Raw genomic sequence first — 223,492 nt, 5'->3', positions numbered from 1 at the left:
TGGCGCGAGGTCCAGAGCGTAACCTCCTCGGCCAGCCGCGAGAGATTGGTCGCGAGCATGGCGGCGACGAACAGGAATTCCGCGACATGATCGCGCGCGCCAACAGCATCGACCGAGTTTTCGCAGGGCGCGTCGTAGCCGAGTGCCCTGGCGCTGAGTTCGGGCGTCAACGCAATCGCCGAGCCGGCAAGCGCCGCCGCGCCGAGCGGCGACTGGCCGGAGCGGCGCACCCAATCCTGCAGGCGCGAGGCGTCGCGGGCGAGAACCTGGCCATGCGCCATCAGCCAGTGGCCGAATGTCACGGGCTGGGCGCTCTGCAGATGCGTGAAGCCCGGGCAGACCGAGGCGGCGTGGGTTTCGGACTGGGTCGCGATGGCGTCCAGCAGCTGCGCCAGCATGGCGCCGATCAGGCGAACCTGCTCGCGCAGATAGAGTTTCAGGTTGTTGGCCGCCTGGTCGTTGCGTGAGCGGCCGGCGCGAAGCTTGGCCCCGGCGTCGCCGATCCGGGCGATCAGGACGCGCTCGACGAACGTATGGACATCCTCGTCATCGGCGCTCGGGCACAAGGTCCCGGCCTGGACCTCCTGCGAGATGGCTTCGAGGGCGGCAATGATCGCCTCCATTTCGGCGGCGGTGAGCAGGCCTGCGCGCAGCAATTCCGCTGCATGGGCCTTGCCGCCGGCGATATCCTGGGGGGCGAGACGGGCATGGGCGCTGGCGGCGCTCGAGAGCCGCATCAGCCGCGGATCCGGCTGCTTGCGGAAGCGGCCGCCCCACAGGCGTGTCGTCTGGTTCATCGCTCTCCCCTTTGGTCTTTTGCAAAGACTGCCCCTTGACCCGTCAGCCAGCAAACGAAACGATCTCCGAAGGGTAGTCCAAAAAGGAATAGCTATTGTGGCCGGCAATCGCCTCCCGCCATCGACGACGGGACTCAGGGTTTTCCTCGCGGTTGCGCGGCTTGGCTCGACCGCGAAGGCCGCCGTCGCGGTCAATCTGACGCAGAGCGCCGTCTCCAAGCAGATCCAGGCGCTCGAGGAGCATCTCGGGACGACGCTGTTCGAGCGCACGCCGCAGGGGCTGAAGCTGACGGAAGCAGGCTCCATCTATAACCCCTATGCCGAGGCTGCGATCGAGCAGATGGAGCGCGGCGCGCGGCGCCTGAGCGAACGCGCCGCCCAGGGGCGGCCGATCCGCCTCCACATGATCGCCATTGCCGGGGAACGCTGGCTGATGGAGCGCTTTCCGGTCTTTGCCCAGGCCCATCCCGAGATCGACGTGCAGTTCACCAATTTCGTCAGCGAGGAGGAGACGGAGGAGCCCGATATCGACATCGGCCACCAGAGCGGGCCGCTGCCGGGACGGGAGTCGCATTATCTCTTCGGCCGCCAGGTCGCGCTCGTGGCCGCCCCCTCGCTGGTCGAGCGCATGGGCGGCTTCCAGCGTCCGGCCGATATCCAGAAGATGACCCTGCTCCAGCACTTCCAGATGCCGACCTTCTGGGCGGAATTCACCGAGACCCATGGCCTGCGGGGCGCGGTTCCCGCGCATACCGTGCGTTACGGCTATTATTCGGTGATCATCCGCGCGGCGATGGCGGGGCTCGGCGTCGCGCTCGCGCCACGCTGCTATGTGGCGGAGGAACTGGCTTCGGGCGCCCTGATCAACCCGCTCGGTCTCGGCTTCGAGAGCGCAACCGGATGCTGGCTCACCTTCAGCCCCAACACCGAGCACCGGCCGGGCTTCGAGGCGCTTGTCGCCTGGCTGCGCGAGGAGGCGGCGATCTTCGAGGCGGCGACGCTGGCCAAGGCGGCCAATGATGCGTCGGCTGTCGCCGCCAGCACTGCTCCGGTGGCCCGGCAGGCAAGACGAGGCAGCGCGTCCTGAGCCGCGCTTCCGTCCCCGATGGCCTGCAGGATCAGCGCTACAGGAAGCCGGTCGAGATCCACGGCACGGCGGCGACGATCGCGAGGCCGATGAGCAGGGCGAGCATATAGGCCCCGATATATTTCAGGCCTTCGTCCGGATTGACCTTGCTGATCGCGCAGGCGCCGTAATAGCCGACGCCGAAGGGCGGGGCGAAGAGCCCGATGCCCATCGCGAGAACGACCACCATCGCATAATGGACCTCGTGCACCCCGACCTGCCGGGCGATCGGGAAGAGCAGGGGGCCAAACAGCACGACCGCGGGGATGCCTTCGAGCACGCTGCCGAGGATGACGAAGGCGAGGATGGAGATCGCCAGGAAGCCCCAGGTGCCGCCGGGGATCGCAGCCATCATCCGGGCGAGATCCTGCGAGAAACCCGATTGCGTCAGGCCCCAGGCCATCGCCGTGGCGCAGCCGATGATGAAGATGATCGCTCCGGTCAGCGAGGCGGTGTCGACCAGCATCTTGGGCAGGCGCCGCCAATCGAACTGGCGGTAGAGCAGCAGGCCGGCGAGCACGGAATAGGCGATGCCGATGGTCGAGACTTCGGTCGCCGTGGCGACACCTTCGACGACCGCCGCGCGGATGACGAAGGGCAGGGCGATGGCCGGCAGCGCGATCAGCGCGAGCTTGCCGATCTGCCGGCGCGACTGGTGCACGACATGGCCGAGGTCTTCGTGGCGATACCGCCACCTGACGACGCAGCAGAGCGCGATGCCGAGCACCATTGCCGGCAGCAGGCCGCCGGTGAACAGGGCTGCGATCGAGACGCCGGTAACCGAGCCGATGGTGATCAGCACGATCGAGGGCGGAATCGTCTCGGTCTGCGCGCCCGTTGCCGAAAGCAGGGCGACGAGATCCCCCGGCGCCGCGCCGCGCGCCTTCATTTCGGGGAAGAGCACCGGTGCGATCGCGGCCATATCGGCGATCTTCGAGCCCGAAATGCCGGACACGAGATACATCGCGCCGATCAGCACATAGGACAGGCCGCCGCGGACGTGGCCGAGCAGCCCGGCCAGGAACTCGATCATGGCACGCGCCATGCCGGTCATCTCGATCAGCGCGCCGAGGAAGATGAAGAGCGGCACGGCGAGCAGCATGATGTGGCTCATGCCCTCATCGAGCCGTCCGACCATGACGATCAGCGGCGTCGAAGTCGTCAGCGCGAGATAGCCGAAGGTTGCCAGCGCAAAGGAGAAGGCGATCGGCACGCCTGAGAAGACGTTCAGCGCGACGACGCCGACGAAGAAGATCACGAGATTCAGCTTGCCGAGGGGCTTCAGGGCAGGGCCCGCAAGCCAGAACAGCAGCAGGAGCGCGACCGTCAGGGCTATCGCGATCAGGGCCGGCTTGAAGGAGGGCAGGCGCAGCATCCGGCAGAAGGCCACGACCAGCATCAGGCCCATGCCGGCCGGGATTGCGGCCGCGCGCCAGGCATTGGTGATTTCGAGCGCCGGGGTGACGATGAACGCCTCCTCCTCGGCATATTCGAGCGCATGCGGCAGGAGCAGCAGCAGGAAGGCGATGCCGGCGGTGATCGCCAGCGCTTCGAGGCAGGCGCGCGTCTGCGGGCCGACCCGGGTGACCAGTCCGGTCATGCGCATATGCTCGCCGCGCCTGAGCGCAACCACCGCGCCCAGCATCGAGAGCCAGAGAAACAGGATCGAGGCCAACTCGTCCGACCAGACCAGCGGTGCGTGGAAGACGTAGCGCGCCATGACGCCGGCGCCGAGCAGGCCGATCTCGATAACGACGAGCATGGCCACGACCAGTTCGACCAGGCCGCCGACGCCTCGGTCGACGAGGCCGACAGCGCGGCCGAGGCCGCTGGAGGGTCCGATGGCAGGCGCTTGCGACGCTGCGGCCTGAAGCTCCATGACGTTTCTTCCAGTCGTTGTTTTCGTGCCTTATAGGCGCGTGCGCAGCATCAGGCGAGCGCCATGGCCAACCTGTACCCGGGCAACGGGTATTCGCTGGAGTCCGGCCTGAATGCTGCGATTCCACGAGGCGGGAATTGCGCGGCCGGCGCTGCTATGCTGTTGCGGGAGGCTGCCACCCAGAAGCCTTGCCGCCAGAAGCCGAGTGAGCCCGTGATTCCCTGGATCCAGATCGATAGCGCGACAATGCCGGGCGGCGGCGGCGAGATCCGCCTCAAGCAGCGCGGCACGGAATTCTCGATCATGCTGGGCGCGATCGAGCTGATGAACAGCCGCCTCAGCGGCTCGGAGGAGGCGTTGGCAACGCTGGTCGCGACGCGGCTTGCCGGCCGGCGCGAGCCCCGTATCCTGATCGGCGGGCTCGGCATGGGCTTTACCCTGCGCGCGGCGCTGGCGGCATTCGGGCAAGGCGCGCAGATCGTGGTCTCGGAACTGGTGCCGGCCGTCGTCGCCTGGGCGCGCGGTCCAATGGCTCAGGTCTTCGGCGATTGCCTCACCGATCCGCGCGTCGCCATCCGCGAGGAGGATGTCGCCCGGACGATCGGCGCCGCTCCCGCGGGGTTCGATGCGATCCTTCTCGATGTCGACAATGGCCCGGAGGGGCTGACGCGCCGGGCGAATGACGATCTCTACGACATGGCGGGTCTCGCCGTTGCACGCGCGGCCCTGCGACCCGGCGGTGTCCTCGCCGTCTGGTCGTCCGGTCCCGACCATGGCTTCACCCAGCGCCTGCGCAAGAGCGGCTTCGCCGTGGAAGAGGTGAAGGCGCGCGCCAACGGCAAGCGCGGCGGCGCAAGGCATGTGATCTGGCTCGCGACCCATCCCGGTGTCGTCCAGGCCGAGCGCGCCAGGAGGGCCGGGTCATGATCGCTCCTGACAGGAGGGCGCACGCCGCGCCGCTATAGATCCGACATGCCGAGACGCCCGCCAAAACCCCTCTCGATTAGCCCGTCGCAGGCCCGCCGGACCTGGCTGCGCGCCCAGCGGCTCGACACGCTTGCTCCCTTTGGCGACGGCGCCCAGGCCACGCCGGCGGCGGTCGACCATCTCGGATACGTGCAGATCGATACGATCAATGTGATCGAGCGCTGCCATCATCACATCCTGTGGACGCGCATTCCGGACTACCAGCGCGCGCATCTGCACCAGGCCCAGAGCGTCGACAAGAGCGTCTTCGAATACTGGACGCACGCGCTGGCCTATGTCCCGACCCGGGATCTGCGCTTCTTCCTGCCGGAGATGAAGCGGCGGCGCGAAAACCCTCCGAGCTGGTTCAATTCGGTAACGAACGAGGACCTGCGCAAGGTCATGGGCCGCGTTCGACGCGATGGCGCGCTCTCGATCCGTGACATCGACGATGATGTGCTCATCGAGAAGGATCATGCCTGGGCGAGCCGCAAGCCCTCGAAACACGCCCTGCAGCTCGCCTTCTTCAGCGGTGCGCTGACGATCTGCGAGCGCGCCGGCATGCTGAAGAGCTACGAGCTTCCGGAGCGGCATTTCGGCTGGGAGCGCGCTCCACGCCCGGCGACCGAGAAACAGGTTCTCGACTATCTCCTCGACCGGGCCTTGCGTTCGCAGGGCATCGTCAGCCTCGACTCGATCTGCCATCTCGACGCGCCGCGCAAGCCCGCGATCCGCGAGCTGATCGAGGCCAGGCTACGCCGCAGAACGCTCGTGCCCGTCACGATCGAGGGAGCGGGAAAGCAGGAGCATTGGGCGCAACCCGCCACGCTCGAACCGACGCCGGCGCCGGATTCCGAGCTGGTCCATATCCTCTCGCCCTTCGATCCGCTGATCATCCAGCGCAAGCGGCTGAAGCTGTTCTTCGGCTACGATCACCTGTTCGAGGCCTATGTGCCGAAGGAGAAGCGGGCGATGGGATACTTCGCCCTGCCGGTTCTGGTCGGCGACGAGATCGTCGCGGCGATCGACCTCAAGGCCGACCGCGCGAACGGGACGCTTCTCGTCCAGCAATGGAACTGGGTGGGCAAAGGCTCTCCCGGGCAGCACAAGGCGGCCATCGAGGAGGCGTTGCACCGGTTCGAGCGCTTCCAGCTGGAGACTTGATCCAGCCGGCTCAGGCCTGCGTTCAGCCGAAGAGATTGCGGAACTGCCGCGGCTGGGAGCGCAGGTACTGGTTCGGCGCCTTGACGCTGGCGCCGAGATGGGCGGCGGCGTGCCAGGGCCAGCGCGGATCGTAGAGGATGCCGCGCGCGAGCGCGACGAGATCGGCATCGCCGGTGCCGACGATGGCTTCGGCCTGATCCGGCTCGGTGATCAGGCCGACCGCGATGCTCGGCAGATTGGTCGCCTGCTTCACGGCCCGGGCGAAGGGGACCTGGTAATTTGGCCCAAGCGGGATCGCCTGTTTGGCCGAGAGGCCGCCGCTGGAGACATGCATGAAGCTGCCGCCGCGCGCCTCGACCGCCCTCGCGAAGGCGACGGTCTGTTCGACGTCCCAGCCGCCCGGGACCCAGTCGGTGCCGGAGACGCGGAAGCCGACCGGAATCTCTGCCGGGACCGCGGCCCGCACGGCGTCATAGACTTCGAGCGGCAGGCGCATCCGGTTCTCGAGAGAGCCGCCATACGCGTCCTCGCGCTGGTTCGAGAGCGGCGAGAGGAACTGGTGCAGCAGATAGCCATGGGCGGCGTGCAGCTCGATTGCCTGCAGGCCGAGCCGGACGGCGCGTTTCGCCGATCCGGCGAAATTCTCGCGAATGCGCGCGATGCCTGCGAGATCGAGCGCCAGCGGCGCGCGCGGGTGGTCGCCAAACGGAATGGCCGACGGGGCAAGCGTCTGCCAGCCGCCTTGGTCGAGCCCGAGCTGGCCGCCGCCGGTCCAGGGCGCAGCCACCGAGGCTTTGCGCCCGGCATGGCCGAGCTGGATACCGATCGGCATATCGGAATGCGCGCGGACTGCAGTCAGCGTCCTGGCCAGGGCCGCTTCCGTCTCGTCCGACCAGAGGCCGAGGTCGAGCGGGCTGATCCGGCCTTCCGGCTCGACGGCTGTCGCCTCGATGAACATCAGCGCGGCGCCCGACAGGGCGAGATGGCCAAGGTGGATCGTATGCCAGTCGGTCGCCCGGCCGTCCTCGGCCGAATACTGGCACATCGGCGCGATGACGATGCGGCTGGCGAGTTCGAGACCGCCGAGCTTGTACGGGGTGAAGAGCTGGCTGGTCATGGTGCCTCCGGCGGTTCCATCGCGCCGCGCGGACGGACCCGCCGACCGGCTGCTTCTAGCCGTCTCGCCAAGCCGCTGACTACAGGCAACAGCGCAAGGGCACGGTTGCAGTTGCGAAGAGAGCGCTACGGCGCTCCCGCGGCAGCCGAGATCAGCCAGATCGCGACGGGGAATGTCAGCGCCGCCAGGGCTGTGGAGAGCACGATCGCGGCCGCGATCGGCCGGCTGTCGGTCTCGAAGCGCTCGGAGATGACGAAGACATTGGCCGCGATGGGCAGGGCCGAATAGAGCACGCCGGCCGTGACCCAGAACGGATCGAGCCTGAGCACGACCGCAAGCACGATCCAGGTCACCAGCGGATGCAGCACGAGCTTGCCGGCGACCAGTGGTGCGATCTTGAGGGCCGGAAGCTTGCTGCCGCCACCGCTCCATTGTCGCGCCGCGAGGCCGAGCGCGAAGACCCCGACAGGCGCCGCCGCATTGCCGAGGAAGGAGAGGAAGCGGTCGATCGGCTCCGGGATCGCGACCCCGCTGACCGAGAGCGCGAGGCCGCCTGCGATCGACAGCATGAAGGGGTTGAGGATCGTGCCGCGAATGAGCCGGCCGGCAATGGCGGGTGCCGAGCCGGCGCCGCGCCCGGCTTCGATCAGCCCGATCGACAGGGGCACGATTAGCGCGGTGTCGCAGATCAGGCCGATCGCGATCGGCGCTGCGGCGCGCTCGCCGAGGAAGGCCAGCATCAGGGGAATGCCGAGGAAGGCGAAATTGCCGCCGACGAGGCTTTGCCCGCGCGAGACCGCATTGGGGAAGGGCAGGGCGCGCAACCGCGTGCCGATGAGGATGCCAAGCGCCATGATCGTCACGCCGATTGCTGCCAGCGCCACGAAGAAGGTCGTGTTCCAGAGCTCGGCGATCGGCTGCCGCGACATCACGCGCAGCACCATTGCCGGCGTCGCGATCATGAAGGCGAAGGTGTTGAGCACTCTGACGGAATCGGGGCCGAATAGCGTGCGGCCGGAAACCAGCGCGCCGAGCGCGATCACCGCGAAGAACGGCGTGCTGGTGGCAAGGAATTGAAGCATTGATTGCGCTGACGACTCGAGAACCCGCACGTCATCCCGGTCGTGCGAGGGATGACGTGCGTTTGTCTGCTCTCTACCAGCCGGGACTTGGCATTGGCCATGCGGCCCGATGCCTGACCGCCCGCCGCCAACGCAGGCGCAGCCCTGATCAGTTCGCCTGGAAGGCGCCGATCATGTAGCTCTCATTGCCGATCTCGGTGACGCGGCCTTTCACCTCGTAGCTCGCGAGATCGACGATCCAGACCACGCTGGAATTCGACTTGCCCTTGGGTGCGCCGGTGATCGCGGCATATTTGCCGTCAGGCGTGATCGCGATGCCGCGCGGGCGGGAGGGTTCGCCGCCGGGCGTCTTCAACTCGACCCGCCTGATCGTTGCCGGCTGCCCGGCGATGGCCTTGGCGACATCGATGATGTCGATGTTGTTCGAGCGGAAATGCGTCGACAGGATGCGCTTTCCGTCCGGCAGGAACGCCGCCACGAAGGGACGTGTCGGCACGGACTTGTCGTCGGTGCCGACCAGCACGCGGGCGACCTCGGCCTTGGCAGGGTCCGACAGCGCCTTCTCGACATCGATGATCGAGACAGTATTGCCGGGCGTGTCGGTCTGCGCGTTTTCGCGCGAGGCATGCGCCACGAGCTTTCCGTCAGGGCTGGTCGAGATGCCGAAGCCACCCGCCTGAACGGGGATGCGCGCGATCTCCGCTCCGGTTTCGCCGGCGATCGCCTTTTGCAGGCTGATCACCGAGATATCGTCCGTGCCGCCATTGGCGCCGAAGATCGTGCCGCCGCCGAGCGGACTGATCGTCACGCCGTTGGTGTCGGGGAAGCAGCCGAACTTCGGATCGGGCGCGCGGTGCGGCACCGGATCGGGAGGACAGGGGAAGCCCGGCTTGCCGAAAGCCTGCTCGACCCGACGAATGACCTTGTTGCTGGCGAGGTCGACGATGCTGATATGGCGGCCGCCATCCTCGTCGCCCTTCTGCTCGGCATGGGCGAGCGCGGCATGCCGGCCGTCCGGGGCGATCGCGAAGCCGGTCGGCCCAAAGCCTTCCGTCTCGATATAGCCCTCGACGGCCGCGAGCGTGCCGTTGCTCGCCGGATCGAGCGCCTTCCTGAGATCGACGATGGTGACCGTGCCGGCATGGCCATGCTGGAAGGCGGCGGCATCTTCCGGCCTGGTGCGGCCGGAATGATTGACCACATAGGCGCGCCGGTAGTCCGGCGCGATGGCGATGGTGATCGGCTGGCCGCTGGAGATCGTGTCGGCCTTGCCGGTCCCGGCAGCGTCGATATCGGGCGTGACGCGGATGCGGTTCACCACCGCCTTCGGCGTCCCGTCATTGGCCGGGTCGATCGCCTTTTCCAGGTCGATCACGAGGACGACATTGTCCCAGCGCCCGCTTGCGAGGAAATAGTCCTTTGCCATGGCGGCCTGTATCCCTCCGGCAGCGATCAGCGCCGTTACGCCAGTCAGAAGCATCATCCTTAGCATCGTCCGTCCTCCTTCGGCCTACCCGTTTGTCCGGGTCCTTGGTTGGGATGCCTGCTCTGGCTCCGGCTTTTGCGTCAGCCCTCCAGAGCCATGTCGAGCACGCGGGCGACATGCAGTGCCTCTCGGCCTGCGCCATCGTGGATCTGGTGTCGGCAACTCGTGCCGTCGGCAACGACGAGGTCCTGTGCTCCCGCCTTGCGCACGGCCGGCAGCAGCGAGAGCTCGGCCATGGCGAGCGAGACATCCATGGTGTCGGCGCCATAGCCGAAGGCGCCCGACATTCCGCAGCAGCTCGACTCGATCGGCCGGACGTCGAGGCCTGGAATCGCGCGGAGTGACGTCTCGACGGCGCCCATCGCTGCAAACGCCTTCTGGTGGCAATGCCCATGCAGATGGGCGACGCGACCTGCCTGGTCCTTCAACGGCAGAGTGGTCACCCCGGACTTGATGTCGGCGGCGAGCAGCTCTTCGAGCAGGAAGGCTGCGCTCGCCGCAGGCTCGACCTCTTCCTTCGGCAGGAGCGCCCCAAACTCGTCTCGGAAGGTCAGCAGGCAGGAGGGTTCGAGCCCGACGATGCGGGCGCCCCCGGCAATATAGGGCGAGAGCGTATCGAGCGTGCGCTTGGCCTCGGTGCGCGCCTCATCGACCAGCCCGGCCGAGAGGAAGGTCCGTCCGCAGCAGAGCGGCCTGCCGCCGTCAGCCGGTTCGACCTTGTGGATGCGATAGCCGCCGGCCGCGAGCACGCGCTCAGCCGCCTCGAGGTTCTCGCGCTCGTAGTAGCGGTTGAACGTATCGCCGAAGAGCACGATGTCGCGCCCGTCGCCCTTCACATCGCTTGCTGTCGCGGGCTTGCCGGCCTGCGCCCAGGACTTGCGCCAGACCGGTAGCGAGCGGCGCGCGCTGAAGCCGAGCCAGCGCTCGCTCAGTTTGGCCAGAGCGGGGATGCGATCGCGCAAATTCATCAGCGGCGCCAGTTTCGCGGCATAGGGCGCATAGCGCGGCAGCCAGGCGATCAGCCGTTCCTTCAGGGGCAGGCCATGGCGCTGGTGATAATGGTGGAGGAACTCGATCTTCATCCGGGCCATGTCGACTCCGGTCGGGCAGTCGCGCTTGCAGCCCTTGCAGGAGACGCAGAGATCGAGCGTCTCCTTCATCTCAGGCGAGGTGAAGGCGTCGGGGCCTAGTTGCCCGGAGATCGCGAGGCGCAGGCTGTTGGCGCGCCCGCGCGTCAGATGCGTCTCGTCCCTGGTGGCGCGATAGGACGGGCACATCGTGCCGCCGGAGAGTTTCCGGCAGGTGCCGTTGTTGTTGCACATCTCGGCGGCGCCGCCGAGCCCGCCCCAGTCGGACCAATCGAGCGCGGTTGCGGTCGGGATCGGCGTCGCATAGCCCGGCGGAAACCGCATCAGGCTGCGATCGTCCATCTTGAGCGGCCGCACGATCTTGCCGGGATTCAGCCGGTTCTCCGGGTCGAACCCGTCCTTCACCGCCTCGAAAGCGCGCGTCAGCGGGCCGCCGAACATCGGTTCGACGAATTCGGAGCGGGAAATGCCGTCGCCATGCTCGCCGGAATAGGAGCCCTTGAACTGGCGTACGAGATCGCAGGCGGCCTCGGCGATGCCGCGCATCGCCTTGACCCCGGCCTCGTCCTTCATGTTCAGGATCGGGCGGACATGCAGGCAGCCGACCGAGGCATGGGCGTACCAGGTTCCGCGCGTGCCGTGACGGTCAAAGAGCTCGGTCACCGCGTCGGTATAGTCGGCGAGATGTTCGAGCGGGACGGCGCAGTCTTCGATGAACGAGACCGGCTTCCCGTCGCCCTTCATCGACATCATGATATTGAGGCAGGCTTCGCGTACCTCCCAGACCGGCTTCTGCCGTGCCGGTTCGACGACCTCGACGACCGCGTCGGCAAAGCCGTGATCGGCCATGCACTGGTCGAGCCGCTTCAGGTCGCGCTTCAGCACTGCTAGATCGTCGCCGGCGAATTCGACCAGCAGCAGGCAGTTCGGTTGACCCCTGGTGATGTCGGCGAGCGTCCGCACGAAGAGCGGGATATCGGCGCCGAGCACCAGCACATTGTTGTCGACGAGCTCGACCGCGACCGGACCCAGCGCCACGATATGCTGCGTCGTCTCCATCGCCGCGCGAAAATCCGGGAAATGGCAGACGCCCATGACGCGGTGCGTCGGCAGGGGTGAGAGCCTGAGCGTCGCCTCGGTGGTGATCGCGAGCGTGCCTTCCGAACCGACCAGCAGATGCGACAGGTTCGGCCGGGCCGGGAGCAGCTCGTCGAGATTGTAGCCGCCGACCCGGCGCTGCACCTTCGGGAAGATGCGCTCGATCTCGTCGCGGTGCCCGTCCGCCAGGGACAGCATCCGCGTCATCAGGTCCCGCGCCCTGACCGAGGCATTGTCGCCGACCGGGTTCTCACCCAGCGCAAAGGCCTCGCCGTCATGGAACTGGGCCCGCAGGGCGATGACATTGTCGACCATCTTGCCGTAGCGCAGCGAGCGCGCGCCGGAGGAGTTGTTGCCGGCCATGCCGCCAATGGTGCAGCGGCTCGCGGTCGAGGGCTCGACCGGGAAGAACAGGCCGTCCTTCTTCACATGGCTGTTGAGTTGCTCCAGCACGATGCCGGGCGCGACCGAGACCGTGCGAGAGGCCGGGTCATAATCGCGGATCGCGTTGAAATGCCGGCTCATGTCGAGGATTAGCGCATCGCCGATCGGCTGGCCGTTCTGCGAGGTGCCGCCGCCGCGCGCGATCACCGGGACGCCATGTTCGGCCGCGATCTGCAGTGCGGCAGCGATATCGGCCTCGCTCTTCGGAAAGGCGATGCCCTGCGGGATGATCTGGTAGATCGACGCGTCGGTGGCATAGCGCCCGCGCGTGAAGGCGTCGAAGCGGACCTCGCCTTCGAGCGCCTGGGCCAGGCGTCGTTCCAGCCCGAGATTGCGCGAGCCCTGTTTGGCGAGGGGGGCGGCATGGGTCATCGCGTCACGTATCCATTCCAGTTCCTGTCGCCCCGGCTCTGCGTGTCGATTGGGCCGGGACGACCCGCGTTCGCATCCGAACGCATTCTCATTCGGCTGCTTCCGCCGCTTTTCCGGCCCGGCCGCTCCTGCGCCGCACCGCTCCGATCAGGTCCGACACCGGCCCCCAGAAGAGCAGGATCATCGCCAGCGCAACCAGTGTCGTGACGAGCCCGTTGGCGACGAAGACGCCGAGGCTGCCGCCGGAGCCGAGCAGGGCCTGCCGGAAGGCGTCCTCGGCCCGGTCGCCCAGGACGAGCGCCAGCACCAGCGGCGCGAGCGGGTAATCGAGCTTCTTGAAGACATAGCCGATGATGCCGAAGATCAGCATCAGCCAGATGTCGAAGATCGAGTTGGAGATCGTGTAGGCGCCGATGGCGCAGACGATCAGGATCACCGGCGCGACGAAGGAGAAGGGAATGCGCATGATCGCGGCGAAGAGCGGCACGGTCGCCAGCACGATGATCAGGCCGGCGAGATTGCCGAGATACATCGAGGCGATCAGCCCCCAGACGAAGTCCTTCTGCTCGATGAAGAGCATCGGCCCGGGCTGAAGCCCCCAGACCAGCAGGCCGCCGAGCAATACGGCGGCCGTGGCCGAGCCGGGGATGCCGAGCGCCAGCATCGGCAGCAAGGCGCTGGTGCCGGCGGCATGCGCTGCGGTCTCCGGCGCCAGAACGCCCTCGATCTCGCCCTTGCCGAAATTGGCGCCGCGCCGCGAGAAGCGCTTGGCGAGGCCGTAGCCCATGAAGGAGGCGGCGATCGCGCCGCCCGGCGTCACGCCCATCCACATGCCGACGAGGCTGGAACGGACGAGCGTCGCCCAATAGCGCGGCAGCCCGGCCCAGGTCCGCAGCACGACCTTGAGATCGATCGTCGCCTGCTTGCCCTTGAAGACCAGCCCCTCCTCGACGGTGAGCAGGATCTCGCTGACGCCGAACAGGCCGATCACCACGATCAGGAAGTCGAAACCGCGCATCAGCTCGGTCGAGCCGAAGGTCATGCGCAAATCGCCCGAGATCGAGTCGAGCCCGACTGCTGCCAGCAGGAAGCCGATGCAGAGCGAGGCCAGGATCTTGGCGCGGTTCTCCCGGCCCATGCCGATGAAGGAGCAGAAGGTCAGCAGGAAGACGGCGAAGAACTCGGCCGGCCCGAAGCGCAGCGCGAAGGAGGCGACCAGGGGCGCGACGAAGGTGATCAGGATGACGCCGGACAGAGCCCCGATGAACGAGGCCGTGAAGGCGGCGGTGAGCGCTTCGGCCGCCTTGCCCTGCACTGCCATCGGATAACCGTCGAAGGTGGTTGCGACCGACCAGGCCTCGCCGGGTATGTTGAACAGGATCGAGGTGATCGCGCCGCCGAACAGCGCCCCCCAATAGATCGAGGAGAGCAGGATGATCGCCGAGGTCGGGTCCATGCCGAAGGTCAGCGGCAGCAGGATCGCGACCCCGTTGGGACCGCCGAGGCCTGGCAGCACGCCGACGATGATGCCGAGCACCACGCCGATCACCATGAATCCGACATTGTGCCAGGAGAGCGCGACCTGGAAGCCGGCGATCAGCGAGGAGAGGTCTTCCATCAGCTTAACCTCAATAGCCGAGCATGGCTTCGAGCGGACCCTTGGGCAGGGGCACGCGGAACTGCTGTTCGAAGATCCAGAAACAGACGATCGGCACGAGGATGGCGGTGAGCACGATGCTCCACCAGCGCGAGGTCGCGACGACGGCCATGAAGACGAGGATGAAGATGCTCGCGGCGACATAGAGCCCGAGCGGCTGGATCAGCGCGACGAAGAGCACGAGCGGGCCGAGCACGCGCGAAACCTGCCCGAGCTGCGCGAAGGTGACGAAGACGCTGTTCTCGGCGCGAAAGGACTGCACCAGGATGAACAGCGAGGCAGCCAGGAACAGCCAGCCGACCCGGGCCGGGAAGAAGCCGTTCTGCGGGCCATTGTCCCAGCCGGCGCCGCGGCCATAGGAATCCCAGAGCACGACGAAGGCGAGGCCGATCAGGATCGCGGCCGTGACGAGTTCGACAGGGCGGCGCGAGAGGCCGCGCGGCGTTTCGCCTTCAGGATGAGCGGACATCGACATCTCCGGACGTCGGCAGAGGGAGGAGGCCCGCCGTGACGGCGGGCCGGTCGGGCTCAGGCCAACGCATCGGCCCGAAAAGTGGATCGCGGTTTTCGGGAAGGCCGATTCAAATGTGGACAGGCTGGATCATCGGCCCGAAAAGTGGATCGCGGTTTTCGGGAAGGCCGATGCAAATGTGGACAGGCTGGATCATCGGACCGGATCCGATATCCGATCCGATGATCTGACGGCTCACTTTGCGGTAAAGCCGGCTTCGCCCATCAGCTTGGCGTGCTTCTCCTCATCGGCCTTGAGGAAGGTCACGAAAGCCTCGCCGTCGCGATAGTCCGGAACCAGCGCGCTGCGGGCGAGATAGTCCTTCCATTCCGGCGTCTCGGAGACCTTCTTGAACAGGTTCACGTAGAAGGCCTGCTGCTCCTTGGTGACCTTGCCGGGCATGAACATGCCGCGCAGCATCTGGTAGGTGACATTCAGCCCCTGCGAGGCGCAGGTCGGGATATCGGCCCAGGATTTTCCGTCGGCGACCGGCGTCGAGTAGGTCATCTTCTGCTCGGAGAAGACGCAGATCGGCCGTGTCGCGCCGCCCCGCCAGTTGGCGACGTCCTCGGCCGGGTTGTTGGTGCTGGCGTCGATGTGATTGCCGGACAGCTGGGTCGAGGCCTGGCCGCCGCTGGTATGCGGGATATAGGCGAACTTGACGCCGCCGGCCTTCTCCATGCCGAAGACGATCAGGTTGTCCTCGCGCTTCGACGAGGTGCCGCCGATCTTGAGCGGGGGCGAGGCGGCTTTGGCCGCCGTCATGAAGTCCCCGGCGGTCTGGTAGGGCGCCTTGGCGTTGACCCAGAGCACGAAGGAATCCTGCGCCATCATCGCGATCGGCGTGTATTCGGTCCAGTTCAGCGGCAGCTTGGTCGCCATCGGGGTCATGAAGATGCCGCTCGACGTGGTGATCAGCTTATGCGGATCGCCCGCCGCTTTCTGGATGTCGAGCATGCCCTCGGCGCCACCGGCAGCCGGCTTGTTGACGACGATGATCGGCTGGGAGGTCAGGTTATTCTTCTGGATGATGCCTTGCATCGTCCGCGCCATCTGGTCGGAGGCGCCGCCGGCCGAGAAGGGCACGACGATTTCGATGGCTTTGGTCGGCTCCCAGGCGAGGGCGGGTGTCGTTGCGGCTGCGAGCGCCGCGCCAGCGGCAAGCCAATGCTGCTTCATCTCTTCCAACCTCCCTGCAATGCGCTCTGTCGGCGCCGTGGCGAGAGCCTAGAATCAAAAAATTTTGCATTCAATCTGAAAAATGATGATGACAGGATTGGCGACGAGAAGTGTCCGATTGCCGTCCCGTATCAATGCCGAAAAGATCTCCGGCTGGGGCTGGCCTCAGTCTGAGTTGCTTTCGCCGTCCGTCTGTGCGGCGCTCTGGTGCTGCGCGGCCTTTCGCTTGTTGCGCAGGTGCAGGAACATGATGTCGCTGAGCTCGCTGCCGGCGCGTCGGCGCAGGGCGTCGAGGATGGCCTCGTGCTCGCGCATCGCCTCGCCCCAGCGATCGCGCTCCTTGTCGAGATTGGCGGAATAGCGCACGCGCCGGATGCGGCCGGCAATGCTGTTATAGGTCGCGCTGAGTGTCGCGTTGCCGGCGGCTGCGACGATCATGCGGTGGATGTCCTGGTTGCACTGGAAATAGCCGTGCATGTCGCGCCGCAGGTAGAAACGGTACATCTCGTGATGAGACTGCTCGATTTCTGCGATTTCCTCGTCGCTGATGCGTTCGCAGGCCAGTCGCCCCGCCAGGGCTTCGAGCCCGCCCATCACGTCGAACAATTCACGCAGATCATCGGCGCTCAGGGCGCGCACGCGTGCGCCGCGATTGGGCAGGAGGTCGATCAGCCCTTCCGCGGCCAGGACCTTGAGCGCCTCGCGCAGCGGCGTGCGCGAGATGCCGAACCGGTCGCAGAGCAGGCGCTCGGGCACGCGCGCGCCATCGGCGAGATTGCCCTCGACGATATAGTCGCGCAGTGCAGCCAGGAGTTCGCCGTGCAGCGATGTCTGCCCGGCGCCGTCCTCGCGTCGTAGCGGCGGGCTTTCGGTCGTTTCGGCGTCGGGCGTGATAGTCGTCATGGTGGTTTGCTACGCGAGTGGGCGGTCTCGTGTCGAGATCGCTCACGATAATATTGCACGCGCGAACGGTGTTGCCAAAGACAAAAATGAATGCAAAACATCGGCCATCACGAGCGGCGAGCCTGAAGCGCCGCCACGTCCGAATAGGGAGTTATCGCCATGGCATCGCAGCAGGGCCGCCATTTCCTTCAGATTCCCGGCCCGAGCCCGGTGCCCGACCGGGTCCTGCGGGCCATGGACATGCCGGTGATCGATCACCGCAGCGCCGAGTTCGCGAAGCTCGGGCGCGAGGTGCTCGACGGCGCCAAGTCGGTGTTCAAGACCAGCCAGCCGGTGGTGATCTATCCGTCCTCCGGGACCGGTGCCTGGGAAGCTGCGATCGTCAATACGCTCTCGCCGGGTGACACCGTGCTGATGGCCGAGACCGGCCATTTCGCCACGCTCTGGCGCCAGATCGCCGGGCGTTTCGGCATCGAGGTCGATTTCATTCCGGGCGACTGGCGCCGTGGCGCCGATCCGGCCGCGATCGAGGCAAAGCTGGCCGAGGACCGCGGCTACAAGATCAAGGCGGTGATGGTCGTCCATAACGAGACCTCGACCGGCTCGACCAGCCGGATCGCCGAGATCCGCAAGGCGATCGACAAGGCCGGGCACCCGGCGCTCTTCATGGTCGATACCATCTCCTCGCTCGCCTCGGTCGATTACCGGCACGACGAATGGCAGGTCGACGTCACGGTTTCCGGTTCGCAGAAGGGCCTGATGCTGCCGCCGGGCCTCAGCTTCAACGCGATCTCGGAAAAGGCGATGGCCGCCTCCCGGGCGAACAAGATGCCGCGCTCCTATTGGGACTGGCAGGAGATGGTCAAGATCAACGCCAACGGCTTCTTCCCCTACACGCCGGCGACGAACCTGCTCTACGGCCTGCGCGAAGCCGTCAGGATGCTGCATGAGGAGGGGCTGGATGCCGTCTTCGCCCGCCATGAGCGCCTTGCCGCGGCGACGCGGTCCGCGGTGAAGGCCTGGGGCCTGGAGATCCTGTGCGAGAACCCGGCGGAATATTCGCCGGTGCTGACCGCCGTGCTGATGCCGCCGAGCCATGATGCCGACCATTACCGCAAGGTGGCGCTCGAGAAGTTCAACATCTCGCTCGGCTCCGGCCTCGGCAAGGTGGCCGGCAAGGTCTTCCGGATCGGCCATCTCGGCGAATGCAACGAACTGACCTTGCTTGGCGCGTTGTCCGGCGTCGAGATGGGGCTGGCGGCGGCCGGCGTGCCGCATCGCAGCGGCGGCGTGCAGGCCGCGATGGCTGCGCTCGAAAGCCGCGAGGAAGCCAATACACCCAAGGTTGCGGTCGCCTGACGAGGGGGAAGTCCCGGGGGGCCTCTGAACCGAGAGAGCTCCCGGGGCTTCGCGCTCGCGCCGCGAGCATTTCTGCGCGTCCGCTGCGCAGGAATCGGAGTGCCGCAGGCCGAAATACCCATGGTAGAACCGGGGCAATCGCTGCTCCGGAACCTGCCGATGACCGATCCCTCCAACTCCATCCTGTTGGCCGTCGATGCCGGCGTCGCGGTGCTGACGCTGAACCGCCCCGAGGTGCTGAACGCGTTCGATGCGGCCATGGCCGAAACCTTCCTGGCCCGGATCGAGCAGATCGCGGCGCGGCGGGATGTCCGTGCCATCCTGCTGAAGGGCGCGGGCAGGGGCTTCTGTGCCGGTGGCGACGTCTCGCAATTCACCTCTGGTGGCGATCCCGAGACCGCGATCGAGGCGATCATCACTCCGCTGCATGCCGGGCTGAAACGGCTCGATGAATTGCCCCAGCCTGTGGTCGCCAGCCTGCATGGCGCGGTGGCAGGAGCCGGATTCAGCCTGGCGCTTGCCTGCGATCTGGCGATCGCCGCCGAGAACGCGAAATTCACGCTGGCCTATGCCCGGATCGGTGCGACACCGGACGGATCCGGGACCTATCATCTACCGCGCATCGTCGGCATGAAGAAGGCGAAGGAGCTGGCGCTGCTCGCCGAGACGATCGATGCCGGCGAGGCGCTGCGGCTCGGCCTGATCAATCGCCTCGTGCCGGCCGAGAGCCTCGATGCCGAAGCCATGGCGCTGGCGCGCAAGCTGGCTGCCGGGCCGACCCAGGCCTATGGCCGCATCAAGGCGCTGCTCGGCGCTTCGCTGAGCAACACATTGATCGCCCAGCTCGACGCCGAGCGCGACGCCTTCCACGCCTCGACCCGGACCGCGGATTTCAGCGAGGGTGTCTCGGCCTTCCTGGAGAAGCGGCCAACTCGGTTCACAGGCCAGTAGATCACCGGCTGGATATCGGGTCCGGTCCGATGATCTCGCCTTTTTAGTCTTTGCATCGGCTCTGTCCGAAGGCCGCAAACCACTTTTCCCGCCGATGCTTGAGAGGATTGGCAATGCAGGATTCCCACCGCGTTCTCTTCACGAGCCCTGCCGAGTTCGTCGACAGCGACCATCCGATGGTGATCGCCGAGGCGCGGCTGCTGACTTCGGGCATCAGCGATCCTGCGGAGCAGGCCGGCATCCTCTATCAGGCGGTGCGCGACGGCATCCGCTATGACCCCTATGGCGACTATCTCAACCCCGAGACCTATCGCGCCAGCTCCGTGCTGGCGGCCGGCATTGGCTACTGCGTCGGCAAGGCCGCACTCTACGCTGCCTATTGCCGGGCCATCGGCATTCCCGCCCGCATCGGGCTCGCCGACGTCAAAAACCATCTCGCCACGCCGCGCCTGCTGGAGGCGGTGGGCACCAATGTCTTCGCCTATCACGGCTATACCGAGATTTTCCTCGACGGGCGCTGGCTGAAGGCGTCGCCGACCTTCAACGCGCGCCTCTGCGACAGGCTCGGCGTCGCGACCCTCGGCTTCGACGGCAAGAGCGATGCGCTGCTGCAGAGCTTCGATGGGCAAGGCCGCAGTTTCATGGACTATATCGCCCAGCACGGCAGCTTCTTCGACGTGCCGGTGAAGTTCCTGATCAGCGAGATGTCGCGGCTCTATCCGAAGCTCTGCGTTCCCGGCGGCCTGCGCGGCAGCATGGAGCAGGAGGCGCGCGCCTCTCTGTCGCGTTGACGCGGACAGCGTCTTCGCCGGAGCGAGCCGCGCTTGCCTCAGCGCGCGTCGTGAAAGATCAGCCCGGTCGTGTAGCGCTCGCCCGAGCGCACCCGGCTGACGCCATGGCGGAGATTGACGCGATAGGTGCCGCGGGAACCCCGCATCGGCCGGTGCTGCACGGCGAAGATTGCGGCTTCTCCCTGGACCAGGGGCACGACCTCGGGCCGTGACTGCATGCGCGGCCGCTGCTCGACCAGGGTGAACTCGCCACCGGTGAAATCGACGCCTGGCTGCGAGAGCAGGATGACCATCTGGAACGGGAAGAACAGGTCGCCGTAAAGGTCCTGATGCAGGCAGTTATAGTCGCCCGCGCCGTATTTCAGCAGCAGCGGCGTCGGCCGGGTCTGCCCGGCCTCGTGGCAGAGCGCCAGGAAGGCGTCGAGCTCGGCTGGATAGCGCTGGGCGATCCCGAGCGTCTCGTTCCAGCGGTTGGCGACGGGGGCGAGGCGCTCATAGATGGCCGGCCGCAGGGCCGCGAGCATCTCCGGCAACGGATGGGCGAAATACTGGTACTCGCCGCTGCCAAAGCCGTGACGCGCCATGACGATGCGGCTGCGGAAGCGGCTCTCGTCGGCATAGAGCGCGGCAAGCGCGCGGCATTCCTCCGGGCTGAGCAAGGGGCCGGTCAGGCCGACGCCATGCGAGTCGAGTTCCGCCTCGATCCGGCGCCAGTGCAGCGCGTCGACGCGGGATGCGAGGGATGGAACTTCGGGCAGTCTTGCTGCGGCGGGCATGGCGGGAGCCTTCTTCGACTGGTGTCAGCGTGTCGAAAGAGGCTCCCATGCCTCGGGCATGGGCTTCCACCCGGTTTCTGCGCGGCCTTCTGTGACTGCATCGGCCCGAAAACCGCAATCCACGTCTCGGGCCGATGCTTTAACCCGCGGGCTTGAGATAGGGCATCGTCACGCCCTGCTCGGCCATCGTGCTGCGATTGCTCGCCTGCCGTTTCTTGATCTCGGCACGGGCGACCGTGCGCAGATGCACCTCGTCCGGCCCGTCGATGAAGCGCAGCGCCCGGCCCCAGCTATAGATGAAGGCGAGCGGCGTATCGTTGGAGAGACCGGCGGCGCCAAAGACCTGAATCGCCCGGTCGGCGATCTTGGTCTGCAGCCGCGTCGCCACGACCTTGATCGAGGAGACCTCGGTGCGCGCGGCCTTGTTGCCGTGCTTGTCCATCATCCAGGCGGCGCGCAGACAGAGCAGCCGCGCCTGGTCGATTTCCATGCGCCCTTCGGCAATCCAGTCCTGGACATTGGCATAGTCCGAGAGGTGCCGGCCAAAGGCCTTCCGCTGCAGCGCGCGCTCGACCATCAGTTCGAGCGCGACCTCGCATTGGCCGATCGTGCGCATGCAGTGGTGGATGCGGCCGGGCCCGAGCCGCGCCTGCGCCAACGCAAAGCCCGCCCCTTCCTCGCCAAGCATGTTGGCGGCTGGCGCGCGGACATTGTCGAAATCCGTTTCGGTATGGCCTTCGGGCGAGTGGTGGTTGAGCAGCGGCAGGTTGCGCATCACGCTCACGCCGGGCGTATCCATCGGCACGATCACCATGGAATGGCGCTTGTGCGGATCGGCCTCCGGGCGCGTGTCCGAGAGACCCATGACGATGCAGAATTTGACGTTGGGATGCAGGGCGCCGGTGGTCCACCACTTCCGGCCGTTGATGACATAGTCGTCGCCGTCTCGGATGATCGTGGTCTGCAGATTGGTCGGATCGGAGGAGGCGACACCGGGCTCGGTGATGCCAACGCAGGAGCGGATCTCGCCCTTCATCAGCGGAACGAGAAAGCGTTCGCGCTGCGCCGGCGTCGCGAACATGTGCAGGATTTCCATGTTGCCGGTGTCGGGAGCGTTGCAGTTGAACACTTCCGACGACCAGAAGATTCGGCCCATGATCTCCGCCAATGGGGCGTATTCGAGATTGCTCAGCCGCGTGCCGGGCTCGTCGGGCTTCAGCGCCGGCAGGAACAGGTTCCACAGGCCCTCGGATTTCGCCTTCTCTTTCAGCCCGTCGATCAGCGTCAGCGGATAGCGCCCCGCCTCGACCTCATGCTTCCACGTGGCGTCTGCCGGCTGGACATGGGCATCCATGAAGGCTTGCAGCCGCGAGCGCAGCTCTTCGACCCTGGCGGAATAGGCGAAATCCATGGTGAACCCCGTTCAACTCTGGTCGATGATAGCGGCGGCCTGCCGGGCAAAGCTCTCGGCCATCCCGCCGACCGCGACCGCATTCTCGGCTGCGGCATTGCCGGCCCTGGCGCGCGCCGCAATGCCGTCGAGGATGACGGCGAAGCGGAAGAGCGAGAAGGCGAGGTGGAAACGTCCCGGGCCGTCCTTGCGGCCGGCTGCCGCGCAATAGCGGGAGAGGTACTCGGCCTGGGCCGGGATGCCGAGCGCCTCGCGGTCGAGGCCCATGATGCCCTGATACATGGCGGGGCCGGAATGCCAGGGCAGGCAGGAGAAGGCAGCGTCGGAGAGCGGATGGCCGAGCGTCGAGAGCTCCCAGTCGAGCACGGCGACGACGCGCGGCTCGACCGGGTGAAACATCAGGTTGCCCATCCGGAAATCGCCATGGACGATCGTCGTCTCCGCGCCTTCGTCGAGATGGGCGCTCAGCCAGTCGATCAGCCGATCGATCTCGGGGATGTCGCGGGTCCTGGTCTCGCGCCATTGCCGGCCCCAGCGCGCGAGCTGGCGGGCATAATAGTTTCCAGGCTTGCCGTAATCGGCGAGGCCGGCGGCCTGCCAGTCGAAGCGATGCAGGGCGGCCAGGGTCTCGGCCATGGCGAAATACATCTGCCGGCGCTCGGCCGGCGCCACGCCCGGCAGTGCCGCGTCATGGAAGACACGGCCGTCGAGCCGTTCCATCAGGTAGAAGGGCGTGCCGACGATATCGTCTTCTGCATGGAACAGCAGCACCGGCGGCACCGGCACTTGCGAACCCGCGAGCGCTTTGAGGATGCGGTATTCGCGGTCGACCGCATGGGCCGAGGGCAGCAGCGGGCCCGGCGGCTTCTTGCGCATGACCAGCCGCGTGCCGGCTTCGGGAAAGGAGAGGAAGAAGGTCGGGTTCGACTGGCCGCCGCTGATGCGCTCCAGCGCCATCGCGCCGGCCGCCCGGCCGGGCAGGGCGGAGCGCAGGAAGGCTTCGAGCCTGGCAGGGTCGAATTCGGGGGCGGCGGAGGCGGGGCCGGCGGACATGCCGGCATCATCGGTGCGGTAGGAGGCGAGGTCAACGCGGCAGGGAGCGTGGGGGCCCCGCGGAATGCGCCATGATGAGGGCCGCAAGGATGTTGGCGCCGGCGCAGGCGAGGATCGCGATCGCATAGCTCTGGGTCAGATCGAAGATGAGCCCGGCGGCTGGCGGTCCGATCAGGGTTCCAAACGCGACGCTCGTATAGAGAATGCCGATGATCCCGCTGACATTGCGCCCGCCGAAACGATCCATGACGACCGCCGGCAGCACAGCGACCCAGCCGCCATAGAAGACGCCATAAAGCAGCGCGAAGACGGCCAGCATCGCGAAGCCGCTCGAGAGCCACCAGATGCCGAGCGCGCCGGCCATGCCCAGGAACATGACGAGAAGGGCGCGGTGGCGGCCGATCCGGTCCGCCAGATTGCCGAGGCAGAAGCGGCCGGCCGTGCTGCCGACGCCGATCAGCGCGAGCAGCAGGACGGCCCGGCCCTGCGGGACGCCCCGGTCCAGGGCGTAGGGCACGAGATGGACGAAGGGGACGAAGGCCCCGAACGAGCCGATCAGGCAGGCTGCGTAGAGCCTGATGAAGGGCTGTGACCACACCGCCTCAGGAATTGACATGCCGGTCGCCTGCGCCGTGATGCCGCCTGGGGGCAGGGCGTCCCCGTCCGGCAGCAGCCCGCGCTTGCGCGGGTCGCTTTCGATCAGGAGCGCCATCGCTGCACCAATGATCGCCGCGAGCCCGCCAAGCGCGAAATAGGCGTTCCGCCAGCCGATCTGCTCGATCAGCAGCGAGGCGAGGGGCGGCATCACGAGAGTGCCGACACCGATGCCGCTGACCGCGAGACCCGACGCGAAGCCGCGGCGTTTGACGAACCAGCGCTGCACCGCGCCCAACGCCGGAACATAGGAGCAGCCGATGCCGAGCCCGACGCCGAGGCCATAGGCCAGGTAGATCTCGGTCAGGCTCCGCGCCGCTCCCGCCGCGGCCATGCCAAGCCCGGTGAGCAGCATGCCGAGAAAGACAAGCCTGCGGGCGCCCCAGCGGTCCGCAAGGGGGCCGCTGATCAGTCCGAAGCCGAAATAGAGAAAGCCGGCGAGCGAAAAGACCAGGGAAACCGAAGCGCGGGAGGCGGAAAAATCCGTCTGCAGGGATTCGACGAAGGCGCTGAAGGTGTAGGCGCTGCCAAAGCCGACGAAGGTGACGGCAAACGCCGCCGCGACCACAAGCCAGCCATGGAAGATCGGGGAGGCGTGACCCGTTGGATGCGTGCTCATCGCGGGCTCCTCAAAGGGCCGGGTGGTGTCGGTGCCATGTGGTCGCAGCCTGGAAGGCTGCGCCGGCGCGGATCAGTGTGGCTTCGTCCAGCTGCGCTGCAACGAGCTGGAGCCCAATCGGCATTCCCTCGGAGAAGCCGCCGGGCAAAGTGAGCGTCGGGTTGCCTGTCATGTTGAAGGGGCAGGTGTAGCGCTGCAGGTCGGCGATCAGCCCGGGCTGCTCTCCCAATGTGCTGATCGTCGCAAGCGTCAGCGGCGGGAAGGGTTGAACCGGGGTCAGCAGCAGATCGATCGTACCGAACAGGGCGGCGACGCGCCCGCGAAAGGCCATGCGCCGCAGCAGGATGCGCTGATAGTCGAGGCCCGAAAGCGCGCGCCCCGTCTCGATGACCGAGGTCAGAACCGGGCCGTATTCGTCCTTGCTGGCGGGATAGGTCGCTTCATGGGCGATGGCGGCTTCCACCGCGCAGTTCGGCGCCCAATCGGCGACGATCTGCTTTACATCCGGAAATTGAATCTCGACGATCTCGGCTCCGAGCGCCCGATAGACCGCGATGGCCTCGTTCAGAACCGCCTGCGTCGTCGCATCGACACCTTCGCTGTTCCAGGCTGGATCGATGCCGATCCGCACGCCGCCGACGCCTTGCCGGGTCGCTGCGAGATAGTCCGGAACCGGTGCGCCGAGCGCGGTCGGATCGGCGGGATCGGCACCGGCGATGGCTTGCAGGATCGCGGCGACATCCCGGGTATCGCGCGCCATCGGCCCGAGATGGTCGAGCGTCGCGGCCAGCTCGAATGTGCCGTGACGGCTGACGCGGCCCCAGCTCGGTTTCAGCCCGGTCAGGCCTGTAGCCGCGCAGGGCCAGCGGATCGACCCTCCGGTATCGGAACCGAGCGCGCCGTAGCACAGGCCGGCCGCCGTCGCCGCGGCCGAGCCGCTCGACGAGATGCCGGTCCAGTACGCGGCATTCCAGGGATTGCGGGGTGGCGTCACCATGGGGTGGTGGTCGGAATAGGCCCCTTCCGTCATCTCCAGCTTGCCCAGCAGGACGGCTCCCGCCTCGCGCAGGCGGCGCACAGCCGTGGCGTCCTCCTGCGGCCGGTGCTGCTTATGGATCGTCATCCCACCGGCCGTCGGGAAACCCTGCGTCCAGAACAGGTCCTTCACGGCAATCGGCACGCCATGCAGAGGCCCGCGATAGCGCCCGGCGGCGATCTCTGCCTCTGCGCTCTCGGCCTCGGCCAGCGCGGTATCCGCCATCACGCCGGCAAAGCTGTGAAGCTCCGTGTCCAGGCTTTCGATGCGCTCGAGCTGCGACCGCGTCACCGCCACCGGCGAGATGTCGCGTGCCTGGATGCGCGCCGCGAGCTCCGACAATGAGAGGTAATGGGACGCGTCGGGGAGGTTGGGCATGCATGGGCTCCGGCGGGTAGGGGGAAGGGTGAGATAAAAGTTCAGTTTTTCTCTTGCTGATCATTTCGATAAGGCAGCAGAGGTTCACGAGTTTTGTCGGTATTTCGGCAATTTGACGAATGAACATGCCGGAGGCAAACTAGGATCTCTATGAAAATAAGTTAGAAAAACTAAATGAAAATCGATCGACTGCCACCGCTGAATGCCCTGCGGGCCTTCGAAGCCACGGCTCGGCATCTCTCCGTGAAGGAGGCTGCCGATGAGCTCTGCGTGACGCCGGGCGCGGTCAGCCAGATGCTCAAGGCCCTGGAGCTTCATTTCGGTACGCAGCTCTTCCTGCGGATCAATCGCGGCATGGTCCTCACGCCGGCCGGACAGAGCCTGATGCCGCCGGTGCGCAACGCCTTCCGGCAGATCGCCGAGGCATCAAGGCGCATCGCCGCCGATCCCGGCACGGGCCCGCTGACGATCAGCACGACGCCATTCTTCGCGAGCGCCTGGCTGGTGCCGCGCCTCAAGCAGTTCCACGATGCCCATCCCGATATCGATCTACGGGTCGTGACCGGTACTGCGCTGGCGGATTTCAGCCGCGACGGGGTCGATGTCGCGATCCGGCACGGTTTTGGCCATTATCCCGGATTGCGCAGCGAGCTTCTGGTTGCCGTCGAGGTCGTTCCCGTCGCGGCCCCGACCCTGCTGGCTTCCCTCGGCAGGCCGCAGGATGCGGCTGCCCTGGCGCATTGGCCCCATGTCCATGACAGCGAGCGCAAGGCCTGGCAGCGCTGGTTTCAGGCGCAGGGCATCGAGGAATTCGGTGCGCCGCGCGGACCGTCCTTCGACGATTCAGGCCTGATGCTGAAAGCGGTGCTGTCCGGTCAGGGCGCTGGATTGCTGCCGGCGGCGATGATCGAATCCGACCTCGCGGAGGGGGGCTGGTCCAGCTCGCGAATGTCGTGCTGCTCGAGGATTTCGCCTATTTTCTCGTCTGTCCCGAGACGAGCCGGGCGCGGCCCGGGGTTGCGGCGTTCTGCGCGTGGATGCGGGAGGTCGCCGCCGCCTTCCGGCAGGCGGCGTAGCCGGGCTCCCCTCCGATCGCCTCAGGCGGTTCTTCGTTCTCTGCCCTGCGCCAGCAAGCCTCCCGCGATGATCAGGCCGCCGCCGAGGAGTGAGACGGGGGAGGGCAGCGTCGTGAACAGCAGGGCATCGATCAGCATGGCCCAGAGCAGGCCGGAGAATTGCCAGGGCGCGAGTCGAGAGGCTTCGCCGCGCCGGAGCGCGCCAGCGATACAGGCGAGGGCAGCCGTCTGGATCACAGTGAAGAGCAAAACGAGGGCGAAGGCCTCGGCGCTGACCTGATGCCAGAACCAGAGCATCGTTGCCGCCAGCAGTGCGAAGCCGACAACCGCCACCTGCATGGCGGTATCGAGGCTGTTTGCGACATCGCGCAGCCGGCGCACCAGGATTTGATACAGCGCATAGCTGGCGGCCGCGCCTATAGAGGCGAGGATACCCGGCCAGGCTCCGCCTTCGCCTGGCCTGACGATCAGCAGCATGCCCGCAAAGCCGCTTGCAGCACCGAGCCAACGTCCGAGCGAGATGCGCTCCCCGAGCAAGAGTCCGCCCAGAGCAGTGAGCAGGAGCGGTGCGGTGAAGCCGAGCGCCGAGGCTGCCGTGACCGGCATGAGGCTATAGGCGACGATAGCCAGGACGTTCGAGGCGACCAGCGCAGCCGCCGCGGCGCGCTGCTCCCAGGCGCGCGGCGGGTGCAGCAACCGCGCCTGCGTGACGCCGCTCCGCGGCCAGGCCAGCAGGACGAGGCTTCCCACCAGGACCAGAAGACAGCGCAGGAAGGTCACCTGCAGCGCGCTCAATCCGTAGGAGGAGACCAGGGTCTTCGACAGGGAGTAGCCCAGGACATAGAGCAGGCTGGACGACAGCACGAGGCCGACCGCCAGCAGCATCGTTCGGCCGCCCTGCTTCTCCCTGACCAACTCGACTTGCATCACCATGCCCGGCACCTCGCGATCACGGGCCGGACCATGCGCGGCCTCCGCGACGCTGGTAAGTGGCGAGAAGGACGACTATCGTAAAGATCATGCCAAATCGCCTGGAGCCACCTCCGCAGGCCCCGCATCGCGTCGTCGCGGTTGCCTACGACCGGCTCTGCACCTTCGAATACGGCATTGTCGCCGAGGTCTTCGGCTCGCGCCGGCCCGGCCTGCCGGAAGACTGGTACGAATTCCGCACGGCCGCTGGCGAGCCCGGGCGTTTGCGCGCCCATGGCGGCCTTGCGGTCGAGGCCGATGGTGGGCTCGCTCTGCTGCAGGGGGCGGGAACCATCATCGTTCCCGGCTGGCGTGGCCTTGACGAGCCGGTGCCGGAGCCGCTGGCGGGCGCCCTGCGCGCGGCGCATCGCGGCGGCAGCCGCGTCGTCTCGATCTGCGGTGGAGCCTATGTGCTGGCGGCTGCCGGCCTGCTGGACGGGCGCAGGGCGACGACCCACTGGCAGTACGGGGCGGATTTTGCGAAACGCCATCCCGCGGTGCGGCTCGAGCCCGATGTGCTCTATGTCGACGAGGGTGACATCCTGACCTCGGCCGGCAGCGCGGCCGGCATCGACCTTTGCCTGCATATCGTCCGCCGCGACCTTGGGCCCGAGGCCGCGAACCTGGTGGCGCGCAGCATGGTCGTGCCTCCGCATCGCAGCGGTGGCCAGGCACAATTCGTCCGTCGCCCGCTACCGCCGCAGACCGGGGCGCGCCTGTCGCCATTGCTCGACTGGATGCGCTCGTCGCTGGCCGAGGACCTGACCTTGCAGCGGCTCAGCGACCGGGCCGGCATGAGCCAGCGCACGTTCTTCCGGCGTTTCACGGAGGCCACTGGCAGCGCGCCGGGCGAGTGGATCCTCAACGAGCGTGTCGCCCATGCCTGCGATCTGCTGGAGACGACCACGCTCGGGGTCGACGAGGTCGCCTATCGCGCCGGGCTCGGTTCCGCGGCGGCGCTGCGCCACCATTTCCGGCAGCGCCTGCGCACCACGCCAACCGCCCATCGGCTGCAGTTCTCGCGCCGCTAGGCTGCTTAGGCCGCGTGTTGCACTTGCTGGGATCCAAACCGCGCGCGTGCTGCGCGCGGTTGTGATGCGCCGAGGGTCAGGCCGCGTCCAGCCCATAGAGCGAGTGCAGCGTCCGCACCGCGAGCTCTGTATAGGCCGCGTCGATCAGCACCGAGAACTTGATCTCGGAGGTCGTGATCGCGCGGATGTTGATGCCCTTCTCGGCGAGCGCGCGGAAGGCGCGGGCCGCAACACCGGCATGGCTGCGCATGCCGACGCCGATGGCGGAGATTTTCACCACATCGGTCGCGCCCTGCAAGCTCTGATAGGCGATGCTGTCGTGGCGGCTCTCGAGCAGCGTCTTGGCGCGCTCGTAATCGGCGGTCGGGACGGTGAAGGTGATGTCGGTGGTCGCCTGGTCGTCCGAGACGACCTGGATGATCATGTCGACATTGATGTTCGCATCGGCGAGCGGGCCGAAGATGGCCGCGGCCACACCCGGCTTGTCGGCGACACGCCGGAGCGTGATCTGGGCTTCGTCGCGCGAAAACGCGATGCCGGTGACGATCTGCTGTTCCACGATGTCGTCCTCGTCGCAGATGAGGGTGCCTGGATTGGGATTGTCGGGGTCGTCGAAGGAGGAGCGCACATAGGTCGGCACGCGCTGGACCATGGCGATCTCGACCGAGCGCACTTGCAGCACCTTCGAGCCGAGCGAGGCCATTTCCAGCATCTCCTCGAAGGAGACCTTGTCCATGCGCCGCGCCTTCGGCACGACGCGCGGGTCGGTGGTGTAGACGCCGTCGACATCGGTGTAGATGTCGCAGCGATCGGCCTTCAGGCCGGCGGCAAGCGCGACCGCGCTGGTGTCGGAGCCGCCGCGCCCGAGCGTGACGATGCGGTTCGTCGTCGCGTGCAGGCCCTGGAAGCCGGAGCAGACGGCGATCTCGCGATTCCGGTCGAAGCCGGCGAGGATGCCGGCGCCGTCGACGCCCTCGATACGGGCCGAGCCATGGGCGTCCGAGCCGAAGATCGGGATCTGCCAGCCCTGCCAGGAGCGCGCCGGCAGGCCCATGGACTGCAGCACGATTGCCATCAGCCCGGAGGTGACCTGCTCGCCGGATGCGACCACGGCGTCATATTCCGCATGGTCGAAGAACGGCGCCGCCTCCTTGCACCAGGCCACGAGTTCGTTGGTCTTGCCTGACATGGCGGAGACGACGATTGCGACCTCGTTGCCGGCGTCGAACTCGCGTTTGACGTGGCGGGCGGCATTCTTGATACGCTCGACAGTGGCGACGGAGGTTCCGCCGAATTTCATCACCAGACGGGCCATAGCGGTCCAAGGGCTCTCTAGAAACGCCCGGCGACGTACCGGGACGAAAGGTCCCCCTCGCGCCGGGCGAAGGGCGGGTGTAGATGACGGGCAGCACCGCAAGTGTCAATGCGGTCCGCGCCCGATTGGCACAAAGAGGGAATCACGCATGGCATCCGCAGCGTCTCAAACCGGCTCGACGATCGATGCTGCCGAGGTCGCGCGCTTCGATGCCATGGCCAGGACCTGGTGGGACCCGAAGGGGCCCATGGCCGTGCTGCACAAGTTTAATCCGGTGCGGCTCGGTTTCATCAAGGATCTCGCCTGCGAACGCTTCGGGCGCGATCCCAAGTCGCTGCGGTCACTGGAAGGGCTGGCGCTGGTCGATATCGGCTGCGGCGGCGGCGTGCTGTCGGAGCCCCTGGCGCGGCTCGGCGCCGAGGTCACGGGGCTCGATCCCGCCCCGACCAATATCGCGGTCGCCCGCGCTCATGCCGAACGCGGCGGGCTTGCGATCGACTATCGCGAGACGACGATCGAGAGCCTCGTTGCCGAGGGGCGGCGTTTCGACATCGTGCTCGCCATGGAGGTGGTCGAGCATGTCGCCGATGTCGAGGCCTTCGTCGGCGCCTGCTGCGAGGCGGTGAAGCCCGGCGGCCTTCTGGTAATGGCGACGCTCAACCGGACGCTGAAATCCTATGCGCTGGCGATCGTGGGGGCCGAATATGTCCTGCGCTGGCTGCCCCGCGGCACGCATGACTGGGAGAAATTCGTCACACCAGCGGAACTCGAGGCTGCAATCGCGCGCAACGGGCTGGAGCTCGGCGAAAGCACCGGGGTGGTCTACAACCCCTTCACCGACCGCTGGTCGGCGTCGCGCGACATGGACGTGAACTACATGCTGGCGGCGGCGCGGCCGGTCTAGCGGCCGGTCCCGTCAGCGCTCGGCTGGGGCCAGTCGCTGTTCCAGGGCGTTCATGTCATGGAGGAACCACAGGGCGTGGCCCTGATTGGCCTCGTGGACGAAATCGCGCAGCGCCTTGCTCTCTGCGCTCCAGCGCGAGATGTCGCCGATGATCGCCAGCTGCATCCGGTAATTGACGAATTTCTGGGCGACTTCGCCGGCGAGGCGCGTGCTGAGCTTGAAGAAGTCCTCGCTCAGGCGCGCGACCGGGATCACGACCAGGCCTGCCTCTGCGGCCCAGGCCGCGCCCAGGAAATCGCCGATGTCGCGCTCGCTGGCAAGCAGGGGGCCGTCCTCGGCGCATATCAGCACGCGCCGGCCGCGAATCACTGTGGGTCTATCCATGTCCGCGATTGTCTTGACCCAGCGGCAGGAAGACAAGCGGCCTCAGATCACCCGCTTGGCGACCCCACCCACTACAAGTGTGAGAATGCCGGCTGCGGCGGCGGCAATGGCGGTTGCCATCTGGCGGTTGGCGATGACCACATAGCCAAGCCGTCGCCACAGGATCGCGCCGATGACGGCGCCCCCGACGAGGATGACTGCATTGGGAATGATGCCGAAGCCGTGCTCCCCAAGGATGCCGTCGGCGATCCAGCCCACCAGCAGCGCGCAGCCGGCTGCGAATCCGAGGAAGATCAGGAATTCGGGGAGTGGAAGGTCAGGAAGACCAAGCAGCAGTAGCAAAGGACGCATGGTCGATCGCTCCGGAGTATTTGCTCGCTGAAATTAACACGACTGGGCGGCTGGCCATGCAGGACAGTGCTGATGAGGTTAAGAAACGTCTGCAGATCGCTCCAAAATTCGTTGCGAAGGACGCAAGGCTGCGAGGGTGATCTTTGGCTGCAGCGTATCAACGGGCTTCGAGGACGCTCGGGCGGAGATTGGCGATCGTCCCCAAGCCAATCTCCGTGTCCCATCGGAACATAAGCCCGGATTCGGACTTGTTTTTTGCAGTGCGACATAATTCCTTAGGAGGATAGCGCAGCGCAGCATCGAGCCGCATGATCACCTCAACTCCGTCGGCCGCCTTCGCGGCGCAAGGCGGCGAGGAAGACCAAGGGGAGAGAGCCATGTCCAAGCCGCAGCCTGTTCCGCACCGCCCGCTCAAAGATCTCTACGAATTGAACGAACTGCCGCCGCTCGGTCATGTCCCCGCCACCATGTATGCCTGGACCATCCGGCGTGAGCGTCATGGCCCGCCGCAGGAGAGCTTCCAGGTCGAGGTCGTGCCGACCTGGGCGATCGGCGAGGAGGAGGTGCTGCTGCTCGTGATGGCCGGCGGCGTCAACTACAACGGCATCTGGGCCGGTCTCGGCCAGCCGATCTCGCCCTTCGACGTCCACAAGGGATCACTTCATATCGCCGGCTCCGATGCGTCCGGCATCGTCTGGGCCGTCGGCTCCAAGGTGAAGCGCTGGAAGGTCGGCGACGAGGTCATCGTCCATTGTAACCAGGACGATGGCGACGACGAGGAGTGCAATGGCGGCGACCCGATGTTCTCGTCCTCCCAGCGCATCTGGGGTTACGAGACGCCGGACGGCTCCTTCGCCCAATTCTGCCGGGTGCAGTCGCGCCAGCTGATGCTGAAGCCGAAGCACCTCTCCTGGGAGGAATCGGCCTGCTACACGCTGACGCTGGCGACTGCCTACCGCATGCTCTTCGGGCACGCCCCGCATACGATCAAGCCAGGCGACAACGTCCTGATCTGGGGGGCCTCGGGCGGGCTCGGCGTCTTCGGCGTGCAGCTCTGCGCGGCCTCGGGCGCCAATGCCATCGGCGTGATCTCGGACGAGAGCAAGCGCGACTACGTGCTCGGCCTCGGCGCCAAGGGCGTGATCAATCGCAAGGAGTTCAACTGCTGGGGCCAGATGCCCAAGGTCAATTCGCCCGAATATACCGAATGGACCAAGGAGGCGCGCAAGTTCGGCAAGGCGATCTGGGACATCACCGGCAAGAAGGATGTCGATATCGTCTTCGAGCATCCCGGCGAGGCGACCTTCCCGGTCTCCTGCCTCGTCGCCAAGCGCGGCGGGATGATCGTTTTCTGCGCCGGCACCTCGGGCTTCAATATCACCTTCGACGCCCGTTATGTCTGGATGCGGCAGAAGCGCGTGCAGGGCTCGCATTTCGCCCATCTCAAGCAGGCGAGCGCGGCCAACCAGTTCGTGCTCGACCGACGCGTCGATCCCTGCATGTCCGAGGTCTTCCCCTGGGACAAGATCCCGCTCGCCCACCACAAGATGTGGAAGAACGAGCACGCTCCGGGCAACATGGCCGTGCTGGTCTATGCCCCGCGCACCGGCCTGCGGAATTTTGACGATGTCGCGGAGGCGCTTGGCGGCTGAGCCGCGCTCGGGCCGGCAAAGGCTCCGTCAGGACCGCCACACCAGCCTGATCGGGGGAAGCGCCCCGTCCAGGTCGGATGCGTCACGCGCATGTCCGGGGCCGGCTAGCGCGCCAACAAATGTTTCGATTACGGTGAGGCAAGGCTCGGTCCGCAACGGATTCGGGCCGGACGCTTCGCGAGGGCTGATCCTTGCTCCCTGAAGCGCCCGCAAGACTGGCAGGTGAGATTCATGGCGCTTCATCGTTTCGTCCCGAATTCCTATTCCAATGTCATGGCCACGCTGCCCCCGGTTCTCACGGTCGCCAGCGGCGACACGATCGTGGCGACGACGCTCGATGCCGCCGGCATCGACCATGAGGGCACCCAGCGGGCCCCGCGAGGCAACCCGATGACCGGCCCATTCGCCGTTACCGGAGCAGAGCCGGGCGATGCGTTGGTCGTGACGATCGACAGGATGACCCCGAACCGCAAGACCGGCTGGACCTATTCACCCCTTTCGCAGCAGGTGGTCGATCCGCGCACCGTGGCTGATCTGCCGAAGAGCGAGCGCTTCGAATGGGCGATCGACGCCGAAAAGGGCACGGTCAAGCTGATTGGTGGTTCGGAGCGCATCTCGGGCTGGAGCTTTCCGCTGTCACCGATGATCGGCTGCTTCGGCGTGGCTCCGGCCGGCGGCCAGGCGATCTCGACTGCGACGAGCGGGTCCTATGGCGGCAACATGGATTACCGCCGCTTCGGCCCCGGTGCGAGCATCGCCTTTCCCGTTTCCGAGGCCGGCGGGTTGTTCTTCCTGGGCGACGGGCATGCCTGCCAGGGCGATGGCGAGATCGTCGGCACCGGCATCGAGACCAGCTTCGAGATCGAGTTCACCCTGCATCTGCGCAAGAATGCTCCGGGCCGCTGGCCGCGCTGCGAGACCGCGACCGAGATCATGACCCTGGCCAGCGGCCGCCCGCTCGACCAGCCGCTGCAGTTCGCCACGACCGAGATGCTCCGCTGGATCGTCGACGACCTCGGTGTCGACGCCACCGAGGCGAGCCACCTGCTCGGCCAGCTGGTGCGCTACGACGTCGCCAACATCTTCAACCCCGCCTATTGCGTGGCCTGCCGGCTGGAGAAGAACGACATCACCAGGGCGATGTCGTTGCTCGGCAAGTGATGGTGGCGGTGCGGCGCCTGGATGGTCGCCCACGGTAGCAAAGGCCGGGCAGGCTCTCAGCCGACGTCTAGCGGCTTGCGGTAAAACACCACGCGCTCGGTTTCCTCGAAGCCGAGCGCCTCATGGGCCTGCTGCGAGACGGCATTGGACAGATCGGTGTCGGAGGCGAGTTCGAGGCAGCCATGGCGCTTTGCCCAGGTCTCGACAGCCGCACACAGCGCCCGGGCAACGCCGTGAAGCCGCCATTCGGGCGCGACATAGATGCCTTCGAGGAAGCCGACGGGCGAGGTCTCGCAGCCATTGACGTAGTCGTGCCGGAGCGCCGCCTCGGCGAGGCCGATCGCTGCGCCAGAACCGTCCCGCGCGAAGAACGCGGTATCGCTGGGGCTTACGAGAATGCTCAAAGCCTCGTCGCGATGCTCCTGTGCGGTTGAATCCGGCCACAGCGCCAGGCGCAGCCTTATCCAGTCGTCCAGCATCTCATGCGTGCAGGCTTCGATCAGCATGGGCGCAGATGATCGCCTTTCACGACGCCAGTCGCTCCAGCATGGTGTAGGGGCCGCCCTTGTAGGTGGAGCTTCCAAAGGGTCGGTAGCCGAACTTCTCCGCCAGACGCAGCGAGGCGGCATTGTCGGGGTTGATGATGCAGACGGTGCGGGCAGGGGCGTGCGCGCGGGCAAGCCATTCATGGCTCGCTGCGACCGCCTCCGCCGCCAGGCCCCGTCCATGCGTCGAGCGTGCCATGATCCAGGAGGCTTCCGGGAAGCCGTCGAAACGCTCGCCCAGGCCGCGGTGGAAATCGGCGAGGCCGACATCGCCGACCAATTCGCCGCTTGCCTTGTCGAAGACGGCGAACATGCCGTAGCCGAGCAGCGACCAGTGGCCGGCATAGCGCAGCAGCCTGTTCCAGCCGTCCTCCCGTGATAATTGCGGCACGGCAATGAACCGGAACAGGTCCCGGTCCGAGAACATCGCGTACCAGGGTTCGAAATCCTCCAGCGCATGAGGGCGCAGGAGCAGGCGTGGCGTCTCGATCATAGGCGGACAGAAAGCAGCCGCGTCACTCTTCGTCAACGCAGGAGAGCGCCCTATAGCCCGGCGATCGCCTCACCGGGGTCGGCCCTTGGCGCCCTCGCGATCGCGAAGGCGGCATTCAGCTCCGCGCCATAGAGGAAGATCGCGGCGAGCCAGTACAGGAAGACGAGCGCGATCATCGCCGTCGCAAGGCCGGCATAGGTCGTGACATAGGCGCCGGCAAAGCCGTCGAGATACCAGCCGAAGCCGAGGCCGCCGACGAGCCAGAAGGCGAGGGTGACGAGGATGCCGGGCCAGAGCGTCCGGATATGTGGGGCGCGGGCCGGCAGCGTGCTATGCGCGACGATCAGCGCCAGCACGATCAGCATGGTCGCGCCGGCGACGCGCAGGAAGCTGAGCAGGATGGAGAGCGGCGCCAGCCAGGGCGCGAAGCCGATCAGCCAGCGCAGCACCAGCGGCCCGAGCACCACGAGAAAGGCGAAGGAGAGCATGAACATGGCGCCGCCGACCACGTAGAGGATCGATTCCAGCCGGGTGTGCCACCAGGCCCGCCATTCATAGGCCTCATAGGCCCGGTTGAGGCCGATGCGCAGCGCCTCGACGCCGGACGACGAGAAATACAGGGCCAGCAAAGCGCCGAAGGTGAGTGCATCGCTGCGCACCGCCGTCAGCACCGAGCGCACCTCGAGTGCGATCGGGATGGCGATCTCCTTGGGCCAGGCCTCGAGCAGCAGCGCGGTTGCCTCGTCGGCCGCATTCTGCGTGCCGAAGACGCCGCCGAGTGCCGTCACCAGGATCAGGAAGGGGAAGAGCGACATCAGCACGGAGAGCGCGATATGGCTGGCGATCGCCCAGGAATCATGGGCGACGAAGCGCTCGAAGGCGAGGGCGGGGACGGATAGCAGCGACATGCGGAGACTCGGGCGAGCGGGCGGTGATTGTGGCCTCAACCCGCCTCGCCGTCACCTCGTTGGCCCGAGATGATGCATTCGTTCCCTCGCCCGGACATGCCATCCCGGCGTCGTCGGACGGCGACAAGCGCTTGCGCCGAGCTTATCAGAACGATCAGCGAAAGCCGGTGCCCATGCTCGAATCGCCCCTGTTCCTCCGCATCATCCCGCTCGTCTTCACGCTGCTCTGGTCGAGCGGCTGGATCGTTGCCGGCTATTCCGCGCGCTATGCCGACCCGCTGACCTTCCTGGCCGTGCGCTATGCCTGTGCCGGCCTGCTGCTCATCGGCCTGGCGCTCGCCGTCGGCGCACCCTGGCCGAAGGGCCGTCGCGCGATCATCGACTGCGTCGTCACCGGTATCCTGCTGCATGCCGTCTATCTCGGCGGCGTCTGGTGGGCGGTGCGCCATGGCCTGCCGGCCGGAGTTTCCGGCCTGATTGCCGGCCTTCAGCCCGTGCTGACCGCGCTGTTTTCCCCGCTTCTGGTCGGCGAACGCATTTCGCCTGTGCGCTGGGCCGGGATCCTCTGCGGTTTCCTCGGCATTGCCCTGGTGCTCGAGCCGAAGCTGGTCGGCGTCGATCCACAGGCGCTCGCCGGCATCCTGCTGCCGGTCGGCGTCAATATCGTCGCGATGTTCGCCGTGACCTTCGGCTCCTTCTATCAGAAGAAGCGCATCGTCACCGGCGATCTGCGGACTGTGACCGCCTGGCAATACACCGCCGCCTTCCTCGTCACGCTGCCCGTCGCCTATGCGCTCGAACCGATGCGGATCGAGTGGAACCTGACCATGGCCCTGGTGCTGGCCTGGTCGGTCCTGGCGCTTTCGCTGGGCGGAATCGGGCTCTATCTCTGGCTGATCCGGCGTGGCGAAGTCTCGCGCACCGCGACCTTCCTCTATCTCGTGCCGCCGGCCGTGGCCGTCGAGGCCTGGCTGCTCTTCGGCGAGACGCTGACCCCGCTCCAGCTCGTCGGCATGGCGGTTGCTGTGCTTGGCGTCGTGCTGGCCAGTCGAAAATAGTCTGGCCCCCAGCCGAAAGGTGGATTTCGGATTCGCCAGATTCTCTCCTATGCTGCGTCGCAACAAAGGGAGAGAGATCATGAGCGCCAACGTCGCCCGCAACTCCGAAGCCCCTGGCTCCGCCGTCGACCTGATCGGTGCCGCACTGCCGGGTTTCGAGACGCTGCTGGACCAGGCGGTCGCTGCGGTACGCCAGAAGGTCCTGGTCGACGGCAAGATCTCGTCTTCGAGGCTCGAGGCCGAGCAGCACGCGGCGCATGGCCTGTCCTGGCTCGCGACCTATGTCATGGCGCTGCGCGAGATGAAGGCCTATGGCGAGCGCCTGCAGGTCGAGGACCGCTACGGCGCCACCGAGGATTGCGCGCTGCGCGTCGGCGCCGGTGAATATGCAGCCCAGATCTTTGGCGGCATCCCGATGAGCCAGGGCGAGATCGTCCGGCTCCCGGCGCTCGGCCTTGGCCAGAAGGCGATTGCCGCAGCCCGCGGCGAAGCGGCCGAAACCCTGATCGCGCAGGGCAATACGCCGGAAAACCGTGCCCGCCTCGTTGCCCTGTTCAGCCAGTCGCAGGGGCTGGCCAGCGTCGGCGATCCCGGCCTCGACGAGACGCTCGAAGCGATCCGCTCCGAGATGCGCCGCTTCTGCGAGGCGGAGGTGACGCCGCATGCGCATGAATGGCATCTGGAGAACCATTACATCCCGATGCCGGTCGTCGAGAAAATGGCCGAGCTCGGCGTTTTCGGCCTGACCATCCCCGAGGAATTCGGCGGCATGGGCCTCAGCAAGGTCTCGATGTGCGTTGTCTCCGAGGAGCTTTCGCGCGGCTATATCGGCGTCGGCTCGCTCGGCACCCGCTCCGAAATCGCGGCCGAGCTCATCCTCTGCGGCGGCACGCCGGAGCAGAAGGCGCATTGGCTGCCGAAGATCGCCGCGGGCGAGACCTTGCCGACGGCCGTCTTCACCGAGCCCAATACCGGCTCGGATCTCGCTTCACTGCGCACCAAGGCGGTCAGGGACGGCGATGTTTTCAAGGTCCATGGCAACAAGACCTGGATCACCCATCCCGTTCGCGCCGATATCATGACGCTGCTTGTCCGCACCGACCCGGACGCACCGGGTTATCGCGGCCTCTCCATGCTGATTGCCGAAAAGCCGCGCGGCACGGACGAAGACCCGTTCCCGGTTGCCGGCCTGACCGGCGGTGAGATCGAGGTGCTCGGCTATCGCGGGATGAAGGAATACGAACTCGCCTTCGACGGTTTCGAGGTCAAGGCCGGGAACCTGCTCGGTGGCGTCGAAGGCCAGGGCTTCAAGCAGCTCATGCAGACCTTCGAGGCGGCCCGCATCCAGACGGCGGCGCGCGCCATCGGCGTGGCGCAATCGGCTTTCGATCTGGGGCTGCGCTATGCGCAGGAGCGCATCCAGTTCGGCAAGCCGCTGATCGCCTTCCCGCGCGTCGCCGACAAGCTCGCGATGATGGCGGCAGAAATCCTGATCGCCCGCCAGCTCACCTATTTCGCCGCCCGCGAGAAGGATGCCGAGCGCCGCTGCGATCTCGAGGCCGGCATGGCCAAGCTGCTCGGCGCCCGTGTCGCCTGGGCCGCAGCCGATAACGCGCTACAGATCCATGGTGGCAATGGTTTTGCCCTGGAATACCCGATCAGCCGCGTCCTCTGCGACGCCCGCATCCTGAACATCTTTGAGGGCGCCGCGGAGATTCAGGCGCAGGTGATCGCGCGACGGCTGGTCGAGGGCTGAGAGCGCCCGGAGCCGCCCGAGGAAGCCGGCGGCTAACGCTTCGCCTTGCCGGCAGGCTCCAGGGCGACCGCGCCGTCGAACGGGTAGGCCGCACCGGAGACTTCGATCGCCACATGCGTTCCCGGTTCCGGCGGCGACAGATCGGATGAGCGCAACTGCAGCAGGGTGTCTGCGTCCGCATCGAGCGCGATCGTGACGAGGCTGCTGGCGCCGCCGAACTCGACTTCGACGATCCGCCCCCCGGTGCCGCCAGCGAGCTCCGGGCCGCCCGATGGCCGCAGGCGCAGCTGTTCGGGCCGCAGCAGGATCGTCGCCGGGCCGCGGCGGGTTCGGTCGGCGACCGCGATCTGCCCGAGCGCGCAGCGCGCCGCTCCATCGGCCAATTCTGCCTGCAGCAGGATCGCGTCGCCGAGGAAACGCGCGATCACGGGATTGCGCGGTTGCAGATAGAGCAGCCGCGGCGGCCCCGCCTGGACCAGCCGGCCCTCCTTCAGCACGACGAGCTGGTCGGCGAAGCCGAGCGCTTCGCCCTGGTCATGCGTGACGAGGATCGCGGTCACCGCGAACTCCCGCAGCACGTCGGCCACCTTGCGGCGCATGGTCTCGCGCAGGCCGGTATCGAGGGCGGAAAAGGGCTCGTCCAGAAGCATCAGCCGCGGCCGCCGGGCGAGCGCGCGGGCGAGCGCGACGCGCTGCTGCTGTCCGCCGGACAGCTGGTGAGGGCGTCTGTCGGCCATGCTGCGCGGCAGTTCGACAATGTCCATCAGCTCTGCGATCCGGGCATCCCGGTCGGTCTGGTTCCGCGTTAGCCCGAAGCCGATATTCTCGGCGATGCTGAGATGCGGAAACAGGGAGCCATCCTGCGTCACGACGCCGATCCCGCGCAGATGCGCGGGGACGCCCAGGCCACCATCGACGATGATCTCGTTGCCGATGGTCACGGTGCCCGCGGCAGCGGTCTCGAAGCCCGCGATGATGCGCAGCAGGGTCGTCTTGCCCGATCCCGAGGGGCCGACGATCGCGGCCCGTATGCCGGGCGCGACCGAGAAGCTGATGTCGTCGAGGGCAAGCGTCGCGCCGTACTGCTTGCTCAGGCCGGAAACGGTCAGGACGCTCACAGGCCGTTCGCCTTTCGCGACTGCCGATGCAGCATCACGGCCATCGGGATGGACAGGATGATCATCAGGACCGCATAGGGCGTCGCCGCGACATAGTCGATCTCGCCGGTCAGCGACCAGAACTCCGTCGCCAGCGTCCGCGTGCCATTGGGCGAGAGCAGGAGCGTGGCGGTCAGCTCGGTGGTGATGCCAAGTCCGACGAGCGCCATCGCCGCGGCAAGCCCCGGCGCCGCCAGGCGCAGCGTGACCTGCAGCACCGCCAGCAAGGGCGGCCGCCCGAGAGCCGAAGCCGCCCATTCGAGCTCGACCGGCACCTGCGCGAGACTGCCGCGCAGGCCGATGAGTGCGCGTGGCAGGAAGATCAGCGCATAGGCGACGAGCAGCATGAACCAGCTCTGATAGAGCGGCAGCGCGACGCGGACGGTGATCGTGACCAGCGCGAGCGCAACCACGATGCCCGGCAGCGAGCCGACATAGACATGGCAGGCTTCGAGCCGGCGTTGCCAGAGCCCCGGTCGTCGCACGCAGAGCCAGGCGATCGGGATGGCGGCAGCACTGGTGAGGGCGGCGCCGGCCGCGGCATAGAAGACGGTCGTGCCAAAGGCGGCGGCGAGATCGGAAATCCGCCAGGCCTCCACCCCGCCGAGAACGAGCCAGCGTCCGAGCGTCAGGCTGGGGACGCCGAGTGAGAGCAGTGCGTAAGTGAGAAGCAGGCCCAGGCACGGCACGGTCCAGATCCGGCCGGTCTTGAGCCGGGTAGCGGCCCGTGGCGCCCCGCTGCCGACGCGGGCCTGACGCTCGCGGCCGCGGAAGGCACGGTCGAGCACCAGCAGGCCGAGACAGCACAGCACCAGAACGCCGGCCAGCATATTGGCCGCCGGGCCGTTATAGCTCGACTGGAACTGGTCGATGATGGCGGTCGCGAAGGTGTCGAAGCGGATCATCGCGAACAGTCCGTACTCGGCCAGAAGATGCAGGCCGATCAGGAGTGCTCCGCCGGAAACCGGGAGGTGCAGCTGCGGCAGCACGACCTGGGTGAAGACCTGGCGGGGCGAGCGTCCGAGCGAGGTCGCAATCTCTTCCAGCGCCGGGTCGAGCCGGCGCAATTGCGCGATCACGGGCAGATAGATGAAGGGCGTATAGGCCAGGACGGAGATCAGGGTCGCTCCGGGCAGGCCATGAAGATGCGGGGCAAAGCTCGCCCAGGCATAGCCCTGGACGAAGGCCGGCACCGCCAGGGGCGCAACCGCGAGCCATGACCAGGCGCGTGCCCCGGGGATCGTCGTCCTCTCGGTGAGCCAGGCGAGAAGGATACCGAGCGCAACTGCTGCCGGGACGACCGAGAGCTCAAGCAGCAGCGTGTTCAACAGGAGTTCGCCGACCCGCGCGCGAAAAACCAGCGCGACGACCGTGTCCGCACCGGTCTGGATGGTGATCGCGATCAGGAACGCGAGCGGTGCCAGGCAGAACAGGGCGACGAGCGCAGCAGCCGCCGTCACCACCTCGTGCAGCCGGCCGTGCAGCGGCCGCAGCGCGGGGTGTCTCCGCAGCGATGTGCTGACAGCGGGCTGGAATACCGTGCTCATGGAATTCTCGACTGGCACGGGCAGCGAGGCTGGCTCACTGCCCGGCAGAGGGGCTGTCAGAGCAGCCCGGCCTTGGTCATCAGCTCGGTGACCGCCTTGCTGTCAAGCTTGGAGGGTTCGACCTTCGGGGCGTCGAGCTGCGCCAGCGGCACGAGCTTGGGGTTGGATTCCGCGCCCTTGGCGACGGCGTATTCGAAGGAATCCCCGGTCCTCAGGATGTCCTGGCCTCCCTTGCCGGCGACCCATTTCACGAAAGCCTCGGCCTCCGGCTTGTGCTTGCTGGACGCCAGCACGCCGGCTCCGGAGACGCTGACGAAGGCGCCCGGATCCTGCTGCCGGAAATAGTGCAGCGCGACATTGCCGCTGTTCTCGGCGGTCTTCGCCTGATCGCCGAAGAAGTAATAGTGGTAGATCACGGCGCCTTCGACTTCGCCCGTATTCACGGCCTTCATCGCGACGCTGTTGCCGCGATAGGGCTTGGAGCCTGCCTTCATCGCCTTGAGCCAGGTCGCGGTCTCCGCTTCGCCCTTGAGGACGAGCATGGCGCCCACGATCGCCTGGAAATCGGCGCCGGACGGCGAGGCAGCCCAGCGATCCTTCCAGGCCGGGGAGGCCAGGTCCATGATCGATTTCGGCAGCTTGTCCTCGCTCAGCTTCGTCTTGTCATAGGCGAAGACGGTCGAGCGGGCGGCAACGCCGAGCCATTTTCCGTTTGCCGGCCGCAGCGCGTCGGGGACGAGGTCCAGCGTGGCGGGCGAGAGAGGGGCAAACAGGCCGGCATTGTCGACCAGCACCATCGCGGGCGAGTTCTCGGTGATGAAGACATCGGCCGGGGAGGCCGCGCCTTCCTGGACGATCTGGTTGCCGAGCTCGGTATCGCTGCCCTTGCGGAGCGTCACCTTGATCCCGGTTTCCTTGGTGAAGGCGTCCGACCAGGCGCGCGTCAGGCTCTCATGCTGGGCGTTGTAGACGACGATTCCCTCGGGGCTGGGTGCCGGCGCCGCCTGGGCGAGCGCAAAGCTCGAAACCCCGGACGAGAGGATGCCCAGCATCAGGGCGGACGCCAGATGTCGGAAGGAGAAAGCCATGGCGTGTCTCTGGGTTGAAATCTATGGGCGCGACAGTTGATATCGTGCGAATACGTATTTGCTTTAAAATATCGCTGTCAACGAAGATAATCGTCATTAGAATTCATCTAAGCTGAGGTTTGGCAAGGTAAGGTAATTTATCGGTGGTTCTATCTCTGTATTAATGATTGTTTGCTGTGCGTGATGTCGTAAGGTTGTCTTACAGAAGACGGTACTTCACGAATCCTTCACCACCATCGCCGGCCGGTTGCGCCTTAAAATCAGCTGGCAATTTTCCTGCCGCGGCTGGCGAAGTCAGGAAGGTGACGTTCACGCCGGCCGGAAGTGCTACCAGCGACCAGTTACCATCGGCCTTGGGTTCGATCGTCTTCTTTTCGATGATGTAGCGTACGATCACGTCGCGGTTGAGATCGGGCGCCTCCAGCACCACGGTTGTCCTGGTGCCGGGAAAGTTCCCGCCGCCCGAGGCACGGTAATTATTGGTCGCGATGATGAACTCGGCCTGGTCGTCGATCGGCTTACCGGCATAGGCGAGGTCGACGATGCGGCGAGCGTCGCGCGCGACAAGCGCGCCATTGCCGTCATAGCGCGAGGCTTGAGTCACATCGATCCGGTAGGTCACGCCGTCGATCACATCGAAATTGAAGGGGGGGAAGCCCGGGTCGATCAGTGGCTGCTCTTCGGTCTTAGCCGGGTCAATGCGGTTGAAAATGCCGGCTGAGCGCTCCAGCCATTCGCGGACCTCGGCGCCGGTGACCTTCACCACCTGCACCGAGTTCGGGTACAGGTAGATATCGGCGACGTTCTTGATCGCGATCGGGCCGGCCGGGATATCGGTGTAGAAACTCGGCCCCGCGCGCCCGCCGGACTTGAAGGGCGCGGCCGCAGAGAGCACGGGCAGCCCCTTCCACTGCGTCTGCGCCATCAGGCCTTGCACATAGGCCGTCTGTGCCTCGGCCACGATCTGGACCGAGGGATCGTCGGCAACCAGCGCGAAATAGCTGTTGATCGGGCTCGCGGTGGAGCCGACCGGCTCGCGCATATAGATCAGCGTCGCCTCGTGATCGGCCTTCACGGTTGTGAGCACCGATTGTTCGGTGGCGGCCTTCGATACGATCTTGCGGTCCGGCGTGCGCTCGAAGATCGGGCGGGGCTCGACCTTGAAGCCGGCAACCTTCCAGCGCCCGTCGCGCTTTTCCAGTTCGAGATCGATCAGCCCCAGATGCGAACCCCAGAAGCCGGGCTGGCAGGCCGGCTTGCCATGCAGCGAGCCCAGCTTGTTGTCGACGCCTTCGATGCCGTCAAAGGCCTTGCCGCCCGGGAAAACCAGATGCTGGTGACCGGTCAGGATCACGTCGATGCCGTCGAGCCTGGCGAGATGCAGCGCCGCATTCTCCTCCATGCCCTTGCGAACGCCACCGGCGATGCCGGAATGACAGAGCGCGACGACCAGGTCGGGACCGGCCCTGAGCAGGTCGGGCAGGTGCTTGCGGGCGGCATCGACGATGTCCGTCGCCACCAGCTTACCGTCGAGATTGCCCTTGTCCCATTGCATGATCTGCGGCGGCACGAAGCCGATCACGCCGATCTTGAGCAACTGCTTCTGGCCGGCCTCGTCCTCGAAGCTCTGGTCGAGCATGATCCAGGGGTCGATCAGCGGTGTGCCTTCGGGGCGCGTGACATTGGCGCAGACCAGCGGGAATTCCGCTTTGGCGAGGCCGTTCTCGAGGAACGGGAGGCCGTAATTGAACTCGTGATTGCCGAGCGTACCGCAGGCATAGGGCAGGGCGTTCATGGCAGCGAGCATCGGGTGCGTCTCGCCGGGCTTCAGCCCCTTCTTGTAGGCGATGAAGTCCCCAAGCGAAGAGCCCTGCAGGAAGTCGCCATTGTCGAACAGGATGCTGTTCCTGGCTTCCGCCTGCGCCAGCTTGATCAGGCTCGCCGTCTTGGCGAGACCGACCGTGTCGTCGGCGGCGTCACGAAAATAGTCGTAGGGCACGACATTGACATGGAGATCGGTGGTCTCCAGCACACGCAGCTTGAGCTTCACGGGGCTCTGCGCGGCGAGGCCGGAAGGCAGCGTCGCTGCGGCGGCCATGGCTGCTCCGGCCTTCAAGGTTTCACGGCGGCTGAATTCGGTTGCGCGTAACATCGGACCCAGCCTCTGGATATCTGTTCTGAATGTCCGGAGGCTAGAGCATGCCGCGAAAAAGGGGCAACGGTTTTTCGCGTAGTTCATGCTCTAAACTATTAGAGACGACCACGTTTCCTGCGTTTGAATGATTTCGTTCAAACGCCGCTTGGTCTGGCATCGCGCCGGGCGCATGGCGCGCCAAAGATGCGGGCTGCCTGCGGCTTCCCCGCCTTGCTTGCCTGGACGCGTCGGCCGATGGCAGGCTTCGACAGGAGGCGCCCCGCATGATCCTGATCGGCCAGTATGATTCCCCCTTCGTGCGGCGCGTCGGCATCGCCTTGAAGCTGTACGAACTGCCCTTCGAGCATCGGCCATGGTCGGTCTTCGGCGACGCCGAGAAGATCCGGCCCTACAACCCCCTGACGCGCGTACCGACGCTCGTGCTGGATGACGGCCTCGTGCTGGTCGAAAGCCACGGCATCCTCGACTATCTCGACGGCCGCGTCGCCGCCGAACGCCGATTGTTCCCGGTCACGGAGCCGGCCCGACACTGGGCGGTGCGCACGGCCGGGCTGGCGATGGGCTTCGCCGAGAAGGCCGTCAGCCTGTTCTACGAGTTGAAGCTGCATCGGGAGGTGTCGCAGGTCTGGGCCGAGCGCTGCCGCGCCCAGATTCTCGCGACGCTGTCCGTCCTGGAGACAGAGCGCAGCCAGCAGGGCGACGGTCCAGCCGGACGCATCGGCCATGCCGATATCGCCCTCGCGGTGGCCTGGCGCTTCCTGATGGAGGCCCATCCCGGGATCGCCTCGCCCGGTGACTATCCGACGCTTGCCAGGGAGGCCGCGCGCCTGGAAGCCCTGCCGGTCTTTCAGGCGATCGCGCAGCCCTTCATTCCACCGGCCTGACCACTACGCAACGCGGCTGACGCCTTCCATGCGTACCCGGCCATCGGACCCTTCGGTCCACGCCGCGATGCCGCCGTCGGGCAGGCGCTTGGCCTTCACCAGGAAGTCGTCGCCTGCGATCAGTGGCGCGACACCGCGGTAATCCAGCCTGATCGGTTCGCCGCCCGACAGCGTCGCGATGATGTTGAGCAGCAGCGTCGCCTGGATCGGCCCGTGTACGACGAGGCCGTCATAGCCTTCCTCACCCGTCACATAAGGATAGTCGTAATGGATGCGATGACTGTTGAAGGTGATGGCGGAGTAGCGGAACAGGAAGACGGGTGAACTCGCGACCTGCCAGACCAGATCGGCGGGCCGTGGCTGCTCTGGCGCCGGCGTGGGGGAGGCCGGTGCGCCAGGCTTTGCGGCCTCGCGGTAGACGATGTTGTGGCGCTCGCGAAGCGCGACACCGCGCGGCGTAACGAGTTCGTGGTCGACGGCGACGAAGCAGAGCGGTCCCGTTCGACCCTGCTTGTTGGAGATGTCGCCGATCACCGAGCGGCGCGTGACGTCGTCGCCCGTGCGCAGCGGCGCAAGGGTTTCGATCGTTCCGCCAGCCCACATCCGGCGCGGTAGCGGCACGGGCGGCAGGAATTCGCCCTTGGCGGCATGGCCGTCAGTGCCGATCGCTCCCATCGGGGCGATTGGCGGGGCCAGGCACCAGTGCAGGGCAAGCGGCGCCTCACCCTCGGCATAGGGCGCCAGGTGCGGCGCGAAGGTCGCCTCGAAGCTCCGCACCAGACGCGGTGTGACGAGGTCGGAGGCCTCCTCGGTCCTGCCGGTCCAGCGCTTGAGGGCGTCAAGATCGATGCTCATCTCAGTAGGACCTCGGCATGCCCAACACATGTTCGGCGAGATAGGACAGGATCAGGTTCGTCGAGATCGGCGCAACCTGGTAGAGCCGTGTCTCGCGGAACTTGCGCTCGATGTCGTATTCCTCGGCAAAGCCGAAGCCGCCATGCGTCTGCACGCAGGCATTGGCCGCCTCGAACGAGGCGTCGGCCGCCAGCATCTTCGCCATATTGGCTTCGGCCCCGCAATCCTTGCCCTGCTCGTAGAGCCGCACCGCCTCGCGCACCATCAGCTCGGCGGCGCGCATATTGGCGTAGGCCTTCGCGATCGGGAACTGGACCCCCTGGTTCTGGCCGATCGGGCGGCCGAAGACCTGCCGTTCCCGGGCATAGTTCGAGGCTTTCTCGATGAACCATTTCGCGTCGCCGACGCATTCGGCCGCGATCAGGATGCGCTCGGCATTCATGCCGGACAGGATGTAGCGAAAGCCCTTGCCCTCCTCACCGATCAGGTTCTCGGCAGGCACGCGGACATTGTCGAAAAACACCTCGGTCGTGGCATGGTTCATCATCGTGCGGATCGGCGCGATGGTGAGGCCGGCCTTCAGCGCTTCGCGCATGTCGAGGATGAAGACCGAGAGCCCCTCGGTGCGCTTGGCGACCTGCTCGCGTGGCGTCGTGCGGGCCAGAAGCAGCATCAGGTCGGACTGCGCGGCGCGGCTCGTCCAGATCTTCTGCCCGTTGACGACATAATGGTCGCCCTCACGCCGGGCGAAGGTGCGTAGCGAGGTGGTGTCGGTGCCGCTCGTCGGCTCGGTGACGCCGAAAGCCTGCAATCGCAAGGCGCCGGACGCGATCCTGGGGAGGTAGCTGCGCTTCTGCTCGGCCGAACCATGCCGGAGCAGCGTGCCCATGATGTACATCTGGGCGTGACAAGCCCCGCCATTGCAGCCCTGCCGCTGGATCTCCTCCAGGATCACGGTGGCGGCCGAGAGCGGCAGGCCGGCCCCGCCATACTCCTCCGGGATCAGGGCCGAGAGGAAGCCGCTTTCGGTCAGCGCGATGACGAAGGCGGCGGGATAGGCCATCTCGCGGTCGAGCTTGCGCCAGTATTCGCCGGGAAAGCCGGCACAGAGTTTTGCGACGGCGTCGCGGATCTCGGCGTGATCGAGGTCTTGCATGGCTGCTTGTCTCAGGTGGAACGGGCGGCGGCTGTCACGGCGAATTCGGCCCGCAGCGCGGCTTCATGCTCGCCAAGTTCGGGTACGCGCCGCATCTGCGAGCGCTTTCCGTCAACGATGGCGGGAGGGGCCAGGACCTCGATCGGACCCGCCGGCGTCTCGACCGTCAGCGTCGTCGCGGCCGGGTGGGTGATCAGGTCGCCGACGCTCGAGACCGTGCCATAGGCGATCGCGGCCTGATCGAGCGCGGGGGTGACGGCCGCAAAAGGCCTTGCGATCAGAATCGCCTGGATCGCGGCATCGAGCGCGGCCCGCTCCCGGACGCGCAGCACATTGCTGGCGAAGCGCGGGTCGTTGGCGAGGGCCTCGTCCTGAAGCACCTCGCGCGCCAGGACCTGCCATTCGCGCTCGCTCTGCACCGCCAGAAGCACGTTGCCATCGGCGAGCTCGAAGACGCCATACGGCGCGATCGAGGGATGGGCGAGGCCGAGGCGCGGCGGCTCGATCCCGCCATAGCGCCGGGTCAGATAGGGGACGTTCATCAGGTCGGCGATGGTGTCGAACAGCGAGAGCGCAATCTGCGAGCCTTCGCCGGTGCGGGCACGCCGGAGCAGGGCCTCGAGAATCGCGGCATAGGCGGCATTCCCGGTGGCGATATCGGCGATGGAGACGCCGATCCGCGTCGGCCCGGAGCTTTCGTTGCCGGTGATCGAGGACAAGCCGGCCTCCGCCTGGATCAGCAGGTCATAGGCCTTGCGCGTGAAATGCGGCGTGCCCGGCGCATAGCCCGAGACATCGCAGGTGATCAGGCGCGGATGGCGCTTGCGCAGCTCGGCGCTGCCGATGCCGAGGCGGCCGGTCGCGCCGGGAGCGAGATTCTGGATGAAGACATCGGCCTTGGCGAGCATCGCCTCGACCATGGCGAGGTCGTCGGGCTGCTTCAGGTCGACGCGGCAGGATTCCTTGCCGCGGTTGATCCAGACGAAATAGGAGGACAGGCCATTGGCGTAGTCGTCATAGCCGCGCGAGAAGTCGCCCTCGGCCCGTTCGAGCTTGATGACGCGCGCCCCCGCATCGGCCAGCCGGCAGGTCGCCACAGGCACGGCGACGGCCTGTTCCAGCGCCACGACCAGGATTCCTTCGAGAGCATTCGTCATCATGTCCAGCCAGTTGGTCTTGTCCTGCCGGCGAAACGGACCCTTCGAGCCACGCAAGTCAAATAGAGTTTTGCGATGGCATCCATAGCGCGGCGAACCGAGCGCGTCCGCCGGGCGGACCACCGAAAATCGCTATGGCCTTCATCGCTTTATTCTTCTTGTCGGCCTCTTTCGCCTAAGCGCCGCTTTCGGCTCCAGGGAGACACGCCGCCGCCAGCGCAATGATGGAGACGCGCCATGATGAGGATGAATTGGTCGCCGAGCGCAGATATGCGATCGAGTGCGGCGAGGTGATCGGGACGACCGGCGGCCTGGCGGCGAGTTCGCTGGAAGCTGCAGGCCTGCACTGACTTCGGAAGGACATTCTATGACTCAGCATTTCATCAATGGCCGCCACGTCGCCGGCCGGACAGGCGAAACCATGGCGGTGCTCGCGCCCGCGACCGGCGAGGAATTCACCCGCATCGCCTGCGGCACGGCCGAGGATATCGACGATGCGGTAAAGGCTGCGCAAGCCGCCTATGAGGGCGCCTGGGGCAAGCTGACGGCGGCCGAACGGGGCCGGCTGATTGCGAAGCTCGCGATCAAGGTGCAGGACCATTTCGACGAGCTGGCCAGGATCGAGGCGCAGGACACCGGCAAGCCGATGGCGCAGGCCAGGGCCGATATCGAGGCGACGGCCCGCTATTTTGAATTCTATGGCGGCGCGGCGGACAAGGTGCATGGCCATGTCATCCCCTTCATGAACGGCTACAGCGTCAGCGTCGTGCATGAGCCCCATGGCGTCACCGGCCATATCCTGCCCTGGAACTACCCGGCGCAGATGTTCGGTCGCTCGCTGACGGCGTCTCTGGCCATGGGCAATGCGGTGGTGCTCAAGCCCGCCGAGGAGGCCTGCCAGACGGCGCTCAGACTGGCCGTTCTCGCCTCCGAGGTCGGCTTCCCCGACGGCGCGATCAATATCGTCACCGGGCGCGGCCATGAGGCGGGCGCCGCACTCTCGGCCCATCCCGGCATCGGCTTCATGTCCTTCACCGGCTCGCCCGAGGTCGGCAAGATGGTGCAGAAGGCCTGCGCCGAGAACCTGATCGGCTGCACGCTGGAACTCGGCGGCAAATCCCCGCAGATCGTCTTCGACGATGCCGATTTCGACGCGGCGGTCCCGATCGTCTGCAAGGCCATCGTGCAGAACACCGGGCAGACCTGCTCCGCCGGCAGCCGCGTGCTGGTCCAGAAGAACGTCTATGACGCGTTCGTCGGCGCCGTAGCCAGGCAGTTCTCCACGCTGCGGGCCGGCACGCCGGAGATGGATCTCGATTGCGGGCCGGTGATCAACGCCAGGCAGCAGGGCCGGGTGCAGAGCTTCATCGACCAGGCCCGCGAGCAGGGCATTCCGGTTCTCGCCGAGGGGCAGATCGCGCAGGGCGTGCCGAATGGCGGCTTCTACGTCACGCCGACCCTGTTCGGCCCGGTGCCGCGGGGCAATCGCCTGGAGCAGGAGGAGGTTTTTGGGCCGGTGCTCTCGGCATTCCCGTTCGAGGACGAGAGCGACGCCATCCGGCTTGCCAATGCCACGGCCTATGGGCTCGTGGCCGGTATCTGGACCGGCAATGGCGGTCGCCAGCAGCGCGTGGCGAAGAGCGTCCGGGCCGGACAGGTCTTCATCAATGGCTATGGCGCCGGCGGCGGCATCGAGCTGCCTTTCGGCGGTACCGGCAAGAGCGGCCATGGCCGCGAGAAGGGCTTCATGGCGCTGGAAGAGTTCGCGGTGACCAAGACGATCGTCCACAAGCACGGCTGACTCTTTCACGGTGGAGCGCCGGAGCCTCGCCGAAAACCCTCTCCGCTAGCTATAGGGAGGGGAATCGCACCCTACCTTCTCCCCTTGCGGGAAAAGGTGGCCCGAAGGGCCGGATGAGGGGTCGCGCCGCCCTTGCCGGTTATCGCCTCGCAAGCCTGAAACCTTCCAACGTCGCGCGACCCCTCACCCCAACCCTCTCCCGCAAGGGGAGAGGGGGCCGCTCGCGCCTGTTTGCAGGCATCACCTCTCAGACGTGCTTGACGCGGGACGGCCACTCCCGGGTGACGCCCGGCTGGACCGGGCGTTCCAGATAGGTCGAGAGCACGACATAGCTGCGCGTCGCCTTCACGCCTGGCGTGTCGTAGAGCCGGGCGAGCAGGCCTTCCAGCGCATGCGTGCTCTCGGTTCGTACCTTCAACAGCATGCAGGTATCGCCCGCGACAGAGTGGATCTCCTCCACTTCCGGATGGGTCTCGATCGCCATGAGCGCTGTGGTCTTGCCCCAGCCGGTCGTGTCGACATGGACGAAGGCGAGAAGCGTCTTGCCCGTGGCTTCCGGATCGATCAGCGCCGCGACCCGCCGGATCGCACCGGAGCGGCGCAGCCGCTTCACCCGCTCATGTGCCGCTGGGGGCGAAAGGCCGACGCGCTCGCCCAGTTCCGCGTAACTCGTGGTCGCGTCCTCGACGAGAATGCCTAACAGCTTTCGGTCCATGGCATCGAGATCGCGCCCGTCTGCCCTGCCACGCCGAATGATGTCTGTTTTTTCGTTCATTCGTCCCTCGTGGGTTGAAGCCGAATTCCATTCGGTCATTCTGAAGAAATGTCGAACCTTGATCAAATGAATCTGGCCACGGCCGATCATGCTGCACGCATTCCGCTCGCGGCTTACGCGTTGTGCCTGTGCATCGGCATCATCGGCGCGAACTCTCTGGCGCTGGGGCCGATCGCGCCGCGTGTCGCGGAGAGCTTCATGGTGTCGGTCCCGGCCGTGATGTCGGCCTCGGCCGTGTTCGGAATAGGCACCGCCGCGAGCGCCCTGTTCCTCGCCGGCGCGATCGACCGGTTTGGAGCCGGCCGGACCTTGCGGGGCGCATTGCTGCTCTTTGCATGTGCGCTCGCCGGCTGCGCTGCCGCGCCGGGGCTCGCCATCTTCGTCGGCGCGCAATTCGTCGCCGGGATCGCCGCGGGGCTCGCCTTGCCTTCGATCTATACGCTGGCTGCGGTCGCGGCACCGCCTGGCCGGGAGAGCGATACGCTCGGCGTCGTCCTCTTCGGCTGGACCTTGAGCATGGTGGCAGGCGTGTCGCTCTCCGCCGTCCTCGCCGATGCAGCGGGCTGGCGCGTGGTCTATGCGGTCGTCCTGGTCGCGACGCTTCTGTCCTTCAGCGCGGCGGCCGGGCCGATGGCGCTCACCCCGCGGCGCTCGGCCGCGACGCAGTCGCCCCTGTCGGCGCTGCAGGTGCCGGGCATTGCACCACTGCTCGTGGCTTGCGCCGCCTTCATGATCTCGTTCTACGGCGTCTATGCCTATATCGGCGATCACCTGCGCCGGCGCCTCGTCCTTCCGCTCGGTGCCAATGGCCTGCTGGCGCTCAGCTATGGCCTTGGCTTCGGCGCGGCGGCGTTTCTGAACCGGCTGATCGACCGTTTCGGTGCTGGTCGGCTGCTGCCGGGGCTCTTTCTGACGGTCGCCGCCATCTACCTTGCGATGGTGGCGGCATCCAGCACGCGCTACGGCCTGTTCGGGATCGCCTTCGCCTGGGGGCTGGCCAATCACGCTGCGCTGAACGCGCTGATCGTGAGGCTCGGCTCGCTCGATCCGACCCGGCGGGGAGCGATCATGGGCCTCAACAGCGGCGTGACCTATCTCTCACTTTTCGCCGGCACGGCCGCGTTCGGGCCGCTCTACGATCATGCCGGGTTCGCGGCGCTGGCAGGGGCGGCTGCTGCCCTGATGCTCGCGGCCACGCTTGCGGCCGCGCTGGCGCGGCGCGCGCCGGCCGCTCCCATGGCATGATCGTCGAGGCGGATGCCTACATCAGGATCACATGGCGGATCGTGCGGCCCTCGGCCAGCGCGTCAAAACCCTCATTGATCTCGTCGAGACTGCTCGTGCTGGTCAGCAACTTGTCGACCGGCAGCTTGCCACGCAGGTAGAGGTCGATGAAGCGCGGGATGTCGCGGCCGGGAATGCAGCTCCCGACATAGGACCCCTTGAGGGTCCGCTCCTCGCCGACCAGCTTGACCGGAGCGAGCGCGAGCGTGTGGGCCGGGTTGGCGAGGCCAGCCGTGGTCGTCGTGCCGCCGCGACGGGTGATCTGATAGGCAAGCTCGAGTGCCTTGACGGAGCCGGCCATCTCCAGCCCGTGGTCGACGCCGCCTTTGGTCGCCGCGCGGATCGCCTCGACGACGCCGGGATCGCCGGCATTGAACGTATCGGTCGCGCCAAGATCGCGGGCGATCCGGAGCTTGTCCTCGGAGAGATCGACCGCGATCACGCGGGAGGCGCCGCAGGCGACTGCGCCCAGCAGCGCGCTCAGCCCGACGCCGCCAAGGCCAACGACGGCGACGGTCTCGCCGGCGCGGACCTTTGCGGTGTTCACGGCGGCGCCGACCCCGGTCAGCACCGCGCAGCCGAACAGCGCCGCGATCTCGTGCGGGATATCGGCCTCGATCTTCACCAGCGAGTAGCGCGAGATCACCGCATGCTCGGCAAAGGCGGAGACGCCGACATGATGGTTCACCGCCCGGCCATTGGCCGAGAGCCGGCGCCCGCCGCCCAGCAGCTCGCCTGCGCCATTGGCCGCATTGCCGGGTTCGCACAGGGCAGGGCGACCCTCGCTGCAGGGCGCACAGTGGCCGCAGGAGGGGACGAAGACCATGATGACGCGGTCGCCCGCCTTCAGGTCCTGCACGCCGGGGCCGGGCTCGACGACCTCGCCGGCCGCCTCATGGCCGAGCACCATCGGCACCGGGCGGGGCCGGTTGCCGTCGATCACCGAGAGGTCGGAATGGCAGAGCCCGGCGGCCCGCACGCGGACCAGAACCTCGCCCGGGCCGGGCGGCGCAAGCTCGATCTCCTCGAGCGCAAGCGGCCTTGAGCGCGCATAGGGCGCGGCGACGGGGCTGGCATTCAGGACGGCGGCGCGGATCTTCACGGGCGTTTCCTCGGGCAGGCTGAGTTCTATGGCCGGTGTGAAGGTCGGGCGCGATGCGACCCCTGTCAAAGAGGAAATCGCGATCAGCCGTATAAGGCCGGGCGATCACCGTCCTCCCCCAGCGTCGCCGTCCAGATTTGGTCGGCCACCAGCCCGCGCAGGATCTCCCAGGAAAGTTGGCCGATGGCGCGCGCCGCGGCCGGCATCGGGCGCTCGGTCGAGTAGGCGAGATAGACTTTTCGGTGCAGCGACGGCCCGTCGATCCGCCAGGTCTGGAAGATGCCGGCCCTGGCCTGCGCGCTGACGGCCATGCGGGGCAGGATGCCGTAGCCCAGCCCGCGCTCTGCCAGCCGCTTGATCTGCGAGTAGGATTCGATCTCGATCGCCGGGTTGATCACGGTGTGGACGCCAAGCGCGGCTTCGTCGATCTGGTCGCGCAGCCCGTGGCCCTGGCCGGGCAGAATGAGATCGAGCCCGGCCGCCTCGGTCAGGCTGACGGTGCCGCCGGCCGGTGCCGCGACAGCATTCAGCGAAGGCGCTCCGAACAGGCAGAGCTCCTCGGTCAGGACATGGTGGATGCCGAGGCCATTGGGGTCGGAGGTCGAGTAAATCACCGCGAGGTCGACCTCGCCGCGGCGCAGCCAGTCGAGCACGAAGCCGCTCATCGCCTCGGCGATGCGGATGCGCACCGCGGGGTAGCGGTCCCGCGCCGCCTCGATCAGCGGCACGCTGAACTGTTCGCTGACGGTGCCTGGCAGGCCGATGCGGACCTCGCCGCCGGGCGAGGCCGATACGCCGCGCACGGAGTCGCGCAGCTCGGCGAATTCGGCGAGGATCGAGCGAGCCCGCGCGAGCAGGCGCTCGCCTGCTTCGGTCGGGATGACGCCGCGGGTGCCGCGATGCAGGAGCGGCACGCCGAGTTCATCCTCCATATGGCGCAGATGCTGGCTGAGTGCCGGCTGGGCGACGCGCAGCTTGGTCGCAGCCTTCGAGAACGAGCCCTGTTCGGCGATCGCCGTGAAATAGCGGAGCTGGCGCAGATCCATCGCGGCTTCATCTCTCCCTTTCGCCCGTGAATGATCGCGTATGGTGGTAGCGTCCGCGGCGCTCCAAGGCCAGAGACCTGCGCTCGGCGATCTGTCTCACCACTTTGGCTGGCCAGGTTTCGGTAATCTTGCCAAGCAGGCGATGGCTACCGTTATTTCGCCGCACCTATGGACATGCTGTGTGGGTGAGTGAGCTGCGCTGCGGTGCTCCTCCCCTCTGCGGCGCCTCACCGGGGCCGGGGTCTGCACGAATGCTTCGGCCTTCGCGCAGGCTCCGGCCTTCCCTTGTGGCCAAGCCTTTCAGTCCCGCAGGGGGCGGGGCACCGTCACCGGGCGTGCCTCGCGGGCCTGGGCGGCAAGGCGCATCGGCGCATTGACCGCTCCGAAACCGGCATAGCCGCCGCGGCGCTCGACGATCTCGAAGAAGAAACGCTGGGCGAAGACATGACTGTAGACTTGCAGGAACTCGGCCTCACCGTCGCGGTCGTAGAGGATGTGGTGCTCGCGCAGCCGGTCGATGACGTCGGGCTCCAGCCCGTGCCGGGCCTCCAGGTCGTCGTAATAGTTCGCGGGGATGTCGAGGAAGGACAGCCCTGCAGCGCGCATCGCCGTGACGGCGGCAAAGATGTCGGGTGCGCTGAAGGCGATATGTTGCACGCCGGAGCCGAAATGCTCGGAGACGAAGCGTGAGGAGAGCGTCCGTGTCGCCTGCGAACCGTTGAGTACGAAGCGGACCGCACCGTCGTCGCTGATGATGGGCCGGCTCGCGACCAATCCGGCGGGGTCGGCGACGTCGGTCTGCTGGATGCGCTCCAGTGCGAAGAGCGAGGTATAGAACAGCAGCCAGGACAGCATCTCCTCGTAGTCCATCGACTGCGAGATATGGTCGACGCTATCCAGCAGGGCGGGGGAAGGTGCTGACGCGTCAGTGGCCGCGATGAACTCCTTCTCCCATACATGGCCGAGCTCGCCCTTCGGCTCGGTGAAGTAGATCAGCGCGCCGCCGACCCCGCGGATCGCCGGGATATGCATCTCGCCCGGTGCGACCGGCTGCTCGAAGGCTGCGATCCTGAGCTGCTTCGCCCGCGCCATGGCCTGCGCCACATCCGCCACCCGCAGGCCGATCGCACAGACGCCGGGCCCGTGCATGATCGCATGCGACTGGGCAAAGCCGTCCTTCTCGGTGTTGAGCACGAGATTGATGCCGCCCTGGCTCCAGCGCGTGACCGCCTTGCTGACATGGTGCCCGGTCTGCCGGAAGCCGAGCGCGGCGAAGAGTTCCGCCAGGCTATGGGCGGTCTCCTCGTCCAGCGCGAACTCGATGAACTCGACGGCAAGGCACGGCGCGCGCGGGGGCAGCTCCGGCGTGACCTGGTCGGCCAACTGGATCAGCGAGCGCACGCCGTCGCTTGCAAGCCGCCGGGCCGAGCCGGCGCGAAACTGGTCGTTGAAGACCTCGAGCGAGAGCGGGCCGGAATAGCCCGTGGCCTCGACGGCCCTGACGAAATCCGCCACCGGCAGGTCGCCCTGTCCGGGGAAGCAGCGGAAATGCCGGCTCCAGCTCAGCACATCCATGTCGAGCGCAGGCGCATCGGCGAGCTGGACGAGGAAGATCCGGTCGCCGGGAATCGTGGTGATCGGCCCCAGGGGCGAGCGCCGCGCAAGGGTGTGGAACGAGTCGAGGATCAGGCCGATGCGCGGATGGTCGGCCCGGCGCACGATCTCCCAGGCGTCGCGGTAGTCGTTGACATGCCGGCCCCAGGCCAGCGCCTCGAACCCGACCTTGACACCATGCTTCTCAGCCAGGGCGCCGAGCTCGCGCAGATCGGCTGCCGCGCGGTCGACGCCGCCCTCCGCCTGCGGCGAGACATTGGAGCAGATCAGCATCAGCTCGGCGCCGAGCTCGTTCATGATCGCAAACTTGCGCTCGGCCCGAGCGAAGGCCCGGGCGCGCTGCGGCTCCGGCATACCCTCGAAGTCGCGGAAGGGCTGGAAGGCGGCGATGCCCAGGCCGAGACCGGCAATCATCCGGCCGACATCGCGCGGGCTGCCGTCGAAGGTCAGGAAGTCGTTTTCGAAGACCTCGACCGCGTCGAAACCGGCCGCCGCGATGGCTTGCAGCTTCTCGGCAAGATCGCCGCTGAGGGAGACGGTGGCGATCGAGGTCGGGTTCATGCTGCACCTGTCCCGGACGGGACCCTGAGCGGAGCGGGCGTGACGGTCGCGCCGGTCCGGGCGGCTTCCGCGACGGCCTCGACGACGGCCAGCGTGCGGGCCGCATCGGCTGCGCCGGTCAGTGGCTCTTCGCTGCCGCGGATGACGGCGCAGAAATGCCTGAGCTGCTCGGCCAGGGGCTCGATCGGCTCGACGCCGCGGCTCTCATGCTGGAGCGGCTCCCACCAGCCGGCCTTGTCCTGATAGTGCCAGAAATCGAGTTTTGGCAAAGCCAGTGAGCCTTCGCTACCGGCGATCAGGTAGCAATGGCCTTCGCGTTGCGGGTAGGCCTTGTTTTCGCCGGAGCTGAGCTCCCAGCTCCAGGGCGAGGGCGTCACGTCCGAGACGGTGGCCGTCCCGAGCGCGCCGTTGCTGAAGCGGAAGATCAGGGCGGCGGTGTCCTCGACGGCAAAGCCGCGTGTCGCGTTGGAGGTGATGGCCTGCACGCTGTCGATCTCGCCGCAGATGAAGCGGAGATTGTCGATATCGTGGATCAGATTGATCAGCACCGGCCCGCCGCCCGGCTCGCGCCGCCAGGCGACGTCGAAATAGTCGTCCGGCTTCTTGATTAGGAACAGTGCATTGACCGCGACCAGCCGGCCGATGCCGCCCTCGCCGACGATCCTGCGTGCCGCCTTGACGATCGGATTGTGGCGGCGGTGATGGCCGGCAAGCACGGCGACGCCCGAGCGCGCCTGGGCATCGACGAGCTTTTGCGCCGCAGCGACGCTCTCGGCCAGCGGCTTCTCGACCAGCACCGGCACGCCGGCCTCGAGACAATCGATCGCGCCCGGGACATGCAGCGCATTGGGCGTCGCGATGATGGCGCCGTCCGGCTTCATCGCAGCCAGCATCTCGCGCTGCGAGGGGAACCAGCGCACGCTGCGCTCGGCTGCGATCGCCTTCGCCGCCTCGGTCGGGTCGCAGATGGCGGCCAGCGCGCAATCCGGCGAGGCCTCAATGCGCAGAAGATGCGCGCGGCCGATCAGGCCGGCGCCGACGAGCGCGATCTGGAGACGTTTGCTCATGCGGCCTCCGTCATGGCGCCACCGAGGAAGAGTTGGCCGACGCGTGGGTCGGCGAGGATGTCGGCAGCTGGTCCCTGCATCCTGGTCTGGCCGAGTTCAAGCACAAGCCCTTCATCGGAGATCTCCAGCGCCGAGCGCGCGTTCTGCTCGACCATCAGGATGGTGACGCCGCGGGTGCGAAGATCCTGCAGGATGCCGAAGGTCTCCTGCACCATCATCGGCGAAAGCCCGATCGAGGGCTCGTCGATCAGCACGAGCTTGGGGTCGAGCAGCAATCCGCGCACGATCTCGAGCTGTTTCTGCTCGCCGCCCGAGAGGGTGGATGCCTGCTGGTCGGCCTTGCGGCGCAGCGCCGGAAAGCGATCGAGCGCGGCCTCGAGCCGCTTAGGCATATCCGTGATGTGCGAGCCCGCGGCGACAGCGCCGAGCTCGATATTATGGCGCACGGAGAGCTCGGGAAAGATGTTGCGCCCCTGCGGCACATAACAGATGCCGGCCTCCAGGAGCTTGCGCTGGTTCCAGTGGGTGATCTCGGTGCCGTCCAGCCGGATATGGCCCTCGCGGACCTTGAGCAGGCCGAAGATCGCCTTGAAGACGGTCGACTTTCCCGCGCCATTGGGGCCGATCACCGTGGTGATGGCGGCGCGCCGGACCTTGAAGGTCGTGCCGTTCAGGATGGTCATGGCGCCATAGCCGCCGACCACGCCGTCGAGTTCGAGGATATGGGCGTCCATTCCAGTCGTTCCTCAATGCCCGAGATAGGCTTCGATGACCTGCGGATTGGCCCTGACTTCGGCGGGCGTTCCTTCGGCCAGGACCTTGCCTTCCGCCAGCACGAGCACGCGGGTGCAGAGCGACATGACGAAATCCATGTTGTGTTCGATCACCACGAAGGTCGCGCCCTGCTCGGCATTGATGGCGCGCAGGCGTTCCTTGAGGTCGCCGAGCATCGTCAGGTTGACGCCGCCTGCCGGTTCGTCGAGCAGCACGAGGCGGGGCCCCGCCATGAAAGCCATCGCGGCATCGAGCAGCTTCTGCTGGCCATAGGAGAGCCCGCCCGCCTTGGCGTCGACGAGATGGCCGAGCTTGAAGAAACCGATCATCCGGTCGGCCTTCTCGGTCAGCCCGGCATCGCGCCGCCCGAAGAAACGCGAGAGCATCGTGCCTTCATGTTCCTGGCCTGCGAGGATCAGGTTCTCGCGCACCGAGAGCTCGGGGAAGACCTGGAGCAGCTGGAAGGTGCGGCTGACGCCGAGGCGGTTGAGGTCGGAGGGGCGCATGCCCGTGACCTCCTTGCCGTCGAGCCTGACGCTGCCCTCGGTCGGGTCGAGCTGGCCCAGGATGCAGTTGAACAAGGTCGACTTGCCGCAGCCATTGGGCCCGATGATGCCGAGGATCTCGCCTTCCTTGACGGAGAAGGAGACGCCGTTCACCGCCTTGATGCCGCCGAAGGCCTTGTGGATGTTCGAGACTTCGAGGACCGGGCTCATGAGCGGTCTCCGGTGCTGGCGGCCACGCTCTTGCTGGCCACATTCCTGTCGTTCTTGCCCTTGCCGGTGAGCTTCGCCCAGCCGCGTTCGAGCAGGCCGCTCACGCCCTGCGGGCAGGCGATCAGCAGCAGCATGACGATGGTCGCGAAGATGATCAGGTAGAGCGAGCCTACGACGCGCAGCCATTCCGGCAGCACCACGCCGAGCAGCGCGCCGATGAACGGGCCGAGCAGGTAGCCGGCGCCGCCCGCCACCACCATCAGCAGCAGGAAGAAGCTCTGCGACAGCGAGAACGGCGAGGGGTCGATGAACTCGACAAGCGGAGCGTAGAGCGCGCCTGCAAAGCCGGCATAGGCAGAGCCGATGGCGAAGGCGAGCAGCGTGTACATGCGCGTGTCGATGCCGAGGCTGGCGGCCCGGATCGGGTTCTCGCGCAGCGCCGTGAAGGCGCGCCCCCAGGGAGAGCGGATCATCCACCATAGCGCGATCGCCAGGATCAGGGTGACGATGACGACGAAACGGTGAAAGGCGAGCGCGCCGTCGAGCTTCAGTCCAAAGATGCTGGGGCGCGGGATGTTGGAGAGGCCGAAGACGCCGCCGGTCAGCCATTGCTCGTTGCGCAGGATCAGCCAGATCAGCGTGGAGAAGGCGAGCGTGACGAAGGCGAGATAATGCGCCTTGACCCGCAGCGCCGGGAAACCGAGCACCAGACCAACCGCAAAGGTCAGCAGGCCCGAGATCGCGAAGGAAGCGTACCAGTTCAGCCCGACCTTGGTGGTCAGCAGCGCGGTTGCATAGGCGCCGAGCCCCATGAAGGCGGCCTGCGCCAGCGACTTCAGGCCGGCATAGCCGAGCGTCAGGTTCAGGCCCATCACGGCAATGCTCATCACCAGCCAGAGCGAGAGCACATAGGTGCCGTAGCGGCCCATGCCGGCCGGAGCGAACCAGAGGATCGCGGCACCGAGCATCAGCGTGATCAGCGTGCCGTCGGCGAAGGTCGCAAAGGACGGCAATCTTTCAAGGCGGCCGCGCTGCTGCGGCAGGCGTCCCTCGGTCGCGGGCGCAGTCATACGCGGCGCTCCTCTTTGCGGCCCATCAGGCCTTCCGGCTTGAGCAGGATGATGACGACGAGCAGGACGAGCGGCACGGCCAGGCGATAGGAGGTCGAGATATAGGCCGCCGCCATGCTGTCGACGATGCCGACCACGAGCCCGCCGACCAGCGCGCCGCGGACCTGGTTGAAGCCGCCGACGATGGCGGCGATGAAGGCGAACAGGCCGATGACCTCGCCATTCGAGAATTTCGCCAGATAGATCGGCGAGATCAGCACCGAGGCGACGACGGCGAGTGCGGCGTTGATCACGAAGGTCAGCAGCACCATGCGCTCGACCGGGATGCCGAGAATGCGCGCGACCGTCGGGTTCTGGGCCGTGGCCTGCATCTGCCGGCCAAGCCGCGTGCCGCCGACGAACCATTGCAGCAGGCCGATGACCGCAAAGGCGACGACGATGATGGCGAGATGCTGCAGCGAGATCGAGGCGCCGAAGACCGAGATCGTCTGGGTCGGCACGAAGGAGGGGAAGTTCTGGGCCTCCGCCGAGAAGCCATCCTTGGCGCCTTCCTTCATGATAATCGAGAGCGCCATCGTGGCGATGGCAAGCGGCAGGACGCCGTGCCGGATCATCGGATCGACCACTGCGACCTTGAAGCCGACGCCGAAGATCAGGATGAAGGCGGCGATGCCGATCAGCGCACCCAGCCAGATCGGCGCGCCGAACAGCTTGATGGCGAGCAGCACCAGCACTGCCGGCAGCATGACGAACTCGCCCTGAGCGAAATTGATCGTCTGCGAGGTCTGCCAGACCAGCGTGAAGCCGATCGCGGCCAGCGCGTAGATCGCGCCGGTGGCGATGCCGGCGATGAGATAGGCGATGAATTCAGCCATGGCGCGTCCTCGTCCTGTTGGCGCTGCCTGTGTTCCGACCTGCCGTCGTCATCGCGGCCCGGGTGGCCACTGGCCGCGCGGTGCCGCAATCCAGGCCCGGCGCGTTGCGTCCGCTTCTGGACCCCGGGCGTCCGTTCGGTCGCCCGGGGATGACGTGGCGAGGTGTTTTCGTCTTACGGCTTGGGCTTACGGCTTGATCTTGGGCAGGGTCGCGTTGATCACCTGCTTGCCGTTGATCACCTCGGCGAGGAAGCTCTCGCGGTCGAGGTCGCCATTGCTCTCGATGGTGGTCTCCATCAGAATTCCCGGCTCGTCCGAAGGCTTGATAGTCGCGCCACGCAGCGTATCGGCCACGCCCTTGCTGTCGAATTTCTTCTGCTTCTCGGTCGCCCACTTGATCATGTAGACGGCCATGTAGCCCTTCAGGCCGTTATGGTCGGAGGCATAGTTGTACTTGGCCTGGTACTTCTTGCCGAACTCCTGGAAGGCCGGGATCGGCGCGTCGATCGAGAGACCGACATGGCCCTTGACGCCGTTGGCGGCCTCGCCCGCGAGCTCGATCACCTTGGCGCCGAGCAGCGTCGTCTCGCCGACCATCGGCTTGCTGATGCCCTGCTGCTTGGCGGCGCGCAGGAAGCGGGCGCTCTCTTCTTCGTTGAGATAGACGAAGATGGCATCGGCATTCGAGTTCTTGATCTTGATGGCGTCGGCGGCGAAATCGGCCTGGCCCTGCTCGGTCGCGACATCGGCCGCCACCTTGATGCCGGCCTTCTCGAGCTCGGGCATGATGGCGTCGCGCCCGCCCTTGCCGAAGTCGTTATTGACCCAGACGACCGCGACCGAACCCGCCTTGACCGTGTTCTTCAGGTAGTTCGCGATCTTCGGCATCGCCGCCGCCTGGCTGAGCGAGGTGCGGAACAGGTACTGGTTGCCCTGCTTGGTCAGGCCGGCGGCCTCGCCGCCGACGAACTGCGCGATCTCCGCGCGCTGGGCGATCTGCATCGAGGCGCCGATCGGGCCGGAGAAGACCGGACCGAGCACGGCATAGGTGCCCTCGTCGATGGCGCGCTGCACCGCGGCGCGGGTGTTCCCCGGGTTGGTCTGCGTGTCGTAATGGACGATCTCGATCTTCCTGCCGAGGATGCCGCCCTTGGCATTGATGTCGGCGACGGCGAGATCGATGCCGTTCTTCCAGTTGGTGCCGGCGGTCGCACCCGCACCCGAGAGTTCGACGACGTTGACGAGCTTGACCTTGTCCTGCGCCAGGGCCGGTGTCGCGAGCCCTGCGCTGAGCGCCGCGGCGATGATCCACTTGGATTTCATGATGTTTCCTCCAGTTGTCCGGTTTCTTGTCTCCGCCCGGTCTTGCCGGGGCGTCGCTCAGGCCGCGCGATCGATCGTCGTGCGCGCCGCCATGATCCTGTCGAAGGCCTCGGCCATCGCGGTGTCCGAAGGCTCTGCGCCGGTGAACAGCCGGAAGGCGTCCAGAGCCTGGTGAATTGCCAGTTCGCGCCCGGTCATGACCGTCGCCCCGGCTGCTTGCGCCGCCATCAGCAGGGGCGTCATGAGCGGATGATAGACTGCGTCCGCGACCCACTGGCCGGGCCGGATCAGCGCTGCCGGCACGGGCGTGCCCCGGTCTGGCAACATGCCGATCGGCGTGCCGTTGACGATGCCGGCGGCGCCGGTGACCGCGGCCTCCGCACTGCCGGCGATCTCGACCTCCGCCCGGGTTCCGAGCAGCCCGGCAAGCGTCGCCGCCTTGGCGCGGTCGAGATCGAACAGGCGCAGCCGGATCGCTCCGGAGGCGGCCAGCGCAAAGGCGATCGCCTTGCCGACGCCGCCTGCGCCGAGGATCGCCACCGGCTGGTGGCCATCCTCCCGCTTCAGGCCGCGATAGGCCGTGGCAAAGCCGCTTGCATCGGTGTTGTAGCCGATGAGCCGGCCGTCCTGGACCACGATGGTGTTGACCGCGCCAAGTGCCTCGGCCTCCGGCGACAACCCGTCGAGCAGGCCGGTCACGGCCTCCTTATAGGGGAAGGTGACGTTGATGCCGGAAAAGCCCAGCCGCCTGACCCCGTCCAGTGTGGCAGCGAGATCGACGCGGCTTGCGCCGGTCACCTCGATCAGGTGGTAATGCGCCTCAAACCCGGCTGCCCGTGCGGCAGCCTCATGCATCGCCGGCGACGCCGAATGCGCGATCGGCGAGCCTAGCAGCCCGAGCAGCACACGCTTGGTCTTGTTGGCGACGGCGATTGCCGGCATGTCCGATCCCTCTTGGCTCGCCCGTCATGGTCGCAGGCGTTGCCATACGTCACATAAACCAATTTCAGCTAGTAACGCGATAACCAATCCATCCGCATTACCTAACCTGATGTTATCTTTTCCACTGCCTTCGCCGAGGCACGCAGGCGCGGCGAAACCACTGCGTTCATCTCTTCGCGCAGCAGCGTGACGAAGGTCTCGGCATAGAGCGAAGGCGCCTTGTCGTTCTTGATCGCGACATAGGTCTGGAACTGGGTCGGCTCCTCGATCGGGATCGCGGTGATGCCCTGCATCGAGCCATGCGCGACGGTGAACTGGTCGATGATCGCGATGCCGAGGCCGGCTCGCACGAGCGAGCAGACGGTGGTGCCGAAGCGGGCCTTGATCCGCATGTCATAGGCCAGGCTCTGACGGCTGAAGATCTCGCTCATGACCCGGCCATAGGGATCATTGGGATCGATGCCGATCAGTTCGTGCCGCACGATCTCGCGCGCCGACAGTGAAGTGCGGCCGGCAAGCTCGTGGCCGTCGGGGACGATGCAGAGCAGCTCGCCCATCGCCAGCGGGATGAAATCGATGCCGGGATGGTCGAGCTTGTAGCTCATCGCGGCGATCTCGCCCTTGCCGAGCAGGAGATAGTCGAGCGCTTCCTCGATCTTCAGGATGTTGATGTCGATGCGCAGGTCCGGATGCTTGCGCCGCAGCCGCTCGATCGCACGCGGCACCATGACATGACAGATGCTCGGCACGGAGCCGAGCTTGAGTTCGATCTCGCCGCCGCGCTCGATGCGGGCGAGCGTGTAATGCAGGTCGTCGACCTTCTTGTAGACCCCGTTGATCTGCTCGAAGATATCGTTGGCCTCAGGGGTCGGAATGTAGCGCCCGTGCCGGCGCTCGAACAGTTTCAACCGCAGCGTGCGTTCGGTATGCTTCATCAGGCGGCTGATTCCCGGCGCCGAGACGCTGAGCAGCTTGGCCGCCCCGGCAATCGTGCCGGTGATCATGATGGCGCGGATCACCTCGATCTGGCGCAAGGTCAGCATGACCGGCGTATCCTTCCCCATTCTGTTTTGCGACAAGCGGAGGCGAGGGCCGGGTGACTGTCAAGCGGGCCGGACGGGGGGAGCAGATCGTGGACGTCGAGATCAGACGGGTAGGCCCTGCGGACATGGCCTTGTTCGAGCGCGTCGACGAGGATGTCTTCGACGAGCCGGTCGATCCGGCAAGGCTCAGCGCCTATCTCGCTTCGCCCGGGCATATGATGCTTGTCGGACTTCACGAGGGTGTGGTGATGGCGCAGGTCGCCGCCGTGATCCATCGCCATCCCGACAAGAGGACGGAGCTCTATATCGATGAGGTCGCCGTTGCCCCCGCGCTGCAGCGCCAGGGCCTGGCGCGGCGGATGCTGGACGACATGTTCGCCTGGGGGCGCGAGCTCGGCTGCGAGGAGGTCTGGGTCGGAACCGAGCTCGATAATGAGCCGGCGCGCGCGCTTTACGAGCGGCCATTCGGATCGGGCGGCGTCTTCGTCATGTATGCCCGCCTGCTTTAGGGTTGAGACTCAGATCGCCCACCAAGTGACCGCTGCTGCGCAGCGGACGGCTGAGCGCACGATGTCTGCGCACTTGTCGTAGCGGGTAGCGGTGAGGCGGTGGCTCCTCGAACCTTCAGAACATGCGCTCGTGCGCCGGCGCAGCGCCCCCTGGTCGCTTCGTTTCTTGAGCCGGAGGGAGGTGCGAGCACGCCGCGCTCCGCGGGGAACATTCGTCAGCTGATCAAGGCTTGACCAACTCTCAAAGACAGTTACTTTGGATCCATGGATCCAAAGTCGATTTTCAGCGAGCTGCGAGACGAGATCGAGTCCGGTGAATTGCCGCCAGGCTCGGTTCTCAAGCAGGAAACGATCGCCGAGCGTTTCGGCGTCAGCCGCCAGCCGGTCCGGCAGGCCTTGGACCGGCTGCTGGGGAGTGGCTTGGTCGTGCGGCGTCCCGATCGAAGCCTGGCGGTCGCCATCCTCTCAGAACAGGAGGCGACTGAACTTTGCGAGCTTCGGGCTATTCTGGAGGTTGCGGCCTTCGAGCAATCGGCCCCGTCGCTCTCGCCTCTCATCTTGCGGACGGCCGAAAGGCTCAATGATGAGCTGATCGCCGAGTACGATCCGTTGCGGATTGAAGAGCTGGATCAGAATTTTCATCTTACTCTCTACATCGGATGTAAAAATACTCGATTGCTGAAATCCATTACAACGCTTCGACAAGAATCCCGGCGCGCGACTATTCATCAAACGCGTGGCGCCCAGGAACGTATCGAGTTTTTCGAGGAACACGCTGCGATCATTTCTGCTTGTGCAAAGCAAGATTTCAGCGCTGCGGCTCAGCATCTTCGCCGCCATCTCACTCAAACGACGGCAAGGCTTCTTTCCATGCCGACAAAGGATCGATCATGAAAATGACCGTTGAGGTACATTGGGAGCGCGAAGGAGCGGTCTTCACCGACAAGCGTTACAGCCGCGCGCATATCTGGCGCTTTGACGGCGGCCAGGTCGTACCGGCGTCTGCTTCGCCGCATATCGTTCCGCTTCCCTATTCTGTGGAAGCCAACGTCGATCCGGAGGAGGCCTACATCGCGGCGATTTCCAGCTGCCACATGTTGACCTTTCTCGCGCTCGCGGCGCCCCAACGGATCGTCGTGGAGAGCTATCCGGACAATGCGACTGGCGTGGTGGAGAAGGTCGACGGAAAAATGATCGTCAGCCGCGTCGAGCTCAATCCGACCATCGCCTACGCCGGGGAGCCACCAATTGCCGCAAAGCAGGCGGAACTGCACCACTTGGCGCATGAACAGTGCTTCATTGCCAATTCCGTGAAGACGCAAATTGAAATGGCACGTGAGACGCTCACTTAACCCTTGGGATTGATCGATTCAGGTTTGGAATAACGTGCAGGTTACGAGACATGTGCGGTTGAGACGTTGAGCGAAGCCAAGAGACCGGCCGAGAATGGGGTGCCGCGAGAGACGGCAAGGGCTTCAAACGTGACATCCGTCCGATCGATGGGGTCCGTTCGCGCGCATCGCCAAAGAGCCGACAGATGGATGACGACGTGACTGCGATGGAGCTCGGAGAAAACGAGCTGCGCGAGATCACACTCTATGCCGCAAGCTGCGCCAGGCAGGCGCTGTCGCTCTTCGAATCCAGGTATCCCGCCGATCGTCGTCCGCGGGACGCGATCGAAGGCGCGGAGGCCTTTGCCCAAGGCGGCAAGCGGACGGCTCAGTTGCGTTCTCTTGCCTGGGCGGCGCATGCGGCCGCTCGCGAAACGCAGGATCCTGCCGCCTCCGATGCCGCCCGGGCCGCCAGTCTCGCGGCCGCGGCCGCGTATCTGCACCCCAAGGCCAGCCCGCACCAGGTCAGGCACATCCTCGGCTCGGCGGCTCATCAGGCCCGGGCCCTGGAAATCGCAGCGGGAGAGGACGAGACGGTCGGCAATGAGCAGCTGGGCTGGGCCCTGGAACACGCGCCTCCGGCCGTTCGCGACGTCTTGCGGCGCATGCCCAACGTCCCCGCCGGTCGAGGCCGCATGGGAGATTTCCTCCGTGAACTCGACACCAGGCTCCGGGGCTAGTGCCCGGCTCTTCCTACGAATTCGCGCAAGGGGCGCGCCGGGTCTTGGGCCGGGCGAAGAGGTTCGATACGACGACGTGCCTTCGCGCGTGCGCCTCAGTCGGCACCCGGCAGTTTCCGGGTCAGCTCACCCTGGGCTTGCAGGAGCGGCAAGCTCTTGCTGGCAAAACCCTTCAGTTCGGCATCCGAGCCAGTCTGGGCATAGCCTGAGAAAAGCGCCATCGCCTCGTCCTGGGCTTGCTTCTGCGCGGCGACATAGGCGCGGTCGAACTCAGGCCCCTGCTTGTCGCCGAGCTGGCGCAGGATGTCCTGATGCGCCTGGTCGGGCCGCTCGGGCAGGGCGATGCCCGAACGCTTCGCCACGATCTGGCGCAGGCCGGTGCCGGCGGTCGTGCGGTCGTTCACCGCCTGATGAGCGAAGGCCTTGATCTCGGGCGAAGAGCTTTTCTGCAAGGCGAGCGTGCCGAGCTCGATCGCCATCATGTTCGAGATCGCGGCCTTCTTGACGAATTCATCGGCCTGGAGCGGCTCCTGTGCCGGAGCATGGGAAACGCAAAACGCCAGTGCCACCAGGGCAAGCAGGACTGCTCTCATCAATTCCTCGCGAATGTGCCGGGCCCGTAAGGGGTAACCTGCAATCCGCCCGGAGGTTCCGAGCGCCGGGCCTGAGCCTAGAGGACGTCGCTGACGCGCAGCCGTGTTGAGTCCATGTGCCGGCCGATGACGTCCACCAGCGCGTCCGCGTCGCGTTTCTTCAGGGCGACGATCATCTCCTCATGCTCCGCCACGGCCCCGGCCCATTTCACCGGGCCCTCATTGCCGATGAAGCGCAGCCGCTTGATCCGCGCCTGCAGGGTCTCGTGCATCTCCATCAGCACCGCATTGCCGGAGGCGGCAACGATGGCGCTGTGGATCGCCTGGTTGAGCTTGAAATATTCGAGCCGGTTCTTGGTTTCATAGAGCTCCAGCATCTGCCTGTGCAGCGCGTGGATCGCCTCGATCGTCTCGTCGCTGGCCAGCTGGCAGGCCATCCGGCCGCCGAGCTGCTCGAGCGTCTTCAGCACCTGCAGGATCTGGGCAAGATCCTTGTCGGTGAAGCGGCGCACGATCGCGCCCTTGGCGGGCAGGATCTCGACCAGGCCTTCGCTCGCCAGCGTCTTGATCGCCTCACGCAGTGGAGTGCGCGAGACGCCGAGCTGGGCGCCGACCTGCCCTTCGTTGATCCGCTGGCCAGGCGCGAGCCGGCCTTCGATGATCATGTCGCGCAGGCGCTCCAGGACCTCGTCATGCAGGGTGCGCCGGGTGATGCGCGGATAGATATCCGGCGTGGCCCGGGTGATGTCGGCTTCGTTTGTCATCGCCGTCCCTCGTTTTCATCGTTACGGCATGGGGTCGTCAGGCTGTCAACGCGCCGCAGCTGCGCGCTCCACCGGGCTTTCGGCGAAGATCTCGTCCTGCCTGCGTCGGGTCTGGAGCAGGACCGAGCCCTGATCGATCTCGACATCGCCGAGTTTGATCGCGGCTCCGGCCGCCACCGGGCGAACCAGCTTGCGGTTGGCAACCAGGTAGAACGGGGCAGGGCGGTCATCGGCGAGCGCCGCGGCCGGACGCATTTCGGCGCCGACGCTGTCGATGCTGTGGTGATGGCCGCCCATGGTGAGCACGGTGCCGGCCGGCAGGTCCCGCTCCGCGACGGCAACCAGGTCCCAGCGCGGACGATAATCCTCGCCATAGCCGGACCGGCCGAGCCCGGCCGCATCGAGGATGCTGGTCGCGGCCTCGACGCCGAGCAGATGGCGCGGCAGGTACAGCATCGCGGTCTTGGCGGTGCGGCTGACGACATGGCCCTTGCCGGCAAGCATGTCCCAGGTGGCATCGTCCTCGCAGCGCACGACGATGAAGACGCCGCCGGCGAAGCTCGCTTCTTCCGCCAGGCGGAGGTGATGGAAGACGTCGACCCGGCGCGTGCCGGCGCTCAGGCCGCCCTGGCGGCGTTCGGCGAACAGATCGGCGATTTCGGGAATGCGGGCCGGCGGCGCATGGAAGCCGGGCGTATCGGGCCCAAGCCCGGTCGCATTGGCGACAAGCGTCATTTCGCAGAGATCGGGCACGGCCCTGAGCGGGAAGGCGCTGCCCAGGATGCGGGCGCGCTCGGCGGCGTTGCCGACGATCGAACGCGAACCGGGCAGCCAATGGTCGCGCAACTCAGGGAGCGAATGGGTCACGCCGTTGCAGGTCACCGCACCGGTCGCTGCATCGAGAACGAAATCATACTCGCTCGACTTGCCAGCGGCGATGATCTCCAGCCCGAGCAACTCGGCCCAGGTGACGAGGGCGATCAGCAGGCTCGGCTGATCGCCGTCCACCGGCGTGACGACGACGCCCTTGTCCTGCGCCAGGCGGGCGAGGCCGGGGCCGACGACGCTGTCTGCTTCCTTGGACACGAGCGCGACATGGCGCCCGGCCTCGATCGCCGCCAGGCTGTGGCGGGTTGCGGCTTCCGGGCTGCCGGTCGCCTCGATCAGCAGGTGGAAGGGCAGGTCGATGACGGTCTCCAGACGCCCGGCGGCGATATGGTGCCCGGCCGCCCAGGCCGCCTTGGCTTCCGCCGGCGTTTCGCAGGCGACGATTTCGGAGGCGGGGATGCCGGCGGCCGCCATCGCACGGGCCGCGCCCTCAGACGTCATGTCCACCGCGATCCGCGCATTGACCAGCCTGATCCGCCTTGCCTGGCCGAGGAAGCTCTGGCCGAAGCCGCCGCTGCCGACCAGGCAGGTCTCGATCGGGGTCTTGAGGCCGCTGTAGAGCGAATGAAAATTCATGGGCAGATCCTCCGGGGCGCCGCGTCGCGACTCTGAACCGGCCGCCACTTTGCGCTCAGCCTATAGCAAGATGGATATGCTGCATACAGCATACTTGTAGCGTTTAGAGGGCTATGCTAGGTCGATGGCCAAGTCTGGCCCTGATCACATCCGGCCACGTAGGAGATGAGAGCGATGGACATGCGCGCAAACGGATCACTGCCGACGATAGCCGTCGCGATGGGGGATCCGTCCGGCATCAGCCCCGAATTGCTGGCGCGCATCCTGCTCGAGCCCGATCTGCGCTCGTCTGCCCGCTACGTCGTCTTCGGCGACAAGCGCCTGCTCGATCTCGGAGCTGCGGACGCCAAGGTCGACCCGGACGTGCTGGTCATTGGCGAAGGCGACGAGATTCCGGCCCAGTCGGCGAAGCCGGTCTTCATCGATCTTGCCAATCACGATCCGGCCGCGCTCGAGCGTGGCAAGGCGACACTCGCCGGTGGTCAGGCGGCGACCGACAATTTCCGTCGCGCCCTGCGCTTCGCCGCGGACGGCAAGGCCGATGCCGTGTTCTTCACGCCCTTTAACAAGGCTGCGATGCGCTTCGCCTATCCCGGCTATGACGACGAGATCCGCTTCGTGCGCGATGCCATCGGCTATGAGGGCGATGCCAGCGAGTTCAACATTCTCGACGGTCTGTGGAACGCCCGTGTCACCTCGCATATCCCGCTGTCCGAGGTTGCGGCTGCGATCAGCCAGGAGCGCATCCTCAAGGCGCTGACGCTGGCCGACGGCAATCTGCGTGCTGCCGGCTTCAACCCGCCGCGCATTGCCGTGGCCGGTATCAATCCGCATGCCGGCGATGGCGGCAATTTCGGCCGGGACGAGATCGAGACGATCGAGCCCGCCGTGAAGCAGGCCAAGGCCAGGGGCTTCACCGTCGAGGGGCCGTTCCCCTCCGACACCGTCTTCCTGCGCGCCAGGAACGGCGATTTCGATGCCGTGCTGACGATGTATCACGACCAGGGCCAGATCGCGATGAAGCTGATCGGCTTCGATCGTGGTGTCACACTGATCGGCGGCTTCCCGTTCCCGATCTGCACGCCGGCGCACGGCACCGCCTATGAGATCGCCGGCAAGGGCATCGCCAATCTCGGCGCGACCCGTGCGGCGCTCAGCCTCGCCATCAAGATGGCGAATGAAGGAAGGGCCGCACGCAAGGCGGCTTGAGTTTTCCGCGGCCGGGCAGCCGTTTCATGAGCCGCCCGGCATCTAATCACGAAGGGAGAAACGAATGAAAAAGACGAGCATTGCGGCTGGTATTGCAGTCGCGTTCAGCCTGGCCGGTGCAACCGCCGCGCAGGCCTGGCAGCCCACCAAGCCGGTTGAATTCGTGGTCACCTCGGGCGCCGGCGGCGGCACCGACAATTTTGCCCGCGTCATCCAGTCGATCATCACCAAGCACAAGCTCTTCGATCAGCCGATCGTGGTGGTGAACAAGGGTGGCGGCAGCGGCGCTGAAGGCTACATCCATGGCCGCGCCGGCAAGGGCGACGCCCACCGCGTCATCTTCGGCACCAATAACGCCTACCTGCTGCCTTACGTCGCCAAGCTTGGTTACAAGCTCTCCGATCTGACGCCGGTTTCGGCGCTGGCGCTGGACGAGTTCATCCTCTGGGTCAACGGCCAGGCCCCCTATGCCGATGCCAAGAGCTATATCGATGCGGTCAAGGCCAAGCCCGGCTCGCTCAAGATGGGCGGCAGCCAGTCGAAGGACACCGACCAGACGCTGACCTCGATGATCCAGGAAGCCGCTGGCGTGAAGTGGATCTACGTGCCGTTCCAGGGCGGCAGCGCAGCCGCCGTGCAGCTCGCCGGTGGTCACATCGACTCCAACGTCAACAACCCCAACGAGAATATCGGCCAGTGGAAGGCCGGCCAGGTGAAGCCGCTCTGCGTGTTCAGCCCGGTGCGTCTCGCCAAGGGCGAGGCGGTCTTCGAGGGCAAGGGCTGGGGCGATATCCCGACCTGCAAGGAAGCCGGCCTCCCGCTCGAGACCTTCCAGATGCCGCGCACCGTCTGGCTGCCGGCCGAAGTCCCCGCCGATGCGGTCGCTTACTACGCCGACATCATGGAGAAGGTCAGCAAGACGCCTGAGTGGCAGGAGTTCATCACCCGCACCTCGCAGACCGGCCGCTTCATGAAGGGCAAGGAATTCGCCGATTTCGTCGCCAAGGACGAAGCCGCGAACAAGAAGACCTTCGAAGCCGAAGGCTGGGTCGTCAAGTAAGACGGTTCCCTGCCGCCGGCCGGCCCACGGGCCGGCCGGCGGCAGGTCGTTTCCCGATTGGCCTTGTCCCGGCACCTTCGACAGGGCCGGGGCAGGCGCATTGAATGTGAAGAGACGGCTTGAAGCCGTTCGCTGGAGGAGGCTGCCATGATCACCCGCTTCTGGGCTGAATGCGCCATGGCCGTGGCCACGATGATCTTCGGGCTCGGCATCGTCCATGGTGCGCTGGACTTCGGCGTCGGCTGGGATTCGTCCGGGCCGCAGCCGGGCGCCTTCCCCTTCTATACCGGCCTGCTTGTTGCGGCCGCGAGCCTCGGCACCTTGGTGCTCACGCTCGGCAAGCGCTTTGCCGGAACCGGCAATCTGCAGGACGTCTTTCTCGATCGCGAGCAGGGCAAGCGCGTTGCCGCCTTCTTCCTGCCAATGCTGGCTTTCGTAGTGCTGAGCGTCACGCTTGGCATGTATGTCGCGACGGTCCTCTACCTCGTCTTCACCATGCGTTTCCAGGGGCGATACAGCTGGTTCGCCTCGCTCGGCACCGCCTTCGTGACGGCTGTTCTGTTCTATCTCGCGCTCGAAAAATTCTTCCAGATCGGCCTGCTCAAGGGGCCGCTCGAATCGTTCCTCGGCCTGTGATCATCTCCCTTTCCGGATCGGTGCCGCCTCATGGATAATGTCGCCTCCCTGATGCACGGCTTCTCGGTCGCGCTCACCACTCACCACATCCTGCTGATGATGGCGGGCGTCCTGCTCGGTATCCTGGTCGGTGTCCTGCCCGGCCTCGGCGCGCCCAACGGCGTGTCGCTGATGCTGCCGCTAACCTTCTCGATGGACCCGGTCTCCGCGATCATCCTGCTGACCTCGCTCTACTGGGGTGCGCTCTTCGGCGGCTCGACCACCTCGATCCTGTTCAACATCCCGGGCGAACCGTCCTCCGTCGCGACCACCTTCGACGGACACCCGATGGCCAAGCAGGGCAGGGCGACCGAAGCCCTGTCCTTCGCGTTCCTCTCCGCCGGCTTCGGCGCGATGGCGGGCGTCATCCTGATCACGCTGCTCTCCGGCTGGGTTGCCAAATTCGCGCTGAAATTCTCCTCGCCCGAGTATTTCGCGGTCTATTTCATGACCTTTGCCAGCTTCATCGGCCTTGGCGGAGCCACCCCCCTGAAGGCGATCGTCTCGATGGGCGTCGGCTTTGCGCTCGCCTCGGTCGGCATGGATTCGGTCTCCGGCAGCATCCGGCTGACCTATGATCTCGACGTGCTGCTTGCTGGCGTCAGCTTCCTCATCGCGGTCATCGGGCTGTTCGGCATCGGCGAATTGCTGCTGACCATGGAGGAGGGCCTGAAATTCGACGGTGTCCACGCCAAGGTCAGGATCACCGACGTTCTGAAAACCGCAGCCAAGCTGCCGCGCTACTGGCTGGCCCTGCTGCGCTCCAGCGTCATCGGCATCTGGATGGGCATCACGCCCGGAGGCCCGACCGCGGCCTCCTTCATGAGCTATGCCATGGCCAAGCGCTCCTCGCGCAATCCCGAGAAGTTCGGCAAGGGCGAGCCGGAGGGCGTGATCGCCCCCGAGACCGCCGACCACGCAGCTGGTTCGGCCGCGATGCTGCCGATGCTGGCGCTCGGCATTCCCGGCTCGGCGACGGCTGCCGTGATGATGGGCGGCTTGATGATCTGGGGGCTCAATCCCGGCCCGATGCTCTTCATCGAGCGCCCGGATTTCGTCTGGGGCCTGATCGCCTCGATGTATCTCGGCAACGTCGTCGCGGTCATCGTCGTGCTGGCGACCGTGCCGCTCTTCGCCTCGATCCTGCGCATCCCGTTCTCGATCGTCGGGCCGCTGATCGTGATCATCTGCTTCATCGGTGCCTTCACCGTGGCCAGCAAGGAATTCGACATCTGGCTGGCGCTGATCTTCGGGATCGTCGGTTACCTCTTCAAGAAGCTCGATTATCCGATCGCGCCGCTGGTGCTCGCCATGGTCATCGGCGACAAGGCCGAGGATGCGTTCCGGCAATCGATGATCTTCTCGCAAGGGTCGCTCTCGATCTTCTGGTCGAACCCGCTGGTCTCGACCCTGATGTCGATCGGTGTCCTGCTGCTGGTCATGCCGTTGCTCGGCTCAGGCCTGCGTCGTCTCAAGGGCGGCCGCGCCACGCGCCCGGCCTGACCGTTGCCTCGATCCTCCATCTCCTAGCGAAAACAGAGTCCGACCATGACCGAACCCTATAAGGGCATTCTGCCGATCGCTCCGACGATCTTCCACGACAATGGCGACCTCGACATCGAGGGCAACAGGCGCGTCATGGACCTGATGGTCGATCAGGGCGTCGACGGCATCTGCATCCTGGCCAATTTCTCCGAGCAGTTCCTGCTGACCGACGAGGAGCGCGACCAGGTCATGCGTCTCTCGATCGAACAGGTCGCCGGCCGCGTGCCGGTGATCGTCACGACCTCGCATTTCTCGACACGGATCGCGGCGCAGCGCGCCAAGGCCGCGGCGGATGCCGGCGCGAAGATGCTGATGATGATGCCGCCCTATCACGGTGCGCTGCTCAAGGCCGACGAGCAGGGCATGGTCGAGCATTTCAAGCATGTCACTGATGCCTGTGGCCTTCCGGTCATCCTGCAGGACGCGCCGCTTTCGGGCGTCACCATGACGGTTCCCTTCATGGTGCGGCTGGCGAAGGAGGTCCCGCTCGTCCGCTATTTCAAGATCGAGGTTCCCGGCACGGCGAACAAGCTGCGCGCCCTGATCGAGGCGGGCGGCGAGGCGGTCGTCGGTCCGTTCGATGGCGAGGAGGCGATCACGCTGATGGCCGATCTCGATGCCGGCGCGACCGGCACGATGACCAGCGCCATGATCCCCGACCTGATCAAGCCGATCCTGACCGCGCATGCCTCGGGCGATCGCAAGACGGCGGCGGCGCTCTATCGCGACGTGCTGCCGATCATCAATTACGAGAACCGCCAATGCGGCCTGCGCTCGGCCAAGGCGGTGATGAAGGAGGGCGGCGTGATCAGGAGCGAGGCCGTCCGCCACCCGCTGACCCCGCTGCACCCGAAGACCCGCGAGGGCCTGATCGAGTTGGCGCGCGAACTCGACCCGCTGGCGCTGCGCTGGGGGAAATGAGGCGGCGCGCCGCTGCGGCGCCCGCCTGAGAGACGATCAGCGTCGGGTCAATAGGACCCGATGCCGCCCGATGGCGGCGGCAGGTTGCCGCGACGGTCTCTTGTGATGAATTCCGGCGTCACCTGGAACACCCGGGACAGCCAGGTGATATAGGCCGACAGCAACTGCTCGATGGCACGCATGGGTTGCCTCCACATTTGCAGAAGCAACCCTAGCACGAAATGCGGCGTCTTGCCCGGGATTTCGGACCGAGGCGCCTATGCCTTCGTCCAGACCGCGAGCTCGTAGCCGTCCGGATCGGCGAAGTGAAAACGCCGCCCGCCGGGGAAATCGAAGGCCGGCTTGACGATGCGCCCGCCTGCGGCTTCGACCCGCGCCTGCGACGCGGGAAGATCATCGGCATAGAGGATGATCAGCGGCCCGCCGGGCTGCGGCGTGCCCTGGGTGGTGAATCCGCCTTCGAGACGGCCGTCGGCGAAGGCGCAGTATTCCGGGCCGTACTCGGTCATCGTCCAGCCGAAGGCTTTTTCGTAGAAGGCGCGCGCCCGGCCGAGATCGGAAACGACGAACTCGACATAGTCGATGCGCCGGTCATTGGGCGATGGGCTCATGACGTTCTCCTTCGATTCATGTTCGTCTGATCTGATGGAGCAGCCTCCGGTCATGATCCGGCAGGAGGCGAAGGATCAGGGGCGCTGCTGACGCGCATCTTGTTCAAGGGCGCCGTGCTGCAGTAGCAGCTTGGCAATCACCGGGCCTCCTGTGCACGATGCACATCCACAGGCTCAGACCGACAGGGGCGAGACGCATGCCGACGACGACCGAAACCTCCTTGCGTGAAGCCTTTGTGCGGGCGCGCCGCAGCCGCAGCCTGGTCGACATCGAAACGCTTCCCGTTCCAGCCGACCTCGAATCGGCCCTGACCGTGCAGGCCGATGTCAGCAGCGACATGGGCTATGCGCATCTCGGCTGGAAGGTCTCGATCACGGATGGGCGCGGGCTCGTCGGACTGATGCCCGGGCCGTTCCTGAAGCCCGGCGATACCTATCGCTCGGTGCCCGGAGCCGAGCTGCGGCTCGAGGTCGAGCTCGCCATCAGACTCGGGCGCGACATGCCGCGCCGTCCCGGCAAACCCTATAGCCGGGCCGAACTTCTGGAGCATTGCCACAGCGCCTTCGTCGGCATCGAGATCATCGAAAGCCGTATCGCCGACTGGACCCATGTCCCATTCCCGCTCTGGTTGGCCGATGCCATGGGCCATGGCGGCTATCTGATCGGCCAGGACGTTCCCTTCGAGGTCTTCGACGAGGTCGCGGATCTCACCTGCACGGTCGAGCTCGACGGTGACGTTCTCTATGACAAGCCTGCTTACCACGCCAATGGCGACCCGCTGACCCCGGTGCTGGCCTGGGCCAATCGTGAGACCGAGAGTGCGCTTGGCGGCCTCGTGGCCGGCCAGATCATCACCACCGGCAGCCTTTGCGGCGGTGTTCTGGCGCCCAATCTCGGCCCGGTCATCGCCAGGCTCGATCCGTTGGCCGCGATTTCCTTCGCGCTCGCCTGACGTCGGTGCGAGGCAGCTTGCAATCGAGCCCGATTTCGCCGCGCGGCCCGAGGCAATTATCCCGGGCGGCAGGAGTGCCAGGGACAGCTTTGACGAGCAGAATTGTGGTCATGACGAGGCATGACCACAAAATCATCTCATTCTATTGGTCTTGATAGTGTTGCGTTGGAGGATTGATGCGGGGTTTGCGGCGTAGGGTGCGCGGGGTTGCAGGCGGAGGCGGTTTCGCTTTCGCCGCTATGCTTGCGATCCAGCCGGTGCCTGCCGGGGCTTTCGACCTCTCCTCGCTCGACATATTCGGCCTGTTCGGCTCCAAGGATAAGCCGCCTGCGGTCAGCAGCACGACGCTGCCCTATCAGCTCGAGTTCGACGTGAGCGGGGCCACCGATGCCAAGGCCCTGACGCAGACGCTGCGCGACGCCTCGCTGCTTTACCGGCTCAGGCAGGATGCGCCGCCCGATGGCGAGACCCTGGCCCGGCGCATGGTCGCCGATCTCAACCCGCTGATCGATGCCCTGTGGTCGCAGGGCTACTTCAACGCGGATGTGACGATCGCGGTCGACGGCAACGGTCTGCGCCTCGGCAATGAGCCGGGCCCGGCGCTGGTGCGCGCGCTCGAGGCCTATCGCAACAAGGCGCCGGCGCCGGTCACCGTGCGGGTTGCGACCGGCCCGCTCTTCAGCCTGCGCAATGTCGAGGTCGTCGAGCAGGGCAAGGGCGGGGGCGGCGCCATTGCCGATCCCTACAAGGTCGCGCGCCTGAAATCGGGCGATCCGGCGACCTCCGCCGCCTTGCGTTCCGCGCAGTCGTCTCTGGTCGATTACCTGCGCAATCAGTCGCGCCCGCTCGCCAGGGTGGTTGCGTTGCGTCCGGTCGTCGATCACGCGGCGAAGATCATGGATGTGACCTATGTCGTCGAGCCCGGGCCGGTCGCCGGTTTCGGTGATGTCGGGATCGAGGGTACGGTCGATGTCCCGCCCCATGTCGTTCGTTCCTTCATCTACCTGGAGCCGGGCGACCCCTATTCGCCCAAGGCGCTGGCCGACACGCGCAAATCGATCGCCTCGATTCCCGCCATCGGCTCAGCCCGCATCCGCGAGGCCGATCGGCTCGACGTCAATGGCAACCTGCCGATCTTCGTCGATATCACCGAGCGGCCGAAACGGCTGATCGGCTTTTCGGCCCGCTACTCGACGATCGATGGCCCCGCAGTGAGGACCTATTGGGAGCATCGCAATCTCTTCGGCGGCGCCGAGCGGCTCAGGCTGGAGGGGGATCTCTTCCTCGCCCCGCGCATCGACGGCACCAAGATCCAGAGCTTCGGCGATTTCGAGCAGTCGGATATTGGCGGGCGCTTTGCCTTCAGCTTCATGAAGCCGGCGCTGAACGGCACCCGCTACGACCTGCTGGTCGACGGTTTCGCGACGCGTGAGCGTGTCGGCACCAATCGCTATGGCGGCTATACGGCCCGCTACGCCAATGCCACTACCAGCATCCGCCGGCGCTTCAGCGACACCTTCTCGGTTCAGGCCGGGCTCGAGGTCGAGCGCGGCCAGACCAGCGACGTCCTCGGCCAGATCACCTACACCCTCGTCGGCATCCCGCTTTCGGTGAGGTACGATTCGACCGACAGCCTGCTCGATCCGACCCGCGGCGTTCGCCTGACAGCCTCGGTGGCGCCTTACCCGACCTTCCTTGGCTCGACCGTCGGCATCGTCCAGGCCAAGGCCGCGATCTCCTCCTACTATGCCCTCGATGAGGATGCCCGCTACGTGCTGGCCGGCCGCATCGGCCTGGGCTCGCTGGCCGGTGCCGCGCTCGACGAGATCCCGGCGACGCGGCGCTTCTACGCGGGCGGCGGCGGTTCGGTGCGCGGCTACGCCTATCGCACGCTGTCGCCGCTAGGCCCCGACAACCAGTTGATCGGCGGGCGCAGCCTGTTCGAAGGCTCGGTCGAGGCGCGGATCAAGATCACCAACACCATCGGCATCGTGCCGTTCTTTGATGCCGGCATGGCGTTCGAGGACAGCTTCCCCAACTTCAAGCAAGCGCTGCGGATGTCGGCCGGCCTCGGCTTGCGCTACTATACGCCGATCGGCCCGATCCGGTTCGACGTCGCCGCCCCGCTCAATCCGCGCAAGGGCGACAAGCCGGTCGCGGTTTATATCAGCATCGGGCAGGCCTTCTGATGCGCAACCGGCTTACCCTTTCGCGCCTGGCGCTTCTCGCCCTGCTGCTGGTCGCGGGGCTGGTCGTCTCGGCGCGCTTCGGCGGCTTTGCCCAGAATGCCCAGAATGATCGCGGGGTTCTGGCCGACCTGATCTCGCGCGCGTTGTCGACACCGAACAGCCAGGTCTCGATTGGTGCGGTCGACGGCGCGCTGTCGTCAGACGCGACGATCCGCGATGTGGTTCTCTCCGATCGTGACGGTGCCTGGCTGAGGGTCGACCGCGTGCGGCTGATCTGGACGCGAACGGCTCTGCTGCTCGGCAGGCTCGAGGTCGACCGGCTCGAGATCGGCAAGCTCGAAATTTTGCGCAAGCCGATCGCCGATCCAGCCGCAGCGCCGACCAGCGACCAGCCGCTCCTGCCGGAATTGCCGGTCAAGGTGAACATCACCGCCTTCCAGCTCAACGAGTTGTCGCTGGGCGCCCCGATCGTCGGCGTGCCGGCCCGGCTGGGCGCAACCGGGGCAGCATCGCTGGGCGCTCCATCCGAGGGGCTGTCGCTGCGTCTCGAGGCGCGCCGTCTCGACGCGCCGGGCGAGTACACGCTCAGGCTCGGTTTCGTGCCGCAGACCACTCGCCTGCAGATCGCCGGCAAGGTCGACGAGCCGCAGGGTGGCCTGATCGCGCGTGTCGCCGATCTTCCGGACCAGCCCCCGGTCAAGCTCGACCTCAATGGCGATGGCCCGCTCGACGCCTTCCGCTCGACCCTGACCTTCACGGCCGGTCCGACCATTGGGGCGCAAGGCTCGGCCAATCTCTCGCGCGTCGGTACTGGCCGCGACCTTGCCCTGGCGCTCGATGCCCGCATCGAGGGGCTGATGCCGGCGCCGGCCGCACCGATCTTTGCCGGCTCGACCCGTCTCGACGGCACGGTCGGCTTCGTCGATGACGGTGCCGTCGACCTGCGCAACATCGCCCTTGTCTCGGCGCTGGCGCGCCTCGATGTCGCCGGCCGCTACGGGGCCGACAAGAACCTCGATATTCGCGTCACGGCTGCAGCCGTGCCCAATGCCAATGGCCGCACCGTTGCCGCCGGCAGCGAGATCGGCAAACTGGCTCTGGATGCCACCGTCAACGGCCCGGTGAACGGGCCGCGCGTCGTCGCCTCGCTCGACGCGCAGGATTTGCGCCTGCCGGCCGGTCGCCTTGGCAAGCTCGTGGCGAAGTTCACCGCGACGCCGAACGGATCGATCGGCAATGCCGACACGCGCATCGCGCTTGTCTCGGACGGCGAGGCGACGGGCGTGGCCCTGGCCGATCCCAAGATCGCCCGCGTCGTCGGCGAGCGCATCATCTTCACGCTGCGCGGGACAGGGCGGGGCGAGGGGAGTGTCGATTTCGAGACGTTGCGGCTCGCGATGTCCGGTGTGGAACTCGACTACAAGGGGCAGCTCGGCAAGGCGCGTATCCTGGGGCAGGCGCGCGCGGTCCTGCCCGATCTCTCGCGCCTCAGCGGCCTTGCCGGCCGCAAGCTTTCAGGCAAGGCGCAACTCGGCGCCGATCTCGATGCGGTGCCGCGCCAGAACATCTATTCTGCGAGCCTCGATGGCCGCGGCGAGCAGATCGGGACCGGGGAGCCGGCGCTCGACCGCCTGCTCGCCGGCAACCTGACGCTTGCCGGGCGGGTCGGGACGCTGGCCGATGGCGGCGTGAATGTCAGTGGCCTGCGTCTCGCCGGGCAACATGTCGCCTTCACCGCCGATGGCGGCATCGGCCGCGAGCGCTCGGATCTGCGGGCCGCCATCTCGCTGCCTGACCTGAAACGGGCCGATCCACGCCTCTCCGGCAAGGGCGAGGTCACGGCACAGCTTACCGGACCGCAGAACAAGCTCGACGCCTCGGCACGGATCGCGGTGACCAATGCGAGTGCGCTCGGTCGCCCGATTCCGCGGCTGTCGATCGATGCCGCGATCCGTGACCTGCAGGGCGCGCTCGAGACGCGGGCGACGCTCGCCGGGGAGATCGAGGGCAAGCCCGCGACCGGCACACTGCAATTCGCACGCCTGCCCGACGATGCCTGGGACCTCTCGAAGCTCGATCTCGCCATCGGCTCGGTGAAGCTGACCGGCGCGGTTACGCTCGACCAGGCCAGGCGGGCCGCCGGCCGGCTGACGCTCGCCGCTCGCAATCTCGACGATCTCTCGGCCCTGGCCCTCACCAGGCTCGGCGGACAGCTTGATGCGGACCTCACGCTCGCTCTTGTCGAGGGGCGGCAGAACCTGGACCTGAAAGCCAAGGGCACGCGCATCAATGCCGCCGGGGTCTCGCTCGACAAGCTCGATGCCAGCGTCGGAGCCACGGATCTCCATGGCCGCCCGGCGATCGACGCCGCGATCGCCATCGATCGCGCGGTTATCTCCGGCGAGGCGATCAACGCGATCCGCTTCGATTCGAAGGGCGGGCGGGATGCGAGCGCCTTCACCCTCAGCGCCAATGCCCGGGGCTTCACGCTCAATGGCGCTGGCCAGCTTGTTCCCGGCGATCCGCTGCGGCTCGACATCGCTTCCTTCGATGCCCGGCGCGAGGGCAAGCGCATCACTCTCGCCAACCCCGCTTCGCTGAGTTTCCCCACTGGCGGTGTCGAGATCTCGAAGCTCGTGCTCGCCATCGATGCCGGCCGGCTCAGTCTTGATGGCCGGGCGGGCGAGACGCTCGATCTGCGCGTGAATGCGAAGGACATCCCGCTTTCGGCGGTCAAGCTGGTAGCCCCGAAGCTCGATCTGTCCGGCACCTTGAACGCCGAGGCCCAGATTTCCGGCAAGCCGGATGATCTCGCCGGTCCCTGGCAGATCCGGATCGCGCGGCTGGTCACACCCGAAACCCGGAGTGCCGGCCTGCCTCCGGTCGAGATCAGCGGCAACGGTCAATTCTCTGGCCGGCAGACCAGCGTCGAAGCGACGCTGACGGCCGGACGCGGCGCCAATCTCGCGGTTCGTGGCACGGCGCCCCTGAGCGCAAGCGGTGCGCTTGCTCTTTCTGTTCAGGGCAAGCTCGACGCTGCTCTCGCCAATGCACTGCTCGCGGCGCAGGGGCAGCGGCTGACCGGCGCAGTGACGCTCGACCTGCGGGCCGGCGGCACGGCGGCCGCGCCCGAACTGCATGGCATTGCGACCCTCGCCAATGGCAGCTTCACCGACGCTCTCCAGGGCGTGCGGTTGACCGGGATCGAAGCGCGCATTGCTGCCAATGGCGACAATCTGCGGATTGAGCGCGCGGTTGCCCGCGCGGCCAATGGCGGCACGTTGTCGGCGTCGGGCCAGGTCCGCGTCGACCCCGCCGCCGGTTTCCCGGGCGAGATCAGAATCGAGGGACGCCGTGCCCAGCTTGTCTCGAACGGAATCGTGACATCGGTCGCCGACCTCAATCTCGCGATTGCCGGTCCCCTGGCGCAGCGCCCGCGCGTCGATGGGCGTGTCGATATCATCTCGCTCGATGTCGCGGTGCCGGACCGGTTGCCGGCCTCATTGCGTCCCGTCGACGGAATTCGTCACGTCAATGCGAAGGGCGCTGCGGCTGTGCGGCTTGCCGCGCAACGCAAGGCGGTGCGCAACGCCGGCCGGGGCGGGCGGGCGGCGCCTGCCTTCGATGCCGCACTCGCCGTGACCATCTCTGCGCCGAACCGCGTCTTCATCCGTGGACGCGGGATCGACGCCGAGCTTGGTGGCGAGCTGCGCGTCGGCGGCACGCTCTCTGCCCCCGTGCTCGATGGCGGCTTCGATCTGCGGCGCGGCCGCTTGTCGGTCGCGAGCCAGCGGCTCGATTTCAGTCGCGGCCGACTGACTTTCACGGGTGGGGTGATTCCGGAGCTCGATTTCGTTGCCGAGACCCGCGCCTCGGACGTGACCGCGCGAATCCTCGTCACAGGGCCAGCGGACCAGCCCGTCTTCGCCTTCACCTCCCAGCCCGAGCTGCCGCAGGACGAGGTGCTGTCGCGTCTGCTCTTTGCCCGTGCCTCCGGCTCGCTCTCGCCGTTCCAGGCCCTGCAACTGGCGCAGACGGCCGCTCAATTCGCGGGGACCGGCGGCGACGATGCCTTCGAGAAGCTGCGCAAGTCGCTCGGCGTCGACAATCTCGATATCCAGATGGGTGCCGGCGGCCCCACCGTCGGTGTCTCCCGCTATATCGGCGACAATGTCTCGATCGGAATCAAGGCCGGCGCCAAGCCCGAGGATAGCGGCATCTCGATCGGCATCGATGTAACGAAGCGGCTTCGCATCCAGGCCGAGTCCGGTGCAGATGGCAGCGCCGCCGTCGGCGTCGGCGCCGAGTGGGAATACTGACCGCGCCAGGGCGCTCCGTTCCGGATGCCTGCAGCTGAGTCGCCGATTCCGATTCGAACAGGCCGTGATTCTGCCGCCTTTTGCCTTCAGGACAGGTCCAGCCGGGGCGCGCGGTTAATGGCTGGTAAATTTCGACCCTCAAAGCGTGGCGCGCCTGCAACACCGGGTTTCAAAGCACCCCCTTGGGCCTCGCGGCGGCGTGATCTCGGTTGATCGGCCACACGGCATTCGTATGGTGAAGATGCGTCGGGACGTTCCCGGTCGCTGTTTTTCGTCTTCGCCTCTGAATGGTTCAGGGACGTGGGCGAAAGACCGGGATAGGCGGGTTCGCCGGTTTGGTCTCCTGGGGCCGATCGTCAAGAACACGCCGAAGCCCGAGGGTCTCGAAACTCTTTTGGAGGTTACCAATGAAGCTCGTTAAGAGCCTCCTCCTCGGTTCTGCCGCCGGCTTCGCCGCGGTCGCCGGGGCTCAGGCCGCCGATCTTCCCTCGCGGAAGGCCGCTCCGGTCGAATACGTTCGCGTCTGCACCGCCTATGGCAGCGGCTTCTTCTACATCCCGGGCACCGATAGCTGCCTTCGCATCGGCGGCCGTCTCCGCGCTGAGTACACCTTCGGCGAGCGTTGGGGCGACCTGCAGGATTCGTACGGCACCCGCGCTCGCGGTCGTCTGAACATCGACCTGCGCACCGCCACCGCTTACGGCACCCTGCGCACCTTCATCCGCTATGACGTGACGGTTTCGACCGGCCCGTACGGCTACGGCGCGCTGAACTCCGGCGCGATCTTCGCGAACGGCGCTGCTGGCGCCAACAGCAACTCGACCGGCATCAGCCTCGACAAGGGCTTCATCCAGTTCGGACCGATCACCGCTGGTCGCGCGCAGTCGTTCTTCGACTTCTACGCCAACGACCTCGGCTTCAGCTCGCTGCGCGGCTCGGACAACAGCCCGAACCTGTTGGCCTACACCGCGACCTTCGGCTCGGGCTTCTCGGCGACGATCTCGCTCGAAGACCGCCTGGCCGGCCGTAACGCGGTCGTCCGCAACGCTCTCGCCTTCAACGGCGCTGCTCCTGTCCTCGAGGGCAGCGAGTATCCGGACCTCGTCGGTGCGTTGAACGTGACCCAGGGCTGGGGCTCCGCTCAGCTGTCGGGTGCTATCGGTCAGCGTAACGTTGCCAGCTTCGCGCCTGGTACCATTGGCAATGTCAACGCTATTCGTGGCGGCGACGAGACCGCTTGGGCCATCCAGGGCGGTCTGAAGTTCAACCTGCCGATGCTCGCCGCTGGCGACGTCCTGTGGTTGCAGGCAGCTTACGCTGAGGGCATGGGCTCCTACCTCGGCTACGGCGGCAACTATGGCTACGGCCGTCTCGGCTTCCTCGCCGCTGCGGACATCGTCATCGACCAGACCACTGGTCGTTCGAAGCTGACGAAGGGCTTCGCCCTCACCGCTGGCCTGAAGCACTACTGGACCCCGACCATCCGTTCGGAAATCTATGGTTCGTACTCTGAACTTGACATGGGCGCCTCGATCCAGAACGGCCTCTTCGCCCAGCAGGGGAACGTTCCGGTCAAGCTGAGCCCGAAGGAGTTCATCATCGGCACCAACCTCGTCTGGACCCCGGTTTCGGGTCTCGATATCGGCGTGGAAGTTCTCTACTCCAAGGTTGAGCTGAAGAACCGCATCGGTCAGGTCGACAACTTCGGCGTCCGCAACGGCAACCTGCTGATCAAGAGCGACGACGCCCTCACCGGCCGTCTGCGCATCCAGCGCGACTTCTGATCGGTTCTCCGATCCTAGTCGGAAGCCCCGGGGAAACCCGGGGCTTTTTTCGTTTGGATATCGTGGGTTAGGCCGGCTCACTCCCTTGACATGGTGATCCGAACCGTCCTGACTTGTCAGCGTGGGGACGGTGATCGGTAAGGGCCTGACAAGTCTGCGCCGACGCGGGGAGCGGGAATGGCGCAGCCGGCAAACTGGTTATGGGGGCTCGTGCCGCTGGCGCTGCTCTGGAGCGCCGGTAATTTCTATCTCGACGATGCGGTCCAGGACGATGTCAGCCGCCGCGCCATAGCGGTGGCGACTCAGGTTGCGGGCGAGGCGCCTGGCGCAAGACCTGTCATGGCGCTGGTTGCCGGGCGCGACGTGCTGATCGGGGGGGAGGCCCTTTCGGCCGATGGCGCGGCCAAGGCCATGGTGCAGTTGCGCGGTGAATTCGGCATTCGCCGGGCGCTCGGGGGCCTGTCCCAGGTCGTCGCGCAGAAGCCCTATAGCTGGTCGGCGACGCGCGAGCGCGATGCGGTGACGCTGAGCGGCTTCGTTCCCGACGAGGCGACGGCGACTGCCAATATTGCTGCGGCGAGTGCGGCCGTGCCGGGACTGCGCGTCGACGATCGCCAGATGCTCGCATTCGGCGCGCCCGCCGGTTTTGCCGCCGTGACGCAGAAGATCCTCGGCGAGCTGTCCGGACTCTCGAGCGGCAAGGTGGCGCTGGACGACACGCGTTTCTGCATCGAGGGCAAGGCGACGACGCCGGAGCGCTTCCTTGCGTTGCGCGAGACCACCGGATCCCTCGGGCAGGGGGCATTCACGCCAGTCGAGTGCAGCCTCGAGCCGCCGACGATCACGCCCTATCGCTGGGCTGTGGAGAAGAGCGCGGATGGTGGGGTGGGCGTCACCGGTTTCTACCCGTCGGATGACGCCAGGCAACAGATTTCAGCGGCCTTGCGAAAGAGCTTTCCCGAGCCCGCCCGCATCGACGATCAAAGCAAGCCGGCCCTGGGCGAGCCGGGCGCTTTCCTGGCCAAGGTCACGCGCGCCATTGGCGATCTTGCCCGGCTCCGCAGCGGCAAGGCCGAGCTCGATGCCGGGAGCTACAGGCTGTCTGGAGACGGGCCCGAGGATTTTGAATCCTGCCAGGCCTTGCAACTGCTGATCGCACAGACCGACGGGCCGGATTCGGTTGCGCAGGCCAATATCATCTGCCCGCCGGCGCCTCCGCCCATGCCTCCCCTGCCGGACATTCCTCCACTCTTCGTCCCGGCAGAGCCTCCAGCGCCTTCGGAGCCTTCAACGCCCCCTGCGTCTCAGCGCGGTGAATTGCCAACACCCGGCAGCTCGCACGCCAGTGCCGGTGAGGTGAAGGCGCCCATCCCGGTCCTCGCTCTGCCCGAGCGCACGGTTCCTCTGCAATGGCGGGCGGAGAAGACCGAGCAGGGCGTCGTGCTGAGCGGCCTCGTTCCCGACGAGGCGGCGAGGCAGGGAGTGCTGCAATCTGCTGGCCGGGGGGCGACGGCCGGCCGGGTCACCGATCGCATGACGGGCGAAGCGAAGCTGCGCGATGCTCCCGATTTTGGAACGGCGACCGGCTTCCTGCTGGATCTGCTGGCTAAGATGAGCGGCGGCGTGGTTTCCATCGAGGGAACGCAGGCATCTCTGTCCGGTGCCATTGCCGATGAAGAGGCCTGGCGCGCGATCGAGGCGGCGCTCCGGCAGCAGCCCCTGCCGGGAGGCCTCACCGGCGCGCCGGAGCTGGCCGGCCTTGGCCTGCGCCCCTATGGACTTACGATTTCGGCGGATCGCTCTGGCGTTGGCCTGTCCGGCTATTTGCCTGATGAACAGACGCGCTCGGCGCTTCTGGCATTGCTGGATGGCTCGCCCTTGCAGGGCAAGATTCTGGACGAGACCCGCATCCTGCCAGGCGCGCCCGTCGGTTTTGGAGGCGCGGCGCGCGTCGCGGTGACGGATCTGCTCAGGCTGGATCTCGGCACCGCGCGCCTGGTCGATAACAGGGTCGAGCTCCAGGGGTTGACCTGCCGCGAGCTGATCAAGGGCGAGGTCGAGACCAGCGCCGCGAGCGGGCTGCCTGCGGGCTTTTCAGGCCAGGCGGAGATCGGCTTGCGCCAGACCGGCTGCGTGACGGAACCGCCCAACACGTGCCAGAACGACCTCGATGCCCTGACCAAGCGCCAGTCCGTGCTGTTCGGCCAGGGCACAGCCATGGTCGTGCTCGATGCGACCACGGAACGGGCCGTGGCGGAAGCATCCGCGATCCTCAAGCAATGCCCGGATGTGCGCGTCACGGTCGAGGGGCATGCCAATCTCGATGGCGAGCGGCGCGGGTTCGACAATGTCGATCTTTCGAACCGGCGCGCTCGGCGCGTGCTTGATGAGTTGGTCATGCGCGGCATCAGTGCTGCCCGGCTCGAACCGAAGGGCTTTGGCGCGCAACGACCGCTCGTTCCCCATGACGAGCCGGAGGCGAAGGCGATGAACCGTCGCGTCCAGTTCACGGTCGAGAAGTAGGGATTGCTGGCATGCTCTACCTGGCCACCCAGTTCGCCTGGTTCCTGCTCGCGGCCTTCGGCATCGGCCTCGCCATGGGCTGGATCACCTGCACAGGCGGGAAGGTCCGTTTCTGGACCAGTCCGATCACCCTGCTGGTGGGCGTCTGGGCTGTAGTCGCCGCGCTCACCTGGTTGCAGGTGGTGAATGGTGTCGCGGCGCTCTGGCTGGAGACCGCGCTCCTTTATGTCGCAGCCTATCTGGCGGGCTGTTGTCTCGCCTGCTTTGCCCGCTCGATCTTCGCCCATCGCGATTCCGTCGTTGCCATTGCCGGCGCCAATGTCGGCTCGATCCCGGAGGCGCCGCCTGCGCCGGCTGTCGCTGTCGCGAAGCCGGCACCCGCGCAGTCGGCCTCGCTGCCGGGCAAGGTCGAGGGTGAGGATCTGATCCCCGGCAGGCGGCCATCCGGCCTTGTCGCGCCGCGCAGCGGAAAGGCTGACGATCTCAAATTGATCAAGGGCATCGGTCAGCAGAACGAAGGCAGGCTCCATGGCCTCGGGATCTGGCATTTCGAGCAGATCGCCGCCTGGACACCCCAGAACATCGAGTGGGTCGGCCATTATCTCGCCTTTCCCGGCCGGATCGAGCGTGAGGACTGGGTCGCCCAGGCGCATTCGCTCGCAGCCGGCATCGAGACCGAGTTTTCGGCACGGGCCCGGGCCGGGGAGGTCGCGACCTCGCGTGACGATGGTACGCAGGGGCAGGGCAATGTCGCCGGCATCCCCGAAGACGGAGCCGACGGCAAGCGGCCGTAAGTCCTCGATTCCAGTCGGCCCCGGCGTGTCGCTCCCGCCGGGCGATGGCAGAGGAGGGGCTGGTCCTACGGCTCAGGCGGCGCGCTTTTCCGCCTTGCCGATCAGCTTGCCGATGCGCCGCACCATGTCCTTCGATCCAAGCAGGGGCGCATGGCCCTGTCCCGGTGCGACGAAGATCTCGCAATCGGGATGGCGCTCTCCCATCTCGCGCAGCGTCTCCTCCGAGAGAAGATCGGAATTGGCGCCACGGATCGCCAGAATCGGCACGGCGTTCAGCCCGGCGAAATAGGTCCAGAGCAGGGGCAGCGGGGCCTCGAGGTCGAGCTCCTCCAGGATCTTCATCAGATTGGGGTCGTAATCGGTGACGAGATGTCCATCGCGCTCGGTCCAGGTCCGTCGCGCCATTGTCTCCCATTCCCTTTCGCCGAAAGCGGGGAATTGCTGATCAGACAGGCGTTTGAGGATTTCGGCGCCTTCGACAAAGCTGCGCGGGCTTGGCAGCTTGCCGACATAGCCGCGGATCCGCAGCAATCCGCGCGCATCGATCACCGGGCCGACATCGTTCAGGACGACGCCCTTGATCATGGCCGGGCGCGCCGCAGCCAGCGCCATCGTCAGCAGGCCGCCGCGCGAGGTTCCGACGAACACGGCGGCCTCGATACCGGCCGCCGTGAGCAGCTGCATCAGGTCGTCGAGCTCGACGCGAATATCGTAATTGGCCCAGTTCCTGTCGTAGTCGGAGCGCCCGCGCCCGCGGTAATCGAGCGCCAGGACACGCCGTGGCTTGGCTTCATCCTGGGCGAGCGCCGTCGCCAGTTCGTGGAAGTCGGCAGCCGTTCGCGCCAGCCCCGGCAGGCAGATCACCGGCAGGGCGTGCGAGGCGAGGGGGCCGTAATCGCGGGCGTGGAGCTTCAGGCCGTCGCGGGCACTGATAAAGAAGGAGCGGAAACCGCTATCAGAATCCATTCGCCCTCCGGCGGCGCTGCAAGAGGCTGGACTAAAGCATCTTCAGGCGAAATGGGCACTGGCCCCAGTCAAGAAAATCCGCCGGAACGGAGCAGGCCAGGGGATCTCCGACCCCGAAGGGGCGGAAATCTCAGCTAATCCCTCGTCCAGGTCCGCTTCAGGTCGTAATCGATCAGATAGGCGGTACGCTGGTTCAGCCTCTGCCGATAGACCTGCAGATTCTCCATCACGCGCTGGACGTAGTTGCGGGTCTCGTAGATCGAGATGCGCTCGACCCAGTCGACGGCATCGACATCGCGCTTGCGGGGATCGCCATAGGCGTCGATCCAGCGCTTCACATTGCCGGAACCGGCATTATAGGCAGCGAAGCTCAGGATGTAGGAACCGCGCCATTCCCGGATGAGGTCATTGAGATGGGCGGCGCCCATCTGTGCCGAATAGAGCGCGTCGCTGCCGAGCCGCGGAAGGTCGAACGGCATATTGGCGCGTCGTGCCGTCTCGCGGGCCGTCGCCGGCATCATCTGCATCAGCCCGCGTGCGCCGGCATGCGAGACCGCATTGGGATCAAAGGCGCTTTCCTGCCGGGCGATGGCGTGGACGATCGCCCGTTCCATGGGGTCGCCCAGCACCGGGAAGTCCGGCACGCCGGAGGTGGGGAATGCGGCCGTGTCGAGCGGGAAGCCCCGCTGCAGGGCGGTCTTGCCGATCGTCAGCAGGGTCCTGACATCGCCTTCACGGCTGGCGATCGCGGCCACGGCTTCCAGCGCGGTCGTCGTATGCAGGCGCTGCGACAGGTCGACCAGCATGGTGGCGGCAAGGTCGCGCGCGCCGATCTGGTAGAGCAGGCGCACACCCTGATGGCCGGGCAGATGTTCAAGCGCCGCCGATTCCGTTGTGCGGATCGGCAGGTCCGGCAGGCCGAGCTTGGCCCGGGCAAGCTGACCGTAATAGGCGACCGGATGAGCTGCCGCGCGCTCATAGGCTTCCTGGGCGCGCTCGGTCAGCCCGATCGCTTCGGCAGCGCGGCCTTGCCAATAGGCGACGCGCGAGGCCGAGACCGGCGTTTCCGCCCATTTGGCTGCCTCGTCGAAATGGGCGAGAGCCAATCCGGGCTGGTCCCGGAACCGCAGCGCGATCCAGCCTGCGTGCCATTCCGCGTCGATGCGCTCGGCGGCGCCTTCGGCGCCATGACCGGCTGCGACCTCATAGGCCTTGGCGGCATCGCCTTCGTCGAGAAGCTTCCGGGCGATCAGGCGACGTTCCGTCCACCATTCGTCGCCATCGCCGAGCAGGGCCGGGTCGCGCGGCACCTTGGCGAGAATTTGCGCGGCTTCGCCGGCCTTGTTGGCGCGCCGGGCCTGCTGCGCCTGCAGAAAGGCGAAGGAGACATCGTTTCGGAGCGACGCCGGCACGGCCGCTATCAGCGCGGGCGCGATCGTGCCCTTGGACTGCGCGCTGGCGAGCCGCGCCTTGGCGAGCAGGACATAATCGGCGGAGACGCGCGCGGCATTGCGCAGCGCCGCCGCATTGTTCTCCTCAAAGAGATAGCGTTCCGTGCGCAAGCGATGGTCGGTCGCCGTCAGCCGGTCGCCGAAGCTGTTCAGGACGATCGCTTCCAGCGGCTGGCCAAGATTGTCACGCCGCCAGGTCTCGCGGATCAGCACCATCGCATCGTCGGGCTTGCCGTCCGCTTTCAGGGCCATGGCGAGCGCCACGCGGCCGACCGGGCTGACCGGTCGCTGCGCATGGAAGAAGGCCCGGATCACGGTCACGCTCTTCTTCTCTGCAATCAGCGCGGCCTCTGCGCGGCGGCGAAACAATGACGTCGCGGGATAGTTCGGATAGGCCTCCAGAAATGCGTTGATGCGGGCAAAGCCCACCGTGCTGCCGCCGTAGCGGATCGCGGCCCATTCGAGCATGGCGCGCGTCGCACGGTCGTCGAAGGCCGAGGCGAGGGCATCGCCCTCGGCCACAGCGCCACGACGGTAGGCCTCGACCGCAGTCTTGAGGGCGCCCTGATTGGCTGGCGCGCCGGCGCTCAACGGCTCGTCGGGCGAGCGCAGGAGCGCAGCCGTCGTCGAGGGATCGGCAATGGCCGCAACACGGTCCCGCTGCAGGACATGGTCGGCGTCGTTGGTCGCTTGGGCGCTCGCAGTCACAAGGAGCGCAGGCACGGCCCATGAAAGGAGCCGTCGAGAGGCAGGCAGCCGTACCATGGTGGATTTCCCCGGGATGGCGCTTGGACTTCGATGGTCGGCGAAGGGTCTTGATGGACCGTTAACTGAGGTGCAAGCGTTTTTTGACGGGTTTTCGTCTTTGCGCATGCGGTGGGAGGCGGTATGTCTGTCGCCCGCTACACACGGATTTTGTTCTTAGGACGGCTCGATCATGACCAAGCATGCGCCTATCACCGGCTCGCTCACAGCCTTGGTGACGCCGTTCAAGGGCGGCCGGATCGACGAGGAAGGCCTGCGCGCACTGATCGCCTGGCAGATCGACAGCGGCAGCCATGGCTTTGTCCCCGTGGGCACCACCGGCGAGAGCCCGACGCTCAGCCATGACGAGCACAAGCGAGTCATCGAGATCTGCCTCGATGCGGTAAAGGGTCGCGTCCCGGTCATTGCCGGAGCCGGCTCGAACAACACCGCCGAGGCGATCGACCTCGCGATCCACGCCGAAAAGGCCGGTGCGCCGGCGCTGCTGGTCGTCACGCCCTATTACAACAAGCCGACCCAGGAGGGCATGTACCAGCACTTCAAGGCGGTGAACGACGCGGTCGGCATCCCGATCATCATCTACAACATCCCGCCGCGCTCGGTGGTCGACATGTCGGTCGAGACCATGGCGCGGCTCTACGAGCTGAAGAACATTGCGGGCGTCAAGGACGCGACCGCCAATCTCGCCCGTGTCTCGCAGCAGCGCCACGTCATGGGGCCGGATTTCATCCAGCTCTCGGGTGAGGACATGACGGCGCTGGCCTATATGGCGGCCGGCGGCCATGGCTGCATCTCGGTTGTCGCCAATGTTGCGCCGCGCCTCTGCTCCGAACTGATGGTGGCCGCGCTGAAGGGCGATTTCGCTGGTGCGCTGAAGGTCCAGGACCGCCTCGTGCCGCTGCACGACGCTGTGTTCAAGGAGCCGGGTCTTGCCGGTGCCAAGCATGGGCTCAAGCTGCTCGGCCGGATCGAGGAGGAGCTTCGCCTGCCGCTGGTGCCGGTGACGCCCCCGACCGGCAAGGTTATCCGCGAAGCCATGGTTCACGCCGGGCTGTTGAATGCCTAGATAGAGAGTTGCGTTCGCCCGGGGTGCTCGGCGAACCGCCCCGGAGCCGCTGATGTACGAACCGAGCCATTTCAAGGTTGAAGACCGGGACGCGTTGCACGGCGTCATTCGCGCGAATCCGCTCGCCCTGTTGGTGACGGCCGGCGCCGACGGCCTTCTCGCCAACCCCGTGCCGTTCGTGCTGCATCCGGAACTCGGCGAGCAGGGGCTGTTGCGTGCGCATCTGGCGCGCCCAAACCCGCAATGGCGCGCCATTGCCGCCGGGGCCGAGACGCTGGTCGTGTTCACCGGGGTCGAACGCTATGTCACGCCGGCCTGGTATGCCTCGAAGCAGGAACACGGCAAGGTCGTGCCGACCTGGAACTATGTCACCGTGCAAGTGCGAGGCCCGGCCCGCGCCATCGAGGATGGCGCGTGGCTGCGCGATCAGCTCGAGTCCTTGACGCGGCAGCAGGAAGCGCCGCGCACCGAGCCGTGGTCTGTCTCCGACGCGCCCGAGCCCTTCATTGCGGCGCAGGCCCGCGGCATTGTCGGCATCGAAATCGAGATCGCCTCGATCATCGGCAAGTTCAAACTCAGCCAGAACCGGCAGGACGCCGACAGGCTGGGAGTTCTCAACGGCCTGAGTACTGACCCCGAAATGGAGTCGCAGGCCATGGCGGGTCTCGTGAAGACCTATGGATTTGGTCACCCGGCATGAGCAAGCCTGATCCCGAGCGCTACCGCCTCGCAGCCGATAACCGCAAGGCGCGTTACAATTACGAGATCATCGAAACGCTCGAGGCCGGCATCGCGTTGCAGGGCACGGAGATCAAATCCCTGCGCGGCGGCAAGGCGACGATCGGGGAGAGCTATGCCGGACCGATGGGGACCGAACTCTTTCTGTTCAACGCCCATATCCCGGAATATCTCGAAGCCAACCGCTTCAACCACGATGTTCGCCGGCCGCGGAAGCTGCTGCTGCATCGCCGTCAGATCAACAAACTGATGGGCGCGATCCAGCGCGACGGCTTCACGGTGATCCCGCTCAAGGTCTATTTCAACGACAAGGGCAGGGCGAAGGTCGAGCTCGGGCTTGGCCGCGGCAAGAAGCTGCATGACAAGCGCGAGACCGAAAAGACCCGCGACTGGAACCGCGACAAGGCGCGGATCATGAAGACCGGCGGCTGAGCCGACAGGTCTTTCCGCAAGGCGATCGTCAGGCAAAAGGGCCGCGCGAGCGGCCCTTTTCCTTTGTCGGGGCGTCCGGGTAAGTCTGCAGCCACAGCATCGGCCCGAAAAGTGGATCGCGGTTTTCGGGAAGGCCGATGCACACACGGAAAGGTCGCATCGGCCCGAAAAGTGGATCGCGGTTTTCGGGAGGGCCGATGCACACACGGAAAGGTCGCATCGGCCCGAAGAGTGGATCGCGGTTTTCGGGAAGGCCGATGCAATCACGGAAGGTTGCATCGGCCCGAAAGTGGCTTGCGGTCGGGAACGCCGATGCACCCAGGGAAGGCTAGATCATCGCCTTCATGAAATTGGCGTTGGCCTTGTCCCAGTTCACCGTCTTCCACCAAGCCGCCAGATAGTCGGCGCGGCGGCTCTGGTGCTTGAGATAATAGGCGTGTTCCCAGACATCGACACCGACGATCGCCTTGGCGCCGAGTTCGAGCGGGGTGTCCTGATTGGCGGTGCTAACGATCGCGAGCTTCTTGTCCTTGCCGACGACCAGCCAGGCCCAGCCGGAGCCGAAGCGGCCCAGGGCAGCGGCGTTGAGCTTGGTCGCCATATCGCTGATCGAACCGAGCGAGGCCTCGATCGCGCTCTTGAGCTCGGGCGAGGGCTGCTCCGCGCCGCCCGGCGTCATCAGCTCCCAGAAGAAGCTGTGGTTCCAGTGGCCGCCGACATTGTTGCGGACGCCGGTGCGAACGTTTTCGGGCACCGCGCTCAGGTCGGCCAATACGGTCTCGATCGGCGTCGTCCTCAGGCCCGCCCATTGATTGGCCAGCGCGTTGGCGTTGTTCACATAGGCCTGATGATGGGCGGTGTGATGGATGCGCATGGTGGCCGCGTCGATATTGGGCTCCAGTGCCTCATAGGCATAGCCGAGCGGCGGCAGCGTGAAGGCGGGTGCAGCCGCCGGTGCGGCGGGAGCAGGCGTAGCCTGCGCCAGGACGAGGGCGGGTTTGGCGATGACGAAAACGCCCGCGGAGCTCCCCGCGAGCCCGGCGAGAAAATGACGGCGATGCATGATGAGGCCTCCCAGTCCCGTTGTAGCCATAGCCGGGCCCGGCCGAATCACATGCAGCCTGGGGCCTCGCTCCAACGGTCGTATCACAGCCCCTGACCACACGTCAGTGGTGTGCCGACATCAGCCTTCAACCGGTTCGTCACCCTGGCGGATGCCATAACGGCGTTCCAGTCCGGGATGGCCGGGCGTGCCGGCCGCGGCACTGCGCGGAGCGCGCTCCGAGGGGTCGCGCCCGATTTTTGCCATGAGATGCGAAAGGTCGAGGAACTCGTCGCATTGGCGGCGCAACTCGTCTGACACCATGGGGGGATTGGTCGTGATGGTCGAGACCACCGAGACCTTCACACCCTTGCGTTGCACCGCTTCAACCAGTGGGCGAAAGTCACCATCGCCCGAGAACAAGTAGATCTGGTCAAGATGCGGAGCAAGTTCGAGCATTTCGATGGCGAGCTCGATATCCATATTGCCTTTGACCCGGCGGCGACCAGTCGCGTCGGTGAATTCTTTGGCTGCCTTGGTGATAACCCGATAGCCATTATAGTCGAGCCAGTCGACCAGTGGTCTGATCGACGAGTATTCTTCGCTTTCGACGAGCGTGGTGAAGTAGAAGGCCCGGATGAGGTTGCCTCGTGTCTGGAATTCCTTCAGCAGTCGGCGGTAATCCATATCGAAGCCAAGCTGCTTCGACGTGGCATAGAGGTTTGCCCCATCGATAAAAAGCGCGATGCGCGGCTCCGCCATGGCAACGACTCCAGTAAAAAACGACTCAAATACGTCAGATCGAAAGGATAGCAGTCAGGCAATGTCGAAAGACCGGCGAATTCTGGTCAGCCAAGCACTAATTATGTGGCCACTTGCTGGAGTCTTGCAAGTGCGCTTGCTCAGGCTGGTCAGTTTCCTTGAGTCGGCCGGGGCCCTTCAGCTGGCGAGCCCCCGGCTGCCGGGCTTGATCGCTGGGATGGCGGCGAGCTCGGGCGGCAGCGCGTCAGGAGCATAAGCCGGGATATCGAGAGCGACGAGGCTGACCAGCTTGACGCCGAGATCGGCCTTGCCGGCGGAACGGTCGACCAAGCAAGCGGCGCCGAGAATCTGGCCAGGTTCGCCAGCGATCGAGGCCAGGCATTCACGCGAGGAGAGGCCGGTGGTGACGATGTCCTCGACCATCACCACGCGCGCACCGGCGGGGATGGCGAAGCCGCGGCGCAGCCTGAACTGTCCGTCCTCGCGTTCGACGAACACCGCCTTGGCCTTGAGGTGCCGTGCTGTCTCGTAGCCCGGCACGATGCCGCCGACCGCGGGCGAGACGACATAGTCGACCTTGCCGAATGTGGCTTCGATCTTGGCGGCGAGGGCCTTGCAGAGCCGCTCGGTGCGGACCGGGTCCTGGAAGATGAACATCTTCTGCAGGAAGACCGGGCTACGCAGGCCGGAAGACAGGATGAAATGACCTTCGAGCAATGCGCCGGCATCGCGGAATTCGGCCAGGACCTCGTCGTCGGTCATCGGTGCGCCTCGCAGATGGTGTTGATCCCATTGCCTGCGACGGGCACAGGCGAGTGCTTTTGCGCCGGAATGGCCTGCGTTTCAAGCGTGGGCCCCAGCGGAGCTGTGGAAGGCTGCCAGCGCGTCGGCCGGAATATCGTCTCCGGTCCGATGATCCGGCCTTCTGTGATTGCATCGGCTCTTGCGGAAAACCGCGATCTCCCGTCGAGGCCGATGCTTTAGCCGACGACGCGCTCGACCCGGCTGATCACCCGTTTCTCGCGCAGCTCGCTGATGATGGCGCTGAGATGTTTCAGGTCCCAGACCGTGAGATCGATGGTGACATCGGTGAAGTCCGGCGTCGGCCGCACCATCGTCACCGCATCGATATTGCCGTCATGTTCGGCGATGGTGGTGGTGATCTGCGCCAGCGAGCCGGGCTCGTTGATCGAGTTGAGCGCGATGCGCGCCGGAAAGCGCTGCGGCGTCTTGTCGTCGAGGTCCCAGCGCACATCGAGCCAGCGATCAGGCTCGTTGTCGAAGGCCGCCAGCGAAGGCGACTGGATCGGATAGATCGTCACGCCTTCGCCCGGCGTCAGGATGCCGACGATGCGATCGCCCGGGACGGCGCCGCCATTCGGCGCGAAGCGCACCGGCAGATCGCCGCCGAGGCCGCGGATCGGGATGGCATTGGCGCCCGGCGTCTCGCCGGGCAGCTTGAACTTGAGATTGTCGCCCTTGCGCAGCTCGAACCAGCCTTTGCCGTTGCTTTCGCCACGGGCTTCGGGCGTGGAGCGCTTTTCCGGCTCGAGATCGGGGTAGACCGCCTTGACGACGTCGCCCGAGAACATCTCGCCGCGCCCGACAGCGGCGAACACGTCGTCGACGGCGGTGCGGGCGAGCCGCTTGAGCGCCGCCTTGAGCTTTTCGTCGGTGAAGACGCGCTCGGCGCGCATGAAGGCGCGTTCGAGGATCTGACGGCCGAGCCCGGCATATTGCCGGCGCACCGCCGCGCGCGTCGCCCTTCGGATCGCGGCGCGCGCCTTGCCGGTGACGACGAGCGATTCCCACGCTGCGGGGGGCACCTGGCCGTCGGCGCGGGTGATCTCGACCTCGTCGCCATTCTGCAGCTCGGTGAGCAGCGGCGCGATACGGCCATTGATCTTGGCGCCGACCGCGGTGTTGCCGACATCGGTGTGGACCGCATAGGCGAAGTCGATCGGGGTCGCCCCGCGCGGCAGGGCGATCAGCCGGCCCTTGGGCGTGAAGCAGAAGACCTGGTCGTGGAAGAGCTCGAGCTTGGTATGCTCCAGGAACTCTTCCGGATTGTCGCCTTCGGCGAGCAGGTCGACGGTGCGCCGCAGCCACTGATAGGCCCGGCTTTCATCGGCCGCGCCGGAGAGCTCGGTGGTCCGGCCGTCCTTGTAATGGGCATGGGCCGCGATGCCGTATTCGGCGATGCGGTCCATCTTGTCGGTGCGGATCTGCAGTTCGACGCGGCTATGGCCCGGGCCGACCACCGTGGTGTGGATCGAGCGATAGTCGTTCTGCTTCGGCGTCGAGATGTAGTCCTTGTAGCGCCCTGGAACCATCGGCCAGGTCGTGTGCACGATGCCGAGGACCCGGTAGCAATCCTCCAGCTGGTCGACGATGACCCGAAAGCCGAAAATGTCCGAAAGCTGCTCGAAGGAGACCGATTTGCGCTCCATCTTGCGCCAGATCGAATAGGGGCGCTTGCGCCGCCCGGCGACATCGGCCTGGATGCCGCGCGCCGCCAGCTTCTCCTTGAGATCGATCTCGATCGCGCTGATGACGGAGCCTTCGCGCTCGGTCACCTCTTCCAGGCGCTTGGTGATGGTGGAGTGGGCCTCCGGCTTGATATGGCGGAAGGCCAGTTCCTCCAGCTCCTCGCGCAATTCCTGCATGCCCATGCGCCCGGCGAGCGGGGCGTAGATCTCGGCCGTCTCCTCGGCGACGCGCAGCCGCTTCTCAGGCGGCACGAAATGCAGCGTGCGCATGTTGTGCAGCCGGTCGGCGAGCTTGACCAGCAGCACCCGGACATCCTCGGCGATGGCCAGCAGCAGCTTGCGGAAATTCTCGCCCTGCGCCGCCTTCTTCGAGACGAGGTCGAGCTTCTTGATCTTGGTCAGGCCGTCGACGAGCCGGCGGATATCCGGCCCGAACATGCCCTCGATCTCTTCGAGAGTGGCAGCCGTGTCCTCGACGGTGTCGTGCAGCACGGCGGCGACGATCGTCGCATCGTCGAGCTTGAGGTCGGTGAGGATCGCCGCGACTTCGAGGGGATGAGCGAAGAACGGGTCGCCCGAGGCGCGCTTCTGTGTGCCGTGCGCGCGCATGGCATAGACATAAGCTCGGTTGAGCAGGTCTTCGTCGGTATTCGGATTATAGCTCCTGACCCGGTCAACGAGCTCGTATTGCCGCATCATGCCCATGCGGGCCCCTGTAACGCCTGCCAAGAATTGCAATGGTTCAATATCGGCACGGCGTTCCGGCGGGGCAAGGCGATTCTATGCAGGGTAGGCATGAAAAAGCCCGGCAATGCCGGGCTTTAGCTTGGACTGGTGAACGCTTTGATCAGTCCTCGTCGTCGGCGCTCTCGGTCGGCGGCACGAGGCCGTCGAGGCCGCGCAGCAGATCTTCTTCGCTCATGCGGTCGAACTGGACTTCCGAATCGGGCGTCGCTGCGCTGGACGGGCCGCTGGTCAGAAGCGGCACGGTCTCGGCCTCGGGCTCGTCGACCTCGACATGCTTCTGCAGCGAGTGGATCAGCTCTTCCTTCAAATCTTCGGGAGTGAGTTTCTCCTCGGCGATTTCGCGCAGCGCCACGACGGGGTTCTTGTCGTTGTCGCGGGGAACGAGAATCTGCGTGCCCGAAGCGATCATGCGGGCGCGGTGGCTGGCCAGCAGAACCAGCTCGAAGCGGTTCTCGACCTTGTCGATGCAGTCCTCAACGGTGACGCGAGCCATTGAACGGCTCCTTCTGATCTTGGCGATGCAGGGAAAGATTGATGTGAGCCGGCCATACAGGCAAAGCCGGGCGGATGCAAGATTTTGCTGCGCGCGCCAGGTTCAGGCCTTACCGGCTTTCGCCCTGCATCCGGCTGACCAGTTCGTCGAGCCCCGGTTCGCGGTGGACCAGTCCGTCGAGGATGGAGCCCCCTGCCATCGCTGGCAGCTCATGCGGCGCAAGCTCGGCAAAGCGCATGCGCATCGGCGTCGCCACGCCCTCGCCAAAGGCGATCGCCTCGCGATTGCCGATGGCCGAGAGGAAGCCGATCGTGCTCGCCGAAGCATCGGCAATGGCTGAGCGGATGATCTGCTGGTCGCGGTCATTGGCGAGCCGCATCGCAAAAATGGTCGAGCATTGCGACAGGATCGTGGGGTCGAGTTCGCCCGGCCGCTGGGTCACAACGCCGAGATATGCGCCGTATTTGCGGCCTTCCTTGGCGATGCGGGCGATGGCCTGCCGGGTCGGCGTGAAGCCGAGCGACTGATCCGCCGGCACATAGCGATGGGCTTCCTCGCAGAGCAGCAGCACCTCGTAGCCGCCATGGCTGAACATGGCGAGGTCGAAGGCGATGCGCGACAGCACGGATGCGACGGCGTTGACGACATCGGCCGGCAGCCCGGCGAGCTGGAACACGCAGATCGGCCGGCCATGCTGCGGAATCCGGAAGATCTGGCCGATCACCTGGCCCATGCCTTCGACCATGTTCGCGCGTGCGAACATGAACTGGTAGCTCGGGTCGCCATAGAGAGCTTCGAGACGGACCTTCAGCGATCGCAGTGCGGCACGCGGATAACGGATCTCATGGAGCCCCATCAACTCGTCCAGGACCGCGATCGCGTCGGCCATTCTGTAGGGCAGGGGCGCGTCGCCGCTTGCGGCGGCGCCGCCGGCCGTCGGCCGCCGCGCGGTCGGGTCGAGCGGCCGCTTCAGCAGCGAGGAGCCGAGGTCGCGTGCGAAATCCTGGGTTGCCGGCTTGCGATAGCGGGCGCGGGCTGCGGCGATGACCTCGCGCAGGATGTCGAGCTCGTCGATATCGGGACGGCCGCGAAAGACGACATCGGCAAATTCTTCGAGGCGGAACATCCAGAAGGGCAGGTCGAGGCTTTGCGCATCGGTGACGACGGCCTTGTCGGGAAAAGCGTGGGCGTATTCGTTGTGGGGGTCGAGGATCAGCACCCGCAGATGCGGCTTCGCGGCAATCGCCTTGCGAAGCAGGAGCGAGACCGCGCTGGACTTGCCGACACCGGTCGTGCCGACCAGCGCGAAATGGCGCGACAGCAGATCGTCGATGCAGACGGTCGCCGGAATGGCGGGGTCCTGCGTCAGGTGCCCGATGGCGACGCCGGCCCTGGCGCCGAGGTCATGCACCAGGGCAAGATCATGGGCCCGGATACGGTGCGCGATCGCGCCGACTGGCGGATAGGTGGTGATGCCGGTCTGGAAAATGGTGCGTCCGCCCTCGGCTTCCAGCACCTCGCCGAGCAGTTCCACTTCGATATGGACGGGATTGTCGGCCAGTTCGTCCCAGAATTCACTGACAGCCTTGATCTCATAGACCATGCCGACGATGCGGCTGCGCCCGAGATTGATCGAGATCATCCGCCCGATCGTCCAGGCCTCGGGCGTTGCCGTGCCGGCGCGTGGCATGATGGTGCCGATCGTCGCACGCGCGCCATTGCATGACAGAACGCGGCCGATCGACCGGTCGGCCACCTGGCCGGCGGTGCGACGGTCCGGAACGATATCGTTTTCGAACTGGCCCTGATTGACGGAAATCTGCACGGCCCTGGGTCTCTCGATCTGATCTGGGTCAGGAATGAAAGGGGGGCGCGCGCTTAAGATTGGTTTCCAGGCTGCGGCAGCTTGCCGGCGCGGTTAGCAAATCACGAAGAAACCCGGGAAAGCTCTCGCGATATCCATCAGCGAACGTGGTCTTGCCGATCAATTTCCTTGCCTTGAGCCAGACCGGAGCAGGCGGTATGCAGGCTGGCCACGGTCGAGGGGACTTGTGATGACAAATGGCCGGTTGCGACTGGGCGTGAACATCGATCACGTTGCTACGGTGCGCAATGCGCGTGGCGGAGCCCTGCCCGACCCGATCCGCGCCGCGCATCTTGCGGTCGAGGCCGGGGCCGACGGCATCACGGCGCATCTGCGCGAAGACCGGCGCCACATCCGCGATGCCGATATCGAGCGGCTGGTGGCCGAACTCACCGTGCCCCTGAATTTCGAGATGGCAGCCACGGCGGAGATGATCGCGCTGGCTGCGCGCCTTAAGCCGCATGCGGCCTGCCTCGTGCCCGAGAAGCGTGAGGAACGCACGACGGAAGGCGGGCTCGATGTCGTCGGGCAGGAGCGCGCCCTGGCGCCGGCTATCGAGCAACTCAGGGCGGCGGGCGCCCGGGTCTCCCTCTTCATCGAGCCGGATGCGGCGCCGATCAGGATGGCGGCCAAGCTCGGCGCGCCGGTGGTCGAGCTGCATACCGGGACCTGGTGCCATGCCGCTATCGACGGCAAGCGGGACAAGGCCGCTGTCGAGTTCCGCCGTCTTGCCGAAGGGGCCGCGCTTGCGGCCTCGCTTGGCCTCGAAGTTCATGCTGGCCATGGGCTCGATTACGACACCGCGCGCGAACTGGCGGTCGTTCCCGATTTCGTCGAGTTCAATATTGGTCACTTCCTGGTCGGCGAGGCGCTCTTCATCGGCCTCGAGCAGGCGATCGTGCAGATGCGTGCAGCGATGGACGAAGGGCGCGCCGCCAAGTAGACCCGTTGCATGATCCTCGGCATCGGCTCCGACCTCTGCGATATCCGCCGCATCGAGCAATCGCTGGAGCGGTTCGGTGAGCGCTTCACCCACCGCATCTTTACTGAGGGCGAGCGGGCCAAGTCGGACCGCCGCGCCACCCGGGCTGCCTCCTATGCCCGCCGCTTCGCCGCCAAGGAAGCCTGCTCCAAGGCACTCGGCACCGGTCTGAGCCGCGGCGTGTTCTGGCGTGACATGGAGGTGGTGAACCTGCCCGGCGGCCAGCCGACGATGCGGCTGACCGGCGGCGCCGCCGAGCGCCTCGCGGCGATGTTGCCGCCAGGGCATGAAGCCTTCGTCCATGTCTCGCTGACCGATGATCCGCCATTGGCGCAGGCTTTCGTCGTGATCGAGGCGCGACCGCGGCTTCCCTGACAGGGAGTACGGGCATGGCAGATGTCGTTGGCGCGGACCCCTGGGAGCGTGTCCGTGCGAGCTTCAGGGGGCAGGCGGAGGCCTGCCGCAGGCTTGGCTCGCCCTTCACGGCGCTGTTTTGCGGGGTAATGGCGGCGCGGCTCGATCAAACCAGTGGCTTTGGCCGGCGCGCGCTTGGCTGGCCGGACGACCCCACTGCTGACGCGCTGCCCTTGCGGGCAGCCGGTGCCTTCAACGCCCTGGCACGCTCCGGAACGATGCCGTCGCTGCAGGCAATCTACCCGCCGGCTCTTGCCAGCGCGGACGCATTGTGGAGCGGCCTTGCCGCGGCCATCGACGCCCATGACGCGGATCTTGCCGCCTATCTCGACAGCGCCCCGCAGACCAACGAGGTGAAGCGCTGCGCCGTGCTGCTCGGTGGCGCCTTGATCGTTGCCCGCGACACCGGCCTGCCGCTCGATCTTCTGGAGATCGGCGCCAGTGCCGGGCTCAATCTCGGTTTCGAGCGCTATCGCTACGCACTCGGTGCCGCGACCTGGGGGCGCGACGATGCGCCGGTCACGATCCGCAGCGAATGGCGCGGCAGGTTGCCTCCGCTTGATGCTACGCTTCGGGTGGCTGTGCGGCGTGCCTGCGACCTCAATCCGCTCGACCCATCGCAACCGGCCGATCGCGCTCGCGTCCTCTCCTATATCTGGCCGGATCAGGCCGACCGCCTGCGCACGACGGAAGCAGCCTTCGATGCCGCCTCTGCTGCTTCATGGCGCGTCGAGCGAGCCGATGCAGCCGTCTGGGTCGAGGCACGGCTGGCCGAGGCGGCCGCGCCGGGCTGCGCCCGCATGCTGATGCACACCATCATGTGGCAATATCTGCCCGAGCCGACCAAGCAGCGCATTCGTGCGGCCATGGCTGCGGCGGGCGCTGCCGCGACCGCCGAGCGCCCGCTGGCCTGGCTGCGCATGGAGCCGGACGGCAAGCCTGGCCATGCAGCGGTCACCCTGACGCAATGGCCGGGCGCTGTGGAGCGTGAGCTCGGGCGTGCCGATTATCACGGCCGCTGGGTCGAGTGGCACTGAGGCGGGCGGGGTCGGCAACGCAAAACGGGCCGGAGCTGCGTGCGCCGGCCCGTCCGATCTGAGGAAGCGAGACGCCGGACCGAGCCGGCGCCGTCTTGACTACTCACTCCGGCTTGTCGGACCTCAGCCAGCGATAGAGCACGCCGCCGAGAGCGCCGCCGATCAGCGGTGCGACCCAGAACAGCCAGAGCTGCTGCAGCGCCCAGCCGCCGACGAACAGGGCAGGGCCGGTGCTGCGCGCGGGATTGACCGAGGTATTCGTCACCGGAATGCTGACGAGGTGGATGAGGGCAAGGCCGAGGCCGATGGCGAGCGGTGCGAAGCCGACCGGCGCCTTGCCATGGGTCGCGCCCATGATGATGAAGAGGAACATCATCGTCATGACGACTTCCATCAGGAAGCCGGAGAGCAGGCTGTACCCGCCCGGCGAATGCTCACCATAGCCGTTCGAGGCAAAGCCCTTGGCGAGATCGAAGCCAGGCGCACCCTTGGCGATCAGATAGAGAATGAAGGCGCCGGCGACCGCACCGATGACCTGTGAGACGATGTAGGGGAAGACCTCTCCGGAGGGGAAACGCCCGCCGGCCGCGAGCCCGACGGTGACTGCCGGATTGAGATGGCAGCCCGAAATATGACCGATGGCATAGGCCATGGTGACGACAGTCAGGCCGAACGCAAGCGAGACGCCGAGCAGTCCGATACCGACCTGCGGGAAACCTGCAGCGATGACCGCGCTGCCGCAGCCGGCGAAGGTCAGCCAGAATGTGCCGATGGCTTCAGCCGCGTATTTCTTCGAGCTCATGCTGATTCCCCCAAAGGTTGTGACCAACTATCAGTGAACCTGTGCTTGGAATGCGTCAATTACGCTACTGCGGGGCCGCCCTTCACCAGCGGCAGGGGGGCAATCTACGCTCGCTGCCGCGCGGCACGGGGCCGTGTCCGGCCGGCGGGATTGCGGTGCCCCAGTTGCGGCAGGTCCGGACTTGCAAGCGGCAGGGGAAATTCGCGATTGCAGCACCAATGTTGCATTGCGGGGCCGGGTGGCCCTGTTCGCGCCATCTTGTGCGCGGATATCGCGTTGTCCCCGGCCGTACATTCCGCTATGCCGCGCCTCGGAACCGATGAAGGAGCGCCCCGGGTGGCCAACGACGCCGAAATCAAGAGCAAGACGGCCAAGGACGAGGGCGGCATCCTTGAGACGATCAAGGTCGTCGTCCAGGCGCTTCTCATCGCGCTTGTCATCCGCACGCTGTTGTTCCAGCCCTTCAACATTCCGTCGGGCTCGCTGATCCCGACCTTGCTGATCGGCGACTATCTCTTCGTCTCCAAATACACCTACGGCTATTCCAAGCACTCGATCCCGTTCAGCCCGCCGCTGTTCAAGGGCCGGGTCTGGGCTGCCGAACCGAAGCGCGGCGATATCGCCGTCTTCAAGCTGCCGAGCGACAGTTCGACCGATTATATCAAGCGCGTCATCGGCCTGCCGGGCGACCGCATCCAGATGATCGACGGCATCCTGCACATCAACAACCAGCCGGTGAAGCGCGAGCGCATCGCCGACTTCGAGACCACCGACAACTGGGGCCGCAGCACCAAGGTCATCCAGTATCGCGAGACTCTGCCCGAGGGCGTCAGCCACAACATCATCGAGCGCGAGGGCGATACCGGCACCTTCGACAACACGCCGGTCTTCCGCGTGCCCGAGGGCCATTTCTTCATGATGGGCGACAACCGCGACAATTCGCTGGACTCGCGTGACCGCAGCGTCGGCTATGTGCCTTTCGAGAACTTCGTCGGCCGCGCCGAGATCATCTTCTTCTCGATCGACGAAGGCGCCTCCGCCTGGCGTGTCTGGGAATGGCCCTGGACCGTGCGCTGGAACCGCCTGTTCAGCACGATCAAGTGACGAAGCCGGGGGACAGCGGGCGTAAGACGCCCGAACTCGCTCGGCTTGAGGCGAGGCTTGGCCATGTCTTCGCCAATCGCGCCCTGCTTGAAACCGCTCTGACCCATATGAGCGCCGAGAGTTCGCGGCTCGGCAGCTATCAGCGGCTCGAGTTCCTGGGCGATCGCGTGCTCGGATTGAGCGTCGCCGACATGCTCTTCGAGCGCTACCCGCAGGCCGAGGAGGGCGACATGTCGCGCCGCCTGGCCGATCTCGTGCGCAAGGAGACCTGCGCCGAAGTCGCGATGGGCTGGGATATCGGCAGCTTCCTGAAGCTCGGCGACGGCGAGATCCTGGGTGGCGCCCGCAAGAACAAGGCGATCCTGGCCGATGCCTGCGAGTCGATCATCGGTGCGGTCTTCATCGATGGCGGCTATGCTGCAGCAAGAGGACTGGTCGAACGCGCCTTTGGCGAGCGCCTGCTTAAGCCGGTGCGCCCGTTGCGCGATGCGAAGACCGCGTTGCAGGAATGGGCGCAGGGCAAGGGCTACCAGACGCCGACCTATACCGAGCGCGGCCGTTCAGGTCCGGACCATGCCCCGCTTTTCCGGGTTGCGGCCCGGATCGCGGGATTGATCGACGCCGAAGCCGAAGGGCGCTCCAAGCGCCTCGCCGAACAAGCTGCTGCCGAGGCGTTCCTGCGCCGCGAGGGGCTCTGGAACGAAACCATGGGAGATGACAATGGCTGAGGCCGACAAGCCCACACGCTGCGGCTTCGTTGCGCTGATCGGCGCGCCCAATGCCGGCAAGTCGACGCTGCTGAACAAGCTCGTCGGCGCCAAGATCTCGATCGTCTCGCGCAAGGTGCAGACGACGCGGACCCAGGTGCGCGGCATCGCGCTCGCCGGCGCGGCGCAGGTCATCTTCGTCGACACGCCCGGCATCTTCGCACCCAAGCGCCGGCTCGACCGCGCCATGGTGACGAGCGCCTGGGGCGGCGCGACCGACGCCGACCTGATCGGCGTGCTGATCGATGTCGAGCGCTTCGACAATGAGGAGAACACCCGACTGCTCGAAAAGCTCGCCGAGCTGAAGCAGCCGAAGTTCCTGGTGCTCAACAAGATCGACACGATCGAGAAGGAGAAGCTGCTCGCCATCACGACGCAGCTGAACGAGCGGGGCAAGTTCGAGACCACCTTCATGGTCGCGGCGCTGACCGGCTATGGCGTCAAGGACATTCTTGACTGGCTCGAGACGCGCCTGCCGCTCGGCCCCTGGCTCTACCCGGAGGACCAGATCTCGGATGCGCCGCTGCGCTTCCTCGCCGCCGAGATCACGCGGGAGAAGATCTTCGAGCGCCTGCACGACGAATTGCCCTACCGCTCGACCGTCGAGACCGAGCAATGGCAGCAGCGGCCCGATGGCTCGGTGCGCATCGAGCAGACGATCTATGTCGAGCGCGAGGGCCAGCGGAAGATCGTGCTCGGCGAGGGCGGGCAGACCATCAAGGCGATTGGCCAGAAAGCCCGCGTCGAGATCGCCGAGGCGGCCGAGGCCAAGGTCCATCTCTTCCTCTTCGTCAAGGTTCGCGAGAACTGGAGCGACGATCCGGAGCGCTATCGCGAGATGGGGTTGGAGTTCCCCAAGGGCTGAGCCGGCAAGGGCTGAGCCGATGAGCGCTGAACCGGCCCGCGAAACGCCGCCGCCAGCTCCCTGACGAAGGCGTTGGCGCGCGGCGTTGCGACATTGCTGCGCAGCACGACCTCGGATGAGCCGAGCGCAGGCAGGCCCCAGTCCCCGCCGACATCGACGGCGCCGAGCGGCGCGATGCGCGCGGCGAGCGGCGTGACGCCGAGCCCGCCCTGCACGGCCGCCAGCACGGCGGCCATGCCGCCGCCGACAAAGGCCTCGCGCCAGCTGAGCCCGGCGCCGCCAACCGCCTCGATGGCATGACGCCTGAGCGCACACTCCGTCATCAGGCTGACGAGCGGCAGCGGCTGCGCCGGATCGCGCGTCAGCGTTGGCGCGGCGAACCAGCCAAAGGCGTCGCGGCACAGCGTTTCGCCGGTCTTTCCTGCTCCGATCCGCAGCATCACGGCGACATCGAGCTCGCCACGGTCGAAGGCTGCATCAAGCAGGCTCGAACGTTCGATCCGCAGGCTGATCACCAGCGTCGGGTCATGGCCGGCAAGGCGCGCCAGCAGGGCCGGCGCATCGGCGCCGACCGCCTGCTCGCTGATCCCGACTGAAATGCGCTCCGGCGCCTCTGTGAAGGCCGCACGCGCCCGTTCATGTGCGGCGAGCAGTTCGCGTGCCGCCGGTACGAAACGCTCGCCCTCGGCGGTGAGCCTGACGAGACGCGGATGGCGCTGGAGCAGGGGCCGGCCGAGAACCTCCTCGAGCCGCTTGACCCGGGTGCTGACCAGCGACTGCGTCGTGCCCAGCGCCTCGGCAGCGCGCGTGAAGCTGCGCAGATCGGCCGCACCGAGAAAGGCGGCGACCGCATCGATATCGAGTGAGGCGGCGATCATAGATCAAAAATCCATATGATTGATATCTATAATAATACACTACACCGATGTTTCGAGCGGCGCTAGTTTGGTCTGGACAGCGAGGCGAACGCCCTCGCGCAAACCGGAGATCCAACGATGCCCCTGATCCGCATTTCCATGAGGCGCGGCCGTCCCGCCTCCGAGCCGGCTGCCATTGTCGATGGCGTCTATCGGGCTATGCGCGAGACCTTCGAGGTGCCGGAGGATGATCTCTTTGCCGTGATCCACCAGCACGACCCTGACGAGTTCATCTTCAACGCCCGCTATTTCGGCTTCGAGCGCACGGCCGGTCTCGTCATCATCCAGATCACCTGCAACAACAGCCGCGGCGTCACCCAGAAGAAGGCGCTCTTTGCCAAGATCGCCGAGAATCTGCGCCGGGAGCCGGGGCTGAAGCCCGACGACATCTTCATCAACCTGATCGAGACCGCGCGCGAGAACTGGTCCTTCGGCGGCGGCATCGCGCAGTATGTCTGAGGTTGGCTGCCGCATCTCGGCTGCGGTCTTCTCCGTATCCCGGAGCGGCGCCGCTGACGCGCGCTGTCGGGAGGGGGCGCCTGCGGAAATTGACCCGGCCGGGTGCGCCGCCTAACTCCTTGTCATGGAGTGGAGCGACGACGGCACCATCATCGGCATCCGGCAGCATGGCGAGAATGCCGTGATCCTGGAGGTGCTGACGCGTCTGCATGGCCGCCATCTCGGGCTCGTGCGCGGAGGGCGCTCGGCCCGGGCGCAGCCGGTGCTGCAGCCCGGCAATGCGGTCTCGCTGACCTGGCGGGCCCGGCTCGACGAGCATCTCGGCGAATACAAGGTCGAGCTCATCACCTCGCATGCGGCGCGGCTGATGGCGGCGCCCGTCGCCCTCTATGGGCTGGGGGTGATCTGCGCCCTGCTGCGGCTGCTGCCGGAGCGCGATCCTCATCCGGCCCTGCATGAGGGGCTGGCGGTTCTGATCGAACATCTCGACGAGCTGACCTTGGCGCCGGCCCTTGTCGTGCGGTTCGAGGTCGCCATGCTGGCCGAACTCGGCTTCGGGCTTGATCTGACGCGCTGCGCCGTCACCGGTTCGCCAGACGATCTCACCCATGTCTCGCCGAAATCGGGCAAGGCGGTCAGCCGCAAGGTGGCCGAGCCCTATCAGGATCGTCTGCTGGCGCTGCCGCGCTTCCTGAGCGAAGGGCAGGGCGGGCGGCAGCCCTCGGCCGCCGATATCGCGGCGGGCTTCGCCCTGACCGGCTTCTTCCTGCGCCGCCACCTGCTTGAACCGCGGGGATTGCTCGAGTCGCCGGAGCGCGCGCGGCTGCTGGAGCTGGTCGCACGAATTCACTGATTTCTGGCGCGTTTGCGGGTATGACGCTTTGCGCGGCTTGCATCGGGCCGGCATCGTCATAGGAAGTGATTCGCGGCCGGCGTTTCCCGGCGGCTGCAACGTAGATCGAGGTTGAGTGACACATGGGAAAGCCGGTCGAGCCGCCACCGGAGGACGAGACCGAGCGCATCGATCTGAAATCGGCGCTCGAAGAGCGCTATCTCGCCTATGCGCTGTCCACCATCATGCACCGTGCCCTGCCGGATGCGCGTGACGGCCTGAAGCCCGTCCATCGCCGCATCCTGCATGCGATGCGGCTGCTGCGCCTCGACCCCGGCCAGGTGCACAAGAAATGCGCCCGCATCGTCGGCGACGTCATCGGTAAGTTCCACCCGCATGGCGACCAGTCGGTCTATGACGCGCTGGTGCGCCTCGCCCAGGATTTCGCCCAGCGTTACCCGCTCGTCGACGGCCAGGGCAATTTCGGCAATATCGACGGCGATAACGCCGCCGCCTACCGCTATACCGAAGCGCGCATGACCGAGGTCGCGCGCCTCCTGCTCGACGGGATCGAGGAGGACGCGGTCGATTTCCGCGAGACCTATAATGGCGAGGACGAGGAGCCGATCGTCCTGCCGGCGGCGTTCCCCAACCTGCTGGCCAATGGCTCGCAGGGCATCGCGGTCGGCATGGCGACCTCGATCCCGCCGCACAACGCGGCCGAACTCTGCGATGCCGCGCTCTATCTGATCCAGCATCCGGAGACCTCCTCCGAGCAGCTCATGACCTTCGTGCCCGGGCCGGATTTCCCGACCGGCGGCATCATCGTCGAGAGCCGGGCCTCGATGGCCGAGACCTATCGCACCGGGCGCGGCGCCTTCCGCACAAGGGCGCGCTGGCATGTCGAGGACCAGGGCCGTGGCACCTGGCTCGCAGTGGTCACCGAGATTCCCTACATGGTCTCGAAGGGCCGGCTGATCGAGAAGATCGCCGAGCTGCTGAACGATCGGAAGCTGCCGCTGGTCGGGGACCTGCGCGACGAGTCGGCCGAAGACATCCGCGTCGTCATCGAGCCGCGCAGCCGCGCCGTCGACGCCAATCTGATGATGGAATCGCTGTTTAAGCTCACCGAGCTCGAATCGCGCATTTCGATGAACATGAACGTACTGACCGGCGGGCTGGTGCCGCGGGTGCTCGGCCTCAACGAGGCCCTGCGCGCCTGGCTCGACCATCGCCGCGAAGTGCTGCTGCGCCGCTCGCGCTTCCGCCTCGGCCAGATCGAGAAGCGGCTGGAGATTCTGCGCGGCCTGCTGATCGTCTATCTCGACCTCGATCGCGTCATCAAGATCATCCGCGAGGAGGACGAGCCGAAGCTCGAGCTGATGCGCTATTTCGAGCTCAGCGAAGTCCAGGCCAACGCGATCCTCGACACGCGCCTGCGTGCGCTGCGCAAGCTCGAGGAGATGCAGCTCAAGACCGAACTCGACGAGCTCACCACCGAAAAGGGTCAGATCGAGGGGCTGCTGGCCTCCGAGGCGACGCAGTGGAAGACCATCTCCTGGGACATCCGCGAGGTGAAGAAGCTCTTCGGCCCGGAAACCGTGATCGGCAAGCGCCGCACCGATTTCGCCGACATGCCGGAGACGACCGATATCGACCTGACGCAGGCCATGGTCGAGCGTGAGCCGATCACGGTCGTCGTCTCCAAGAAGGGCTGGATCAGGGCGCTGAAGGGCCATGTCCAGGATCTCTCGACCCTGTCCTTCAAGGGTGATGACGCGCTGCAGCTCGGCTTCCACACCGAGACCACGGCGAAGCTCCTGGTGCTGGCCTCGAACGGCAAGGTCTTCACGCTGGAGGCGTCCAAGCTGCCGGGTGGCCGCGGCTTCGGCGATCCCATCCGCCTGATGATCGAGCTGGAGGAGACGGCCGACATCGTCTCCGCCTTCCCCTACCGGCCCGGTCTCAAGCTCCTGATGGTGACGACGGATGGGCGCGGCTTCGTCGCCCCCAGCGACGATGTCGTGGCCAACACCCGCAAGGGCCGCCAGGTGCTCAACGTCACCGAGCCGGTCAAGGCGTTGCTCGCCGTTCCGGCCGAGGGCGACCATGTCGCGATCATCGGCGAGAACCGCAAGCTGCTCTGCTTCCCGCTCTCCGAGGTCGCGGAGATGGGGCGTGGCAAGGGCGTGCGCCTGCAGCGCTACAAGGATGGCGGCGTCTCCGACGCCAAGACCTTCAAGCTGGCCGAGGGCCTGACCTGGCTCGACACCTCGAACCGGACCTGGACGGTCGGGGCGGCCGAACTGATCGAGTGGCTCGGCCACCGTGCGGAATCGGGCCGCCTGCCGCCCAAGGGCTTCCCGAAGAACAACAGGTTCGGCGGCTGAGGCCGTACCATGCCCGGGCTTAGCGCCCGGGCATTTGTCCCGCTTGGCTGTGGTCGCAGAATATCCCGTTCACGCGCAAAGCCGCTCGCAAGCTCTTGAGCCCGCGCCTCGCCATTGCCGAAAGTAACGAATTTTCAACCAGTTGACCGGGCGCGTTGAATCAGCGCGACAAGGCGTTGAATCGATTTCTCCGGTCGCTGAATCAATCTCTCAGCCAGCGCGGGCGGTCCCGGCCAGGGCGCCGGGAGGAGGGGCCTACCTGATCGCCTGGCCGACCACGCCGACCTCGAGGCCGAGCGTCAGGTTGTTGGTCACGGCCCATTCGACACCGGCGCGGGCCTCGGGCCTGACCGCGATCTCGCTGCGGTTGAACGGCGAACTGAAGGGCGTCGGGCCGTAGCGCCAGGTCTCGTTCGCGGCAGCGAGCCCGACCTTGGTGTAGAGCAGCACGTTCTCGGTTGCGAACACGCCGGCCTTGAGCTGGAAGGCACCGACGACATCGCGCGTCCAGGCCGCCGTGTTGAAGCTCGGCGTACCGTAGCCGCCGATCGCAGGGGCGTATTCGAGCGCACCGATGACGCCGAAGAGGAAGTCGCCATCGCGCCACATCTTGCCGCCTTCGAGCCCGATCGTCGGGCCGGCCGACGTGCCCAGCCCCTTGGTGCTGGTCACCTGGAAGCCAGAGGAGATGCGGGCATAGGAGCCTTCCCACTTCACGCCGCCGGGCGACAGCGTCGGCTCCGACCAGGCGAAGGACGGCACGGCGGCAAAACCCGTGAAGGGCAGGTAGGCCTGTGCCTGCGAGGCTCCAGCGCTGAGCGCAAGCGCGCAGAGCGCGCCGGAAAGGATCGGTAGTCTCACGTCGAAGGCATCCTCTCGGTCAAACACCTGGGCACAAGCCTAGCAGAAGGTCGCGTGAATGTCGCGGATTTGTGGCGGGAGCGTCGCCGGGGGGCGCGTGCCGCTCTGTCATCGGGCGGATATCGTATCCGGTCCGATGCTAGAGCCTCTTGTCTTCGCATCGGCTTTGCCCGAAAACCGCAATCCAGTTTTCGGGCCGATGCCTTAGCCGATCTTCGTCTTCAGCTTGAGGAAACGCAGCGTCCGCTCGGCGGTTGCGATATCGAGCCCGGCATAGTTTTTCAGGTCGCCCTCGGCATCGCGCGCGCCGAAGAGCAGCCGTCGCGAGCGCAGCTCCAGCACGGACTTGAAGGCCTCGGTGCCGAGATTCAGCGAGCGGCAGGTCACGGCGATGCCGCTGACATCGCGCTGGAGCAGGACGCGCAGGGACTGCTCATTGGTGATGCCCGAGGCCTGCGCGATCACCTCGGCAAGATGATAGGCCCGGTCCTCTTCGGCCAGCATGGTCACGATCTCGTCGAGCTCGCGCTTGCCGGCGCCGAGATCGGCGAGCAGGAGCTTGACCTCCAGCCGTTGCTGGCGCGCGCGGCGGGCGAGCGTCGCGGCTTCGTCGGCAGGCTTGGACCAGGCGCCGCCGCTGAGCCCCTCGACGATCTCGAGGACGCGGCTGGCCCGGTTCGGGGTCAGGTCGGAGCGCTTGGCCAGCGCGCCGCTGATCTCGGCATCCTTGCCGCCGCGTTCCAGCAGCGTGTCGAAGCCCTTGTCGGAGAAATGCGCGCCTTCATTGGCGCTGACCGTGTGCAGCACGGTGCGGTCGCCGCGCTGGACGAGAATGTCGGTGACGCTTTCCGAGAGACGGGCGCGCTCGGCGATCGCCACGAGATGGTGCTGCGACTGGCTGACCGCGATTGCTGCGAGGTCGGTATCGGTCAGCACCGGAGAGAGTTTCAGCACCAGGCGTGCGACTTCGGAATCGGCATCGCCGGCAAGCGTGACCGCAACCTCGTGCGGCAGGCTCGGCACGGCCGCGACCTGACCGGCATAGGCCTTTCGCGCCTCGTCCTCGAGATGCGGCAGCGAACGCAGCGCGATCTCGCCGTAATGCGCCTTCGAGGGCTCGGTCGGGTCCTGGTCGAGCAGGAACAGGTCTGTGACCGCATTGAGCAGCTGCCGGCGTGCCTCCGAGGACATCTCGGAGGGCATCCGTGTCAAGGAACTCAGCATTGGCCCCCCAGATAGGCGTCAGGCAAGAGCCGGCAACCTGCGACGATCCGGTTTGATTTAGTCTTAAATCCGTCGCGGATTTTCCCGGAAAGCGAAGAAATATCTTCCGTGCGATCAACGGGCCGGCATGCCCGGGATGCATGCCGGCCCGCGATGCCGCTAGCGCGCGGTCTTCGGCCAGAAGCAGCGGTCGACGACCAGCATGACGATCAGCGACACGCCGACCAGCGGGAAGATCAGCCCGCCGACCGCCAGGATGGCGAAGACGCCGTAGAGTGTCCGGCGCTCGGGCGGCAGCGGCGGCACGCCGAGCGATCCGGCTGGGCGCCGCTTCCACCACATCACCCCGGCCGAGACCGAGAGCAGGACGATCGCGAGGCAGACGGCGAGCATGAAGAGCTGGTTCGCCAGGCCGAATTCCTGACCCAGATGGACATTGATGCCCCATTCCAGCCATTTCCCGAGCGGGCCGTAATCCGCGAAGGACATGTCGAGCAGGGGCTCGCCGCTATACTGGTCGAGATGGATGACGCGCTGCTGCGACAGGTCGTTCGGATAGACCGAACCGGTGAAGACGCCGCTCGGGCCGGCTGGCAGGTTGATGGCGTAGCCGCGCGCCAGGCCGAGCGCGTCGAACCGCGCCACGGCCGTGTCGAGGCTGACCGGCGCTGCCGCCGTCGCGATCGATTCGGGCACGCGCGCCTGTTCCAGCGACCAGGAGGTCGGCCCGGCATGGTGCAGATGCTCATCCGACATCGGCAGGTTGACGCGGATGCCGGCCGGGTAGCCGAAATTATGCCCGTTGGCCCAGCGATTGACCTGGTCGCCCCAGAGCACGGACCATGGCATGCCGGTGATCGCGAGGAAGACGATGAAGAAGCCGGCGAAGGCGCCGGTGACGGCATGCAGGTCGCGCCAGAAGACGCGCTTGCCGGCATCGCCACGCAGCGAGACTACGCCGCCCTTGCGACCGCGAGGCCACCACAGATAGAGCCCGGTCCCGACCAGCAGGATTGACCAGCCGCCGGCGATCTCGATCACGCCATTCGCGATGGGCCCGAAATAGGCGAGGCTGTGGATCTGCCGCACCACCCACATCACCGTGCCCTTGTCGGGGATCTGGCCAAGTACACGCCCGTCATAGGGGTCGACATGCACGACCTTGCGCCCACCAGCGGCATCTCGGACGGTGACCTCCGCAGCCGATGACGCTGTTGCCGCGGGCACGAGTTTCACGGCCTTGCCGGGAAAGGCCGCAAGCGCGTTGGCGACCAGTGTCGTCGCAGGGGTCGGTACGGTCGATCGGATCTCCACCCGCTTGAGATCACGATGAATGAGCCCGTCGATCTCGGTGCGGAAGAGATAGAGCCCGCCGGTGACCGCGAGCAGGATGAGGAAGGGCAGCGTCAACAGCCCGGCATAGAAATGCCAGCGCCAGACGGCGCGGTAGAGGGAAGCGGCGCGTGCATCCGCGCCCGCAGGCACAGCCTGCGTCGTTGAAACGATGGTCATGAGGAATGTCCTGTCCTGAAGGGGGAAAGTCTGGCTTCAGGCCAGGGCAGGTGGCGCGCGCGCTCCAAGCGGGTAGACGCTGCGGCCGGTCGCGACGCGCGCTGCGGGTGGGTCGGTGACGCCTTTCGCGACACTGACACTGCGCTGGAGCGGAAGCGCCGCAGCCGCGACAGGAGGGGTGCCGCTGGCGCTCGCAAGGCAGCCGAGCGCGCAGCAGGTCTTGGATTGCTCCGGGCTCGCCGGGGCCGTCGGTTCGGACGAGCCGCCGGGCGCGCAGAGTACATGCTGCGGAAAGGGTGAGGGAGCAGCCGAGAGCCCGGCGCCGATCGACAGCAGGACCGCGTTGAGGATCAGCGCATAGGCGCAGAGCACGGCAACGACGCCGCGTCCCCATCTCACCCCTGTCGCCGTCGCGCCCATGGTTTCCGCGCTACGGCGCGGCAGCGCGCCGGTCAATGACCTTACGTGATGAAGCCCCTGCGCTCTCTCGTCACGCCGCCGGCAGGCAGGCGGGGCCGAGCGGTTCGAAGCTCTTATAGGTCAGGATGAACTCCTGGTGGCCGAGCTCTTCCGATTTGGTGCGCCCGCCCTTGGCCAGCGAGATGACGAGGTCGCGGATCTCGCTGCCGACCTCGTCGAGCCCGGCGCGGCCCTCGAGGATCCGCCCGGCATCGACATCCATGTCGTCTGCCATCCGCCGATAGGTTTCCGGGTTCGCGCAGATCTTGACCACCGGCGAGATCGCCGAGCCGACGACCGAGCCGCGGCCCGTGACGAAGAGCACGCAATGGGCGCCGCAGGCGATCAGTTCCGCGATCTCGGCATTGTCGTTGATATTGGGGAAGCCGAAGCGCACCTCGCCATCGGGCACGACATCGAGCAGATAGAGACCACCATGGGGCGGGATGTCGCCGGGCTTGATCAGGCCCGAGATCGGAGAGGCGCCGGATTTGGCATAGGCGCCCATCGATTTTTCCTCGATGGTCGACAAGCCACCCTCGGCATTGCCGGCGGCGAAGGAGCCATAGCCGAGCGTCGCGTAATAGCGGGCCGCCTTGGCGACCGATTTTTCCAGCTCCTCGCCCAGCTCCGGCGTCACAGCGCGCGCCGCCATGATGTGCTCGCAGCCGATCAGCTCGCCGGTTTCCTCGAAGATGCAGGCGGCGCCCTCGGAGATCAGAAGGTCGAAGGCGCGCCCGGCCGCAGGGTTCCCGGTGATGCCCGAGGTGCCGTCCGAACCGCCGCAGACGGTGCCGACGACGAGCTCGCCGACCGCCATCGGCACGGTTTCCTGCTCGTCGAGCCGTGCGCGCTCGGCCTCGACCCAGGCGCGTCCTTCCTTGATCGAGCTGCGCGTGCCGCCCGTGCCCTGGATGATGATGGTCTTCACCGGCCGGCCGGAGGCGCGCACGACGCGCTCGAGCGCATATTTGTTGAAGCTCTCGCAGCCGAGCGAGATCAGCAGCACGGCCCCGACATTGGGGTGGGTGCAGAGCCGCTCCATCATCTTCTCGGCATAGCCATTGGGATAGCAGCCGGGAAAGCCGATGACGTGGACGCCGTTCTCGCGCCAGGGCAGGGCGATCTCGCGTGCGACGTGATGCGCGCATTCGACGAGATAGGCGACGGCGACGGTGTTGCGGATGCCCTTGCGCCCGTCGGACCGGAGATAGCCGCGCATGTCGTTCATTGGACGGCTCCCGCCTTGCGCTCGTCTTCGAGATGATAGGTCGGGGTGTAGTCGCTCTTCATGTTCTGAACATGGACATGCTGGCCGGGCGCGATCGCTTCGGTCGCGACGCCGATCGGGGCCCCGTATTTCAGGATCTTTTCGCCGGGCACGATCGGCTTTCGCGCAACCTTGTGGGCGAGCGGGATATCGCGGTCGAGCACGGCCGGGCCTGCGCCGGTTTCCACGGTCTCGCCGGCGGCGAGGCGCATCCGTGCGACAAAGACGTTGTCGCGCGGATCGAGCAGGATGAGTCGGGGATCGTGCTGAGCCATGGGCTTAACTCCTTGGGGGAGCCGGCCGCGCAGTCCGCGCGACCGGGGCAGGCAGGCCGCAAGCGATCAGAACTTGCCGAACTGGAGATAGGCTTCCTGCGGGTCCGTGCCGGCGAGGATCGCTGTGCGGACCTTGTTCTCGGCCGAGATCGCCGTCTCCGCCTTCTCGAGCACCTCCTCGATCACTTCGACGGGAATGCGCACGATGCCGTCGCGGTCGCCGAGGATGTAGTCGCCGGGCCGGATCCAGACCGCGCCGATCTTGATCGGCTCGTCGATCGTCTTCGGCATCCAGAAGCCGACGATGTCGCGAGGCGTATAGGCGCGGAAATAGGCCTGGAAGCCCATGTCGACCATGAACTCGGTGTCGCGCGACAGGCCGTCGATGACGCAGCCGCGCACGCCCTTGTTCTTGAGCGTCTCGGCCGAAAGCTCGCCCATCAGCGCGACCTCGTCGGTATTGGGCTGGCAGACCCAGACATGGCCGGGCTTGGCGCGCGAAAGCAGGCCGGTCCAGCCGAGTAGGGTCTCATGCGCGTCGAAATCCGGATCGGTCTTGCCCTCGACGGTGAAGGCCGGGCCGGCAAGCTTCTGGCCGGGCAGGAGCGGCCGCAGATCGGGCGGGAGCGTGAAGTCCTTCAGCCCCATGGCGCGCATGACATCGTGGATGATGCCGGTATAGCAGCGTTCCAGCCGCTCGGTCAGTTGATCGCTCAAGGCTTCCTCCGTATGGGCACGTCGCTGTGCCGGGGCGCGCTGGAATTGGCGCTCCGACCGCTGCCATTGCGGCCAGGGTGCCGGCAGGAAGCACGGGCCGCAAGCGCGTTTTTCGCGCCTCGACGATGCGTTTCAAACGGTTTAAGCGTCCGAGTCGACCCGTTCCCAGCCCTGGGGCGAGAGGCGCTCCTGCGGCAGGAAGCGGGCCTTGTAGGCCATCTTGGGCGAGCCATCGACCCAATAGCCGAGATAGACATAGGGCAGGCCGAGCTTGCGCGCCCGCTCGATATGGTCGAGCACCATGAAGGTGCCGAGCGAGCGCTGCTCCAGCGTCGGGTCGAACACCGAGTAGACCATGGAAAGCCCGTCATTCAGCCGGTCGGTCAGGGCCATGGCGAAGAGATCGCCGACGCCGCGCCCGGTGAAGCCGCTATCGGGGCCGCGCCGGCGGTACTCGATCAGGCTGGTCGCGACATGGGTGTCCTCGATCATCATCGCGAAATCGAGGGCCGACATCGAGGCCATGCCGCCATCGGGGTGGCGTTCGTCGAGATAGCTGCGGAACAGCGAGTAATGCTCGGAGCGCGGCTCCGGCGGCAGTTCCTCGCCGATCAGGTCGCAATTGCGCGCGAGTACGCGCCGGAAGCCGCGTGACGGCCGGAAATCGTCGACGCAGACGCGGACGGAGACGCAGGAGCGGCAGGTCTCGCAGGCGGGACGATAGGCGATGCTCTGCGAGCGCCGGAAGCCGCCTTGCGAGAGCACGTCGTTGAGGTCGCGCGCCCGTCCGCCGACAAGGTGGGTGAACACCTTGCGTTCCTCCCGCCCGGGCAGATACGGGCAGGAGGTCGGTGACGTCAGATAGAATTGCGGGGCATCCCGCAACGGGCGCGTCACGTTCGTATCGCTCCGGAAACGACCTGAACCACGAGTGTAGCAGCAGCGCAGCCGGCAACAAGAGTTGCGATGATGCTCAGGCGCGAACGACCACCAGCCCGGTCAGGATGTCGTGGCCGAGCCTGCGGTCATCGCGCACCAGTCCGCAGAGAATATCGAGCACCCAGAGCGCGACCGTGCCTGCCGCGACATAAAACAGCAGGGCGTGGACGGCGGCTGCGAGCCCGTCGGGACGGCCGCCATTCACGGTCTCGACCCTGAGGCCCGCCATGCGCATGCCCCAGGTCGCCTGTTTCCGGCCGCCGACGGTCAGCGCCGCGTAGCCGAGCGCGGTCGCCACCGTCGCGATGGGCAGGAGCAACCAGGTCGCGCCGAAGGTGACGAGGCCGAGGAAGATCAGGAGCGCGACCACGAGCCAGCCCAGGATGAACAGGGCGACGATGTCGCCGATCCAGGCGAACAGGCGCGACCCCAGCACGCCGCTGACATTCTGCAGCGGACGCTGCTCGATCGGCGTGATCGCGGGTTGCTGATAGCTGCGTTCGCTCATCGAAAGTCGAGACCCCTTGTTTCGCGGGCGCGTCCGGTGGTGGTGCGCTCCGCTGCCATAATGTTTGATCAGCGGTCCTGTTCCGCAAGGCCACGCGGAAAGATACGGCGCGGCTGGAAGCCGTTGGCCCGCAGCGCGTCCTCGATGGCGCGGGTATGGCTTTCGCCGCGTGTCTCGACGGTCACGTCGAGCGTCACGCCCTTGGCCGGCACGTCGAGGAACAGCCTGCCATGGCTGACCTCGAGGATGTTGGCGCCGTGGTCGCCGAGCAGGCTCGCGACCTTACCGAGCAGGCCCGGCCGGTCGCTGGCGGTGAGGCGGAAGGCGGCGATGCGATCCTCGCGCTCCAGTTCGCGCACCATGATCGCGGCGAGCAGCCTGGTGTCGATATTGCCGCCGCAGAGCACGAGGCCGACCTTGCGGCCGCGATAGCGCTCCGGCTCCTTCAGCATCGCGGCCAGCCCCGCGGCGCCGGCGCCCTCGGCCAGAGAATGCTGCAGGCTGGCATAGGCATTGACCGCGCGCTCGATCAGGTCCTCGCCAACCAGGACGATGTCGGACACCAGGCTGGAGACGATCGGCAAGGTCTGCTCGCCGACCGTCTTCACGGCGATGCCTTCGGCCAGGGTCGCGCCACCGATCGGTCGGTCCTCGGCATTCACGGCGTTGTAGAAGGAGGGATAGAGCTCAGCCTCGACGCCGATCAGCTCGATCTCCGGTTTCAGGGCCTTGGCCGCAATCGCGTTGCCGGCCATCAGGCCGCCGCCGCCGAGCGGAATGATCAGCACGTCGAGATCGGGTGCGTCGGCCAGCATTTCGCGCGCGATCGTGCCCTGGCCCGCCATCACGGCGGCATCGTCATAGGGGTGCACGAAGACCAGGGTCTCGGCCTGCGCCAGCTCGCGGGCACGCACGGCCGATTCGTAGAGCGTTTCGCCATAGAGCACGACGCGCGCGCCATGGGCCCTTGTGTTCTCGACCTTCACCAGCGGCGTCGTCTCCGGCATCACGATGGTCGCCGGAATGCCGAAGCGGCGCGCGTGATAGGCGACGGCCTGTGCATGGTTGCCGGCGGACATGGCGATGACGCCGCGGGCCCTCTCGGCTTCCGTCAGGCCTAGCAACTTGTTGACCGCGCCGCGCTCCTTGAAGGAGGCCGTCGCCTGCATGTTCTCGTGCTTGACCAGCACGGTCGCGCCGGTGAGGTCGGAGAGGCGCGGCGCGGGCACCAGCGGTGTGCGCAGCACATGCCCCTCGATACGCTGTGCGGCCGCTTCGATATCGGCGGGAGTGATCGAGAAAGGCTCGCTCATGCGTGGAGTTCCATTCAGACCTGACGAGGCGAAAGCGCGCCCTCGCCGAAGAAACCGCCGGGGCGCAGGATCAGCACCACGGCGAGCAAGCTATAGACGGCGATGTCGCGCTGTTCGATAGGCATGGTCGATGACCAGATGACCTCGAAGAGCGCGATGCTGAGGCCGCCGAGGCAGGCGCCGGCGACTGAGCCGATGCCGCCCAGGATCGCGGCGACGAGCGCCTTCAGCCCGAGCGTGAAGCCGCCAGCGAAGCCCATGCCGCCATAGATCGCGGTGACGATGACGCCGGCCGCGCCGCAGGCCGCGCAGGCGAGGATCAAGGCGCGATCATGCACGGCACGCGCGTTGACGCCGAAAAGGGCCGCGGTGCCGGCATCGTCCGAGACTGCGCGCCAGGCCCGTCCGAAGGCGGAACGGCGGATCAGCAGCACGAGCCCGAGCGCGGCACTGAGCCCGCCGGCCGCGAGCGCCAGCCCGACCGGGGTTGCGGTGACGATGAAACTGCCCGAGCGCGCCAGCGCCCAGGGCTCGTTGAAGACCGGCGGCAGCCAGCGCAGGTCCGGCCCCTGCGCCAGCCGCAGATATTCGGACAGCGCAATCGCGAGCCCGATCGTCGCGATCAGCATCTGCTGGCCGCTGGCGCGCTCGAGATGGCGCAGCACGAAGCGCCCCATGGCGAAGCCGTGAAAGGCCGCGACCAGCATGGCCATGACGAAGGCGACCAGCAGCCCCGAGACCGGCGTCGAGATCGCCGTCGAGACGAGCAACGCCACGCCGATGACGGCGGAGAGCGCGCCCAGCGCCGCGAATTCGCCAAAGCTCAGGATGATGCGTCCGGTCAGGCCATAGATCAGCGCATAGGCCGAGGCGAGCAGCGCGTAGACCGCCGCCGAGGGCAGGGCGCTCAAGCCCTGCTGCAGGGCATAGGCGAGGCCGGCTGGGAGCTGCGGCAGGCCGTCGATGCGGGCCGAGCCAGGATCGACCGGCGGCTCCTCGCGGTTCTCGAGATAGAAGCGCCGGAGCAGGTAGAAGCTGGCATCGTTCATCGGCCGTCCGTCGACCGCGACGCCGAGCAGCGCGCCGCGCTGCAGACCCGCGCCCTCGCCGGCGAACAGGCAATCGATCATGCGCTGGCGCGCTGGGCCGCCGCCGGACTCGACATGGTAGAGGATGCGCAGGGTGTTGGCGCGCTGGCCATTGGTCGCGCGGTCGATGGTGATCCGCGCTTCCTGCGAGTTGAGCGCCGGGATCGCCTGGCGGCAAAGCCGCGTCTGGTCCGTATCGAAGCGTTCGCTGCAGCCGGTCAGCAGCAAGGCCATGAGAATCGGGAGGAGCGCGCGCATTGCGCGAAGGCTAGCGCCAGTTGCGACGCGTTGATACTCGATGCGTCGCGCAATTCAGCGCTTTGCCGGTCGCCCGTGACGTGAGGCGGTGCGCCCCAAGGCGCACGCGCTTCAGCCGGCGGCCTTTAGCTGTTCATCTTCAGCTTCTCGGCGACGCGCGGCGCGAAATAGCTCAGCACCCCGTCGGCGCCGGCGCGCTTGAACGCGATGAGACTCTCCATCATGGCCTTGTCGCCATCGATCCAGCCATTCAGGGCGGCGGCCTGGATCATCGCGTACTCGCCGGAGACCTGATAGGCGAAGGTCGGCACCCGGAAATGATCCTTCACGCGCGCGATCACGTCGAGATAGGGCATACCGGGCTTGATCATCACCATATCGGCGCCCTCTTCGAGATCGAGCGCGACCTCCGCAATGGCCTCGTCCGAATTGGCGGGGTCCATCTGATAGGTGCGCTTGTCGCCGATCAGCGTCGCATTGGTGCCGATCGCGTCGCGAAACGGGCCGTAGAAGGCCGATGCGTATTTCGCCGCATAAGCCATGATCTGGACGTCCTCGAAGCCGGCCTCGTCGAGTTCGACCCGGATAGCGCCGACGCGGCCGTCCATCATGTCGGAGGGGGCGATGACATCGGCGCCGGCATCGGCAAGCGCCAGCGCCTGCTGTGTCAGAACACGCACGCTCGCATCGTTCAGGATGCGCTCGCCCGCCATGACGCCGTCATGACCATGTGAGGTGTAGGGGTCGAGCGCGGCGTCGCAGATGATGCCGATCTCGGGCACCTCGGTCTTGATGGCGCGCACGGCGCGGCACATCAGGTTGCGCGTGTTCAGCGCTTCGGACGCCGTCGCGTCGCGCAACGACTTCTCGACATAGGGAAAAGGCGCGATCGCCGGAATGCCGAGGCTGGCGGCATGGGCGCTCTGGCGCACCGCCTCCTCGATATTCAGCCGGTCGACGCCCGGCATCCAGTCGACAGCAGAGCGGGCCTCGCTCGAATCCACCAGGAAGATCGGCCAGATCAGGTCGTTTGCGGTCAGGACCGCCTCGCGCACCAGCCGGCGCGACCATTCGGCCTTGCGGTTGCGCCGCATCCGGCGGGTCAGGTCGAGCGAATCCTTGCTGCGCAGAGCAGTGGCCGCCAGATCATCCTGCCGCGCGACGGGCGCCGGAAACGGCCTTACAACCCGAGATGCCATAAAATCCTCCGCCGCCTGGGCGCGTTGGCTTGTCCTTTGCCGGATGCTTAGCACATCGGAACCGTTCCAAAATAGAGGTGGATGGTCGCAACCATGCGCTCAGGGTCAGGCGGCGCCGCGCGTTGACAAGCGCCCGAGCCCCGGCCCAGAACCGGACCCTGTTATCAGGGAACAGCACGGCATGTCGCAGGAACCAGAGATCATTTGCGAAATCCGGGGCGCGGCGGGTGTCGTCATCCTCAACCGCCCCAAGGCGCTGAATGCGCTGAGCCTGGTCATGGTCCGCGAACTGGCACGCGCGCTCGATGCCTGGGAACATGACCCGCTGGTGACGCGCATCGTGGTGATGGGCGCCGGCGAGAAGGCGTTCTGCGCGGGCGGCGACATCCGCTCGCTGCATGATCTCGGCCGCGCCGGCCGTCAGGGCGAGATGCTCGCCTTCTGGGGCGAGGAATACATCCTCAATCACCGTATCAAGCACTATCCCAAGCCTTATATCGCGCTGATCGACGGCATCGTCATGGGTGGCGGCGTCGGCATTTCACTGCATGGCAGCCACCGCATCGCCGGCGACCGCTACCTCTTCGCCATGCCCGAGGTCGGCATCGGCTTCTTCCCGGATGTCGGCGCGACCTATGCCCTGCCGCGCCTGGAAGGCGCAGCCGGCATCTATCTCGCCCTGACGGGAGACCGCGTCGGGGCAGCGGACGCCCTGGCGCTGGGTCTTGCGACCCATGCCGTACCGAGCAGCCGGATGGCGGAACTCGCCGATGCCTTGACCGGCCGCGGTGCCGTCGACGAGATCCTGGCCGGGTACACCCAGGATCCCGGCCCGCAAAAGCTGGCCACCGAACGCGCGACCATCGCCGAATGCTTTGGCGCCTCCGAACTGGACGGCATCAGGGGGCGCTTGAAGCTGAAGGCTGAATCCGGCGACGCCTTCGCCGGCAAGACCCTGCAGACGCTTGCCGTCAAATCCCCGACCAGCATTGCCATCGCCTTCGAGCAGATGCGCCGCGGGGCAGGGCTCGATTTCGCGGAAGCGATGCGCACAGAGTACCGCATCGTCTCGCGCATTGCCGAGGGCCATGACTTCTATGAAGGCGTGCGGGCGGTGGTGATCGACAAGGATCATGCCCCGCGCTGGCAGCCGGCCACGCTCGATGAGGTCGATCCGCATGCGATCGCTCGCTACTTCGCTTCGCTTGGCGCGAACGAACTCGTCCTGGAGCATTGAGCGATGGGAATGGGGAGGGGAGATGGCGAGCCCCTGCGCGGGCAGCGCGTCATCGGTTCGGCCGGCCTCGAGGAGAAGAAGGGCAAGCTGACCCGCTGGCGGCGCGTGCTGGTCTGGCTGCTGCGCCTGCTGTCGCTCGCCTGGATGGCCAAGGGGCTGATGGCCTGGGCGGTGATCTTCGGCATCGGCATGGAGGGGCAGACGCCGTTCGAGGCGCAGTTGCTGAGCTATCAGGCGATCACGGTCTATTTCGCGGTGATCGATCTCGTCGCCGCGGTCGGGCTCTGGCTGACCAGCACCTGGGGCGGGGTGCTCTGGCTTCTGGCGGCGGTCAGCCAGTTGCTGCTCGGCTTCTTCTTTCCGCGGCTGCTGCCGGTGACGCCCTATCTGATCGCGACCTATGTGGGGTTGATGGCCGCGTATTTCCTGGCCACCTGGGCGGCGGAGAACGAGGAGACTTGAGACCGGCAGATCCGGGCTTGCGGGGCGCTCGGCGCACGGTGCCGGTCCTGGCAATGGCGCTGTTCGGGCGGGCACTCGCGTCCTGGCGCGGAGAGCCCCGTTTCGCCGCAAAGCGCCTCGATTGCGTCGAGTCATGGTAATAAACGCTTTAGCTTAAGCGTTTCTGGCTTCACTTACGATTCACCCAAAGGGGTAAATCTCCGATTCATCCTGATATTTAAACTCGTTTTCATCCGTCCAGCCTATGGTGTTTTCAGAAGCGGACCGGGAGATAAATCCTGGCCGGCATGCAACAGGCGGGATATACCATGACAACGAGCGTAAAGACTTTGGCTCCTGTGAAGTCGGAAGAAATTCAACTCAAGGTGAAGCCCCTTTACCTTGAGTCTCTCACCCTGGTTGAGCGGCTGCATCGCCGCCTGCTCGATGTCATCAAGGATGAATTCGAGCGCCGCAACCGTGACGACGTCAACAGCGTCCAGGCGCTGTTGCTCTACAATATCGGCGATGCCGAGCTCAGCGCCAGCGAGCTCCGGACGCGCGGCTACTATCTCGGCTCGAACGTGTCCTACAACGTCAAGAAGCTGGTCGAACTCGGCTATCTCCACCATGCCCGTTCGCGCATCGACCGCCGCTCGGTCCGCATCAGCCTGACCGAGAAGGGCCATGAGGTGCACAATCTCGTGAAGGGCGTCTACGACAAGCATGTCCAGACGGTCGAGCAGATCGGCGGCATCGCGGCCGATGACTTCGAGCGCATGAACAACGCGCTGCTGCGTCTCGAGCGCTTCTGGACCGACCAGATCCGCTACAAGCTCTAATTTCTGGCCTGAACCGCCAGACAATCGGCGCTGACCTGACCTGAACTTGCAAACTCCCGCCCTCGCTGCGGGAGTCTTTCGGGCCGCTGTTGCTCTCCGGTCCGCTGCTGTTGCAGTTGGGCGACGCAGGGCGCCCATGCTGCATTCCCTGCTTCCCCTTCGTCGCCAATGCCCTAAAAACGCCGCGCTCATCACGAGACGTTAACTGTGGTATTGGATCGTCGCTCGCAACCGGGCCGCCATCCATGGCGGAGCCGGACTTGTTGTTTGCGGCGCTGATGCGCGGTCTTGCACCTTGAGGACGAGGGAAGAGGGATACGATGTCGAATTTCAGCCTGACCCGCCGCGAAACCGTGCTGGCACTGCTTTCGGGTGCAGCAACGGCCGCGGCCGCGCCAGCCTGGGCTCAGCAGGCGGAGTGGCGCCAGAGCTATGATTCAGGCGCTCGCAATGCTGTTGCCCGGTCCTCGACCCCGACCTTGTCTCCCGAGACGCTGCAGGCGACGGAGCAGGCGATCGTCGCCTATCGCGACCTTGCCGCCCGCGGCGGCTGGACCCCGATCCAGCTGAACGACCGGCTCGGCGTCGGCTCGCGCGGTCCGGGCGTCGTCGCCCTGCGCCAGCGCCTGATCATCACCGGCGATCTCGATTCGGCTGCCGGCACCAGCAATATCTATGATTCCTATGTCGAAGCCGGGGTGCGCCGCTTCCAGTCGCGCGTCGGGCTCTCGACGACCGGCGCGATCAACCGCGCGACGCTGACGGCGTTGAACGTGCCGGTCGAGCGGCGCATCCGCCAGCTCGAGACCAATGTGGTGCGCCTGCGCTCCTGGTCGGGCAATCTCGGCAACCGCTATGTCGTCGCCAATATCCCGGCGGCTTCGGTCGAGACGGTCGAGAACGGCCATGTCGCGACCCGGCATGCCGCCGGCGTCGGCAAGGCCGACCGGCAGTCGCCGCTGCTGCAGACCAAGATCCCCGAGGTCAATTTCAACCCGACCTGGACCGTGCCGGCTTCGATCATCCGCAAGGATCTGATCCCGAAGATGCGCAAGGAGCCGAACTACCTCACCGAGAACAAGATCCGCATCATCGGTCCCGCCGGCGAGATCGCGCCCGAGCGCGTCAACTGGAATTCGGACGAGGCCACCCGCTACACCTTCCGCCAGGATCCCGGCGGCGAGTTCAACTCGCTCGGCTTTGTGCGCATCAATATCCCGAGCCCGCACGGCGTCTACATGCATGACACGCCGGCCAAGGGCATCTTTGGCGACGATTTCCGTTTCGTCTCCTCGGGCTGCATCCGCGTACAGAACGTGCGCGACTATATCGCCTGGCTGCTCAAGGAGACGCCCGGCTGGGATCGCGCCAAGATCGACGAGGTGATCCAGTCCGGCGAGCGCATCAACGCCCGGATCAGCAATCCCGTGCCGTGCTACTGGGTCTATATCACCGCCTGGGCGACGCCCGATGGCGGCGTCCAGTTCCGCGACGACATCTACAACAAGGATGGCCTGGGCCCGGCGCCGGTCGCGGCGCTGCAGGAAGACCAGAACATCTGAGCGCAAGCTCTCTCACGCTGAAACGGCCCGCCAGTTCTGGCGGGCCGTTTTCGTTTGGCCTCCGTGGGCTGTGGTCAGGCTGCCGTCGCGGTCTCCCGCAGCACGGCAACGACGCGCTCGCTGAAGGCCTTGGTCCCGAGCGTTCCGCCGAGGTCGCGCGTGCGCTGCTCCGGCAGGCGGATCGTGCGGTCGAGCGCGGCCTCGATCGCCTGTCCGGCACGCAGCAGGGCAGGGTCCTGCCTGCGCTCGCCCAGCCAGTTCAGCAGCATCGCGGCCGAGCCGATCAGCGAACAGGGATTGGCAAGGTCGCGGCCGGCGATGTCGGGAGCCGAGCCATGCTGCGCCTGGGCCACCGCATGGTCCTGTCCCGCATTGAGCGAGGCGGCAAGCCCCAGGCTGCCCGAAATCTCGGAGGCCTGGTCGGAGAGGATGTCCCCGAACATGTTGGTCGTCACGATGACGTCGAACACGCCGGCATCGCGGACCAGCAGCGCCGCCATCGCATCGATGATCTTCTCCTCATAGGCGACGTCGGGATAGCGTTCGGCGACGGACCGCACGCATTCCAGAAACAGCCCGTCGGAGATCCGCAGCACGTTTGCCTTGTGCACGGCCGTGACCTTGCGCCGGCGCTGGCGGGCAAGGGCAAAGGCGCTCTCGGCGATGCGCAGCGAGGCCTGCCGCGTCACTTTCCGGAAGGAGAGGGCCAGGTCCGGCGTCGGCATCATCTCGCCGGGGCCGAGATGCATCGAGCGGTCGGAATAGAAGCCCTCGGTGTTCTCGCGCACCACGACGAGGTCGAGCGGCTTGCCGCAGCGCGGCTCAAAGCCCTCGCGCGAGCGGGCAGGGCGGATATTGGCGTAGAGGTCGAGCCGCTTGCGAAGCTGGCCGGAGGGATTGAGTCCGCCCTTCTCGGCCGGCGGGTAGTCATTATGGGATACGGGTCCCAGAATGACGCCATCGGCCTGACGCGCCGCCGCGAAGACGTCCTCCGGGAAGGTCGAGCCGACCTTGCCGAGTGCGGCAAAGCCGATCTCGGCATGCTCATAGCTCAGCGCGAAGCCGAAGAGCCCGCTGGCCTCGTCGAGCACGCGGCGGGTGGCCGCGCTGATCTCGGGGCCGATGCCGTCTCCGTCCAGGACGAGAAGCCGCAGGGCGGCGTTTTTCTGTGATGTATCGGTCATTGCAGGGCTTCGTCCGGAACTGGGATGGAGCTGCCCGGCCTGCGCGTCGCCGCGCGGGGCGGGCAGCAGGGATCATTCGACCTTGATATTCGCTTGCGCCACCACCTTCGCCCATTTCTCGCGCTCCGCCTTGACGAAGGCCGTGAACTCCTGCGGCGTATTGCCGATCGGCTGCGCGCCTTCGAGTTCGAGATTCCGGCGCACTTCGGGCAGGTTGATGATGGTCGCGACCTCGCTGCGCAGCCTGTCGATGATCGGCTGCGGCGTGCCCTTGCGGACGAAGACGCCATACCAGCCGCTGGCCTCGTAGCCGGGCACCCCGGCCTCAGTGAGCGTCGGTACGGCCGGCAGGGCCGGTGCGCGCTCGGAGGTCGTGACGGCGAGAGCCCGCAATGTGCCGCCATGCACATGGCCGATCGCCGAGGGCAGGGTCGCGAACATCATCGGGATATGGCCGCCGATCAGGTCGTTGAGGGCGGGGCCGGCGCCGCGATAGGCCGCGTGCTTCAGGTTTGTCTGCGCCATCAGTTCGAACAGCGCGGTCGCGATATGGTTGGCCGAGCCATGGCCGGCCGTGCCGTATGTCAGGCCTTCCGGCTGCGCCTTCGACAGCGCGATCAGCTCCGCGACGGAGTTCGCCTTGACCGATGGGTGCACCAGCAGGAGCAACGGCGCCTTGGCGATCAGGGTGACGGGCTCGAGCACCTCGGCCGGGTCGTATTTGAGATTCTTGAACAGGCTCGGATTCACGGCCATCGGGCCGATATTGCTGATCAGCACGGTGTAGCCATCGGCCGGCGCCTGCGCCGCGGCGGTCGTGCCGAGATTGCCGCCCGCACCGGCGCGGTTCTCGACCACGACGCCGACGCCGAGGCGCGACTGCAGCTTCTCGGCCACGGCCCGTGCGATCACGTCCGTGCCGCCGCCCGCGGCATAGGGCACCACCATGGTGATCGGCCGGCTAGGCCAGTCCTGGGCTGCGGCCATGCCGGTCATGCCCAGCATCGCCCCGAGCACGGCGCCCAGTCGCAATCCTGCAAATCTCCGCATCATCGATTCCTCCCGTCGAGCTCTTCCCGTCGGTCTCTCGCCGACGATGTCTTGTTTTCGGTATACCGAATAATACTGAAATGACTCGATGCGAGGCAAGCGTTGATTTCGCGGCTGGCTCACGCGATCACGCGTGACAGGCGAAAGCGCGCCGGGCGAAGCGAGGAGATGGTCTTGGGTGATTTTGCCGACATGCAGCCCGCGCCCTCGCTGGCGGGCCAGGCCTATGCGCGCCTGCGCGACGCGATCGCCAGCGGAGAGCTTCGGCCCGGCGCCAGGCTGCGCGAGGAGGATCTGGCGAAGCATATGCAGATGAGCCGCACGCCGCTGCGCGAGGCGGTGCGCCGGCTCGAGGCGGAAGGCTTCTTCACGCGTGAATCGCGCAGTCTCGTCGTCGCCTCGCTCGATCATCAGGCGGTCTCGGAACTCTATGCGATGCGTGAGGCGCTCGAGGGTACGGCGGCAGCCTTCGCCGCGCGCCATGCCGCAGAGGTCGAGATCGAGGCGCTGCGCGATCTCCATACGCTGGAGGCCGGGTTGCTGGCGCAGCCGCAGGAGCTGGCGCGCCACAACGAGCGCTTCCATTCCGCGCTCTATGGTGCGGCGCATAATCGCTACCTGCTCAAGACACTGAACGCCTTGCGTGACGCCCGCGCGCTGCTCGGCCCCTCGACCTTGCTGGACCCCGTCCGCGCCGCGCAGGCCCATGCCGAGCACGAGGCCCTGGTCGTGGCAGTCGAGCGCCGCGACCCGGTTGCAGCCGATGCAGCCGCGCGCAGCCATATCCGCTCGGCCCAGCGCGAGCGGCTGCGGCGACTGGTGACCGGCGACTAGGGCTGCTCCCCTCCGAGGAGGGGGAGAGCGCTGTTCAGGCCCCGCGCTTGCCGCCGGTCGGGCCTGCCGAAGCCAGCTTCAGCACGAGCGCTCCCGCGAGCGCCGAGAGCAGCGAGCCCATCAGCACGCCGATCTTGGTGGCGTCGCCGAGTTCGGGATTCTGCGGGAAGGCCAGCGCTCCGATGAACAGGCTCATCGTGAAGCCGATGCCGCAGAGCAGTGCGACGCCATAGAGCTGCAGGTAGTTCGCCTTGGCCGGCATGGTGCCGAGCCCGGTCTTCACCGCCACCCAGGCGAAGCCGAAGACGCCGACCTGCTTGCCGACGAACAGTCCAAGCGCGATGCCGAGCGGAATCGGCGCGAGCAGGCTCGACGGCGACATGCCCGCAAAGGACACACCTGCATTGGCGAAGCCGAAGATCGGCACGATCACGAAGGACACCCAAGGGTGCAGCTTGTGCTCGAGCATGTGCAGCGGGGAATGCTCGGGCTCGTCGCTGTCGCTGCCGTCGCCGATCGGGATCGTCAGTGCCAGGATGACGCCCGCGAGCGTCGCGTGCACGCCCGATTTCAGCTGGAAGAACCAGAGCAGCGCGCCGATGGCGAGGTAGAGCCAGATCCGCGTCACGTTCATCCGGTTGAGCGTAATCAGGACGGCAAGGCACAAGCCCGCCATGCCGAGCATCGGCAGCGAGATCTCGCTGGTGTAGAACAAGGCGATGATCAGGACGGCGCCGAGATCGTCGAGAATCGCAAGCGCGGTCAGGAAGACCTTGAGCGAGACCGGCACGCGCGGCCCGAGCAGGGCGAGCACGCCGAGCGCGAAGGCGATGTCGGTTGCCGCCGGGATCGCCCAGCCGCGCATCGCGACCGGGTCTCCGCGCGTCAGCGCCAGATAGATCAGGGCGGGCGCGATCATGCCGCCGAGCGCCGCAATGCCGGGCAGGGCGCGTCGCGACCAGGTCGAGAGCTGCCCTTCGATGAATTCGCGTTTGATCTCCAGCCCGACGAGCAGGAAGAAGATCGCCATCAGCCCGTCATTGACCCAGTGCAGCACGCTGAGCCCGCCGACATAGCTTCCGAGCAGCTTGAAATAGGAGGGAGCGGCCGGTGAATTGGCGATCAGGAGGGCTATCGCAGCGACGCCCATGAGCAGGAGACCGCCAGCTGCTTCGCTCGCCAGAAGGGCCTTCAACGGCGAGCGCCTCGCAGGTGGGGCATTCCCGGCGATGTCTTGCGTCACGTTCAACTCCTTGCTGGCTGCTGTCGCCGCCCTTTGTGCAGGTGACGTGCGCTCATGTCACCCCGCATCGGCCCTTGGAATGGCGGCCTCCACCGTGCTACGGAGCGCGCGATAGCGGGCTCGGCCGCGAGATTCCGCAACAGCCAGAACTGCGTGGCTGCCGCATGGCCTTTGCCGGCCCCTGCGGCAATCCGAAGCGCCGATGGAGCATCCCATGAGTCGTGACGCCGCCGCCGAGAAGCATCTCTCGAACTCGTTCTTCGGCGCTTCGCTCGCCGATTCCGATCCGGAGATCTCGCGTGCCATCGCTCTCGAGCTCGGTCGCCAGCGCGACGAGATCGAACTGATCGCCTCGGAGAACATCGTGTCGCGCGCCGTGCTCGAGGCGCAGGGCTCGGTGATGACCAACAAATACGCGGAAGGCTATCCGGGCCGCCGCTACTATGGCGGCTGCCAGTTCGTCGACATCGCCGAGAAGCTGGCGATCGAGCGCGCCTGCCGCCTGTTCGACTGCCAGTTCGCCAATGTCCAGCCGAATTCCGGCAGCCAGGCCAATCAGGCCGTGTTCATGGCGCTGATGCAGCCCGGCGACACCTTCATGGGCCTCGATCTCGCTGCCGGCGGCCACCTCACCCATGGCGCCCCGGTCAACCAGTCCGGCAAGTGGTTCAAGGTCGTGCCCTACGGCGTCTGCGTCGTCGACCAGACCATCGACTATGATGCGATGGAGCGCCTCGCCGTTGAGAACAAGCCCAAGGTCATCGTCGCCGGTGGCTCGGCCTATGCCCGTCATTGGGATTTCGCCCGCTTCCGCGAGATCGCCGACAAGGTCGGCGCCTATTTCATGGTCGATATCGCCCATTTCGCCGGCCTGGTGGCGGGCGGCGCGCATCCCTCGCCATTCCCGCATGCCCATGTCGTCACCACCACCACGCACAAGACCCTGCGCGGTCCGCGCGGCGGCATGATCCTGACCAATGACGAGGCGCTGGCGAAGAAGATCAACTCGGCGATCTTCCCCGGCATCCAGGGCGGCCCGCTGATGCATGTCATCGCCGCCAAGGCGGTCGCCTTCCACGAGGCGCTGCAGCCGGAGTTCAAGATCTACGCCCGCGCCGTCGTCGAGAACGCCAAGGCGCTGGCCGAGACGCTGAAGACCAAGGGCTTCGACCTCGTCACCGGCGGCACCGACAACCACCTCATGCTGGTCGACCTGCGTTCGAAGAAGGTCACCGGCAAGGCGGCGGAAGCAGCGCTTGGTCGCGCTCATATCACCTGCAACAAGAACGGCATCCCCTTCGATCCGGAGAAGCCGATGGTCACCTCCGGCATCCGCCTGGGCACGCCGGCTGCGACCTCGCGCGGCTTCGGCGTCGCCGAGTTCCAGCGTGTCGGCGAGCTGATCGCCGAGGTGCTGGACGGGCTCGCCGCGCATGGCGATGAGGGCAATGCCGACGTCGAGCAGGCGGTGAAGGCCAAGGCCCACGAGCTGACGGCACGTTTCCCGATCTATTGAAGGCAAGGCGACCCGTCGCCTGAAGGAGAAGAGCCGCGATGCGCTGTCCCTATTGCGGCTCCCTCGAGACCCAGGTGAAGGACTCGCGTCCCACCGACGATCACGCCTCGATCCGCCGCCGCCGCGTCTGCCCTGACTGCGGCGGCCGCTTCACCACATTCGAGCGCGTGCAGCTGCGCGAGCTCACGGTGGTGAAGCGCTCCGGCCGGCGCACCGTCTTCGACCGCGACAAACTGCAGACTTCGATCGAGGTCGCCTTGCGCAAGCGCCCGGTCGCGCCGGAGCGCGTCGAGCGCATGGTCAACGGCATCGTCCGCCAGCTCGAGAGTTCGGGCGAGGGCGAGGTTTCGAGCTCCACCATCGGCGAGCTGGTGATGGAGGGGCTGAAATCCCTCGACGATGTCGCCTATGTCCGCTTCGCTTCGGTCTACAAGAATTTCCGCGAGGCCCGCGATTTCGAGGAGCTGCTCGGACAGCTCAGCGGCGACGAGATCGAGGGCGCCGGCGTGGTTCCGCCCATTCGTGGCGATGACTGAGCAGAGCGCGCTCGACCGCGCCTTCATGCAGCAGACCCTCGCCTATGGCGCGCGCGGGCTGGGCACCACCGGCACGAACCCTAGCGTCGGCGCGCTGATCACGCAGGACACGCCGGACGGCCCCGTCGTGATCGCCCGCGGCCACACCCAGATCGGTGGCCGGCCCCATGGCGAGGCCCATGCCTTCGACCGGGCCGGCGCTGCCGCGACAGGCGGCACGCTCTATGTCACGCTCGAACCCTGCTCCCACCGCACCATCCGCGCCGCGACGCCTTGCGTCGAACGCACCATTCGGGCCGGCGTGAAGCGGGTCGTGGTGGCGATGGCGGATCCGAATCCGCGCTTTCGCGGGCTCGGCTTCGCGTTGTTGCGCAGCGCCGGCATCAGCGTCACCACCGGCGTTCTCGAAGAGGAGGCCAGGCGCACCCATCGCGGCTATGTCCTGCGCATCACCGAGGGGCGGCCGATGGTGACCTTCAAGGTGGCACGCACGGCCGATGGCTACGCGGGCACGGCCGCGGGCGGCCCCATCGCGGTTTCCTGCCAGGCCGCGAATGGCTGGGTGCATCTCCAGCGGGCGCATCACGACGCGATCATGCTCGGCATCGGTTCGGTGCTCGCCGATGATCCCATGCTGACGGTCCGCCTGCCGGGAATGGCGAAGCGCTCGCCGATCAGGGTCATTCTCGATTCGCACCTGCGCCTGCCGCCGGGCTCCCGGCTCGTGCAGTCGGCCGGCGAGGTTCCGGTCTGGGTGATCGCTACGGAATCGGCCCCTGTTGCCAACGAGGCCGAGCTGGTCGCCTCAGGTGTCGAGGTCATGCGCGTCTCCGCCGGAGCGGACGGCCATCTCGATCTTCGCGAGGCGTTGCAACTGCTCGGCGCACGCGGCATCAACCGGGTCTTTTCGGAAGGCGGTCCGACGATCGGCGAGAAACTGGCTTTGGCGGGCCTGGCCGACGAGGTCGTCGTTTCGACCTCGCCGCGTATGCTGGGTTCGCCCGGCGTCGTCGCCGTCCGTCCGGCCCTTGCCGGATTGCTGGCCGACCCCGATCTGTACCGGCTTGCGGAGAGCGGCCTGATCGGCCACGACCGTTTCGAGCGCTATGAGAGGATCGCCTGATGTTCACCGGCATCGTCACCGCCATTGGCACGATCGTGGAGGCTCAGAACAAGGGGCCGAGCTTGAAGAGGCTTGCGATTGCGAGCCCGTTCGAGGCTGCGGGAATCGAGATCGGCGCGTCGATCTGCTGCGCCGGCATCTGCCTGACGGTGACGGCGCTGAAGCCCCGGCAAGACGGCGAGGCGGGCTGCATCTTCCAGGTCGAGGTCGCTGCCGAGACCTTGTCCAAGACCCTCGCCGGGGAGTGGGAGCCGGGCACGAAGGTCAATCTCGAACGCTCGCTGAAAATGGGCGACGAGCTTGGTGGCCATCTGGTGACCGGTCATGTCGACGGCGTCGGCACGATCCTGAAGATCGATCCGATCGCGGCCGATCCCGACGAGCCCTGGGGCGCAACGGCGCGCTTCCACATCCGCGCGCCGCAGGGTTTGCCGCGTTTCATCGCGACCAAGGGCTCGATTTGCCTCGACGGCACCTCGCTCACGGTCAACAGCGTCGAGGACGATATCTTCACCGTTCTGCTGATTCCGCACTCCTTCAGCGTCACCACCTGGGGCGAGCGCAAGCAGGGGGACCGCATTCATGTCGAGGTCGATCTGATGGCGCGGTATGCCGCGCGGCTTGCGGAGGCGAGCCCGGGGGGGTAACCAGCCGACTTGAAATCCAACAAGGATAAGAACGATGGCCGGACCCCGGCAGATCTCGGCCGATAAGGCCGCAACTCCCGCCGCTCCCCTGGACGGCGCACGCGTGCTCGTCGTCGAGGCGCGCTTCTATGACAAGCTGGCCGACGAGCTGCTCGAAGGCGCGCTCGCGGTGCTCGACAAGGCCGAGTGCCGCGTCGACGTCGTGACCGTGCCCGGCGCGCTCGAAATCCCGACAGCGATCGTCATCGGCCTGCGGGCCGCCGACGAGGCGGTCGACCCCTATGAGGCGGTTGTCGCGCTCGGCACCGTCATTCGGGGCGAGACCGGCCACTACGACATCGTCGCCGGCGAAAGCTCGCGCGCGCTGATGGATGTCTCGGTTGCCTATGCCATGCCGCTCGGCAACGGCATCCTGACCGTCGAGAACGATGCCCAGGCCTGGGCCCGCGCCAATCGCGCCGACATGGACAAGGGCGGCGGCGCGGCGGAAGCGGCGCTCGCCGTGCTGCGTTACAAGCGCTCGCTTGCGGACAAATCCTCATGAGCCGCGCGGAACTGCGTCGCGGTGCACGGCTCTCCGTCGTGCAGGCGCTCTATGAGATGGAGATCGGCGGGCGCGGCGTCATCGAGGCGATGGCCGAGTTCGAGGCGTTCTGGATCGGCAAGGAGGTCGAGGATATCGAGCTTCCCAAGGCCGAGATCGCCTTCTTCCGGGATCTGCTCGGCGGCGTCGTCCGCGAACAGCGCCTGATCGACCGCTCGGTCGACGATGTTCTCGCCGCGGGCTGGCCGCTCAAGCGCGTCGAGGCCGTGGTGCGCGCCATCCTGCGCGGCGGCGCCTATGAACTGGCCTTCCGCAAGGATGTGCCGGCGCGCGCCGTGATCTCGGAATATGTCGCGGTCGCCCGTGCCTTCTACGAAGGCGAAGAGATCGGCATGATCAACGCCGTGCTCGACAAGCTGGCCCGCGACTTCCGCGCCGACGAATTCGACACGCCGGCCGCCTGACGCGCTGATGGCCGGCGCTCCCCAACGACCCGGCGAGTTCGAGCTGATCGCGCGCTATTTCGCGCCGATCGCCGGTGCGGGCGGCCTTGGCCTGCGCGACGATGCCGGGCTGCTGCGCCCGGCGCGTGGCTTCGAGCTTGTGGTCACGACGGACGCGCTGGTCGCAGGCGTGCATTTCCTGCCCGACGATCCACCGGCCTCGATCGCCCGCAAGGCGCTCGCGGTCAACCTGTCGGACCTGGCGGCCAAGGGGGCGTCTCCCTCCGGTTTCGTGCTCTCGCTGGCCCTGCCCAAGGGCTGGACCGAGCCCTGGCTCGCGGGCTTTGCCCAGGGGCTGGGGGAGATCGCCGGCGAGAGCGCCTGTCCGCTCGTCGGCGGCGATACCGTCTCGACGCCAGGGCCTCTCACACTCTCGATCACCGCCTTCGGCAGCGTTCCGGCCGGGCGCATGGTGCTGCGCTCGGGCGCCAGGCCAGGCGATCTCGTCCTCGTCTCCGGCACGATCGGCGACGGTGCCCTCGGCCTCAAGGTCCATGCGCCCGGCAAGCCGGACTGGGTCGCCGGCCTCTCGGAAGCCGATCGCGCCTGGCTCGCCGACCGCTACCTGCATCCGCGTCCGCGCCTCGCGCTGGCAGAGGCCCTGCAAGCCCATGCCTCGGCCGCCATGGATGTCTCGGACGGGCTCGTCGGCGATCTCGCCAAGCTGGTCGCGGCGTCGGGAATCGGTGCCGAGATCGACCTCGATGCCGTTCCGCTCTCAGTCGCGGCCCGCGCCGCGATCATGGCTGACCCCGCTCTGACGGAACTGGCCTGGACCGGCGGAGACGACTACGAAATTCTCTGCACGGCCTCAGAAAGGGAATTTCCTGCTATGGCTGCTGCGGCCGAGGCGGCGGGTGTTGGACTCGCCTGCATCGGCCGGGTCACGTCCGAGTTGGGTGTGATGCGTTTTCTTGAACGGGGCAGGGCGCGCAGCTTCGCGCAAGGCTCCTTCGCCCATTTCTGAGGGCCGCCCGCTCAGGCCGCCCGGTGTGTGAACGACGGCCCCAGCGATGAACCAGCATGTTTCCGTGGCCGAGGGCGATGCCCTGGCGAAACGCAATGCCCTCGTCCTCGCCTGCGCCCAGGCGTTTGGCGGCGCAAACCCGGCGATCGTGGTCTCGCTCGGCGGCATCGTCGGCTCGCAGCTCGTCACCGACAAGACCTTCGCCACCGTGCCGGTCAGCCTGATGCAGCTCGGCATCGCCTGCGGCGTCATCCCCGCCGCGATGCTGATGCGCCGGCTCGGCCGCCGCAACGGCTATCTCATCGGGGCCCTGATCGGCGTCATCGCCTCCAGCATCGCGGCTGCCGGTACGGGGAGCCGGATCTTCTGGCTGTTCTGCCTTGGCACCTTCATGTGCGGCCTCTACGGCGCCTTCGTGCAGAGCTATCGCTTTGCGGCGGCCGACACCGCGAGCGAGAGCTTCAAGCCGCGCGCCATCTCCTGGGTCATGATCGGCGGGCTCGCGGCGGGCGTCATCGGCCCGCAATCGGTCTACTGGACCCGCGATCTGACGCCAGCCGCGCCCTTCGCCGCCAGCTTCATGGCACAGGGGCTGCTGGCGCTGCTGGCCATCGGCGTCGTCATGATGCTGCGCGCCCCGCCGGTCGCGGCCGTGCGTTCGAGCGGCGGCCGGCCGCTTTCGCAGATCATGCGCCAGCCCAAATTCATCGCCTCGGTCACGGCTGCGCTCGTCTCCTATGGCCTGATGAGCTTCGTGATGACGGCTGCGCCGCTGGCCATGGTCGGCTGCGGTCACAGCATCGGCGACGCCGCGCTCGGCATTCAGTGGCACGTGCTCGCGATGTTCGGGCCGAGTTTCTTCACCGGCCGGTTGATCGCCCGCTTCGGCAAGGAGAAGGTCACGGCGGCCGGCCTGTTGCTGCTGGCCTGCGCCGCCGTCGTCGGCTTGAACGGGCTCAGCGTCGCGCATTTCTGGATCGCGCTCGTCCTGCTCGGCATCGGCTGGAATTTCGGCTTCATCGGCGCGACCGCGCTGGTCACCGACTGCTATCGCCCGGAAGAGCGCGTCAAGGTCCAGGCCGCCAACGACTTCCTCGTCTTCGGCTCGGTCGCCATTGCCTCCTTCTCGGCTGGCGGGCTGCTGAACACCGGCGGCTGGGAGAGCGTCAACTGGCTGGTCTTCCCGCCGGTGGCGGTTGCGCTGGTGCTGGTCGCCTGGCAGGCCACGCAGAAGCGCGCCCAGCTGGCCTGAGGGGCGGCCCCGCAGGTGGCCGACCCATAGGCTCCCAGAACAAGCTTCATCCCTCAGGACCCGGCAGGAGATCCGATGCGCCCGCACCAGTTGCCCGTCACGACAGGCCGGTTTCCGCCCGGCGCCATCGGCCATAACCGCGGTGTGGTGCGGCCCAACTATGCGTTCATGCCGCCGGAAGGCGTGCTAATCAGCCGGCTGCCGCATTTCAGCGGGACGATCGTGCGGATTCTGGCAGCGCCCGTCCTGGGTGCACAATTCGCGCAGTACCTGCTCGAGATCGCGCCCGGCGGCGGCACGCCCGAGGCCTTCCGGGAAGAAGGCATCCAGCATTTCTACTATGTGCTCTCGGGGCAGGGTCAGTTCGCCATGGCGGATGCGCCAGTTCGCGCCCTGCGTCCGGGCAGCTTCGCCTATGTGCCGCCCGGAACCGCCTTCACGCTGAGCAATACCGGTTCGGAGCCCTTGCGCGTGCTCGGGCTGCGCAAGCGCTTCGAGGCGATCGGCCTGCCGGCGCCCGAGCCGATCCTGTCGCATCGCGACGAGATCCCGGTCACCAACCATACCGGGGCGGAAGGGCGCGGCTTCCAGTTCCTGCTGCCCTGGGGCGATATGCGCTTCGATTTCGAGATGAACCTGATGTGGTTCAAGCCCGGCGCGCATTTTCCCGATGTCGAGACCCATGTCATGGAGCATGGTCTCTACATGCTGGAAGGGCAGGGGCTCTATTTCCTCGGCACCGAATGGCACGAGATCTGGGCCGGCGATTTCATCTGGATGGGCGGTTACTGCCCGCAGCAATTCTACCCCACCGGCTTTGCCGACGCTGCTTATCTGCTCTACAAGAACGTCAACCGGGACGTGGCGCTCTGACGCCCGAAAACTGCTCCCGACCGGCCGGCTGCGCAGCAAAGCGCGCCGGCCCTGCCTGACATCTGCGCAAAATTGTCAGCTTCCGCGTTTGCGATTCTGTCGAAAGCTTGGCAGAAAGTTGACCGGTACTGGCGATGCGCGACGCGGGCGCGATTCCCTCGACCCGTATTTTTCGTCTCCGGACCCAAGAAACCGAATGAATTCGGGGTCTGAAGCCCCGTTGGACGGAAGCTCGAGGTCAGGAATCCCGAATGTCAGCCTTGCTCATCATCATAGTATTGAGTGCGCTATCGATAGCCTACGGCATCTGGGCCTATGGCGATGTCATGAAACGCGACGCCGGCAACCAGCGCATGCAGGAAATCTCCGGCGCGGTTGCCGAGGGCGCGCAGGCCTATCTGAAGCGTCAATACGCGACGATTTCCGTGGTCGGCGCGGCGCTCTTCGTGGTCCTCACCTACCTGCTCGGCCAATGGGTCGGCATCGGCTTCCTGATTGGCGCCATCCTCTCCGGCGCGGCCGGCTTCATCGGCATGAACGTCTCGGTTCGTGCGAATGTCCGCACTGCGCAGGCGGCTATGAAGTCGCTTGGTGACGGGCTCGATGTCGCCTTCAAGGCGGGCGCGGTCACCGGCATGCTGGTCGCCGGCCTCGCGCTGCTCGGCGTCGCCGTCTATTACGGCGTCCTGACCTCGTTCCTCGGCTTCTCCCCGTCAAGCCGCACCGTCATCGACTCGCTCGTGGCGCTGGGCTTCGGCGCCTCGCTGATCTCGATCTTTGCCCGTCTCGGCGGCGGCATCTTCACCAAGGGCGCCGATGTCGGCGCCGATCTCGTCGGCAAGGTCGAAGCCGGCATTCCCGAGGATGATCCGCGCAACCCCGCGACCATCGCCGACAATGTCGGTGACAATGTCGGCGACTGCGCCGGCATGGCCGCCGACCTGTTCGAGACCTATGCCGTGACGCTGGTCGCCACCATGGTGCTCTCGGCGATCTTCTTCGCCGGCCAGCCGGTGCTCGGCACGATGATGCTCTACCCGATGGCGATCGGTGCGGCCTGCATCGTGACGTCGATCCTCGGCACCTTCTTCGTCAAGCTCGGCGCCAACCAGTCGATCATGGGCGCGCTCTACAAGGGCTTCATTGCCGCCGGCGTGCTGTCGGTCGGTGCTATCGCAGCGGTCAACTGGCTGATGTTCGGCGGTTTCTCCGCCTCGTTCACGACGGGGCAGGGCGTCAGCTTCACCTCCGCCAACCTGTTCGGCTGCGCGCTGGTCGGCCTCGCCGTGACGCTCTTCATCGTCGTCATCACCGAATACTACACCGGCACCGGCAAGCGCCCGGTGGTCTCGATCGCCCAGGCTTCGGTCACCGGCCACGGCACCAACGTCATCCAGGGCCTCGCGGTCTCGCTGGAATCGACGGCGATGCCGACCATCGTGATCATCGCCGGCATCATCGTCTCCTACACGCTGGCCGGCCTGTTCGGCATCGCCATCGCCACCACCGCCATGCTGGCGCTGGCCGGCGTCGTCGTCGCGCTCGATGCCTTCGGCCCGGTCACCGACAATGCCGGCGGCATCGCCGAGATGGCGGGCCTGCCCAAGGAGGTGCGCCACTCCACCGATGCGCTCGATGCGGTCGGCAACACCACCAAGGCCGTCACCAAGGGCTATGCGATCGGCTCCGCCGGCCTCGGTGCCCTGGTGCTCTTCGCGGCCTATACCTCGGACCTGAACTTCTTCATTGCCGAGGCCAACAAGGCAGGCTCGACCAGCTTCCAGTACTTCAAGGGCGTCACGGTCGACTTCACCCTGTCCAACCCCTTCGTCGTCGTCGGCCTGCTGCTCGGCGGTCTCATCCCGTTCCTCTTCGGCGGCATGGGCATGACCGCGGTCGGCCGCGCCGCCGGCTCGGTCGTCGAGGAGGTGCGTCGCCAGTTCAAGGAAAAGCCCGGCATCATGCTGGGTACGGATCGGCCTGATTACGGCCGCGCCGTCGACATGCTGACCAAGGCCGCGATCAAGGAGATGATCGTGCCCTCGCTGCTGCCGGTCCTGGCGCCGATCGTGACCTTCTTCGCCATCAACGCCATTGCCGGCCGCAACCAGGCTTTCGCCGCGGTCGGTGCCATGCTGATGGGCGTCATCGTCACCGGCATCTTCGTCGCCATCTCGATGACCTCGGGCGGCGGTGCCTGGGACAACGCCAAGAAGAGCTTCGAGGACGGCTTCGTCGACAAGGACGGCGTGCGCCACATGAAGGGCTCCGAGGCGCACAAGGCCTCGGTAACCGGCGACACCGTCGGCGACCCCTACAAGGACACCGCCGGCCCGGCGGTGAACCCCGCGATCAAGATCACCAACATCATCGCGCTGCTGCTGCTGGCGATCCTGGCCCATTCCTGAGCCGGACCGCACGGTACGGAGACACAGCCCCGCGGAGCGATCCGCGGGGTTCCTCTTTGATGGGCACTGCTTTTCCTTGATGACGCAAGGGCTTGGCGCGCCAACTTGAATCAAGGTCTCGACCACTTGAATCAGGATGTGAAGCTACGGCCGGGACCGTAGCGTTCCTGCAAGCTCCGGGCGGTCCGCGATGGCATGGTCTCTCCAACAGAAGGAGAGCCACCATGACGACCCAAGCCGCTGCTGCACCCGCCGAGGTCAGGTCCGGGGAGGTCAAGTCCGGGCACGCCGTCGAGCTTGCCCTGCTGCTCCTGCTCGCCACCCTCTGGGGCGGCTCCTACACCTTCATCAAGATCGGCGTGGAGACGATTCCGCCGCTGACCCTGATTGCCGGGCGCACCCTGATCGCGGGCATGATCCTGGTGGCCGTCATCGCCTGGCGCGGTCTGAGGCTGCCGCGCGACCTCGACAGCTGGCGGAAGTTCCTGTTCCAGGCCTGCCTGAACAGCGCCGTTCCCTTCACCCTGATCGCCTGGGCCGAGCGCAGCGTCGATGCCGGCCTTGCCGCGATCCTGAATGCGACGACCCCGGTCTTCGTCTTCCTGATCACGCTGGCGCTGACGCGGAGCCGCGAGGTCGACCTGCGCAAGGCCTTCGGCGTCGCGGCCGGGCTCGCCGGCATCACCCTGGTGGTCGGCATGCAGGCTCTCGGTGGGTTCGGCAGCGAGCTCACCGCGCAGCTCGCCATCGTGCTTGCCACGGTCTGCTATGCCTGCGCCGCCCTGTTCGGCCGCAACTTCACCGGCTTCGATCCGCTCATCCCCGCGGCCGGTTCGCTGATCTGCGGTGCTGCGCTGCTCACGCCGGTCGCGTTGGTCGTCGACCGGCCCTGGACGCTGAGCCCCTCGCAGGATTCGCTCTTCGCGCTGCTGGCGCTGGCGGCGGTCTCGACCGCGCTCGCCTTCGCCATCTATTTCCGGTTGATCCGCACGCTTGGTCCCGTCGGCACAACGGCGGTGTCCTATCTGCGCGTGCCGGTCGGCGTCGCCATCGGCATCGTCTTCCTCGGCGAACGCCTGAGCCCGACGGCTTGGGCGGGGCTCACCCTGGTCATCGCTGGCGTGATCGCGATGACGCTGCCTGAGCGCAAGCAAGCCCGGCCCGCCTAGACAAATCCTGACCCCAAGGAAAAACCCCTGCGGCATGGGCCGCAGGGGTTTTTCGTGTTCGGTCAGTCCGGTCGGGTGCGGCTCAGTTGCTGGCGCCGCCCAGGCCGCCGAGCGGCGAGAACTTGGTGACGCCGCGGAAGAGGTTGCGCAGGAAGCTCTGCTCCTCGCCGCCGGTGACGGTGGTGCGGCTGATGAAGTCGAAGATCACGCCGTCCTGGAGGCCGTACTGGGCGATGCGCTCGACCTTGAAGGACTTGTTGAAATAGATCACCAGCACCTTCTGGTCGATGACGCTGGGCTCCTGGAACTGGAAGCGGCGGCGCACCGTCTGGCTGATATAGTAGAAGGTCCGGTTCCCGACGGTCGAGGTCGTCGAGGGCGTGCCCAATATGGTCAGCACCTGCTGCACGTCCATGCCGGTCTTCACCTGCGAGACCAGGCGCTCGTCCATGACGAAGCCGCGGGTGTATTGTTCGTTCAGCCCCGCCGATGTCGGCAGGACGAAGCCGCCCCGATCGGCTCCGCATCCGGCTAGAGCGAGTGACGAGGTCGCGAGAAGGCCGAAGAGGGCCGCGCGGCGGGTCATGTCGATCATGCGGGAGAATCCAGGAGCAGAGTGGGCAAGGAGGTATCCGAAGCCGCTTGTCAAACGGGTAGAGGTTGGCGTAACGCCCGAGAATGGCTTTGGCAAGGCAGTGGCGGCGAGCGGAGATGCGCTGGTGATCTTCGGCTTGTTCGGAAAACGCGCAAAAAGGCTTGCGCCGGTCGAGGCGTTGCTGGCCCGCGTGGCTGACGCGTCGCGCCAGCCCGGCCTCTATATCGGCGGCGGCATCCCCGACACATTCGAAGGGCGCTTCGAATCGCTGACGCTGCATGCCTTCCTGATTCTGCGGCGCCTGCGCGAACTTCCGGCGCCGGCCAGCGATCTGGCGCAGGATTTTGTCGATGCCTGCTTCGCCTATCTCGAGCTCGGCTTCCGCCAGGGTGGGATCAGCGATATCGCCGTGCCCAAGCGCATGAAGAAGATCGGGCAGAGCTTCTACGGCCGCATCAAGGCCTATGAGAGCGCGCTTGGCGCGCCTGAGCCGGGCGCGCTGGCCGAGGCCCTGCGCCGCAATGTCAGCCCGGGCGAAGGGGCGTCAGCCCTCGCCGACTATGTCGGCCAGGCGCAGAAGCGTCTGGCGCAGCTCGATCTTGACGCAATTTTGGGGCAGGAGACTCTCTTTCCTGCGTTCCCGGTTCACGAAAGTACCCCCAGTGTCTGATTCCGCTCGTGCCTTGCCGCTGAGCCAGCCCGTCCGCGTCGAGACGATCAAGCCGCGTGGCACCCATATCGTGGTCAGGCCCGAGGGCTCTGCGCTCGCCGGGCTCGCCCGTGCGCTCGACCTGCCTTCGATCGAAGCGCTCGAGGCGCGCTATGAACTCGCCCGCAATGGCGAGCGCGTGAAGCTGGAGGGCGAGATCGCGGCGCAGCTGCATCAGACCTGCATCATCACGCTCGAGGCCTTCCCGGTCAGCCTCAAGCTGCCCGTGAAACTCGATTTCGCGCCGGAGGCCGAGGTGCTCGCCGCCGCCCGCCGCGAGGAGGAGGACGAGAAGAAGGGCGAGATCGACATCGAGGTCATGCTCAACGAGGAGGACCCGCCGGAGCCGATTATCGACGGCATGATCGACCTTGGCGCGATCACCCTCGAGTTCCTGGCGCTCGGGCTCGATCCCTATCCGCGCAAGCCCGGGGTGAGTTTCGAAGCGCAGGTCGACGACCCGGCGCTTGCATCGCCATTCGCGGCCCTGGCCAAACTGAAGCGCGGCGAATGACGGCTTTGCCGGCACGCGCAGTGGCTTGCGGCGGCTCGCCAAGTCGCTATTGTCCGCCGCCGCCCCATTTTGCGCCACAGCGGCCGAGCCCCTCGGGAACAATCAGCACCCCATGAAACGACCAGTTACAATCGCGCTCGATGCGATGGGCGGGGACCATGGCCCTGCCGTCGTCGTGCCCGGCGCGGCGCTGACCCTCGAGCGGCGGCCCGACGCGCGCTTCGTCATCTTCGGCGATCAGGCCCAGGTCCTGCCGCTTCTGGAGGCCCATCCGAAGCTCAAGGCGGTGACGACCTTCCACCACACGGAAGTGTCGGTGAAGATGGACGACAAGCCGAGCCAGGCCCTGCGCTATGGCCGCTACAAGTCCTCGATGTGGCGGGCCATCGACGCGACCAAGACCGGAGAGGCCGATGTCACGGTCTCGGCCGGCAATACCGGCGCGCTGATGGCGATGTCGAAATTCTGCCTGAAGTCGATGCCGCAGGTCGACCGCCCGGCGATCGCGGCGCTCTGGCCGACGGTGCGCGGCGAGAGCGTGGTGCTCGATGTCGGCGCGACGATCGGCGCCGATGCGCGCCATCTCGTCGACCTCGCGGTCATGGGCGCGGCCATGGCCCGCGTCGTCTTCGATCTCGACCGGCCGACCGTCGGCCTGCTCAATGTCGGCGTCGAGGAGATCAAGGGCGTCGAGGCCGTCAAGGAGGCCGGGCGCATCCTGCGCGAGGGCAACCTGCCGCATCTCGACTATCGCGGCTTCGTCGAGGGCGATGATCTCGGCAAGGGCACGGTCGACGTCGTGGTGACCGAGGGCTTCACCGGCAACATCGCCCTGAAGACGGCCGAGGGCACCGCCCGGCAGATCGGCGAGTATCTGCGCGCCGCGATGAGCCGGTCGCTGATGGCCAAGATCGGCTATCTCTTCGCACGTGGCGCATTTGCCGCGTTGAAGGACAAGATGGATCCGCGCAAGGTCAATGGCGGCGTCTTCCTCGGGCTCGAAGGCATCGTCATCAAGAGCCATGGCGGCACGGACGCGATCGGTTTCGCTAGCGCGACCGAACTGGCTTATGAGATGGCGCGCGATGACCTGATGGCCAAGCTGCGCGAGATGGTGGCTGCCTCGGTGCAGCCGGAGACGGCGCCTCAGGCCGCTGCCGTCGAATAGGGATCCCTGACTTGTCCATTCTGCGATCTGTGGTTTGCGGATGCGGCTCCTATCTGCCGGGGCGCATCGTCACCAATGCCGAGCTTGCCGAGCGCGTCGACACGACCGACGAGTGGATCGTCCAGCGCACCGGTATCCGCCAGCGCCATATTGCGGCCGATGACGAGCCGACCTCGGTCGTCGGCCTCAAGGCAGCGCAGGCGGCCCTGGCCGATGCCGGCATGGATGCCTCCGAGATCGACCTGATCATCGTCGCGACCGCGACGCCGGACCATACCTTTCCGGCGACCGCGACCCAGATCCAGGCCGCGCTGGGCATCACCGAAGGCGCGGCCTTCGACCTGCAGGCGGTCTGCTCCGGCTTCGTCTTCGGCCTCGCGACCGCGGATAATTTCATCAAGGCGGGCAGCGCCCGCGCCGCGCTCGTGATCGGCGCCGAAACCTTCTCCCGGATTCTCGACTGGGAAGACCGCACCACCTGCGTCCTGTTCGGCGATGGCGCCGGGGCCGTCGTGCTCAAGGCGGAGCAGGGGGAGGGCACGCTGGCCGACCGGGGTGTCCTGACAACGCATATCCGCTCCGACGGGCGCTACAAGAACAAGCTCTATGTCGATGGCGGCGCAGGCTCGACCAAGACGGTCGGTTTCCTGCGCATGGAGGGCAAGGAGGTCTTCCGCCATGCGGTGCAGAACCTCGCCGATACCGTCCGCCACACCTTCGCCGCGACCGGGCTCAGCGGCAACGACATCGACTGGTTCGTGCCGCACCAGGCCAACCGGCGCATCATCGATGCCACCGCCGACAAGCTCGGCATCGCCCATGACCGCGTCGTGGTGACCGTCGACAGGCACGGCAACACCTCGGCCGCCTCGATTCCGCTGGCTCTGGCGGAGGCCCATCACGATGGGCGAATCCAGCCCGGCCAGCTCGTCCTGATCGAGGCGATGGGCGGCGGCTTCACCTGGGGGTCGGCCTTGATCCGCTGGTGAGCATTTCAGCTGAGAACGCTGGCACTTAGGACAGTTTCTCTTCCCTTTTTCTGCCATTTCGACCAAGCGCGCCACTAAACGGCGCTCGAGGATTGACCGGACCGTCCGGGACGCATAGCGTCCGGCGTCCGTAATGGCGCAAGGCTGGTGACGAGGTCACCGGCCCATGAACGCCTTGGAGGCTATGAATGGCGGGGCAAACGGTCACTCGCGCCGATTTGTGCGAGGCTGTGTATCAGAAGATCGGTCTGTCGCGGACAGAATCGTCGAAACTTGTCGAAGCGGTGCTCGACGAGATTTGCGATGCCGTCGCGCGCGGCGAGAATGTGAAATTATCGTCCTTTGGCTCGTTCGTCGTGCGAGACAAAGGCGAGCGAATCGGGCGTAATCCGAAAACGGGCGTTGAGGTCCCCATCGAGCCGCGTCGCGTGATGGTGTTCAAGCCTTCGAATGTGATGAAGGCGCGCATCAACGGGCAAGCGGGCGAGGGCGACGAGGAGTGAGTCTGGAGTTCCACACCGGCAACGTAGAGGCCGAATTGGACACCAAGAGCCCAGATGCCTTCCGGACAATCAGCGAGGTCGCAGACGACCTCGACATCCCCCAGCATGTCCTGCGTTTCTGGGAAACCCGCTTTACCCAGATCAAGCCGCTCAAGCGCGGTGGCGGCCGGCGCTATTACCGGCCGGATGATGTCGCCCTCCTGAAGGGCATTCGCCGGCTGCTTTACGGCGAGGGCTATACCATCAAGGGCTTGCAGCGGATCCTGAAGGACCAGGGGCCGCGCCATGTCCAGGCCATTGGCCGGGGCGGCCCGATCGGGGGGCAGGGTCCCACCGCGGTTGCCGCACCCGCGTCGGCGCAGCGTCGGCCCGTGCCAGCGAGCACCGCAGACGGCGCCGATGATGAATTGCCCTGGCAGCTCGACATGGAACCGGCGCAGCCGGAGGAACCCGATAACCGGGCCGAGTTCGGCGAGGATCTCCTGCTGTTGAGAGCTGCGCTCGTCGAAATGACGGAATGCCAGCGCGTCCTGCGCGGCGTGCTGCAGCCGGAACTCGGTGGCGACGCGGGCTGAGGCCCGCATCGCGATTGGCTGTCTTCCCCGGAGATCAGGAAACCGGCGTGGCCCTTGCCGCGCGCAGGCGGCGGCTGAAGCGCGTGCTGTGCGTCCCGGTTTCCACCTTGACCGGCACCAGCGTGGCGATGACGGGATTGGGGTAATGCTCCAGCGTCGAGCCGGTCACGGCGTCGACGCCCATTCCGACGACACCCCCGACGATGACGTTTCCGGCGAAGCCGGCAGCCCCGGCCCCGGCGATCCGGGTCGAGACCGGAATCTGGGCGTCGTGGAAGCCGCGCTTGCTGTAGCTGACCGTGAACTCCGACTTGCGGCTGACCTCGATCGTGCAGGGCGTCGATGGGCAGCTATGCCCGGTCGATGTGCGCGCGTCCGCGCCTGGCGGAACGCTGTCGATCGTAACCTGGCTTGTCGTACCCCGTGTGACAGTGGCGCAGCCGCCCAAAATCCCGGCGACCGCAATCAAGCCCACCCATTTCCCCAGATTCATCTCTGCGTAGCCCCTTGTGCCCCTCCCGGCGCAATGCCGGTGCAATGCCCGTAATCAGCGCCTGCTCACGGCGCCATGCGGCGCGCGGAGCGCCCGGGGCCGGCACGCGCCTTATGCACAAGACTTACGTAGGGGTAGATTGGCTCCGTGCCGCCAAGGGAGCCGGCCATGAAAGCGGGCCATGGAAGCGGGCCAAGCGGGCGGGCCATGAGAGCCGCGCAGGGGCGGCCGCGGCGGCGCGCTCCTTCCCAGCCGGCAGAGGCGCGGCCTAGTTTGGACGAAGGGCGGTGTTTTCTGCCGCGTCCCGGGGCGCGGACGCGTTTGCCCTGTCCCGACTGGCCCCCTTCCCACGCGGAGCGCGCTGCCATGGCTTGGCTCTATCTGTTCGTCGCAGGCCTGTTCGAGGTCGGTTGGGCGATCGGCCTCAAATACACGCAAGGCTTCACGCGGCTCGTGCCGACCCTGCTGACGCTCGCCAGCATGGTCGTCAGCCTCGGCCTGCTCGGGCTGGCGCTGAAGACGCTGCCGGTCGGCACCGCCTATGCGGTCTGGACCGGAATCGGCACGATCGGCACGGCGGCACTGGGGATCGTGCTGCTCGGCGAGCCGGCGGGTGCGCTGCGGCTCGCCTGCATCTCGCTCATCGTGGCGGGGATCGTCGGGTTGAAGCTGGTCTCCTGACCAGCGTCAGGTGCTGGCTGGCGTCACCTGCTGACCGGTGTCATCTGCGGAAGGCGTCAGGCCAGTTGCCGCTTCTTTCGAGCAGCACGATCAGCAAGACCACGGCGAGCGTGATCGCCAATGTGATCAGCTTGGCGTTCCAGGGCGCGCCGCGGCCGATCAGCCAGATCAGGCTGAGCCCGATCGCGAGGGGGATAAGCATCTCCATGACGAGAGCCTAGCGCCAGCCACGTCGTAAGGGAACCCGACTGTCAGTGCCGTGCTCAGCTGCCCCGCGCAGCGACCGCCCGCTCGCCTTCGATCAGCGGCTTCATCCGGCCGATCTCGGCCGCCATGAAATCGAGGAAGAGCCGCACGCGCGGCGAGTGCCTGAGATCGGGATGGGTCAGCAGCCAGAGATCGGCCGCGAATTCGGGATCGGGCGCCGCCAGGCGGACGAGGGCCGGCTTGGTGTCGGCGATGAAGCAGGGCAGGAAGCCGATGCCGATTCCCGCCTCGACGGCCTCGGCCAGGCCGAGCACCGTGTTGACCTTGTAGACGATGCGCTCGGGCGGCACGTAATCCTGAAGGAAGCGGACGGCTTTCAGCCAGGCGAACTGGTCGCCCAGCGAGATCCAGTTCTGGTCCCGGAGCGTCTCCATGCTGGTATCGGCATCGGGCGGGAAGCGGCTCGCCAGCCCGTAGAGCGCCCAGGCGATGCGGGCGCCGCGCCGGCCGACCAGGGTCTCGGGCGGATTGTCGGTCGCCCTGATCGCGACATCGGCGTCGCGCTTGGAAAGGTTCAGCGCCTGGTTGCTGAGCAGGATGTCGAGGCGGATCTCGGGGCATTGCTGCAGGAAGGCCCCAAAAACCGGGGTCAGCAGGTCGACCAGCAGGGTGTCGTTGGTGGTGACGCGCAATTCGCCGGCGGGCTGGATTTCCTGCCCGGCGAGCTTGCGGGTGAAGGCGGTGATGTCCTCGTCCAGCCGCCCGGCGAGCTGCACCATCTCCTCGCCGGCGGGCGTCGGCACATAGCCGCTGCGATGCCGCTCGAACAGTTTCAGGCCAAGCCCGTCCTCGATCTGGCCGAGGCGACGAAATACCGTGGAATGGTTCAGGCCGATCAGGCTGGCGGCGGCCGGAAGGGCGCGGGCTTCGGCGATCGCCTTGATCAGCCGGAAATCGTCCCAGGCGAGGGTCTTGCTCGTGCCGCTCATCCGCTTTTCGTCCTTATCATGCGTCCGCCGCCGTCATGGCGCTAGAGCATGCTGCGAAAAAGTGGCAACGGTTTTTCGCATAAAGCATGCTCCAAACCATGAAAGTCGATCACGTTTTCTGCGTTTGGACGACCTCGTCCAAACGCAGAAAACGTGATCGAGGCCATGCGGTGGTGATCGGGAAGACTTGGCGCGGGCCTTCTGCCCGCGCTCACCGATCGTCTCTCTCCGGCGCTCAGGCCGTGGCGACCACACCGCGGGGGCTGAACCGCACCGGGCGCAGAGCCAGTGCGCCGTCGCCGATCAGGCCGTGAGCCAGCGCCGTCAGCGCCAGGAAGGCAGGATATTCCCAGCCGCCATTGGCCGCGGTGAAGAGCCAGCCATTCGGAGCATGCACCATCAGGGCGCCCAGCAGGACCGGCAGCAGCGCCAGCGAGACGAGGCGACCATAGAAACCGGTCAGGATGGCGATGCCGCCAATGAACTCGGCCAGGATGATCGGCCAGGCGAGGAATCCGGGCAAGCCGACCTGGCCAAGAAAGCCGGCGAAACCTGCGGGGGTGAATACGGCAAGCTTGAGATAGGCGTGGGCGATGAACATCAGGCCGAGCGCGACACGCAGGCCGAGGGCGCCGTAAGGGGCGAGGCGATTGTCGATCATGATTGCATCTCCAGGAGCAGGGGACCGGGTTGGTCTCGGCACTGAAAATGCCCTCTCCCGTCTGCAATGCAAATTGTTAGATGCCAAGATATTCATTGCTTCCATGCAATGTCTTCGGGCTGGCGCTTTGCCTGCCGCACTCCGATCTTTGGCCGGAACGAGGCGCTCGCCTCAAGCCCTTCCGGAGGACAGGCCATGCAGGTCAACGGCATCCACCACGTCACCGCCATTTCCGGCCCCGCGCGCCGCAACCTTGATTTCTACGGACGCGTGCTCGGGCTGCGCCTGGTCAAGAAGACCGTCAATTTCGACGATCCGAGCAGCTATCATCTCTATTATGGCGACGGGGGCGGTTCGCCTGGCACGATCCTGACCTTCTTTCCCTGGGAGCATGCGGCTCCGGGCCGACTCGGCGTCGGCGAGACGCAGGAAACCGCCTTTCGCGTGCCGGAGGGGGCGATCGGCTACTGGACGCATCGCTTCGTCGAGCTTGGCGTCGCCCATGAGGCGCCGCAGAAGCGTTTCGGCGAAACCGTGCTGCCCTTCCGGGATCCGGACGGGATGCGGCTTGCACTGATCGGCCTGCCCGGCATTGCCGCCGAGCCGGCCTGGACGGGCGGCGCGATTCCGGCCGAGCACGCGATCCGCGGCTTCCACTCGGTCAGCCTGCTGCTCGAGGATGCGGCGCCGACCGGCGCGATCCTCAGCGACATCTTCGGCTTTGCCGAGATCGCCAGGGAAGGAAGCGTGACCCGCTTCCGGACTGAGGGAGCTGCGTTTGGTGGGATTGTCGACCTGCGCACCGCCGGCGGCTTCCTGCCGGCGCGCCAGGGCGCAGGCTCGGTGCACCATATCGCCTTCCGGGCGGCGGGGGACGCCGAGCAGGCCGCGATGGTGCTCCGCCTCAAGGAGAACCATGGCATCCGCGCCACGGAGCAGCGGGACCGGAACTATTTCCGCTCCGTCTATTTCCGCGAGCCCGGCCGGGTCCTCTTCGAGATCGCCACCGACGTGCCGGGCTTCGGCATCGACGAGGCGAGCGACAGCCTCGGCCAGGCGCTGAAGCTGCCGCCGCAATACGAGGCGCAGCGCAGCCGTATCGAGGCCGTGCTGCCGGAACTCGCCTGACGACACCTGACCAAGCAACACGCCCTGCCTCGTCGCGCTGACGGGGCAGGGCCGTTCCCTGCCGTTATCGAGGAGTGACCCATGCTGGACGCTGTCGCGACCACACCCTTCATCCATGCCTTCGAGCCGGGCAGCGATGCCGCCCGCAAGCCCTTGCTGCTGCTTCATGGCACCGGCGGCAACGAGCATGACCTGCTGCCGCTCGGCCGCATGGTCGCGCCCGGCGCCGCCCTGCTCTCGCCGCGGGGCCAGGTGCTGGAAGGCACCATGCCGCGCTTCTTCCGCAGGCTCGCCGAAGGCGTCTTCGACGAGGCCGACCTGCGCCGCCGCACCCATGAGCTGGCGGATTTCATCGAGGACGCGCGCCGCCGCTATGGTCTTGCCGCGCCGATTGCCGTCGGCTTCTCGAACGGGGCGAATATCGCGGCGAGCCTGCTGCTGCTGCGCCCCGAGGTGCTGGCCGGGGCGGCGCTGCTGCGGGCGATGTCGCCCTTCAAGGAGCCGCCAGCGGCGGATCTCTCCGGCAAGCGGGTGCTGATGCTGTCGGGAGCGCAGGATCCGATCATTCCGGCATCTGATGCCGGACGGCTTGCTGTGACGCTGTCGGGCAATGGTGCGACGGTCGAGCACCGCATCCTGCCGGCGGGGCATGGCCTGTCGCAGGCCGATATCGGGCTGCTGACGGACTGGCTCGACCAGGCCTGAACGCTTCGGCGAATCGAGGCGAGCGGCACGCGCCTCTCAGCCCCGGCACAACAAAAACCCCGGCTCCATCGCAAGGCCCTGCGGCGTTCGATGGCTCCGGGGTCGAATATCGGCCGAACCTAGGACGCTGTCGGACCTAGGACGCTGTCGGACCTAGGGCACTGTCGCCTTGGGCTTGCTGCGGGCGGCCGGCTTGGGCTCGGGTGGAGCTTCTGCCGCTTCCTTCGCCAGTCTCTGTGCTCGCAAGGCCTCGATCTTCTTGCGTGCCGCAGCTTCTTCCGCTGCGATTCGCCCGCTGGCTTTCTGCCTTTCGCGCGGGGCCTCCTGCACGCTGTGTACGTCATGCCAGACGCGTGGCCGACGGTCGTCACCTGCCATCTTCTTCTCCCACCGCAGTTTTCCCCTGGCCGTGAGTGTACGCCCGATTGTGGCGGGATACGAGCGCGCGATTGCCGCGAGCAGGCGAGGGCTCAGCGCTCGACGCGTGTCGAGAGAATGATCGACGACATCGTCCGCTCGACACCGTCGAGCGCACCGATCCGGTCGATCAGCTCGTCCAGTTCGCCGATCGATGGCGCGATCACGATCGCGATCATGTCGAAATGGCCGCTGACCGAATGCAGGGTCCGGACCTCCGGAATGCGGCGCAGCTCCGCCTCGACCCTGGGAGCGAGCTTGGTCAGTGCGGTGATCAGGACATGGGCCTTGACCTGCCCGCGCTCATGCTCGTCGGAGAGCCGCGCCGTGTAGCCGGTGATGACGCCGCGCCGCTCCAGCCGCTCGATCCGGCTTTGCACCGTGGTGCGCGAGAGGCCGAGCTGGCGGCCGAGCTCGGCCACGGGCGCCCGGGCGTTCTCGGTCAACAGGATGAGGAGCTGTCTGTCTGTGCGGTCGATCGGCATAATGCTGAGTACTTACGGCAGAACGCCGTAAAATCCCATATGAATCGTCGTGATGGCCGCTTCTATTCGACGAAATCGTCAGCCAGCATAGGGCATCAACGAACGCACGGAGCGCCACAATGAAGGAAATCGTCGTTATTGGCGCGGGTAAGATCGGCCAGACCATCGCCGACATGCTCGGCAGCAGCGGGGATTACCGCGTCACGGTCGCCGACCGCTCCGAGACGCAGCTCGCCGGCATCCGCACCAGCGCCACGGTCTCGACCCGCAAGGTCGACATCGCCGACAAGGAAGCGCTGACCGCCCTGCTCGAAGGCCGTTTCGCCGTGCTGAGCGCCGCCCCCTTCGATCTGACGACGCGGATCGCCGAAGTGGCGGCCCCGCTTGGCGTCCATTATCTCGACCTGACCGAGGACGTCGCCAGCACGAGGCGCGTCAAGGAACTCGCCAAGACGGCGAAGGCGGCCCTTATCCCGCAATGCGGCCTGGCGCCGGGCTTCATCTCGATCGTCGCCGCCGATCTGGCGCGTGATTTCGACGCGCTCGACAGCCTCAGGCTGCGCGTCGGCGCCTTGCCGCAATACCCCTCCAACGCGCTCAACTACAACCTGACCTGGAGCACGGACGGGGTCATCAACGAGTATTGCGAACCCTGCGAAGCGGTCGTCAACGGCGAGCTGACCCTCGTCCCGGCGATGGAAGAGCGCGAGGAATTCTCGCTCGACGGCGTCACCTATGAGGCGTTCAACACCTCGGGTGGCCTCGGCACGCTCTGCGAGACGCTGGCCGGCAAGGTCCGGACGCTGAACTACCGCACGATTCGCTATCCCGGCCATTGCGCGATCATGAAGGCGCTGCTCCAGGACCTGCGCCTGGCCGACCGCCGCGACGTGCTGAAGGACATTTTCGAGAACGCCCTGCCGAGCACCTTGCAGGACGTTGTCGTGATCTTCGTCACCGTCAGCGGCATGAAGGATGGCCGCCTGCTGCAGCAGACCTATGCCAACAAGGTCTACAGCGCCACCGTCGGCGGCGTGACGCGCAGCGCCATCCAGATCACCACGGCCTCGGGCATCTGCGCGGTGCTGGACATGCTGGCGCAGGGCGCGCTGCCGCAGCAGGGCTTCGTCCGTCAGGAAGAGATCACGCTTGATTCCTTCCTCGCCAACCGCTTCGGCAAAGCCCATGCGCGGGCCGAAGACGGCGCCCCCGGCAAGGGCGAAATCGAGCGCAGCCGCGCGGCCTAAGGCCGCGCTTGCGACGAACGGCAGGCGCTCCACGCAGGGAGCGCATGCTGTACACAACTGGCATAGACCCGAACGACCGTTAAAAAGAGTCGAAAAGGGTCCGGGAGGGACACGAGGATTATGGCACGACGGGTTCTGGTCGCAGAGTTCATGCATGAGACGAACACATTCAGTGTTCAGCTCACCGGGGAAGAGGTCTTTCGCAACGCCGGCCTCTATCTCGACAACGAGATTCCCCCGGCTTTCAGCGGCACGCGGACTTCGCTCGGCGCAGCCTTCGAGGCGGCCGAGAAGTTCGGCTGGAGCCTCACCCACCCAATCGTCGCCCATGCCAATCCTTCAGGCCGCGTCACCGATGCGGCCTTTGAACTGTGCGCAGGCAAGATCGTCGCGGCCTGTGCCGGCGTCGATGGCGTGCTGCTGCATCTCCATGGCGCCATGGCGACGGAAAGCTCCGATGACGGCGAGGGCGAGCTGCTGTCCCGCATCCGCGCCAAGGTCGGCCCGTCCGTCCCGGTCGTCGCGGTGCTCGATCTGCACGCGACGCTGACAGAGCTGATGGCCGACAGCGCCAACGCGCTGATCTCCTACCGGACCTATCCGCATATCGACCAGTATGAGCGGACCTGGCAGGCGGCCGAGCTGCTGCAGAAGGCGATGGATGGCGAGATCACGCCGACCGCCGCGGTTGCCCGCCGGCCAATCCTCTACGCTCTCGATGGTGGGCGCACGACCTCCCCGCCGTTCAAGGAGCTGCTGCGCCGCGGCGACGAAATCGAGGCCAAGGGCGAGGCGCTGGTCGTCAGCGTCCAGGCCGGGTTCTCCTCGGCCGACGTGCACGATATCGGCCCCTCCGTCGTCGTCACCGCCAATGACCGGAAGCAAGCCCAGGCCATCGCCGAAGAGCTGATGGATTATGCCTGGGAGCAGCGGCATTTCTCCTCGATCCATTTCACGCCGCTGGCCGAGGCCATGGCGAAGGCGAAAGCTGGCGAAGGGAAGCCCGGCAAGCCGCTGGTGATCTCCGACTATTCCGACAACCCCGGTGCGGGCGCCTATGGCGATGCCACGAACCTGCTGCGCGCGGTCCTGGCGTCGGGCCTGGAGAATGTCGCTTTCCACGCGATCTGCGACGGCGAGGCCGCCCTGCAGGCGCAGGCTGCCGGCGTCGGCAACACGGTGACGCTGATGCTCGGCGGCAAGGTCGACCCGAGCATGGGCGGCGGCCCGCTCGAGGTCACCGGCCGCGTCGTCTCGATCACCGACGGCCATTTCATCGCCTATGGCCCGATGGGCGGCGGCGCCTGGCGCAGCTACGGGCTCAGCGCCATGCTGCGCATCGGCGGCGTCGAGCTCATCATCATCACCCATAACGGCCAGGCCACCGACCTCGCGCAGTTCACCTCGCTCGGCGTCGACCCGACGCGGAAATCGACTGTCATCGTCAAGTCGATGCAGCATTTCCGTGCCGCCTTCGAGCCGATCGCCCGCGAGGTGGTCGAGGTCGACACCGGCGCGCTCGCGACGCGCAATTTCAAGGAACGCCCTTACAAGAGCGTCCGCCGGCCGATCTTCCCGCTCGACGACATCTAGCGCCCGGCCGGGGGCTTGGCCTCCGGCGTGACGTTCGGACCATAGGCCTTACAGGATTTCGGAGTTTCCATGACGCTCTCCGCTCAAACCCCGGCTAACCGCGCCCGGCTGCAGGCCGATCTCGTCCTCAGGAACGGCCCGATCTGGTGCGGCCGCGAGGACGGCATCGTCGAGGCCCTGGCGATCTGGCAGGGCAGGGTGCTCGCCACCGGCAGCGATGCCGAGATCGCCGCCTTGATCGGCCCAGGCACCAAGGTGATCGATCTCGAGGGCCGGCTCGCCACGCCCGGCCTGAACGATTCCCACCTGCATCTCGTCTCGCTCGGCATGACCAGGGACTGGGTCGACGCCCGCCCGGCGGTCGCGCCCGACCTCGCCTCCCTGCTCGATGCCATCGCCAAGCGTGCCGCCGGCACCAAGCCCGGCGACTGGATCCTGTCGCGCGGCTACGACCAGACCAAGCTCGATACCGGCCGGCATCCCTATCGCGAGGAGCTCGACCGCGCCGCGCCGAACAATCCGGTCATGCTGATCCGGACCTGCGGCCATGTCTCGATCTGTAATTCGATGGCGCTGGAGCTCGCGGGCATCGACGAGGCCTCGCCGACCCCGCCCGGCGGCCTGATCGAGCAGGAGAACGGCCGGCTCACCGGCATGCTGGCCGAGAATGCCCGCGCTCCGGTCTGGGCCGCGATTCCGCGCCCGACCGAGGAAGACCTCGTCGCGGGCATCGAACGTGGCGGCAATTATCTGCTCTCGCTCGGCATCACCAGCTGCATGGATGCAGCGGTTGGCCAGCGCGGCGCCTTTGGCGAGATCTCGGCCTATCACCGCGCCAAGCGCGACGGCCGCCTGCCGGTGCGGACCTGGCTGACCCTGCTCGGCGACGAGGGCCGCTCGATCGTGCCGCAATGCTACGATGCCGGCCTGATCTCCGGCTCCGGCGACGACATGCTGATGGTCGGCGCGGTCAAGCTCTTCCTCGACGGTTCGGCCGGCGGCCGCACCGCCTGGATGAACGCGCCCTATCTCGGCGAGGACAAGACCACCGGCGTGCAGATGCTCTCGAACGAGGATTGCGAGCGCCAGGTCATGGACGCCCATGTGAAGGGCTACCAGCTTGCCTGCCACGCCATTGGCGATGCGGCGATCGAGCAGCTGATCACGGCCTATGAGAAGGCGCTCGCCGCCCATCCCGACCCGGACCGTCGCCACCGCATCGAACATTGCGGCTTCTCGACGCCCGAGCAGCATGAGCGCATGGTCGCCGCCGGCATCTATCCCTGCCCGCAGCAGGTCTTCATCTACGATTTCGGCGATGCCTATGTGAAGGTGCTCGGACCGGAGCGGGCGCTGTCGAGCTATCCCTTGCGGACCTGGTTCGATCTCGGCCTGAAGCCGGCGACCGGCAGCGATGCGCCGGTCTGCGACCCCAATCCGTTCCCGAACTTCTACACCATGCTGACCCGCAAGACCTGGCGCGGCACGGTGATGGACGAGGCCCAGTGCGTCTCGATCGACGAGGCGCTGCAGGCCTATACCGAATTCGGCGCCTTCTCGCAGAAGCAGGAGGCCGTGAAGGGCCGGCTCGTGCCGGGCTATCTCGCCGACGTTGCCGTGTTCTCACGCAACCTTTTGACCGCAGCGCCCGAAGAGATCCTGAAGGACACGCGCTGCGATCTCACCATCCTGAACGGCAAGGTCGTGTTCGACCGCGCCGCGCAGAAAGCCTGACCGGATAATTGCTCGGGGACAGCCGGCTAGACGACGGAGACAGACCGGAAAAACCAAGTAAGGTTCCGCACGGGACTGACCGGCGCTCCCCCGAACCGGGGGCGCCACTAAAAAAATCAACGGGAAATTTGGGAGGATTTGACGTGTTGAAACGACTGGCTTTGACCACTGCCCTGACGCTGACGATGGCGTTCTCGGCCCAGGCGCAGGAACCGCGCCGTGGCGGCACGATCCGCTTCACGGCGCCCTATGCCGCATCCTTCGTCAGCAATGACAGCCATGTCTCGAACCAGATCCAGGACGAGATCTACGGCAATGCGCTGCATCGCGCGCTCTACAAGTGGGACTCGACCAACAACAAGCCGGTGCTGGAACTCGCCAAGAGCGTGACCGCCTCGGCCGACGGCACGGTGCATACCTTCAAGCTGCGTGACGACGCGCTCTTCCATAACGGTCGCAAGATGACGGCCGACGACATCATCTGGAGCTACACCCGGCTGATGGATCCCACGAAGAACTATCCGGGCGCAGCCTATGTCCGGCGCGTCAAGGGCGCCCAGGAGTTCCAGAAGGGCGAGGCCAAGGAAATCTCGGGCCTGAAGAAGATCGACGACTTCACCCTCGAGATCACGCTGATCGAGAAGGCCGATCCCGGCTTCCTGTTCCGCACCGCGACGACCTCGATCTTCCCGGCCAAGGAAGCGCAGGAACCCGATTTCTTCAACAAGCCGATCGGCCTTGGCCCGTTCAAGTTCGTCGAGCATGTTCCGGGCTCGCGCATGGTGCTGGAGCGCTGGGAGAAGTTCTACCAGGCCGGCAAGCCCTATGCCGACAAGGTCGTGATCTCGCCGATGGGCGAGGCGGCTGCCCGCGACATCGCCTTCCGCAACAAGGAAATCGACGTCTCGATCCTGGGGCCGACGCAATATGTCGCTTATCAGGCCGATCCGAATCTGAAGCAGGGCATCCTGGAAGTCGCGGAAGTCTTCACCCGCAACATGGGCATGAACCCGAACTTCAAGCCCTTCTCCGACAAGCGGGTGCGCCAGGCGATCAACCACGCGATCGACAGCGACCTGATCATCAAGCGCCTCGTTCGTGACAAGGCCTATCGCGCCACCGGCTGGCTGCCGCTCTCCTCGCCGGCCTATGACAAGGACATGAAGCCCTACGACTTCAATCCCGAGAAGGCCAAGAAGCTCCTGACCGAGGCCGGCTATCCCGATGGCTTCGAGTTCGAATGGACCGCTTCCCCGAACGAGAGCTGGGGCGTTCCGATCGTCGAGGCGGTGATCCCGATGCTGGCCAAGGTCGGCGTCAAGGTGAAGATCAAGCCGGTCGAAGGCTCGGCCTTGGGCGGCATCGTCTCGAAGGGCGACTTCCAGGCCTATATCTGGTCGAATACCTCGGGTCCCGATCCGCTGACCCAGATGAAGTGCTTCTACTCGCAGACGCCCCAGAGCGCCTGCAACTACACCACCTACAAGAATCCGCAGGTCGACAAGCTGATCGACGAAGCCGCTGCGACGGACGATGCGGCCAAGCGCATCGACCTGCTGAAGAAGGCCAACGCCATCGTCTATGAAGACGCCCCGGTCTGGTTCTTCAACTACAATAAGGCGGTCATGGCCTATCAGCCCTGGCTGAAGGGCCTGCAGCCCAACGCGACGGAACTCGCTCTGCAGTACTACGAGGATCTCTGGGTCGACGCGTCGTCCCCGGCCGCGAAGTAACCCGGAGCATCGGCCCGAAACGCAGATCGCGGTTTTCGGGGCAAAACCGATGCACACACAAAGGGTTGGACCATCGGATCGGACGGTTCCGGTCCGGTGATCCAGAGCGCATCCCAGCCCGACGCCCGGCGGCCTTCGCTGCCGGGCGTTCGCGGCCAGGAATTCGCGGCCAGGAGTTCTGCATGCTGTCCTATGTCTTTCGGCGCCTGCTGCAGGCGATCCCGATTCTGCTCGCTGTCGCGGCGCTGATCTTCCTGCTGTTCAGCGTCATTCCCGGCAGTTTCGCCTCCAGCCAGATGGCTGACGGGCGCACCGTCATGGATGCGGAAGCCGTCGCTCGCATGAACCAGCAGTTCGGGCTCGACCAGCCGGTCGCGACGCGGTTCGTGAAATATATCGGGCAATTGGTGACGCTCGATCTCGGCACCTCCTTCCGCACCCGCCAGCCGGTCTGGCACCTGATTGCCGAGCGTCTCTGGCCGACGCTGCAGCTCGCCTTCGCCTCGATGCTGTTTGCGATCGCGATCGGCGTCCCCTTGGGCTTCCTGGCGGCGCTGCGCCCCGGCAGCTGGATCGACATGGTCTCGATGGTGGCGGCCGTCTCCGGCCTCTCCCTGCCGAAGTTCTGGCTCGGCCTGATGCTGATGTATCTCTTCGCGCTGACCTTGGGCTGGCTGCCGAGCTTCGGCTATGGCGACGGCGCGCTGAAGAACCTGATCCTGCCCTCGATCGCGCTTGGCGTCGCCCCGCTCGCCCTGCTGGCGCGCACCACGCGCGCCTCCGTGCTCGAGATCATGAACGCCGATTTCGTCCGCACCGCCCGCTCCAAGGGCATGAGCGAGCTTCGCGTCGTGAAATGGCACCTGGCGCGCAACGCGCTCGTCATCGTGCTCACCACGGTCGGCCTGCAATTCGGCTCGGTGATCGGCCAGGCCGTGGTGGTCGAAAAGCTCTTCGCCTGGCCGGGCCTCGGCTCGCTGCTCGTCGATAGCGTCTCGCTGCGCGATATCCCGGTGGTGCAGGGCTGCATCCTGGTGATCGTGCTGTTCTTCCTGCTGGTCAACATGCTCGTGGACGTTCTCGCCGCGATCATCGACCCCCGCATCAGATACACCTGAGGGTGCCGATGAAATTCAGAGCCAATCTCGTGATCGGGGGCGTGCTGTTCGCGGCCGTCGTCGTCGCCGGTACATTCGCACCCTTCCTCGCCCATACCGATCCGGTCATGGACGCCAACCTGATGAATGCCGAGGTTCCGCCCGGCAGCGAATTCTGGTTCGGCACCGATGCGCAGGGGCGTGACATCTACAGCCGCGTGCTGCACGGCGCGCGCATCTCGCTGACGATCGGCATCGTCTCGCAGCTGATCAACACGGTGATCGGCGTCGCGCTCGGGCTGTCGGCCGGCTATTGGGGCGGCTGGTGGGACGATCTGGTCAGCGGCCTGACCAACATGATGCTGGCGATCCCCTCGCTGATCTTCGCCCTGGCGATCATGGCGATCCTCAGCCCGGGCCTGACCAGCCTCCTGATCGCGCTCGGCCTGACCAACTGGTCCTATACCTGCCGGCTCTCGCGCGCCTCGACGCTCTCGCTCAAGAACCAGGGCTATGTCCAGGCGGCCAAGGTCCTGGGCTACAGCGATATCCGCATCATGGTGACGCAGATCCTGCCCAATATCCTGGGGCCGATCATCGTCATCGGCACGCTCGGCATGGGCGGCGCCGTGCTGGCCGAGGCTGCGCTCTCCTTCCTCGGGCTCGGCATCCGCCCGCCCTTCCCGAGCTGGGGCAGCATGCTGTCGGATGCCCGCGACCAGATCACCACAGCGCCCTGGATCTCGGTTTTCCCGGGCTTGGCGATCTTTGTCACCGTGCTCGGGCTGAACCTGCTCGGTGACGGCCTGCGCGACATCCTCGATCCGCAGTCACGGGCGCGACGCGCATGAACGGCGAGGCGCTTCTCGAAGTCGAGAACCTGCGGCTCGACCTGATCGTCGGAGCCAAGCGCTTTCCGGCGGTGAAGGATGTCTCCTTCACCATCGGGCGCGGCGAGACGCTCGGCCTCGTCGGCGAATCCGGCTGCGGCAAGAGCATCACCGCGCTCTCGCTGATCGGCCTGCTGCGCCACCCGCTCGCGATCGGCGGCGGGAAGATCCGCTTCAAGGGCCGCGAGATCCAGAATCTCTCGGCTGGCGAGATGCGCAAGCTGCGCGGCAACGCCATCTCGATGATCTTCCAGGAACCGATGACGGCTCTGAACCCGCTTTCGCCGGTCGGGCGCCAGATCGCCGAGATGTTCGTGCTGCACAAGGGCGCGACCTGGCACGAAGCCGAGCGCAAGGCCGTCGAGGCCCTTGCCAATGTCCGCGTCCCGGCGCCGGACCGGCGCGTCAAGGATTACCCGCACCAGCTCTCGGGCGGCATGCGCCAGCGCGTGATGATCGCGATCGCGCTTGCCTGCCGGCCGGATCTGCTTCTGGCCGACGAGCCGACGACGGCGCTCGATGTCACCGTCCAGGCCGAGATTCTCGACCTGATCCGCGACCTCTCGGCGGCGCAGGGCACGGCGGTGCTGATGATCAGCCATGATCTCGGCCTGATCGCCAATATGTGCGCCCGCGTCGGCGTGATGTATGCCGGCCGCCTCGTCGAGCAGCGCCCGGCGCAGGAGGTTTTTCGCACGCCGAGCCATCCCTATACCAAGGGCCTCGTCGCCTCGCTGCCGCTGCTGGGTGCGCGCGCCCGCCATGGCCGCCACAAGCTCAAGGAGATCACCGGCGTCGTGCCGCCGGTGACGGCCTTCCCGGACGGGTGCCGCTTCAACCCGCGCTGCTATGCCAGGACCGAGATCTGCGTGGCGCAGGATCCCGGAGAGACACCCCTGCCGCATGACGGCCTGGTGAGGTGCCATCATCATGAGTGACACGGGCGACAACACCATCCTCAAGGTCGAGGACCTCGAGGTGAAGTTCAATCTCGGCGGCGGGCTGTTCGGCGGCAAGCGCCGCACGGTCCATGCCGTCGACGGCGTCGATCTCGTGCTGCGCAAGGGCGAATGCCTCGGGCTGGTCGGGGAATCCGGCTGCGGAAAATCGACGCTGGCGCTCTCGATCCTCGGCCTGCAGGCGCCGACGCGCGGCCGCGTCATCCTCGACGGGCAGGACATCGCGGCGCCCGGCGTCGACCGCAAGGCGCGTGCCCGCATCGCGCAGATGGTGTTCCAGGACCCATATTCCTCGCTGAACCCGCGCCAGTCGGTGCGCCGGACGCTGGAAGCGCCGCTGCGCATGCATGGCGTCACGACGAAGAGCGAGGTCGAGGACCGCATCGCCGAGATCATGCGCCATGTCGGCCTGCGGGTGGAGCAGGCGGAGCGCTATCCGCATGAATTCTCCGGCGGCCAGCGCCAGCGCATCGGCATCGCGCGCGCGCTGATCCTGAAGCCGAAGGTCGTGGTGCTGGACGAGCCGGTCTCGGCGCTCGACGTCTCGATCCGGGCGCAGATCATCAATCTGCTGCTCGAGCTCAAGGACACGCTCTCGCTCTCCTACATCATGATCAGCCATGATCTGGGTGTCGTCGAGCATATGAGCGACCGCGTCGCGGTGATGTATCTCGGCCGGATCGTCGAGACCGGCGACTGGCACACCATCTTCACTGAGCCGCGCCACCCCTATACGCGCGCGCTGATCGCCGCGATCCCGGACCCGTTCAACCATGGTCTGGCGGTGAAGATGTCGGGCGAGGTGCCCAACCCGCTGGAGCCGCCCTCCGGCTGCCGCTTCCACCCGCGCTGCCCGGAGATGCGCGAGGGCTGCCGCGCCCAGCCGACACCGCCGCTGGCCTCGGTCGGACAGGAGCACGCCGTCCCGCACGAGGTCCGCTGCATCAGGGCGGCAGAACTCGTCTGAGCGGCCCTCAAGCATCGGCCCGAAAAGCGGATTGCGGTTTTCGGGACAAGGCCGATGCAAACACAAAGGGCTGGATCATCGGACGGGATACGATGTCCTGTCCGATGATTGAGCCGCCTCAGCATTGTTGATCATCCGAAGGACAGAAGAACCATGGCGAAACCCATGCCAGACCAATCCGCGCCTCAGGCGGCCGCCGGCCTCGATGACGGGCCGCTCGAGAGCATCCGTTTCACCGGTCTGGCCGCCGGCCCGAAACTGATCGTGCTCGGCGCCGTCCATGGCAATGAGACCTGCGGCCCGAACGCGATCCGCCGCGTCATCGAGGAGTGCCGGTCCGGCAAGCTCGTCATTCGCCGCGGCGAGGTCACTTTCCTGCCGATCGCCAACCCCAAGGCCTACCGCCTGAAGACCCGCGAGGGCGACCGCAACCTCAACCGCGACATGCGCGAGAAGCCGCTGCCGGCGAATTACGAGGACCGGATCGGCAACCACATCTGCGCCCTGCTGCGCCAGCATGAGGTCTTGCTCGATGTCCATTCCTTCCGGGGCGAGGGCGAGCCCTTCGTCTTCTTCGGACCCGAGGACAACCAGGGCGAGCTGGAGCCCTTCCGCCAGGCGCAGGCCGAAGGCGCCTTTGCCGCCTGCCTCGGCGTGCCGGTGGTGATCCATGGCTGGCTCGACAATTACGCCAGGCTGATCGCGGCCCGCGAGGAGCTGAACCTGCCGCGCCTCTCGGTCACCGAAGGCTATGGCACGACCGAATATATGCGCTTTGCCGGCGGCTTTGGCGTGACGCTCGAATGCGGCTCGCATGACGATCCGGCCTCGATCGAGATCGGCTATGCCGCAATCCTCAATGCACTCGCCCATCTCGGCCTGATCGATGCCCCGGCGCCGACGACCGCCGGCCGGACCGTCATCCATATCACTGAGGTGATCATCTGCGAGGCCGAGGGCGACAAGGTCGAGGGCGACTGGAAGACCGGCGATGCGCTCGCCAAGGGCCAGGTGATCGCGCGCCGCGCCAATGGCGAGGCCGTGACGGCGCCCGACGCCGGCTACATCATCTTCCCCAGCAGTACGGCCAAGCCCGGCGAGGGCATCTGCTATTTCGGGGTGAAGAGCACCAGAACGCTCTGAGCGCAGGCTCTGTGGGCCGGTCAGGAGGCCGTCGCCCTAAAGCATCGGCCCGAAAAGTGGATTGCGGTTTTCGGGGCAAAGCCGATGCAAGCATAGAAGGCCAGGTCATCGGACCGGATACGATATCCGGTCCGATGACCTGGCCGCCCCGGGCTCAGAAGCAGGTGAAGGCATAGGTCTTCTGGGTCTGCAGCAGGCGGTCGGTCAGCCCGCCCGGCGGATCGGAATTGTCGTTGAAGTCGAAGCCGAACGGACAGATCGTCGACGCATAGCGGTTCGCGAAGGAATCCATGCGCAGCACCACCGAGGCGCGCGGCTCGTCAAACTCGCGCTTGGTATGGATCTTCAGGAGATGGCTGTTGAGGCCGAGCTTCTCATGGAAATATTTGATCGGCCCGGTCGGGGCATTGATGCCGTCGGGAATATCGATCAGCACGGAATTGGCGCAGGCCGATAGACCAGCCCCCAGCGCCAGCGCGAGCAATGCCTGAATTCTCATGACGACTCAGCCCCCGCGACCGGACAGCGACAAACTCAGCATAGTCCCGGGCAACTGTCGATTTTCAAAGCGGCTTCAGGGGATAAACGATGCGGCTCTTGATCGGGCCGGGGGCCATCGCAGCCCTGCCACGCGCATCGGCGCGTGCCCGCTTCAGGTCGGCCTCGCCCGCGTGGCAGCCCCGCTGCGAGATCATTCGATGACCTCGTCGGCGAGCGCGATCAGGGTATCGGGCATGGTGAGACCGATCTGACGTGCGGCCTTGAGGTTGAGCACGAGTTCGAACTGGGACGATCGTTCGACCGGCAGTTCGGAGGGCTTGGCTCCCTTGAGGATGCGAGCGGTATAATAGGCCAGCCGCTTGAAGCTCTCCTCGAGGCGAGGACCGAAGGTCAGGAGCCCACCGCTTCGGGCAAATGCGCTCCAGCCGGAGATGGCTGGAATCCGGTGTTCGGACGCGAAGGCGGCAACCTGCCTCCGGCTCTGCAGCATGACGCTGTCAGGCAGCACCACGAGCGCGTCCGGCGGGTTTTTGGCAAGGCTCGCAAGCAGGTCGCCGACCTCCTGGACGTTGCGGGTCGGCACCCACCGGAGCTCCATCCCGAGCCGGCTTGCCATGGCCTGGGACGCGGCGATCTCGAGCGCGGCGCCGGGATGGACGGGATCGCCCATCAGGACGACCCTCCTGGCGTGGGGGGCAGCCATCCGCAGCAGATCCAGCCGCTTCTCGTTCAACTCGATCGCCATGAAGCTGACACCCGTCAGGTTCCCGCTCGGGCGGGCCAGCCTGTCGGTGAGCTCAGCCACGACGGGATCGCCGCTGAAGCCATAGACGACAGGGATCTGGGTCACCCGCCGCAGGCCAAAGACGGCTGTGCCTTGCGCGACGATCACATCGGGCTTCAGACCAACCAGTTCGTCGACGACGGCCGATAGCCGGTCCGGTTTCCCGTCGGCCGAGCGGGCGAGGACTTCGACATCCCGGCCTTCGACATAGCCTTCGGCCGCGAGGCCGCTCCGGAAGGCGCCAAGATAGCTCTCGACCTGAGCCAGCGGGAACAGGGATATCCAGCCGATCCGTGCGGGCTTGCGCGCCGCCTGCTGCGCATGGGCGGAACCGCTGGAGAGAACAAGGCTGACCGACAGGGCAAGGCTGAGCAGGAGGAGGGGACTGAGCACGAGACGCCATCCTGGCTTCATCGATCCCTCCACAGAGCCTGTCGGTGCCGCGCCCGGCCAAGTCTTGAGCAGAAGAACGTCTCTGCCTTGGGCAGAAGAAGGTCTCAAGCCTGAGCAGAAGAGGGCCTCGCGTCGAAGGATACGCCGGACATGGGGCGGCTCATCATACGCTTCGATGCGCCCTTGGGTAGCCAGGACTGCCGGCGCCAGGGCCGCGGCAGGACGTGGGAAGGGCCAGGAGGGGGCGGTCCTGGCGCAGCCCGATCATTCGCCCGCGTCGCGATAGCGCTGGTCGAACCGTCGCTCGTCGCTGTGCTGCGACCAGTCCTCGTCGGGGATCGGCTTCCAGAAGACCACGCGAATGAACAGCATCATCAGCGCCCCCAGGAGGATGAGGGCGACCAGCGCGGCGATCAGATATTCCAGGATGGTCGGTGCCATCGGTCAGCCTCCCAGCGGCGTTTCATGGGTGATCACGGCGGGCACTGGCAGGCCGGCGGCCTGCGCATTCGCGCCGGTCAGGGCGATGATCCGGAACGGCCCGCCGGCGGCGAGCCGGGTCGCTTCCGAGCAGGCCAGCGCGCCAAGGCGCTCGATCTGCCCCTGGTCGAAGCCGGCGCCGCGGAGCGCGGCATCAGCACATTCGCCCTGGTCGCCGGTGATCTCGATGATCGCCAACGCCATCCTGCGGATGCTGTTTTGGTCCGCGAGCGAACGGGCCTGCGCCCAGTTGCCGCGGAGATCGTCCAGCGCCTCGGCAAAGCCCGGCCCACGACCATGGATGCAGTGGCCGGCTGCGATACCCTGGGGGTAGAGCACGCCGCGCACGGCAGACTGATCCGGGTGCTCGCTGCTGACCGAGAGATCGGCTCAGGCTGCCGGCCCGGCTTCCCCTGCAATAGTCCGCAAGGCGTCCCTGATGGCGATCGGTGTCATCTGCGAATCCTCGGAAGGGTTGGGTTTGGAAGGGCCTGTCATCGCCAACGCGCTCATTCCGCGGCCTCAAGGCGCCGGGCGCGGGTGAAATCGGCGTAAGCTGCGGCCCGCGCGTCGGGGCTGGTCGCCTCGATCATCGCCTCATGCAGCTGGCTGAATTTGCGCAGCGCCTGGATCGCGATCCATTCCTGCGCCATGCCCCAGCGCCAATCCTCGGCTCGGACGCTCCTGCCGTCGCTGGTCATCGCCTGGAGATCGAAGAAGGTGGCCTCCGCATCGGTGGCGACCACCAGCTCGTAAAACCCCTCCGACCGGTCGTCATGGCCGAGTTCCAGCGTCTCGATGCTCACCGGGAAGCTGCGCGCCATCTCAGGCCCCGACCGGCGCGGCGACGCGGCTGACGCAGCGCGGGGAGGCATGATCCGCCGGCCGTCCGGTGCGCGTCCGCTCGCCTGCCGTGGTTCCGAAACGTGTCTCGCTCATCCCCATCATCCCGCTCTCCTTCGGGTCGGCGGTGCCTGCCGGTGGCGGCTTTCCCTTCCGATCGATGGGGATTGAATAACTTTAATTATCGTCCAGTCAATAATAAAAGTTATTAACAATCCCCAGGGTCAAGCCGTCGAACCGACTCGACTTGTCCGCCACCCTCTGGCTTAAATGAGAACGAAACAGGAACTGAAGGGATTTGTGATGAGCCTGGCCTATTCGGGAAGTGGTGAGCGGCCCGAACTGTCTTACGTCGCGTCGCTGGACATCCAATGCGAGGATTGCGGGCGCACGAAGCGGATGTGGCCGGGCGCAATCCAGGAGGTGATCGGGCAGGGGACGCGCACCCTGATGGGCCTGCACAACCGGCTCTCCTGCTCGGTCTGCCGTGAGCGCGGCGGGCTCGGCAAGAACATCAACCTCGTGCCGACCTTCAGGAGGAGCGCATGACCATCGGAGCGAACCGCCGTCAGGCCATCCAAAATCGGGACAGGTTCGGCAGCGCCTTGGCGCGCATGACAACAGGATCGTTAGATACTGTTGTCTTAGGTGATTGTGATTGTGATTGGCATACCTGCAGCACATCCCCCGGCAATGCCCCGGCACGTCCTCCAGCATATCCAGCAGCAGCCCTGCGATTGATCAGACCCCCGTCGCCTTCGCTGCTGGAGATCGGGGCGTTGCCGGACATCCCATGCGAGGATTACGGGCGCCCGAAACGGATGGGGCCGGGCGCGATCCGGGAGGTGATCGGGCAGGGCACGCGCAGCCTGATGGGCCTGCACCGGTTCTCCTGCTCCTGCCGCGAGCGCGGCGGGCTCGGCACGACCATCACCCTCGTGCCGACCGTCAGGAGGAGCGCATGAACCGCCATTGGAGCGACGGGCTCGAACACGCCACGCAGTTCGTCATCTTCCCGCCGCTCGGCCGGGAGGCGGAATTCGGCGCAGCCAAGCCACGCCTGCTCGCTCATCTCAAGGCGCACTTCCCCGATTACAGCTTCGGCCTCACCGCGATCGCCATGGACGACGAGATCAGCATCCTGCCGGTCTGCGGAACCGTGGGCGACGATGCCAACGGCAGGCTGAAGAAGCCGCCGGCGATGGCGAGGATGCTGGAGATCAAGGCGGTGGTGGGGGCGTTCGATCCGGTGCCGGCGGTGCTGAGTTAGGGGGCGGCATGGGAAGGGCAATGAGGAGGGTTCGACCTATCTGAGACTGTTGAAGAGCGGTGTCTGGTGACCGGAGTTGGCCCTTAGCCGCCGTCCGAACGTCCGCTCTTGGGCAGTTCAAATTGGCACTCGTTGACTGAGCAGGGGCAGGTCGGCTCTTTCCAGACGATTGCCACTCCTCAAGCGGTATGACTCCAAACGGTAGATCGCAACATGATCGATGCTTGCCGTTTGGAGGGGAGCGAACCTTTTCGCTCAGTGGTTGCCGCGATAATCCAAGATGCTGACGACAAAAGGCGGGAAAGAGGCGAGAACCGTCCCCACAAATCGTTCGATCGCCGAAAGCGAACGATCATCTGCCGGAAAGTCGGTCGTGTTCGATCGCGAAAGAGCGTGCTGCCAAAGCTCCGGCCGATACCGCACGAGGGAACTGAGCAGGAAGCTCCCCAAGAACAGGAGCGGATATTCGTTCAAAGCGACGCCATGCAGGGGCCGAACCGCCGTCCGAAGGGTGTACTGGCCATAGCCGCCCGTCAGCGGCGGCAGGATGTCTTCCGGTCGAACATAGTTCTCTCCTCCGCCCGTGCGATCGACCGCACTTTTGTATGTGGTCTCGTCGAGGCGGATGAGTTCCATTTCGGAAAGGTCGTCGCCCATGTTCTCCGATCGGTTATCGAACATGAGAAGCGTCCGATTATAGGCGAGTTGGGCGCTTTGAAGCCGCCAGTGCTTCAAGAAGGGATAGCGATCCCGGAGGGAGGAAACGAGCGCGACTAGGTTCTCGCGGTTCTCGATCAGGGGGCGCTCGTCAAGGCGCAGATGCCAGCTATTGAGTTGGTAAGGCCGGACATCGACATGCAGATAGTTTGGCTCGGCGATCCGGCTCTCATCGATAGCGCCATGAGGCTCGGAGAGCCGCGAGAGGATGTCGAGGATCGTGATCGTCTTCTTTTCGAGCGGTGCAGCCAGATCGAACGGGCGCACGACCGATTGAGGCATGCTGTGCTCGGAATAATAGAACCGTGACAGCGGTGCGATGACATCGTTGAACTGCTGAAATGTCCCATTCTTCTTCACGGTCAGGCTCAGGCCTTCGACGCTCGTCGGCGCGCCCGCATCGCTGATGCCGTGGCTGGGGACGATCTCGGCTAGGGGGATGTTCTTCACCGCCATGGTCACGGCGCGGGCGAAGCTCAAGACGCCGTAGTAGACGAGCAGTGGGCGGATTTGGATGGGCGACTCCTGCGCCTGCTCAAAGAACAGCCGCCCTTGCTGCAAAGCTACCGTTACATCACGGGCGACGATCACGGAAAGCTCGTGGTCGAAGGATCGCTTCAGGACATTCGAGAGATTGGTCGCGCTCTCTAGAAATTTGAGATTGTACCAGTCAGTCAAGAAAGGCCCCAATGCTTGGATCAGATCGCCTCAGCCATGACTACGGCCTCGGCTAGGTGCGCTGGATTAAGGGCTCGCTCTCTCCGCCAGCTTTCGCCCGCTTTCTTTTCTATCGCTAAAGCGCCCTTGACGGGCACAATGCGGAACTGCCTCCGGCCCCGCCGCAAGATGGGGTGCTCTTCCACTCGCCAGTCAGGAACTCTTGCGCGCAAGTTATTCAGTGCGGAACTAAGGTCCGACACGAGCGCGTATCTCGCAGCGATGTTGGTTGAGCAGCATTTCCGGATCATCGTTCGCAAAGGTTTGCAAACCCAAGGAGGAAGGCTATCGAGGTCAAGGACACGTCCTCTAACGATGCGCTTCTCAATGGCTTCCGTCGCGAAAAGCTGCGGATCATTTCCGCTTAGCTTATCATAGGTAGCCTGTTCTTTTTTAGTGAGCCAATCCCGCTCATTGTAGGACAGGACGCCGCCGAGAAGTTGGTATACGACGATTCCCAACTGATAGACGTCGCCTTGCCTGTAATATTTCTTCTCGGTTATCTCTTCTGGCGTTCGGTAGATGAGCGAATGCCTTGTTTGAGAATTGGCTGACCCGTCGGCATGCTGAGGCACCACTGACCCGAAATCGCCGATGACGAACTTCGAATCTGATATGCAGAAGATGTTTTCCGGCTTCAGATCGCGATGGAGATAACCGTTCGCGTGCAAAAAGCTCGTACCGGCGGCGATCTGCCCCGCAATGTCGATCGCCTCAACATTCCCGAACCTGCGCTTCTCAATGGCGTCGAGCAAATCGCCAGAAGCGCAATACGGCGTCATGAAGTAGGCATCATCCTTGTTCAAACTTTCAGCGTGATAAACTTTCAAGATGTGATCAGATTCCAGCCGAGCTAGAAGTTCTGGTTCTGCATGATCGCCTGCCCCCCCCCCCCCCCCCCCCCAATAATAAAACTTGACGACCACATCACGCTTAAGAACTTTGTTGTGGCCGAAAAGCACATATCCGTTCGCGCCCTTTTCAATTATCGAGCGGAACTCGATGTCTTTAGAAAGTTCTTGAGTTTTTTTGAGAACGTCGCCTTTTAGAACGTTTAGATCGAATGCCATTACACGAGCTTCTTGCGATTTAGGTCGAAGACACCCGAAAGATAGGCGTTTTGGTCAACGCCATTTATCGTGTCGGGAATTCCGGCAATGTTCTTTTTCGAGAAGCTCGATAGAGCGACAGGGTTGACCAACGTCACATCGACCCCGGACAGCTGAATAATCGCTTCCATCTTAAAGGTTATGCCGCCCCCGGCCATTTGCCCAGTCTTGGCGCGTGCTTTGATTGCAAACGCCTCGACCCCGTTCTCATGTGCGAACGTTTTTACCGCTTGAAGGAAAGTCGCGATGGAATCGTTGGACGTGTCATCACCTAGCTTCAGAACCTTAGTCTTACTCCGAACATGGACGAGTTCGCCGTCTTTAACGGTCACAAGTACAAGGCGAGCTTCGCTACTGCGAAGCTCGACGCCACAAACGACCATCGTGCAAATCCCCCGCCCGCATTGCATCGCTTCTAGGTAAGCGAATCGAATGTAGCGCGTAGAAGTTGAAATGCCTATTGGTCAGGCATCCGGACGCAGCTACAGACGGCCGGAACTTGGGATTCGTTAGCGCGGCGGAAGCTGCTAATCAGCCCTGCAGTGCGGAATGTCCGCTTGCGGGCTGTGCCTTAATGTCTGGTTGTGGCGCGAAGCTGCAGCCAGCGTTGGCGGTCCCGAAGGGGCCGCGCTGCTATTCTCCGAGCCGTAAGGGCGGTCTTGGGCGGGTGCAAGGCGCTGGTTCCATCCGCCGGAGCTTGCAAGGGGCTGCGAGATCGTTCGCCCCGCATTCGTCGGCGCTGGCCAACGTCTCCGCCGACGAATGCGGTTACCTCGCCACTCGCGCGAGAGCGCAGTGTCCCCATCATTGAAACCAGACCAATTCGAATATCGATATACGCGCCCGCCCTGTGCTCATAATATCGGCGGGAGAGCAGAGTCGGCTCGTCAGCGAGCGGGGTGTCGACGTGAAGACAGGTCTATCCCGCAGAACCTTCCTCCAGGCCGCAGCGGCCGGCGTCGCCATCAGGATTTCGCTGCTGCCCTCGGCCACCCGGGCGGAGCTGATCGAGACGCCGCCGCATCCCGGAGCCGATTGGCTCGAGGCCGGCGGCAAGCCGAAGTACCGGCTCGACGCCATCGCCAAGGTCACCGGCGGCAAGACTTTTACGCGCGATTACCGCGCCCGCGACCTCGCAGGCTGGCCGAAGGAGCAGGCGCACGCCTTCATGCTCCATGCGACGCGGGTCGACCGCGTCTTCGACGGCGTCGATCTCAGCCTGCTCGGCGAGGACCTGAAGCCCGATCGGCTGGTGCTGCACGAGGACCTCGTCGCCGACGGCGTCGCGATCCCGGCGCCCGGCTTCTATGGCGATGTCTTCTTCGTTCCCAAAGGCCAGACCGCGCGCCTGCTCGGCCAGCCGGTCGCGCTGCTGATCTATCACGATTTTGCCCGCTATGACGCGGCCAAGCGCAAGCTGCGCTTCAACGATAAGGTCGTGCGCTACGGCACGGAGGGCCCGTCGACCACGCCCGGCCCTTATGGTGCGGCGCGCTATGTCCGAATCGACGGCGGCACTCCTGAGGCCGAAGACCGCTATTCCGCGCTCAAGGACACGACGATCCGCACCGGCTTCAAGGGCGAGGAGCCGCAATGGCCCGCCGCCGGAGACGGTGACGCCATGGCGCGCGGCATGGCGGCCGCGGCCGAGATCGAGCGCGAGATCGCCACTGCCGGTGACGACGTGCTGGTGCTGCGGCGCTCCTTTACCAGCCAGTCGGCCGATGCCTCGGCCATGGAGGCCGATAATGGCAATGTCTGGTACGAGCGCGCGACCGGCATCCTGCATGCCCTGATCGCCACGCAATCCCCGCACGAGGTCGCCGAGATGGCGGCCCATATGGTGTCGAAGTCGACATTCCCGCTGAAGAGCATCGATCTCAAGATCGGCTACACCGTCGGCTACGGCACCAAGGACCACGCGATCTTCCCGTTCTACTGCGTGCTCGCCGGACTTTACGCAGAGGGGCGGCCGGTCAGGCTCGCCAATGACCGTTACGAGCAGTTCCAGACCGCGCTGAAGCGCCATGCCTTCCAGATGGACAAGGTCATGGTCATCGACCGCAAGACCGGCAAGTTCCGGGCGATGACCGGGCGCTATCGCAATGATGGCGGCGGGCGCGAGAATTTCTCGGTCTCGGTCGGCACGGTCGGTGCGACGGCGGCGCAGTCGATCTATTACCTGCCGAAGAGCGATTTTTCCGCGGCGATCCTGTCGTCGCGCGCCGTCGATGCCGGCTCGATGCGCGGCTACGGCACCTTGCAGACCATGGCGGCGACCGAGATGATGGTCGACGAGGCTGCCGAGGCGCTGGGCCTCGATGCCATGGAGTTCCGGCGGCGCAACGCGCTGAAATCGGGAATGAAGAACTCGCAGGGCGCGATTCCCTCAGGCGCGCTGCGTCATGACGAGATCCTGGCGCGGGCGGAAAAGCACCCGCTCTGGGCCGGGCGACGAGAGCGCAAGGCCGCTTTTGAGGCCGCCAATCCCGGCAAGAAATACGGCGTCGGCTACGGTCATGTGCACAAGGATTACGGCACCGGCGCCGAAGCGGCGCTCTGCGCGCTCGCATTCGATGCGAGCGGCCGGCTCAGCCTGTCGCATGTCGCCCATGAGATCGGCACGGGCGCCACGACCTCGCAGGCGGTGATGGCCGCCGGCATCCTCGGCCGGCAACCCGACGAGACCGAATTCGGCAAGGTGCGCTGGCCGCAGATGCCGCTCGAGACCTCCGACGAGCCCTATACGCTCTCCCAGGAGGAGGAAGACCGGCGCATGGCGAACCCGCGCTGGACGCCGAGTTTTACCTCGCCGATGAGCGCCTCCAACAGCGTCTACTATCTCGGCCATGCGACGCGCGAGGCGGCCCGCGCGCTTGTCGACCTCGCGATCTGGCCCGCCGCGCGCTCGCTCTGGTCGCGCGGCATCGGCGGCGGCCAGTTGGCGCCGGAGGCCGTGCGCCGCGAGGATCTGCGCATCCTGCGCGGCATGATCAACGCGGCCGCCATGCAGCCTTTGTCCTTTGCCGAGGTCGCGGCCGAGGCGCACCGGCTCGGCCTCGTCACCGGCGTCACCGTGCACAGCTTCAACCGCTGGCAATGGGCCGAGGCGGAGTTCGAAGTGCCGGGCGCCGGACGCCGCCGCTTCGCCATCGATGCGCTGGCGGTCCAGTACGGCGACGGAGCACCAGCCGAGCGCAAGGCCCTGATGACGGAGGCAGGCTGGCATTTCGTCGAGCGGGCCTCGGTCTTCTACCCGCCGGCCCAGCGCAACAATGCCGGTGTCACCTATTACGCGCCGATGGCGACGCTGGCCGAGATCACCGTCGACACCGGTAGCGGCGAGGTCCGCCTGCTGTCGCATCACTCCATCCTCGAATGCGGCACCCAGATCGTGCCGGAACTGGTCTCCGGCCAGATCCAGGGCGGGCTCGCGATGGGCATCGGCCACGCCCTGAAGGAGTATCTGCCGCTATACGAGGACGGGCCCGGCGACGGCACCTGGAACTGGAACCGCTACGAGCTGCCGACCTCCAGGGATGTCGCGGTCTGGTCGCAGACGGCCGAAATCCTGCCGCCGCTGTCGGAGACCGATCCACCCAAGGGCATGGCCGAGGTGGTGATGATCGCGGTCGTGCCGGCGATCGTGAACGCGGTCGCCCACGCCATCGGCAAGCGCTTCTACAGCCTGCCGATCACGCCCGAGAAGATCCGAGAGGCGCTGGCATGACCATCGCGACCCGCACGCTCTCCCTGACCATCAACGACGAGGCCGTCGGTCCCATCGATGTGCCCGACACGATGATGATGCAGGATTTCCTCTACGAGTACCTCAACCTGACCGGCTCGCGCATGGGCTGCGGCCAGGGCATCTGCCATGCCTGCACCGTGGTCGTCGAGAAGGGCGACGGCTCGCTCGAGGAGATGCGCACCTGCATCACCGGCGCCCACTGGTTCGCCGGGCGCAAGGTGAGGACGGTGGAGGGGCACGCCAGGCGCGACGCCACTGGCAAGATCACGCAGCTCTCGCCGGTCCAGCAGGCCTTCATCGAGCATTTTTCCTTCCAGTGCGGCTACTGCACCCCCGGCTTCGTCACCGGTGCCACCGTGCTGCTCGACCAGCTGAAGCGTAACCCGGTCCGGCGCGAGGCGCTGGAGGAGGTGATCAGCGAGGCGCTCGACCGGCATATCTGCCGCTGCACCGGCTATGTCCGCTATTTCGAGGCGGTGCGCGATCTCGTCCTCAGGACACCCGGCTTGGTGAAGGCGTAGCGCGCATGGCGAAGAAGCTGCTTCTGGCCGTCCTGGCGGTCGCCTTCATCGGTGCGCTCGCGGCGGGAGCCGTCTTCCTCGGCCTGCTGGAGCGCAGCGTCGTGTCCCGGGATATCGAGCAGCCGCTGACGGCGGAGCAGATGAAGGGCCTCGTCAAGCGCGGCGCCTATGTCGCGGTGGCCGCCGATTGCTATGCCTGCCATGTCACCAAGGGTGGCGCGCCCTGGGCCGGCGGGCTGCCCTTCGAGACACCGTTCGGGACGATCTACTCGACCAATATCTCGCCCGACAAGGAGCACGGCATCGGCGCCTGGACGCGCGCCGACTTCCACCGCGCGGTGCGCGACGGCGTCGGCAAGCAAGGCCATCTCTATCCGGCGATGCCCTACGCCTCCTATCGCAAGCTGACGGCGGGCGATGTCGACGCGGTCTACGCCTACCTGATGAGCCGCGAGCCGATGAAGGTGGCAAACCGCGCCAACCACCTGCCTTTCCCCATGAATATCCGGCAAGGGCTGACCTTCTGGAACCTCGTCAACCTGTCGGGCGACACCAGGACGGAGGTGGCCGGGCGTTCGGAGGCCTGGAACCGCGGCCGCTATCTCACCGACGCGCTCGCCCATTGCGGCGAATGCCATACGCCGCGCAACCTCACGATGGGCATGAAGGAGAGCGCCTATCTCCAGGGTGCGGAGCTGGAAGGCATCGTGGCGCCCGACATCACCAAGGCCGGGCTGACGCGCATGGGCTTTGATCCGCTGGTCTTCGCAAGCTTCATGAAATCGGGCATCTCGGCGCAGGGCGCCATGACCAACCAGATGTTCGAGGTCGTGCATTTCTCGACGCAATATCTGAGCGCCGATGACCTTGCGGCGATGTCGGCCTATCTCTTCGACCTCGACAAACTGCCGGAGCGCGCGACCCCGCCGGCGCCGCCACAGCCGGTTGCCGTTCCCGCCGAGACCGCCACCTCGGCCCGCGCCACCTATCTCGCCGTCTGCGCCAGCTGCCATGGGGTCGACGGGCAGGGCATCCCGCATGTCGTGGTGCCATTGGCGACCAACGCCTCGCTGCGGCTGGCGGATGCGCGCAACCTGAACCGGGTCATCCTGACCGGCATCCCGGCCCAGCGCTTCCCCGGGCTCGAGCGGATGCAGCCCATGCCGGGCTTTGCCGCGCAGCTCAGCGACCAGGAGGTCGCCGACCTCTCCAACTGGCTGCGGGCGAACTGGGGCGGCCAGAAGCCGACCGTAACGGTGGACGAGATACGGCGGCTGCGCTGAGGCCAGCCGGGCCTGCGGCAGATCGCGGAGGGCGTCGCAGGCGTCTAGGGTTGATCGGGAGTCCAGGGCCAGGTGCTCTGGCCGATCAGCTCCGGCGGAGCCCCGATCATCTCGCCCAATGACGCAGCGGGATCGCCGGCGCAGGCGGAGCCGTTGGCGACGGTCCAGCGGCCGTGCTCGCGCTTCAGCCAGAACTCCGACTGGAGGTCATCGCCCTCGATGCAGCCGACGCGCGTGCCCGAAGCGTAGAGCGGCATGACGGTGACCCAGGCGAAGCCGGCCGCGACGTTCATGGTGCGGACCTCGAAGACGATGCGGTGGGCTTGCCTGCCGAACTGGCCGCGCACCGCATCCAGGATCGCTTTGCGCTCAGGGGAGCCTGGCGGCGGTGTCACGACCTCGCCCGCCGCGAGTTTGGGCGGTTTCGGATAGGCCTTGAGCGTCAGCGCCTCCCGGATCTGGGCCGGTGAAAGGTCCTTGTCGCTGGCGCAGAGCGCCGAGCCGATGCTGTTCATCTGGTCCCAGCGGCGGGTGCCTGCGTCCCAGGTCAGGACGAGCTGCACGCCGCTGCCGGCCCTTGTCGCATCCGCGCAATTGGCCGCGTTCGAGCCCTGCGCCGTGCCGGCCGCGTCGAGCGGCTGGAAGCGGATATAGGCGAGGGCGCCGACCCCGCGAACGGGCGGAAAGATCCGGCGCTCGAAGACCTGGATCGCGACGCGGTCGGGGCGGATCCTGGCAAAGGATGCCGTCTGCTCGCGCCAGATGTCGAGAAGCCGTTCGGCGCTGGCCTCCTGCTCCGCGGGAAACTCGAAGGCCCCGGCCGGGGCAGCACTCAGCATGCCGAGCAGGACGAGGGCGCAGGGCCCGAGCACGGAGAGGCGCGCGGTCGCACATGGGCCTGACCGCCCCGTCACGGGCAGCTCCCCACGCGCTCGCCCTTGATCGACATCGTCATGGTCGGCGCTCCGGGCTGGGTCACGGTGATCGTGCCGCTATAGGAGGAGGGCTGATAGCGGGTCTGCGAGGTCGTCACGGCGTCCGCACAGACGGCGCTGAACGCGACGCTGTCGCCGTCAGCCCGGACATCGCGAATGCTGCAGGCTTTCCAGTCGGGCGAGGCTTCCAATGCGCCACGAATGGAGGCCGCAGACCCGTTCATCGTCTGCGCCTCCTTGTCCGTGACGCAGCGCGGGCCGGTTCGTCTCTCCGTCTTGCCGTCGATCAGGGCGCTCGAGCGCCACAGGCCCGGCTCGAAGCGATCGGCGGCCTGCGCGCCCTGGCAGCCGAGCGCCAGCAAGGCGGCGGGCAGGAGATGCTTCACGGGCAGGAGAGATTTCGCGTGGAGACGAGGTTTCATCGCGGCAGCCTCAGCGCTTGACCAGTTCGACGCGGCGGTTTTTGGCCCGGCCGGCTTCGTCGTCATTGGGCGCAAGCGGAGCCGCCATCCCGGCTCCGAAGGGCAGCAGGCGATCACCTGCGATGCCATGAGCCTTGCTCAGGGCCTCGACCACGGCCTTGGCCCGGCGCTGCGACAGCCCGAGATTGTAGTCAAACTCGCCCTTGCCGTCGGTATGCCCGGTGACGATCAGGCGCAGCGCGGGCTGCGCCTGCAACAGCTTGGCGATCTCGCGCAAGGTCGGTTCCGATTCCGGCTTGATCTCCGTCTTGTCGAAGTCGAACTGGATGCCGTAGAGGGCGACGCGCCCGGCATTGTCGAGGCCAAGCCGCATCTGGCCGGCATCGATGAAGGCGATCTGGTCGCCCTGCATCGGCTTGCTCTCGACGATCCGCATCGCGACATGGGTGGCGTTGGCGCTCTTGCCGACCAGCAGCGCGACATGCACGTCGCCGGCCGGACGGCTGAGGCGGGCGAGGCGATAGGTCACCGCCTGCCCGTATTGGCCATTGCGGCGGGTATCGTCGAGAAAGCCGCCGAGCTGGTAGAAGCTGGTCTCACCCGACAGGCACTCGGTATCTGTGCAGGCGAACAGGGTCTCAAAACCCTTGGCCTTCAGGCTCTCGGCGAAATTGGCGTCGACCTCGAAGGCCGAGCGATCGGCCGGGCCGCGATAGACGATGCGAAAGCTCTTGCCGTCGAGACGCAACCGCAGATCGTCGGGCAACGCGGCCGGCCAGGCGAAGCGCCGGGGAATCGGCTTGGCCAGAAGATCGACGCGGTCGAAATCCGAGGTCTGGTAGAGGATGATCTCCGAGCCCTTGTAGCGCCCGACGAGCGGATGGTCGCCCGAGCCTGGAGCGTCCTTGGCGACCGACGGCAGAGGTCCAGCGCCAGGAAAATCGCAAGCAACGCAAGCACGGCAAGCCACGCTGCACGCGTCCGAAAGAAACGGCTCGGCATCGAAATCCTTTCCGGTGAGGCGCCTTGCGGCAAAGACCTGTTCGAACCGGACTTTACTCTTCGGCAGTACTGCGAAACATTCCCCGGGCGGGGAGGATTTGGGCTGTCGGCTCCGCCGCCGGTGGCCCCGCTCGCAGCCGGGGCCGGGAGCGAGGTTGACGGGATAGGTATGCCGCGATCGAACAAGCGCAAATGGCACGAGCTCGATCTGCTCTGCCGCACCGGCGCGGGCATCGCGGCGATTGCGCCGACGGCCTGCCGGCTGCTGCGCGAACTCGTCGGCGCCGATGCCGGCGCGCTGTTCTGGATGGACGAAGCCGGACTGCCGGAAGGGTTCTTCCACGAGGATTCGCCCGCCAGCGCCCGCGATCTCTTCCTCAACGAATTCGAGCGTCTGTTCCTGGGGCCGCAGGAGCTGAATGTCGCGACGCTCGCCAGGCTGACCGGATCGGGCGCCGGCCATCTGCTCGCGCCGCCGCCCGCCTATTACCGCTCGAACACCTTCAACCTGCTCGTGCGCGCCAGCAGCCACCGTCATGCGCTCGATCTGCGCATCGACCATGAGGGACGCCCGCGCGTCATCGTCCTGCTCTTCAGGGCGGGCGCGAAAGCCTTCGACGAGAGCGATCTCGCGATCCTGAAAGGGGCCGCAGGCCCGCTGCGGCGCTGCCTTGGTGGCGGCGAGTTCGCGGAGGTCTGGGAGCCGACGGCGATGCGCGGGCATGTCCTGGTCGACCGGTCCGGCGAGACGCTCCTGATGATGAGCGAAGCAGCGCAGCAGATCCTGCAGCGGACCAGTTCGGTCGGGCAGGATATCCAGGTCGACGGGCCGCTTAGCACGCCGCCGCGTTTCATCCGACAGCTCTGCCAGACGCTGGAGGCGGGCGGCGACAGTCGCGGTCTCCTCGCGATGCCGCATGGGCGTCTCGTCGTCACGCCGGAGCCGATGCTGACGCCGGCCGGCGAGCCCTCGGCGGTCCTGATCACGGTGCAGACGGAAACGCCGCGCAGCCTCAGGCTGATCGAGCGCCTGCTGACGCTCGAACTTTCACCCCGCCAGCGCAGCATCGTGCTGGCGGCTGCGCTCGGGCAGGATCGCGCCGAGGTCGCCGCCCGCACCGAGACGAGCCCGGAGGCGCTGAAGAAGCATCTGGGCGCGATCTACCGCCGAACCGGCGTCCGCTCCTGGGAGGCGATGGCGCAGATGCTCGATCACTGACGGCGCCGCGCACCCAACTCCCGGGGAGGGCGCCTTGCCGCCGCAGCGAATCCTGATAGAGGGGAATTCCGGCTCCCAGCGAAGGATTTTGCGATGCCGGATTTCACCACCCTCATGCTCTTTGCCGGCGCCTGCCTGGTGCTGACCGCCACGCCCGGTCCCGACATGCTGCTGATTGCGTCGCGCAGCATCAGCCAGGGGCGCAGCGCCGGGTTTTTGACCTATGCCGGCATCGCGCTCGGCACCTATTGCCATGCGCTGGCCGCCGCGCTCGGGCTCTCCCAGCTCTTCCTGACCGTGCCGGTCGCCTATGAGATCCTGCGCTGGGCCGGCTGCGCCTATCTGCTCTATCTCGCCTGGAAGACCTTGCGCTCGAATGGGGCTGGCTTTTCCCCGACAGCGACGCTGAAGCGGCTTTCAGGGCGCCGGATTCTCGGGGAGGGGTTGGCGACCAATCTGCTCAATCCGAAGATGGCGCTCTTCGTGCTGGCGCTGTTTCCGCAATTCATGACGCCTGAAGGCGGCTCGATGGTGGCGCAGATGCTGGTGCTCGCCACGATCATCAACGGCATCGGCTTTCTCGTGAATAGCGCGGTGATCCTGCTCGGCCACCGGCTCCGCAGCCTATTTGCCGGCTGGGCCCGCTTCCCCCGGCTGCCGCAATATCTGCTGGCGAGCGTGTTCGCGGGACTGGCCTGCCGGCTTGCGCTCGGGGCCAGGAATTAAGCGCGCCTCGCGCGTGACACGACAGGAGGCAAAAAAACGCCCGGCCGCGGAAACCGTGGCCGGGCGTTTTCAAGAGAGGGGAGCTTTTCGCCCTTACTTCGCGGCGCTCGCGAAGGACTGCCAGCGCTTCAGGAACTCGTCGCGCTTGGCGGCGGCCTCGTCCTCGTCGATGCCGAAGACCTTGACGCTGTCCATGGCCGGCAGCTCGACATGTTTGGAGACGTCGATATCGCTGCGGCTCGGCCGGCGGAAGGCATTCTCCAGGAGCGCGATCTGGGCTTCCTTCGAGAGCATCAGGTCATAGGCGGCCTTTGCCGTGGCGCCGCCCGGCGCGCCCTTGATCAGCACCTGGAATTCCGGGGTGCTGAAGGTGCCCTCACTGGGATAGACCAGCGAGATCTCGCGCTGGCCGCCGGCGACATAGGCATAGGCGTTCGACTCGAAGGTCAGGCCGATCGGGTATTCGCCCTGGCCGACGCTGCGCAGCACCGTCGAGGCGGCGCTGGATACCGTCAGGTTCGCGGCAAGCGCCTTCAGCCCGTCGGAGCCGAGCAGCTTCTCGACGCCCCAGAGGATCGTATAGGCGGTCGAGCTGTTGGCGGGGTCGGCGATGATGATCTTGCCCTTGAAGGCCGGGTCGAGCAGCTCCTTCCAGGTCTTCGGCGCCGGCTTGCCGCCGAGCTGGTTCTTGTTGACCATGGCGACGACGAGATGGACGTTCGAGGCCGTCCAGAGATTGTCCGGCTGGCGCAGCGCGGCCGGAATGGCGGCTGCTTCCGGCGAGGCATAGGGCTCGAAGAGCGGCTTGAAGGCGCCCAGCGTATTGGCGCTCGAGCTCCAGAACAGATCGGCCTGGGGTTTGGCGGCCTCGGCCTCGATCCGGCGCAGGAGCTGGCCCGAGCCGCCGGTGATCGTGCTGATCTTGAGCTTCGCCTGCTTCTCCTTGGCGACGCCGAGCACGGCGTCCACGGCCTGGGCGTTGTTCGAGGTGTAGAGCACGACAGTGCTTGCAGCGCCCTGGGCGAAAGCCGGTACGGTCGGCGCAGCCGCGAGGCCGGCGAGCCCGGCAAGGACAGCGCGGCGGTCGATCAGGTTTGTCATGGTCGTTCCTTTCTCCCCGCCTTCCCCTTGAGATGTCCGGGCGGCGAGGCGGAGCCGGCCCGGCTTGTTCGTTTGCTGGAACCGTTCAGGCCTTCGACGAGAACAGGTCGATCTTGAAGACGCGGGTCGCGACGATGATCGGGATCAGGATCACCGCGACGAGCACCAGGCCATAGGCCGAGGCCGAAGCCATCAGGTTGGAATCGATCAGCTTGTAGATCTGGATCGGCATGGTCTCGCGCCCGCCGGAATAGACGATGATCGAGGCCGAGAGCTCGGCGACGGTGGTCGTCCAGGTCAGCACAGCGGCCGCCGCGACGGCCGGCAGCATCAGCGGCAGCACGACCTTGAAGAAGGTCGTGACCGGCGGCACGCCGAGGCTGATCGAGGCCTCCTCGATCGAGTTCGGGATGTTGTAGAGCGTCGAGGAGGAGTTGCGGATGCCGAAGGGCAGGCGGCGCACGACATAGGCGAGCACGATGATGCTGGCCGTGCCGGTCAGCGGCAGGAAGCCGGTGTTGAAGGACATCACCAGGCCAAGGCCGATGATCGTGCCCGACAGCGCCAGCGGCAGCGCCGTCAGGTAATCCAGCGCCGGCGTCAGGATGTTGCGCTTCTTGACGATGAGATAGCTGACGAGCGCGCTGAAGGTGATGCCGATCACGGTGGCGACCGCGGAATAGGCCAGCGTGTTCAGCACCGGATCGGGCGCAATCCGCACCAGTCGTTCGACATGGGCCGTCGTCCATTCGCCCCAGCGCATCACCGGGCCGCGCGAGACGGTGAAGGCGCCGATCACGATCGAGCCGAGCGGCAGCAGCGAGACGACGACGAGCAGCCCGGCGAGCAGGCCGATGAAGAGGCCGGGCAGGCCGCGCAGCCGCTCGGCCCTCGCGCCGCGCCCCTGCGTGACCTCGTGGCGACCACGCGAGACGACCCAGCGCTGCACGAAGAGCACGATCATGACGAGCGCGATCGAAACGGTCGCCAGCGTCGACTGCATCACCGGGTCTGAGCCGCCTTCGGCGACCGCGGCCTGGTAGGTCAGTACCGAGAGCAGTGGCACGCGGCTGCCCAGAATGGTCGCGGTCGCGAAATTGCCGACGACGAGGGTGAAGACGAGGAGCGCGCTCGCGAGCACCGAGGGCAGGACCACGGGCAGCATCACGCGCAGCCGCGAGCGGGCCGGCGAGGTGCCGAGGCTCTGGGCCGCCTCCTCGAGCTGGACGTCGAAGCCGCGGATGGCGGCGAGCGTGCCGATATAGATGTAGGTGTAATAGGTGAAGGTCATCACCGTGATCAGGCCGGGCCAGCCGTAGAAGCTCGGCATGTCGATACCGCGCGCGCCGAGATAGCGGGTGATGAAGCCGTTATTGCCGAGCATCATCAGCCAGGTCTGGGCGGCGATGACCTCGGGGATGACCAGCGTGATCAGCGGCAGCACCGCCACGATCGACTTGCCCGGGAATTCGAAGCGCGCCGTGAAATAGGCGAGCGGCACGCCGATCAGCGTCGTGGTCAGGGTGACGGTGGCGCCGAGCACGATGGTGTTGACGATGGCGGCGAAATATTTCGGGTCGGCCGCGAGCTGCGTCCAGCCGCTATGGCTGCCGCTGCCGAGGCTGCCGGTCAGCACCCTGAGCAGGGGATAGAGCAGGAACACGGCCAGGATCCCGAGCGCGAGCGCCGAGAACCAGAACCAGACCGAGCGGAACTGCCGGCTCATGATGCGAGCACCAGCGTCCGGGCGGGATCGAAGCCGAGGCCCACCTTGGCGCCGGGCTCGAAACGGTCATGGGCGCCGCTCTGGAGATCGACCGCCAGCACCCGCCCGCCATCGAGCGCGACCTTGTAGCTGGTCTTGCCGCCGAGATATTGCCGGTGCGCGATGCGCCCGGGCAGGGTGCCGGCCGTGCCGGGCTCGGCAAGCAGGATGTCTTCGGGCCGCGCCACCAGCGTCGCACGGCCGGCCGAGAGGGCCGCCGGCGCACGGGCCGCGATCGCCGTGCCGTCGAGCACGACCGGGCCGGTCTCGCCGGCCTGGCGCGCCAGCGTATCGACCTCGACCAGATTGGCGCCGCCGACGAAGTCCGCGACATAGCTGGTGCGGGGCTCGCGATAGATCTGCGCCGCGGTGCCGACCTGCTCGAGCCGGCCCTGGTTCATCACGCCGATGCGGTCGGACATGGCGAGCGCCTCCTCGCGATCATGGGTGACGAAGACGGTGGTGATCTTCGCCTCGCGCTGCAGCTCGACGATGGTCTCGCGCACCTGCAGGCGCAGCTTGGCATCGAGATTGGAGAGCGGCTCGTCCATCAGCAGCACCTGCGGCTGGATGACGAGGGCACGCGCCAGCGCGACGCGCTGGCGCTGGCCGCCCGACAGCGCGGCCGGATGGCGCAGGCCGAGATGTCCGAGGCCGACGCGCTCCAGCGCCGCCTGGACCTTGCTCTTGATCACGCCTTCCGCCTGCCGGCGGGCGCGCAGGCCATAGGCGACATTGTCGAACACGGTCTTGTCGGGAAACAGCGCATAGTCCTGGAAGACCATGCCGATATCGCGCTTATGCGGCGGCAGATGCGTCACCTCGGTGCCGCCGAAGCGCAGATGCCCGCGCTCGGCCGGGACGAAGCCGGCAATCGTGCGCAGCAGGGTGGTCTTGCCGCAGCCGCTGGGGCCGAGCAGGGTGAAGAAGGAGCCCGGCTCGATGGTCAGTTCGAGCCCGTCGATGACGCGCTGGCCGCCATAGGCGACGGCCAGATTCTCGATCGCGATACCCATATCTCCCCCTCTGTGATGGAACTCCGGCGGATCGGCGCCGTCTCGGAGCGGGTTGGCTCAGTGTTTCATGCTGGTCTCGACGAGCCGCAGCATCTCGCGGTGGCGCGCGGGATCCCCCGCCGCCATGATGCGCTTGCCCGTGCTCTGGGTGAGCGGCCGGCCTTCCCAGTCGGTGACGACGCCGCCGGCGCCCTCGATGATCGGGCGGAAGGGCGCGAAGTCCCAGAGCTTCATCCTGGTGTCGAAGGCGGCATCGGTGCGCCCGCTCGCCAGCAGGCCAAAGCTCATGCAGGCGCCGCCCCAGATGCGCCAGGCGGTCGCCGCGCGCATGGCGTCGAGCGCCGGGCGCTCCTCGTCATCGAAGAAATCGGGATTGCTGGCCGAGAGAATGGCCTGATCGAGCGCGCCGCAGGCGCGGGTGCGGCAGGGGCTGCCATTATGCAGGGTCGGCCGGCCCTTGACGCCGATCCAGCGGTCGCCGGTGACGGGATGGTCGATGATGCCGATGATCGGCTCGCCCTCGCGCATCAGCGCGATCAGCGTGCCATAGACCGGCAGGCCGGCGATGAAGGCGGCGGTGCCGTCGATCGGATCGAGCACCCAGACCAGATCGGCGTCGGAATTGGCGGAGGCTTCCTCCTCGCCGATGATGCCATGGCTGGGAAAACGGTCGGCGATGCGCTCGCGCAGGCGCCGTTCGATGCGCTGATCGAGCGCGGTAACGAAGCTGCGGTCGGGCTTGACCTCGACATCGGGCCGGGCGGTTGCCGCCTCACGCAGGATGCTGCCGCTCTCCTGCGCCAATTGCCAGGCGAAAGCGAGCCAGCTGTCTTCCTCTTCCTTGGAGCGCATCCCCGCCTCACCACCGGTTCGAGATGTCATCAGAATGTCATGATACAAGAAAAATACAATAAGTATTTTTCTTCGCCGACTATCGAATTGGGCGCCGTGCGGGCTGGAGACGAGGAGTCATACGCGGAAAAAACCGCCGATCGGCGCCTTGTCGCCGGCAAGAACGCCGATTCGGCGCGACCCAGCGGCCGGTCGCCCCGCGAAAACTTGTTAGCCGGGAAGCAGGTGCGCGGCCAGTGCGGGTTTTACCCGGTGCCGCGCTCCGTCGCCTATGTGACGACGAAGCCGTGGGCGAAGGGGTCGCGATCGTCGATGAAGATCGTGTTGATGCCGGTCATCCTGGCCCAGCCGGCGATGGAGGGGATGATCGCCGGCTTGCCGGCGACGGTGGTCGCCGCCTCGACGCGGCCGTTGAACAGCGAACCGATGATCGATTCGTGCACGAATTCGTCGCCGACTTTGAGCCGGCCCTTGGCCGCGAGCTGCGCCATGCGCGCCGAGGTGCCGGTGCCGCAGGGCGAGCGGTCGATCGCCTTCTCCCCGTAGAACACGGCGTTGCGCGCATGCGCTTCCGGCTTCGTCGCCTTGCCCGTCCACTGGATATGGCTCAGGCCCCTGATCTGCGGATGCTCGGGATGGACGAACTCGTATTTGGCATTGAGCGCGGCGCGCAGCTTCGGCGACCAGCCGACGAGTTCGCCGGCGGTATGGTCGGCCATATCGCGGAAATTCTTCTGCGGCTCGACGATCGCATAGAAATTGCCGCCATAGGCGACGTCGACGACGATCTCGCCGAGCCCTTCGACCTCGGCCGTCAGGCCCTCGGCGGCGAGGAAGCCCGGCACATTGGTCAGGCGCACCTCCTCGACGAAGCGGCCCTCCTGGCGATAGGTGATGTCGACCTTGCCGGCGGGAGCGTCGATCGACAGCTTGCCCGGCTCGCGCGGGGTGATCAGGCCGTTCTCGATGCCCATGGTGATCGTGCCGATCGTGCCGTGGCCGCACATCGGCAGGCAGCCGGAGGTCTCGATGAAGAGCACGGCGACATCGCAATCCGGGCGGGTCGGCGGATAGAGGATCGAGCCCGACATCATGTCGTGGCCGCGCGGCTCGAACATCAGCCCGGTGCGGATCCAGTCGAATTCACGCAGGAAATGCGCGCGCTTCTCCAGCATGTCGGCGCCTTCCAGCCGCGGGCCGCCGCCCGAGACGAGGCGGACCGGATTGCCGCAGGTATGTCCGTCGATGCAGGAGAAGGTGTAGCTGGCCATGGTCCGGGCCCTTCAGAAGCGCTGCGGGGAAAAGGGGGCAAGGTCGATCGCGGGCTCGCGCCCGGTCAAGAGATCGGCAACGAGCCGGGCGGTCCCTGCCGATTGGGTCAGGCCGAGATGCCCGTGCCCGAAGGCGTGGATCACGCGCGGCGTGGCCCGGGCCCGTCCGATTGCCGGCAGGCTGTCCGGCAGCGAGGGGCGGAAGCCCATCCACTGCACGCCGCCCTCCGGCTTCAGCCCAGGCAGGAAGAGGCGCGCCTTCTTCAGCATCGCGTCCGAACGGGCGAAATTCGGCGGCAGCTTGAGGCCGCCGAGCTCGACGGCGCCACCGATGCGGATGCCGGTGGAGAGGCGGGTGGCGACGAAGCCGTGGCCGCCGAAGGTGATCTGCGTGCGCAGGTCGAAGGCATCGGCGGGGAGGGTGGTGTTGTAGCCGCGCTCGGTTTCGAGCGGGATCGGCTCGGCGAGGCTGCGGGCGATCAGATGGGAAAAGGCGCCGGCGGCGATGACGACATGCGCCGCGCAGCGTGTGCTGCCGTCGCGCCCGTGGATCCCGACGGTGTCGCCAAGTGGCGTGAGGCCGGAAACGTCGAGCCGCTCGATGACGCCGCCCCGGCTGCGAAATGCCTCCGCGAGGGCGAGCGTATAGAGCCGGGGATCGGCGATCGAGTACCAGCCGGGCGTGAAGGTGCCATGGGTGAAGCGCGGCGCGAGGCCGGGCTGGATCTCGGCCATCCCGGCGGCATCGAGATGGCGGAAGGCGACGCCATGTTTTTCCCGCGCCTGCCAGCCGGGAAGCGAGGCTTTCAGCTCCGCTTCGCTCTCATAGACCTGGAGATTGCCCTCCTTGCGCAGCATGCCGCTCGTTCCGGTGGTCTGCAGCAGCGGCTCGAGCTCGGCCTTCGACAGGTCCATCAGGGCCGTCTGCGCCGCCGTGGACTGCGCGACACGCGCAGGCGAGCAGGCCCGCCAGAAGCGGAACATCCAGGGCGCGATCTGCAGGGCATAGCGCGGCGGCAGCGAGAGCGGCCCGAGCGGGTCGGCGAGCCAGCGCGGCGCTTGCCTCAGAATGCCGGGCGATGCGAGCGGCAGGATATCGGTGAAGGCAAAAGCGCCGGCATTACCGGCTGACGCACCGGCCGCCGGCCCCTCGCGATCGAGCACGGTGACCGACAGGCCGCGCCCCTGCGCCGCGATCGCAGCGGAGAGGCCGACGACGCCGGCGCCTATGACGATGACATCGGGATCGGCCATCAACGAAGACCTGCTTGGCTCAATCGGCGCGCGGACGCGACGTGGCGGCGGAAAGCTCCGCCACGCCCGACCTCAGACCCGCCCTCAGGCGGCATATTTCTGGACGGCGCCGGGAAGCTTGTTCCAGGCCGCATACCAGCTGTCGAAGAGCGCGAGCTGCGCCTCGGCATATCCGCGCTGGCTCGCGGTCAAGGCATCCGTCTCGTTGAAGTGCAGGGTGTATTCCTTGGCCCCCTTCAGCACCATCATATGCTTGAAATAGAGCACGAGATCGGGGCCTTCATCGAAGGAGGAGAGCACGCCGAGCGCCTGCTCCAGCTCCAGCGCGCGCTGGCGCGCCTCGGCATCGCCGGCCGCCGCCGCCTCGGAGAGCTTGCAGAGATGGATCACTTCCTTCGGCAGCACATTGCCGATGCCGGTGATCGCGCCCGTCGCGCCGCAATTCACATAGCCATGGACGACGGCGGTATCGACGCCGATCATCAGCGAGACGTCGGTATCGCCGCTGGTGATGGTCTCGGCGGCATAGCGCATGTCGGCCGGGCCGCCGAATTCCTTGAAGCCGACGAGGTTCTTGTGCTCGGCCCGCAGGGCGAAGAACAGGTCGGCCCGCGTCGCGAAGCCATAATAGGGGCTGTTATAGATCACTGCCGGCAGATCCGGCGCGGCCGAGAGGATCGCCTTGAAATGCGCCTTCTGGGCGAGAAGGACGGTGCCGCGGGAGAGGACGCGCGGGATCACCATCAGGCCCTGGGCGCCGACCTTCTGCGCATGGGCCGCGTGAGCCACGGCCAAAGCGGTGTTGACCGCACCGGTGCCGACGATCACCGGAATTCCAGCCTTCACCAGGCGTTCGACGCCTTCCATGCGCTGGGCATCGGTCAGCAGCGGCCAGTCCCCCATCGAGCCGCAATAGACCACCGCCGACATGCCCTCGGCAATCAGCTCCTTGCCCTTGCGCACCAGAGCATCGAAGTCGGGGGTTCGATCCGCCTTGCAGGGGGTCATCAGCGCGGGGATCACACCGGAGAAAATCTTGGCCTTCATGTCGATCTCCTTCTGGCTTGCCGAATGGTGGAGTTCGCAGCGCCGCAAGGGCGACGACGCTTCTCTCTGCGTCCTGATATATCTGTTTGCATATTATTTGTCGACAAGAATTAGGCAAGCGTCCTAAAGGGCAATCTCCAGGCGCTCGTCACCGACCATAAGCTTCTGGATTTGCTGGACGATCTGATCGGCATGGGCCTTCCCGAGGCGCTCCGCCGCGACGACGTCGCGGGCGATGATCGCGGCGATCATCGCTTCATGCTCCTCGACGAAACGCTGCGGCAACCGGTCCTCGTAGGACTGATAGTAGAGCCTGAGGAAGCGCCGCCCTTCATCGAGCAGTCGGCTGAACAGGCTGTTGAAATAGGGGTTGCGGCCGGCCTCGGCGATCGCGGAATGAAACGCCGCATTCGTGGCGATCATCGCCAGCGCGTCCTGCGCCTGCACGGCGGCGGCGAATTCCTTCTGCCGGGCGCGGATGGTGACCAGATCCTGCGGGCGATGATGCTGGGCCGCGAGCTGCGTCGTCACCCGGTACATCAGCACGAGGGCGTCGAAGAAGGGCGACATGTTGAGGAAGTCGAGGTTCGACACCATCGTCGAGCGGTTGGGGAGGGTGTCGATCAGCCCTTCGCCCGCCAGGCGCACCAGGGCCTCGCGAATGGGCGTGCGCGACATCTTGAACCGCTCGGCGAGCTGGACTTCGTCGATCGGGCTGCCCGGCGGCAGCACCAGATCGAGGATCTCGTCCCGCAGCAGATCATAGACGACCTTCACGCCCGAGCCGCGCTTGCGCTCGGGAGCGGCGGCGGCAGATTGCTTCGTCGTCTTCATCGGCAGATCCTCTTGTCGACAAGAAGGATACTGGCGGGGCGATGCGGGATCAATCGGCGCCGGAAGGTCGCACGCGGGAAGGGGGCGCATGGACGGGCTCCGTGCGCAGCGGCATCTCCAGGACGCGAAAGGCGGACGATTTTCCCACAGTATCAACTGGGCTATCATCCGATTCGGCGTCAGCCCACGCCTCCCCCTCCGCCGGGAAAGTATCCTTCATACCGGGCCAGATGATTGATCGAACCGACTGTTCGAGCGCCAGGCATAAGGAGGGGTTGTGAGAATTGCTCGCAATGGGAGGTTGTTCGATGAAGCTGTCTGCGCCTGTCTATCGCTTGAAGCGCAAGGCCAAGCTCTTGTCCCGGCAAGAGAACATTCCACATCACGAGGCGCTCGACCGTATCGCCCGCAAGGAGGGGTTCGAAGCCTGGAGCCTGCTCGTGGCCAAATCGGCTGCGGCAGCGCCAGCCTGTAAGCTCTACACGCGATTGGCGCCTGGCGACCTGGTCCTGGTGGGCGCCCGGCCGGGGCAGGGCAAGACCCTGCTCAGTCTCGAGTTCGCGCTTGAGGCGATGAAGTCCGGCAAGCGCGCTGTCTTCTTCACGCTGGAATATACGAGAAAGGATGTCATCGATCGCTTCCGTGTGCTTGGCGCGGAACTCGCGGATTTCGACGGCTTGTTCGCATTCGACAACTCCGACGGGATCAGCGCCGACTACATCGTCAAGGCGCTGGATGACGCGCCCGACGGCACACTCGTCGTCATCGACTATCTGCAGTTGCTCGATCAGAAGCGCGAACATCCCGACCTGATGGTTCAGGTTCGCAGGCTGAGGGCCTTTGCGCGGGATCGCGGACTGGTCCTCGTCTTCATCTCGCAGATCGATCGATCCTATGACCCGTCGACGAAGCCGTGCCCTGATCTCAGCGATGTGCGGTTGCCGAACCCGCTGGATCTGTCGCTGTTCGACAAGACCTGCTTCCTGGGCAAAGGCGACATCCACTTCCAGGCCGCGACCTGACCACGCCAACGCGGCCTCGCAGGATCGGTCCGCGGTCAGGTCTGTCGGATCCTGGTGCAGCCAATGAAAGAGGGCGGGCCCGTTCAGGGCCCGCCCTGACTGTCGCTGGCGATCGATCGGCAAGACCGCCTTCGCCCTGTCACTTCGCGTTGGCGGCCTTTTCGATGACTTCGGCGACGACGCCGGGCTTCGAGACATAGACGGCATGGCTGCCCTTGGTCTCGACGACGGTCGATCCGGCGCGCTTGGCCATCTGGCGTTGGGCCGGGGGCGGGATCATGTGGTCGTCGTTGGCGACGAGGTAGAAGCTCGGCTTGACCTTCCAGGCCGGATTGGTGACCGCGCCGGCCAGCGCCGCGACGCCCCAGGGCACCTGCGAGTCCGCCATCAGGGCCGCGGTGTCGGCATCGACATCGGCCGCAAAGGAGGCCGCGAACTTGGCCTTGTCGAGGGCGAGGAAGCCGTCGACGGGCGGCAGGATCGGCGGGACGGCGGCGCCGGGAGGCGGGTTGGCGATCAGCGAAGAAACCGACTCGCCCTGATCCGGCGCGAAGGCGGCGATATAGACGACCGCCTTGACCTTCGGATCGGTGCCGGCCTCGCTGACGACGACACCGCCATAGGAATGGCCGACCAGGATGACTGGGCCATCCTGCTGGGCGATCGCCCGCTTGGTGAAGGCGACATCGTCGGCCAGCGAGGTCGTCGGGTTCTGGACGATGGTGACGCTGTAGCCCTTCTTCCGGAGGATATTGTAGACGCCCTGCCAGCCTGAGCCGTCGACGAAGCCGCCATGGACGAGGACGACGTTCCGGGCGGCAGGGGCGGCCTCGGCGGTGGTGCCGGTGACGATGGCGGAGAGGGCGACGGTAGCGGAGAGGGCGGCGGCAGCGATCAGGGACTTGGTCATGACGGTGGCTCCTTCCTGTTTCTGCGATAATCATTATCGCGATATGCAATTCGGTACAGAGACCTCGCGATCTTGTAAAGCGATTTCTTTATCGCGATATTGTTTTTCGAGATCTGGGCCTGTGAGCCCCGCCCTGGAGGATGCCGATGACCGATGCCCCGACAGTGCCGCTCGACGGCCAGCTCTGTTTCTCGATCTATTCCGCCTCGCTGGCGATCCAGCGCGTCTACAAGCCGATGCTGGACGCGCTCGGCGTGACCTATACGCAATATCTCGTGCTCAGCGCGCTCTGGGAGACTGACGGTCTGACGATCGGGGCGATCGGCGAGCGTCTCGCGCTGGAGCCGAGCACGATCACGCCAGCGGTCAAGCGGCTCGAGGCGGCCGGCTTTCTCGCCCGTCGGCGCAGCACCATCGACGAGCGCCTGGTCGAGGTCCATCTCACTGAGAAGGGCAGGAGCCTGCATCCGAAGACGGGGTGCCTGACCGATGCGCTCTTGCGCCATTCCGGCTTCGCCGTGCCCGAGATGATCGAGCTCAACAGCCGCGTCCAGGCCCTGCGCCAGGGCATGCGCGACGCGACCGGCGCCAACCAGGGCCTCGTAGCGGCAGGAGACGACAGGTCCTCTTGATCCCACGAATGCGCTCGTGGACTGCGGCGAGGGGCACTGCCGCCGGGCTTGACGACCGCGAGCAACGGACGCTGTTGATTGTGGTCGGCGACAGGACGCCGGCAACTCCGGCGAGGCGAGCACGTCAATGGTGGCATTTCTGATGGATGGCCCGGAGAAGGCGAGGGCAACGATCCTCCTGGCGCATGGCGCCGGGGCTCCGATGGATTCCGCTTCGATGACGGCTAATGCCGGCGCCCTGGCTGCGGCCGGTCTTCGCGTGGCCCGGTTCGAATTCGGTTACATGGCGGGTCGCCGGACATCAGCCGGTCGTAAGCCACCGCCGCGCGCCGAAACGCTGATCTCGGAATATGCCACCGCCATCGGCGCGCTCGATTGCAAGGGGCCGCTCATCATCGGCGGCAAATCGATGGGTGGACGTGTCGCCAGCATGCTGGCCGACGAGTGGCACGCATCCGCCCGGATCGCCGGCCTGCTCTGCCTTGGCTATCCCTTCCACCCGATCGGCAAGCCCGAGCAACTGCGGACGGCACATCTCGCGACCATGAAGACGCCGACCCTGATCGCGCAGGGGACGAGGGACCTGTTTGGAGCGCGCGAGGAGGTGTCGGCTTACAAGCTCTCCAACGCCATCGAGATCCTCTGGCTCGACGATGGCGATCACGACCTGAAGCCGCGCAAGGCAGTCTCGGGCTTTTCCGTCGACGACCATCTGAAGACCCTGTCGAACAAGGTCGCCGCCTGGGCGGATCGCCTCACGGCGTAGCGGCACAGCCGGCGCCGGCAGGTGAAGCGGCGCGAGCCCGCACTCGGTGCCGCTTCGTCAGTCTGGCCAGCCTCAGGTTCCGTCCGGCCCGCTGCTTTTGAGTTCCCAGGTCAGGATTGCGAGAGCAAGGTTCTCAAGCTCCAGCTCGGCCATGGGATGGTGGGCGGCGGCGTGGAGATCGCGCGCCCTGGCGCAGGCGCGGATATAGTCCGCCTCCGAGCTCAGCATGACGGAGCGCCGGTTCGGGTAGCCTGGCGCGCGGTTCCGCCGGCGGTCGGGTCGCTCTTCACGCATGCATGGCCATGCCGGTTCGTGAGACGGTACTGCTCGTGCCTTAGAGTGAGGCCCGTTCACGACAATCGCAACCCCGTGATTACCATTGGGAGCGATTCGTCGAACGGCACTCGAATTCGAGGGCGTACTTCAGTCAGGACGCAGGTCCCCCAAGGGCATCGTCTCTCCGGGGTGGGCGAGGGCAGTTCCGATCAGGACCCGCCTATTGACGCACCAGGATGATCTCGGAGGTCTGCAGGATCGGGCCGCCGGGCGTGAGGTTATCCAAGATGGTAATCCGCAGGATGCCGCGGCCGTCATTCTGGATGACCATCGCGGCCTGCGTGTCGCCATTGACTGGGCGCGGCCATTCGATGCGAAAGTTCAGGGCGTCGCCGCTGCGCGTGCCGCTGAGCCGGGCGGGGCCGATCCGGGCGCCGGTATAGGTGCCGCGATAGGTGCCGGAGCGCGGATCATAGGTGACATCGATCGCGACCGGGCGCACGAAGATCAGATAGGCGCGGCAGCTGCCTTGTGCGCTGATCCGATTGTCGGTGGGGCGTCCCATGATCGAACAGGTCACGTGCCGCGGCTGGCTGCCGCCGTCGCGCTGGACCTTACCGGAGCCGGACCAGTCGCCGCGAAAACGCTCGAGAAAGTCGGACTCGGCAGCGCGGGCGGGATTGCAGGCGAAGGCGGCAAGGATGCAGCACAGGCAAGCCGCCGCGATGCCGCAGCGTATGGGGATGCCGATGCCCCGATGCTGCGGGAGCATCCGGCAATCCAGTTGGAGCGGAGTGCCGGGCGTAAGAGTGTCCGCGACCGTCATGCGCAGCCTCCCCGGCTCTGGCTGCCTTGGGCTCGGCTAGCGTCCGGGCCCCAGCGATTGCGGCCCTCTCAACGGATCCGGCGGGGCCGGTCGTCGTTCACGGGCGCCTGATCATGGCAGGGGTGTTCGCTCCCGCAGCCAGCTTTTGCGCCGCAAGCACCACCTCCAGGCGATTGCGCGCGTTCAGCTTGGCCATCAGGTTGGTCATGTAGCCCTTGACGGTCTTGGCGCTGAGCGACAGCTCGCGCGCGATCTCGTTGTTCATCTTGCCGAGCAGCAGCAGGTTGACGATCTGCTGCTCCCGGACACTGAGCCTGTTGCTGATCGCCTTCTGTCGTTCTAGGGTCTTTTCTTTCAACGCACAGATTAGCTTGGTCGCGAAGGAGGGGGTGACATAGACGTCGCCTCGCTGTGCCGCCTGAAGAGCCTGGAAGAGGTCTTCTCCGGGACTGCCTTTCAGAACATAGCCCTTGGCCCCGGCATCCAGGGCCCTGATCGCGTCTTCCGTGTTGGCCGAGGCCGTGAACACCACGATCTTCGTCTCAGGAGCGATCTTCAACGCGTCCGCAATCGCCTGGAAGACATCCCCCGCCATGCTGAGATCGACGATCATTTCATCAGGGTGATGCGTTCTGGCGATCGGCACGATGTGATCTGCGACAGTCCCCGTCGCGGCGAGCATGAAACCGCCCCAGCGCTTCAGCAGCGCGGCAATCCCCTCCATCAGCATCGGGTGATCATCGACGATCGCAACCGAAAGGTCCGGCATGGCTGACCTCTGTACTCTACCCCCAAGCCTGACCGGATGGTTGCGTAGTCAACGCTCTTTGTAAATCCTCTCAAAGTGAGAACAATCTCGATCCAGTCTGGTGGACAAACCTGTCTTGCTAAACCTTAGATAGAATAGTTTGGTGTTCTGCTCCTGCGGTTGTGGTCGCCGACAAGCGGGAGGGCATTCTGGCGCCTCCGCGGCGGTCATCCCGGGCCGGCTGAGACCAACAGTGGCAATCTCGTTCAGCGCAATCGCCAGGTCTGTCCATCCCGTCAGGTCTGACCCTGGTCATCTCGCCAGGCGCACAGTTTATAAATCTACTAATTATAAATTAGAGTATTTCTAAGTTATTGAAGTGTCGTGACAAATCGCCGCGCAGTCTGTAACCGGTCGCTATTCTGCACGAGGACAGATGCGGTGGATCTTCTGACCATGCGATCGATCGGGGATAATATCCATCGTGACTGGAGCCGCCCTCCGGTCAAGTCCGATGTATTGCGGAATCGCGAGATCTTCTTGCCCATCGGGACTGCGCATCTCGGCGCGCGCGATAGCCAGCGATTGCTTGAGCCGATCCGCACGAGAACCGTCTTCCTGGAGCATGAGCAGATCAAGGGCGGTCAGGCGAGGGGAGGCTGCCGGTTGAACGCTGGCGGCTGGGCCAGGACCGCTGCGCCATCCCCATGCGCAAACGGCAATCGATAGAGCGAGGATCATGATGGACAGGCATTCACAATCCGTGCCGGGCTGGTTTGCCCGGCTGACCCGGCGCGTGGCGCTCATGGCCGCCCTGGCCCTGCTTGCCGCACCGGGCATCCGCAGCGCGCAAGCTGCCGACACCATGATCGAGGTGACCGATCTTGCCGGCCGCATCGTCAAGGTGAAGAAGGGCGTGCAACGGGCCATCCTCGGCGAGGGCCGGCTGTTCTCCGCGACGGTCGTGCTGATGGGCAAGGACAAGCCGTTCGCGCAGCTTGCCGCCATCGGCGACGACCTGCCGAAATTCGACCCCGACACCTGGAACCGCTACCTGGCGGATGTCCCTGCCGCCAAGTCGATGACCTTGGTGAGCGCGCTCGCCTCGAGCGATTTCAGCGTGGAGAAGGCGATCACGCTCGATGCGGACCTCGTCATCCTGTCGCTCGGCTTCCTGGACAAGGCGATGCAGTCCGGCGTCGTCGACAACCTGGCCAAGGCCGGCATCCCGACGATCTTCATCGATTTCCGCGAACGCCCGACGCAGAACACCGTGCCGAGCATGCTCCTGCTCGGCCGGGTCTTCGACCGCGTCGACGCGGCCAACAGCTTCATCGACTATTATTCGCAGCAGATGCGGCGGGTCTACAACGTCACGACGCGGCTGAAGCAGGATCAGCGGCCGCTGGTCTTCGCCGAACAGGCTGCGGGGCTCAACCCGTCTGCCTGCTGCCAGTCCTTCGGCAATTTCAATTTCGGCGAATTCGTCTCCGAAGCCGGCGGCATGAACTGGGGATCGAAATATTTCTCCGGTGCCGGCGGCATGGTCAATCCGGAGAAGATCATCGTCGATGATCCGCAATTCCTGCTGATGACCGGCGCCAACTGGTCGAACAGCAATCCTGGCAATATCGCCGTCTGGCTCGGCTACGAGACCCAGCCTGAACGTGCCGCCGCACAGCTCAAGGGCCTCGTCGCCCGGACCGGATTTCCGGGGCTGACGGCCGTGAAGAACAGGAAAGTGATGGCGATCTATCACCAGTTCTACCAGAGCCCCTATCACTTCGTGGCCATCCAGGCGCTCGCCAAGTGGCTGCACCCGAATGAATTCAAGGATCTCGACGCCTGGGCGACCTTCCAGGAACTGCATGACCGCTTCCTGCCGATCAAGCTGACCGGCAAGTTCTGGATCGAGATGAACTGATCGCCATGGCCCTGTCCCATACACCGGCTTTCGAGCCGCCTGCCGATACGGCCAGCGAGCGCTATCGGCGGCGGGGGCTGCGCAAGCTCCTGCTCGCTGTCGGGGCGCTCGCACTCCTGGCGCTGGCGCTCGTGGTCGATGTCTCGGTGGGGCCCGGCAATTTCCCATTGATGGATGTGGCGCGCGTCATCCTCGAACCGGGATCGATGGGCCCGAAGCTCGACGTGATCGTCTGGGATGTGCGCCTGCCCGTCGCGGTGATGGCCATTCTCGTCGGTGCCATGCTGGGCACCGCCGGGGCGCAGATGCAGACCATCCTCGGCAATCCGCTCGCCGATCCGTTCACGCTCGGCATCTCGTCGGCGGCGAGCTTCGGCGCGGCGCTTGCGATTGCGACCGGTGTCTCGCTCGTGCCCTTCGCTGGGGCCTTCCTGGTGACGGCGAACGCCTTCCTGTTCGCGCTCGCGACCTCCGCGATCCTGTTCCTGTTCACGCGGCTGCGCGGCGTCACCGTCGAGACCTTCGTGCTCGTCGGCATCGCGCTGTTCTTCACCTTCAATGCGCTTCTGGCCTTCATCCAGTTCCACTCCTCCGAAACGCAGCTGCAGCAGATCATCTTCTGGATGATGGGCAGCCTGTCGCGCGCCACCTGGACGAAGCTCGGAATCTGCGCCGGCCTGCTTGGGGTCATCCTGCCGTTCTGCCTGCATCGCAGCTGGATGCTGACCGCGCTCACCATGGGCGACGAGCGCGCGGCTGCCCTTGGCGTGCGCGTCGCGCGGCTGCGCCTGGAAATGCTGGTCTGCATCTCGCTCCTGGCCTCGACCGCTGTCGCCTTCGTCGGCACGATCGGCTTCATCGGCCTGGTGGGGCCGCATATCGCCCGGCTGCTGGTCGGCGAGGACCAGCGCTATTTCGTACCGGTCGCGGCGATTGCCGGCGGCCTCATCCTGTCGGTCGCGTCGACGCTGTCGAAGGGCATCACGCCGGGGATCATCTATCCCATCGGCATCATCACCGCCCTGGTCGGCGTGCCGTTCTTCCTCAGCCTCGTGATGTCGATCCGCCGGGAGCGCTGGCAATGAGCCTCTCGATCGAGTCGATCGGTTTCGCCTATCGTGGCCGCGGCGACGTCTTCGACGGTCTCAGCGCCCTTGGGCTTGAGCGCGGCACCGTCACCGCCGTGGTCGGGCCGAACGGAGTTGGAAAATCCACCCTGTTTCGCCTCGTGGCCGGGCTGCTGCGCCCGCGCGCTGGCACCATGCGGCTCGACGGGACCGACCTCGCCGGCATGACATCGCGGCAGCGGCATGATGCGATCTTCTTCCTGTCGCAGCATGTCGCGATGCGGGCTGCGCTCTGCGTCTTCGATTATGTGCTGCTTGCCCGGAAAGCCCATGGCGGCCGTGCCACGCGCGAGGATCTGCGGGCGGTGGAGGAGGCGCTCGGCACGCTGCATATCGACCACCTGTCGGAGGTTCCGGTATCCGACCTTTCGGGCGGCCAGCAGCAACTCGTCTCCGTGGCCCAGGCCCTGGTGCGCGCGCCCAGCGTGCTCCTGCTCGACGAGCCGACAAGCGCGCTCGACCTGCGCCGGCAGCTGCAGGTGACCAATGTCATCCGCGAAACGACGCGGCGGCGCGGCCAGGTCACGCTCGTCGCCTTGCACGATCTGGCGCTGGCCAGCCGCTGCGCGGATCGCTTCCTGCTCATCGACCGCAAGACCGTCGTCGCCGATGGGCGCCCGAGGGATGTCCTCTCGCATCCGGCGGCGTCGGACGTGTATGGCGTCGACATCACGCTGGAACAGGGTGCGACGGGCAATCTCCTGGTCGACACCATGCTGCGCACCGGCACCGAGCGGCCGACGGCCTGAGAGGACAGGGGGGGCGCTCATCGCCCAGTCAGATGGGCGTCGCATGCACTCTGGCCGCGCCGACTGCGCCAACGGCCTTGGCGTCGGCCAAACGACATTCATCCGTTCGGGGTGCCGCCCAGCCGCATCTGGCTCGGCGCCAGCCCGGTCCATTGCTTGAATGCATGCGAGAACGCGCTGACTTCGTGGAAACCCAGCAGCCAGGCGACCTTGGAGACATGGTGGTCGCCATCATTGAGATAGCGCAAAGCCAGATCGCGCCGCAGTTGCCGCAGGACCTCCGAAAAGTTCAGACCCTCCTCGGCGAGCCTTCGCGCCAGTGTCCGTTCGCTTAATCCAAGCTGGCGGGCGATGACTTCGGCGCGAACCTTTCCGTGAGGCAACAGCGGAGCAATCGCATTCTCGACGCTCACCCGAAGCGGGCTCGCATTGGTCGTGCGGGATGATAGCGCCGCCTCGCAATAGGTCTGGAGGAGATCGTTGAGGTAAGGGTCGGCATTCACGAGATGGCGTTCACGCGCATCGGCCTGCAGAACGAAAGCATCGGTCTCGGCGCCGAACTCCACCTTCGTCCCGGCAAACCGCGACATCGCAGAAGTGTCGCCCGATCGGTGATGCGCGATCGAGACGTGTTGTGGGACGAGGTTTGCGCCGGTCAGGATGCGGCAGACCCTAATTGCTCCAAAAATGCAGAACTCGGCCTGGTGCCGATCGCAATGCCGGGGAAGGCCGGCATAGCTCAGCGTGACGGTGAGCCCGCTTCCCTCCGCAATGCTGAAGACCAGCGCTTCATTGGTGATCGCGCTGTAGCGCGCAATGCGTTGCGTTGCGTCGCCGAGCGTTTGTGAGGATGCCATCACATAGAACAGCAAGCCCATGGCACGGGGGTCGAATTCCTGGGCCAGGGTGAAGCCGAGGCAATCATCACCCAGTGCCGTCGCGGCCCGGTCCAGGAATGCGACCTGACGCCGGGAGGGCACTCTCTGATCGTGATCGGCGAGCATGTCTTCGGTCAGGCCGACCTCGTTCAGGAGAGGCGCGGCCGCTATGCCTGCGCCGGCAAGGCGAGCAACGGCAAGGCGCGAGATGCCTGCTAGCGTCGTCGGCAAGGAGGTCAGGTCGCGTGGCAAAGCCGCCGAACTCCCCTGCTCATGTCCGGGACGAGCAAAACCTTGGCCGAAATTAACAAGCGTCGAACGCTCCAGCAACGTATTTCGGGGATGTCCGGTCTGCGTGCGCGCACCGGCCACGCCTTGAAGGCAATAGGCCCAGGATAAACCAATAAGCCCAGAACAAACCTGGAGCGGAAATGGAGCCTACGGATGAGATCTCGCCGGCGTCTGGCCTCATTGAGTGCTGTCGGGATCATGATTTCTTCGACCGGTCACGCTGCGACCTTTGCCTGGGAATGCAAGTTCCCTAGCTTTCGCAATGCCCTGACCTTTGTTTGGGATACCGATAAAAGCTCAGCTTCCCTGATTGGCGGCGCGGGCTCGGCGACGTTGTGGCCGAATTTCGGCACGATCGCCTCCGGGCAGGCTGTTGTCTCATTCGCTGAGCCAACCTCTGGCGGAGCCATCCAGACGACAACGATCATCGTCAACACCGGAGAAGCGATTCATAGCCGCAATGCCATTGTCGGCGGGAAGTTTGCTCCCTCGCAAGATTCGGGTCAGTGCAGGCAAAAGCGCTGATTCTAAAATCTGCATGCTTGCTACTATGTGTTAGTATTGGTTTGTCGACTTAAATTAATTTAATAAATTAGATAACGTTAATTGTGTTCAATCGAAATATTGAATGCGAAATTCGGCGTTCATATTCCTGAGGGATCTCGGCGCGATGCGCGTCTAAATCACCTACCGGGAGGAGCGGTCACAAAGTTGCCGAACTCCATGTCCATATCGCTTCGATCAGCGAATAATGCAGTCTCAAATCGGGAGAGAAAAAATCTTTGATAGTTAGGAACAAGAGGCAAGGCCGTCAGCAACATTTTTCGGGTACACCGAACCGACGTTGTCGAGGCCGATCTGCCATGAACGTTAAACTCAACGGTGATGCAGGCTGTATGTTTTTGATGCAGAATTTTGCTTCGCATAATGGCCGCCGATCTCGGTCAGCGACAGACAAGATTATCGCCTGCGAAGTGGTCGTCATTTCCACTGTCGCGTTCCGGCGCGACGCCGGCGCATCCGGTCGACGCGCTAATACAGATCAGTCGTCGATGAATAGCCTCAGGCCTGAAGCCGTTCCGTGGTTCTCCCGCGCGTTGAGCGGCGAGGTAACGCCTCGGCACGAGGCCGCTTGATGCGGCACTGCGCGCGGCCGCACTCCTCATCGCAATGGCCGTAACGCTCGTTAACCCCCGTTAGTCAAACACCTTTGTCGCCTTCGGCATATCGAGACGCTGCGCTACGCAGGGCCTTCGCCATGCTTCGGGACAAACTCCAGCAGAACGAGTTCTTTTCCGCCTCCACAGCCTCCGTGAGAGCCTTGACGTGCTCGTCTCCGGTCAGGCCGCGGCGCCCAAACCCAGCAAACACACCAAGCCACAAGGGCCGCTGATCCTGCCGACGATGGATCCGGGCCGCGAACGCACGGCTTGCCCCTTACCCCCGGAGTATCCCCATGAAGCGCATCGCCCCACTGGCGTTGCTTTCGCTTGCGGCCTTTGTCGAGCCGCCCGCCACGACCATGGCGTCCACGCAGCTCATCCTCACCGGAGTGCCCGTCGTGATCGACGGCGACACGCTGGCGAGCGAGCAGCGCTGCCTCGCCGAGGCGATCTATTTCGAGGCGCGCTCCGAAGCGGAGGACGGGCGCGTCGCCGTCGCCCAGGTGGTGCTCAACCGGGTCAAGAGCGGGTATTATCCGGGTTCCGTCTGCGGCGTCGTCTACCAGAACCGCCACCGCAGGCTCGCCTGCCAGTTCACCTTTGCCTGCGAGGGCAAGTCGTTGCGCATCAAGGAGCCCGAGCAATGGCAGGTGGCCCAGCGCATCGCACGTGAGGTCTACGAGGGCCGGACCTATCTGGCGGAGGTCGGCGATTCCACGCATTATCACGCCGATTATGTCCAGCCCTCCTGGGCGAAGAGGCTGAAGAAGATGGATGTGATCGGCCGCCACATCTTCTACAGCCGCGGCACGACCGGACTGGCCCATTTGTGAAGCGATCGATCAAATCGCGCTGCGGGGGTTAGGCGGGACTGGCTGGGATTATCCGGGATCTCGTGAAATGCTGCAGCTTTACCAGAGCTTGGGCCGCGAACGGTGACCAGGGAGCGAACGCTCCCAGCGAAAGATCAAATGGCACTAAGCGACCCTGGCGCCCACCTATCGCACTCCCGGCCGCCGCTTGAGCGCTTGTTACGGTCCCAAACTCGGACGTTTCCGGCCAGGGGTGAGTGTCTTCTTCCGAGTTCCGATTTAGCTGACGTTTTCAGTAAGCTGCGGACTCCCGGCTTGTTCTGGTGCTGTTCGCAAACCCCGAGCTCCCAGCAGCAGGCCAGCGTCCGCTTCCGACGACCCTGACCGGACGTTCGCCTCGTTGCCCGGAAGCGGACGTCCTGACGCTCTGTATGGGCTGCACTCGGTTCTCAGAGCACATCGCCTGCGCGACAGGTGCGTCGCAAATCCGCCACGCCCGATCGATTTGGCGCGATGTGAACGGCTGTTTATTGCCCCGCGCGCCGGGAGGACCGAGCCTGCCGTCGCGGTTGGGGCCTGACTATCGATGCCGAACGATCTGAAGCTTGCGCGGATGCTGCCGGCGCGTGGCCGGCGGCCGGGGCAGCTATGTCAGTCCGTTTCGATGCTCGCGCTCGGTCTCGCTCTGCTCGCCGCGGCCCCCGCTGCTCTCGCCCAATCGGTTACAGTCACTGGCGCAGTCTATCCGATGCCCCCCCAGCCGCTTGCAAACTGGAATCTGGGTGGCGGGATCCTGACCATCGGTGACGTCGGCCCCGCGACGCTGACCATCGCTGGGGGTGGCAGTGTCACGAGCGAAGTCACCCGAATCGGTAATTATGGTAGTGGCACGGTGACAGTGACGGGCGTCGGCTCGCTCTTGGCCAGCCCCGCAGCCCTCCTGGTCGGATACCTCGGGGGCGGCGACCTGCGCGTCGAAGACGGCGGCGCCGTCACCAGCAGTGTCGTCAATATCGGCTACGCCGGTGGGGTGGTCGGCAACGCGACGGTGACCGGCGCAGGGTCGCGCTTGACCGTGGACGGCGATCTCGATGTCGGTGAGCGTGGCAGAGGCACGCTCACCGTGTCGAATGGCGGTAGCGTCTCGAACACCTATGGCTATCTCGGCACGTTCAATGGCAGCAGCGGCACGGCGACGGTTACCGGGGCAGGCTCCAGCTGGACCAATTCGGTCGAGCTGCGTATCGGCCACCACGGCACCGGCACGCTGACCATCGAGAAGGGCGGCAAGGTCAGCGCGGCGAAGACGATCATCGCGGCGACCGGCACCGGCACGCTCAATCTGCTCGGCGATACCGTCAACGGCCGCGGCGTGCTCGAAACCGGGCAGCTCGTGAAAGGGGCGGGCTCCGCGACGCTCAATCTCGATGGCGGCATCCTGCGAACAGCACGCAACGAGAGCAATTTTCTCGATGGCTTCGGCAGCGCCACGATCGGCACGAACGGTGTCTTCTTCGACAGCAACGGCTACGACATCGCCGTATCCACCGCTTTCGACGGCAGTGGAGGGCTGACGAAGCAGGGCGCTGGCACGCTGACGCTGACCGGCACGAACAGCTATTCGGGCGGCACTACGATCACGGGCGGTGCGCTCGCGGTCTCGGCCGACGCCAATCTCGGCGACACATCGGGCGGCGTGACGCTGGACGGCGGCACGCTGCGCGCGACTGCGAGCTTCTCCACCGCGCGCACGATCACACTCGGCACCTCCGGCGGGAGCATTATGGTCGATAGCGGCCAGACCCTGACGGCCAGCGGCAACATCATCGGTGGCGGCGGGCTGACCAAGGCGGGAGACGGCACGCTGAGCCTGATCGGCTTCAACTCCTATACTGGCGGGACGACGATCGCGGGCGGCAAGCTCATCGTCGGGTTCGACGGCAATCTCGGCGACTCCTCCGGCGGGCTGACGCTGGCCGGCGGCACGCTCGCAACGACTCAGAGTTTCAGCTCGGGCCGTTCGGTGACGTTGTCAGGCAGTGGCGGTGGCATCGAGGTCACGACCGGGCTGAACCTGACCCTCACCGGCACGATCTCGGGTACGGGCGGCCTGACCAAGACCGGGGCCGGCATGTTGATGCTCTCGGGCACCAGCACCTATTCCGGCGCGACTACGGTATCGGCCGGCACCCTCTATATCAACGGCGCTCAGGCACTGTCGGCTGCCTCGAACTACGCCATCGCGTCCGGCGCGCTACTGAACGTCAACGATGGTCTCGGCACGGTCACGGCCGGCTCGATCGCAGGGGCTGGCCAGATCCGGATCGAGAGCGGCTCGACGCTGGAGACCGGCGCGACCCATGCTTCGACCAGCTTCACCGGGATGATCTACGACGCCGGCAGCATCAGGAAGGTCGGCACGGGCACGCTGACACTGACGCAGGAGAACAGCTATGCCGGCGGCACGACGATCGCGGGCGGGGCGATCAGCATCTCCAGGGAGAGCAATCTTGGCTCGACCTCGGGCGCGCTGACCTTGAACGGCGGCGTGCTGCAGGTGACCGGGACGACGCTGACCGAGCTCAACCGCGCCGTTGTCTTCGGCACGGCGGGCGGCGGCTTCGACATTGCCGATGCCGGCAACAGCTTCACTCTCTCGCAGTCCTTCTCGGGCACGGGCGCGTTCAGCAAGGCCGGGGCCGGCACCTTGCTGCTGAAGAGCACGCAGAGCTATTCCGGCGCGACCACGGTCTCAGGCGGAACCCTGCGGGCGGGCCAGGTCGGTTCGTTCTCAGCCGCCTCGGCCTTCACGGTGGCATCGGGCGCGCGGCTCGATCTGGCCGGGTTCAGCCAGAGCATCGGCTCGCTTGCCGGCGCGGGCATGGTGACGCTCGGCGCGGGGACGCTGACCGCCGGTTCCGACAACAGCTCGACGGGCTTCGCCGGGTCGATCACCGGCAGCGGCGGTCTGACCAAGGCTGGTGCCGGCACGCTGACCTTGTCGGGCGCCAGCAGCTATGCCGGCAGCACGCAGGTCCAGGCCGGCAAGCTCGTGGTCAACGGCTCGCTGGCGAGTGCGGTGACGCTGGCCGGCGGTACGCTCGGCGGCTCCGGCACGGTCGGAGCGATCAGCGTCGGCGGCGGCGCGACGGTGGCGCCCGGCAACTCGATCGGCACGCTGACCGTCTCCGGCAATGTCGCGTTCGCCTCGGGTTCGATCTATCAGGTCGAGGTCAACGCGGCCGGCCAGAGCGACCGGATCGTGGCCTCGGGCCTGGCGACGCTCGCGGGTGGCACGGTCGCAGTCCTGGCCGAGACCGGCAATTACGCGGCGAGCACGAACTATACGATCCTCACCGCCGCGGGCGGCGTCTCCGGCCAGTTCGCCAACGTCACCTCCAACCTCGCCTTCCTGACGCCGTCGCTGAGCTATGGCGCAACCAGCGTCACGCTGACCATGGCGCGCAACCAGACCGGGTTCGCCACGGTCGCGTTGACCCGCAACCAGGGCCTGATCGCCAATGCGGCGGAGCGGCTCAGCGCCGGCAACCCGGTCTATGACACGCTGCTCTCCAGCACAGCGGCCGAGGCGCGCGCCGGCTTCGACCTGCTCTCGGGCGAAGCGCATGCGCAAGCCGTCGCGGTGATGATCGACGAGAGCCGGCTGGTGCGCGAGACCATACTGTCGCGCCTGCGCGGGCCGCTGCTGACGGCGCCTGCCGGAGAGGTCGCGGCCGCCTATAGCGCCGACCTGCCCGGCCGCAAGGGCGCGGTCGCCATGCCCGCCCCGCTGCCGCAGTCGCGCTACGCATTCTGGGGCGAAGCCTTCGGCGGCATGGGCAACAGCAATGCCGATGGCAATGCGGCGAGCCAGTCGCGCCGCAGCGGCGGCGCGCTCCTCGGCGCCGACATGCTGGTCTATGACAATCCCGGCTCCTCGCTCAGGCTCGGCCTCGCTGGCGGCTACAGCCAGTCGCGCTTCGATCTTGACGCCCGGCTCTCCTCCGGCAGGCTCGAAAGCGGCCATGCCGGCCTCTATGCCGGCGCCCGCTTCGGCAGCCTGCGCCTTGATATGGGCGCGGCCTATTCCTGGTCGGAGAGCGATATCCGCCGCCAGGTCGCGATCCGCGGTTTTGGCGATGTCTTGCACCTGCAGCGCCCGGGCTCGACCGCGCAGGCCTTCGCCGAGCTCGGCCATGGCTTTGCCTTCCAGGGCTTTGCGCTGGAGCCCTTCGCGCAGCTCGCCCTGATCCGGGTCTCGACCGATGCCGGCACCGAACAGGGCGGCGCGGCCGCGCTCAGGCTGTTCTCCTCTGAGCAGACGCTCGGCTTCAGCACGCTGGGCCTGCGCGCCGAGGCGCAGCTCGGCACGGCGCCGCTCTTCGCCCGCGCCATGCTCGGCTGGCGTCACGGCTTTGGCGATCTGACCCCGGTGGCGAAGACCGCCTTCCTGCTCGGCTCCACCCCGGCGCAGGTCTACGCCGCTGCGATCGACCGCAATGCGCTCGCCACTGAGGCCGGCCTCGACTGGCGCCTCTCCTCCGCCACCAGCCTCGGCCTGACCTACTCCGCCGCCATCGGCGAACGCTCCAGGTATCAGGCCCTCAAGGGCAGGGTCGATGTCAGATTCTGAACGGCGCCTAATTCGGTTGGAATCAACGTTCGTTTATCCCACCGCGAAACCCCAAAACGACGCGTCTACGGGCGGAGGTAGCCGGCTCGTCTATTGCTTGGTGTCAGAAGTCGCATCTGTTGCCATTTGATCGTTCGGTCGCTGCCATTTGATTGCTCGCGCGCTCCCTTCGCAATTGCGAGCGCGGCCCCTATAGGTTGCGCGGCGATCAGTCTCGCCGGGAGTCACGCCTATGGCCTATCTGTCCGATGCCCGCACCCTCACGCTGGCCGATTTCGCCCGGATGAAAACGGCGGGCGAGAAGGTCGCGATGATGACCTGCTACGATTCGAGCTTCGCGAGCCTGCTCGAGAGCTGCGGTGTCGAGATCCTGCTCATCGGCGATTCCATGGGGAATGTGCTGCAGGGGCACGCCACGACCTTGCCCGTGACCATGGAGCAGATGGTCTATCACACGGCCTGCGTGGCGCGCGGCGCCAGGCGCGCCTTCATCATGGCCGACATGCCGTTCGGCTCGTATCAGGAAGGTCCTGCCCAAGCCATGCACAACGCAGCCAGGCTGATGGCTGCCGGCGCCCATATGGTGAAGCTCGAAGGCTCCGACTATGCCGTCGAAGCCGTTCGATTTCTCGTCGAGCGTGGCGTCCCGGTCTGCGGCCATCTCGGGCTGACGCCGCAATCCGTGCACCAGCTCGGCGGCTATCGGGTCCAGGGCAAATCGGCTGATGCTGCGACCAAGCTGAAGGCCGACGCCGCCGCGCTCGAGCAGGCGGGCGCGCGCTTCCTCGTGCTGGAAATGGTGCCGTCGACGCTCGCCGCCGAGATTGGCGAGACGAGCGACGCCATGCTGACGATCGGGATCGGCGCCGGTGTCCACTGCAATGGCCAGGTGCTCGTCCTCCACGACGCAATCGGCGTCTATCCCGGCAAGAGGCCGCGTTTCTCCAAGGACTTCATGGTCGGCGCGGGCTCGATTCCTGAGGCGATCCAGGCCTATGTCGCTGCGGTGAAGAGCCAGGAATTTCCCGGTCCGGAACACAGTTACTGAGCGCCGGTGCGGGCAGGCGCGATCTCTCGGAAGGGGGGCTCGCGGCCCCATGGCCGGTCAAGTCAAAAACGGCTCTGACTGATTTTTCATTATATCAGTTTGAATATAGCGACGGGCCTCGTTGAGGGATGCAGGCCCATGACAATTCGGGCGCATCCCGGAAGGGCGCTCTCTTGCATCGTCCGGTGCCAGTTCCGCCGAAAGGCCCCGCTGTCCCGGCATTAGCCGATCTGACTGTTGACACCAGCGCCTGAACGGCTGGAACATGCCGAAAATCGCACGGATGCCAAGGGCGGAGCTGCCCTCGGCTCGGACTGAATGTGCGAAGCGGGTGGAAATGGATGCCGAGCATGGTCGAGACTGCGCGAGGCCTGCACGCTGATCGGATATATTCGACATTGAATAACGCGGCGGCCGTGGCGCAATCCGCCGTGGCGGCGTCCTGGTCGCGTTCCGTCGTCAGATACGGCCTCGACCCCAACCACGCACGGCCGCCCTGGCGGCTCAGCCAGCATGAATTCGATGCCGCCTTCGAGCGCCTGGATCCCCTGATCAGAGTGGCGCAGGCCACGCTGGATCGGCTTTTCCAGTCGGTCGGAGATGCGGGCTGCTGCGTGCTGTTCACCGATCGCGAGGGCGTGCCTCTCGATCGACGGGGCGTCGCCGGCGACGACGTCGATTTCCGCAATATCGGGCTCTGGACCGGAATGGTCTGGAGCGAGGCCAGCGAGGGCACCAACGGCGTCGGGACCTGCCTCGCCGAGGGGCGCCCCCTGACGATCCACCGCGATCAGCATTTCCTGACACGCAATATCGGCCTGAGCTGCAGCGTCGCCCCGATCTGGGACGCGCGGGGACGGCTGATCGCGACGCTGGATGTCTCGACCTACCGCGCCGACCTGACGCCGGCCATGCTGAAGCTTGTCGCCAGCGCGACGGTCGAGGCGGCGCACCGGATCGAGGCTCATCATTTCCGGATGGCCTTTCCCAGCGCCCGTATCGTCGTCGCCCAGGACCGCTTCGGCGGCGGCGGCGGTCTGCTGGCCGTCGACAAGGAGGATCTCGTCATCGGGGCGAGCCGGGCCGCGCGGCTGGCCTATGGACTGACCGACGAGCGTCTCGCGCACCCGTTTCCCGCGGAGGATCTCCTGGCCGGGGAGGAGGCAAGGCCCACCGAGGCGTTGAGTGCCGCCGAGCGCGGCGTCGTGCAGCGGGCTCTGGCGCGGGCCAATGGCAATGTCTCGGCGGCGGCGCGCATGCTCGGTGTCAGCCGCGCGACGATGCACCGGAAGCTGACACGGCTCGGCCTCGAACGCGGCCGGTGAAGGCGGCGTGGCCGAGCCTGCAATCTCTTCCGAAACCTGTCGCAAAGCTGAGACAGTCGGGCGCCTGAAAGCGTCGCACGCCTCCTGACAAGCGCGCGCATTGCGGCCGATCCTGCCCTTCAGGGCGCGGCCTCACAGCGCTGCGACGGAGGAAGAGATGAACAAGCCCGAATTCAACCGCACATCCGCGACGCCGTTCAAGGCGCGCTATGGCAATTTCATCAACGGCAAATGGGCCGAGCCCCTGTCGGGGCGTTATTTCGAGAACACGTCTCCCGTGAATGGCCGGCTGCTCTGCGAGGTCGCGCGCTCGGACGCAAAGGACATAGAGGCCGCGCTCGACGCTGCCCATTCCGCCAAGGATGCCTGGGGCCGCACCAGCGCCGCCGAGCGGGCGCTGCTCCTGAACAAGATCGCCGATGTGATGGAGGAGAATCTTGGGCTTCTCGCGCTGGCCGAGACCTGGGACAACGGCAAACCGATCCGGGAGACGACCGCTGCGGACATGCCGCTGGCAATCGACCATTTCCGCTATTTCGCCGGCGCGGTGCGCGCGCAGGAAGGCGGCATCTCCGAAATCGACCATGACACGGTCGCCTATCACTTCCACGAGCCGCTCGGCGTCGTCGGCCAGATCATTCCCTGGAACTTCCCGATCCTGATGGCGGTCTGGAAGCTGGCTCCGGCGCTAGCTGCGGGCAATTGCGTCGTGCTCAAGCCGGCCGAGCAGACGCCCGCCTCGATCCTCGTCCTGGCCGAGCTGATCGCCGACATCCTGCCGCCGGGCGTCCTGAACATCGTCAACGGCTTCGGCCTGGAGGCCGGCAAGCCGCTCGCCTCGAGCAACCGCATCGCCAAGATCGCCTTCACCGGCGAGACGACGACGGGCCGCCTGATCATGCAATATGCCAGCCACAACCTGATCCCGGTGACGCTGGAGCTCGGCGGCAAGTCGCCGAACATCTTTTTCAAGGATGTGACGCTCGAGGATGACGATTTCTTCGACAAGGCGATCGAGGGTTTCGTGATGTTCGCGCTGAACCAGGGCGAAGTCTGCACCTGTCCGAGCCGCGCGCTGGTCCATGAGAGCATCTATGACCGCTTCATGGAGAAGGCGCTGAAGCGCGTCGCTGCGATCAAGCAGGGCGACCCGCTGGATGCCGCGACGATGATCGGTGCGCAGGCCTCCTCCGAACAGCTCGAGAAGATCCTGAGCTATTTCGACATCGGCCGGCAGGAGGGCGCCGAAGTGCTGATCGGCGGGGCGCGAAACGAGCTGCCGGGCGATCTGGCGGGCGGCTATTACGTCAAGCCGACCGTCCTGAAGGGGCACAACAAGATGCGGGTCTTCCAGGAGGAGATCTTTGGGCCGGTCGTCTCCGTCACGACATTCAAGGACGACGAGGAGGCGCTCTCGATCGCCAATGACACGCTCTATGGCCTCGGCGCCGGGATCTGGACCCGTGACGGCAACCGCGCCTACCGCTTCGGCCGCGCGATCCAGGCCGGCCGGGTCTGGACCAATTGCTACCACGCCTATCCCGCGCATGCGGCCTTCGGCGGCTACAAGCAGTCCGGCATCGGCCGGGAGAACCACAAGATGATGCTCGACCACTACCAGCAGACCAAGAACATGCTGGTGAGCTACTCCCCGAAGAAGCTCGGCTTCTTCTAAGGAAACCCGCCGCTTCTGGTGCTTGCCCGCTCCTCCACGGGCATGGCCCGGCACGCTTGCAGCGACGACGCGTTGCTGGAGCGTGCCGGGATCGAGCCTCAGGGCGTCTGTTGAGGCCTGGGCGAATGCGAGGTCATCGTCGTCCCACGTCCCAGGGAGCTCTCGCATGAGCGAGCAAGCCATCGAGCAGGTCACCGCCACTCCGGCCGCCTTGCATCTGATCGCAAGGCTGCGGGCCGAGCACGGCGCCATTCTGTTTCACCAATCGGGAGGCTGCTGCGACGGCTCCTCGCCGATGTGTTATCCGCAGGGCGACTTCATCGTCTCGGACCATGACGTGAAGCTGGGCGAGGTTGGCGGCGCTCCGGTCTATATCAGCGGCTCGCAATTCGCCCTCTGGCGCCATACCCAGCTCATCATCGACGTCGTTCCCGGCCGGGGCGGGATGTTCTCGCTGGAGAACGGCACGGAGCAGCGCTTCCTCACGCGCTCGCGCGCCTTTTCCGGCGAGGAGATGTGCCGCCTCGATGCCCGCCCGGTCGGCGCGGCCGGCTGAGCTCGATGGGGTCCGGCTGAGCTTGCTCAGTTGGAGAGGCCGGTCCTGGCGACGAGTGCCGGATCAGGGCGATAGAGCGCGGGATACAGGCGCTTCAGGCTTTCGATCTTCGGCAGGTCGTTGATCACGATATAGGGGTGGCTCGGGTTCTTCGTGAGGAAGTCCTGATGATAGGCCTCGGCCGGGTAGAAGGGCCGGTCCGGCTCGATCTTGGTCACGATCGCCGCGCTGAAGGCCTTCGCCTGGTTGAGCTGGGCGATATAGGCCTTGGCGATCCTGGCCTGGTCCGCATTGGCCGGGAAAATCGCCGAGCGATACTGCGTGCCAATATCGGGGCCCTGGCGGTTGAGTTCGGTCGGATCATGCGCCGCCGAGAAATAGATCTGCAGGATGCGGGCATAGCTGATCTTGCGCGGATCATAGGTGATCTGCACCGCCTCGGCATGGCCGGTGCGGCCTGAGCCGACCTGCTCGTAGCGGGCGGTCGCCTTCTCGCCGCCGGCATAGCCGGAGACGGCATTGCTGACACCGTCGACATGCTGGAAGACGCCTTGCACCCCCCAGAAGCAGCCGCCGGCCAGGACGGCGACTTCCGACGTGGCTTGCGGGGCCGGTTCAGCGGCCGACAGGGCGGGGATCGCGTGGGGCGTACTCTCTGCGGCCGAGGGCGAAATCCGCAGGCCGAAACCGGCGAGCCCGATCAGGGCCAGGGCGGTGAGGGCCGGCCGGCCATAGCGCGCGAGGGGCGATCCGGCGGTCTTGTCGCGTGGATGTTTCATGTCCGATCTCCCGGTTCAGCCGAAGGTGAAGGCATAGGCCTGTACGCCCGGATCGAGGAAGCGGATCTCGAACAGGCGATCGCCGACCTCTCCCTTCTGGCGTATGAGCTGGTAGAGGCGTTGCTCGCTCACAATCCCCTGGCCATCGGCATCGCTATCCATGCCGTGGTCGTTGCCGGGCGGGGCGCCGTCGATGGTGATGCGAAAGCGCACCGGCTTGCCATCCGCTCCCGGACCGAGAACCAGATGCAGGTCGCGCGCATGGAAGCGGAAGGCGATGCTGCCATCCTTGTCATCCAGCGCGGCGTGCTCGGCACCGATCGTCCAGCCGCCTGACAGGCCCCACTCATTAAGCCGGGGCTGGCCCAACGCGTAGGCCTGGCGCTTGTCCTGGACGATGCCACCCGGCGAGACGAAATTCTCGGCCCGCTCATAGCCCAGATAGGTCTCCGGCGAGCGGACATTGCCGGCATCGGACGCGGCTTCCGCGCCGACGGCCTTGACCGCAACGAGTTCTGTCGGCGCCCCGGTCCTGCCGGCCTCGGCCAGCAGCGTCTGGATCACCCGTTCCGAGGCGTCATAGTCGCCCTCGCCGAACTGGTGGTGGCGGACCTGGCCCTGCGCATCGATGAAATAATGGGCCGGCCAGTAGCGGTTCTTGAAAGCGCGCCAGATCGCAAAATCATTGTCGATCGCGACGGGGTAGCCGATCTGAAGATCGTTCACGGCTTTCTTGACGTTGCCGATGGTCTTCTCGAAGGCGAATTCCGGCGTGTGGACGCCGATCACCACCAGGCCCTGATCCTTGTACTTCTCGGCCCAGGCCCGGACATAGGGGATCGTCCGCAGGCAGTTGATGCAGGAATAGGTCCAGAAATCGATCAGGACGACCTTGCCCTTGAGCTGGTCGCTGGTCAGCGGCGGCGAGTTCAGCCATTCGACCGCCCCGGCCAGCGCCGGCATCGCGCCCTCGACGGGCAATGCCTCGCTCGCCTGCGCAGGCTTGCCCTGCATCATCATGGCGTTGCCGCCGGTCATGGCCGGGTTCGCGGCCATCATGGCTGGATTGGCGCCCGTCATCGCGGGGTTGGCGCTCATCATCGCCGGACCGCCCTGCATGGCCACCGGGGACTGTCCTGGCGCTTCCGTTCCCGGCAGGAGCCGGTCGACCAGCCGCTGCTCTAGCGCTGCCGTGCTCGCCAGCGAGACACGTGTCAGGAAGCCCGTGTCGAGCCCGAGCGCGATCGCCGCGACCGCAACCAGCACCGCAACCCCCATGCCCCGCCGCAGCCATTCGCCGGCGCCCAGCGAGCGCTTCATGGTGGAAAAGACCCGGCCTCCGACCAGAAGCGCCAGCGCAAGCGAGGTTGCAGCTCCGGCGGCATAGGAGAGCAGCAGGAGCGACGTCCCGGCATTCGCGCCCTGGAGGGCCGCCCCGGTCAGGATCAGCCCGAGAACCGGCCCGGCGCAGGGCGCCCAGAGCAGGCCGGTCGCGACACCAAGCAGCAGCGAAGGTGCGACTGCGCCCTTGCCCTGTTCCGCCTGCTCGGAGAGGCGGCCGCCGAGCGCCACCAACGGGCGTGTCGCCCAGTCCGAAAGGGCAGGAAACAGCAGCGCGAGCCCGAACATGGCGAGAAGGCCGATCGCGATCAGCCGGCCATATTGGTTGGCCTCGACGGCCCAACTGCCGCCGACGGCCGCCAGCGTCGCGATGCCGGCGAAGCTTGCGGCCATGCCGACGAGCATCGGCAGCCCGCTGCGCAGGAAGGGTTGGCCCGCACGGGCGAAGACGAAGGGCAGGACGGGCAGGATGCAGGGGCTGATGATCGTCAGCACACCGCCGAGATAGGCGAGCAGGAACAGGGTCATCGCTGCCGCTCTCAGGCCGCCGTCGGCTTGAAGGTCATGGAAACGCCATTCATGCAGTAGCGCAGGCCGGTCGGCCTCGGGCCGTCGTTGAAGACATGGCCCTGGTGGCCGCCGCAGCTGCTGCAATGCACGCTCGTGCGCTGCATCCCGAGCGAGTTGTCGGTCTCGGTGCCGACCGCCTTGTCGAGAGGAGCCCAGAAGCTCGGCCAGCCGGTGCCGCTGTCATATTTCGTGGTCGAGGAGAAAAGCGGCTGGTCGCAGCCGGCGCAGGCGAAGTCGCCACGGCGCTTCTCGGCCAGAAGCGGGCTCGTATAGGGGCGCTCCGTGCCGCTCTGCCGCAGGACGGCGTATTGCTCGGGCTTGAGCAGGCGGCGCCATTCGGCGTCGGTATGGGTAACGGGAAACGTCACCTCGGACCGCGCGATGAGGGCAAGCAAGGGCGATGATGCCGCCGCAAGCCCTGCGCTTCTCAGCAGGATATGTCGCCGTGTCATCATGGTGCTGGTCTCCCGCTCCGGGACGATTCCTGTGTTCCGGAACAAGCTAGCGACGAGGTCGCTATTCTTCTACGGGCATAGCGCTCACCGCGCGACCATGTGATCGATGCGTGATGTCGCGATCCCATTCGCGCCAATTGGGGTGAAGGGGCGATGACACGATGTCGCGAACGGCGCGGCGTTGTATCCATGGAGGTGCGGCGCAGCGGTCGTCGCACGCATAGCGCGAGACGTTGCTGGCCGATGGGCTGACAGGCACCCTGCGCAGCGTTCAGTCCGCCGGTGGCGTCGGCGTCGTATCGCAGGGCTTCGCGGAACACACCCGACCGGCGGCTGCCAAGACCAGTGCGCGGTCGGGAGCAAGATCGGCGCCACGTCAATTGCAGCCGTGTGACGGCTTCCGGCGTTTGGGCGATGCCTCCTCGGCGGGACGGCACGTTCAAAAGCGAGCAGCAACTTGCATCGGCATGTCAAGTGTAACTTGACGCGCGACGGCGTCGGGCCTATGTGAGCGATGTGGACATCGAGAGCATCAGGCATAAGGCGCTCCGGTCATTTGCGGAGACGGGCAGAGCCAAGGGGTTGCCTGGGAACCTTGTCGGACGACTCCGGAATATGCTGGCCTATCTGGCCGTGATCGACACTGCCGAAGAGCTGAACATCCCGCCCAATTTCGGTGCCCACCTGCTGACTGGCGATCGCCCCGGCGTTTGGTCGCTGACGGTCACGAAGGACTGGCGCATGACGTTTCGCATCAACGAGGTCGGCGCGATCGAGGATATCGATCTGGAGGATTATCATTGATGGCCATCAAGCTTCACCCGAGCTTCGCCGTCCATCCCGGCGCTTGGCTCAAGACCGAGTTCGTCGAACCCCATGGGCTGAGCGTAACCGTCACTGCGGAGAAGTTGGGCGTGACCCGCCAGGCCATGAGCAACCTTCTGAACGGCAAGGCCGGTTTGTCGGCCGAGATGGCGATCCGCTTCGAGAAGGCGTTCGGCGTGCGCGCCGATACGATGCTGCGGATGCAGGCCGCGCATGATCTCGCCGTGGCCAGGGCCCATGAAAGCGATATCAAGGTGGAACGGATCGCCGTGGCCGCCTGAGGCCCCGCCCTCAGGGACGCCCTCTTTCATTCGTCTCACGGATCAATGCGATCAGCGCGCGCAACCCCGCCGGGACGTGCCGGCGACCGGGATAGTAGAGACAGAGGCCGGGAAAGGGCGGGCTCCAGTCCCCCAGCACCGGGATCAGTGCCCCCGAAGTGATATGCGGTGCGACGGACCATTCGCTGAGATAGGCAAGACCGGCTCCGGCCAGGGTCGCCTCCAGCATCAGGGTCATTTCGTCGAGGGTGAGCGATCCCGGCACATCGATCTCGACCTGCTCGCCGCGCTGCTCGAACTCCCAGTGATAGATCGCCCCGCTCGCCATCCGGGCGCGAATGCATTGGTGCTGGAGCAGATCGCCCGGCACGACAGGCTGGGTGCGCCCCTCGAAATAGCCCGGTGATCCCACCACGACCTGTCGCAAGGCGGGGCCGATCGGAACCGCGATCATGTCCTGCGGGACCGTCTCCGCCAGCCGGATACCGGCGTCGAAGCCCTGTCCGACGATGTCGACCAGGCGCCCTTCGGTGACGAGCACGACGTTCATGTCCGGGTAGCGCCTGAGATAGTCCAGGATCAGCGGCGTCAGGATCATCCGCGCCGCGCCCGCCGATGTGTTGATCCTCAGCGTGCCGGTCGGGGTCTCCCGGTGGCTGTTGATGCCCTCGATCGCGCCGCTGATCTGGACGAGCGCGGGAGCGATCCGGGCGATGAACTGCTCGCCGGCATCGGTCATCGCAACGCTTCGCGTCGTTCGATTGAACAGCCGTACGCCGAGCCGCGCCTCCAGCGCCGCCACCGCGTGGCTCAGCGCCGAGGAGGACATGCCGAGTTCGGTTGCGGCTGCCCGGAAGCTGCCGAGCCGCGCAACGGCGGCAACCGCGTCGTATTCGCCGAGGCCTGTCTTCATTGTCCCGAATTCTGCATCACTTCATGCCGGTTTATCCTGATTATCCAATCGATCCTAGCGGCCTATCTCGGCTTCATCAAACCCGAGGCACCGGAGGCCAGCCATGAAGACCATCGACACGATCTATATCGACGGGGCGTTCGTCACACCGCACGGAACCGAACTCTTCGACCTCCACAACCCCGCGACCGGCCGCGTGATCGGTCAGGTCCGGCTCGGCGACGAGATCGACACCCGCACGGCGATCGCAGCCGCCAAGCGTGCCTTTCCCGCCTTTTCGCGCAGCTCCAGGCAGGAGCGCATCGCCTTGCTCAACCGGTTGGCCGACGCGATGCAGGCGCGCGGCGCCGATCTGACCGAGGCCGTGATCGAGGAATATGGGGCGCCCACGTCCCGGGCGGAGTGGATGTCGGATTATGCGGTCGGTGGCTTCCGGCTCGCGGCGCAGATGCTGGAAACCTATGAATTCACCCGACGGATCGGTTCGGCGAAGGTGACGATGGAGCCGCTCGGCGTCGTCGGGCTGATCACGCCCTGGAACGCCAATGCCGGCTTTATCTGCAACAAGCTCGCCATGGTGATCGCCTCGGGCTCGACGGCCGTGATCAAGCCCAGCGAGATGAGTGCGATCCAGACGAAGATCGTGACCGAAGCCCTGCATGAGGCCGGCGTTCCCGCCGGCGTGTTCAATATCGTCAATGGCCGCGGCGAGGTCGTCGGGGCCGAGATCAGCGCGCATCGCGACATCGCCAAGGTCTCCTTCACGGGGTCGACCGCGACCGGCCGCGCGATCCTGCGCGCCGGCGCCGAAACGATGAAGCGGGTGACGCTCGAACTTGGCGGGAAGTCGCCGATGGTCATTCTCGACGATGCCGATTTCGCTGAGGCGGTGCCCTTCGCGGTGACGGCCGGCTTCATGAACAGCGGCCAGGCCTGCATCGCCGGCACCCGCATCCTGGTGCCGCGGGCGAGGCTCGCGGAGTTCGAGGCGGCGATCAAGGCGGCGGTCGGCGCGGTCAGGTCGGGCGCCCCGCGCGATCCGGAGACCACGATCGGCCCGATGGTCAGCCAACGGCAATGGGACCGCGTCCAGTCCTATATCCGCAAGGGGCGGGAGGAAGGGGCGACGCTTCTGATCGGGGGCGAAGGACGCCCTGATGGGACGCAGGATGGCTGGTTCGTGCGACCGACGGTCTTCACCGATGTCCGTAACGACATGACCATTGCGCGCGACGAGATCTTTGGGCCGGTCCTGTCGATCATCCCCTATGGAACCGAGGCTGACGCGATCGCGATCGCAAACGACACCGACTATGGCCTCCATGCCTATGTCGCCGGCTCCGATCCGGCCCGCGCGCAGGCCGTGGCGGACCAGTTGGTCGCCGGGCGCGTCGTCATCAACGGCGCCCCCATGGAGCCGCTGGCGCCGTTCGGCGGCTTCAAGCAATCCGGTATCGGGCGCGAGAACGGCGTGTTCGGGCTCGAGGCCTATCTTGAACCGAAGGCCGTGATGGGCTGATGAGCGCAGGCCGGAGCGCAGCGGTTCCGGACCATGTGCCGATCCTGGGTCGCCGAACGTCTGCGGTACGTGCGGGCCAATGGCGGGGTCAGATGATCCCGCCATTGGCGCGCAGCGTCTGGCCGTTGATCCAGGCGCCGTCCGGCCCTGCCAGGAAGGCGACGGCATCCGCGATGTCCCTGGGCTGGCCGAGGCGTTCGAGCGGGGCAAGCTTCGCGAGGCGGTCGATCACCTCCTGCGACTTGCCGTCGAGGAAGAGTTTCGTCGCGGTCGGGCCGGGCGCGATCGCGTTGACGGTGATCGACCGGCCGCGAAGCTCCTTGGCGAGGATGCTCGTCATGGCCTCGACCGCGGCCTTGGTCGCGGCATAGACGCCATAGCCCGGCTGCAGCAGGCCGGTGACGCTGGAGGAGAAATTGACGATCCTCCCGCCATCGCGAAGCCTCCGGGCGGCTTCGCGCAGGGTGTTGAAGGTGCCCTTCAGATTGACCGCGATCTGGCGCTCGAACAGGGCGTCGTCGCTGTCGGCGATCGTCGCCAGGGTCATGATGCCGGCATTGTTGATCAGCACATCGACGCCGCCGAAGGCGGCTTCAGTGCTGTCGAACATGCGGCGCACCGCCTCGACATCCGCGATATCGGCCTGGGCAGCGACGGCGCGGCTGCCAGCGGCCTCGATCCGGGCGACGAGCGCCTCGGCCGACGCAGCATTGCCGGCATAGTTCACCACCACGGTGAAGCCGTCCCTGGCGAGACGCTCGGCAACCGCAGCGCCGATGCCGCCTGAGGCGCCCGTCACGATCGCGACCTTGCTGCTCGGGTTCGTCATGCTCTTTCTCCTTGGCTCACTGCCGGTGTCCGGCGGCTGTGAGGAGAGAATGGACGTTCCCTTGCTCTGGATAATCAGCCATTATCCGGCATCACTGTTCGAATGGGTGAATAATGGATCGCTTCGATGCCATGCGGGTCTTCACCCGGATCGTGGAGCGCCGCAGCTTCACGCAGGCCGCCGAGGATCTCGGCCTGCCGCGCTCATCGGTGACCGATGCGGTCAAGGGGCTGGAGGCGAGGCTGGGCGTGCGCCTGCTGCAGCGGACGACCCGACAGGTCAGCCCGACGCTGGACGGCGAGGCCTATTACCGGCGCTGCCTGGCGCTGATCGCCGATCTTGAGGATGCGGAGGGGGCCTTTGCCGGTGCGAAACCGAGCGGCCTGGTGCGGATCGATGTCCATGGCACGCAGGCCCGGCATTTCCTGCTGCCGGGGCTCGGCCGCTTTCTCGAGACCTATCCCGGCATCCGCCTGCATATCGGCGAGGCGCATCAGGCTCTCGACCTCGTTCGGGAAGGGGTCGACTGCATCCTGCGGGCCGGGCCGCTTGCCGATAGCGCCCTGATCCGGCGCAAGCTCGCGGAGCTCGGCCGCGGCACCTTCGCGAGCCTCTCCTATCTCGAACGGTTCGGCGAGCCGCGGACGCCGGACGATCTGGAGCAGCATCGCATCATCGGCCTGGTCGCTCCCGATGCTGCCGGCGTCAGTCCGCTGGTCTTCACCGAGCGCGGCCGGGAACGGCAGGTCACCCCGCCTTCCGTGGTGACCGTGACCGGCCCCGAGACGAATGTCGCCTGCGCCTGCCTCGGCCTCGGGATCATCCAGGTCCCGCGCTACCGCGTCGCGCCCGAACTGGCCAGCGGCGCCCTTGTCGAGATCCTGGCGGATTTTCCTCCGACCCCGTTGCCCGTCCATGTGCTCTATTCGCATACGCGCCAGCTTTCGCCGCGCGTGCGCGTCGTCATCGACTGGATGGCGGAACAGTTCCGCTCCCGCCCGGTCTGAGGCGCCTGCCGATCCTGCCGCAGCCGCAGCCGCGGGCGTGAAGCGTGGCTGGGCCTGGCTTATGTGTCTCTCACGGCCCGGCGGCGACGCCAGGGCGCCAGCACATTGACTTCAAGCACGCCGGCCGTCGTCGCGGCCATGGCCGCGATGCAGATCGCCAGCTTGGAGTATTCCTCCATCGCGCCTTCGATGAGAATGGCGTGGATCGCGCCGGCGCCGACGACCGCGACCGCCAGAACGCTGTGCAGGATGCGCCAGAGCCGATAGTCGAGCCGTAGCGCACGCCGGGTCGCCGCGAGCGCGGCCGTCAGCACCAAACACCACAGGCTGATCACCCCATAGAGCGAGAACGGCGTTGGCGCGACCAGCAGCAGCGCATCGGTCACATCTTCGGGGCTGTAGAGGTAAAGCGCACCGATATGCAGCGCGACCAAGGCGACGATCGCCATGCCGCATCGGCGGTGCCATTGGACGCCGTCCCTTGCCGAAAGCAGCGGCGGCGCGGCGGCCATCAGCAGGGGCTGCACGAAAAGCAGGCTCAGCGCCACGACCCCGGCCATGCCGCCAGTGAGCCAGAGCAGTTCTCGCCCGCCCAGCAAAGGGCTTAGCCCAGCGGCGATGACCGGGACGGCAGCTATGGCCGCGACCAGGATCCATGCCGCGATGCGGCGGCTTCCGTCAGCTCCGGCGCGGCTCATTCGAAGCGGCGGGCGCGAGGACGAAGTCGGCCGTGAGGCTCGTATCATGCCGGCTGTTCAGGACCGGTCGCAGGAACAGCGTCGTGAAGCCTGGATCATCATAGGCAATGTGAATGTGGGGTTGCCCGAACTGCGGAACGATCGGCGAGATCTCGAGCCGATAGGCGCCATCCGGCCCCGTCATGACGCTGCCGCGGTTGCTTGGAACCCGCTCCCCGCCGCGATCGGTCGCAGCCCAGATCTGGATGCGGAGATTGGACAGTGGTGCGCCGTCGCCTGCTCTGCGAACCACGCCTGAGGCGACGAAGCCGGTGCCGAGATTCTGCACCACCGGCGCGTTGGGGACGTAATTGTTGGAGCCGCCGGGCATGGTTTCGGTGGGCGAGAACGCGCTGCCTGCCGATGACTGTGCGAGGGCGGACGTGAAGGAGCGTGGCAACAGGAGTGCGGCCCCGATCGCGGCCACGCTTGTGAGAACGGCTCTGCGATCCGTGACGATGATGGC

General features: G+C 66.2%; 212 protein-coding genes and 2 pseudogenes (2 of these 214 cut by a window edge). 103 read left to right on the top strand and 111 right to left on the bottom strand.

The window, feature by feature from the left end; translation table 11 throughout:
- Positions 1–797, bottom strand: the 5' portion of a protein-coding gene (gene argH, locus BIWAKO_RS01820; RefSeq protein ID WP_069877088.1) for an argininosuccinate lyase. Its footprint begins 619 nt before the window's first position; only the first 797 of its 1,416 coding nucleotides appear in the window; it begins with the start codon at positions 795–797; the stop codon falls past the left edge of the window.
- Positions 798–894: 97 nt separating this feature from the next.
- On the opposite strand from argH, the gene BIWAKO_RS35170 reads away from it, so the two are divergent.
- Positions 895–1,884, top strand: a complete 990-nt coding sequence (locus BIWAKO_RS35170; RefSeq protein ID WP_069877087.1) for a LysR family transcriptional regulator — start codon at positions 895–897, stop codon at positions 1,882–1,884.
- Positions 1,885–1,921: 37 nt separating this feature from the next.
- Here BIWAKO_RS35170 and BIWAKO_RS01810 read toward each other — a convergent pair whose 3' ends face one another.
- Positions 1,922–3,802 (bottom strand): TRAP transporter large permease, encoded by a 1,881-nt coding sequence (locus BIWAKO_RS01810; protein WP_069877086.1) that lies wholly within the window; start codon positions 3,800–3,802, stop codon positions 1,922–1,924.
- Positions 3,803–4,015: 213 nt separating this feature from the next.
- Between BIWAKO_RS01810 and BIWAKO_RS01805 the strand changes: the two genes are divergently transcribed.
- Both BIWAKO_RS01805 and BIWAKO_RS01800 read left to right on the top strand, forming a co-directional pair.
- Positions 4,016–4,729, top strand: coding sequence for a spermidine synthase (locus BIWAKO_RS01805; RefSeq protein ID WP_069882081.1), 714 nt, complete (start codon positions 4,016–4,018; stop codon positions 4,727–4,729).
- Positions 4,730–4,774: 45 nt separating this feature from the next.
- Positions 4,775–5,932, top strand: coding sequence for a winged helix-turn-helix domain-containing protein (locus BIWAKO_RS01800; protein WP_069877085.1), 1,158 nt, complete (start codon positions 4,775–4,777; stop codon positions 5,930–5,932).
- Positions 5,933–5,954: 22 nt separating this feature from the next.
- On the opposite strand, the gene BIWAKO_RS01795 is transcribed toward BIWAKO_RS01800, so the two are convergent.
- The 8 genes from BIWAKO_RS01795 to BIWAKO_RS01760 all read right to left on the bottom strand — a co-directional run bounded on the left by BIWAKO_RS01795 (position 5,955) and on the right by BIWAKO_RS01760 (position 16,869).
- Positions 5,955–7,049 (bottom strand): NADH:flavin oxidoreductase/NADH oxidase, encoded by a 1,095-nt coding sequence (locus tag BIWAKO_RS01795; protein WP_069877084.1) that lies wholly within the window; start codon positions 7,047–7,049, stop codon positions 5,955–5,957.
- A 125-nt stretch (positions 7,050–7,174) separates the two neighbouring features.
- A complete protein-coding gene (locus tag BIWAKO_RS01790; protein ID WP_069877083.1) occupies positions 7,175–8,131 on the bottom strand; it encodes an AEC family transporter in 957 nt (318 codons plus the stop codon).
- 148 nt (positions 8,132–8,279) lie between these two features.
- Entirely contained in the window at positions 8,280–9,614 is a 1,335-nt protein-coding gene (locus tag BIWAKO_RS01785) for a YncE family protein (protein WP_069877082.1), read from the bottom strand.
- 83 nt (positions 9,615–9,697) lie between these two features.
- The gene (locus BIWAKO_RS01780; protein WP_069877081.1) at positions 9,698–12,619 is read right to left on the bottom strand and encodes an FAD-binding and (Fe-S)-binding domain-containing protein; all 2,922 of its coding nucleotides are present in this window, start codon (positions 12,617–12,619) and stop codon (positions 9,698–9,700) included.
- Between the two features lie 88 nt (positions 12,620–12,707).
- Positions 12,708–14,237, bottom strand: a complete 1,530-nt coding sequence (locus BIWAKO_RS01775; RefSeq protein ID WP_069877080.1) for a tripartite tricarboxylate transporter permease — start codon at positions 14,235–14,237, stop codon at positions 12,708–12,710.
- Positions 14,238–14,247: 10 nt separating this feature from the next.
- The gene (locus BIWAKO_RS01770; protein ID WP_141739938.1) at positions 14,248–14,745 is read right to left on the bottom strand and encodes a tripartite tricarboxylate transporter TctB family protein; all 498 of its coding nucleotides are present in this window, start codon (positions 14,743–14,745) and stop codon (positions 14,248–14,250) included.
- A gap of 237 nt (positions 14,746–14,982) precedes the next feature.
- Positions 14,983–15,966, bottom strand: coding sequence for a Bug family tripartite tricarboxylate transporter substrate binding protein (locus tag BIWAKO_RS01765; RefSeq protein WP_069877078.1), 984 nt, complete (start codon positions 15,964–15,966; stop codon positions 14,983–14,985).
- A gap of 165 nt (positions 15,967–16,131) precedes the next feature.
- Positions 16,132–16,869 (bottom strand): GntR family transcriptional regulator, encoded by a 738-nt coding sequence (locus tag BIWAKO_RS01760; RefSeq protein WP_069877077.1) that lies wholly within the window; start codon positions 16,867–16,869, stop codon positions 16,132–16,134.
- Positions 16,870–17,028: 159 nt separating this feature from the next.
- On the opposite strand from BIWAKO_RS01760, the gene BIWAKO_RS01755 reads away from it, so the two are divergent.
- The 3 genes from BIWAKO_RS01755 to BIWAKO_RS01745 all read left to right on the top strand — a co-directional run bounded on the left by BIWAKO_RS01755 (position 17,029) and on the right by BIWAKO_RS01745 (position 19,970).
- Positions 17,029–18,228 carry a pyridoxal-phosphate-dependent aminotransferase family protein gene (locus BIWAKO_RS01755; RefSeq protein WP_069877076.1) on the top strand — a complete coding sequence of 400 codons (1,200 nt, stop codon included), beginning with the start codon at positions 17,029–17,031 and terminating at the stop codon, positions 18,226–18,228.
- Positions 18,229–18,387: 159 nt separating this feature from the next.
- Complete coding sequence (locus BIWAKO_RS01750; RefSeq protein ID WP_069882080.1) at positions 18,388–19,179, top strand: enoyl-CoA hydratase/isomerase family protein; 792 nt, start codon at positions 18,388–18,390, stop codon at positions 19,177–19,179.
- Positions 19,180–19,292: 113 nt separating this feature from the next.
- Positions 19,293–19,970 carry a transglutaminase-like domain-containing protein gene (locus tag BIWAKO_RS01745; RefSeq protein WP_069877075.1) on the top strand — a complete coding sequence of 226 codons (678 nt, stop codon included), beginning with the start codon at positions 19,293–19,295 and terminating at the stop codon, positions 19,968–19,970.
- A 38-nt stretch (positions 19,971–20,008) separates the two neighbouring features.
- Here BIWAKO_RS01745 and BIWAKO_RS01740 read toward each other — a convergent pair whose 3' ends face one another.
- From BIWAKO_RS01740 to BIWAKO_RS01720, 5 genes are all read right to left on the bottom strand, one after another.
- Positions 20,009–20,746, bottom strand: a complete 738-nt coding sequence (locus BIWAKO_RS01740; RefSeq protein WP_069877074.1) for a 2OG-Fe(II) oxygenase — start codon at positions 20,744–20,746, stop codon at positions 20,009–20,011.
- Between the two features lie 139 nt (positions 20,747–20,885).
- The gene (locus BIWAKO_RS01735; RefSeq protein ID WP_069877073.1) at positions 20,886–22,157 is read right to left on the bottom strand and encodes an acyl-CoA dehydrogenase family protein; all 1,272 of its coding nucleotides are present in this window, start codon (positions 22,155–22,157) and stop codon (positions 20,886–20,888) included.
- 12 nt (positions 22,158–22,169) lie between these two features.
- On the bottom strand, positions 22,170–23,210 hold the full coding sequence (locus tag BIWAKO_RS01730) for a phosphotransferase family protein (protein ID WP_069877072.1): 1,041 nt from the start codon (positions 23,208–23,210) through the stop codon (positions 22,170–22,172).
- 31 nt (positions 23,211–23,241) lie between these two features.
- Positions 23,242–24,483 carry an MCT family MFS transporter gene (locus BIWAKO_RS01725; RefSeq protein ID WP_069877071.1) on the bottom strand — a complete coding sequence of 414 codons (1,242 nt, stop codon included), beginning with the start codon at positions 24,481–24,483 and terminating at the stop codon, positions 23,242–23,244.
- Positions 24,484–24,493: 10 nt separating this feature from the next.
- Positions 24,494–25,897: an amidase gene (locus BIWAKO_RS01720; RefSeq protein ID WP_069877070.1), complete on the bottom strand. Its 1,404-nt coding sequence runs from the start codon at positions 25,895–25,897 to the stop codon at positions 24,494–24,496.
- Positions 25,898–26,071: 174 nt separating this feature from the next.
- Here BIWAKO_RS01720 and BIWAKO_RS01715 point away from each other — a divergent pair.
- A pseudogene (locus BIWAKO_RS01715) lies at positions 26,072–26,779 on the top strand (LysR substrate-binding domain-containing protein); the annotation flags it as partial.
- 215 nt (positions 26,780–26,994) lie between these two features.
- Here BIWAKO_RS01715 and BIWAKO_RS01710 read toward each other — a convergent pair.
- Positions 26,995–27,906, bottom strand: coding sequence for a DMT family transporter (locus tag BIWAKO_RS01710; protein ID WP_069877069.1), 912 nt, complete (start codon positions 27,904–27,906; stop codon positions 26,995–26,997).
- 86 nt (positions 27,907–27,992) lie between these two features.
- Here BIWAKO_RS01710 and ftrA point away from each other — a divergent pair, with 86 nt between their 5' ends.
- The gene (gene ftrA / locus BIWAKO_RS01705) at positions 27,993–28,973 is read left to right on the top strand and encodes a transcriptional regulator FtrA (RefSeq protein WP_069877068.1); all 981 of its coding nucleotides are present in this window, start codon (positions 27,993–27,995) and stop codon (positions 28,971–28,973) included.
- Between the two features lie 76 nt (positions 28,974–29,049).
- On the opposite strand, the gene BIWAKO_RS01700 is transcribed toward ftrA, so the two are convergent.
- Entirely contained in the window at positions 29,050–30,288 is a 1,239-nt protein-coding gene (locus tag BIWAKO_RS01700) for an aspartate kinase (RefSeq protein WP_069877067.1), read from the bottom strand.
- A 148-nt stretch (positions 30,289–30,436) separates the two neighbouring features.
- Between BIWAKO_RS01700 and ubiG the strand changes: the two genes are divergently transcribed.
- On the top strand, positions 30,437–31,192 hold the full coding sequence (ubiG, locus tag BIWAKO_RS01695) for a bifunctional 2-polyprenyl-6-hydroxyphenol methylase/3-demethylubiquinol 3-O-methyltransferase UbiG (RefSeq protein ID WP_069877066.1): 756 nt from the start codon (positions 30,437–30,439) through the stop codon (positions 31,190–31,192).
- 12 nt (positions 31,193–31,204) lie between these two features.
- Here ubiG and BIWAKO_RS01690 read toward each other — a convergent pair whose 3' ends face one another.
- Both BIWAKO_RS01690 and BIWAKO_RS01685 read right to left on the bottom strand, forming a co-directional pair.
- Positions 31,205–31,576: a DUF4180 domain-containing protein gene (locus BIWAKO_RS01690; protein WP_069877065.1), complete on the bottom strand. Its 372-nt coding sequence runs from the start codon at positions 31,574–31,576 to the stop codon at positions 31,205–31,207.
- Between the two features lie 42 nt (positions 31,577–31,618).
- The gene (locus tag BIWAKO_RS01685; RefSeq protein ID WP_069877064.1) at positions 31,619–31,927 is read right to left on the bottom strand and encodes a hypothetical protein; all 309 of its coding nucleotides are present in this window, start codon (positions 31,925–31,927) and stop codon (positions 31,619–31,621) included.
- Between the two features lie 377 nt (positions 31,928–32,304).
- On the opposite strand from BIWAKO_RS01685, the gene ccrA reads away from it, so the two are divergent.
- Together ccrA and BIWAKO_RS01675 are read left to right on the top strand one after the other, a co-directional pair.
- Positions 32,305–33,579 (top strand): crotonyl-CoA carboxylase/reductase, encoded by a 1,275-nt coding sequence (gene ccrA / locus BIWAKO_RS01680; protein ID WP_069882079.1) that lies wholly within the window; start codon positions 32,305–32,307, stop codon positions 33,577–33,579.
- A gap of 231 nt (positions 33,580–33,810) precedes the next feature.
- Positions 33,811–34,740, top strand: coding sequence for an acetamidase/formamidase family protein (locus BIWAKO_RS01675; protein ID WP_069877063.1), 930 nt, complete (start codon positions 33,811–33,813; stop codon positions 34,738–34,740).
- A 56-nt stretch (positions 34,741–34,796) separates the two neighbouring features.
- On the opposite strand, the gene aac(6') is transcribed toward BIWAKO_RS01675, so the two are convergent.
- From aac(6') to BIWAKO_RS01660, 3 genes are read right to left on the bottom strand one after another with little or no spacing between them, the layout of a single operon-like run.
- Positions 34,797–35,243, bottom strand: a complete 447-nt coding sequence (gene aac(6') / locus BIWAKO_RS01670; RefSeq protein ID WP_141740317.1) for an aminoglycoside 6'-N-acetyltransferase — start codon at positions 35,241–35,243, stop codon at positions 34,797–34,799.
- Between the two features lie 22 nt (positions 35,244–35,265).
- The gene (locus BIWAKO_RS01665) at positions 35,266–35,778 is read right to left on the bottom strand and encodes a GNAT family N-acetyltransferase (protein WP_069877061.1); all 513 of its coding nucleotides are present in this window, start codon (positions 35,776–35,778) and stop codon (positions 35,266–35,268) included.
- 50 nt (positions 35,779–35,828) lie between these two features.
- Positions 35,829–36,686: a YihY/virulence factor BrkB family protein gene (locus tag BIWAKO_RS01660; RefSeq protein ID WP_069877060.1), complete on the bottom strand. Its 858-nt coding sequence runs from the start codon at positions 36,684–36,686 to the stop codon at positions 35,829–35,831.
- Positions 36,687–36,859: 173 nt separating this feature from the next.
- Here BIWAKO_RS01660 and BIWAKO_RS01655 point away from each other — a divergent pair, with 173 nt between their 5' ends.
- Together BIWAKO_RS01655 and BIWAKO_RS01650 are read left to right on the top strand one after the other, a co-directional pair.
- Positions 36,860–37,744 (top strand): DMT family transporter, encoded by an 885-nt coding sequence (locus BIWAKO_RS01655; RefSeq protein ID WP_069882078.1) that lies wholly within the window; start codon positions 36,860–36,862, stop codon positions 37,742–37,744.
- 79 nt (positions 37,745–37,823) lie between these two features.
- Positions 37,824–39,500, top strand: a complete 1,677-nt coding sequence (locus tag BIWAKO_RS01650) for an acyl-CoA dehydrogenase family protein (RefSeq protein WP_069882077.1) — start codon at positions 37,824–37,826, stop codon at positions 39,498–39,500.
- A 32-nt stretch (positions 39,501–39,532) separates the two neighbouring features.
- On the opposite strand, the gene BIWAKO_RS01645 is transcribed toward BIWAKO_RS01650, so the two are convergent.
- From BIWAKO_RS01645 to BIWAKO_RS01630, 4 genes are all read right to left on the bottom strand, one after another.
- Positions 39,533–40,618, bottom strand: coding sequence for an ABC transporter ATP-binding protein (locus BIWAKO_RS01645; RefSeq protein ID WP_069877059.1), 1,086 nt, complete (start codon positions 40,616–40,618; stop codon positions 39,533–39,535).
- The gene (locus BIWAKO_RS01640; protein ID WP_069877058.1) at positions 40,615–42,204 is read right to left on the bottom strand and encodes an ABC transporter permease; all 1,590 of its coding nucleotides are present in this window, start codon (positions 42,202–42,204) and stop codon (positions 40,615–40,617) included. Before BIWAKO_RS01640 ends, BIWAKO_RS01645 begins: the two co-directional genes overlap by 4 nt.
- 56 nt (positions 42,205–42,260) lie before the next feature.
- Positions 42,261–43,256, bottom strand: a complete 996-nt coding sequence (locus BIWAKO_RS01635; protein ID WP_141740315.1) for an iron ABC transporter substrate-binding protein — start codon at positions 43,254–43,256, stop codon at positions 42,261–42,263.
- A 235-nt stretch (positions 43,257–43,491) separates the two neighbouring features.
- A complete protein-coding gene (locus tag BIWAKO_RS01630) occupies positions 43,492–45,444 on the bottom strand; it encodes a bifunctional 2',3'-cyclic-nucleotide 2'-phosphodiesterase/3'-nucleotidase (protein WP_069877056.1) in 1,953 nt (650 codons plus the stop codon).
- A gap of 266 nt (positions 45,445–45,710) precedes the next feature.
- Between BIWAKO_RS01630 and BIWAKO_RS01625 the strand changes: the two genes are divergently transcribed.
- A complete protein-coding gene (locus tag BIWAKO_RS01625; protein WP_069877055.1) occupies positions 45,711–46,331 on the top strand; it encodes a glutathione S-transferase family protein in 621 nt (206 codons plus the stop codon).
- A gap of 3 nt (positions 46,332–46,334) precedes the next feature.
- Here BIWAKO_RS01625 and BIWAKO_RS01620 read toward each other — a convergent pair whose 3' ends face one another.
- From BIWAKO_RS01620 to BIWAKO_RS01610, 3 genes are read right to left on the bottom strand one after another with little or no spacing between them, the layout of a single operon-like run.
- Positions 46,335–47,186, bottom strand: coding sequence for an HTD2 family dehydratase (locus BIWAKO_RS01620; RefSeq protein ID WP_069877054.1), 852 nt, complete (start codon positions 47,184–47,186; stop codon positions 46,335–46,337).
- Between the two features lies 1 nt (position 47,187).
- The gene (locus tag BIWAKO_RS01615) at positions 47,188–48,342 is read right to left on the bottom strand and encodes an acyl-CoA dehydrogenase family protein (protein WP_069877053.1); all 1,155 of its coding nucleotides are present in this window, start codon (positions 48,340–48,342) and stop codon (positions 47,188–47,190) included.
- A gap of 11 nt (positions 48,343–48,353) precedes the next feature.
- Entirely contained in the window at positions 48,354–49,556 is a 1,203-nt protein-coding gene (locus BIWAKO_RS01610) for a CaiB/BaiF CoA transferase family protein (RefSeq protein ID WP_371331724.1), read from the bottom strand.
- 167 nt (positions 49,557–49,723) lie between these two features.
- Between BIWAKO_RS01610 and BIWAKO_RS37075 the strand changes: the two genes are divergently transcribed.
- A complete protein-coding gene (locus BIWAKO_RS37075) occupies positions 49,724–49,849 on the top strand; it encodes a hypothetical protein (protein ID WP_274533573.1) in 126 nt (41 codons plus the stop codon).
- A 17-nt stretch (positions 49,850–49,866) separates the two neighbouring features.
- Entirely contained in the window at positions 49,867–51,300 is a 1,434-nt protein-coding gene (locus BIWAKO_RS01605) for an aldehyde dehydrogenase family protein (protein WP_069877052.1), read from the top strand.
- 247 nt (positions 51,301–51,547) lie between these two features.
- Here the strand turns inward: BIWAKO_RS01605 and BIWAKO_RS01600 are convergent, their stop codons facing one another.
- Complete coding sequence (locus BIWAKO_RS01600) at positions 51,548–52,075, bottom strand: Lrp/AsnC family transcriptional regulator (protein ID WP_069877051.1); 528 nt, start codon at positions 52,073–52,075, stop codon at positions 51,548–51,550.
- Between the two features lie 48 nt (positions 52,076–52,123).
- Here BIWAKO_RS01600 and BIWAKO_RS01595 point away from each other — a divergent pair, with 48 nt between their 5' ends.
- Positions 52,124–53,320 (top strand): MFS transporter, encoded by a 1,197-nt coding sequence (locus BIWAKO_RS01595; protein ID WP_069877050.1) that lies wholly within the window; start codon positions 52,124–52,126, stop codon positions 53,318–53,320.
- A 16-nt stretch (positions 53,321–53,336) separates the two neighbouring features.
- On the opposite strand, the gene BIWAKO_RS01590 is transcribed toward BIWAKO_RS01595, so the two are convergent.
- From BIWAKO_RS01590 to BIWAKO_RS01540, 11 genes are all read right to left on the bottom strand, one after another.
- Positions 53,337–54,461 carry a zinc-dependent alcohol dehydrogenase family protein gene (locus BIWAKO_RS01590; RefSeq protein WP_069882075.1) on the bottom strand — a complete coding sequence of 375 codons (1,125 nt, stop codon included), beginning with the start codon at positions 54,459–54,461 and terminating at the stop codon, positions 53,337–53,339.
- Between the two features lie 83 nt (positions 54,462–54,544).
- Entirely contained in the window at positions 54,545–55,507 is a 963-nt protein-coding gene (locus BIWAKO_RS01585; RefSeq protein WP_069877049.1) for a LysR family transcriptional regulator, read from the bottom strand.
- Between the two features lie 300 nt (positions 55,508–55,807).
- Positions 55,808–57,682: a bifunctional sugar phosphate isomerase/epimerase/4-hydroxyphenylpyruvate dioxygenase family protein gene (locus tag BIWAKO_RS01580; RefSeq protein ID WP_069877048.1), complete on the bottom strand. Its 1,875-nt coding sequence runs from the start codon at positions 57,680–57,682 to the stop codon at positions 55,808–55,810.
- Positions 57,679–58,749, bottom strand: coding sequence for a Gfo/Idh/MocA family protein (locus BIWAKO_RS01575; protein ID WP_069877047.1), 1,071 nt, complete (start codon positions 58,747–58,749; stop codon positions 57,679–57,681). Before BIWAKO_RS01575 ends, BIWAKO_RS01580 begins: the two co-directional genes overlap by 4 nt.
- Complete coding sequence (locus BIWAKO_RS01570) at positions 58,746–59,483, bottom strand: ABC transporter ATP-binding protein (protein ID WP_069877046.1); 738 nt, start codon at positions 59,481–59,483, stop codon at positions 58,746–58,748. Before BIWAKO_RS01570 ends, BIWAKO_RS01575 begins: the two co-directional genes overlap by 4 nt.
- 12 nt (positions 59,484–59,495) lie before the next feature.
- A complete protein-coding gene (locus tag BIWAKO_RS01565) occupies positions 59,496–60,239 on the bottom strand; it encodes an ABC transporter ATP-binding protein (RefSeq protein ID WP_069877045.1) in 744 nt (247 codons plus the stop codon).
- On the bottom strand, positions 60,236–61,309 hold the full coding sequence (locus BIWAKO_RS01560) for a branched-chain amino acid ABC transporter permease (protein WP_244523336.1): 1,074 nt from the start codon (positions 61,307–61,309) through the stop codon (positions 60,236–60,238). The genes BIWAKO_RS01565 and BIWAKO_RS01560 overlap by 4 nt, the downstream gene beginning before the upstream one ends.
- A complete protein-coding gene (locus tag BIWAKO_RS01555) occupies positions 61,306–62,184 on the bottom strand; it encodes a branched-chain amino acid ABC transporter permease (protein ID WP_069877044.1) in 879 nt (292 codons plus the stop codon). Before BIWAKO_RS01555 ends, BIWAKO_RS01560 begins: the two co-directional genes overlap by 4 nt.
- Before the next feature lie 186 nt (positions 62,185–62,370).
- On the bottom strand, positions 62,371–63,507 hold the full coding sequence (locus BIWAKO_RS01550; protein ID WP_069877043.1) for an ABC transporter substrate-binding protein: 1,137 nt from the start codon (positions 63,505–63,507) through the stop codon (positions 62,371–62,373).
- A 57-nt stretch (positions 63,508–63,564) separates the two neighbouring features.
- Positions 63,565–64,449, bottom strand: a complete 885-nt coding sequence (locus BIWAKO_RS01545; RefSeq protein ID WP_069877042.1) for a shikimate dehydrogenase — start codon at positions 64,447–64,449, stop codon at positions 63,565–63,567.
- 101 nt (positions 64,450–64,550) lie between these two features.
- The gene (locus tag BIWAKO_RS01540) at positions 64,551–65,492 is read right to left on the bottom strand and encodes a LysR family transcriptional regulator (RefSeq protein ID WP_069882073.1); all 942 of its coding nucleotides are present in this window, start codon (positions 65,490–65,492) and stop codon (positions 64,551–64,553) included.
- An 89-nt stretch (positions 65,493–65,581) separates the two neighbouring features.
- Between BIWAKO_RS01540 and BIWAKO_RS01535 the strand changes: the two genes are divergently transcribed.
- The 4 genes from BIWAKO_RS01535 (at position 65,582) to BIWAKO_RS01520 (ending at position 68,072) form a co-directional block, all read left to right on the top strand.
- Positions 65,582–66,001, top strand: coding sequence for a GNAT family N-acetyltransferase (locus BIWAKO_RS01535; RefSeq protein WP_069882072.1), 420 nt, complete (start codon positions 65,582–65,584; stop codon positions 65,999–66,001).
- A 264-nt stretch (positions 66,002–66,265) separates the two neighbouring features.
- Positions 66,266–66,895, top strand: a complete 630-nt coding sequence (locus tag BIWAKO_RS01530) for a GntR family transcriptional regulator (protein WP_069877041.1) — start codon at positions 66,266–66,268, stop codon at positions 66,893–66,895.
- Entirely contained in the window at positions 66,892–67,353 is a 462-nt protein-coding gene (locus BIWAKO_RS01525; RefSeq protein ID WP_069877040.1) for an OsmC family protein, read from the top strand. The genes BIWAKO_RS01530 and BIWAKO_RS01525 overlap by 4 nt, the downstream gene beginning before the upstream one ends.
- A gap of 185 nt (positions 67,354–67,538) precedes the next feature.
- On the top strand, positions 67,539–68,072 hold the full coding sequence (locus BIWAKO_RS01520) for a putative immunity protein (RefSeq protein ID WP_069877039.1): 534 nt from the start codon (positions 67,539–67,541) through the stop codon (positions 68,070–68,072).
- 95 nt (positions 68,073–68,167) lie between these two features.
- Here BIWAKO_RS01520 and BIWAKO_RS01515 read toward each other — a convergent pair whose 3' ends face one another.
- From BIWAKO_RS01515 to BIWAKO_RS01505, 3 genes are all read right to left on the bottom strand, one after another.
- Complete coding sequence (locus tag BIWAKO_RS01515) at positions 68,168–68,665, bottom strand: DUF4142 domain-containing protein (protein ID WP_069877038.1); 498 nt, start codon at positions 68,663–68,665, stop codon at positions 68,168–68,170.
- Positions 68,666–68,742: 77 nt separating this feature from the next.
- Positions 68,743–69,429, bottom strand: a complete 687-nt coding sequence (locus BIWAKO_RS01510) for a GntR family transcriptional regulator (protein ID WP_069877037.1) — start codon at positions 69,427–69,429, stop codon at positions 68,743–68,745.
- A gap of 45 nt (positions 69,430–69,474) precedes the next feature.
- The gene (locus BIWAKO_RS01505) at positions 69,475–70,893 is read right to left on the bottom strand and encodes an SAF domain-containing protein (protein ID WP_069877036.1); all 1,419 of its coding nucleotides are present in this window, start codon (positions 70,891–70,893) and stop codon (positions 69,475–69,477) included.
- A 180-nt stretch (positions 70,894–71,073) separates the two neighbouring features.
- Between BIWAKO_RS01505 and BIWAKO_RS01500 the strand changes: the two genes are divergently transcribed.
- The 5 genes from BIWAKO_RS01500 (at position 71,074) to BIWAKO_RS01480 (ending at position 76,303) form a co-directional block, all read left to right on the top strand.
- A complete protein-coding gene (locus BIWAKO_RS01500) occupies positions 71,074–72,102 on the top strand; it encodes a 4-hydroxythreonine-4-phosphate dehydrogenase PdxA (protein ID WP_069882071.1) in 1,029 nt (342 codons plus the stop codon).
- A 64-nt stretch (positions 72,103–72,166) separates the two neighbouring features.
- On the top strand, positions 72,167–73,162 hold the full coding sequence (locus tag BIWAKO_RS01495; protein ID WP_084651108.1) for a Bug family tripartite tricarboxylate transporter substrate binding protein: 996 nt from the start codon (positions 72,167–72,169) through the stop codon (positions 73,160–73,162).
- A gap of 147 nt (positions 73,163–73,309) precedes the next feature.
- On the top strand, positions 73,310–73,798 hold the full coding sequence (locus BIWAKO_RS01490) for a tripartite tricarboxylate transporter TctB family protein (RefSeq protein ID WP_069877035.1): 489 nt from the start codon (positions 73,310–73,312) through the stop codon (positions 73,796–73,798).
- A 30-nt stretch (positions 73,799–73,828) separates the two neighbouring features.
- Positions 73,829–75,340 carry a tripartite tricarboxylate transporter permease gene (locus BIWAKO_RS01485; protein ID WP_069877034.1) on the top strand — a complete coding sequence of 504 codons (1,512 nt, stop codon included), beginning with the start codon at positions 73,829–73,831 and terminating at the stop codon, positions 75,338–75,340.
- A gap of 45 nt (positions 75,341–75,385) precedes the next feature.
- Positions 75,386–76,303: a dihydrodipicolinate synthase family protein gene (locus BIWAKO_RS01480; protein WP_069877033.1), complete on the top strand. Its 918-nt coding sequence runs from the start codon at positions 75,386–75,388 to the stop codon at positions 76,301–76,303.
- 47 nt (positions 76,304–76,350) lie between these two features.
- Here BIWAKO_RS01480 and BIWAKO_RS37070 read toward each other — a convergent pair whose 3' ends face one another.
- Entirely contained in the window at positions 76,351–76,485 is a 135-nt protein-coding gene (locus tag BIWAKO_RS37070; RefSeq protein ID WP_274533572.1) for a hypothetical protein, read from the bottom strand.
- A 75-nt stretch (positions 76,486–76,560) separates the two neighbouring features.
- Complete coding sequence (locus BIWAKO_RS01475) at positions 76,561–76,914, bottom strand: VOC family protein (protein ID WP_069882069.1); 354 nt, start codon at positions 76,912–76,914, stop codon at positions 76,561–76,563.
- 197 nt (positions 76,915–77,111) lie between these two features.
- On the opposite strand from BIWAKO_RS01475, the gene BIWAKO_RS01470 reads away from it, so the two are divergent.
- The 6 genes from BIWAKO_RS01470 to BIWAKO_RS01445 all read left to right on the top strand — a co-directional run bounded on the left by BIWAKO_RS01470 (position 77,112) and on the right by BIWAKO_RS01445 (position 89,476).
- Positions 77,112–77,867 carry a fumarylacetoacetate hydrolase family protein gene (locus tag BIWAKO_RS01470; protein WP_069877032.1) on the top strand — a complete coding sequence of 252 codons (756 nt, stop codon included), beginning with the start codon at positions 77,112–77,114 and terminating at the stop codon, positions 77,865–77,867.
- A gap of 176 nt (positions 77,868–78,043) precedes the next feature.
- Positions 78,044–80,056: an autotransporter assembly complex protein TamA gene (locus BIWAKO_RS01465; protein WP_069877031.1), complete on the top strand. Its 2,013-nt coding sequence runs from the start codon at positions 78,044–78,046 to the stop codon at positions 80,054–80,056.
- Positions 80,056–84,375 (top strand): translocation/assembly module TamB domain-containing protein, encoded by a 4,320-nt coding sequence (locus BIWAKO_RS01460; protein ID WP_069877030.1) that lies wholly within the window; start codon positions 80,056–80,058, stop codon positions 84,373–84,375. Before BIWAKO_RS01465 ends, BIWAKO_RS01460 begins: the two co-directional genes overlap by 1 nt.
- 407 nt (positions 84,376–84,782) lie before the next feature.
- Entirely contained in the window at positions 84,783–86,159 is a 1,377-nt protein-coding gene (locus BIWAKO_RS01455) for a porin (protein WP_069877029.1), read from the top strand.
- A gap of 177 nt (positions 86,160–86,336) precedes the next feature.
- On the top strand, positions 86,337–88,682 hold the full coding sequence (locus tag BIWAKO_RS01450) for an OmpA family protein (RefSeq protein WP_084651107.1): 2,346 nt from the start codon (positions 86,337–86,339) through the stop codon (positions 88,680–88,682).
- An 11-nt stretch (positions 88,683–88,693) separates the two neighbouring features.
- Positions 88,694–89,476, top strand: coding sequence for a hypothetical protein (locus BIWAKO_RS01445; RefSeq protein WP_069877027.1), 783 nt, complete (start codon positions 88,694–88,696; stop codon positions 89,474–89,476).
- A gap of 72 nt (positions 89,477–89,548) precedes the next feature.
- On the opposite strand, the gene BIWAKO_RS01440 is transcribed toward BIWAKO_RS01445, so the two are convergent.
- Both BIWAKO_RS01440 and BIWAKO_RS01435 read right to left on the bottom strand, forming a co-directional pair.
- Positions 89,549–90,442, bottom strand: a complete 894-nt coding sequence (locus tag BIWAKO_RS01440; RefSeq protein WP_069877026.1) for an alpha/beta fold hydrolase — start codon at positions 90,440–90,442, stop codon at positions 89,549–89,551.
- Positions 90,443–90,576: 134 nt separating this feature from the next.
- Positions 90,577–92,658: a lytic transglycosylase domain-containing protein gene (locus tag BIWAKO_RS01435; protein WP_141739934.1), complete on the bottom strand. Its 2,082-nt coding sequence runs from the start codon at positions 92,656–92,658 to the stop codon at positions 90,577–90,579.
- A 172-nt stretch (positions 92,659–92,830) separates the two neighbouring features.
- Here BIWAKO_RS01435 and dapA point away from each other — a divergent pair, with 172 nt between their 5' ends.
- From dapA to smpB, 3 genes are read left to right on the top strand one after another with little or no spacing between them, the layout of a single operon-like run.
- Positions 92,831–93,724: a 4-hydroxy-tetrahydrodipicolinate synthase gene (dapA, locus tag BIWAKO_RS01430; RefSeq protein ID WP_069877024.1), complete on the top strand. Its 894-nt coding sequence runs from the start codon at positions 92,831–92,833 to the stop codon at positions 93,722–93,724.
- A 52-nt stretch (positions 93,725–93,776) separates the two neighbouring features.
- Positions 93,777–94,424 carry an FMN-binding negative transcriptional regulator gene (locus BIWAKO_RS01425; RefSeq protein ID WP_069877023.1) on the top strand — a complete coding sequence of 216 codons (648 nt, stop codon included), beginning with the start codon at positions 93,777–93,779 and terminating at the stop codon, positions 94,422–94,424.
- Positions 94,421–94,894: an SsrA-binding protein SmpB gene (gene smpB, locus BIWAKO_RS01420; protein WP_069877022.1), complete on the top strand. Its 474-nt coding sequence runs from the start codon at positions 94,421–94,423 to the stop codon at positions 94,892–94,894. Before BIWAKO_RS01425 ends, smpB begins: the two co-directional genes overlap by 4 nt.
- A 328-nt stretch (positions 94,895–95,222) precedes the next feature.
- Here smpB and BIWAKO_RS01415 read toward each other — a convergent pair whose 3' ends face one another.
- The 6 genes from BIWAKO_RS01415 to BIWAKO_RS01390 form a co-directional block, all read right to left on the bottom strand.
- Positions 95,223–95,957, bottom strand: coding sequence for a superoxide dismutase (locus tag BIWAKO_RS01415; protein ID WP_201788602.1), 735 nt, complete (start codon positions 95,955–95,957; stop codon positions 95,223–95,225).
- Between the two features lie 120 nt (positions 95,958–96,077).
- Positions 96,078–96,698: a LabA-like NYN domain-containing protein gene (locus tag BIWAKO_RS01410; protein WP_069877020.1), complete on the bottom strand. Its 621-nt coding sequence runs from the start codon at positions 96,696–96,698 to the stop codon at positions 96,078–96,080.
- Positions 96,699–96,875: 177 nt separating this feature from the next.
- Positions 96,876–97,460 (bottom strand): orotate phosphoribosyltransferase, encoded by a 585-nt coding sequence (gene pyrE / locus BIWAKO_RS01405; protein WP_069877019.1) that lies wholly within the window; start codon positions 97,458–97,460, stop codon positions 96,876–96,878.
- A 218-nt stretch (positions 97,461–97,678) separates the two neighbouring features.
- Positions 97,679–99,886: a RelA/SpoT family protein gene (locus BIWAKO_RS01400; RefSeq protein WP_069882068.1), complete on the bottom strand. Its 2,208-nt coding sequence runs from the start codon at positions 99,884–99,886 to the stop codon at positions 97,679–97,681.
- A gap of 148 nt (positions 99,887–100,034) precedes the next feature.
- Positions 100,035–100,427: a DNA-directed RNA polymerase subunit omega gene (gene rpoZ, locus BIWAKO_RS01395; RefSeq protein WP_069877018.1), complete on the bottom strand. Its 393-nt coding sequence runs from the start codon at positions 100,425–100,427 to the stop codon at positions 100,035–100,037.
- Between the two features lie 109 nt (positions 100,428–100,536).
- Positions 100,537–102,252 (bottom strand): ATP-binding protein, encoded by a 1,716-nt coding sequence (locus BIWAKO_RS01390; RefSeq protein ID WP_069877017.1) that lies wholly within the window; start codon positions 102,250–102,252, stop codon positions 100,537–100,539.
- A 229-nt stretch (positions 102,253–102,481) separates the two neighbouring features.
- Here BIWAKO_RS01390 and BIWAKO_RS01385 point away from each other — a divergent pair, with 229 nt between their 5' ends.
- The 3 genes from BIWAKO_RS01385 to BIWAKO_RS01375 are packed head-to-tail and all read left to right on the top strand — an operon-like array spanning position 102,482 to position 104,724.
- Complete coding sequence (locus BIWAKO_RS01385) at positions 102,482–103,234, top strand: pyridoxine 5'-phosphate synthase (RefSeq protein WP_069877016.1); 753 nt, start codon at positions 102,482–102,484, stop codon at positions 103,232–103,234.
- A 9-nt stretch (positions 103,235–103,243) separates the two neighbouring features.
- Positions 103,244–103,648, top strand: coding sequence for a holo-ACP synthase (gene acpS / locus BIWAKO_RS01380; protein WP_069877015.1), 405 nt, complete (start codon positions 103,244–103,246; stop codon positions 103,646–103,648).
- Between the two features lie 14 nt (positions 103,649–103,662).
- Positions 103,663–104,724: a DUF2332 domain-containing protein gene (locus BIWAKO_RS01375; protein WP_069877014.1), complete on the top strand. Its 1,062-nt coding sequence runs from the start codon at positions 103,663–103,665 to the stop codon at positions 104,722–104,724.
- A 103-nt stretch (positions 104,725–104,827) separates the two neighbouring features.
- Here the strand turns inward: BIWAKO_RS01375 and aqpZ are convergent, their stop codons facing one another.
- Complete coding sequence (gene aqpZ / locus BIWAKO_RS01370) at positions 104,828–105,526, bottom strand: aquaporin Z (protein ID WP_069877013.1); 699 nt, start codon at positions 105,524–105,526, stop codon at positions 104,828–104,830.
- Positions 105,527–105,862: 336 nt separating this feature from the next.
- Here aqpZ and lepB point away from each other — a divergent pair, with 336 nt between their 5' ends.
- The 3 genes from lepB to era are packed head-to-tail and all read left to right on the top strand — an operon-like array spanning position 105,863 to position 108,262.
- Positions 105,863–106,630: a signal peptidase I gene (gene lepB, locus BIWAKO_RS01365; RefSeq protein WP_244523335.1), complete on the top strand. Its 768-nt coding sequence runs from the start codon at positions 105,863–105,865 to the stop codon at positions 106,628–106,630.
- Entirely contained in the window at positions 106,627–107,358 is a 732-nt protein-coding gene (rnc, locus tag BIWAKO_RS01360) for a ribonuclease III (protein ID WP_069877011.1), read from the top strand. Before lepB ends, rnc begins: the two co-directional genes overlap by 4 nt.
- Positions 107,351–108,262, top strand: a complete 912-nt coding sequence (era, locus tag BIWAKO_RS01355; protein WP_069877010.1) for a GTPase Era — start codon at positions 107,351–107,353, stop codon at positions 108,260–108,262. The genes rnc and era overlap by 8 nt, the downstream gene beginning before the upstream one ends.
- Here era and BIWAKO_RS01350 read toward each other — a convergent pair.
- Positions 108,226–109,140, bottom strand: a complete 915-nt coding sequence (locus BIWAKO_RS01350) for a LysR family transcriptional regulator (protein ID WP_069877009.1) — start codon at positions 109,138–109,140, stop codon at positions 108,226–108,228. The two genes, era and BIWAKO_RS01350, sit on opposite strands and share 37 nt — an antisense overlap.
- A gap of 117 nt (positions 109,141–109,257) precedes the next feature.
- Here BIWAKO_RS01350 and BIWAKO_RS01345 point away from each other — a divergent pair, with 117 nt between their 5' ends.
- The 3 genes from BIWAKO_RS01345 to parC all read left to right on the top strand — a co-directional run bounded on the left by BIWAKO_RS01345 (position 109,258) and on the right by parC (position 112,860).
- On the top strand, positions 109,258–109,638 hold the full coding sequence (locus BIWAKO_RS01345) for a tautomerase family protein (protein WP_069877008.1): 381 nt from the start codon (positions 109,258–109,260) through the stop codon (positions 109,636–109,638).
- 124 nt (positions 109,639–109,762) lie between these two features.
- On the top strand, positions 109,763–110,491 hold the full coding sequence (recO, locus tag BIWAKO_RS01340) for a DNA repair protein RecO (protein ID WP_069877007.1): 729 nt from the start codon (positions 109,763–109,765) through the stop codon (positions 110,489–110,491).
- 122 nt (positions 110,492–110,613) lie between these two features.
- Positions 110,614–112,860, top strand: a complete 2,247-nt coding sequence (parC, locus tag BIWAKO_RS01335) for a DNA topoisomerase IV subunit A (RefSeq protein ID WP_069877006.1) — start codon at positions 110,614–110,616, stop codon at positions 112,858–112,860.
- Between the two features lie 255 nt (positions 112,861–113,115).
- Here parC and BIWAKO_RS01330 read toward each other — a convergent pair whose 3' ends face one another.
- From BIWAKO_RS01330 to hemB, 12 genes are all read right to left on the bottom strand, one after another.
- On the bottom strand, positions 113,116–113,721 hold the full coding sequence (locus BIWAKO_RS01330; protein WP_141739933.1) for an outer membrane protein: 606 nt from the start codon (positions 113,719–113,721) through the stop codon (positions 113,116–113,118).
- 204 nt (positions 113,722–113,925) lie between these two features.
- Positions 113,926–114,912, bottom strand: coding sequence for a DUF2336 domain-containing protein (locus BIWAKO_RS01325; RefSeq protein ID WP_176733242.1), 987 nt, complete (start codon positions 114,910–114,912; stop codon positions 113,926–113,928).
- A 192-nt stretch (positions 114,913–115,104) separates the two neighbouring features.
- The gene (locus BIWAKO_RS01320; protein WP_069877003.1) at positions 115,105–116,457 is read right to left on the bottom strand and encodes a PepSY-associated TM helix domain-containing protein; all 1,353 of its coding nucleotides are present in this window, start codon (positions 116,455–116,457) and stop codon (positions 115,105–115,107) included.
- Positions 116,458–116,493: 36 nt separating this feature from the next.
- Positions 116,494–116,856 (bottom strand): hypothetical protein, encoded by a 363-nt coding sequence (locus tag BIWAKO_RS01315; protein WP_141739932.1) that lies wholly within the window; start codon positions 116,854–116,856, stop codon positions 116,494–116,496.
- A 91-nt stretch (positions 116,857–116,947) separates the two neighbouring features.
- Positions 116,948–118,147: a UxaA family hydrolase gene (locus tag BIWAKO_RS01310; protein WP_069877001.1), complete on the bottom strand. Its 1,200-nt coding sequence runs from the start codon at positions 118,145–118,147 to the stop codon at positions 116,948–116,950.
- Complete coding sequence (locus BIWAKO_RS01305) at positions 118,144–118,461, bottom strand: UxaA family hydrolase (RefSeq protein WP_069877000.1); 318 nt, start codon at positions 118,459–118,461, stop codon at positions 118,144–118,146. Before BIWAKO_RS01305 ends, BIWAKO_RS01310 begins: the two co-directional genes overlap by 4 nt.
- Before the next feature lie 66 nt (positions 118,462–118,527).
- A complete protein-coding gene (locus BIWAKO_RS01300; protein WP_244523334.1) occupies positions 118,528–119,178 on the bottom strand; it encodes an RraA family protein in 651 nt (216 codons plus the stop codon).
- A 141-nt stretch (positions 119,179–119,319) separates the two neighbouring features.
- Positions 119,320–120,075: an arginyltransferase gene (locus BIWAKO_RS01295; protein ID WP_069876999.1), complete on the bottom strand. Its 756-nt coding sequence runs from the start codon at positions 120,073–120,075 to the stop codon at positions 119,320–119,322.
- 76 nt (positions 120,076–120,151) lie between these two features.
- Positions 120,152–120,625 (bottom strand): RDD family protein, encoded by a 474-nt coding sequence (locus BIWAKO_RS01290; protein WP_069876998.1) that lies wholly within the window; start codon positions 120,623–120,625, stop codon positions 120,152–120,154.
- A gap of 68 nt (positions 120,626–120,693) precedes the next feature.
- Positions 120,694–121,938, bottom strand: coding sequence for a threonine ammonia-lyase (locus BIWAKO_RS01285; RefSeq protein WP_069876997.1), 1,245 nt, complete (start codon positions 121,936–121,938; stop codon positions 120,694–120,696).
- A gap of 14 nt (positions 121,939–121,952) precedes the next feature.
- Positions 121,953–123,284 (bottom strand): branched-chain amino acid ABC transporter permease, encoded by a 1,332-nt coding sequence (locus tag BIWAKO_RS01280; protein ID WP_069876996.1) that lies wholly within the window; start codon positions 123,282–123,284, stop codon positions 121,953–121,955.
- Positions 123,285–123,409: 125 nt separating this feature from the next.
- Complete coding sequence (hemB, locus tag BIWAKO_RS01275; RefSeq protein ID WP_069876995.1) at positions 123,410–124,483, bottom strand: porphobilinogen synthase; 1,074 nt, start codon at positions 124,481–124,483, stop codon at positions 123,410–123,412.
- Between the two features lie 181 nt (positions 124,484–124,664).
- On the opposite strand from hemB, the gene BIWAKO_RS01270 reads away from it, so the two are divergent.
- The 4 genes from BIWAKO_RS01270 to BIWAKO_RS01255 all read left to right on the top strand — a co-directional run bounded on the left by BIWAKO_RS01270 (position 124,665) and on the right by BIWAKO_RS01255 (position 128,565).
- Complete coding sequence (locus tag BIWAKO_RS01270; RefSeq protein WP_069876994.1) at positions 124,665–125,720, top strand: enoyl-CoA hydratase/isomerase family protein; 1,056 nt, start codon at positions 124,665–124,667, stop codon at positions 125,718–125,720.
- A gap of 3 nt (positions 125,721–125,723) precedes the next feature.
- Positions 125,724–126,182, top strand: a complete 459-nt coding sequence (locus BIWAKO_RS01265; RefSeq protein WP_141739931.1) for a DUF6163 family protein — start codon at positions 125,724–125,726, stop codon at positions 126,180–126,182.
- Positions 126,183–126,490: 308 nt separating this feature from the next.
- A complete protein-coding gene (gene ldtR, locus BIWAKO_RS01260; protein WP_069882066.1) occupies positions 126,491–127,003 on the top strand; it encodes a transcriptional regulator LdtR in 513 nt (170 codons plus the stop codon).
- A 320-nt stretch (positions 127,004–127,323) separates the two neighbouring features.
- Positions 127,324–128,565, top strand: a complete 1,242-nt coding sequence (locus tag BIWAKO_RS01255; RefSeq protein WP_069876992.1) for a L,D-transpeptidase family protein — start codon at positions 127,324–127,326, stop codon at positions 128,563–128,565.
- A 74-nt stretch (positions 128,566–128,639) separates the two neighbouring features.
- On the opposite strand, the gene BIWAKO_RS01250 is transcribed toward BIWAKO_RS01255, so the two are convergent.
- Together BIWAKO_RS01250 and BIWAKO_RS01245 are read right to left on the bottom strand one after the other, a co-directional pair.
- Entirely contained in the window at positions 128,640–129,749 is a 1,110-nt protein-coding gene (locus tag BIWAKO_RS01250; protein ID WP_069876991.1) for an isocitrate/isopropylmalate dehydrogenase family protein, read from the bottom strand.
- Positions 129,750–129,821: 72 nt separating this feature from the next.
- Positions 129,822–130,802 (bottom strand): Bug family tripartite tricarboxylate transporter substrate binding protein, encoded by a 981-nt coding sequence (locus BIWAKO_RS01245; RefSeq protein ID WP_069876990.1) that lies wholly within the window; start codon positions 130,800–130,802, stop codon positions 129,822–129,824.
- Positions 130,803–130,973: 171 nt separating this feature from the next.
- On the opposite strand from BIWAKO_RS01245, the gene BIWAKO_RS01240 reads away from it, so the two are divergent.
- Positions 130,974–131,633, top strand: coding sequence for a GntR family transcriptional regulator (locus tag BIWAKO_RS01240; RefSeq protein ID WP_244523333.1), 660 nt, complete (start codon positions 130,974–130,976; stop codon positions 131,631–131,633).
- Between the two features lie 34 nt (positions 131,634–131,667).
- On the opposite strand, the gene nhaA is transcribed toward BIWAKO_RS01240, so the two are convergent.
- The gene (gene nhaA, locus BIWAKO_RS01235; protein WP_244523332.1) at positions 131,668–132,876 is read right to left on the bottom strand and encodes a Na+/H+ antiporter NhaA; all 1,209 of its coding nucleotides are present in this window, start codon (positions 132,874–132,876) and stop codon (positions 131,668–131,670) included.
- Between the two features lie 214 nt (positions 132,877–133,090).
- Here nhaA and glyA point away from each other — a divergent pair, with 214 nt between their 5' ends.
- The 11 genes from glyA to BIWAKO_RS01180 all read left to right on the top strand — a co-directional run bounded on the left by glyA (position 133,091) and on the right by BIWAKO_RS01180 (position 144,414).
- Positions 133,091–134,392 carry a serine hydroxymethyltransferase gene (glyA, locus tag BIWAKO_RS01230; protein ID WP_069882063.1) on the top strand — a complete coding sequence of 434 codons (1,302 nt, stop codon included), beginning with the start codon at positions 133,091–133,093 and terminating at the stop codon, positions 134,390–134,392.
- A gap of 38 nt (positions 134,393–134,430) precedes the next feature.
- Positions 134,431–134,928: a transcriptional regulator NrdR gene (nrdR, locus tag BIWAKO_RS01225; protein ID WP_069876989.1), complete on the top strand. Its 498-nt coding sequence runs from the start codon at positions 134,431–134,433 to the stop codon at positions 134,926–134,928.
- Positions 134,921–136,051 (top strand): bifunctional diaminohydroxyphosphoribosylaminopyrimidine deaminase/5-amino-6-(5-phosphoribosylamino)uracil reductase RibD, encoded by a 1,131-nt coding sequence (ribD, locus tag BIWAKO_RS01220; protein ID WP_069876988.1) that lies wholly within the window; start codon positions 134,921–134,923, stop codon positions 136,049–136,051. The genes nrdR and ribD overlap by 8 nt, the downstream gene beginning before the upstream one ends.
- Positions 136,051–136,698, top strand: a complete 648-nt coding sequence (locus BIWAKO_RS01215; RefSeq protein WP_069876987.1) for a riboflavin synthase — start codon at positions 136,051–136,053, stop codon at positions 136,696–136,698. Before ribD ends, BIWAKO_RS01215 begins: the two co-directional genes overlap by 1 nt.
- A gap of 34 nt (positions 136,699–136,732) precedes the next feature.
- Positions 136,733–137,242 carry a 6,7-dimethyl-8-ribityllumazine synthase gene (ribH, locus tag BIWAKO_RS01210; protein ID WP_069876986.1) on the top strand — a complete coding sequence of 170 codons (510 nt, stop codon included), beginning with the start codon at positions 136,733–136,735 and terminating at the stop codon, positions 137,240–137,242.
- A complete protein-coding gene (nusB, locus tag BIWAKO_RS01205) occupies positions 137,239–137,706 on the top strand; it encodes a transcription antitermination factor NusB (protein ID WP_069876985.1) in 468 nt (155 codons plus the stop codon). The genes ribH and nusB overlap by 4 nt, the downstream gene beginning before the upstream one ends.
- Before the next feature lie 7 nt (positions 137,707–137,713).
- Positions 137,714–138,712 (top strand): thiamine-phosphate kinase, encoded by a 999-nt coding sequence (gene thiL, locus BIWAKO_RS01200; protein WP_069876984.1) that lies wholly within the window; start codon positions 137,714–137,716, stop codon positions 138,710–138,712.
- Between the two features lie 46 nt (positions 138,713–138,758).
- The gene (locus tag BIWAKO_RS01195) at positions 138,759–139,964 is read left to right on the top strand and encodes an MFS transporter (RefSeq protein WP_176733241.1); all 1,206 of its coding nucleotides are present in this window, start codon (positions 138,759–138,761) and stop codon (positions 139,962–139,964) included.
- Between the two features lie 75 nt (positions 139,965–140,039).
- Entirely contained in the window at positions 140,040–140,837 is a 798-nt protein-coding gene (allE, locus tag BIWAKO_RS01190; protein WP_069876983.1) for a (S)-ureidoglycine aminohydrolase, read from the top strand.
- Positions 140,838–141,088: 251 nt separating this feature from the next.
- Entirely contained in the window at positions 141,089–143,245 is a 2,157-nt protein-coding gene (locus tag BIWAKO_RS01185) for a sodium-translocating pyrophosphatase (protein ID WP_069876982.1), read from the top strand.
- A gap of 224 nt (positions 143,246–143,469) precedes the next feature.
- Entirely contained in the window at positions 143,470–144,414 is a 945-nt protein-coding gene (locus BIWAKO_RS01180; RefSeq protein ID WP_069876981.1) for a DMT family transporter, read from the top strand.
- Between the two features lie 82 nt (positions 144,415–144,496).
- On the opposite strand, the gene BIWAKO_RS01175 is transcribed toward BIWAKO_RS01180, so the two are convergent.
- A complete protein-coding gene (locus tag BIWAKO_RS01175) occupies positions 144,497–145,009 on the bottom strand; it encodes an outer membrane protein assembly factor BamE (RefSeq protein WP_141739930.1) in 513 nt (170 codons plus the stop codon).
- Positions 145,010–145,133: 124 nt separating this feature from the next.
- Between BIWAKO_RS01175 and BIWAKO_RS01170 the strand changes: the two genes are divergently transcribed.
- The 6 genes from BIWAKO_RS01170 to BIWAKO_RS01145 all read left to right on the top strand — a co-directional run bounded on the left by BIWAKO_RS01170 (position 145,134) and on the right by BIWAKO_RS01145 (position 149,467).
- Positions 145,134–145,679, top strand: coding sequence for a ubiquinol-cytochrome C chaperone family protein (locus BIWAKO_RS01170; RefSeq protein WP_069882060.1), 546 nt, complete (start codon positions 145,134–145,136; stop codon positions 145,677–145,679).
- The gene (locus tag BIWAKO_RS01165) at positions 145,672–146,232 is read left to right on the top strand and encodes a YceD family protein (RefSeq protein ID WP_069876980.1); all 561 of its coding nucleotides are present in this window, start codon (positions 145,672–145,674) and stop codon (positions 146,230–146,232) included. Before BIWAKO_RS01170 ends, BIWAKO_RS01165 begins: the two co-directional genes overlap by 8 nt.
- Positions 146,233–146,344: 112 nt before the next feature.
- Complete coding sequence (gene plsX / locus BIWAKO_RS01160) at positions 146,345–147,400, top strand: phosphate acyltransferase PlsX (RefSeq protein WP_069876979.1); 1,056 nt, start codon at positions 146,345–146,347, stop codon at positions 147,398–147,400.
- A gap of 11 nt (positions 147,401–147,411) precedes the next feature.
- Positions 147,412–148,389: a beta-ketoacyl-ACP synthase III gene (locus BIWAKO_RS01155; protein WP_069876978.1), complete on the top strand. Its 978-nt coding sequence runs from the start codon at positions 147,412–147,414 to the stop codon at positions 148,387–148,389.
- 188 nt (positions 148,390–148,577) lie between these two features.
- Entirely contained in the window at positions 148,578–148,892 is a 315-nt protein-coding gene (locus BIWAKO_RS01150) for an integration host factor subunit alpha (RefSeq protein WP_069876977.1), read from the top strand.
- A complete protein-coding gene (locus tag BIWAKO_RS01145; protein ID WP_371331715.1) occupies positions 148,889–149,467 on the top strand; it encodes a MerR family transcriptional regulator in 579 nt (192 codons plus the stop codon). Before BIWAKO_RS01150 ends, BIWAKO_RS01145 begins: the two co-directional genes overlap by 4 nt.
- A 34-nt stretch (positions 149,468–149,501) precedes the next feature.
- Here the strand turns inward: BIWAKO_RS01145 and BIWAKO_RS01140 are convergent, their stop codons facing one another.
- A complete protein-coding gene (locus BIWAKO_RS01140; RefSeq protein WP_069876976.1) occupies positions 149,502–149,960 on the bottom strand; it encodes a translation initiation factor 2 in 459 nt (152 codons plus the stop codon).
- A 366-nt stretch (positions 149,961–150,326) separates the two neighbouring features.
- Between BIWAKO_RS01140 and sugE the strand changes: the two genes are divergently transcribed.
- Positions 150,327–150,641 carry a quaternary ammonium compound efflux SMR transporter SugE gene (sugE, locus tag BIWAKO_RS01135; RefSeq protein ID WP_069876975.1) on the top strand — a complete coding sequence of 105 codons (315 nt, stop codon included), beginning with the start codon at positions 150,327–150,329 and terminating at the stop codon, positions 150,639–150,641.
- 40 nt (positions 150,642–150,681) lie between these two features.
- On the opposite strand, the gene BIWAKO_RS35845 is transcribed toward sugE, so the two are convergent.
- The 3 genes from BIWAKO_RS35845 to BIWAKO_RS01125 all read right to left on the bottom strand — a co-directional run bounded on the left by BIWAKO_RS35845 (position 150,682) and on the right by BIWAKO_RS01125 (position 152,498).
- Positions 150,682–150,849: a hypothetical protein gene (locus tag BIWAKO_RS35845; RefSeq protein WP_176733240.1), complete on the bottom strand. Its 168-nt coding sequence runs from the start codon at positions 150,847–150,849 to the stop codon at positions 150,682–150,684.
- A 55-nt stretch (positions 150,850–150,904) separates the two neighbouring features.
- Positions 150,905–151,837 carry a LysR family transcriptional regulator gene (locus BIWAKO_RS01130; protein ID WP_069876974.1) on the bottom strand — a complete coding sequence of 311 codons (933 nt, stop codon included), beginning with the start codon at positions 151,835–151,837 and terminating at the stop codon, positions 150,905–150,907.
- 235 nt (positions 151,838–152,072) lie between these two features.
- Positions 152,073–152,498 carry a DoxX family protein gene (locus BIWAKO_RS01125; RefSeq protein ID WP_069876973.1) on the bottom strand — a complete coding sequence of 142 codons (426 nt, stop codon included), beginning with the start codon at positions 152,496–152,498 and terminating at the stop codon, positions 152,073–152,075.
- Positions 152,499–152,693: 195 nt separating this feature from the next.
- Here BIWAKO_RS01125 and BIWAKO_RS01120 point away from each other — a divergent pair, with 195 nt between their 5' ends.
- The gene (locus BIWAKO_RS01120) at positions 152,694–153,626 is read left to right on the top strand and encodes a ring-cleaving dioxygenase (RefSeq protein ID WP_069882058.1); all 933 of its coding nucleotides are present in this window, start codon (positions 152,694–152,696) and stop codon (positions 153,624–153,626) included.
- An 81-nt stretch (positions 153,627–153,707) separates the two neighbouring features.
- Complete coding sequence (locus BIWAKO_RS01115; protein WP_069876972.1) at positions 153,708–154,331, top strand: alpha/beta hydrolase; 624 nt, start codon at positions 153,708–153,710, stop codon at positions 154,329–154,331.
- A gap of 153 nt (positions 154,332–154,484) precedes the next feature.
- Here BIWAKO_RS01115 and BIWAKO_RS35160 read toward each other — a convergent pair whose 3' ends face one another.
- Together BIWAKO_RS35160 and BIWAKO_RS01110 are read right to left on the bottom strand one after the other, a co-directional pair.
- Positions 154,485–154,709, bottom strand: a complete 225-nt coding sequence (locus BIWAKO_RS35160) for a hypothetical protein (protein ID WP_141739929.1) — start codon at positions 154,707–154,709, stop codon at positions 154,485–154,487.
- Positions 154,710–154,801: 92 nt separating this feature from the next.
- Positions 154,802–155,233: an Lrp/AsnC family transcriptional regulator gene (locus tag BIWAKO_RS01110; RefSeq protein ID WP_043239300.1), complete on the bottom strand. Its 432-nt coding sequence runs from the start codon at positions 155,231–155,233 to the stop codon at positions 154,802–154,804.
- Between the two features lie 74 nt (positions 155,234–155,307).
- Between BIWAKO_RS01110 and BIWAKO_RS01105 the strand changes: the two genes are divergently transcribed.
- From BIWAKO_RS01105 to BIWAKO_RS01065, 9 genes are all read left to right on the top strand, one after another.
- On the top strand, positions 155,308–156,480 hold the full coding sequence (locus BIWAKO_RS01105) for a saccharopine dehydrogenase family protein (RefSeq protein WP_274533608.1): 1,173 nt from the start codon (positions 155,308–155,310) through the stop codon (positions 156,478–156,480).
- A gap of 120 nt (positions 156,481–156,600) precedes the next feature.
- Positions 156,601–158,073, top strand: coding sequence for a M81 family metallopeptidase (locus BIWAKO_RS01100; protein WP_069876970.1), 1,473 nt, complete (start codon positions 156,601–156,603; stop codon positions 158,071–158,073).
- A gap of 69 nt (positions 158,074–158,142) precedes the next feature.
- Complete coding sequence (locus tag BIWAKO_RS01095) at positions 158,143–159,807, top strand: amidohydrolase (RefSeq protein ID WP_069876969.1); 1,665 nt, start codon at positions 158,143–158,145, stop codon at positions 159,805–159,807.
- Between the two features lie 146 nt (positions 159,808–159,953).
- On the top strand, positions 159,954–161,540 hold the full coding sequence (locus tag BIWAKO_RS01090; RefSeq protein WP_371332151.1) for an ABC transporter substrate-binding protein: 1,587 nt from the start codon (positions 159,954–159,956) through the stop codon (positions 161,538–161,540).
- Positions 161,541–161,722: 182 nt separating this feature from the next.
- A complete protein-coding gene (locus BIWAKO_RS01085; protein WP_069876967.1) occupies positions 161,723–162,658 on the top strand; it encodes an ABC transporter permease in 936 nt (311 codons plus the stop codon).
- Between the two features lie 8 nt (positions 162,659–162,666).
- Positions 162,667–163,488 (top strand): ABC transporter permease, encoded by an 822-nt coding sequence (locus BIWAKO_RS01080; protein ID WP_069876966.1) that lies wholly within the window; start codon positions 162,667–162,669, stop codon positions 163,486–163,488.
- A complete protein-coding gene (locus BIWAKO_RS01075; RefSeq protein ID WP_069876965.1) occupies positions 163,485–164,465 on the top strand; it encodes an ABC transporter ATP-binding protein in 981 nt (326 codons plus the stop codon). The genes BIWAKO_RS01080 and BIWAKO_RS01075 overlap by 4 nt, the downstream gene beginning before the upstream one ends.
- Positions 164,458–165,453, top strand: a complete 996-nt coding sequence (locus tag BIWAKO_RS01070; RefSeq protein WP_069876964.1) for an ABC transporter ATP-binding protein — start codon at positions 164,458–164,460, stop codon at positions 165,451–165,453. The genes BIWAKO_RS01075 and BIWAKO_RS01070 overlap by 8 nt, the downstream gene beginning before the upstream one ends.
- A gap of 165 nt (positions 165,454–165,618) precedes the next feature.
- Positions 165,619–166,596, top strand: a complete 978-nt coding sequence (locus BIWAKO_RS01065; protein ID WP_069882057.1) for a succinylglutamate desuccinylase/aspartoacylase family protein — start codon at positions 165,619–165,621, stop codon at positions 166,594–166,596.
- 154 nt (positions 166,597–166,750) lie between these two features.
- Here BIWAKO_RS01065 and BIWAKO_RS01060 read toward each other — a convergent pair whose 3' ends face one another.
- The 6 genes from BIWAKO_RS01060 to BIWAKO_RS01045 form a co-directional block, all read right to left on the bottom strand.
- The gene (locus BIWAKO_RS01060; RefSeq protein ID WP_069876963.1) at positions 166,751–167,095 is read right to left on the bottom strand and encodes a hypothetical protein; all 345 of its coding nucleotides are present in this window, start codon (positions 167,093–167,095) and stop codon (positions 166,751–166,753) included.
- A gap of 64 nt (positions 167,096–167,159) precedes the next feature.
- Positions 167,160–167,291: a hypothetical protein gene (locus tag BIWAKO_RS37065; RefSeq protein WP_274533571.1), complete on the bottom strand. Its 132-nt coding sequence runs from the start codon at positions 167,289–167,291 to the stop codon at positions 167,160–167,162.
- The gene (locus BIWAKO_RS01055) at positions 167,288–168,274 is read right to left on the bottom strand and encodes an ABC transporter substrate-binding protein (RefSeq protein ID WP_176733239.1); all 987 of its coding nucleotides are present in this window, start codon (positions 168,272–168,274) and stop codon (positions 167,288–167,290) included. The genes BIWAKO_RS37065 and BIWAKO_RS01055 overlap by 4 nt, the downstream gene beginning before the upstream one ends.
- A gap of 264 nt (positions 168,275–168,538) precedes the next feature.
- Positions 168,539–168,715 carry a hypothetical protein gene (locus BIWAKO_RS35840; protein WP_176733238.1) on the bottom strand — a complete coding sequence of 59 codons (177 nt, stop codon included), beginning with the start codon at positions 168,713–168,715 and terminating at the stop codon, positions 168,539–168,541.
- 3 nt (positions 168,716–168,718) lie between these two features.
- Entirely contained in the window at positions 168,719–169,102 is a 384-nt protein-coding gene (locus BIWAKO_RS01050) for a hypothetical protein (protein WP_069876961.1), read from the bottom strand.
- Positions 169,103–169,263: 161 nt separating this feature from the next.
- Entirely contained in the window at positions 169,264–169,578 is a 315-nt protein-coding gene (locus BIWAKO_RS01045; RefSeq protein WP_069876960.1) for a hypothetical protein, read from the bottom strand.
- A 322-nt stretch (positions 169,579–169,900) separates the two neighbouring features.
- Between BIWAKO_RS01045 and BIWAKO_RS01040 the strand changes: the two genes are divergently transcribed.
- The 3 genes from BIWAKO_RS01040 to BIWAKO_RS01035 all read left to right on the top strand — a co-directional run bounded on the left by BIWAKO_RS01040 (position 169,901) and on the right by BIWAKO_RS01035 (position 170,867).
- The gene (locus BIWAKO_RS01040; protein WP_069876959.1) at positions 169,901–170,146 is read left to right on the top strand and encodes a hypothetical protein; all 246 of its coding nucleotides are present in this window, start codon (positions 169,901–169,903) and stop codon (positions 170,144–170,146) included.
- A 230-nt stretch (positions 170,147–170,376) separates the two neighbouring features.
- Positions 170,377–170,562: a hypothetical protein gene (locus tag BIWAKO_RS35155; protein WP_141739928.1), complete on the top strand. Its 186-nt coding sequence runs from the start codon at positions 170,377–170,379 to the stop codon at positions 170,560–170,562.
- Positions 170,559–170,867: a hypothetical protein gene (locus tag BIWAKO_RS01035; protein WP_069876958.1), complete on the top strand. Its 309-nt coding sequence runs from the start codon at positions 170,559–170,561 to the stop codon at positions 170,865–170,867. The genes BIWAKO_RS35155 and BIWAKO_RS01035 overlap by 4 nt, the downstream gene beginning before the upstream one ends.
- A gap of 255 nt (positions 170,868–171,122) precedes the next feature.
- On the opposite strand, the gene BIWAKO_RS01030 is transcribed toward BIWAKO_RS01035, so the two are convergent.
- Genes BIWAKO_RS01030 through BIWAKO_RS01020 form a run of 3 tightly spaced genes read right to left on the bottom strand, consistent with a single transcriptional unit; the run spans position 171,123 to position 173,793 of the window.
- Complete coding sequence (locus BIWAKO_RS01030; protein ID WP_069876957.1) at positions 171,123–172,262, bottom strand: YaaC family protein; 1,140 nt, start codon at positions 172,260–172,262, stop codon at positions 171,123–171,125.
- A 20-nt stretch (positions 172,263–172,282) separates the two neighbouring features.
- Positions 172,283–173,371 carry a protein kinase family protein gene (locus BIWAKO_RS01025; RefSeq protein ID WP_069876956.1) on the bottom strand — a complete coding sequence of 363 codons (1,089 nt, stop codon included), beginning with the start codon at positions 173,369–173,371 and terminating at the stop codon, positions 172,283–172,285.
- The gene (locus tag BIWAKO_RS01020) at positions 173,371–173,793 is read right to left on the bottom strand and encodes a DUF3010 family protein (RefSeq protein WP_069876955.1); all 423 of its coding nucleotides are present in this window, start codon (positions 173,791–173,793) and stop codon (positions 173,371–173,373) included. Before BIWAKO_RS01020 ends, BIWAKO_RS01025 begins: the two co-directional genes overlap by 1 nt.
- Positions 173,794–174,317: 524 nt before the next feature.
- On the opposite strand from BIWAKO_RS01020, the gene BIWAKO_RS01015 reads away from it, so the two are divergent.
- From BIWAKO_RS01015 to BIWAKO_RS01005, 3 genes are read left to right on the top strand one after another with little or no spacing between them, the layout of a single operon-like run.
- Positions 174,318–177,140 carry a xanthine dehydrogenase family protein molybdopterin-binding subunit gene (locus tag BIWAKO_RS01015; RefSeq protein WP_069876954.1) on the top strand — a complete coding sequence of 941 codons (2,823 nt, stop codon included), beginning with the start codon at positions 174,318–174,320 and terminating at the stop codon, positions 177,138–177,140.
- Entirely contained in the window at positions 177,137–177,682 is a 546-nt protein-coding gene (locus tag BIWAKO_RS01010; protein ID WP_069876953.1) for a (2Fe-2S)-binding protein, read from the top strand. Before BIWAKO_RS01015 ends, BIWAKO_RS01010 begins: the two co-directional genes overlap by 4 nt.
- A 5-nt stretch (positions 177,683–177,687) precedes the next feature.
- Positions 177,688–178,965 carry a cytochrome c gene (locus BIWAKO_RS01005; RefSeq protein ID WP_069876952.1) on the top strand — a complete coding sequence of 426 codons (1,278 nt, stop codon included), beginning with the start codon at positions 177,688–177,690 and terminating at the stop codon, positions 178,963–178,965.
- A 44-nt stretch (positions 178,966–179,009) separates the two neighbouring features.
- Here BIWAKO_RS01005 and BIWAKO_RS01000 read toward each other — a convergent pair whose 3' ends face one another.
- Genes BIWAKO_RS01000 through BIWAKO_RS35835 form a run of 3 tightly spaced genes read right to left on the bottom strand, consistent with a single transcriptional unit; the run spans position 179,010 to position 181,292 of the window.
- Positions 179,010–179,879, bottom strand: a complete 870-nt coding sequence (locus BIWAKO_RS01000; protein WP_141739927.1) for a hypothetical protein — start codon at positions 179,877–179,879, stop codon at positions 179,010–179,012.
- Positions 179,876–180,322: a DUF3617 domain-containing protein gene (locus tag BIWAKO_RS00995; RefSeq protein WP_176733237.1), complete on the bottom strand. Its 447-nt coding sequence runs from the start codon at positions 180,320–180,322 to the stop codon at positions 179,876–179,878. Before BIWAKO_RS00995 ends, BIWAKO_RS01000 begins: the two co-directional genes overlap by 4 nt.
- Positions 180,323–180,332: 10 nt before the next feature.
- The gene (locus BIWAKO_RS35835) at positions 180,333–181,292 is read right to left on the bottom strand and encodes an OmpA family protein (RefSeq protein ID WP_176733236.1); all 960 of its coding nucleotides are present in this window, start codon (positions 181,290–181,292) and stop codon (positions 180,333–180,335) included.
- A 201-nt stretch (positions 181,293–181,493) separates the two neighbouring features.
- On the opposite strand from BIWAKO_RS35835, the gene BIWAKO_RS35830 reads away from it, so the two are divergent.
- Both BIWAKO_RS35830 and BIWAKO_RS00980 read left to right on the top strand, forming a co-directional pair.
- Complete coding sequence (locus BIWAKO_RS35830; protein ID WP_069876949.1) at positions 181,494–182,543, top strand: helix-turn-helix transcriptional regulator; 1,050 nt, start codon at positions 181,494–181,496, stop codon at positions 182,541–182,543.
- 93 nt (positions 182,544–182,636) lie between these two features.
- A complete protein-coding gene (locus BIWAKO_RS00980) occupies positions 182,637–183,269 on the top strand; it encodes a LysE family translocator (RefSeq protein ID WP_069876948.1) in 633 nt (210 codons plus the stop codon).
- A gap of 93 nt (positions 183,270–183,362) precedes the next feature.
- Here the strand turns inward: BIWAKO_RS00980 and BIWAKO_RS00975 are convergent, their stop codons facing one another.
- The 8 genes from BIWAKO_RS00975 to BIWAKO_RS00940 form a co-directional block, all read right to left on the bottom strand.
- The gene (locus BIWAKO_RS00975; protein ID WP_069876947.1) at positions 183,363–184,370 is read right to left on the bottom strand and encodes an ABC transporter substrate-binding protein; all 1,008 of its coding nucleotides are present in this window, start codon (positions 184,368–184,370) and stop codon (positions 183,363–183,365) included.
- A gap of 85 nt (positions 184,371–184,455) precedes the next feature.
- Positions 184,456–186,096, bottom strand: a complete 1,641-nt coding sequence (locus BIWAKO_RS00970) for an ABC transporter permease (RefSeq protein ID WP_069876946.1) — start codon at positions 186,094–186,096, stop codon at positions 184,456–184,458.
- Positions 186,093–187,151 (bottom strand): ABC transporter ATP-binding protein, encoded by a 1,059-nt coding sequence (locus BIWAKO_RS00965; RefSeq protein ID WP_069876945.1) that lies wholly within the window; start codon positions 187,149–187,151, stop codon positions 186,093–186,095. The genes BIWAKO_RS00970 and BIWAKO_RS00965 overlap by 4 nt, the downstream gene beginning before the upstream one ends.
- Before the next feature lie 57 nt (positions 187,152–187,208).
- Positions 187,209–188,033 carry an inositol monophosphatase family protein gene (locus BIWAKO_RS00960; RefSeq protein WP_201788601.1) on the bottom strand — a complete coding sequence of 275 codons (825 nt, stop codon included), beginning with the start codon at positions 188,031–188,033 and terminating at the stop codon, positions 187,209–187,211.
- A gap of 239 nt (positions 188,034–188,272) precedes the next feature.
- Positions 188,273–189,274, bottom strand: coding sequence for a 4-hydroxyproline epimerase (locus BIWAKO_RS00955; protein ID WP_069876943.1), 1,002 nt, complete (start codon positions 189,272–189,274; stop codon positions 188,273–188,275).
- A gap of 12 nt (positions 189,275–189,286) precedes the next feature.
- Positions 189,287–190,528 (bottom strand): NAD(P)/FAD-dependent oxidoreductase, encoded by a 1,242-nt coding sequence (locus BIWAKO_RS00950; RefSeq protein ID WP_069876942.1) that lies wholly within the window; start codon positions 190,526–190,528, stop codon positions 189,287–189,289.
- 84 nt (positions 190,529–190,612) lie between these two features.
- Positions 190,613–191,575, bottom strand: coding sequence for a dihydrodipicolinate synthase family protein (locus BIWAKO_RS00945; RefSeq protein ID WP_069882055.1), 963 nt, complete (start codon positions 191,573–191,575; stop codon positions 190,613–190,615).
- 123 nt (positions 191,576–191,698) lie between these two features.
- A complete protein-coding gene (locus BIWAKO_RS00940; protein ID WP_069876941.1) occupies positions 191,699–192,409 on the bottom strand; it encodes a GntR family transcriptional regulator in 711 nt (236 codons plus the stop codon).
- 308 nt (positions 192,410–192,717) lie between these two features.
- Here BIWAKO_RS00940 and BIWAKO_RS00935 point away from each other — a divergent pair, with 308 nt between their 5' ends.
- Positions 192,718–193,431 carry a DNA helicase gene (locus tag BIWAKO_RS00935; RefSeq protein ID WP_069876940.1) on the top strand — a complete coding sequence of 238 codons (714 nt, stop codon included), beginning with the start codon at positions 192,718–192,720 and terminating at the stop codon, positions 193,429–193,431.
- A 139-nt stretch (positions 193,432–193,570) separates the two neighbouring features.
- Here the strand turns inward: BIWAKO_RS00935 and BIWAKO_RS00930 are convergent, their stop codons facing one another.
- Positions 193,571–194,341, bottom strand: coding sequence for an alpha/beta hydrolase (locus BIWAKO_RS00930; protein ID WP_084651097.1), 771 nt, complete (start codon positions 194,339–194,341; stop codon positions 193,571–193,573).
- A 146-nt stretch (positions 194,342–194,487) separates the two neighbouring features.
- Between BIWAKO_RS00930 and BIWAKO_RS00925 the strand changes: the two genes are divergently transcribed.
- Entirely contained in the window at positions 194,488–194,973 is a 486-nt protein-coding gene (locus tag BIWAKO_RS00925) for a MarR family winged helix-turn-helix transcriptional regulator (RefSeq protein ID WP_069882053.1), read from the top strand.
- 127 nt (positions 194,974–195,100) lie between these two features.
- On the top strand, positions 195,101–195,739 hold the full coding sequence (locus tag BIWAKO_RS00920; protein ID WP_069876939.1) for an alpha/beta hydrolase family protein: 639 nt from the start codon (positions 195,101–195,103) through the stop codon (positions 195,737–195,739).
- Positions 195,740–195,811: 72 nt separating this feature from the next.
- On the opposite strand, the gene BIWAKO_RS00915 is transcribed toward BIWAKO_RS00920, so the two are convergent.
- The 4 genes from BIWAKO_RS00915 to BIWAKO_RS00900 all read right to left on the bottom strand — a co-directional run bounded on the left by BIWAKO_RS00915 (position 195,812) and on the right by BIWAKO_RS00900 (position 198,216).
- Positions 195,812–196,033 (bottom strand): hypothetical protein, encoded by a 222-nt coding sequence (locus tag BIWAKO_RS00915; protein ID WP_069876938.1) that lies wholly within the window; start codon positions 196,031–196,033, stop codon positions 195,812–195,814.
- Positions 196,034–196,235: 202 nt separating this feature from the next.
- Positions 196,236–196,841, bottom strand: coding sequence for a hypothetical protein (locus BIWAKO_RS00910; protein ID WP_141739926.1), 606 nt, complete (start codon positions 196,839–196,841; stop codon positions 196,236–196,238).
- Positions 196,842–196,938: 97 nt separating this feature from the next.
- Positions 196,939–197,610, bottom strand: a complete 672-nt coding sequence (locus tag BIWAKO_RS00905; RefSeq protein ID WP_069876937.1) for a LuxR C-terminal-related transcriptional regulator — start codon at positions 197,608–197,610, stop codon at positions 196,939–196,941.
- 396 nt (positions 197,611–198,006) lie between these two features.
- Positions 198,007–198,216 carry a hypothetical protein gene (locus BIWAKO_RS00900; RefSeq protein ID WP_069876936.1) on the bottom strand — a complete coding sequence of 70 codons (210 nt, stop codon included), beginning with the start codon at positions 198,214–198,216 and terminating at the stop codon, positions 198,007–198,009.
- Between the two features lie 112 nt (positions 198,217–198,328).
- Between BIWAKO_RS00900 and BIWAKO_RS00895 the strand changes: the two genes are divergently transcribed.
- Genes BIWAKO_RS00895 through BIWAKO_RS00885 form a run of 3 tightly spaced genes read left to right on the top strand, consistent with a single transcriptional unit; the run spans position 198,329 to position 201,389 of the window.
- Complete coding sequence (locus tag BIWAKO_RS00895; RefSeq protein WP_084651095.1) at positions 198,329–199,513, top strand: ABC transporter substrate-binding protein; 1,185 nt, start codon at positions 198,329–198,331, stop codon at positions 199,511–199,513.
- Between the two features lie 11 nt (positions 199,514–199,524).
- Complete coding sequence (locus tag BIWAKO_RS00890) at positions 199,525–200,598, top strand: FecCD family ABC transporter permease (RefSeq protein ID WP_371332149.1); 1,074 nt, start codon at positions 199,525–199,527, stop codon at positions 200,596–200,598.
- Positions 200,595–201,389, top strand: coding sequence for an ABC transporter ATP-binding protein (locus BIWAKO_RS00885; RefSeq protein ID WP_069876934.1), 795 nt, complete (start codon positions 200,595–200,597; stop codon positions 201,387–201,389). Before BIWAKO_RS00890 ends, BIWAKO_RS00885 begins: the two co-directional genes overlap by 4 nt.
- Before the next feature lie 98 nt (positions 201,390–201,487).
- On the opposite strand, the gene BIWAKO_RS00880 is transcribed toward BIWAKO_RS00885, so the two are convergent.
- The gene (locus BIWAKO_RS00880) at positions 201,488–202,519 is read right to left on the bottom strand and encodes an AraC family transcriptional regulator (protein ID WP_074471490.1); all 1,032 of its coding nucleotides are present in this window, start codon (positions 202,517–202,519) and stop codon (positions 201,488–201,490) included.
- A gap of 237 nt (positions 202,520–202,756) precedes the next feature.
- Between BIWAKO_RS00880 and BIWAKO_RS00875 the strand changes: the two genes are divergently transcribed.
- The 7 genes and pseudogenes from BIWAKO_RS00875 to BIWAKO_RS00845 all read left to right on the top strand — a co-directional run bounded on the left by BIWAKO_RS00875 (position 202,757) and on the right by BIWAKO_RS00845 (position 213,770).
- A complete protein-coding gene (locus tag BIWAKO_RS00875) occupies positions 202,757–203,083 on the top strand; it encodes a hypothetical protein (protein WP_141739925.1) in 327 nt (108 codons plus the stop codon).
- A gap of 1,060 nt (positions 203,084–204,143) precedes the next feature.
- A pseudogene (locus tag BIWAKO_RS00870) lies at positions 204,144–204,554 on the top strand (cell wall hydrolase); the annotation flags it as partial.
- A 565-nt stretch (positions 204,555–205,119) separates the two neighbouring features.
- Positions 205,120–209,166: an autotransporter outer membrane beta-barrel domain-containing protein gene (locus tag BIWAKO_RS00865; protein ID WP_069876932.1), complete on the top strand. Its 4,047-nt coding sequence runs from the start codon at positions 205,120–205,122 to the stop codon at positions 209,164–209,166.
- A 232-nt stretch (positions 209,167–209,398) separates the two neighbouring features.
- Positions 209,399–210,214 carry a 3-methyl-2-oxobutanoate hydroxymethyltransferase gene (gene panB, locus BIWAKO_RS00860; protein ID WP_069876931.1) on the top strand — a complete coding sequence of 272 codons (816 nt, stop codon included), beginning with the start codon at positions 209,399–209,401 and terminating at the stop codon, positions 210,212–210,214.
- Positions 210,215–210,564: 350 nt separating this feature from the next.
- Positions 210,565–211,539 carry a GAF domain-containing protein gene (locus BIWAKO_RS00855; RefSeq protein WP_069876930.1) on the top strand — a complete coding sequence of 325 codons (975 nt, stop codon included), beginning with the start codon at positions 210,565–210,567 and terminating at the stop codon, positions 211,537–211,539.
- A gap of 157 nt (positions 211,540–211,696) precedes the next feature.
- Positions 211,697–213,214, top strand: a complete 1,518-nt coding sequence (adh, locus tag BIWAKO_RS00850) for an aldehyde dehydrogenase (RefSeq protein ID WP_069876929.1) — start codon at positions 211,697–211,699, stop codon at positions 213,212–213,214.
- Between the two features lie 166 nt (positions 213,215–213,380).
- Complete coding sequence (locus tag BIWAKO_RS00845; protein WP_069876928.1) at positions 213,381–213,770, top strand: DUF779 domain-containing protein; 390 nt, start codon at positions 213,381–213,383, stop codon at positions 213,768–213,770.
- A 26-nt stretch (positions 213,771–213,796) separates the two neighbouring features.
- Here BIWAKO_RS00845 and msrA read toward each other — a convergent pair whose 3' ends face one another.
- From msrA to msrB, 3 genes are read right to left on the bottom strand one after another with little or no spacing between them, the layout of a single operon-like run.
- Positions 213,797–214,549, bottom strand: a complete 753-nt coding sequence (msrA, locus tag BIWAKO_RS00840; protein WP_069876927.1) for a peptide-methionine (S)-S-oxide reductase MsrA — start codon at positions 214,547–214,549, stop codon at positions 213,797–213,799.
- Between the two features lie 15 nt (positions 214,550–214,564).
- Positions 214,565–216,418, bottom strand: a complete 1,854-nt coding sequence (locus tag BIWAKO_RS00835) for a cytochrome c biogenesis protein DipZ (protein WP_069876926.1) — start codon at positions 216,416–216,418, stop codon at positions 214,565–214,567.
- A gap of 11 nt (positions 216,419–216,429) precedes the next feature.
- Positions 216,430–216,912 (bottom strand): peptide-methionine (R)-S-oxide reductase MsrB, encoded by a 483-nt coding sequence (gene msrB, locus BIWAKO_RS00830; RefSeq protein WP_371332147.1) that lies wholly within the window; start codon positions 216,910–216,912, stop codon positions 216,430–216,432.
- 510 nt (positions 216,913–217,422) lie between these two features.
- Between msrB and BIWAKO_RS00825 the strand changes: the two genes are divergently transcribed.
- Complete coding sequence (locus BIWAKO_RS00825; RefSeq protein WP_371331709.1) at positions 217,423–217,719, top strand: type II toxin-antitoxin system RelE/ParE family toxin; 297 nt, start codon at positions 217,423–217,425, stop codon at positions 217,717–217,719.
- On the top strand, positions 217,719–218,021 hold the full coding sequence (locus tag BIWAKO_RS00820; protein ID WP_069876924.1) for a HigA family addiction module antitoxin: 303 nt from the start codon (positions 217,719–217,721) through the stop codon (positions 218,019–218,021). Before BIWAKO_RS00825 ends, BIWAKO_RS00820 begins: the two co-directional genes overlap by 1 nt.
- 10 nt (positions 218,022–218,031) lie before the next feature.
- Here BIWAKO_RS00820 and BIWAKO_RS00815 read toward each other — a convergent pair whose 3' ends face one another.
- Positions 218,032–218,934 carry a LysR family transcriptional regulator gene (locus BIWAKO_RS00815; RefSeq protein WP_069876923.1) on the bottom strand — a complete coding sequence of 301 codons (903 nt, stop codon included), beginning with the start codon at positions 218,932–218,934 and terminating at the stop codon, positions 218,032–218,034.
- A 103-nt stretch (positions 218,935–219,037) separates the two neighbouring features.
- On the opposite strand from BIWAKO_RS00815, the gene BIWAKO_RS00810 reads away from it, so the two are divergent.
- Positions 219,038–220,453: an aldehyde dehydrogenase family protein gene (locus BIWAKO_RS00810; protein WP_069876922.1), complete on the top strand. Its 1,416-nt coding sequence runs from the start codon at positions 219,038–219,040 to the stop codon at positions 220,451–220,453.
- Between the two features lie 88 nt (positions 220,454–220,541).
- Here BIWAKO_RS00810 and BIWAKO_RS00805 read toward each other — a convergent pair whose 3' ends face one another.
- Positions 220,542–221,282: an SDR family oxidoreductase gene (locus tag BIWAKO_RS00805; protein WP_069876921.1), complete on the bottom strand. Its 741-nt coding sequence runs from the start codon at positions 221,280–221,282 to the stop codon at positions 220,542–220,544.
- Positions 221,283–221,395: 113 nt separating this feature from the next.
- Here BIWAKO_RS00805 and BIWAKO_RS00800 point away from each other — a divergent pair, with 113 nt between their 5' ends.
- On the top strand, positions 221,396–222,289 hold the full coding sequence (locus BIWAKO_RS00800) for a LysR family transcriptional regulator (RefSeq protein WP_069876920.1): 894 nt from the start codon (positions 221,396–221,398) through the stop codon (positions 222,287–222,289).
- A gap of 59 nt (positions 222,290–222,348) precedes the next feature.
- Here BIWAKO_RS00800 and BIWAKO_RS00795 read toward each other — a convergent pair whose 3' ends face one another.
- A complete protein-coding gene (locus BIWAKO_RS00795; RefSeq protein WP_069876919.1) occupies positions 222,349–222,987 on the bottom strand; it encodes a ferric reductase-like transmembrane domain-containing protein in 639 nt (212 codons plus the stop codon).
- On the bottom strand, positions 222,968–223,492 hold the 3' portion of the coding sequence (locus BIWAKO_RS00790; RefSeq protein WP_069876918.1) for a peptidase associated/transthyretin-like domain-containing protein. Its footprint extends 6 nt past the window's final position; 525 of the gene's 531 nt are visible here — the last part of the coding sequence; the start codon falls outside the window, past its right edge — the gene reads right to left on this strand; its stop codon occupies positions 222,968–222,970. The genes BIWAKO_RS00795 and BIWAKO_RS00790 overlap by 20 nt, the downstream gene beginning before the upstream one ends.

Source organism: Bosea sp. BIWAKO-01 (assembly GCF_001748145.1).
Classification (GTDB): domain Bacteria; phylum Pseudomonadota; class Alphaproteobacteria; order Rhizobiales; family Beijerinckiaceae; genus Allobosea.
The sequence above is the reverse complement of the archived record's forward strand: the minus strand, read 5'-3'. Positions and strand labels throughout refer to the sequence as shown.

Bases quoted from the DNA above. Each gene is read 5' to 3' on its own strand.
- BIWAKO_RS01290 (WP_069876998.1), bottom strand. From the start codon at position 120,625: ATGAGCGAACGCAGCTATCAGCAACCCGCGATCACGCCGATCGAGCAG.
- BIWAKO_RS01530 (WP_069877041.1), top strand. From the start codon at position 66,266: ATGGATCCAAAGTCGATTTTCAGCGAGCTGCGAGACGAGATCGAGTCC.
- BIWAKO_RS01385 (WP_069877016.1), top strand. From the start codon at position 102,482: ATGACAAATGGCCGGTTGCGACTGGGCGTGAACATCGATCACGTTGCT.
- BIWAKO_RS01720 (WP_069877070.1), bottom strand. From the start codon at position 25,897: ATGCCCAACCTCCCCGACGCGTCCCATTACCTCTCATTGTCGGAGCTC.
- BIWAKO_RS01345 (WP_069877008.1), top strand. From the start codon at position 109,258: ATGCCCCTGATCCGCATTTCCATGAGGCGCGGCCGTCCCGCCTCCGAG.
- BIWAKO_RS00815 (WP_069876923.1), bottom strand. From the start codon at position 218,934: ATGAAGACAGGCCTCGGCGAATACGACGCGGTTGCCGCCGTTGCGCGG.
- BIWAKO_RS01585 (WP_069877049.1), bottom strand. From the start codon at position 55,507: ATGGATCTGCGCCAGCTCCGCTATTTCACGGCGATCGCCGAACAGGGC.
- BIWAKO_RS00970 (WP_069876946.1), bottom strand. From the start codon at position 186,096: ATGAGCCGGCAGTTCCGCTCGGTCTGGTTCTGGTTCTCGGCGCTCGCG.
- BIWAKO_RS01130 (WP_069876974.1), bottom strand. From the start codon at position 151,837: ATGAGCGGCACGAGCAAGACCCTCGCCTGGGACGATTTCCGGCTGATC.
- BIWAKO_RS01185 (WP_069876982.1), top strand. From the start codon at position 141,089: ATGTCAGCCTTGCTCATCATCATAGTATTGAGTGCGCTATCGATAGCC.
- BIWAKO_RS01280 (WP_069876996.1), bottom strand. From the start codon at position 123,284: ATGCGCGCGCTCCTCCCGATTCTCATGGCCTTGCTGCTGACCGGCTGC.
- BIWAKO_RS01700 (WP_069877067.1), bottom strand. From the start codon at position 30,288: ATGGCCCGTCTGGTGATGAAATTCGGCGGAACCTCCGTCGCCACTGTC.
- BIWAKO_RS01040 (WP_069876959.1), top strand. From the start codon at position 169,901: ATGAGCCTGGCCTATTCGGGAAGTGGTGAGCGGCCCGAACTGTCTTAC.
- aqpZ (WP_069877013.1), bottom strand. From the start codon at position 105,526: ATGAGCTCGAAGAAATACGCGGCTGAAGCCATCGGCACATTCTGGCTG.
- BIWAKO_RS01800 (WP_069877085.1), top strand. From the start codon at position 4,775: ATGCCGAGACGCCCGCCAAAACCCCTCTCGATTAGCCCGTCGCAGGCC.
- BIWAKO_RS00810 (WP_069876922.1), top strand. From the start codon at position 219,038: ATGAAGACCATCGACACGATCTATATCGACGGGGCGTTCGTCACACCG.
- BIWAKO_RS37065 (WP_274533571.1), bottom strand. From the start codon at position 167,291: ATGATCTCGCAGCGGGGCTGCCACGCGGGCGAGGCCGACCTGAAGCGG.
- BIWAKO_RS01540 (WP_069882073.1), bottom strand. From the start codon at position 65,492: ATGCTGACCTTGCGCCAGATCGAGGTGATCCGCGCCATCATGATCACC.
- BIWAKO_RS01075 (WP_069876965.1), top strand. From the start codon at position 163,485: ATGAACGGCGAGGCGCTTCTCGAAGTCGAGAACCTGCGGCTCGACCTG.
- BIWAKO_RS01110 (WP_043239300.1), bottom strand. From the start codon at position 155,233: ATGCCGATCGACCGCACAGACAGACAGCTCCTCATCCTGTTGACCGAG.
- BIWAKO_RS01570 (WP_069877046.1), bottom strand. From the start codon at position 59,483: ATGGACGCCCATATCCTCGAACTCGACGGCGTGGTCGGCGGCTATGGC.
- nusB (WP_069876985.1), top strand. From the start codon at position 137,239: ATGAGCCGCGCGGAACTGCGTCGCGGTGCACGGCTCTCCGTCGTGCAG.
- BIWAKO_RS01085 (WP_069876967.1), top strand. From the start codon at position 161,723: ATGCTGTCCTATGTCTTTCGGCGCCTGCTGCAGGCGATCCCGATTCTG.
- BIWAKO_RS01725 (WP_069877071.1), bottom strand. From the start codon at position 24,483: ATGAGCACGCATCCAACGGGTCACGCCTCCCCGATCTTCCATGGCTGG.
- BIWAKO_RS01375 (WP_069877014.1), top strand. From the start codon at position 103,663: ATGGCAGATGTCGTTGGCGCGGACCCCTGGGAGCGTGTCCGTGCGAGC.
- BIWAKO_RS01490 (WP_069877035.1), top strand. From the start codon at position 73,310: ATGATCACCCGCTTCTGGGCTGAATGCGCCATGGCCGTGGCCACGATG.
- BIWAKO_RS01560 (WP_244523336.1), bottom strand. From the start codon at position 61,309: ATGACTGCGCCCGCGACCGAGGGACGCCTGCCGCAGCAGCGCGGCCGC.
- BIWAKO_RS00920 (WP_069876939.1), top strand. From the start codon at position 195,101: ATGGTGGCATTTCTGATGGATGGCCCGGAGAAGGCGAGGGCAACGATC.
- BIWAKO_RS01440 (WP_069877026.1), bottom strand. From the start codon at position 90,442: ATGGATTCTGATAGCGGTTTCCGCTCCTTCTTTATCAGTGCCCGCGAC.
- BIWAKO_RS37075 (WP_274533573.1), top strand. From the start codon at position 49,724: ATGGAGACGCGCCATGATGAGGATGAATTGGTCGCCGAGCGCAGATAT.
- ftrA (WP_069877068.1), top strand. From the start codon at position 27,993: ATGCCAAATCGCCTGGAGCCACCTCCGCAGGCCCCGCATCGCGTCGTC.
- BIWAKO_RS01500 (WP_069882071.1), top strand. From the start codon at position 71,074: ATGCGCGCAAACGGATCACTGCCGACGATAGCCGTCGCGATGGGGGAT.
- BIWAKO_RS01620 (WP_069877054.1), bottom strand. From the start codon at position 47,186: ATGAGCATCGATCTTGACGCCCTCAAGCGCTGGACCGGCAGGACCGAG.
- BIWAKO_RS01550 (WP_069877043.1), bottom strand. From the start codon at position 63,507: ATGAAATCCAAGTGGATCATCGCCGCGGCGCTCAGCGCAGGGCTCGCG.
- BIWAKO_RS01520 (WP_069877039.1), top strand. From the start codon at position 67,539: ATGGATGACGACGTGACTGCGATGGAGCTCGGAGAAAACGAGCTGCGC.
- BIWAKO_RS00960 (WP_201788601.1), bottom strand. From the start codon at position 188,033: ATGACATCTCGAACCGGTGGTGAGGCGGGGATGCGCTCCAAGGAAGAG.
- BIWAKO_RS01100 (WP_069876970.1), top strand. From the start codon at position 156,601: ATGGCACGACGGGTTCTGGTCGCAGAGTTCATGCATGAGACGAACACA.
- BIWAKO_RS00800 (WP_069876920.1), top strand. From the start codon at position 221,396: ATGGATCGCTTCGATGCCATGCGGGTCTTCACCCGGATCGTGGAGCGC.
- BIWAKO_RS01740 (WP_069877074.1), bottom strand. From the start codon at position 20,746: ATGCCCGCCGCAGCAAGACTGCCCGAAGTTCCATCCCTCGCATCCCGC.
- BIWAKO_RS00885 (WP_069876934.1), top strand. From the start codon at position 200,595: ATGAGCCTCTCGATCGAGTCGATCGGTTTCGCCTATCGTGGCCGCGGC.
- BIWAKO_RS01665 (WP_069877061.1), bottom strand. From the start codon at position 35,778: ATGATCGAGACGCCACGCCTGCTCCTGCGCCCTCATGCGCTGGAGGAT.
- BIWAKO_RS00875 (WP_141739925.1), top strand. From the start codon at position 202,757: ATGATTTCTTCGACCGGTCACGCTGCGACCTTTGCCTGGGAATGCAAG.
- BIWAKO_RS01455 (WP_069877029.1), top strand. From the start codon at position 84,783: ATGAAGCTCGTTAAGAGCCTCCTCCTCGGTTCTGCCGCCGGCTTCGCC.
- BIWAKO_RS00820 (WP_069876924.1), top strand. From the start codon at position 217,719: ATGGCCATCAAGCTTCACCCGAGCTTCGCCGTCCATCCCGGCGCTTGG.
- BIWAKO_RS01595 (WP_069877050.1), top strand. From the start codon at position 52,124: ATGTCGAACCTTGATCAAATGAATCTGGCCACGGCCGATCATGCTGCA.
- BIWAKO_RS00910 (WP_141739926.1), bottom strand. From the start codon at position 196,841: ATGACGGTCGCGGACACTCTTACGCCCGGCACTCCGCTCCAACTGGAT.
- recO (WP_069877007.1), top strand. From the start codon at position 109,763: ATGGAGTGGAGCGACGACGGCACCATCATCGGCATCCGGCAGCATGGC.
- BIWAKO_RS01795 (WP_069877084.1), bottom strand. From the start codon at position 7,049: ATGACCAGCCAGCTCTTCACCCCGTACAAGCTCGGCGGTCTCGAACTC.
- BIWAKO_RS01245 (WP_069876990.1), bottom strand. From the start codon at position 130,802: ATGATGCGGAGATTTGCAGGATTGCGACTGGGCGCCGTGCTCGGGGCG.
- BIWAKO_RS00965 (WP_069876945.1), bottom strand. From the start codon at position 187,151: ATGGGTATCGCGATCGAGAATCTGGCCGTCGCCTATGGCGGCCAGCGC.
- BIWAKO_RS01025 (WP_069876956.1), bottom strand. From the start codon at position 173,371: ATGGCATTCGATCTAAACGTTCTAAAAGGCGACGTTCTCAAAAAAACT.
- BIWAKO_RS01600 (WP_069877051.1), bottom strand. From the start codon at position 52,075: ATGAACGAAAAAACAGACATCATTCGGCGTGGCAGGGCAGACGGGCGC.
- BIWAKO_RS01195 (WP_176733241.1), top strand. From the start codon at position 138,759: ATGAACCAGCATGTTTCCGTGGCCGAGGGCGATGCCCTGGCGAAACGC.
- BIWAKO_RS00940 (WP_069876941.1), bottom strand. From the start codon at position 192,409: ATGAAGACGACGAAGCAATCTGCCGCCGCCGCTCCCGAGCGCAAGCGC.
- BIWAKO_RS00895 (WP_084651095.1), top strand. From the start codon at position 198,329: ATGATGGACAGGCATTCACAATCCGTGCCGGGCTGGTTTGCCCGGCTG.
- BIWAKO_RS00975 (WP_069876947.1), bottom strand. From the start codon at position 184,370: ATGACAAACCTGATCGACCGCCGCGCTGTCCTTGCCGGGCTCGCCGGC.
- BIWAKO_RS01485 (WP_069877034.1), top strand. From the start codon at position 73,829: ATGGATAATGTCGCCTCCCTGATGCACGGCTTCTCGGTCGCGCTCACC.
- BIWAKO_RS01410 (WP_069877020.1), bottom strand. From the start codon at position 96,698: ATGGCGGAGCCGCGCATCGCGCTTTTTATCGATGGGGCAAACCTCTAT.
- BIWAKO_RS00950 (WP_069876942.1), bottom strand. From the start codon at position 190,528: ATGGCCGATCCCGATGTCATCGTCATAGGCGCCGGCGTCGTCGGCCTC.
- ldtR (WP_069882066.1), top strand. From the start codon at position 126,491: ATGACAACGAGCGTAAAGACTTTGGCTCCTGTGAAGTCGGAAGAAATT.
- BIWAKO_RS01565 (WP_069877045.1), bottom strand. From the start codon at position 60,239: ATGAGCCCGGTCCTCGAAGTCTCGAACATCCACAAGGCCTTCGGCGGC.
- BIWAKO_RS00855 (WP_069876930.1), top strand. From the start codon at position 210,565: ATGGTCGAGACTGCGCGAGGCCTGCACGCTGATCGGATATATTCGACA.
- BIWAKO_RS01765 (WP_069877078.1), bottom strand. From the start codon at position 15,966: ATGAAGCAGCATTGGCTTGCCGCTGGCGCGGCGCTCGCAGCCGCAACG.
- nrdR (WP_069876989.1), top strand. From the start codon at position 134,431: ATGCGCTGTCCCTATTGCGGCTCCCTCGAGACCCAGGTGAAGGACTCG.
- BIWAKO_RS01005 (WP_069876952.1), top strand. From the start codon at position 177,688: ATGGCGAAGAAGCTGCTTCTGGCCGTCCTGGCGGTCGCCTTCATCGGT.
- BIWAKO_RS00795 (WP_069876919.1), bottom strand. From the start codon at position 222,987: ATGAGCCGCGCCGGAGCTGACGGAAGCCGCCGCATCGCGGCATGGATC.
- BIWAKO_RS01140 (WP_069876976.1), bottom strand. From the start codon at position 149,960: ATGAATCTGGGGAAATGGGTGGGCTTGATTGCGGTCGCCGGGATTTTG.
- BIWAKO_RS01690 (WP_069877065.1), bottom strand. From the start codon at position 31,576: ATGGATAGACCCACAGTGATTCGCGGCCGGCGCGTGCTGATATGCGCC.
- BIWAKO_RS01065 (WP_069882057.1), top strand. From the start codon at position 165,619: ATGCCAGACCAATCCGCGCCTCAGGCGGCCGCCGGCCTCGATGACGGG.
- BIWAKO_RS01020 (WP_069876955.1), bottom strand. From the start codon at position 173,793: ATGGTCGTTTGTGGCGTCGAGCTTCGCAGTAGCGAAGCTCGCCTTGTA.
- BIWAKO_RS01035 (WP_069876958.1), top strand. From the start codon at position 170,559: ATGAACCGCCATTGGAGCGACGGGCTCGAACACGCCACGCAGTTCGTC.
- BIWAKO_RS01745 (WP_069877075.1), top strand. From the start codon at position 19,293: ATGCAGGATTCCCACCGCGTTCTCTTCACGAGCCCTGCCGAGTTCGTC.
- BIWAKO_RS01115 (WP_069876972.1), top strand. From the start codon at position 153,708: ATGCTGGACGCTGTCGCGACCACACCCTTCATCCATGCCTTCGAGCCG.
- BIWAKO_RS01555 (WP_069877044.1), bottom strand. From the start codon at position 62,184: ATGGCTGAATTCATCGCCTATCTCATCGCCGGCATCGCCACCGGCGCG.
- BIWAKO_RS01650 (WP_069882077.1), top strand. From the start codon at position 37,824: ATGAGCGCCAACGTCGCCCGCAACTCCGAAGCCCCTGGCTCCGCCGTC.
- BIWAKO_RS01060 (WP_069876963.1), bottom strand. From the start codon at position 167,095: ATGAGAATTCAGGCATTGCTCGCGCTGGCGCTGGGGGCTGGTCTATCG.
- BIWAKO_RS01710 (WP_069877069.1), bottom strand. From the start codon at position 27,906: ATGGTGATGCAAGTCGAGTTGGTCAGGGAGAAGCAGGGCGGCCGAACG.
- ribD (WP_069876988.1), top strand. From the start codon at position 134,921: ATGACTGAGCAGAGCGCGCTCGACCGCGCCTTCATGCAGCAGACCCTC.
- BIWAKO_RS01760 (WP_069877077.1), bottom strand. From the start codon at position 16,869: ATGACGACTATCACGCCCGACGCCGAAACGACCGAAAGCCCGCCGCTA.
- BIWAKO_RS35845 (WP_176733240.1), bottom strand. From the start codon at position 150,849: ATGGAGATGCTTATCCCCCTCGCGATCGGGCTCAGCCTGATCTGGCTG.
- BIWAKO_RS01450 (WP_084651107.1), top strand. From the start codon at position 86,337: ATGGCGCAGCCGGCAAACTGGTTATGGGGGCTCGTGCCGCTGGCGCTG.
- BIWAKO_RS00835 (WP_069876926.1), bottom strand. From the start codon at position 216,418: ATGACCCTGTTCCTGCTCGCCTATCTCGGCGGTGTGCTGACGATCATC.
- BIWAKO_RS01515 (WP_069877038.1), bottom strand. From the start codon at position 68,665: ATGAGAGCAGTCCTGCTTGCCCTGGTGGCACTGGCGTTTTGCGTTTCC.
- BIWAKO_RS01635 (WP_141740315.1), bottom strand. From the start codon at position 43,256: ATGCTGGGCATCCTCTCGTCCGGGGTTTCGAGCTTTGCGCTCGCCCAG.
- BIWAKO_RS01435 (WP_141739934.1), bottom strand. From the start codon at position 92,658: ATGGTACGGCTGCCTGCCTCTCGACGGCTCCTTTCATGGGCCGTGCCT.
- BIWAKO_RS01465 (WP_069877031.1), top strand. From the start codon at position 78,044: ATGCGGGGTTTGCGGCGTAGGGTGCGCGGGGTTGCAGGCGGAGGCGGT.
- BIWAKO_RS01790 (WP_069877083.1), bottom strand. From the start codon at position 8,131: ATGCTTCAATTCCTTGCCACCAGCACGCCGTTCTTCGCGGTGATCGCG.
- BIWAKO_RS01505 (WP_069877036.1), bottom strand. From the start codon at position 70,893: ATGAATTTTCATTCGCTCTACAGCGGCCTCAAGACCCCGATCGAGACC.
- BIWAKO_RS01270 (WP_069876994.1), top strand. From the start codon at position 124,665: ATGTCGCAGGAACCAGAGATCATTTGCGAAATCCGGGGCGCGGCGGGT.
- panB (WP_069876931.1), top strand. From the start codon at position 209,399: ATGGCCTATCTGTCCGATGCCCGCACCCTCACGCTGGCCGATTTCGCC.
- BIWAKO_RS00980 (WP_069876948.1), top strand. From the start codon at position 182,637: ATGCCGGATTTCACCACCCTCATGCTCTTTGCCGGCGCCTGCCTGGTG.
- BIWAKO_RS00930 (WP_084651097.1), bottom strand. From the start codon at position 194,341: ATGACCAAGTCCCTGATCGCTGCCGCCGCCCTCTCCGCTACCGTCGCC.
- thiL (WP_069876984.1), top strand. From the start codon at position 137,714: ATGGCCGGCGCTCCCCAACGACCCGGCGAGTTCGAGCTGATCGCGCGC.
- BIWAKO_RS00995 (WP_176733237.1), bottom strand. From the start codon at position 180,322: ATGAAACCTCGTCTCCACGCGAAATCTCTCCTGCCCGTGAAGCATCTC.
- BIWAKO_RS01770 (WP_141739938.1), bottom strand. From the start codon at position 14,745: ATGTCCGCTCATCCTGAAGGCGAAACGCCGCGCGGCCTCTCGCGCCGC.
- BIWAKO_RS00925 (WP_069882053.1), top strand. From the start codon at position 194,488: ATGACCGATGCCCCGACAGTGCCGCTCGACGGCCAGCTCTGTTTCTCG.
- BIWAKO_RS01070 (WP_069876964.1), top strand. From the start codon at position 164,458: ATGAGTGACACGGGCGACAACACCATCCTCAAGGTCGAGGACCTCGAG.
- BIWAKO_RS00900 (WP_069876936.1), bottom strand. From the start codon at position 198,216: ATGCTCCAGGAAGACGGTTCTCGTGCGGATCGGCTCAAGCAATCGCTG.
- BIWAKO_RS00865 (WP_069876932.1), top strand. From the start codon at position 205,120: ATGCCGAACGATCTGAAGCTTGCGCGGATGCTGCCGGCGCGTGGCCGG.
- hemB (WP_069876995.1), bottom strand. From the start codon at position 124,483: ATGGCATCTCGGGTTGTAAGGCCGTTTCCGGCGCCCGTCGCGCGGCAG.
- BIWAKO_RS01615 (WP_069877053.1), bottom strand. From the start codon at position 48,342: ATGCAAGACCTCGATCACGCCGAGATCCGCGACGCCGTCGCAAAACTC.
- era (WP_069877010.1), top strand. From the start codon at position 107,351: ATGGCTGAGGCCGACAAGCCCACACGCTGCGGCTTCGTTGCGCTGATC.
- BIWAKO_RS01750 (WP_069882080.1), top strand. From the start codon at position 18,388: ATGACCGATCCCTCCAACTCCATCCTGTTGGCCGTCGATGCCGGCGTC.
- BIWAKO_RS01425 (WP_069877023.1), top strand. From the start codon at position 93,777: ATGTACGAACCGAGCCATTTCAAGGTTGAAGACCGGGACGCGTTGCAC.
- rpoZ (WP_069877018.1), bottom strand. From the start codon at position 100,427: ATGGCTCGCGTCACCGTTGAGGACTGCATCGACAAGGTCGAGAACCGC.
- BIWAKO_RS01785 (WP_069877082.1), bottom strand. From the start codon at position 9,614: ATGATGCTTCTGACTGGCGTAACGGCGCTGATCGCTGCCGGAGGGATA.
- adh (WP_069876929.1), top strand. From the start codon at position 211,697: ATGAACAAGCCCGAATTCAACCGCACATCCGCGACGCCGTTCAAGGCG.
- BIWAKO_RS01480 (WP_069877033.1), top strand. From the start codon at position 75,386: ATGACCGAACCCTATAAGGGCATTCTGCCGATCGCTCCGACGATCTTC.
- sugE (WP_069876975.1), top strand. From the start codon at position 150,327: ATGGCTTGGCTCTATCTGTTCGTCGCAGGCCTGTTCGAGGTCGGTTGG.
- BIWAKO_RS01180 (WP_069876981.1), top strand. From the start codon at position 143,470: ATGACGACCCAAGCCGCTGCTGCACCCGCCGAGGTCAGGTCCGGGGAG.
- BIWAKO_RS01685 (WP_069877064.1), bottom strand. From the start codon at position 31,927: ATGCGTCCTTTGCTACTGCTGCTTGGTCTTCCTGACCTTCCACTCCCC.
- BIWAKO_RS01120 (WP_069882058.1), top strand. From the start codon at position 152,694: ATGCAGGTCAACGGCATCCACCACGTCACCGCCATTTCCGGCCCCGCG.
- BIWAKO_RS01215 (WP_069876987.1), top strand. From the start codon at position 136,051: ATGTTCACCGGCATCGTCACCGCCATTGGCACGATCGTGGAGGCTCAG.
- BIWAKO_RS01250 (WP_069876991.1), bottom strand. From the start codon at position 129,749: ATGACCGATACATCACAGAAAAACGCCGCCCTGCGGCTTCTCGTCCTG.
- BIWAKO_RS01545 (WP_069877042.1), bottom strand. From the start codon at position 64,449: ATGCCGGCAATCGCCGTCGCCAACAAGACCAAGCGTGTGCTGCTCGGG.
- BIWAKO_RS01735 (WP_069877073.1), bottom strand. From the start codon at position 22,157: ATGGATTTCGCCTATTCCGCCAGGGTCGAAGAGCTGCGCTCGCGGCTG.
- BIWAKO_RS00955 (WP_069876943.1), bottom strand. From the start codon at position 189,274: ATGGCCAGCTACACCTTCTCCTGCATCGACGGACATACCTGCGGCAAT.
- BIWAKO_RS01470 (WP_069877032.1), top strand. From the start codon at position 77,112: ATGCCGACGACGACCGAAACCTCCTTGCGTGAAGCCTTTGTGCGGGCG.
- BIWAKO_RS01525 (WP_069877040.1), top strand. From the start codon at position 66,892: ATGAAAATGACCGTTGAGGTACATTGGGAGCGCGAAGGAGCGGTCTTC.
- BIWAKO_RS01510 (WP_069877037.1), bottom strand. From the start codon at position 69,429: ATGACAAACGAAGCCGACATCACCCGGGCCACGCCGGATATCTATCCG.
- ubiG (WP_069877066.1), top strand. From the start codon at position 30,437: ATGGCATCCGCAGCGTCTCAAACCGGCTCGACGATCGATGCTGCCGAG.
- BIWAKO_RS01755 (WP_069877076.1), top strand. From the start codon at position 17,029: ATGGCATCGCAGCAGGGCCGCCATTTCCTTCAGATTCCCGGCCCGAGC.
- BIWAKO_RS01325 (WP_176733242.1), bottom strand. From the start codon at position 114,912: ATGTCCTCGGAGGCACGCCGGCAGCTGCTCAATGCGGTCACAGACCTG.
- BIWAKO_RS01655 (WP_069882078.1), top strand. From the start codon at position 36,860: ATGCTCGAATCGCCCCTGTTCCTCCGCATCATCCCGCTCGTCTTCACG.
- BIWAKO_RS01780 (WP_069877081.1), bottom strand. From the start codon at position 12,619: ATGACCCATGCCGCCCCCCTCGCCAAACAGGGCTCGCGCAATCTCGGG.
- BIWAKO_RS01640 (WP_069877058.1), bottom strand. From the start codon at position 42,204: ATGAGCACGGTATTCCAGCCCGCTGTCAGCACATCGCTGCGGAGACAC.
- BIWAKO_RS01775 (WP_069877080.1), bottom strand. From the start codon at position 14,237: ATGGAAGACCTCTCCTCGCTGATCGCCGGCTTCCAGGTCGCGCTCTCC.
- BIWAKO_RS01445 (WP_069877027.1), top strand. From the start codon at position 88,694: ATGCTCTACCTGGCCACCCAGTTCGCCTGGTTCCTGCTCGCGGCCTTC.
- BIWAKO_RS01730 (WP_069877072.1), bottom strand. From the start codon at position 23,210: ATGTCCGCCGGCCCCGCCTCCGCCGCCCCCGAATTCGACCCTGCCAGG.
- BIWAKO_RS00905 (WP_069876937.1), bottom strand. From the start codon at position 197,610: ATGCCGGACCTTTCGGTTGCGATCGTCGATGATCACCCGATGCTGATG.
- BIWAKO_RS35840 (WP_176733238.1), bottom strand. From the start codon at position 168,715: ATGGCACCGACCATCCTGGAATATCTGATCGCCGCGCTGGTCGCCCTC.
- BIWAKO_RS37070 (WP_274533572.1), bottom strand. From the start codon at position 76,485: ATGCGTGCCATCGAGCAGTTGCTGTCGGCCTATATCACCTGGCTGTCC.
- msrB (WP_371332147.1), bottom strand. From the start codon at position 216,912: ATGACACGGCGACATATCCTGCTGAGAAGCGCAGGGCTTGCGGCGGCA.
- BIWAKO_RS01150 (WP_069876977.1), top strand. From the start codon at position 148,578: ATGGCGGGGCAAACGGTCACTCGCGCCGATTTGTGCGAGGCTGTGTAT.
- BIWAKO_RS01625 (WP_069877055.1), top strand. From the start codon at position 45,711: ATGATCCTGATCGGCCAGTATGATTCCCCCTTCGTGCGGCGCGTCGGC.
- BIWAKO_RS01415 (WP_201788602.1), bottom strand. From the start codon at position 95,957: ATGCATCGCCGTCATTTTCTCGCCGGGCTCGCGGGGAGCTCCGCGGGC.
- BIWAKO_RS00805 (WP_069876921.1), bottom strand. From the start codon at position 221,282: ATGACGAACCCGAGCAGCAAGGTCGCGATCGTGACGGGCGCCTCAGGC.
- BIWAKO_RS01045 (WP_069876960.1), bottom strand. From the start codon at position 169,578: ATGGCGCGCAGCTTCCCGGTGAGCATCGAGACGCTGGAACTCGGCCAT.
- BIWAKO_RS35160 (WP_141739929.1), bottom strand. From the start codon at position 154,709: ATGGCAGGTGACGACCGTCGGCCACGCGTCTGGCATGACGTACACAGC.
- BIWAKO_RS01265 (WP_141739931.1), top strand. From the start codon at position 125,724: ATGGGAATGGGGAGGGGAGATGGCGAGCCCCTGCGCGGGCAGCGCGTC.
- BIWAKO_RS01475 (WP_069882069.1), bottom strand. From the start codon at position 76,914: ATGAGCCCATCGCCCAATGACCGGCGCATCGACTATGTCGAGTTCGTC.
- parC (WP_069877006.1), top strand. From the start codon at position 110,614: ATGGGAAAGCCGGTCGAGCCGCCACCGGAGGACGAGACCGAGCGCATC.
- glyA (WP_069882063.1), top strand. From the start codon at position 133,091: ATGAGTCGTGACGCCGCCGCCGAGAAGCATCTCTCGAACTCGTTCTTC.
- plsX (WP_069876979.1), top strand. From the start codon at position 146,345: ATGAAACGACCAGTTACAATCGCGCTCGATGCGATGGGCGGGGACCAT.
- dapA (WP_069877024.1), top strand. From the start codon at position 92,831: ATGACCAAGCATGCGCCTATCACCGGCTCGCTCACAGCCTTGGTGACG.
- BIWAKO_RS35830 (WP_069876949.1), top strand. From the start codon at position 181,494: ATGCCGCGATCGAACAAGCGCAAATGGCACGAGCTCGATCTGCTCTGC.
- BIWAKO_RS01285 (WP_069876997.1), bottom strand. From the start codon at position 121,938: ATGAGCGAGCCTTTCTCGATCACTCCCGCCGATATCGAAGCGGCCGCA.
- ribH (WP_069876986.1), top strand. From the start codon at position 136,733: ATGGCCGGACCCCGGCAGATCTCGGCCGATAAGGCCGCAACTCCCGCC.
- BIWAKO_RS01310 (WP_069877001.1), bottom strand. From the start codon at position 118,147: ATGAACGACATGCGCGGCTATCTCCGGTCCGACGGGCGCAAGGGCATC.
- BIWAKO_RS01125 (WP_069876973.1), bottom strand. From the start codon at position 152,498: ATGATCGACAATCGCCTCGCCCCTTACGGCGCCCTCGGCCTGCGTGTC.
- BIWAKO_RS01810 (WP_069877086.1), bottom strand. From the start codon at position 3,802: ATGGAGCTTCAGGCCGCAGCGTCGCAAGCGCCTGCCATCGGACCCTCC.
- BIWAKO_RS00935 (WP_069876940.1), top strand. From the start codon at position 192,718: ATGAAGCTGTCTGCGCCTGTCTATCGCTTGAAGCGCAAGGCCAAGCTC.
- acpS (WP_069877015.1), top strand. From the start codon at position 103,244: ATGATCCTCGGCATCGGCTCCGACCTCTGCGATATCCGCCGCATCGAG.
- BIWAKO_RS01010 (WP_069876953.1), top strand. From the start codon at position 177,137: ATGACCATCGCGACCCGCACGCTCTCCCTGACCATCAACGACGAGGCC.
- allE (WP_069876983.1), top strand. From the start codon at position 140,040: ATGCGCCCGCACCAGTTGCCCGTCACGACAGGCCGGTTTCCGCCCGGC.
- BIWAKO_RS00915 (WP_069876938.1), bottom strand. From the start codon at position 196,033: ATGCGTGAAGAGCGACCCGACCGCCGGCGGAACCGCGCGCCAGGCTAC.
- BIWAKO_RS01580 (WP_069877048.1), bottom strand. From the start codon at position 57,682: ATGAACCCGACCTCGATCGCCACCGTCTCCCTCAGCGGCGATCTTGCC.
- BIWAKO_RS01675 (WP_069877063.1), top strand. From the start codon at position 33,811: ATGGCGCTTCATCGTTTCGTCCCGAATTCCTATTCCAATGTCATGGCC.
- BIWAKO_RS01080 (WP_069876966.1), top strand. From the start codon at position 162,667: ATGAAATTCAGAGCCAATCTCGTGATCGGGGGCGTGCTGTTCGCGGCC.
- BIWAKO_RS01630 (WP_069877056.1), bottom strand. From the start codon at position 45,444: ATGTTACGCGCAACCGAATTCAGCCGCCGTGAAACCTTGAAGGCCGGA.
- BIWAKO_RS01350 (WP_069877009.1), bottom strand. From the start codon at position 109,140: ATGATCGCCGCCTCACTCGATATCGATGCGGTCGCCGCCTTTCTCGGT.
- BIWAKO_RS01320 (WP_069877003.1), bottom strand. From the start codon at position 116,457: ATGACCATCGTTTCAACGACGCAGGCTGTGCCTGCGGGCGCGGATGCA.
- BIWAKO_RS01175 (WP_141739930.1), bottom strand. From the start codon at position 145,009: ATGATCGACATGACCCGCCGCGCGGCCCTCTTCGGCCTTCTCGCGACC.
- BIWAKO_RS01095 (WP_069876969.1), top strand. From the start codon at position 158,143: ATGACGCTCTCCGCTCAAACCCCGGCTAACCGCGCCCGGCTGCAGGCC.
- BIWAKO_RS00945 (WP_069882055.1), bottom strand. From the start codon at position 191,575: ATGAAGGCCAAGATTTTCTCCGGTGTGATCCCCGCGCTGATGACCCCC.
- BIWAKO_RS01495 (WP_084651108.1), top strand. From the start codon at position 72,167: ATGAAAAAGACGAGCATTGCGGCTGGTATTGCAGTCGCGTTCAGCCTG.
- smpB (WP_069877022.1), top strand. From the start codon at position 94,421: ATGAGCAAGCCTGATCCCGAGCGCTACCGCCTCGCAGCCGATAACCGC.
- msrA (WP_069876927.1), bottom strand. From the start codon at position 214,549: ATGAAACATCCACGCGACAAGACCGCCGGATCGCCCCTCGCGCGCTAT.
- BIWAKO_RS00845 (WP_069876928.1), top strand. From the start codon at position 213,381: ATGAGCGAGCAAGCCATCGAGCAGGTCACCGCCACTCCGGCCGCCTTG.
- BIWAKO_RS01460 (WP_069877030.1), top strand. From the start codon at position 80,056: ATGCGCAACCGGCTTACCCTTTCGCGCCTGGCGCTTCTCGCCCTGCTG.
- BIWAKO_RS01605 (WP_069877052.1), top strand. From the start codon at position 49,867: ATGACTCAGCATTTCATCAATGGCCGCCACGTCGCCGGCCGGACAGGC.
- BIWAKO_RS01255 (WP_069876992.1), top strand. From the start codon at position 127,324: ATGTCGAATTTCAGCCTGACCCGCCGCGAAACCGTGCTGGCACTGCTT.
- BIWAKO_RS01575 (WP_069877047.1), bottom strand. From the start codon at position 58,749: ATGAGCAAACGTCTCCAGATCGCGCTCGTCGGCGCCGGCCTGATCGGC.
- ccrA (WP_069882079.1), top strand. From the start codon at position 32,305: ATGTCCAAGCCGCAGCCTGTTCCGCACCGCCCGCTCAAAGATCTCTAC.
- BIWAKO_RS01660 (WP_069877060.1), bottom strand. From the start codon at position 36,686: ATGTCGCTGCTATCCGTCCCCGCCCTCGCCTTCGAGCGCTTCGTCGCC.
- pyrE (WP_069877019.1), bottom strand. From the start codon at position 97,460: ATGACCGACGACGAGGTCCTGGCCGAATTCCGCGATGCCGGCGCATTG.
- BIWAKO_RS01400 (WP_069882068.1), bottom strand. From the start codon at position 99,886: ATGATGCGGCAATACGAGCTCGTTGACCGGGTCAGGAGCTATAATCCG.
- BIWAKO_RS01305 (WP_069877000.1), bottom strand. From the start codon at position 118,461: ATGGCTCAGCACGATCCCCGACTCATCCTGCTCGATCCGCGCGACAAC.